Consider the following 225,718-nt stretch of genomic DNA (forward strand, 5'->3'; position numbering starts at 1 on the left):
ATGAAGAGCATCTTGCGTGGGAGAGAGCTGAAAGCCAGAAGAGATGCAACACTCCGTTTTCTGCAGCGATATGCGGGAGATATCGCCCGATGGAACGTTTTCGCAGGCAGTTTCTATATTTGGGTGACATTTCATCGGCCGCTCCCTGTCAGACGGTTATTTAACCAGGCGCTGACAAAAAACGTTCTCCTGAATCCCGGTTCAGTATATGATCCAGATGACCGGCAAAGCTTGCGGCTGTCTTATTCATACGCCGCCCTTCCTGATATCGAGAAGGGCATTAAGGTATTAGCAGAAACGGCGCGGCAATTGATGTCCGAGCACACGAAATAAAAGGGGGCTCCCTGTGTTCATTTCTCTTATGTAATGACCGCGCCGAGTGCTCTGGCGAATACGATGGCCTGTTGCGGAGTTATTTTGCAGCCTTTCAGCTTTTCAAGTGAAACATGAATCTGTTCAAACCGGCAGCTGCTGAGGTCCATTTTTTGAAGAGACGTCCCGATAAAGTTTGCGCCCTCCAAGTCACACGAATCAAAATGTGTGTGCTGAAAGACAGCGTCATTGCATTCACATTGCAAAAGTGAGCATTGATCAAAACGAACCTGTTTCATATTAGAAAAAAGGAACGAACTGAAATTGGCGGGGCACTGGCTGAACAAAACATTCCGCATGGTTGCTTCTGCCAAATTGATTCCTAGCAGCTTTGACTGTCTCCATTCGGTTCTGTGGATAATAGCGCCGCTAAAATCGGCATTTGACAGATCACACTTTTCAAACAGCACATCGGTTAATTCAATGTTCCGGAATGAGACATCAATAAATGCCACATTTCTGAAAACCACCTGATCTGCGCATATTCTTTCAATGTCTTCCCCAATGATCGAACAATCTTCAATCAGGCACATCTCGAGTTGATCATCTTGCGTCAGCCCTTCGCCGAAGCTGGCTGCTGTAAGGGTTTCCGGAATTCGGGGTTTTTGAATGGTGCTTGTATTCATCTGATGACATCCTTTACTGATCTTGCGGCAAGATACTCCGCTGAGACATTTTTTTAGAGTTTGATAATAAATTGCAAAGCTATGCGATACATATAGTTAAATGAGCGCCTTTTAAGGCTGGTGAAGTTAACCGCGGAGCGGCGATTAAAACAGGGAACTCCAAGGCTGAATACAGAGCGAAGTTTTATAACGATAAAACTTTGACTGTTCAACCGGCCGAGAATATCAGCATGTTTACTGTGTTTAATGGCGGTTCGTCCCGCTTATTTCTAAAAGCATAATGGGAAGGTCCTTTCACGTCAAGGGGCGGCGGATGATCACTGGGGAACATGACAGGAGGTTTTAAAATGGGGCATTACATTCAAACTGAAGAGCATGTGACGCTATTTGTGGAAGATCTCGGTTCGGGCCGGCCGATTGTCTTTTTGCATGGCTGGCCGTTGAATCACCAGATGTATGAGTATCAAATGAATGAGCTGCCGAAAAGAGGCTTCCGTTTTATCGGCATCGACTTTAGAGGCTACGGAAAATCTGACCGCCCGTGGACCGGATATGATTATGACACGATGGCAGATGATGTAAAGGCTGTCATATACACCTTGCAGCTTGAAGATGCCGTGCTCGCCGGATTTTCAATGGGGGGAGCCATCGCCATCCGTTACATGTCGAGGCACGACGAAGCAGATATTAAGAAGCTGATTTTGATGGGAGCCGCGGCGCCTGCGTTTACAAAGCGGCCGTATTACCCGTATGGCTTCTTGAAAAAAGACGTCGACGACTTGATTGTCCAATTCAGAAATGACCGACCGAAAGCACTTGCAGATTTCGGGCAATTATTTTTTGAAAAGCATATCTCTCCGGAATTCAGGCAATGGTTTCAGGAGCTGAATCTGAATGCTTCCCCCTATGGCACGATTCATTCCGCTATAGCTTTAAGAGACGAGGATTTAAGAAAAGAGCTCGGAGACATTAAGGTGCCGACTCTCATTATGCACGGCGTCAAGGATAAGGTATGTCCGTTTGATTTCGCCAGAGAAATGAAGCGCGGCATCAAACAAGCCAAATTAATTCCGTTTGAAGAAAGCGGCCATGGGCTCTTTTTTGACGAGAAAGAAAAATTAAATAATGAAATCATGCGGTTTTCAAGGTAAAGCGCGAAAAAACCCGATGTAAGGATTCGGGTTCTTTTCACACGTTTATATGATTCCTTTAGTATGCAGTTCATGAATGATCAAGTCTGCTGCATCCGCAATGGATATTTTATCTGATTCAATCGTCAGATCAGGCGAAAGCGGAGCTTCATAAGGAGAGTCGATTCCCGTGAAATGTTTGATTTCTCCGCTCCTCGCTTTTTTGTAAAGCCCTTTAGGATCGCGTTCTTCGCAAATATTCAGGGGGCATTTGATATAAATTTCAAAAAATTCTTCTTGAGGAAATTTCTCTTTAACCATCTTTCGGTCTTCTCTGAATGGAGAGATAAAAGCCGTTAGGATAATCTGGCCGCTATCTACAAAGAGCTTTGCGACCTCTCCGATCCGCCGGATGTTTTCTACTCTGTCTTCGGCACGGAAGCCAAGGTCTTGGTTCAAACCGTGCCGGATGTTGTCACCGTCGAGCACGTAGCTTTGTATGCCTCGTTCATACAGCTTTTCATCAACCGCATTGGCCATCACGGATTTGCCTGAGCCTGATAAGCCGGTAAACCAAAGAACACAGCTTTTGTGCCGATTTAACTTTTGCCTGTCAGCCTTCATCACAGCCGTGGGGTGCCAGACGATATGCTGGTTATTGCTCATGATGGACCTCCGTTATATGCTGGATGGCAATCGGCTTTTGATGCAGACCTTTCATCAGGACATTGGCAACTTCCGGCCTGCTGAATTCTTTAGGGAGCTTTTTGCCTTGGCGCAGCAGTTCTCTTACTTTTGTTCCGGATAAGTGAATGTGGTCTCTCGCACTGTGGGGGCAAGTTTTAGAGGTGCCCATGTTTCCGCATTTCCGGCAATAAAAGCTATGCTCGAAGAACAGCGGCTTAATGCCCAGCTCCTCTTCAGTAAATGACTGGAATATCTGTTGCGCGTCATACGTGCCGTAGTAGCTGCCGACACCCGCGTGATCGCGGCCGACGATAAAATGCGTACACCCGTAATTTTTTCGGACGAGAGCATGGAAAATGGCTTCGCGCGGCCCCGCATAACGCATAGCCGCCGGGAATACCGATAACATCACGCGGTCTTTCGGATAATAATGATCAAGCAATACTTGATAGCTCTCCATCCTGATATCACTTGGTATATCATCTGCTTTTGTTTCTCCGACAAGCGGATGGAGCAGCAAGCCATCTGTTATTTCTAGCGCCGATTTTTGGATATATTCGTGCGCTCTGTGAACGGGGTTGCGGGTTTGAAAGCCGACGATGGTTTTCCAGCCTAGTTTATCAAAAGCGGCCCTTGTATCGGCCGGGGTGCAATAGAACTGTTCAAACGCTTTTTCAGGCAGGCGGCTTGCGGTGATAGGGCCGCCGATATAAGTGCCGGGCCGCTCCAGCAATTTTTTAACGCCTGGATGAGCTGGGTCATCCGTTTGAAAAACAGACAGAGCTTCCTGAATCTTATCAGGCTGATAGATATCGGTAACGGTCATGGTTCCATAAGGAACTGTATCTTTCACCAATGCAACCTTTTCGCCAATGGACAACTGCTTTGCGGTTTCTTCATTGACAGGCAGCGTGACCGGCAAACTCCATGGCAGACCGTCTGCCAAACGCATTTCTTTCACAACAGATTGGTAGTCTTTCTCTCCTAGAAATCCCGTTAACGGACTATACCCTCCAATGGCGATCAGCTCAAGGTCGCTCAATGCCAGCTGATCAAGCTCGGCTTCGCATACACAACCTTCAAAAGAGCATTCACGATCCACCCGGTTTATTAAAATCCCTCCATGAGGCTCATTTACATTCACTTGATAAAACCTCCATCTTTTAAGGTTCATTTTGATTATTTCTGTATGAGTTAGATTACTCTAGGTGCAGTCCGCACTCCGTTTTTTCGCGCCCGGCCCATCTTCCCGCTCTTTCATCATGCGGATTGGAAGAAGGCAATGTACACATTTCACAGCCTATGCTCGGGTAATTTTGATCGTGCAGCTTGTTGTACGGCAGATCGTTGAGCTGAATGTAATTCCACACGTCATTCCATGTCCAGTGAATAAGAGGGCAGATTTTAATTAATTTAAATTTTTGGTCCCTGTTGATGAATTTGACATGTTTTCTTGCAGGTGATTGTTCCCGTCGAAGCCCTGAAATCCATGCATCCATTCCCGATAAGTGTTTTTGCAAAGGCTCGATTTTTCGCATCTGGCAGCACAAATTCGGATTGTGTTTCCACAGCTCGCTGCCATATGTCTTTTCCTGGTCCTCTACACTCAGAGCAGGCTCGAGAAGCTGAATGGTAAACCCGGGATATTTGATCTTGGCTGTTTCAATGAGTTCGTACGTTTCTTTAAAATGCAGTCCTGTATCCAAAAAAATAATGTGCGCATTTTTATTGATCTTAGAGATCAAATCAAGAAGCACCATTCCCTCAGCGCCGAAACTGCAGGCATATACGATCTGATTCCCATAAGTCCGGAAAGCCCATTTCAGAACATCAAGTTCGTCGATGAGCTTTGCCGTTATATCATTTGCAGCCGTATCACTCCATGTTTCATAGGTAATGTGTTCGCTCAACTTTATTCCCTCCGCTCCTGAAACTCTTCGTTTGTTCTCTGAACTATAGATTAAGTTATAGGCAGACTATTCACCTTTTCCTTAAATGTTCTTGGTTTTTACCCCTTATCTTTCATAGATTGGCAGGGAGGCGGGGAACCAATAGGCGGTTTGATGAATATACTTTTTTGACTTGACCGCAATGTTTATTGCCTGAAGGGAGGGGTAGGATGCCGGTTACGATTTATCAGGGAAATGATTATTCGCCCGCCCCGGCAGACATCAATATCGTAATTGATGTGATCAGAGCATTCACCGTCGCCCATTATGCTTTTATCGGAGGGGTGAAGAAGATTCTATTAGTCAGAACAACGAAAGAAGCATTTCGTCTGAAAAAAACATACCCGGATTATCTATTAACGGGGGAGGTGAATGGCGTCGGGATCAAAGGATTTGATTTAGATAACTCTCCTAAACGCGCGGCGGGACATGATATGGGGGGGAAGACGCTCATTCAAAAAACAACTAACGGCGTAAACGCGGCATTGCACGCATTACAGGCTGAACACATTCTGGTCACCGGTTTTTCGAATGCGAAAACAACGGCGGAATATGCCGCTGCACTTAGCCGCCGGCAAAAGGAGCCCGTGATCAACATCATAGCTTCCCACCCGACAGGTGATGATGATATGGCCTGCGCTGAATATATCAAAGACATCATTGAAGGCAAGCAGACGATCGCACCCGCTGAGGCCGTTATGAGAATCAAAAACTCTCATGTTGCCGAGAAGTTTTTCGATCGTGAGAATCCATTATTTGATCCGGACGATATCACTTATTGCATAAAAGAAATACCGGGCCATTTTGTGATGAAAATCAATCCGGAAAAAGAAGTACCAATGATTGAGAGGGTTATAATATGAATCATTTCACGCTTGATTTGCCATTGAGAACAATCAAACCGAGAAAAACCGGCCTGACCATTTTAATTGATAATGGCTATCCACTGCGTTTTTTTAAAGATTCAATCGAAGGAGCGGCCGATTATATTGATTTTGTCAAATTCGGCTGGGGGACATCGTTGATTACGAAAGATTTGGAGGAGAAGATCAGCTGCCTGAAAGAGAATGACGTGAAGTACTTCTTCGGAGGCACACTATTTGAAAAGTATGCAAGCCAGAAAAAGGTCGATGAATTTTATCGGTACTGTACATCATACGGCTGTGAGTATATTGAAATATCAAACGGAACAATTCCGATAACCAATAAAGAAAAAGCGGCATACATTACAGATTTTTCGAGTGAATTTAATGTATTCAGTGAAGTGGGAAGCAAGGATAACGTGATATCGAATCAGCAAGGGCCGGAAGAGTGGATCGAATCTATTCTCGAAGATATAGAAGCCGGTTCTGAAAAAGTCATAACGGAAGCAAGAGAGAGCGGAACAGGAGGCCTGTGCTCCAGTAATGGAGATATCCGGTTTCATATAACTGATGATATCTTATCTTCCGGAATTGATATCAACAAACTGATTTTTGAAGCCCCAAATAAAACGCTTCAAACAGGTTTTATCCAAAAAGCCGGTCCAAATGTGAACATGGCCAATATTTCATTTCAAGATGTGATTTCTTTAGAAACCTTGCGGCTGGGATTGCGATCCGATACTTTCTATCTGTAAAAGAAGCGGCTTAAGGGCTCTCGTTTCAAAAGGGAGAGCCTTTAGAGCCTTGCATTATCATTTTTTACGGTACATAGGCGTCAAGAGAGGAAGGGAGGCAAAACGGATTTGATAGATTACATCAATCACTCTCGTGGAAATTAATTGGCAAATAAGTGCTTGGAACACGATGGCCCAGGCAATAATAGAAGCGGTAATCAAAAAGATCACACAATTTATGGCTAATAAAATATTGCCGGGATTCCCTCCGCGGTAGATGGAAATCATGAGCGCGAGGGCGCCAAAACCCCCGTTGGAAATTTTGTATTTGTATAAAAGGCCGATGCCAAGCCCTAATAAAAGAGACCCGCCTGCCAAATCAAGCCAAAGATTTGCGGCTACATCGGGAAAGGCGGAATCGAAAATCAATACCGAGACAGATGTGACTGTAATAGAGGCAAGGGTTCCGACAAACGTTCTCATTTCCAGCCATTTCAGGGCGGTGAAAAGCATGGACACATTCACAGCCCAAACCGAAATGCCATGCGGAATATGAAACAAATAGTTGAATAAAACGGCAACGCCAGCCGCTCCACCTGAAGGGATATCATGAGGGAACAAAAACAAGGACATGCCAAGCCCTTGTAAAACGCCTCCTGCAAGAATCATACATATCATTTTTACTTTCATGAGCCGCTCCTTTAAAAAAGACTCGTCCGTTGTTTATATTTTATGAGGCTGTCCTTTTATTATGTCAAAATAAAAGAGGTTCAGCCTAATAGGCTGAACCGTCCCATGTATAATGATTGATCAAATCCATATTGATTTCTGTGCCGATGCCCGTTCCGGCAGGGATATCAATCGTTCCGTTTGCAGGCTGAAGGGGCACAAGATCTGTAAAAGGATTGTCCATCACATCCCATTCGAGCGGTTCAATCTGATTGTGCTCCATTTTTGACCAAGGCGGCAGGCAGGCTTGTGAAAATAATGCATATAGCCTCGAAAGTGCACCGTCATAGGCATGAGGGGAAACCCTGACGCCGAAGTGACGGGCGAGCTGCAGACAGTCGCGAAACTCGTCAATTCCATTCACATGCATGACATCTGGCTGAATGATATCAAAACCGCGCTGGGAAAGAAGAGGAACAAATTGCTTTGCGCCTTTTATATTTTCGCCTCCTGCAAGAGGGACAGAGAGGCGGCTTCTGAGCAGAGCATTATCTTGTATGTGGTCAAGAGGGACAGGCTCCTCAAGCCAAAGAATATTCGTCCATTGTGAAAAATAGCGCTCCCACAGTAAAGCGGTTGCCGCGTCATAGCTTTGATTGGCATCCAATATAATAGAGACTGAATCGCCGCATGCATGCTGAAGCGCTTTGATATGGGCGGCATCCTCTTCAAACGATTTGCCGCCTATTTTTACTTTTATTTGTTTAAACCCTTTTTTCAGCATTGCTTCAGTATGAAGAAGAGAACTGCTGATCCACTGCTGATGATCAGAATATGACTGGAAAGAGGCGTATACAGGTATTTGCCGCCTGTAGCTCCCTCCCCATAATTCACATACGGAACAATTGGCGGCCTTTGCCGCTATCTCGGTTAACGCCATACTGACAGCTGATGCCGCTCGCTGATGCCACTTTTTTACGGTGCGAACTAAAGGCAGCCGGCAGCCGGCCTGTTTTCCAAGAAGGTAAGGGATAATGCGGTTGGTAAATCCGACATGTAAAGAGGGCAGCCAATCTACGCATTCACCCCAGCCATCTATCCCGGTGTCAGTAATGATTCTGATGAGATAACACGTCCGATATTGCTTATATCCATTTGCATCCCCATAGGGCTCTTCCAAGCGGTGGAAAAGCGGGAATGTTTCAATACGTTCAATTTTCAAAGCTCTGTGCTACCTTTCTTTAGCGGGCTGCAGACGTTCACTTGACAGGTGCGGCTTTTCTTTCTCTTTGGTTTCTTCTTCATTTTGATTCACATGGACGAGAAGCAGCACGAGAATGCCGACAGCCAGTGTTAAGCCGGCGATGCTTAAAAACATGCCGGGTCTTGACCATTCCATTAAGCGTCCGAAAATCGGAGGTCCGATCGCGACACCTAAAAACCGAACCGATCCGTATAATGACGTTACAAATCCTCTTCGGTCTTTCCCGACAGCTCCGGTGATGAAGCTGTTGATACAAGGCAGCACAAGCCCGGTGCCGACACTGCTGATGACAAGAATGCTGATAAAGAGAACCAATTGTTCAAAAAAAGATAGCGTGGCATAAGAAATAGTCATCAGCGCCAAACCAAGAACAATCAGCTTTTTCATTAAGGATTGCTTTTGTCCGATTTTACTTCCGGTAATATATGAAGTCACACACATGACCAATAGCGGAATGGCCAGAATCAGCCCTTTTTTTACGCCATCGGTATCATAGGTTTTCTCCAGTACATCCGAAAAGTAAAATAAGATCCCGAATAGGGTAAATAAACAAGTTGCTCCCGCTAAATATGCGGTGAAAAGCCATCTGCCCTCTTGTTTAAATACGCTTAATAATCCTTTTGCGTATTTTCCTATGGTTGGCGGCTCCTCTTCTTTTTTCTTCTCCTTAATAAAAATCCACGTCAGCAGAATAGAAAGAGCGCAAAATGCAGGGAATGCAAAAAAAGCTCCATACCAAACAAGTAAGGCTATAAGAGAGCCGATAATGGGTGAAAGGACTTTTCCCATTCCGTTTGACGCTTCGACGATTCCGAGCACTTTGCTTTCCTGCGCCCCTTTAAACAGATCCGCCGACAGGGCCATAGCGATTGGGCCTGTCCCTGCAGCGCCGAGTCCCTGCAGGGCGCGTCCCGCCATGATCAAAGGAAACGATTGGTGGAAAAAACCGGCGATTAATCCGCCTATCCCGTACAGAAATAAGCAAGGAATAATAATTTTCTTACGGGAAAAACGATCTGCGAGGTAGCCGACAATCGGTATAAAAACAGCTGCGGTTATCGAAAAAACCGTTATGACAAGACTGACTTGAAATTGAGATAAATGAAGTTCGGATTTCATTTGCGGTAAGATCGGGATTAACATGGAATTACCCAGTGTTAAAATGAGCGGTATAGAACCGATTGCCACAATAGTCATCACATTAGGTTGTTTTGTTTGTGCCACCAAGGCTCACTCCTTTTCTTGTTAGAATGTCCTTGATGTATCGGTTTATTCAGAAAAGATTAACGCTCAGTCATATGTAAAAAACCGAATACGGAATGGACCGTATTCGGGCATTTATCATGTATTTTGAATCAGCCGAGTCCTTGTGACGTAACGGCGACTAAGTGTCCGTTTCGTTCCGGAAAAGAGCTCTTTTGAAGAACCATCAGCGGCGATTCAGTATCTCGTACAAACCCCATGGCCGCCAGATCAAGATCGATACAGCGGTAGTCTCCGGAAATATCAATTCGAATCCGTCCTTGCTTTCCATCCGCAAGCTCATTGATTAACAGAGCCGCACATTCTCTGGAAGGTGCGATTAAAGGCCCTATTCTCAAGCTGTCCGGCGTCTGGCGGGAAAGTCCGTACCCGACAATGCTGCCATCTTTGTTTTTGACAACGGAACATTCTAAACAGCCGGAAATGAGCTGCTGAAGCAGGCGTTCTCTGCCTGTTCCGAAAGCCGCCCGGTCTGTTTTTGTTAAAGCCTGAAAATCCTTTGGCTGAAAAGGTGCAATGTCTATATCAGAATCCGCTGTGTGAGGCAAAAAGCGGTCACACACATACTTATAAATGGAACTGATTTGCTGAAATCCGGCTTTTTGATAAAGCGGCAGGCCTTGCTCGGTGGCGACAAGCATAATCGGAATGGTATCGTTTAGTTCGCCGATGCATGCTTCCACCATCTTTTTGCCGAGACCGGCCCCTCTGAATTCTTTTTGTACGATCACAAGGCCAAGCGAAGCAAAAGCCCCGTATGAAAAAATGCCGGAGCAAGAAAGAAGAGTTCCTTTGCTGTCCTTATAACCAAAAAGGCGTCCGTTTTGCAGCAAAAGCTCCAGCTCCCGCTCATCATAACCCGGCCAGCCTGCGTGCCGGCACAATGCAAACAGGCCAGGCACATCTTTTTCTGTTAAAACGGAAAGCGCAGCATCACTCATTGGCATCATTATCACCGTCTTACTTGAGTTTTTTATACATTACAATATGAGGTCCGATACCAGGGAGATCAAATGGATCACCAGTATCCTTCCAGCCAAGCTTTTCGTAGTACCCTTGCACGTGGCATCTGGCGTTGCACCATACCGTTTTTGCCCCCATATCGGCAAGCTTCTGTTCAGCGCGAGTGACAAGCGTGCTTCCGGCTCTCTGCTTGCGGTATCCGGCAAGCGTCGCCATTCCCCTCATCTGATAGGATGGGCCAGCTTCAATCAAGGGATGATCTTGGCGATAAAAAGAAGCTACGCTGATCAGCGTTCCGTCAAAAAAAGCGCCGAGGTGAAAGCTGCCTTCCTCTTTGTCTCGTTCATATTTACATTGTTCTATCGTTTGGTGCGGACGCAAGATCATATGTCTGATTTCATAAGTATCTTCTGCTGAAATTTCATTGACAAGAATCATGATATCCTCCTTTTACTAATGGTTTGAAGAGAAGGGGAGACACCTCTTTATATTATCACCTGCCATCCATAAAGAGGAGGGCCGCCTGATTTATTCAGGCAGCCCTTTTCACGTTTAGTGCAAAAACACATTCTCGCGCTTTTCGTCTTTTTTCTGAATATAGGAAGTAAGCTCCGCCGTTAAGTCAGACCGGAGGAAAGGCGTGATCAGATAAACTCCGTTAAACAGCTCACATGCCGTATCGAGAAGAGAGCGGGCGATGGCGAGGCCTTCCGCTTTTTGTTTTTGCTTATCTTCACCGGCAAGCGCCATTTTCTCGCGAATGGAATCCGACAGTTTGATGCCGGGAATTTCATGATGAATAAATTCGGCGTTGCGGCTGCTGGTTAACGGCATAATGCCAATGTAAACAGGCGTCTTGAGATGCTTGATTTCGTTATGGATGTCGACAAGCTGCTGCTCTGAGTAGACTGGCTGTGAGATAAAATAATCGGCGCCGCAATCGATTTTTTTCTCAAGCCGTTTCACCGCTTTGTCAAGGTGGCGGACGTTGGGATTAAACGCCCCGGCGACAGAAAAATTGGTCTTTCTGCCGAGCGGTTTCCCCGATAAGGAAAGCCCTTCATTGAATTGCTTGATCAGCCTGATTAAATCAAAGGATGTTAAGTCATAAACAGATGTGGCCCCCGGAAAATCACCGATTTTAGAAGGATCGCCTGTAACCGCCAAAATATCGTTTAAGCCTAAAGTGTCGAGCCCCATTAAATGTGACTGCAAGCCGATAATATTTCGGTCTCTGCATGTTATATGAACGAGAGATCTGATATCCATCTGCTGCTTCAAAAGCGCTCCGCAGGCAACATTGCTGATTCTCGGAGTCGCGAGTGAGTTATCGGCAAGCGTCAGCGCCTCTATTCCGGCTTCTTTTAATTCGCTTGCAGCGGAAAGGAATTTCTCAAAGTTCAACTTTTTCGGCGGATCAAGCTCTACGATTATTGACCTTTTTTGAGAGGCGATTTCATCTAATCCCGGCTCGGTCCGCTCGTGCTGAATGGAGATGGTTTCCTGCGCTCTGACTTTCACTTCTTTTTCCGTAATAGGCTCAAGGCCGCCGACTGCATCTGCCATGGCCCGAATGTGGCTCGGGGTTGTGCCGCAGCAGCCTCCAATAATCCGTGCGCCTTGTTTTCGGAATTCAATGGCGCTGTTTTGGAAATACGTATCATCTGTTTCATACACAAGCCGTCCTTCTTCTAGGGATGGCAGGGAGCTGTTAGGATAAACGGATAAAAACGCATCATCAAAAATCGGCACCTCGGTGAGCGCTTCAATCATATGATAAGGGCCGAGCCGGCAGTTAATGCCCGTCACATCAGCACCAAGACCGACAAGCGATCGAAGAGCTTCCGATAGAGGCGTTCCGTCTTGAAGCACCCCTTGTTCATGCATCGAGACATTCAGTACGATCGGCAAATCCGTTTCCTTTCTGGCAATTTTTAAGACTTCCTGTGCTTCTTCAAGATCATAATAGGTTTCCAAAAGGAGTCCGTCCGGCTCTTCGTGCAGCAAAAGATAAAGCTGTTCCCGAAAGCTTCTTTTAATTTCCTCAAGGCTGTACGCATTTTTGTTAAAGGTGCGGATGCCGCCCATCGTTCCGAGCACATACGCTCCGCCAGACGAGGCACGCGCGATTTTGACGGCTTCTTTATTGATTTTTTTGGTTTCATCTTCAAGTCCGTGCCGGGATAATTTGATATAGTTGGCCCCGTATGTATTGGTTTGAATAATATGTGCGCCCGCCTGAACATACGCTTCATGAATTCGTTTGATTTCCTCCGGCTTTGACACATTCAATTCTTCAAAGCATCTGTCAATGCCATATGAATAAAGAAGCGTCCCCATAGCGCCGTCTCCGATTAATACCTGATGTTTCAAATCTTCTAAAAGTCCCATTGTCTGCCTCCTTCATAACATTCAGCAAGGAAAAAAGAGAATTAAAAAAAGTCCTCTTAAGAAGAAGACTTTATAAAAGATTTGTCTATCTTCTTATCTTCCAAGCTGTTCAAGCTTGCTGGATTTAGCACCTTGGTCATGACTGCGAATGCAATCATTACACCGGTTGCTGAAGCTTCTTCGGGCCAGTCCCTCAGCTTCTCTTGATAAGAACAATGATTCAGTTTTTAATTGAGCAAATGAAATCCGGAATTCCCCAAAAAGAGATGAGGAATTTTCCTTTCTCCAAATTTACCGAAAATATAGACAATAATCAATAGCAAATGTAAAATTTATCGGAAATTTATAAATTGAACGTCAATCGGCAGGTCAGCACCGCGGACGGCAGACATAATCTGCTGAAGATCGTCCTTGCTTTTTCCGGTCACCCGTACCTGATCATCCTGGACTTGGGATTTCACTTTCAGACCTGAGTTTTTAATGATCGTGTTGATTTTTTTGGCGTTCTCTTTATCGATCCCTTGAACTAGCTTCGCGCGCTGTCTCACAGTGCCGCCGGAGGCATTCTCGATTTTTGAATATTCGATGTTTTTGGTCGGAACATTTCTTTTAATGAGTTTGCCTGTGAGCACATCCTTAAGCTGGCTCATTTTGAATTCATCATCGGAAACCAGAACGAGATCCTCTTTTTCTAACGTAATGTCGCTTTTACTGCCTTTGAAGTCATAGCGGGTGCCGATTTCCTTCAATGCAATCTGAATTGCGTTTTGGACTTCCGGGAATTCAACCTTGGACACAATATCAAAAGAACTTTCTTTTGCCATATGAAAACCTCCATAACATTTAACTTATGTGTTGATTATAGTAGAATAAAGAGAAACTTCCAACAGAACAAAGAATCAATTTGGGATGATTGGAAAAAAATAAGGAACAACATCCGCCAAAAACATAAGCGGAATAGGAAGGACGATAGCATGAGACCAGGGCAGCAATTAACCTTGAGTATAGATCACCAAACAGATTTCGGTTACTTTTTAACCGACGGAGAAGACACGGTTCTCTTACATAACAGTGAAGTGACAGAGGATATAGAAGAAAGAGACGAAGTAGAGGTATTCATCTACGTTGACCAGCAGGAAAGGCTTGCGGCAACGATGAAAATACCGGTCATCAGCGCCGAGCAATATGGATGGGTAGATGTAGTGGATGCAGTAGACGATATGGGCGTGTTCGTCGATGTCGGCTTATCTAAGGACGCGCTTGTCGCAACAGAGCATCTTCCTCCGTACGAATCCGTGTGGCCGCAAAGAGGGGACAAGCTGTATTGTATGCTGAAAGTGACAAACCGCGGACGCATGTTTGCAAAACCCGCGCCGGAGGACATCATCAGCGAGCTGTTTACTGAAGCGTCAGAAGATATGATGAATAAAGAGCTGACAGGAACGGTGTACAGGCTTATCGCTTCCGGTTCTTTCCTGATCACAGACGACGGCATTCGCGCCTTCATTCACCCTTCTGAAAGAAAAGAAGAGCCGAGACTCGGATCAAGAATCACAGGACGGGTGATTGAAGTGAAGGATGACGGGTCGGTGAACATGTCGCTTCTCCCGCGGAAACAGGATGCGTTGTCAGTAGACGCCGAGCAAATCCTTACTTATATGAGAACGAGAAACGGCGCCATGCCATACGGAGACAAGAGCGACCCGGAAGATATCCGCCAACGCTTTCAGATGAGCAAGGCCGCCTTTAAACGGGCGCTCGGACACTTGATGAAGAATAACAAGGTCTATCAGGAAAACGGCTGGACATATGAAAAGCAATAAAGTAGAGAGCAGGCTGCCAGAGAGCAAGCCTGCTTTTTTTGCGGTGAATATATCCAATTGAGTATGGTCTCCAAGTGCCGAGGAGTCCGGACAGGATTTGGGGAATACTCCGCGAAACGCTCCATGCTTTACTAACCTCATGAAAAAACAGCAGAACATAGAGCGTTATGCAGAGGAACTATATACAGAGCTGAAGAATATGTCTGATGTAGAAAGAGAGAATGCAATCGGGGAAATGAGGGTCGCGTATTTGTGAAGAATGACAAAACAAAGGCCGAGAAACTCCCAAATGTGATTTCTGAGGAATTTTCGCAGCCGAAGGAGTTTGCTGAAGCGTTATTGGGCGTGAGGAACAACGGGACAATCGTCTATTTCTGTCAGAAAAAACAAAATGAAATCTCAAAAAGAGATCATCGTTATAGCAAATCTGGCAGCGGTTTAGTTGGTGTTGTAGCTGTGCCGTTTTTTTTCTTTTTTGAATTTTAAGTAACACGGGGAGGCCGTAACATGGATTTAAGCATCAATTATCTGTTAACGATCATTTCGCTTCTTTTCTTTTGGATAGCCTATTATGTAGGAATAAAAAAACAAACTTGGATACTGGCCGGTTTTAATGAGGCGCGTATCCGTGACAAGGATAGGCTGGCAAGAATTGCAGGCTGCTTTTTCTTGAATTCCGGTTTATTTATTCTGCTGAACAGCTTTATCGCATTTCCCGGACAGGAGCAGCTGATCCCGCCGCTCATTTTGGCATATGGGGCCGGCGTCATTATTTACGTGAATAAGAAATTAGTAGAATAGCGGCAGCCTAATAGGAGGATGTTTATACGCTGAATGTTGGGAGCGAAGCCTAAGAGCAAATTTATTATCGGGCGTTAAGTTTTTATGTAACAGCATCCCAGATTCTTAGTATGAGGAAACAAGCAGCTATCGAGGCGGCCAATATTTGTACGGTGAAGGTTCAAAGCAATCTGCTTCGGTCCTGCATGCATATAAGAGAAAAGTAAAAAACCGGCAGTCCTTATCATAAAGCTTACCGGTTTTGTTGTTTATGATTTACTTGAGAAAAAAATCGCCAGCGTTCCCGGACCGGAATGGGAGCCTACGGCCGATCCGATCGTATGCATGATAATCTCTTTCGGATGAAAGGCGTCTTCAATCAGCTGTTTCATTTCAAGCGCGGTGTCTTCGTTATCGGCGTAGCTGATGCCGACTGTCTGCCCGCTCCAATTGTCTCCGCGTTCGGCCATTACTTCAATGATCCGCTTTAACAGCTTTTTTTTGCCTCTGATTTTTTCTAACGGAATAAGTTTCCCGTCCTCCATGTGCAGAAGCGGTTTAATATTTAAAAGCCCGCCTACAAAAGCGGAGGCTTTGGAAATTCTGCCGCCTCTTGCAAGATAAGTTAAATCATCCACAGTGAAAATATGCTCAAGATGAGCGCAAAAGTCCTTTACAGACGTTTCAATTTCTTGTATTGTATTTCCGTCGACACAGAGCTCTTGCGCGTATCGCACTGCAAGACCGTATCCTAATGAAGCGCATTTGGAATCAATGATCCGCAAATCAAAATCAGGATATTCTTCCTTTACTTCATTTGCCATCATCACAGCGGTCTGATAAGTGCCGGAGAGCCCAGAGGAGAAAGCGACATAGAGCGCAGGTTCTCCTGTTTCGGCGAATTGCAGAAACGTGTTTTTAATCGTCTGCGGTGACGCTTGGGAGGTCTTGGGAGCTTTCCCGTTTTTCATTGCCTCCAATACTTCATTCGCCTGAATCGTTACCGCATCTTCATATTCTTTGTCATCAAGAGAAACTCTGAGAGGTATAAAGCCAATGTCGTTCGCCTCGAAAAAAGAACGGGGCAAATCAGCCGCGCTGTCGGCGATGAGATGAACTTTCATATAAATATCCCTTCTTTCCAATATCGCTCTAAAAAGTAAGAGGTAAGCCAACTATATCATATTAATTTGCCAAATTCGTGTTCAAATATTTGATTTAAGGGAAAAGATAATAATATGAATAAGCGGAGGAACAAAGCCATGGTACTAGAACTGACAAAAAAAATAATCATTGTTGTGATCGGCGCTTTACTTAATGCGGCAGGGCTGAATTTATTTTTGATTCCCGCTGATGTGTATGCCAGCGGCTTTACCGGTGTCGCCCAGCTGTTATCAAGCGTCGTCGACCAATACGCCCCTTTTTATATTTCGACAGGGATTTTGCTGTTCCTCTTAAATATTCCGGTCGGCATTTTAGGATGGCTGAAAGTCGGAAAATCGTTTACGGTTTACAGCATTTTGAGCGTCGCTATGACAACCGTTTTTATGGGTGTGCTTCCGGAAACCAGGCTGTCACATGATATCCTGTTGAATGCGGTATTTGGCGGTGTCATTTCCGCAGTCGGAATCGGTATTACATTAAAATACGGCGGGTCGACAGGCGGACTAGATATCATCGCCATGGTGCTCGCAAAGTGGAAGGATAAACCTATCGGCACGTATTTCTTTATTCTGAACGGGATTATCATTCTGACGGCAGGATTATTGCAAGGTTGGGAGAAAGCTTTATATACCCTTGTTACACTTTATGTGACAACGAGGGTGATTGACGCGATCCACACCCGCCACATGAAGCTGACGGCGATGATCGTGACGAAAAAAGCGGATGAAATCAAAGAAGAAATTTATGGAAAAATGGTTCGGGGCATCACGACTGTTCCGGCAAAAGGCGCATTTACGAATGAACCAAAAGAAATGATGGTCATCGTCATCACAAGGTATGAACTTTACGATTTGGAAAAAATCGTCAAAGAGGTTGACCCGAAGGCATTTACGAATATTGTCCAAACGACCGGGATTTTTGGTTTTTTCAGAAAAGACTGATGAAAGCAGGTGGATGTCATGAAGCGGCTGCTTGTGATGCTCTTGCCTGCGCTGCTTTTAATAGGCTGCGGGCAAAAAGAGTCAGAACCCGACAAGGAGGTATCAGGCGGAATGGAAAATCAAGAGGTTGTATTAACCGTTGAACCGATTCAAGAGCCTGAACAAATCAAGTTTAACATGTCACTAGAGAACCAAGGTGAAAATGCTGTGGACTTTCAATTCAGCACCGGGCAGAAATTTGAGCTTGTCGTCTACGATTCTGAACACAAAGAAAGATACCGTTATTCCAAAGATAAAATGTTTACACAGGCCTTTCAGAACTTGACGCTTGAACCTGGCGAAACATACGACTTTTCCGATGAGTGGAAGGAAGTGCCGGAGCCGGGGACTTATGAAGTAAAAGTGACCTTTAAGGGAAAGGCAGAACACTTGAAGCAAATTCAGGCTGTTCAGCAATTTGAAGTGAAATAAAAAACTATGGCGGGTGCCCGCCATAGTTTTTTTATTGCAAGTTATCCAGCTGATCCTGGAATTGATGAAGCTGGTGACGTTCTGCATCTGTCGAATTGGCATACGCGGAAGACACAGCATTTTTTGCTCTTAGAATGGCTTTTTGCTGATCGCCTTCTTCAAAGCCGCCTGCAATCATAACAGCCTGATTAACAAATGATTTCGCCTGAGTGAACAATTCGTTTCTCATTAAAATTCAACCTGTCCTTCAGCCGCATTTTTTGCTGCGGTATGCTGGGACTCTTCAAGTGTAGACCGATATGGAAATCTTGCGTCATGAAGACTGACGGAGTCCTTACCCTGCTGAATAAACCTTTTTGATTTGCTTCGTTTACCCATTTCGAGAATGCCCCCTTCCATATTGTGACGAGATGAGTCGTCCTGCTTAGTATGGAAGGGCTGCCGGCGGTTTATGAGTGGGAAAAATTAAAGCGAAAAATGTTGTTTTAAAAAACGGGAAACGCCATCCTCTTCATTTGAAAAAGTGGTTGTATCCGCAATTTGCTTGACGGAATCAATGCCATTCTCCATCGCAACGCCGCATCCGGCAAACGCAAGCATTTCCAGGTCATTATCTTCATCGCCGAAAGCGATGATGCGCTCTGCGGGGATCTGGTAGTAATCGCTGATTTTTTTTAATCCAACCGCTTTGTTCATGCCGCTTTTAATAATTTCAATCACATGCCACGGCGCCGCCCATCTTCTGTGATCAATCACTTCCGCGTGAACATCGGACAAGTAAGCGCGGATGTCCGGCACATCTTCCTCTTTGGCGTGAATTAACACAGAGGTGACATCCTCACCCAGATTGTCACGTAAATCACCGACCGTTACATTTGTTGTATTCATATTAAATGCGTCAATAAGCCGTTCATCATGATAATGAAAATACACATCGTCGATGACTTCCGCAAGTACATTATGCACACTGTACGTTTCGCTGATATCAACGAGCTGTTTTACGACTTCAAGCGGCAAGGAGGTATGATACCGTCCCCAGCTCTCATCTTGCGGATGGTGAACAAACGCCCCGTTAAAATTGACGATCGGCGTCGTAAGCCCCATCTGCTCATAATACATTGAGCTGGAGCGGTACGGCCGGCCTGTCGAAATACAGACGTAATGTCCGGCTTCTTTGACCTTTCGGATGGTGCGAAGGGTATCTTCTGATATTGTTTTATCATCCTTTAATAATGTTCCATCTAAATCTAAAGCGATTAAATAAGGTTTTGTCTCCATAAAAGCTCCTTTATAATCTTAGATTTTGCGTTTTCTTCCTTATCTACAGTGTAGCTTTTTACCATCTTTATTGTCTACATGTTACACTTATGATTATGGTTATCCTAAGGAGGGAGCTTCGTGATTCAAATTGAAAACCAAACCGTTTCCGGCATTCCGTTTTTACATATTGTAAAGGAAGAGAACAGCCGCCGCGCCGTTCCTCTTGTTTTCTTTATACACGGATTTACAAGCGCGAAGGAACACAACCTTCACTTTGCTTATTTACTTGCCCAAAAAGGTTTCAGAGCTGTTTTGCCGGAGGCTCTTTTTCATGGGGAGCGGGGGGAGAACATGACCGGAGAAGAGCTTGCGGGCCATTTCTGGGACATTGTGCTCAATGAAATTGAAGAACTGAATGTGCTCAAAACATACTTCGAAAAGCGTGATCTTATAGACGGCGGACGCATCGGACTGGCCGGCACGTCCATGGGCGGAATAACCACTCTCGGCGCAATGACGGCGTATGATTGGGTGAAAGCCGGTGTCAGCCTGATGGGAAGTCCGAATTATGTAGAACTGTTTCAGCAGCAAATTGAGCACATCAAATCGCAGGGAATCAATATTGATGTCCCGCAAGAGAGAGTAGATGATCTCATCGAACGGCTGAAAACAAGAGATCTCAGCCTTCAGCCTGACTCCTTGCGTCATCGTCCTCTCCTGTTTTGGCACGGTGTGAAAGATAAGGTTGTTCCTTACGCGCCGACCCGCAAATTTTACGACACCATTAAACCGCTGTACAGCGAGCAGCCTGAGCTTCTGCAATTTATCGCAGACGAAAAGGCTGACCATAAAGTGTCGCGGGAAGCGTTGTTAAAAACCGTCGCCTGGTTTGAGACGCATTTATAGAGCACAATGGTGTTAACACAAACCGGATTTACGTTATACTGGAGAAAAAGGAGTGATAGAACGTGGAAGAAGCATTAAAAGAAAACATTATGGGCGCTCTAGAGCAAGTCGTTGATCCTGAGCTTGGCGTGGATATCGTAAACCTTGGCCTTGTATACGATGTCGATATGGACGAAGACGGCTTAACGCATGTGACGATGACACTGACGTCAATGGGCTGTCCTTTGGCACCGGTGATCGTGGATGAAGTGAAAAAAGCTTTAGCGGATATTCCCGACGTGAAAGAAACAGAAGTTCATATCGTCTGGAACCCGCCGTGGACAAGGGATAAAATGTCAAGATATGCAAAAATCGCACTTGGTATACAATAAGAGAGAAAAGGACAGCTGAACAAATGGAGGCTGTCCTTTTCTGCATAGAGAGGAGTGAAAAACATATGATGTACTTGCTTGCCGTATTATGTCCCCCGCTTGCCGTCTTGTTTTCGGGAAAACCGTTTCAAGCTGTGTTAAATCTGATTTTAACGGCAATCTTCTGGCTGCCGGGCGCCATTCATGCCTGCTTTATCGTAGCGGACCGGCGTGCGGAAAAACGGGCCGGATAAATTGGAAAAAAGAGTGCGCAATCATGGTATACTTAACGCAAACAAAGCAGGGAGAGTGCCATGAAGAAGAAAACAACGCTTGCCTTTGTCCTTTGCCTCGGCGTATATGCGGCCCTGTTTGCGTACTCTGTCCATTCCGGCCAGAAAACAGAGGCAGGAGGCATGACCGATGTCAGCCGCCTGTTCCCGATGAAAATTAAGCAAACGGTCAAAGGGAAAGAAGAGGAAACACTGATCGAAACGGTGAAAGAGGCCAATCGAAAAAACATAAAAATTTCAATTGCCGGTACCCAGCACTCCATGGGCGGCCATACATATTATGAGGACGGCATCGTTCTTGACATGACAAGCTATAATAAAATCTTAGCATTCAACAAAGAGAAAAAAATCATCAGGGTCCAGAGCGGAGCGACATGGAATGACATACAGAAATACGTCAATCCATACGGCCTTGCCGTAAAAGTCATGCAGTCACAAAACATTTTCACCATTGGAGGGTCGCTCAGCGCCAACGCCCACGGACGTGATATTCGCTACGGCTCGCTCATTGATACGGTCAAATCATTCAGGCTCTTAAAAGCGGACGGCAGCATCGTCACCGTTACTCCGAAGGATGACTTGTTTTCCGCGGTCATCGGAGGATACGGGCTATTTGGCGTGATTCTTGATGTTGAGCTTGAGTTGACGGATGACGAGCTGTATCAGATGCAAACCGAGAAAATGAATTATAAGACATACGCCGATTATTTTAGAGAACAGGTGAAGGGGAATCCCGATGTGCGCATGCATTTAGCCCGCATCTCGACAGGCGACAAAGGGTTCCTGCAAGATATGTACGTGACGAATTACTTATTGGCTGATGATCAGGATGAAATCAAATCGAACAACGAATTAAAAGAAGATGAGCATACAGAGCTGACAAAATTCGCGCTTGGCCTGTCACGGCGGTATGGTTGGGGCAAGAATTGGCTGTGGAGCACGCAGCAATCCTATTTCCTGAAACAAACCGGAACGATCATCACAAGAAATAACGTGATGCGGTCTGAATCGGAATTTCTCGAATACGAAAACAATGAAAATACAGACGTCCTGCAAGAATATTTTGTCCCGGTTAAAGAGTATACGTCCTACATTGATGATCTGAGGCAAACATTGTCGCATGAAGACTTCAATCTCCTGAACATTACGATCCGGTATGTGCAAAAAAATGAAAAAGCCGATCTGTCTTATGCGAAAGATGATATGTTTTCGCTCGTTCTGTTAATCAATGAGGGCTTTTCTAAAGAAGAGCAGGCTGATACCGCACGGATCATCAGAAGCATGACAGACGTTGCCCTAAAGCATCACGGAAGTTATTATCTGCCATACATGACGTATCAGACAAAGGCACAGATGAGAGAGGCATATCCAAAAAGCGAAGCATTTTTTCGCAAAAAACAAACGTATGACCCGAATGAGCGGTTTATGAATTACTTTTATCAGAGGTACAAACCATGAAACACAACAAATTGAAATGGCTGATTCTTTCCCAAAGCAGCGTATTTTTCGCCAGCAGTTTAATCTTTCCGTTTTATATTTTGTTTATTAAAAACATCGGTTCCAGCTATACACAGTTCGGCTTGTCCTATGGCTTATTCGGTCTGAGCGGGGCGCTTATTCATCCGCTGCTCGGCAGGCTGTCGGCTAGAGTAGATAACCGTTATTTCCTTATGGCCAACTCTTGGGGAATGGCGGTGCTTCTTTTATATTTCCCGCATATCTCCGACGTTTCTCAAGTGTACATTGTGCAAGTTCTCTTAGGTCTGCTTGGCGCTATGCAAAAGCATGGCGAAAAAATTCTTATTGCCGACTATACAGACAGCGGAGAACGCGGAAGAAAGATTGGCAGCTATCACTTTTGGACCGCCGTTTTTTCCGCGGCTGCGATTATACTGGGCGGTTTTCTTGCAGATTTCTTTACAGTGCATATTATCTTCTACGCCAGTTCAATAGTCTTCTTTGTGAGCGGACTGATGTTGTATCAAAACCGAGAGTGAAATGAATGACCCGGCCTTCCAGGAAGGCCGGGTCATTTTTGTTCCATCAGAATAGCCCCTGCGATAAGAAAGAATTAGTGATTTTATGATAGTCGGCAGCCCGTTTTTCGCAGCGGGTTTTTTTAATGAACAGAAAATTTTCAAATGAATAAAAATATTAAATATACGATTGAATTAATTTTTATTCATGTTATAATGTTAAATAATTTCACAAAAACCAAGAAGGTGAACACGTTTGAAAATAGGTATTGTAGGCGCTACAGGCTATGGAGGCGCTGAACTTGTCAGGATTCTCAGAAATCACCCGCATGCAGAAGAATGCATACTTTATTCATCGAGCGGGCAGGGAAATGCATATAGTGAGACATATCCGCATCTGAGCGGTCTGGTGCATCAAACCTTGCAGCCAATTAATATGAATACCATTAAACATGAAGCAGATGTGATGTTTCTTGCGACGCCTCCCGGTGTATCAAGTGAACTGACTCCGCAGCTTGCGGACGCGGGAATTCCGGTTATTGATCTTTCCGGTGACCTGAGGATACAAGAGCCTGCGGTATATGAAAAATGGTATAAACGGACGGCCGCGCCGGAACAGACAATTAAAGAGACGGTATACGGCTTATCTGAAATCAACAGAGAACACATTAAAAAAGCAAAGCTGATTGCAAACCCGGGCTGCTTCCCGACAGCCGTTTTGCTCGGTCTCGCTCCTCTAGTACAAAACAAGCTGCTCGATGAATCCTTTTTAATCGTTGATGCAAAGACGGGTGTTTCGGGAGCCGGACGAAAAGCCTCTATGGGAACTCATTTTTCCGAGCTGAACGACAATTTTAAAATTTATAAGGTTAACGAGCATCAGCATACGCCGGAGATTGAACAGCTGTTAAAAGAATGGCATCCGGCAATGGAGAATATTACATTTTCCGCCCATTTGGTTCCAATGACGAGAGGAATCATGGCGACAATGTATACACAGGTAACGACAAATATGTCAGGAGATGATCTGCAAAATCTGTATTCGGAATTTTACCAAGATTCATATTTTGTGAGAGTCAGGCCCCAAGGACATTTTCCGGCAACAAAGGAAGTGTGGGGCAGCAATTTTTGTGATATCGGCATAACCATTGACGAAAGAACAAACAGGGTGACGGTCGTATCAGTGATTGATAACTTAATGAAAGGCGCCAGCGGGCAGGCAGTCCAAAATTTAAATATTATGAACGGCTGGAAGGAAGAAACAGGGCTTACCATGATGCCAATTTATCCATAGAACAGGGGAGAAATCGAACCATGATTCAGTTGAGTCAAGAATATATCACAAAAGTAACAGGCGGCGTTTCTTCGCCGAAAGGGTTTGAAGCAAAGGGTGTGCACTGCGGTCTGCGCTATTCAAAGAAGGATCTCGGCGTCATCATCAGTGAAACGCCTGCAACAAGCGCCGCTGTGTACACACAAAGCCACTTTCAGGCCGCGCCGATCAAAGTCACTCAGGACAGTTTAAAACAAGGCTCAGACTTAAAAGCGGTCATCGTAAACAGCGCCATCGCCAACGCCTGCACCGGAGAGCAAGGCTTGGAGGATGCTTACAATATGCGCGCCGACTGTGCCGAACTGCTGAATGTAGACCCTGAACTAGTCGCCGTTTCCTCAACAGGGGTGATCGGAGAGCATTTGGATATGGAAAAAATCCAGGCGGGGATCAAGCTTTTGAAAGACACGCCAGGGGGTTCCGGAGATTTTGAAGAAGCGATTTTGACGACAGACACAGTAATGAAGCAGACCTGTTACGAACTCACAATCGGTGATAAAAAGGTCACGATCGGGGGAGCGGCGAAAGGGTCAGGCATGATCCATCCGAATATGGCGACAATGCTCGGCTTTGTCACAACTGACGCGGCTGTGGAAGAAAAAGCGCTGCACAACGCACTTCGTGAGATTACAGATGTCTCCTTTAATCAAATTACGGTTGACGGAGAAACTTCAACGAACGATATGGTGCTTGTCATGGCAAATGGCTGTGCGGAAAATGAATGCCTCACCGAAGCGCACGATGAGTGGCCATTATTTAAAAAAGGGCTTTTACTAGTCTGCGAAGATCTTGCCAAAGACATTGCCAGAGACGGTGAAGGTGCGACGAAGCTGATCGAGGCCCAAGTAAAAGGCGCGAAGAACGATCTTGAAGCAAACGTAATCGCCAAAAAAATAGTCGGTTCAAGCCTTGTAAAAACCGCCGTTTACGGGACGGATGCCAACTGGGGGCGCATTATCGGAGCGATTGGCCACAGTACGGCAAGTGTGACGGCAGAGCAAGTGGAGGTTTTTCTAGGCGGGCAGTGCTTGTTTAAAAACAATGAGCCCCAGCCATTCTCAGAAATGAAGGCGAAGGAATACTTAAGCGGAGATGAGATTACAATTGTCATCCGCTTGTGTGAAGGCGAAGGGAACGGAAGAGCATGGGGCTGTGATTTAACCTATGATTATATCAAAATCAATGCGAGCTATCGCACATAACAAGGGGAGCGCAATGGATAAAACAATTGTTTTCAAATGCGGGGGGAGCGTCATCCGGGAGCTTTCCGCCGAATTTTATCATAATGTAAAAGAATTGATGCAATCAGGCTGGAATATCGCCATCGTCCACGGCGGCGGCCCGGAAATTACAGATATGCTGAAAAAATTAAACATCCAGACAGAATTTGTGGGCGGACAGCGGAAAACAACAAAGCCGGTTTTAGAAGTTGCCGAAATGGTGCTGTCAGGTGTCGTGAATAAATTTTTCGTGGCGGAGCTGGCTAAAAACGGGCTGAAGGCTGCCGGCGTATCAGGCAAGGATGGCGGACTTCTTCAGGCGGACTATCTTGACCGGTACACATACGGCGAAGTCGGAGCCATTAAACAGGTCGATACAACGATAGTCAACGCGTTGATGGAAGAAGGCATCATCCCGGTGATCGCGCCGCTGTCGATGACAAGTGATTATAAGACGCTGAACGTTAATGCAGATCTCGCGGCATCCGCGGTAGCGGAAGCGCTCAAAGCCGATAAGCTTATGTACGTTACAGATGTTGAAGGAATCATGAAGAAACAAAAACGGCTTGATATCCTTTCACCGCAGGAGATTGACGAATTAATTGAGCAGGGGGTTATTTCAGGCGGAATGATTCCGAAGGTCAAATCAGCCTTATCCGCTTTATCAGGCCAATTAAAAGAAGTCATGATTGTAAACGGGAAGGGTTCATTTTTCTCAGGCAAAACATTTCAAGGAACAAAAATCGTGAAGGAAAAGGAGGCAGTTTCGTGAGCAGCTTATTTCAAACCTACAGCCGTTGGGATATTGATATCAAGAAAGCAAAAGGAACGATGGCGGAGGATGAAAATGGAAAAACATATCTGGACTTTATCCAAGGCATCGCCGTTTCCAATCTGGGCCACTGCCATGAGGCTGTTACGGAAGCGGTCAAACAACAGCTCGACAGCGTATGGCATGTTTCCAACCTTTTTCAAAACGCCTTGCAAGAGGAAGCGGCTGATCAGCTTGCCGCTCATAGTGCTGGAGATCTTGTGTTTTTCTGCAACAGCGGGGCGGAAGCGAATGAAGGAGCGATTAAGCTGGCGAGAAAAGCGACCGGCAAAACAAAAATCGTCACATTTCTCCAATCCTTCCATGGACGGACATATGCGGGGATGGCTGCTACCGGACAGGACAAAATCAAAACAGGCTTCGGACCGATGCTGGAAGGTTTTCATTACCTGCCTTACAATGATCCATCCGCTTTTGAAACGCTTAAAGACGAGGAAGGGATCGCCGCAGTCATGCTTGAAACAATTCAGGGAGAAGGCGGAGTGAATCCGGCAAACGCTGACTTTTTAGAAGCCGTGCAGACATTTTGCAGCGACAAACAAGCGCTTTTGATCATTGACGAAATCCAAACTGGAATCGGGCGGACAGGAAAAGGCTTCGCTTACGAACATTTCGGCCTCTCACCGGATATTATTACAGTGGCGAAAGGCTTAGGAAACGGTTTTCCGGTCGGAGCGGTGATCGGCAAGAAAACATTAGCAGACGCCTTTACTCCCGGTTCTCACGGAACGACCTTCGGAGGAAATATGCTGGCGATGGCGGCCGTCAATGCGACATTACAAATTGTATTCCAGCCTGAATTTCTCCAAGAGGCGGAGGAAAAAGGGGAATACTTGCTCTCGCTATTACAAACAGAGCTGAACGGCCCGTTTGTAAAACAGATTCGCGGAAAAGGATTAATGGTTGGGATTGAGTGTGACGGACCGGTTTCTCATATCATTTCAGAATTGCAGACATTGGGCTTGCTCGTATTGCCGGCCGGACCGAATGTGATTCGTTTGCTTCCGCCGCTCACTGTATCAAAAGATGAATTATCGTCGGCCGTTGGCAAACTCAAACAAGCGATTGCTCAGCATACTGCTGTAAACCGATAAATTTTTTTACCTACGAAAGCATAAAAATACAAAATTATTATTAATTATTCATCAAGAGGTGGGCTTTGAGATGGAAGGTTATTTAGTGTTAGAAGACGGAACGTCATTCAGCGGGGAGCTGGACGGAAACGAAAATTGCACGGGGGAGACTGTTTTTTTTACCGGCATGACAGGTTATCAGGAAGTGCTGACAGATCCATCATACACAGGGCAAATTATCGTGTTCACGTACCCGCTGATCGGAAATTACGGGATTAACGAGAACGATTTTGAAAGCAAAAAGCCCCATATAAAAGCCGCGGTCGTATATGAAGCGTGTGAGCATTTTTCTCATCATGAAGCGGTATACAGCCTCAAGGAGTACCTGAACAAATGGAACATCCCGCTGTTGTCCCACGTTGATACACGCGCGGTTGTCAAAAAAATCCGCACGAAAGGCACTATGAGCGCCGCGGTAACGACATCCAAAACGGAGGCGGAGCTTTCTTTACAGCCGGAAAACGTGGCGGAGCAGGCTTCCGCACAAGAGATTACCACGGAGGGAGACGGAAACAGGCATATTGCTTTGATTGACTTCGGTTATAAAAAATCAATCGCCTCGGCTTTGGTGAAGAGAGGCTGCAAGGTCACCGTCATTCCTTATCAACAAATGGAAGCCGTTTATCAAATCAAACCGGACGGCATCGTATTATCCAACGGACCGGGCGATCCGAAAGCCATAAAGCCGTATATGGATCAAATCAAAAACATCATCAGCCGCTTTCCGACACTTGGCATTTGTCTCGGCCACCAACTGATCGCACTTGCCTTTGGAGGAAATACGTATAAGCTGCCGTTCGGGCACAGGGGCGCAAACCATCCGGTCATTGACCGCAAAACGAACCAGGTCTTTATGACAAGCCAAAACCACAGCTATGTGGTCGATGAAAACTCAATTAATGATCAAGAACTGTCCATCAGATTTCACCATGTAAATGACACATCTGTCGAAGGGCTTTCTCATAAGAAGCTTCCTGTCATGAGTGTCCAATTTCATCCGGAAGCCCACCCCGGCCCGGCTGAAAGCGAATGGATTTTTGATGACTATTTAAAGAATGTAACACCAGCAAGGAGAGAAATCGCTCATGCCTAAAGACACCAATATTTCAAGCATATTAGTAATCGGCTCCGGTCCGATCGTCATTGGCCAGGCCGCAGAATTTGACTATTCAGGCACTCAAGGGTGCATGGCGCTGAAAGAAGAAGGCTACCGGGTCATTCTCGTTAACAATAACCCGGCGACCATCATGACCGACGAGGCATTCGCAGATGAAATCTATTTTGAGCCGCTGACGACAGATAGCCTGAAGGAGATCATCAAAAAAGAAAAGCCGGACGGACTGCTTGCGAATTTAGGCGGACAGACGGCCTTAAATCTCGCAGTTGAGCTCGAAAAAGCAGAAGTGCTGAAAGCGAATGGAGTGAAGCTTTTGGGCACATCGGTCGACACAATTGAAAAAGGAGAAGATCGGGAAAAATTCCGCTCGCTTATGAAGGAGCTCAATCAGCCTGTGCCTGACAGTGAAATTGTCGATAACGAAGAAGATGCCCTGCGCTTTGCAGAAGCGATCGGCTTTCCGGTCATTGTCAGACCCGCTTTTACACTTGGCGGAAAAGGTGGAGGGATCGCCCCTTCAAAAGAGGTGTTTCTTCCTCTGATTAAGCAGGCGCTGTTAGCGAGCCCGATCCATCAATGCCTGATCGAAAAAAGCATTGCCGGCTTTAAAGAAATTGAATATGAAGTCATGCGTGACAGTAAAAATACATGCATTACCGTCTGCAACATGGAAAACATTGATCCGGTCGGTGTCCATACAGGCGATTCAATAGTTGTCGCACCATCACAAACACTGACAGATGAAGATTATCAAATGCTGCGCACGGCGAGCCTGACCATCATTTCAGCTCTTGACGTAGTCGGAGGCTGTAACATTCAATTTGCGCTTGATCCTTTGAGCAAACAATATTATGTCATTGAAGTGAATCCGCGCGTCAGCCGTTCATCCGCACTCGCGTCAAAAGCGACCGGATATCCGATTGCAAAAATGGCGGCAAAGCTTGCAGTCGGTTATACACTTGATGAATTGAAAAATCCGCTCACAGGCTCCACTTATGCGAGCTTTGAACCGGCGCTTGACTACGTCATCGTGAAATTCCCGCGCTGGCCGTTTGACAAATTTAAAAATGCCGACCGCACACTCGGCACCAAAATGAAAGCGACCGGCGAAGTCATGGCGATTGAACGAAATTTAGAAGCGGCGATTCAAAAAGCGGCGGCCTCCCTTGAGTTGAAAAATATCGGCACACACCTTCCGGAACTTGGCGGATTGTCTGCAGATGCCCTGTGGGAGTTAGCTATTACCCCAGATGACCGCAGATTTTTTGTTGTCATGGAGCTTTTAAGCCGTCGTATTTCAATAGAAGAAATACATGAAAAAACCAAGATTGACCCGTTTTTCCTGCATGCCTTTCACCATATCATTGAGCTGGAAAACCGCATGATGGAAGAATGCGGTGACATCTCTTTTGATTTGCTGAAAAAAGCGAAGGAAAAAGGCTTTTCAGATATCACGATTGCCTCCCTTACCGGGAAAACAGAAGAACAAGTCCGCAAGCTGCGGAAGAAGGCGGGAATTACCGCGTCTTATAAAATCGTCGATACATGCGCCGCTGAGTTTGATGCGAAAACCAATTATTTTTATTCGACCTATTTTGGCGAAAGCGACGGAGATGTCAGCCGCAAAGAAAAGAAACGCGCCCTTATTATCGGCTCAGGCCCGATTCGTATCGGCCAGGGAGTTGAATTTGATTACAGCGCCGTCCACGGAGTCCTTACCTTGCAAAAGCTCGGGTTTGAAACGATTATGATCAACAATAATCCCGAAACGGTGAGCACTGATTATGAAATTGCGGACCGCCTTTATTTTGAACCGATTACGACAGAGCACATTTTAAACGTAGCGGAGCACGAAGACATTGATTTTGCCATCGTGCAATTCGGAGGGCAAACGGCAATCAATGCAGCAGAAGAACTTGAAAAAGCCGGCATCGTTCTTCTCGGCACATCGTTTGAGACGCTTGACGCCTTAGAAGACCGGGACCAATTTTATCAGCTGCTCGATGAGCTCGGGCTTGCACACGCAAAAGGTGAAACAGCTTATTCCAAAGAAGAAGCGGCGCAAAAAGCGAAGGGAATCGGCTACCCTGTACTAATCCGGCCATCCTATGTCATCGGCGGAATGGGAATGATGATCGTTGAGTCAGAAGAGGCGCTTTCACAATTGCTTGATGACGAAAACGCTATGCCGTACCCGATTTTAATTGATCAGTATATCTCGGGAAAAGAAGTGGAGCTTGACTTAATTTCTGACGGGGAAGAAGTCTTTATTCCGACATACGTGGAACATATTGAACGGGCGGGCGTCCATTCCGGCGACAGCTTTGCCGTTCTGCCGGGGCCGTCCCTTACCGCTGAACAAGAACAAGGTATGAAAAAAGCAGCTCGAAAAATCGCCCAAAAACTTTCGTTTAAAGGGATTATGAACATTCAATTTGTTATAGACAATGGGAACATTCTCGTTCTTGAAGTGAATCCGAGAGCAAGCCGCACAGTTCCGGTCGTCAGCAAGGTGATGGGCGTTCAGATGATCCCGCTCGCCACACAGCTTTTAGCAGGAGCGTCCTTAAAGGACGTAAACCCATCCGTTCAAAATCAGCATGGCGTGGCAGTGAAATTCCCGGTATTCTCTTCACATGCCATACAGGATGTGGATGTAAAGCTCGGGCCGGAAATGAAGTCGACAGGCGAAGGCATGTGTGTTGCGTTTGATGCGGATAGCGCAATGAAAAAAATCTATGCCGGCCTCTGGGAGAAAAAAGGAAGCATCTTCTTAGAAGGCGGGAACGACAACTTGAAGAGCCTTGCGGAAAGCGCGGGCTTCTCAGTATACGAAGGTCCATTTTCCGCATGGATCGAACAGAAAGATAAAGCAGTCCACATTAATCTGAATCACTCTGAAGAAGCGCGTACGCAGCGGGTAGAAGCAATGACACACGGCGTAACGATTTTCACAGAAGCGGAAACAGTCCGGGCGTTTTTAAACAGCGGCTCCGGGCATCATCGGCCTGTTTCTCTCAGAGATCTTTATAAAAAGGAAGTGGCACCATGCACACAGTGAAAATTGGAGACGCACAAACCAGTTTGTACGGTAAAGACCTATTAACATTGAAAGACCTCAGCGAGTCGGACATAAGCGCTCTGCTCACCGAAGCCGCCGATTTGAAACAAAACAAAATCCAGCCGATCTTTCAAGGAAAAACGCTTGCGATGATTTTCGAAAAGTCTTCAACGCGGACGCGTGTTTCATTTGAAGCGGGAATGGCGCAGCTTGGCGGAAACGCGCTCTTCTTAAGCCAGAAAGATCTCCAGCTTGGGCGCGGCGAGACTGTGGCGGATACAGCGAAAGTGCTGTCCGGCTACGTGGATGCGATAATGATCCGGACATTTGAGCATGAAAAGGTCGAGGAGCTTGCCGAGCATGCGGACATCCCGGTAATCAACGGGCTGACAGATAAATATCACCCATGTCAGGCGCTGGCAGACCTTTTGACGATCAAAGAGATCAAAGGGAAATTAAAGGGTGTAAAAGTCGCCTATATCGGTGACGGGAACAATGTAGCCCATTCTCTTATGGTTGGCTGCGCCAAAATGGGATGTGATGTCTCAATCGCTTCGCCAAAGGGCTATGAGGTTCTTGATGAAGCGGCCAATGCTGCAAAAGAGTATGCCGGCGTCTCCGGTTCCTCTATAACGCTGACTGCTGACCCAGTCGAAGCCGTCAAAGGGGCCGATGTGATTTATTCCGACGTTTTCACAAGCATGGGGCAGGAAGCGGAAACAAATGAACGTCTGACGGTCTTTACGCCTTACCAGGTGAATGCATCACTTGTCAAACATGCAAAACCTGACTATACATTTTTGCATTGCCTGCCTGCCCATCGCGAAGAAGAGGTAACCGCAGAGATTATTGACGGTCCCAACTCCGCGGTATTCCAACAAGCTGAAAATCGTCTGCATGTCCAAAAAGCCTTGCTGAAGGCGATCCTTTACAAAGGATGAAGACAAAAAACTGCTGAGGAATACTCAGCAGTTTTTTTATGAGACATATTATTGATATTTAAACGCATACTACATCAAAAAGCTAAAGGAGGGATACAATGGGACAGCAGCATCAATTCCGACCTGGGCAAAAAGCGCCTAATAACGGCGCGTACGTAGAAATCGGCGAAACAGGAAGCATGGTGAAAAACCCGAAAAAAATTCATTTGACGGCAGGAGACATGTTTCCTGAGACATCGAATCATAACAGGCTATGGACATACCAAAGAAAGCCGTAAAAAAAAACCTGCGCATAAGCAGGTTTTTTTAATGCTGTTGGCTTGTTTCATTCTTCATAGGAAGCATCTCGCCGAGAACAATAACCAGCACTGTGATAATAACAGCGATAACAGAAGATGTTGTCACGTTATATTCGGCTCTGTTCATAGAGGCGATCAAGTAGCAAGCCATATGTGATAAAAGGAACGTCCAAATAAAAGCAACAATAAATCGCACGTTTCCACCTCGTCCTTCTCATTCTATTCTAAAGGTTATCATACCATATATAAAGTAGAGTAGGAAGCTAATTTTAATGCCCCTCTTCATTTCATCATTCTGCTTGATCTTCATTTTAATGGTAAAATAAAAATAAATATCGTCTATTGGTATAATAGCCAATTCAAGGCATCACTAGGACTTTACCTTATTCGTTTTGTTTCTTTCTACATAGCATAGTATAGCGTGAGATGAAGCTGCGAAAGGAGGCGGGCAGGCGATGGGATTAACGGAAAGATATTTTCAAATGGGATCGGAGCAAAACGTCATTCATCTGCCGTATCGGCCGAACGGATTCGGTATCTTTATATTGGGAGACCGGACTCACTTCGTCGGTGATGAGACCAGCTTTTGGCTTCAGCATTATGGGAGAAATCAGCTGTTGAATATGCTGAGGGAAGAAGGATATACGATTTTTAACAGCAATTTGTACGGAAGGCACTGGGGCGCAGAAAAAGCGGTCACGTATGCCAAACAGCTGATCCACTTTGTGTTAAAGCAGGAGATCCTCAATCAGAAGATTCATATATTAGCAGACGGAATGGGCGCCCTCGTTGCTGATGAACTGCTTCGTTTTTCCCCGGACCACATCCGTTCAGCAGCGATGCTGAATCCTTGTCTCGATCTTCAGGCACATTATGAATCAGAAAAAGAAAACAAATTTTTCTACAAACAATTCTTAAAAGAAGCAGCCGAAAGCTACGGAATAACAGAAAAAGAAGCGGCCGAACGTTCTTATAAAACGATAAAAGGCTATCCGAGCAGGCTGCCTGTGCACATCTGGCAGCGGATGACCGGAGCGCCTTACCCATACAGCATGCATGCAGGAGTTTACAAGGACACGCAAAAAAACGCAGGCTGCCCGGTGGATATCACATTCCACTTATTTGAGCACCCGACCAGAATCTACACATCTATCTGTAACTTCTTTCACAGGCATGAAAAAGAATTATAGTGAATACAATAACAGCAGCCTTCTCTTTACCGAGGGCTGTTTTGCTTTGCTGAATATTAAAAACAAGAAGGGCGGCAGATCAATGGACTCAATGCTGATTATTGGTGCAGATGAATTTTTCGGCCTTTCATTATGCGAAAGAATGATGGATGAAGGTAATGACGTTGATGTCATTCTGGCAAGTCCGGATAATGAGAATAGACGAATCTATTTGGAAGAACGGCTGATGTGGCTCGGAAGAAACGAACACTTTCGCCAATTAAAGAATATCGGGGACAAACAATATGATAAAGTCTGTGTCCAATATGGGAGCGGCGATTTTTCTGCAGACAGCTTCAAAAACGAAACTGTTTATATACTTGTCTATGAACATGACAGGGAGAAGTGGGAAGAAGAAGTGAAAAATGATGCGGTCAGTTGCATTATTCTTCCGAGAATGTACGGCCCATGGAAAGAAGAGCAAGAAGAAAAAACGGAAAACAGCTTTTTCGTTGATGACGTGGCTGACCAGCTGAGGAACTATCTTGTGTCAGGAACCGAGAAGGACAGAAGTAAAGTTATTCATTTGCAAGTCGCAGAACAAACGCCGGAAGAGGAAGCAAAAACAAAAATTATCGAGTGGAAAAGACAATTTTCATCATTATTCGACAAATATTAAGAAATACCTTCCATGTTTCGAGCTTTCCAGATACAATAAACGTATATGGAATATACATGTTATAGCTTGCAAAAGGGGTTGAACATGACATGATCACTAGGCTTGTCATGATCTTTTCTGTCCTCCTGTTACTGAGCGGATGTGGACAAACTCCGTTTAAAGGAAAAATTGAGAAGGTCGGTATGCTCTTTCCCGATACAATCAATGATCTAGTGTGGGGAACAAAAGGGTATAAAGGTTTACTAAGTATACAATCTGCATATAATGTCGACGTCTACTATAAAGAAGGCGTTAAGACTGATGAGGATATATTAAACGCCATTGAAGATTACCACAAGAGAGGGATAAACCTTCTTTTTGGCCATGGCAGTGAATACGAAGAAATGTTTAATCTGGTCAGTGAGGATTACCCGGACATGGAATTTGTCATTTCTAACGCGGAATCAAAAGCCGACAACGTCACAAGCGTTCATCTTAACGGAGAAGCGATGGGGTTTTTCGGCGGGATGACAGCCGCACATATGTCCAAAACCAATCAAATCGGCGTGATTGCTTCTTTTAAATGGCAGCCTGAAGTAGACGGCTTCATCAAAGGGGCCAAGTATGAAAATCCGGACATCACTATCAATACGAAATATACAGACCACTGGGATGACGATACCACAGCCGTGAAGCTTTATGAGAAGATAAAAGAGGAAGGCGCGGATGTTGTATATCCCGCCGGAGATGGGTATAATGTTCCTGTCATTCAACAAATTAAAAAAGACGGTCTCTATGCGATCGGCTATGTCACAGACCAGTCTGATCTGGGCGAAAATACCGTTTTGACAAGTACTGTTCAAAATGTGGACAAGGCCTATGGCATCATAGCCGAGCAATACAGCAACGGCATTTTGGAAAGCGGAGATCACTATTTCGATTTTAAAGATCATGTCGTTGAAATGGGGACATTCAGTCCTCTAGTTGACAAAGCCTTCCAAGATAAAATTGCCGCTCTTATCAAAACGTATAATCGAACAGATGAACTGCCGAAAAAAGAGTAACGGAGTGAATACGAATGCAGCATGAAAAATCACTTGAATTTTTGCAAATCGCGATGAAATATTTGCCGGAAGCAAAAGCGGAGCTGGAAAAATCGGGGATCGAGCTATCTGCCGAGTCCATACAGCCATTTATGAATCTGTTTTCAACGGTGATGGCGGAAGCTTACGAGCTTGGCAAGTCCGACGCAAAATCAGAAAATGAATAATAAAAAGCCACTTTTATTGAAGTGGCTTTTCACATGATTTTTTTCTTTAAAGCGGTAACCATCGGGCCGAGGTCTTTTAAAACAGGTTTTAATTGGTCAAGCGAGTTCATAATAGAGCCGATTTGGTTCATGACATGCATGTAGTCGACAGCTTCGGCAGTCTCCTCTTCGCCCGAACGGGAAACCGCTTCTTTTTCGTCCTGTTTCTCTTTTTTTTCTGCGGAATCGCCAAACATCATTTTTGAAAATACATCCAACAATATACGCCTCCTTTTCGTCCTTATAACATAATCTATGACAGAAGAGCGCTGATAGATTAGACGAATATATTGCCAACAGAAAAAAAATAGGGTAGGATTAGTACCAGATACTAATAATTGATCATAACGTTTGATCTTCTAAATTTAAGATATAAAGGAGTCTTCCCGATGAAAGCTGGAATACTTGGAATGGGCCGTTTTATCCCTGAAAAGGTTTTGACGAATCATGATTTAGAAAAGATGGTTGAAACTTCTGACGAGTGGATTCGTACAAGAACAGGGATAGAAGAAAGAAGAATAGCCTCAGAGGATACGTATTCATCACATATGGCTGTTGCCGCTGCCAAAAAAGCGCTTGAACAAGCTGAGGTCGCGCCTGAGGATCTTGATATGATTCTCGTTGCCACCGTCACACCGGATCAATCATTTCCGACTGTCTCATGCATGATTCAAGAACAGCTGGGCGCGAAAAAAGCGTGTGCGATGGATATCAGCGCGGCATGCGCAGGGTTCATGTACGGGCTTGTCACAGGTAAACAATTTATAGAAGCAGGAACATATAAACATGTTCTCGTTATAGGCGTTGAGAAACTCTCCAGCATTACAGACTGGGAAGACCGCAACACTGCCGTTCTGTTTGGAGACGGAGCGGGCGCTGCGGTGGTCGGGCCTGTCAGTGATGACAGAGGGATCCTTTCATTTGAGCTTGGAGCGGACGGCACAGGCGGTCAGCACTTGTACTTGGATGAAAAAGGACATACAATCATGCATGGAAGAGAAGTGTTCAAATTTGCCGTTCGCCAAATGGGTCAGTCAAGCGTGAATGTCATTGAAAAAGCCGGCCTCTCAAAAGAAGATGTCGATTTTCTCATTCCGCACCAGGCGAACATCCGCATAATGGAAGCGGCGCGCGAGCGTTTGGAGCTTCCTGTCGAAAAGATGTCTAAAACCGTTCATAAATATGGAAACACATCTGCCGCGTCTATACCGATTTCATTCGTAGAAGAGTTGGAAGCCGGAAAAATCAAAGACGGCGATGTAGTCGTCATGGTTGGATTCGGCGGAGGATTAACATGGGGCGCCATTGCATTGCGCTGGGGCCGATAGAAAAAGGGTGAGGTGCACAATATGAATAAAAAAAGAGTAGTCGTTACAGGACTTGGGACATTATCCCCGTTGGGCAATGATGTCGAGACAAGCTGGAAGAACGCAATCAACGGTGTATCTGGAATCGGTCCGATTACACGTGTTGACTCAGAAGAATATCCGGCTAAAGTAGCCGCTGAATTGAAAGACTTCAATGTTGAAGATTATATGGATAGAAAAGAAGCAAGAAAAATGGATCGGTTCACACAGTACGCTGTGGTAGCCGCTAAAATGGCCGTTCAAGACGCCGGCCTTGAGATTACGGATGATATCGCACCGAGAGTCGGCGTATGGGTCGGTTCCGGCATCGGAGGCCTGGAAACGCTTGAATCACAATTTGAAATCTTCTTAACGAAAGGGCCGAGACGGGTAAGTCCGTTCTTCGTTCCGATGATGATTCCAGACATGGCGACAGGCCAAATTTCAATCGCTTTAGGTGCCAAAGGAGTCAACTCTTGTACCGTGACAGCGTGCGCAACAGGAACAAACTCGATTGGTGACGCGTTCAAAGTCATTCAGCGCGGTGATGCAGACGCGATGATCACAGGCGGAACAGAAGCGCCGCTGACAAGAATGTCGTTTGCGGGATTCAGCGCAAACAAAGCGCTCTCAACTAATCCGGACCCGAAAACAGCGAGCCGCCCGTTTGATAAAAACCGTGACGGATTTGTTATGGGTGAAGGAGCAGGTATCGTGGTTCTTGAAGAGCTTGAACACGCACTTGCCCGCGGAGCGAAGATTTATGGGGAAATAGTCGGCTACGGTTCAACCGGAGACGCTTACCACATTACCGCGCCTGCTCAAGACGGTGAGGGCGGAGCAAGAGCCATGCAGGAAGCGATTAAAGACGCAGGGCTTGCGCCAGAAGAGATTGATTACATTAACGCTCACGGTACAAGCACGTACTATAACGATAAATACGAAACAATGGCGATTAAAACCGTTTTCGGCGAGCACGCGAATAAACTTGCGATCAGCTCTACAAAATCAATGACAGGCCACCTTCTGGGTGCGGCTGGCGGAGTTGAAGCGATTTTTTCTGTACTGGCCATTAAAGACGGAATCATTCCGCCGACGATTAATATCGAAACACCAGACGAAGAATGCGACCTTGATTATGTACCGGACACAGCGCGGAAACAGGACTTAAATGTTGTCCTCAGCAACTCGCTCGGATTCGGCGGACATAATGCGACCTTGATCTTCAAAAAATATCAATAACATCACGACTTGCCGGCTGCCTATTAAGGTAGCCGGTTTTTTTGCCGTGCATAGAATACGAAAAGGAGGCGATTCACTTGAGTGTAAAAAAAACGTATAGCTGGTTCGAGTCCTCAACATCTATAGATGACTTGTCCCGCCACATTGTTCCCTTCTTTTCAGGAGCCGCAAAAGAAGACTGGAAAGCAATACTCGGCCACCTCCAAAACCACGGAATGTTCCGCAGTCTAAAAGACGGCAAACATACAATAAATTTGTTGAAAGAAAAAGGAAGCTTTCGTCATATCCAAAAGGAAGAGCAATGTTTGATGAAGAAATGGGAGGGGCCGGATGTACCCATTATCGTGCTGCCGGTTGACGAGCACAACCGGAAAATTCGCTTGGAGTTCAGTTCGAAATCAGGCCTTGCTTTTCGGGACAAAATGTTCCTTTTTCTCCCGTCAGATCCTCCGAATTCCTCTGTCTCGGCCTTAATGACCCATGAATATCATCACGTTTGCCGGTTAGAACATATGACAAAACAAGAAAAAGACGTCACACTTCTTGATACAATCATCATGGAAGGATTGGCAGAATATGCTGTTTATGAGAGGTTCGGCAGCAGCCAAACGGCAGAATGGACTTCTTACTATACACAGGACCAGCTTCAGCTGCTTTACAAAAAAAAGATCGCGCCACATCTTCATCTAAAGCGGGAAAGCGCATTATACCCGCAGCTTTTGTTTGGAAAAGGATATTATCCGAGCATGCTGGGATATGCAGTCGGATTCAATATTGTAAAAAAATATTTAACTGAGAAAAAGGTAAATACCAAGGACGGAATAAGTATCCAGTCAGAAACCTTTCTGGAAGCAACGCTTTAAAAGATTAAAAGTCTGGAATTTAATTAATAATATTACATTTATCCTAAAAAATTCTTGCTTTTGTAAAAGTGTTGTAATAATATACAACTATAAAATTTTATGGCAATTCAATATTTTTTGTGATTTCAGAATAGAAAGTTTATTTTCTCTCTAAAACATTTTTTACACCATGATGGTGAAAGGAGAGTATTATGAGCACATTGTTAGAAGTGCAGAATTTAAAAACATATTTTTTCAGAAAAAAGCAGCCGATCCCGGCAGTAGACGGAGTTGATTTTCATATCAATAAAGGAGAAACCGTCGCGCTTGTCGGAGAATCTGGCTCCGGCAAAAGCATTACTTCCCTTTCCATTATGGGCCTGGTCCAAAGCTCTGGCGGACAAATAATGGATGGCTCCATTACCCTAGAAGGCAAGGACCTTGTAACATACACCGAAAATGACTATTGCAAAATCCGCGGCAACGACGTATCCATGATCTTTCAAGAACCAATGACCTCCCTTAACCCGGTGTTAACCATCGGCGAACAAATTACCGAAGTGCTTATCTACCATAAAAATATGAATAAAAAAGAAGCACGCAAAAGAGCAATTGAACTTTTGCAGATGGTCGGATTCTCCAGGGCTGAGCAAATCATGAAGGATTACCCCCACCGTCTGTCAGGCGGAATGAGACAAAGGGTCATGATTGCGATTGCGCTGAGCTGCAACCCGAAGCTTCTGATTGCCGACGAGCCGACGACAGCACTCGATGTCACCATACAATCCCAAGTGCTTGAACTGATGAAAGAGCTCTGTCAAAAATTCAACACCTCTATCCTTCTCATTACACACGATTTAGGTGTCGTGTCAGAGGCGGCCGACAGAGTGATCGTCATGTACTGCGGACAAGTCGTAGAAAATGCGACAGTGGATGAGTTGTTTTTAGAACCGCTACATCCGTACACAGAAGGTCTGCTTACCTCGATTCCAGTGATAGATGGAGAGATTGATACATTAAATGCAATCAAAGGCAGTGTGCCGACACCGGACAATTTGCCGGCGGGCTGCCGGTTTGCCCCGAGATGTTCAAAAGCAATGGACAAATGCTGGACGGATCAGCCTGCGCTTTTGGCCCATCCAAGCGGGCGTTCTGTGAGATGTTTTTTATATGAGGAAGAGGGTGCCGACCAAACATGACAACAGCCAAGGAAGAAACAATCTTAGAACTGAAAAACGTCAAAAAATATTTTCCAATCCGATCTGGTTTTTTTCAAAGGAAAGTGGGTGATGTAAAGGCTGTTGACGGTGTTTCATTTTCTTTAAAAAAAGGAGAAACACTCGGGATTGTAGGAGAATCCGGCTGCGGGAAATCGACAGCGGGACGTACGATGATCAGACTCTACAAGCCGACGGAAGGCCAGATTCTATTCAAAGGCCAAGATATTTCCAGCCTGTCAGAGGAAAGTTTGCGAAAAAGTGTCCGCAAAAACATTCAAATGGTATTCCAAGATCCGTTCGCTTCATTAAATCCGAGAAAAACCCTGCGATCCATTATTAAGGAACCGTTCAATACCCATCATATGTACAGCATGAAGGAACGAAACGAGAAAGTAGAAGAGCTTTTGGCAAGAGTCGGCCTCCATCCATCCTTCGCCAATCGCTATCCCCATGAATTTTCAGGCGGACAGCGGCAGCGGATCGGCATTGCGAGAGCCCTGACTTTAAATCCGGAACTGATCATAGCGGACGAACCGGTTTCTGCGCTTGACGTATCAATCCAAGCCCAAGTGATCAACTTAATGGAAGAATTGCAGGAAGAGTTTAACCTGACGTATCTATTTATCTCTCACGATTTAAGCGTTGTGCGGCATATCAGCGACAGAGTCGGCGTCATGTATTTAGGTAAAATGATGGAGCTGACAGATAAGCATGAGCTCTACGATAACCCGCTTCACCCGTATACCCAGGCGCTCCTATCCTCTGTACCCGTCACAAGAAAAAAAGGAGCCGTCAAACGCGAGCGTATCGTCTTAAAAGGAGAACTGCCAAGTCCGGCCAATCCGCCGAAAGGCTGTGTTTTCCACACAAGATGCCCCGCCGCAAAAGCCATATGCAAAGAACAAATACCCGAATTTAAAGAAGCCGCTCCCAACCATTTTGTCGCCTGTCACCTTTACGGTTAACGAAGAGTCACGGCGCAGCGAGACTTGAGAGGGGGTATGCGTACTACATAATCAACACGATCTAACTGACAACTTACATTTCAAAGGGGGAAATGAAGATGAAAGTAAGAAAAACAGCACTGACGATGCTAAGTGTACTGATGGTTCTGGCCATTTTCTTATCAGCCTGCTCAGGATCAAAATCAACAAGCAGCGAAAACAAACCAGCCGGAAAACCGCAGAAGGGCGGGGACTTGGTTGTAGCCTCAACTGGTGAGCCTACCTTGTTTAACCCTCTCTATTCAACAGATGTTGCAAGTTCAGATATTGAAGGCATGATTTTCAGCACACTTTTGGAAACGGATGAGAAATTAAATGTAAAACCTGCACTTGCTGAAAAAGTCACTGAATCAGATGACGGTCTGACCTATGACGTGAAAATTAAGGAAGGCGTTAAATTTCACGATGGGAAAGAGCTGACAGCAGATGATGTTGTGTTCACATACAGTATTCCTCTGGATAAGGACTACAATGGAGAACGCGGGTCGGGATTTGAGTCCCTTAAATCTGTAACCAAAAAAGGTGATTACGAAATTGAGTTTAAACTAAAGAAAAAGGATGCTTATTTTTATAACGTCGTTTTAGACAGTTATGGAATACTCCCTAAACATATTTTAGGAGATGTTCCTGTTGCGGAACTTGGCGAGAACGAATTTAACCGCAAAAATCCAATTGGTTCAGGGCCATTTAAGTTCTCAGAATGGAAAAAAGGTGATTATGTAAAACTTGAAGCAAATGACGATTATTATGGCGGAAGACCATACCTAGACACCGTAACAGTCAAAACGATCCCGGATGCAAATGCTGCCGTTGCCCAGTTGAAAGCGGGAGACGTAGATTTCTTTGTGGTGCCGGGCACAGATTTTGAGACCGTTCAAACGTTTGATCATGTAAAGGTTAAATCTGATCTAGGCCTTAACTATAGCTACATTGGCTGGAACCAAAAAAATGACTTGTTTAAAGACAAAAAAGTACGTCAAGCTCTGACATATGCGCTTGACCGTAAAGCAATGGTGGACCAAGTGCTTAACGGAGACGGTGAAGTGGCAGACGTACCGGAAAGCCCGCTTTCTTGGAATTACCCTAAAGGCAAAATTCCAACCTTTAACTTTAATCAGAAAAAAGCTAAAAAGCTATTGAAAGAAGCCGGATGGAAAGATACGGATGGAGACGGCATCCTGGATAAAGACGGAAAAAAATTCTCTTTCACCATTAAAACAAACCAGGGGAATAAAATTCGAGAAGATTTAGCGGTAGTAGTCCAGCAGCAGTTAAAAGAGGTGGGCGTTGAAGCGAAGCCGCAAATTGTTGAATTCAGTGCGCTGATTGAGCAAACAAGTGCTCCGAACTGGGATTACGACGCGTTGCTTCTGGGCTGGAGTCTTGCAACATTCCCGGATCAGTACACCATCTTCCATTCAAGCCAATCTGAAAATGGTTTAAATAATATTTGGTATAAAAACAAAGAGGTCGATAAGCTTCTTGAAGAAGCTAAGACCATTACAGACCGAAAAGAATATCAGAAGAAATATGAAGAAATTTATAAGCTGATAGCCGAAGATCAGCCGTACAGTTTCTTATTCTATTACAATTATCACCGAGCGATTCCATCCAATATGCAGGGGTATGTATTCCACCCTAAAAATGATTTATATCATATTGAAAAATGGTGGCTTGATCAATAATAATAGCATTTTCCAGAAAGGGAAGGGAATTTCTTCCTTCTCTTTCTCATTTTATTTTAAAAGGGGACAAGTGTATGGTTACATACGTTATTAGAAGAACATTAATGTCTCTGCCGATTCTTTTAGGAATTACCATATTGTCTTTTGCTATTATGAAGGCGGCGCCAGGTGATCCGATGTCCCTGATGATGGACCCGACCATCAGCCAAGCAGACAGAGCAAAGTTTATTGAAAAATACGGATTGAATGATCCTGAGCCTGTTCAGTATTTAAAATGGCTCGGAAATATGGTTCAAGGCGACTTTGGTACGTCTATTGTTAAAAAAGGCACCCCTGTTTCCGAATTAATTCTTTCGCGCCTGCCCAATACGCTGGTGTTAATGATATTCTCAACCTTTGTCGCTCTTCTGATTTCGATACCATTTGGTGTTCTTTCTGCGAAACGTCCTTATTCTAAACTTGATTATGGTATTACGTTTACTTCATTTTTAGGGCTGGCAATACCGAATTTCTGGTTTGGATTAATCCTCATTATGTTTCTCTCTGTAAATCTCGGGTGGTTCCCAACTGGCGGGGTCGGCACATTAAATGCTGATTTCAATATATTTGACAGGCTTCATCACTTGATTCTGCCGTCATTTGTTTTAGCAACGGCAGATATGGCAGGCATTACGAGATATACCAGATCCAGTATGCTTGATGTAATGAAACAGGACTATATACGGACTGCTCGCGCGAAGGGATTTAGAGAAAATAAAGTCATTTTTAAGCATGGTTTGCGAAATGGCCTTCTTCCTGTTATTACGATTTTCGGTTTGATGATTCCTTCGTTTATTGGAGGAGCGGTTGTGGTTGAGCAAATTTTCACTTGGCCGGGACTTGGCAAACTATTTATAGATTCAGCGTTTTCCAGAGATTATCCGGTCATTATGGCAATGACAGTCATTTCTGCTGTTTTGGTAGTCGTCGGAAATTTAATTGCCGATATTTTATACGCATTGGTCGATCCGCGTATTGAGTATTAACAGAGAGGGAGAGATAACATGTCACAACCAAATACTGCGACACCCTCTAATGAGGTTAAGCTGAAGGAAAACATTCGTGAAAAACCAGAAACAATGACAAAAATCTTTTTTGAAAAGTTTTTTAAAAACAAACTGGCTGTAGCAGGAGGATTTATATTAACGATTATCATTCTGCTGGCGGTGTTTGCGCCATTCGTTGCGCCTTATTCACCAGAAAGCCAGAGCCTTATCAATAAATTAAAGCCGCCGAGCGCTCAAAATCTGATGGGGACAGATAAATTCGGCCGCGATATCTTTACAAGAATCTTATATGGGGCACGTGTATCGTTGCTTGTAGGATTTGCTTCTGTAATAGGTGCGATTACAATCGGTACGGTCGTTGGGGCGATTGCCGGATATTTTAAAGGAATTGTGGACGCCATCTTGATGAGAACGGTTGATGTAGTACTATCCATTCCTGATATTTTTCTTCTGATCACATTAGTAACGATATTCCAGCCGGGGATGGATAAACTGATTTTGATTTTTTCATTAACAGGGTGGACAACGACGGCGCGTCTTGTAAGGGGAGAGTTTTTATCACTCCGCTCAAGGGAATTTGTTTTAGCTGCTAAAACGATCGGGACAAGAAATTACAAAATTATCTTTTCGCATATTTTGCCTAATAGCCTCGGACCGATTATTGTGTCTGCTACTCTTAAAGTAGGCGGCGTCATTTTAGCGGAGTCAACATTAAGCTACCTGGGCTTCGGCATCCAGCCCCCGATCGCAAGCTGGGGGAATATGCTGCAGGATGCGCAAAACTTCACGCTTATGATTCAAGCGTGGTGGTACCCGTTATTTCCCGGGCTATTTATTTTAATTACCGTTCTGTGCTTTAACTTCGTCGGAGATGGGCTGCGTGATGCGCTTGATCCGAAAAATATTAAATAAAAGAAAAACGAAACTAATGTCAGAATCAGTGACAAAAACAAAATGAAAAGCAGGTTTCTATTGTGAGATTATCTTCATAGAGAATCTGCTTTTTATTATGCCTGAAAAAATAATAAGTCGACCGCCGCTTATATATTTCATCATTTTCATTGGAATAATTTCTCTCTTCCTTGCCTATACTGTGGACAACAGTTTTTATAAAGTGAGGGGTCAGAGATGTTATTTCTTCATGATGTGTGGGTGAATTGGTTTGAAGGGGAAGAGAATGGCTACAATGTATGCCACTTTCACGAATGGCGCAAGGAGGATACGGTAGAGCTTTTGGATCAGGTGCCTCTTTTGAGAGTCCCGTCGGTGTTGTATCATTACATAGAAAATGATCTATCAGAGCTTCCGAAAGAATTGCTCGATGGTGTCCATCAAAAATCGTATATCAGAAAAAACCATGAGCGGACGAAGCTTGAGTACTGCTTTGTGGTGACGGACGGAATCGGCATCTTGGCCGTTGATACAATCGGCTATACCATCCCGGTCAGAAAAAGCCGCCTGATTCCGAGACAGGAACAGCTTGTATATGAAATGATTAAGGATGTAGAACCTGAAACCTATGAATTTGAACCGAACAAACTGGAATCTTCTAAGGAATACCACATTTTGTCCTTGGCGCCGGAGCATGTCAGAGGGCTGACGAGGAAAGAACGCCAAATTAAACAGCTCATGTTTATGGCGCTTGATCAGCTGAAAGGGCTCAATAACAGAGCCGAGATCGCTTATTGGTACACTGAATGGAATCCGCATATGTACGGGCAGATCAAGAGAATGAGCTTTGAAGAGATATGGAACATGCTTTACAACGAGACAATCGAAGGCTGGTCGGACAAGCATCTCTCGTTTTGCGAAAACCTGATAAAAGGACAGCCGTTTTTCGAAAAGTTATGGGAAATGGAAAATGAATCGAAAGTGAATTAAATAAAAACCGCTCTTTGCTTCAAAGCAAAAAGCGGTTTTTTCAATTAGCGTCTTTTCCGTCCGAGACCCATTGCGTTCTCCATTTTTTTCAGCATTTTGCCGGCTGTTTTGTTAGCGCGTTCAGCGCCTTCATCAAGAATCCGGTCTAATTCATCTGTTTCGATTAATTCGTAATAGCGGTCTTGGATCGGCTTTAACGCACCGACTACAACCTCGGCTACATCGCTTTTAAACTCGCCGTAGCCTTTGCCTTCATATTTCGCTTCAAGCTCTTCAACTGTAGTGTTGCCAAGGATTGAATAAATCGTAAGAAGGTTTGAAACACCGGGCTTGTTTTCTTTATCAAATTTCACAATACCTTCAGAGTCCGTCACAGCGCTTTTGATTTTCTTTTCAAGCTGCTTTGGATCATCAAGCAGTGTGATAAACGCTTTTTGGTTTGGATCTGATTTGCTCATTTTTTTGAGGGGATCAGCCAGAGACATAATACGCGCCCCGACCTTCGGAATCTTAACCTCAGGAATCGTGAAAATATCGTTATATTTTTTGTTGAAGCGCTCGGCAAGATTTCGCGTCAGTTCAAGATGCTGCTTTTGATCCTCGCCGACAGGAACAAGATCTGTGCCATACAGCAAAATATCACCGGCCATTAACGGCGGGTATGTTAACAGTCCGGAAACAACGGCTTCCTTGCCTTTAGACTTGTCCTTAAATTGCGTCATGCGTTCGAGTTCACCGATATAAGCGACACATTGCAGCATCCATCCGGCCTGGGCATGAGCGGGTACCTCTGATTGTATAAACAGTGTTGCTTTTTCAGGATCAAGCCCGACTGCCAAATACAGCGCCGCAAGATTACGTATATTCTTCCGCAATTCAAGACGGTCCTGGGGAACTGTAATCGCATGCTGGTCAACGATACAGAAGTAACCGTTATAGTCGTGCTGCAAGTCGACAAATTGTTTCATCGCTCCAATATAGTTGCCTAGTGTTACTGAGCCGCTCGGCTGAATGCCGGAAAAAATCGTTTTTTTCATTTGAACATCATCCTCATTTCTACTGCATAATAAAAAAGGCCCATTCTCCCTCTATAAAAAAGGGACGAATGAACCGTGGTGCCACCCTGATTATTCCATTAAAATGGAATCACTCCAGACGTTGGTAACGGAGACTGCTCCGTCTGAGCCTACTTCAAGTTCGGTCAGCTGCTCCAAAGTCCATTCCACATTGCCCATTATCTGCTCCCAGCATCGCAGACTCTCTGTAAACGGGGTGAATGTGTACTACTCTTTTTCATAGCAAAGTTTACATTTGATTGCTTCATTATAAATCAATTATAACCAAATGTCATCAAGTAAAAACACCATTTTTACCAATTTATTTGTAGCTGCCCATCGAATAGCACATGTCTTCAGGCCGCTAAATGATAAAGAATATCAATGATTTTCCGCTTATTATTATATGTAAAAAGCATTACGAACTGGAAAATCTCAAAAAAATTTAGTCAATTTCCGCTTTAAAACATCGAAGTATATCTCGTTTTTGAGAGAAAAACTGACGAAGTTTAAATATTTTAAATTGAAAAAATAATATTGCAATAAATTATTTGTTTCATTATAATGAACTTGTTCACTTCTTTGTTACAGCTTTTTTACAAAAAATAATCAGAATAGACGGAACTGAGTAAATGTTACGAAAACATAGGTTCATTTGTCTGATATTTCTGAGGATTTAGCCGTAAGGAGCTGAAAAATTATTTTAGGGGGGCTACTTCATTGAAGAAGCGTTGGTCGATTGTAAGTTTGCTGCTTATTTTCACTCTCGTCTTAAGCGCATGCGGCTTTGGCGGCGGAACTAACAGCAGTGGTGATGGTAAAGACAGTAAAGGGAAAACAACACTGAATATAAATATTAAAACTGAGCCTTTTTCACTGCATCCTGGATTGGCTAATGATTCAGTGTCCGGCGGAGTCATTCGCCAGACTTTTGAAGGATTGACTCGTATCAATTCAGACGGGGAACCTGAAGAAGGAGCAGCTTCAAAGATCGAAAAAAGTGACGATGGAAAAACATATACCTTTACGATCCGTGACGGCGCGAAATGGTCAAACGGAGATCCGGTAACTGCCGAAGATTTCGAGTATGCCTGGAAATGGGCGCTTGACCCGGCGAACGAGTCACAATATGCTTACGAACTTTATTACATCAAAGGCGCTGAAGCTGCAAACACAGGCAAAGGCAGCCTTGACGATGTTGGTGTAAAAGCGGAAAACGACAAAACATTAAAGGTTGAATTGAATAACCCGACACCTTATTTCACTCAGTTAACCGCGTTCTATACTTATATGCCGATTAATAAAAAAATTGCAGAGAAAAATAAAAAATGGAACACGAATGCCGGTGACGATTATGTCTCAAACGGGCCATTCAAATTAGCGTCATGGAAACACAGCGGTTCTATCAAACTTGAAAAGAACGACCAGTATTGGGATAAAGACAAAGTCAAGCTGAAAAATATCAACATGACCATGATTAATAACAACAACACTGAGCTGAAAAAATTCCAAGCGGGAGAGCTGGATTGGGCGGGTATGCCGCTTGGGCAGCTTCCGACAGAATCACTTCCAAGCTTGAAAAAAGACGGTTCTCTTCATGTAGAACCGATTGCGGGAGTGTACTGGTACAAATTTAATACTGAAGCTAAGCCATTGAATAATGTGAACATCCGTAAAGCGTTAAGTTATTCAATCAACCGTCAATCTATTGTTGAAAATGTGACGCAAGGAGAGCAAATCCCGGCTACGGCTGCCGTTCCGCCGACAATGAAGGGATTTGAAGACAACGACAAAGGCTACTTCAAAGATAATGATGTTAAAACGGCAAAAGAATATCTGGAAAAAGGGCTCAAAGAAATGGGTCTGAGCAAAGCATCTGAACTGCCGACGGTTAAAGTATCTTACAACACGGATGACGCCCACGCGAAAATTGCTCAAGCCGTCCAGGAAATGTGGAAAAAGAACCTTGGCGTCAATGTAGAGCTTGATAATTCCGAATGGAATGTCTACATCGACAAGCTTCACAGCCAAGACTATCAAATCGGCCGTTTGGGCTGGCTTGCCGATTATAATGACCCGATCACCTTCCTTGAATTGTTCAAAGATAAAGAAGGCGGCAACAATGATACAGGCTGGGAAAACGCTGAATTCAAAAAACTTCTGAATGATTCTCAAACGGAAATAGACGAAACGAAGCGTGCGAAACTGCTTAAAAAAGCAGAGGGCATCTTTATTGATGAAATGCCTGTTGCCCCGATCTATTTCTATACTGATCCATGGGTGCAGGACGAAAACCTAAAAGGCGCAATCCTGACGGGTACTGGTGAGATTTATTTTAGAAATGCTTATTTTAAATAGGTTCTTCATCTGAAAACAAAAGATTTTAAGGTATATGGGGAAGGGTTCCCCGTATACCTTTCTTACTGATGGAGTATAAAAATGCAAAAAACATGGAGGTGTATCCCTTTGCTAAAGTATATCGGAAGACGTTTAGTTTATATGATTATCACGTTATTTGTGATTGTAACCGTAACATTCTTCTTAATGCAGGCAGCACCGGGCGGGCCATTTGCGGGTGAAAGAAAACTTCCGCCTGAAATTGAAGCTAACTTAAATTCGCATTACGGCTTGGACAAGCCGCTTTTTGTCCAATATGTCAGCTACTTAAAATCAGTAGCGGTATGGGATTTCGGACCATCTTTTAAATATAAAGGCCAAAGCGTTAATGATTTGATCAGTTCAGGTTTCCCCGTTTCATTTACTCTTGGAGCAGAAGCCATTCTCCTCGCTTTAGCGTTTGGTGTATTGTTTGGGGTTATTGCGGCTCTTTATCATAATAAGTGGCAGGATTATACAGTTGCAATTTTAACGATTTTCGGTATTTCAGTTCCGAGTTTTATCATGGCGGCTGTCTTACAATACATATTCTCTATGAAACTGGGGATTTTTCCTGTCGCAGGATGGGATTCCTGGGCATACACCTTTTTGCCTTCAATTGCGCTCGCTTCGATGCCGATGGCATTTATCGCCAGACTTTCCCGTTCAAGTATGATAGAAGTATTAAACAGTGATTATATTCGGACAGCGAAAGCGAAAGGCTTATCAAGACCGATTGTAACGGTAAGGCACGCGCTGAGAAACGCACTTTTGCCGGTCGTTACATATGTGGGCCCGATGGCTGCGCAAGTTTTAACAGGAAGCTTTATCATTGAAACGATTTTCGGTATACCCGGATTGGGCGCCCACTTTGTAAACAGTATTTCCAATCGGGATTACACTGTAATCATGGGCGTAACGGTTTTCTTCAGTGTTATTCTGCTTTTATGCGTACTTATAGTAGACGTGCTATACGGAATCATCGATCCAAGAATCAAGCTTTCCAAAGCAAAGAAAGGAGCCTAGGCCATGCAGAATATTCCAAAAGACATGTTTGAACCAGCTGCAGCGGATGCCAGAGATGCTGAGAAAATATCTAAAAAGAGCCTTTCCCTTTGGAAAGATGCGATGCTGCGCTTTCGCAGCAACAAGCTTGCGATGGTCGGACTTGTGATTATCATTCTTATCGTACTTATGGCTATTTTTGCGCCTTTGTTCTCAAAATATGATTATTCCACTACCAATCTATTAAATGCTGACAAGCCGCCGTCAAAAGATCATTGGTTCGGAACAGATGACCTGGGAAGGGATATATTTGTCAGGACATGGGTCGGCGCGCGGATTTCTATCTTCATCGGTGTAGCCGCAGCCGTTCTTGACTTATTGATCGGCGTCATTTGGGGAAGCATTTCAGGTTTCCGCGGAGGACGAACTGACGAGATTATGATGCGTATTGCAGATATTTTATGGGCTGTTCCTTCATTACTAATGGTTATTTTGTTAATGGTCGTGCTGCCAAAGGGCTTAATGACGATTATTATCGCGATGACGATTACCGGGTGGATCAATATGGCAAGAATTGTCCGCGGACAAGTCCTTCAGCTGAAGAACCAGGAATATGTGCTGGCTTCACAAACTTTAGGAGCAAAAACCTCACGTTTGCTGTTTAAACATATCGTGCCTAACGCGATGGGACCGATTTTGGTCACAATGACCTTAACTGTTCCGACTGCGATCTTTACAGAAGCATTTCTAAGTTATTTGGGACTGGGAGTTCCTGCCCCGCTTGCAAGCTGGGGAACGATGGCTTCTGACGGATTGCCTGCATTGACCTACTATCCTTGGCGTTTGTTTTTCCCTGCCGGTTTTATTTGCATCACGATGTTTGGCTTTAACGTGGTCGGTGACGGATTGAGAGACGCGCTGGATCCTAAGTTACGTAAATAAGGGAGTGATACGGGTGACACGCCTATTAGAAGTAAAAGACTTAGCAATTTCATTTAAAACATACGGCGGAGAGGTTCAGGCGATCCGCGGGGTGAATTTTCATCTGAATAAAGGAGAAACATTGGCGATCGTGGGAGAGTCAGGTTCCGGAAAGAGTGTGACTTCCCAAGCAATTATGAAGCTGATTCCGATGCCGCCGGGTTACTTCAAGCGCGGCCAGATTTTATTTGACGGCAGGGATCTGGTGCCTATGTCAGAAAAAGACATGCAGTCAATCCGAGGCAAAGAAATCGGCATGATATTTCAAGATCCGATGACGTCTTTAAACCCGACGATGAAAGTCGGCAAACAAATTACAGAAGTACTTTTTAAACATGAGAAAATCTCTAAAGATGCCGCAGCTAAACGTGCTGTTGAATTACTTGATCTTGTAGGGATTCCGATGCCGGAAAAACGGGTCAATCAGTTTCCTCATGAATTTTCAGGCGGGATGAGGCAGCGTGTGGTCATTGCCATGGCGCTTGCGGCAAACCCGAAGCTGTTAATAGCCGATGAACCTACAACCGCACTCGATGTGACGATACAAGCTCAGATTTTAGAATTGATGAAAGATCTGCAGAAGAAAATTGACACATCCATTATCTTTATCACGCATGACCTTGGTGTTGTAGCCAATGTGGCGGACCGTGTGGCCGTGATGTACGCAGGCCAGATTGTTGAAACAGGCACCGTTGACGAAATCTTTTACAATCCGAGACACCCGTATACATGGGGGCTGCTTGCGTCCATGCCAAGCCTTGAAAGCACGGGTGATGAACAGCTGACGGCTATTCCGGGAACGCCGCCTGATCTGACAAATCCTCCAAAAGGAGATGCGTTTGCGCTTCGCAGCTCGTATGCGATGAAAATTGACTTTGAACAGGAGCCGCCGATGTACAAAATTTCCGATACGCATTATGTGAAATCGTGGTTGCTCCATCCCGATGCGCCGAAGGTTGAGCCTCCGGAAGCGGTCAAAGCAAAAATGCGCCAGCTGCAACATACGTATGAAATCCCTGTCCTAGTGGAAGAAGGTGAATGAAGTGACTGAGAAATTACTTGAAATCAAACATTTAAAACAGCATTTTTTCACATCTAAAGGTACGGTAAAAGCTGTAGATGATCTTTCTTTTGATATCTACAGAGGAGAAACGCTTGGCCTTGTCGGCGAATCCGGGTGCGGAAAATCCACAACAGGCCGAAGCATCATTCGACTGTACGATGCAACGGACGGAGAGGTTCTGTTCAACGGTGAAAATGTCCACGGGAAAAAATCCCGTAAAAAGCTGCTCGAATTCAACCGAAAAATGCAAATGATTTTCCAAGATCCATACGCCTCTCTGAATCCGAGAATGACTGTTGCTGATATCATTGCGGAGGGCCTCGACATTCATAAGCTGACAAAGACGAAAAAAGAACGCATGCAGCGCGTCCAAGAGCTGCTTGAAACCGTCGGTCTGAACAAGGAACACGCCAATCGTTACCCCCATGAATTTTCAGGAGGGCAGCGCCAGCGTATCGGGATTGCCAGAGCGCTGGCCGTTGATCCTGATTTTATCATTGCGGACGAACCGATTTCTGCACTGGATGTTTCCATTCAGGCACAGGTTGTCAATTTAATGAAGGAATTGCAAAAGGAGAAAGGACTCACATATCTGTTTATTGCCCATGATTTATCCATGGTCAAATATATCAGTGATCGAATCGGTGTCATGTATTTCGGAAAGCTGGTGGAACTGGCTCCGGCTGACGAACTCTATGAAAACCCGCTTCATCCATATACAAAATCATTGCTTTCTGCAATTCCGCTTCCCGATCCGGATTACGAAAGAAACCGGATCCGCCACAAGTATGATCCGTCCGTCCATCAATTAAAGGACGGGGAAAAGATGGAGTTCCGTGAAGCTTCACCAGGGCATTTTGTTATGTGTACGGAAGCGGAATTTCAATCATACAAATAAGCACGTTCCAAAACCTTCAAGAGTCAGCCATCTTGAAGGTTTTTTTATGAAATGTTCGCGGTATTGATGATGTTTATTATAATAGAAGAAAATGGAGGGGAGGCAGCCGGTATCTATTTCTCTTGCAAAAAGCCGGGCAGCCATCATGGCGGCGAAAAACGCGCTGTTTACTTCTTGGAGTACTGTGCCGTAGCCGATTATGGGGCAGATCGCGGAAGGAACAAATGCACGTTTTGCCTTCACGGCTGCGGCTGTTTTGTATTTGATTACTTTCGTCATTGCAATAGCTAAAGCCGAGGCTTTCTCATTATCAGAATCAAGCCCGCGCACATTGAAACTTACCAAGCGACCCCTCATTTTCCTATAATGGAAGCCAGGAGGGGATAATTGTGCGTTTTATGAAGTATTCAATCATAGCAGGCTTGCTTCTCAGTTTTGCGGCCTATCCGGCGGAAGCAGCGCAGAAAGAACCGCAGCCTTTATTAAAAGTAGCTCTCGAAAAGAAAGAACTGCCTAAAGGGATGTCCAGATTCGCGTATGATTCGGGCTTTCATTTTACATATCCTGACGCGGTGAGAGGAATTTACGTGACGGGACATTCAGCGGGCGGCAGCAGATTTGATTCTCTGACTGATTTTGTTGAGAAAACAGAATTGAACACTATGGTCATTGACGTAAAAGATGATAACGGAAATCTCACTTACCAGCCTGATAAAAATTCTCCATATTACGATATCAGTAAGAAATACATCAAAGACCCAAAAGCGATGCTTAAAAAAATGGAAGAGAAACATATCTATCCGATAGCTAGAATTGTCGTATTTAAAGACACGGTTCTTGCGAATAAAAAGCCTGAATGGTCCTTCAAAGAAAAAGACGGAAGTGTCTGGAAAAACGGGCGCGGGGAATCGTTTGTCAACCCATTTATGAAAGAAGTTTGGAATTACAACGTGAACTTAGCAAAAGAAGCAGCCAAAATGGGATTTAAAGAAGTTCAGTTTGACTACGTACGCTTTCCTGAAGGCTTTGAAAAACGGGATGATGAACTGACTTACGATCATGGAGAGTATGGAAAAAGCGCTGATGATAATGTCCAAAAACGTGTACACGCGGTCACCGATTTTGTCAGTTATGCGAAAGATAAACTGAAGCCGTACGGCGTTGATGTATCCGCCGATATTTTTGGTTATTCCGCCACGCTGCCTGAAGCGCCGGGCATCGGACAGAATTTCAGCAAAATTTCCGAGCATGTTGATGTTATTTCTTCCATGATTTATCCGAGTCACTGGACAAGCTATTTCGGAATTGATAAGCCGGACCTTGAACCATACAAAGTCATAAAGGAATACGCTAAAGTAGAAAATAGCAAACTCGGAAAACTGAAAAATCCGCCTTCATCACGGCCATGGCTTCAAGATTTTACAGCCTCTTATCTTGGAAGCGGCAATTATCAGCACTACGGAAAACAGCAGATTGAAGACCAAATTAAGGCGTTGAACGAAGCAGGCATTGATGAGTTTTTACTTTGGGACGCGGCAAATCATTATACAAAAGATGTGGATTACACGCCGCTTGATTAAAACGGAGCAGAGGCTCCGTTTTTTTTGTCTGAAAAAAAATGAAACCAAGTTTTAGGCTTGTTCGTCTTAATAGATGTAAGGCTGTTTAAACAAAAAGAAATGGGGTATATCTAAGAGTGTGAAGATAACGAACTCATAAGGAGCAGATCAATGAACTGGTACCAAAAGTTAAATGAATACTTTCCAATTGAGGAAATGAAATCCAAAGCGCATATGGAAGCTTTGTTAAAAGAACGAAGCGATATTTACCATAAAGAAGAAGGCAAACATCACGTATTAATGTATGCGGAGTTTGATTCTTTTATCTTTATTGATTATCTGTATATATCGAAAGACGCAAGAGGGCAGGGACTCGGAGGCAAATTGATCGGTGAACTGAAAAAGAAAAACAAACCGATATTGCTTGAGGTTGAGCCTGTGGATGAAGATGATGCAGATACAGAGAAGCGCCTGAAATTTTACCAAAGAGAGCATTTTAAGCATGCTCAGTCAATTGGGTACCAGCGCCGTTCATTGGCTACGAATGAAGTGAACAAAATGGAGATTTTGTACTGGTCACCAAAAACAGAATCTGAAGAAGAAATGTTAGAAGCGATGAAGCAGACATATGAAAAAATTCATATCTATAAAGATGAACAATGGTACGGAGATTCATACGAAAAAACGGATGAGGTCCTAAAGGTCATTGATGATAAAAAACAAAAAAACATTTTCGATCAGCTAAGCTAATTGAGAATATAAAGATGGTTTGATCGTGAAAATTTGCCGGATTGACACATTTTTTTCTTAGGACACTATTCACACTTACTTTTTTATAGTATAATACCTATAAAGATTCCTTTTTTAGAGTTATTTCAATTTAAGAATAAAAAACATGTTCATCCTACTAATTAGAGGAGTGAAGATTAAATGGTTACATTATACACATCACCAAGCTGTACTTCATGCAGAAAAGCAAGAGCGTGGCTGGAAGAGCACGAGATTCCATTTGAAGAAAGAAACATTTTCTCTGAACCTTTATCAATTGATGAAATAAAACAAATTTTACGCATGACGGAAGACGGAACGGACGAAATCATTTCCACCCGTTCAAAAGTATTCCAAAAGCTTAACGTAAATGTTGAATCAATGCCGCTTCAAGATTTATACACATTGATCAATGAACATCCGGGACTGCTTCGCCGCCCGATTATCATCGATGAAAAACGTTTGCAGGTCGGCTACAATGAAGATGAGATCAGACGTTTCTTACCAAGAAAAGTCCGCTCCTTCCAGTTAAGAGAAGCACAGCGTTTAGCTAATTAATATATAAAAGAAGGCTGATGTTTTATCAGCCTTCTTTATTTTTTGTCAGCGATCTGTTCATAATAAATGCTGGCAAGGATAACAAACACAACTGTCAGAACAGGAAGCAGCGTTTCAACAAGACTATGCTGCGCCATAAAATAAGACAGCTTTTGATCTCTGACAATCATTTCTCCTCCTGTATATGCCAGCAGCCCGCTTCCTGCATAAATCAAAAGCGGCACCCTATTCAGCGCAATGTGAATCAGTTTGCTGCCCCAAATAATAATCGGAACTGATACAAATAAACCGACCATCACGAGAAAAAGGTCGCCGTGTGATGCCCCGGCCACTGCTATAACATTGTCAAGCGACATAAAGAGATCGGCGAGGACAATCGTCCGAATGGCCTTCCATAAGGAGGTGCTGCTTTTTACGTGCTGGGTGTTTTTCTTTTCAATAAGCAGCTGGTAACCGAGATATAAAAGAAACACTCCGCCGGCGCATTGCAGAAAAGGAACTTTCAGCAGATACACCGCTGCACTCGTAAGCCCGACCCGCATGGCCACCGCAATAAAGGTTCCGAAGATAATCGCTTTTTGTCTTTGTTTTTCCGGTAAGTTCCTGCAAGCCATCGCAATCACAACAGCGTTATCTCCGCCGAGGATCAGATCTATCCCGATGATGAGCAGCAGCGAAAACAGATAATCATGCTCCATGTACAGGCACCTCGCTTTTTGTTTCATCGCTTGTACAACTAATATATGAAGCGGGTTATTTTTTATGATAGCGGGCAGAAGACAAGCCGTTTTTCAGCCGATAATGCATTTTTATTTCTTTTGTGACTGTTTTATCATAAAATAGAAATATAAAGAATTTCACACTGTCTTGGGGACAAGGTTAAGATGTGGACGGAATGGGTAAAGTGTAGTAAAGTACAATTAATCGGGAGCTTAGATGTCCCTTCAACATCTTATATAGAAGGGAAGGTTGGCAAAATGGAAATAGAAAGAATAAACGAACATACTGTAAAGTTTTATATGTCATATGGAGATATTGAAGACCGCGGTTTCGACAGAGAAGAGATTTGGTATAACCGTGAGCGCAGTGAAGAACTGTTCTGGGAAGTCATGGATGAAGTTCATGAGGAAGAAGAATTCGCTGTAGAAGGTCCTCTTTGGATTCAAGTTCAGGCACTCGATAAAGGCTTGGAGATTATCGTTACAAAAGCCCAGCTTTCTAAAGACGGACAAAAGCTCGAACTGCCGATACCTGAAGATAAAAAGCAAGAACAAGCAGATGAGAATCTCGATGCCTTGCTGGATGATTTTCAAAAAGAAGAGCAAGCCGACAATCAAGAAGAGAAGGAGCAAAAGCTTCAATTCGTCTTGCGGTTTGATGATTTTGAGGACTTGATTTCTCTTTCAAATTTGAACGTAAACGGAAGCAAAACGACGCTTTATTCGTTTGAAAACCGGTATTATTTATATGTAGATTTTCAAGAAATGTCTGATGAAGAGGTTGAAAATCAGCTAAGCATCCTGTTAGAGTACACATATGAATCCTCAATCAGCATACACCGCATCGAAGAATACGGCAAGCTGATTATTTCAGAGGATGTTCTGGATACAATAAAAAAACACTTTGCATCATAGCAGACCGATTTCTTAACGGAAATCGGTTTTTTTCTTATCCGAAAACACAATTTTGAGGGTGGAAAATGGGAGTATGACGTTTTTATAGAAAGAAAAGACAACAGGAATTCATCATCTTCTTACAGAATTCATAAAGAATCTGGAAGGGAGAGATGGATATTGTTTAGTGCTGTGACATCAGAAGGTAAGACTGTTTACCTGATGAAAGAAAGATATGCTGCAACAGAAGCATCGGAATTGAGAAAAACGAAATTCTTTTGTCCGGTTTGCAGAGAACAGCTCGATGTCAAGCTCGGCTCTTTAAAAGCTCCGCATTTTGCCCATAAGCAGAATAAAGCTTGCACCATAGAGTTTGAACCGGAGAGCGCCTACCATTTAGAAGGGAAAAAGCAGCTTTATTCTTGGCTGAAAGCGAAAGGATGCTCACCTGTTCTGGAGCCATATGTAAAAAGCATACAGCAAAGGCCTGACATTATGGCAAATGTACAAGGAGACATGCTGGCTTTTGAATTTCAATGCGCGAACCTCGCTCCAGACCTCTTATATAAACGCACGCAAGGCTTAAAGCAAGCAGGGGCTGAACCGCTCTGGATCATCGGCGGAAACCGTTTAAAACGCACGTCAAGGCACTTTTTCCAGCTATCTGCTTTTCATTGGCAATTCATGAAGGAGAATCCACGGCAGTTCCTGTTGTTTTACTGTCCGGAAGCACGCTCCTTCTATAAGCTCCATCATATTACCCCGTTCTATGCGAATTATGCCTGCGCCTCACTCGAAGCAATCCCGCTCACAAAAGCAAATGTGAAGGATATGTGGTTCTCAGCATCCGCGCCTTCCTTTCAGCCTGCTGCCTGGCAAAACGCCATTACCCGTTTTCGGCATAAACCTCCCCGTTTTTTATCCAAAGAAGCGAATCATCTTCGGCTCCTTTTTTATGAAAAACGCCAGACGCCGCTACCATTTTTACCGCCTGAAGTATTTGCCCCCATTCCTCTTGGAGCCGTTTTTTTAAGTCCTGTTTTCATATGGCAGGGCCATCTTTATCTGTATATGACCGACCTCGCAGAAAAGCGTATGTCCATCAGGTTTTCTGCTGTTTTTCGATTTTGTAAGATGCAGATTCAAAAAAAACGGATTCATTTAAGGTACGAATATAGCGAACAGCTTTTACGTGAGGCATTGAAACAGTACATCAATTTTCTGTGCGGGAAGGAATTTTTAATGGAGGGTGAGAAAGAAGTATATATGGTGAAATCCAGTTCATGACTGCCGCACGCTTGAGGGTGTTATGGAGCGCGACCAAACCTGTTTTGGGGAATGAGATCGTTTCATTTGGCTCACCCTAAAGAAAAGGTGGTGGCTGGATGTGAAAGGCAAGAAACGGAGTGTTTTTCGCTTTTTTACTGTGTTTTTGGCATGCGTTGTCTTCTTCACCGCATATGATTTGACAAATGGCAGTGAAAAACCGGAAGATAATCACAATACAAGTTTGTTGAGAAACAGCCGTTTTTTCAATTGGCTTGAATTAAAGAAAACGAGGGGGATCACCATGACTGAGGAAAAAAAAGCAAACCAACTGCCTGACAGAAGCGAAGTAAAGGCAGAAGATACGTGGAAACTAGAGGATATTTTTCCTAGTGATGAGGCCTGGAATAAAGAATTTCAAGCTGTGAAAGAGTTAATTCCTAATCTTTCTGAATTTAAAGGAACGCTCGATCATTCTGCGGATAATTTATACGAAGCCCTTACTTATCAGGACAAAGTAATGGAACGATTGGGCAAGCTGTACACATATGCGCATATGCGTTCTGACCAGGATACAGGGAATTCCTTTTATCAAGGTCTGAATGACAAGGCTGCCAATCTGTATACACAAGCTGCAAGCGCAACCGCGTACATGGTTCCTGAAATCTTATCCATACAAGAAGAAAAACTGCAGCAATTCCTTCTTGAAAAAGAAGAGCTGAAGCTTTACTCACATGCGATTGAGGAAATTACAAAAGAACGCCCGCACGTATTAAGCGAAAAAGAGGAAGCATTGTTGGCTGAAGCTTCTGAAGCGCTGTCTTCTTCTTCAAATACTTTCAGTGTACTGAATAATGCAGATATTACGTTCCCATCCATCAAGGATGAAAATGGGCAAGAAAAGCAGATTACTCACGGCAATTTCATTAACTTTCTGGAAAGCGAAAACCGTGAAGTGCGCAAAAACGCTTTTGAAGCTGTTTACAAAACATACGGCCAATATAAAAACACAATGGCGACGACCCTCAGCGGCACCGTAAAAAAGGACAATTTCTATGCGAGGGTGAAAAAGTATAAATCCGCCCGGGAAGCCGCGCTTTCAAACAACAGCATTCCTGAGGAAGTGTACGATAATCTTATTAAAACCATTAATAAGCATCTGCCGCTGTTACACCGTTATATCGAGCTGAGAAAGAAAGTGCTTGAGCTTGATGAAGTTCATATCTATGATTTGTACACGCCGCTTGTGAAGGATGCAGGTATGAAGGTCACATATGACGAAGCGAAAGAGTATATGCTCAAAGGGCTTGCTCCTTTAGGTGACGAGTATGCGTCTATTTTAAAAGAGGGCCTTGAAAACCGATGGGTGGACGTGTACGAAAATAAAGGAAAACGCAGCGGCGCCTATTCTTCAGGCACGTACGGCACGAATCCGTATATCTTGATGAACTGGCACGATAATGTCAATAACCTGTTTACGCTCGTTCATGAATTCGGCCATTCAGTGCACAGCTATTATACGAGAAAGCATCAGCCATACCAATATGGCAATTACAGCATCTTTGTCGCTGAAGTGGCGTCAACGACAAACGAAGCGCTTCTCGGAGAATATATGCTGAACAACTTAAAGGATGAAAAGCAGCGCTTATATCTTCTTAACCATATGCTTGAGGGCTTTAGAGGAACGGTCTTCAGACAAACGATGTTCGCCGAATTTGAGCATCAAATCCATATGAAAGCGCAAGAGGGAGAACCGTTAACTCCTGAGCTTCTGAGCAGTATGTATTATGATCTTAATAAAAAGTATTTTGGCGATAATATGGTGATTGATAAAGAAATCGGGCTGGAGTGGTCAAGAATCCCGCATTTTTATTACAATTACTATGTGTATCAATATGCAACGGGCTATAGTGCAGCCCAAGCGCTGAGCAGCCAGATTTTGAAGGAAGGAAAGCCTGCTGTTGACCGGTACGTTGACTTCCTGAAAGCGGGCAGCTCTGAGTACCCGATTGATATTTTGAAAAAAGCGGGCGTTGATATGACATCGCCTGAACCAATCGAGGCCGCATGCAAAATGTTTGAGGAAAAACTTGATGAAATGGAAGAATTGCTGTTAAAAGTGAAGCATTCTTAAAAGCGAGAGCCTGTGCAAGCGAATGCACAGGCTCTTTAAAATCCTTTAAACGTTTTGCGGTGATTCAAACGGTACAGGGCAAATAAGATGGACAGAAACAATAGGGGAGATGTAATGTAAATCGGCAGCATGTGCATCATGGCTAATAAATTTAAAAAGAAAAAGAAGACAATCAATACAATAGAAATAACTGTGTAAAGCATGACCTTCCTCCTCGTCCTTGTTCATTACAAGCATATGAACATATTCGGTAAGTTATGTTTTGTGACAAAAATATGAACATTAATCGTATGGCTTGTCAAGAGTCGACAACTTTTGATATGATAAGGATGTGAAATTGATCACAAACAAACATTACCCCTTTGTTTGACCGTGAAAAATTTCTCCCATCCCCTTTGTTGTCGTTAAGACATATGAAACCGCGCTTATCCCGGCGCGGTTTCTTTATAACTTTAAATAGAACTTATGTTCGTTTTCGGGTCAAAAAAACAGCCCCAAGCGATATAAACGCCTGCGGCTATTTCTCACATGAATGTAATTGATCGGGGCTGCCGGCAAGAGACTGCCAAAACATTCCGTGCTTTGCTTCGACCTTGGCAACCTTCTTGGCAAACGCCAGTTTTTTCATTTCTCTTTCAACCTCTTCAAGAGTTAAATCATATACAAGTGCAATTTCCTTCGAGGCCACAAAGCGAAAGTATTCAATAAAGCATTCGAGCGGCGGTGTTTCTGAAGGCTTTGGCTCGTCGCCCAGCATTTCGAATAAAATCTCTTCATACACCTCATATGAATAATTTCCAGGCACCTTAAGCCCTTCGTCATCATGCTGTGTATTAAAAAATGTAAGAGTCGGGTTTACGGTAACATCCATTTCAGCTGCAATCTTCATGTCGCATTGGAGCGCTTTAACCGCACTTTGAGAGTGAAGATCCTTTTTGAATTCTTCAAGATCAAGCTTTGTTTTTTCAGCGATCTTCAGCAGCGTTTTTTCCTCCGTAATATTTTGCTTTGCAACAAACAGGCTTTCCTGCATATTGCGGAGAAATTGTATTCCGGCTTTTCGTCCTTGAAGCTCTGCCGCTTTTAAAGCGAGAGCTGCAAGATACGGGGAAGAGAGCGGCTGTTCTTGTTCGAGCCACAAAGTCCCGTCACAGGACATGCCGGAGCGGTTTGCGATTTTTTCCCAAGCCTCCGCCAGAAGATGCTTTTTTCGTTTTTGCTTGTTTAAAGATGTGATACTTGCGGCTGCAATAATCCGCAGGGTAAAAAAACGGCCGTAGCGGATTTTCAGCTTTTTTATGACAGGCTCTAAGGACCAGCATTCAGGACATAAAGGATCAACAAACATGTAAATTTCCAGCGGTTTTTTTGGGTGACCGTGGCAATGGGCGAAGTATTGGTCATGTTGAAAGTTTGTCAAAATGATCGTTCCTCCGCTTCTGTCTGGTTCACCATATGCCTTGCTGTCAATTCCAGCCGCCCGAACAGGAATTCACGAATGTCCCCTTCTAAACCGACATGGTCCATTGCGTCACTCATACAGCTGAGCCATGCATCCGCCCTCTCATGCGTGATGGGAAAAGGAAGATGACGTGCTCTGAGCATTGGATGGCCGTGTTCTTCAGTATAAAGAGGCGGTCCGCCTAAATACTGAGTCAGAAATTGCTTTTGTTTTCTGGCCGTTTCTGTCAAATCGCTCGGAAATATCGGCTTCAGCAAAGGATGAGACGCGACACGCTCATAAAAAGTATCAACAAGTTGCGATAGAAGTTCTTCTCCAATCGCTTCATAAGGTGCGTTAAACGATTGTCCCATGTTGACTACTCCTTTAAATATGGCTAATAGGAATCATAATTCCTATTGCGAAAGTACATGTAGTGTTTATTATTTTCATCTACCATTTATTTTAGCAACAAGGCCTAATTTCTACAAACAAACTGCCTTTTATGCGCTCAGGGTTTGCCTGATGTGCCGGAAAATCGCACAGTACCGCGCTTGTATTTCATATCATATCACATTAAATTCATGAATGTGTAAGATTTCACTCCGCAAAAAAACCAGAGGGCTCATAGCCGCTCTGGTTTAAGCGTAATAGTTTGCAGTGACTTTTTTTACGTAGTTTTGAGTTTCCTTAAAGGGAGGAATGCCTCCGTATTTATCCACATTTCCCGGTCCGGCGTTATAGGCTGCCAAAGCCATGGAAACATTTCCGTCATATTTGGACAGCATTTGCTTCAAATATTTTGTTCCGCCCTCTATATTTTGCGCAGGGTCAAGCGCGTTTGACACGCCGAGAGAGCTTGCGGTTGACGGCATCAGCTGCATGAGTCCCATGGCGCCTGAGCCGCTTACGGCTTTCGAGTTGAAGCCTGATTCCTGCTGTATCACCGCACGAATCAGGTTTTCATCAACACCGTGTTTGTCCGCCGCTTTTTTAATGGCGCTGTCGATTGAAAAATCGCCTTTTGCTGTGAATGCTGGGCCTGTATTTGCCGCTGAGCTGCTTACGGCTTCCGGTGCGCTTTCTTCTATATTCGGTATGCTGCCTGATAAAGAGTCCAGCCTGTTAGATGAAAGCATTGACGGCGACAGCCTATAAGAACTGTTTGCCTGTGTTTGCAGGTTTGATGCCAAGGATGCGGACTGCGGGCTTATGTTCTGTGTATACTGGCTGAGCAAAGAGCTGAAGTTTGAAAGCGGGCTGCTTGAGGCTTGAGTGCTCCCTGTATTTGTGCTGGCGATTGATTGTAATGCCTGAAGCTGAAGCAGAGCCGCCCAATTCGTTACGTTCACTTTGTCATTCCACCTTATAATGACTTTCGTTTTTGTTCATAAAAACGAAAGATTTTATTTTTTGTTTCACGCTGAGGAATGCTGAACTGCTGAAGAAGCTTTTCGAAAGCCAGTTTGCCTTCATCCCAGTCTGCTGCTTCGAATTCCAATTCAAAATCCTCTTTATTTAAATATCGGCTGTGGTCTAAAACTATTAAGCCCTTTTCGGATTCTTTTTCTGCCCGATTTGTGGCAAGCGACCCAAAATAGCGGATCGCCTCGCAGTCAACCTCAAGCTGGACGAGCTGGTCCTGAACAGGGCCGGCCGGAACAATGAATTTCTCAAATTCTGGCACTTCCGTTAACGCTTGATGGGTTTCTAAAAGTCCGACGGCTGCCGGTTCTTTTAACGTCAGCACATACCGGCCGTTCTTTTTACGGATTCTCAGGGCTGCACCCTTATGTTTTAGCGCAAAGCTTTCTGTATCAAAATAGTGGTTCTCCTGTAAGACAAAATCCTCATTGTCTAGCTGGTAAGCTTGTGTCAGTTTTTCAAACTCGTTTTTTGTGAGCAGATTTTTAAATTCAATTTCAATTTCCTGGGCCATGCTTTTCTTCCTTTCCGCACTGTAAATCGTATTTTTACTATTATCTCTTTAGATGTTACGTTTATCAATATTGATCTTGATATGATAAAATAAATCTGTACTTTGTTGAAAAAAGGAGAGCATTATGCAAAAGAGAATTGAAATCATGAATGCAACATTAACGGATGATCAGCTTCGCTTTACATGTCAGGCAGAGGGAGACGAAGCGGAGCGCAAGGCGTCAGGTCAAATGCTTGTTGATTCTGACCACTTTGCTTTTGTATACATACTTGAATTGGCTGATTCATTTGAATATGTCATTATAAAGGAAAATGTATGGCCGGAACTGAAACAGGCCCACAGTGATAGGAAACCGGTATTTTTAGAAGCGGGGAACCAAATGATAGAGCTGTCAGGCCTGCATGAGGAACTTGAATACCTTTTAGAAAATATTAAAGATAATGCAAATTACGGTGAGGAAATGGAAGAAAAAGTGAGAAGTGTATTCCTCTAGAAAAAACTAGGGTCCGGAATTGGGGGATGTAAGATGGATGACAAACAATGGGAGCAGTTTTTAGTGCCGTACCGCCAGGCAGTAGAGGAATTGAAAGTGAAGCTGAAGGGAATCAGAACACTTTATGAATATGAGGATGACCATTCGCCGATCGAGTTTGTGACAGGCCGGGTGAAGCCGGTGGCAAGCATTCTGGAGAAAGCCAGACGGAAAAGCATCCCATTACATGAAATTGAGACTATGCAGGATATTGCGGGCCTTAGAATTATGTGCCAATTTGTGGATGACATTCAAATGGTAAAAGACATGCTGTTTGCAAGGAAAGATTTCACTGTCGTGGATAAGCGTGATTATATCGCAGAGCATAAAGAAAGCGGGTACCGCTCCTATCACCTTGTTGTTTTATACCCTTTGCAGACGCCCGCCGGTGAAAAACATGTTCTGGTTGAAATTCAGGTCCGTACGCTTGCGATGAACTTTTGGGCGACAATTGAGCATTCATTAAATTATAAATACAGCGGAAACATACCTGAAAAAGTAAAGCTGAGGCTTCAGCGGGCTTCCGAAGCGGCATCCCGGCTTGATGAAGAGATGTCTGAAATCAGAGGTGAGATTCAAGAAGCTCAAGCAGCCTTCTCAAGAAAGAAAAAAGGCAGTGAGCATCAATAAGAAAAGGGGGAAGAAGACGTGAAATTTTCCGTATCGTCAAAAGGAGACAGCGTGTCTGACACGCTGAAAAGCAAAATACAGGCGTATTTATTGGATTTTGATATGGAATTGGATGAAGACGAACCTGAAATCGTGATTTCTGTCGGCGGAGACGGAACGTTGCTTTATGCCTTCCACAGATACAGCGAACGTTTGGACAAAACGGCTTTTGTCGGTGTCCATACCGGCCATCTTGGGTTTTATGCAGATTGGGTTCCCCATGAGATTGAAAAGCTTGTTCTTGCGATAGCGAAAACGCCTTATCATATTGTGGAATACCCGATACTCGAAGTAACTGTCAGATATCATGAGGGCGAGCGGGAAGAGAAGTATCTGGCGCTGAATGAATGCACCATTAAGAGTATTGAAGGCAGCCTTGTGGCTGACGTGGAAATAAAAGGGCAGCTATTCGAAACATTCCGGGGAGACGGCCTCTGCCTGTCAACGCCATCGGGAAGCACCGCTTATAATAAAGCGCTGGGCGGAGCGATCATCCATCCGTCTATCAGAGCCATCCAGCTTGCAGAGATGGCATCTATTAATAACCGTGTTTTTCGTACGGTAGGCTCGCCGCTCCTTCTTCCCGATCACCATACTTGTGTGATCAAACCGAGAAATGAGGTTGATTTTCAAGTCACCATCGACCATCTGACGCTCCTTCATAAGGATGTGAAATCCATCCAATGCCGAGTGGCTTCTGAAAAAGTAAGATTCGCAAGATTCCGTCCGTTTCCATTTTGGAAAAGGGTGCAGGATTCCTTTATCGGTAAAGGCGAGTAAAGCGAGGAAATATATTGAAGAATTTTTTTATTCGGAAAGAGATCAGTTCTGCTGATGAGGGCATGACGGTAAAAGAATACGCCGAAAAGATGGGGATTTCAAAACGCATGCTGACGGATATTAAATTCGGAGGCGGAGATATTCTCATTAACGGCGGTCACGTCACAGTAAAATATGTACTGAAGCTTGGAGACACACTGGTGTTCGAGTTTCCCGAGGAACAGGTGAGCGCGTCTCTTTTTCCAGAGCCGGTTCCGTTGCATGTGTTGTATGAAGATGACCATGTGCTTGTGATCAACAAACAGCCGTATGTTTCATCTATACCTTCCAGAGAGCACCCTTCCGGAAGCATCGCAAACGGCATCCTCGGCCATTATAAGAAAAACGGCGTGCGTGCTACGGTTCATCTTGTCACTCGGCTTGACAGAGACACATCGGGTGTGATGCTGATTGCGAAGCATCGGTTTGCACATTCCATTTTATCCACGGGGCAAAAAAACGGACTGGTCAAAAGGCGCTATCTCGCAGTTGTGCACGGCAGCATGGAGCAAGCTGAAGGCACGGTTGACGCGCCGATCGGCAGAAAGCCGGACAGCATTATAGAACGAATGGTCACACCCGGCGGACAGCGGGCTGTTACTCATTTTCAAGTCAATGAAAAGACAAACGGCTTAACATCGGTGACATTGGAGCTTGAAACGGGTAGAACCCATCAAATCCGTGTTCATATGAGCCATCTCGGCCACCCTTTATGCGGTGACACGCTGTATGGGGGAACAAGGCAGAAGATCAGCAGACAGGCCCTCCACAGTGAAAGGCTGTCCTTTATCCACCCGCTGACGGATGAAACGATGGTCTTTTATGCCCCGGTTCCGCAAGATATGCAGCAATTAATAGAGGAAAGCCGTTAACAAACGCTTCTCTCAATGTACGGCGGCCATCCTTCAAGGACAAAGAAGCCAGAGCATCCTCAATGCTCTGGCTTCTCTTTTTTTACTGTTCGCGAAAACGTGATTCATCATACGGCATTGAGCTTTCAACGGAGACAGTCTCATGTTCAGGAAACCGGAAAGCTGTCAGCTGATTTCCGAATACACAGCCAGTGTCAATATTAATAGTCCGATTGACGATTCTTGGTTTTTTTACCGGGGTATGGCCGTACACCACCCATGCTTTGCCATTATATGTGGCGGCCCAATCTCTTCTTACGGGTCTTCCGTCCGGCAGTGTTTCACCCGTTACATCTCCATACAGGACAAAATCCTTTACTTTCCTTGATTGTTTACCGATATCGTCAGCCTTTATGCCAGCATGGGCGACAACCAGATCTCCGTTATGTAAGATGTCGTAAAGCGGCGCCTTTTCATATAATCTGATAAATTGCTCCTTCACCGCCGTCCTGTCCTCATCGGAAAGCTGCTTGAGCTCGGCCTCGGTTGTTTCAAGTCCGTGCAGGACTTTAACGGGATTTCCTTTTAAAAAACGGTATAGTTTATTGCAATGATTTCCCGGGACATAACGGACTGCACCTTTCTCATACGCTTTTGCCACAAATCGAACAACCTCGATTGACTTTGGCCCTCTGTCTGTCAGATCCCCTGCGAATACGAGCATTCTGCCGTCAGAATGGACAGGCACCCCGTTTTGGATGGTGTAGCCGAGTTTTTTGATCAATGCGATCATTTCATCATAACATCCATGAATATCGCCGATTACATCGTAGGCCATTTTTAGATCCTCCTCATGTTATTTTATTTATTATGAAGCAAATTCTCGTGACTCATCACATCGCTTTATGTGCAAATTATAGAAAGAAATTGTATTTGATAAAAGAAATAAGCCTTATCACTTTTTTTTCATGTCTGACCTTGTTAAAATCACGTTATGTTTTTTTAAAAAAGGTTCCGTTCGTGCTTGTGAAAACTCACTTTATCCTGGTTTTGAATGGTTTCTTAAAGGAGGTTTTTTATATATGGAGCATACATCTGTCGCTTCTTTAGTTGTTGTACTTGTAGTCGCATTTTTAACTCCGATTCTTTTGCATCGTTTTAAGCTCAGTATCCCCGTGGTAGTAGCTGAGATTATCATGGGGCTAATTATTGGAAAAAGCGGCTTTAATTTAGTAGTAGAGGGTGATACGTGGCTTGAAACGCTCTCTGTGCTCGGATTTATCTTTTTAATGTTTTTAAGCGGGCTGGAAATTGATTTTTCGTCTTTTGAGAAAGGCAAGAAAAAACAATTTCTCCCGAACGGCAAGGAGGCACCGAATACATTTAAAACAGCGTCTGTCATCTTTCTCGGCATCTTTGTTTTATCTTTGGCGCTATCCTATGCATTTGTGCTGGCCGGGTTTATTGATAACGCCTTTTTAATGACGCTGATTATATCAACCATTTCTTTAGGCGTTGTTGTGCCGACTTTAAAAGAAGAGCGGATAATGAATTCAAATATCGGGCAGATCATTTTGCTTGTGGCTGTCATTGCTGACTTGGTTACTATGATTCTTCTCGCTGTTTTTGCTTCCTTGTATGGGAACGATAATGGAAACATGTGGCTCTTAATGATTTTGTTTGCAGCCGGAGTTGTGCTTTATTTCTTCGGGCGGATCTTTAAGCATCGTTCTTTCGTGGAGTCGATGTCAAAAGGAACGATCCAAATTGGTACACGTGCGATTTTCACGTTGATTATCGTCCTTGTCGCATTGTCTGAATCACTTGGAGCTGAAAATATTCTCGGCGCATTTTTAGCTGGTGTGCTTGTTTCTCTGCTTTCGCCGAACAAAGAGCTGGTGCAGCAGCTGGATTCCTTCGGCTACGGCTTTTTGATTCCGATTTTCTTCGTGATGGTCGGTGTTAAATTAGACATTTGGTCGCTTTTTCAGGACCCATTGATTTTAATCATGATTCCGCTTCTCTTAATCGCGCTGCTATTGAGCAAAATCCTTCCTGTCCTTTACTTGAAAAAATGGTATGACAACAGGACGGTATGGGCATCGGGCTTTTTATTGACGTCTACGCTTTCTCTTGTCATTGCGGCTGCGACGATTGGAGAACGCCTGCATATCATCAGCGCGAATATGTCAGGGGCGCTGACTTTGGTTGCTGTCATTGCAAGCATTATAACGCCTGTCGGCTTTAAGAAATTGTTTAAAAGAGAAGAGGAGCCGGAGGAGAAAAAGACCATTACGTTTATTGGCGCCAATCAGATGACGCTGCCGGTAACATTGGAATTACCTGAGGAAGAGTATGAAGTCAGGGTGGTCCACGTATATCAGGAAAATGCAGAAGAAAAGCTGTCAGACTCTGTTTTCAGCGTGGAAACCATTTCTGATTATGAGCGTGAAACCCTTGAGTCACATGGGATATTTGAGACGGATGTCCTCGTTGTGGCGACAGGTAATGAAGATGTAAATGCTGATATTGCTCTTTACGCCAAAGAAAAAGGAACGGAACGCGTCATCGCAAGCGTCGGCTCAGTTGAACATGAAGCTGAATTAAAGGAGGAAGGCATCAATACTTTTTCCATTTTGCTTTCCACTAAGACACTGCTGCGTGCGCTTATCGAGGCTCCTGGTGTTATGAAGTTGCTCACAAACCAGGAATCTTCGCTGTACCAAATTAATATGGAAAACAGCAAATACGATGGTGTAATTTTGCGTGAATTCCCTCTAACGGGAGATGTCATTTTTGTCAGGATTTTCAGAGGGGTGGACAGCATTGTTCCCCATGGAGATACAAGGCTTCAATCAGGTGACCGTCTGATCGTGACCGGATCACGTAAGTATGTGACGGAAATGAAAAGAACACTGGAAGGATAAACCTTGACCAAAAATGGATTCATGTTAATATAGAGGTGCAGTAAAAATTAAAATATAATTGTATGACCACTAGGGGTGCCCTTCAAAAGGGCTGAGATAAAAGTGAGACTTTTAGACCCTCATAACTTGAACAGGTTAAAACCTGCGTAGGGAAGTGGAGCGGTATTTGGGTTATTTTATCTATGCAAATTCCAAACCACTTTTCCTTTCGGGAAAGTGGTTTTTTTATTTTTCAGAATGGAGGAATGACATGATGAAGTTTTCGCAAGAGTGTCGTCAGGCAGCAGCAGAATGGAGGAATGACATGATGAAGTTTTCGCAAGAGTGTCGTCAGGCAGCAGCAGAATGGTGGGATGGAAGCTTTGTCCATCCGTTTGTGCAGGGAATTGGTGACGGAAGCCTCCCGATTGACCGGTTTAAATATTATGTTCTTCAAGACTCTTATTACTTAACGCATTTTGCAAAGGTCCAGTCGTTCGGTGCTGCATATGCCAAGGATCTTTTTACGACGGGGCGAATGGCAAGCCACGCGCAAGGCACATATGAATCGGAAATGGCGCTGCACCGAGAATTTACAGAGCTTTTGGAAATCAGTGAAAAAGAGCGTGAGGAGTTTAAGCCGTCTCCTACTGCGTATTCTTATACCTCCCATATGTACCGTTCGGTGATGAGCGGGAACTTTGCGGAAATTTTGGCTGCTCTTTTGCCATGCTATTGGCTTTATTATGAAGTGGGCGAGAGGCTGCTTGAATGTGATCCGGGTCATCCGATTTATGAAAAATGGATAAATACCTATGGCGGCGACTGGTTTAAACAGCAGGTGGAAGAACAGATTAACAGATTAGATGAATTAGCGGAAAGCAGCACGGAGGAAGTCCGCGCCAAAATGAAAGAGAATTTTGTCATTTCCAGCTATTACGAGTACCAATTTTGGGGAATGGCCTACCGAAAAGAAGGCTGGTCGAACAGCGCCGCAAAAGAGGTGGAGAAACTTGGAGCTGCACGCGATAACTGATAATTGCCAGCGTGTTGAACATCTCGCGGCTTCGATCATTGCCGTTAAAGATGAGGTTGATTTCATTCATATCAGAGAACGGTCAAAATCGGCCGATGATATCCTGAAGCTGCTTGAGCTTATTTATCAAGGTGGTGTTGAGAAGCAAAAGCTGATTGTGAATGATCGGGTGGATATTGCGCTCTTTGCCAATATTCATCGTGTTCAGCTGCCGGGCCATAGTTTTTCGGCAAAACGGGTGAGAGCGAGGTTTCCTCATCTTCATATCGGACGGTCTGTTCATTCGCTTGAAGAAGCCGTTCAAGCAGAACGTGATGATGCGGATTACGTGCTGTTCGGGCATGTGTTTGAAACGGAATGCAAACAAGGTTTAGAAGGCAGGGGTGTGCAACTCTTGACAGAAATAAAACAAACGCTTGCGATACCGGTGATTGCATTAGGAGGTATAACGCCCTCTAGGATACCCGAAGTGAGACAAGCCGATCCCGCGGGGATTGCTGTCATGTCCGGAATATTTTCAGCGCCGGATCCTTTGGAAGCCTCCAGAAGCTATTCCCGCAAGCTAAAGGAGAACAAGTATGAAAAGGCACTATGATACAGTCATCATCGGCGGCGGGATCATTGGTTCAGCCATCGCTTATCATTTGTCAAAAGAAAAGCAAAAAACGGCTTTGTTTGAGAGCGGAACAATCGGCGGAAAAACAACGAGCGCAGCTGCGGGAATGCTTGGAGCTCACGCCGAGTGCGAGGCGCGGGATGCGTTTTTTGATTTTGCCATGTACAGCCAGCGTTTATATCAGGCGCTTGAAGCCGAGCTGAATGAACGGTCAGGCATTGATATCAGACGGCACAACGGCGGAATGTATAAGCTGGCGTTTTCAGAAGAAGACGTCGCTCGTTTACGGCAGATGGACGATTTAGACTCCGTAAGCTGGCATACAAAAGAAGAAGTGCTGGAGAATGAGCCGTATACGTCAAAAGAGATTGCCGGAGCCAGCCTGATTAAAGCTGATGTTCATGTTGAGCCTTTTTACGTATGCAAGGCTTACGCCAAAGCGGCAAGGCTTTCAGGCACTGAGTTGTATGAACACACATCCGTTACGGAAATAAAACGGGACGGAGATGCCGTCTGCATCACAACGACGGCCGGTGAAGTTTATGCGGATTATGTTGTCGTGGCGAGCGGGGTATGGAGCGGGCAGTTTTTTAAGCAGCTCGGTCTGAACCAAGCGTTTTTCCCTGTTAAGGGAGAGTGCCTTTCTGTCTGGAATGACGATTTTCCGCTTACGAAAACACTTTATCATGACCATTGCTATATCGTTCCGAGAAAAAGCGGCAGATTGGTCGTCGGGGCGACAATGAAACCGGGAGATTGGAGTGATAAGCCGGAACTTGGCGGACTTGAATCCGTTATGCAGAAAGCAAAAACAATGCTGCCGGCCATCCAATATATGAAGGTAGACCGTTTTTGGGCTGGGCTGCGGCCGGGAACTGGAGACGGCAAACCTTATATCGGCAGGCACCCGGAGGATAGCAGGATTCTATTTGCCGCAGGCCACTTCAGAAACGGAATTTTGCTGGCTCCGGCTACTGGTGAAGTAATTTGCGATTTGGTCATGGACAGAAAGGTCAATCAAAAATGGATAGACGCGTTTAGTATTGATCGCAAGGAGGCGGTTCAGGCATGATGCTTCAGCTGAATGGAAAACAAGTGGAATGGGACAAGGACACCGGCACTATCCAAGATTTACTCGCGTCCTACCAGCTTGAAAATAAAATTGTCATTGTGGAGAGAAATAAAGAAATCATTGATAAAGAGAACTATCGGCATATTAATCTCTGTGATCGGGATGTTATAGAAATTGTCCATTTTGTAGGAGGCGGATGAGAAATGCTAACAATTGGCGGAAAGCAATTTTCTTCAAGATTACTATTGGGAACAGGGAAATATCCAACATTTGAAATCCAAAAGGAAGCGGTACACGTTTCTGCGTCTGATATTTTAACTTTTGCTGTCAGGAGAATGAATATTTTTGAAGCGTCCCAGCCGAATTTTCTGGAACAGCTTGATTTATCCAAATATACACTGCTTCCAAACACAGCGGGAGCAAGTACCGCGGAAGAAGCGGTCAGAATTGCAAGACTTGCGAAAGCATCAGGTCTTTGCGACATGATTAAAGTGGAAGTAATCGGGTGCAGCCGTTCCTTGCTGCCGGATCCGGTTGAGACTTTAAAAGCGTCTGAACAGCTTTTGGAAGAGGGATTCATCGTTCTGCCTTATACGTCTGATGATGTCGTCTTGGCCAGAAAGCTTGAAGAGCTTGGCGTTCATGCCATTATGCCGGGTGCTTCACCGATAGGGTCAGGCCAGGGAATCGTTAATCCTTTGAATCTGTCATTTATCATTGAACAGGCTAAGGTGCCGGTCATTGTTGATGCGGGAATCGGCTCTCCTAAAGATGCAGCGCATGCAATGGAATTGGGGGCGGACGGTGTCTTGTTAAATACCGCTGTATCCGGGGCAAATGATCCCGTTAAGATGGCGCGCGCCATGAAGCTCGCAGTGGAAGCGGGCCGCCTTTCCTATGAAGCGGGCCGAATTCCGGTGAAACATTACGGAACGGCGAGCAGCCCGGGAGAAGGTCTTCCTGTATGACGGGCAGGTATTCCAGACAGGAGCTGTTCGCTCCGATCGGCCCCTCAGGCCAAGAAAAGCTGAGGGAAGCGTGCGCGGTGGTTATCGGCGGCGGCGCGCTTGGCACAGCCAGTGCTGAAATGCTTGTCAGGGCGGGAGTCGGGTCTGTGACGATCGCTGATCGAGATTATGTGGAATGGAGCAATTTACAGCGCCAGCAGCTATATATAGAGGACGATGTGAAAAAGGAAATACCGAAAGCCGCTGCTGCTGAAAAGCGGCTTCGTTCCATTAATAGCGACGTACATGTCAAAGGGATTGTCATGGATGTCACTGCTGAAAATGTTTCTGAGCTGATCGAAGGAGCGTCCGTGATTGTGGACGCCGCCGACAATTTTGAAACCCGCCTGATCGTTAATGATGCCGCTGTGAAAATGGGGATTCCTTTTCTTTACGGCGCATGCGTCGGCAGCTACGGACTAACCTTTACTGTTTTGCCTGGTGTTACGCCTTGCCTTCATTGTTTGCTCGACAAACTTCCTTTAGGAGGATTAACGTGTGATACAGCCGGCATCATCAGTCCCGCCGTCCTGCAGGTCGCTGTCTATCAGGTGACAGACGCGTTTAAGCTTTTGACGGGAGACCGGCCTGAACCGATGCTTCGGTCTTTTGATTTGTGGAAAAATGAGCGGTCTGAGATAAACGCAGCAAGTCTCGTTAATGCTTCCTGCCCGAGCTGCGGCACAAAAGATTTTCCGTTTTTATCCTATGAAAATCAAACAAAAGCGGCTGTGTTGTGCGGCAGGGACACCGTGCAAATCAGGTCAGGACTTGCCAAACAGCCTGATCTCGAATCGCTTGCTGTGCGGCTGAGACAGGCAGGGCTTGAAGTGACGGCGAACCCATATTTAATTTCATGCCGCTCACATGACATGAAGATGGTGTTGTTTCAGGACGGAAGAGCGTTTATACACGGGACAAATGATATTACCAAAGCTAAATCCCTTTATCATAAGTGGATCGGGTAATGTGAAAGGAGTTTTTTTATGAGGATCAGTAAAGCATTGACCATCGCCGGCTCTGACTCGGGAGGCGGCGCAGGTATTCAGGCGGATTTAAAAACCTTCCAAGAGCTGGATGTATACGGCATGTCAGCTATTACTGCGGTGACGGCCCAGAATACATTAGGTGTTCATGGAGTATATCCGCTGTCTGTGGAAGCGCTCGGCCGGCAAATTGACGCAGTCGCAGAAGATTTAAGACCAGATGCAATCAAGACGGGAATGCTGTGGAGCGCGGAAATGATTGAAGAAGTTGCGAGGAAAATCGATCAGTATCAATTGGAACGGCTGATTGTTGACCCGGTAATGATTGCAAAAGGCGGTGCCTCATTATTACGCGATGAATCGGTTGCCACGCTGAAGGAGCTTCTGATCCCCAGAAGTTATGCGATCACGCCAAATGTGCCTGAAGCAGAGGCGCTGACAGGAATTCAAATCCACACGATGGATGACCGCAAAAGGGCCGCTGAAAAATGTATCGAGCTTGGGGCGCAGCATGTCATTATTAAAGGCGGACACCAGCCGGAAGATGAAACGATCATTGACCTTCTTTATGATGGAAAAACGTTTACACAAATCAGCCATCCATATGTTAATACGAAGCATACCCATGGAACAGGCTGTACCTTTGCCGCTGCTTTAACGGCTCAAACCGCCAAAGGATACGGGATTCATGCGGCTTTTGAAGTCGCGGCAAACTTTGTTCGTGAAGCGGTGGAACATACGCTTGGAATCGGAGCAGGCCATGGTCCGACAAATCATTTTGCATTTAAAAGAAACAGCTTAAATACAGCTGATTAGGGATCACCTTTTGAAAGGTGATCTCTTTATGTGCCTTTTTTCAGTTCTTTTATTCTGCCCTTGGTTATGATATGATGAATATTAAGATCAGGTACTAATACTATGTATTGACATGAATATAGGAGGCTTTATACATATGAATTTTTCACTGGAAGGCCGCAACATCGTTGTAATGGGAGTTGCCAATAAACGCAGTATCGCATGGGGAATCGCACGTTCTTTACACGAAGCTGGCGCACGTCTGATTTTCACTTATGCGGGTGAACGCTTGGAGAAGTCAGTGAATGAATTGGCAGGGACATTAGAACGAAACGATTCAATTATACTTCCTTGTGACGTAACAAACGATGAGGAAATCGACACATGTTTTGCAAGCATTAAAGAGCAGGTCGGCGTTATCCACGGTATCGCGCATTGTATCGCTTTTGCGAACAAAGAAGAGCTTGTCGGCGAATATTTAAATACGAATCGTGACGGCTTCCTTTTGGCGCATAATATCAGCTCATATTCATTGACAGCTGTCGTCAAAGCCGCTCGTCCGATCATGGCAGAAGGCGGAAGCATTGTGACATTGACTTACCTTGGCGGAGAACTCGTTATGCCGAATTACAACGTCATGGGAGTGGCGAAAGCTTCTCTAGACGCAAGCGTAAAATATTTAGCTGCTGATTTAGGTAAAGAAAATATTCGTGTAAACAGTATTTCAGCTGGCCCGATCAGAACATTGTCTGCTAAAGGTATCAGTGACTTCAACTCAATCTTAAAAGACATCGAAGAGCGTGCGCCGCTCCGCCGCACGACAACGCCTGAAGAGGTTGGAGATACAGCTGCATTCTTATTCAGCGATATGTCCAGAGGCATCACCGGTGAAAACCTCCACGTTGATTCAGGTTTCCATATTACCGCACGCTAAGTAAAATAGTCAAAGGCAGTCCCAATTGGGATTGCTTTTTTCTTTCTTCTGATTTTTAACATTCTGTCATATAGATAGGATATGACAGAATCGGAGGGATGAAGATGTCAAATAAAAACAGAGACGCGGATAAAAAACCGCTCATGTATATTGTTCAGCCCAATTACTCAGAAACAAGATCTTCTATGCAGGAAATTGTGATCAAGCGAAAGGTCAAAACGGCTCCGCCGGAAGAGCGGAAAAAGCCGGAAACGGCTGAAAAGCAGCATGAAGAATCTCTGAAAAAAGATATCCAGCAAGAAAAAGGTGCGGTGCAGCAGCAAGAAGCACGGAAGCATGAGGAGACGTTGCAGCAGCAGGAAGCACGGAAGCATGGGGAGACGCTGCAGCAGCAGGAAGCACGGAAGCATGGGGAGACGTTGCAGCAGCAGGAAGCACGGAAGCATGAGGAGACGTTGCAGCAGCAGGAAGCACGGAAGCATGAGGAGACGCTGCAGCAGCAGGAAGCACAGCAGCATGAGGAAACCGCGCAGCACCAAGAGGCGCAGCAACAGGAACCGGCACAGCAGCAAGAAGAAACTGAAGATCGTCAAAAAAACGAGCAAGAGCCGGCTGCCGAAGTGAAGCAGCCCGAAAAAGAACCGGAAGCTGTCCATAATGCGGAAGCGGAGGAAAAACAAACACCTCCAAGAAGAGTGAAAAAACCGATGAGCAAAATGTCCATTATTGAAAAAATTGACTTTTTAACAAAGCTTCCGCACAATATGCCAAGAGCTCTTTGCCTGATTGAAGCGAATGGGAAAACATACAGAGGGGTGATCGTCGGACGAAGAAATAATTCCGTCCTTCTTCGCACGACCGGAAACGGCGCGCCGACAGAGCTGGTAATTGATGACATCACCTCTTTGCATCCGCTTGGATTTTGATAAGTTGGGTTATGGCTGTCTGGATTACCTCCGGCAGCTTATTTAGATGAAAGAAAAAGCCTGCAGGTTTCTGCAGGCTTTTTTATCTGGGAAAGGATGTCTGTCTTTAGTGAGTGCGATTAAGAAGTCTTGGGTTTAAGCAATTGATTGCACAGAAGCAATCTAGATCAACTTCTACGCAAAAGTTTGTTTTTTCCAGACGGAACACATCGCAAACCGTATCTTTATCTGTGAAATCTAAAATGTGTTTATGTTCGTCAAATGCGATTAATAGGCTTAGTGTGGCACAGCCGTCATGGACTTTTTCTACTCTGAAGAATGCGGTATTGAAACAAGGTCCGTTATCCAGTTCGCCGACATTCCCGAACGCAACGAAAGGTTTTGATTTTGAAGTGAATATTGCGAATGGTACAGTATCGCCTAATGTATAGGATGGAGACAAAAGCTTTGAATAGCAGCCTGTCGGGCATTCTTCTTTTACTGCGCTTTGGAGATCCTCGATATTCTCAACCGCTTCACGCACACAGCTTGATGATTTCTGGCTCATATTATCCCTCCTGCCTTAAAGTTTTAAAATGACTGGCAAAAATAATGGAGAGTCAGCTGCTCATAAAGAGAGCAGCTGAATGATTTTGCATCCGTAATCAAAGCTTGGAAGGGGATTTCTTTTCATGCAAAATCAGTGTTTATCCATGATGATGATGCTTTTTGTCCTTGCTTGGCGATGTCCGGTCAACTAATTCCGGAGACAGACATTGAATCGCGCAGAAGCAGCTTAGATCAACTTCGATACAAAAGTCTGTTTTCTCAAGACCGAAGAAATCTGGATCACAAGGGTGGCACACGCTGAGTGTGTCACAGTTTACATCGACGGGCCGTAAAATAGAGAGTGTCGCACAGCAGTCGCATAATTTTTCAACTCGGAAGAAAATGGATTCGAAGCATTGCATATCATCCACAAATCCTCCGACGTTTCCAAATGTGGAGAACAATCCGCCTTTTTTATCGTACAAGAGAAACGGAATTGAGTCTTTTCCAGAAATGGTCGGGCTTAAAAGATTGGTATAGCAGCCAGTGGGACACTGTTCTTCAACTGCCTCCTGCTCTGCTAAAATCTTTTCAACCGCTTCGCATACACAGTTTTCATGTCGGCCATGGTGTTTTCCGCAGCTCATGGATTTCAGCTCCTTCTTATAGGGTATTTGACTTTAGTCTTTAACAACATATGTACGCGAGCCCCACTTGGTGTGGGTATCCGTCTATAAATTAATATATGCAGGAAAATAAGAAAAAGCAGAGCATTTTTAGCTCTGCTTTTAGGTTTAGAGAACGAGAGTGATGACTAAGATGGCCACAAGTGTGTTGGTAGCTGTGGAGACCAATGCTGCGATGTCAGCATCTACTGTTGTGACATTTACGCCGCGGGAGCATTCGATAAGAAGTTTTTGGCGGTTTACTTGTTTATTAGCTGTAAGCTGCAATAAATCTTGTGCGACTAATTCGGCAATTACTCCGTCTGCAATTGATGTGAGAGTAGCCGTAACAACAGCAGCATTAAGCGCTGTGACAACTGATGTTACCGCTTGAACGTCTGTAGATGAAACGTTGATGTCACAAGAATCTCTAATAATAATTGTCTCATCGGAGACTTGTTTGTTGAGATTTGCCTGAGCTAGATCTTGGTCGATGAAGGCATTGTTGTCGCCAAACCCATTGCCATTGCAGCAAATATCGCAATTACATTTTCTATCTTTCTTTTCTTCTTTGTCGTCTAGCGGATGGTCGCAGTCAGGATCAAGTGCAACCCAAGAATATGGTCTGCTTTCCATATCTATTCCTCCTTTTCTTTTACTATTATTAAATGAGCCAGCCTCTTACTTTGACTCAGGCATATACCCTAGTGAAAAACACTATTTTTGATTATTTATCAGGATTTTGACGTCTCTGACGGAGCTGTTCGATTAATTGTTCTCTGCGGCTTTGCGGCTTTTGGTTTTTTGGCTGTTCTTGTTCTTTTTCTTTTTCCTGTTCCTTTTTCTTTCTCTGGCTTTCAAGGAAAGCATCGGACTTTGCCTGCATGTCTTTCACTAATGCCAGAAGCATTTCTTTTTCTTCATCTGATACTTCTTTTAATTTATCCTTCGTAACGCCGTGTTTTTTAAAGACGTTGCTGACAAGCATTTTCAGCATCGGGTCTACTTCTGGAAGCTTAGCAAGCTCTTCTTTGAACTTTTCGTTATCTGCCAATTGTTTTCACCTCAACTTTAAAGTATGTGAAAAGAAAGGGTTAAAGGATGCCTAGTTCAGTGAAAAGTATATTTAATAATTGAAGTAGAATTTGTACAAAGGCCATGATATCGTCTGCTGCCAGAGTGATCCTGATATTTCGGCTGTTGATGACTTGAATGACCGTTCTTTTTTTGATCTGACAATCATCCAGGATGAGGATTTCACTTACCACTCCGTCAGCTGCGTCCTGATCGGCGATCATCAGTTGTGTCGCTAGGATAATCATTGTAGTAACCGAAGCTTGTATGGAAAGAGCGGCCGTTATATGTGTTGTATCAATGGTGATATTTTCACAATCAATCACTTCGATTTGCTGCTCGAATTCGTTGGATAATTGTTCAAATATTTGAGGATGCAGTGATTCAGCTTTTTCTTCAAACGACATAACCTTCACTCCTTTCTTATCCATACTTTATATAATGCAGATCAAGTGCAGAGCGGAATAAGAAAAACAACCAATCCGCACCCATTTTTTTACCGGACAAGATGCGATTCATGAGGATCAGGGTTTTGGCATATATGTAAAAGAGGTCATGTTTAAAAAAGGAGTGAATCAGTGGTTATCAATTGGCTTTCTTTTATTCTTCTTTCGTTTGCAGTGTTTCGCCTGGCGCGGCTTTTCGTATTCGACACCATCATGGCGCCTCTCAGAAGCCTTTTTCATGAAGAGAAGGAGGAAACAGATGCAAACGGGAATGTCGAGACGTATATTGTCATCAAAGGAACAGGCGTAAGAGCGTTTATAGGAGAATTGCTCAGCTGTTATTGGTGTACGGGTGTGTGGTGCGCCGGATTTTTAATCGTGTGCCAGGCGCTTATCCCAGCTATCGCTCAGTATCTGATTTTACTGTTGGCCATCGCCGGTCTTGCCGGAATCATTGAAACTCTTGTTTCGAAGTGGCTGCAAGAATAAGGCGAACCCACCAGAAACTTTCAAACAAAAAAAGCATAAATTAGCATATATGACATAATGAAAGGAAGGATTCACTATGAGCCAACTAAGCAAACCTTCCCAAAAATCTCCATATCAAGGTTCAACCAATCAACAACCTTATTCCAAAAAAATAAAAAAGAAAGGCTGCGGATGCGGCGGCAAGAAAAAGCCTCAGTAGCCTGGCGGAGAAACCGGAGATGTCCGGTTTTTTGTTTTTTTAGAAACAAGTTCGCTCCCCTTTGCATACATCATGAACAGGGGGGATACAGTGAGCGAATTTGAAGCGTATATAAATGGAAAATACCGGCCGCATGATGAAAAGCAAAGGGAGCATGACAAAAAGATCCGAAATATCGAGAAGGAATTAGCCCGGTTTGATCAAACCGGTATGACCTTTGAACAAGAGATCGAAACGTTTGCGGAAGAGACGGAAGCCCGGCTGAAGAAACACGCAGAATTTCCAAAACATCCATAAATCCGCAAGCGCCCTATGCATTTATCCAAGCCAAATGATTTGAGTCACATAGTGTATAGAGAGTAAAGGAGGTGCTTAATTATGGGTTTCGGATACGGATACGGCGGAGGCTGCTATAGCGGCGGAGGTTACGCTGGAGGATATTCTGGAGGCGGATACGGTTCCACATTCGTTCTTGTGGTCGTATTGTTCATTCTTCTTATTATCGTAGGCGCATCTTTTTTTGGTTAATATGATCTAACTAGAGGAAGTACGGGAACTTGCCCCGTGCTTCCTTACCTTGTGTAAATCATTCATGTGAATCAAAAAACTTGTGGGCGGACCGCAATTTTCTCACCGTGGAAAAAGCACACTATCGTGCGGCGCTCATACAATAATGTATTACTCCAACAAAAGGAGGCACATGATGGATAATCAATTTTTTAAGAATATTGAAAAGAAAACAGGCGTGAATATGAACGATGTCATGAATCTTGCCGGCTCTTTGCAAAACGCCAATTTTAAAGACGAGAATACAGTCAGAAGCGTGATTAAGCGTGTATCGCAGCTTGCGAACAAACGCGTGCCGAAAGAGTTAGAAGATAAGATCGTTGAGTCCATTACGAGCGGAAAAGAAAAGCTTGATTTTGGCACGATTTCAAAAATGCTTAACAATAAATAAGCATCACTGGGTCCTGCTGTTTTAAATGGCGGGCCTTCTTTATTTGAAACAGCCTGACAGATGGCCTGTCAGGCTGATTTCCATTTTATTTGTGTAAGGACGATCGTTTGTTCTGCAGCATAAGCGGCTGCAAAAATCTGGAGCGGTGAGCGGTTTTTCCCCGCCGATTTGCCGGACAGGAAATATACAAATGCTGTTCTGCCCGGGTCATCGCAACGTATAGCAGTCTTCTTTCTTCTTCAAGAGCGGTTTCGTCTCCTTTTCTCGCCGTTTCAAGCGAGAAATCGTGCGGAATCGAGCCGTCTACCGCTCCTAGTACATAGACCGTTTTGAATTCTAATCCTTTGGAACGGTGAACGGTCATAAGCTGGACGCCGTTTTCTGCTGTTTTGTTCTTTTCAGCAGCGCGCATATGATCGACATGAGCGAGAAAGTCAGGTATGGTCTTAAATTTCTTGGCGACAACCTTTACATCCCGGAGGTCATCCGACCCTTTTTCCAGCTTGTTTCCTTCGTTGCCGCGTTTTTTTAAATACTCTGAAAAGCCCATCTTACCTTCAGCAAACGTGATGGCTTCTACCGGTTTCATGGTGCGAAGGCTGGCGAAAAACGGCACGATTTTTTTGATTTTATTCAGCTGGAAGGGCTTGAGGTCCGGAAGCTTTGTGAGAGCTTTGACCATCGAGCAATCTTCCGTAATCGAGAGAGCCTTTAACGTATTTAAGGCTGACTGTTTTAAAAACAGTGCGGGAAGCAGATGTTTGATGGCTTCTGTATCATCTTCGTTCTGGCTGACATATAAGTAAGCCAGAATTTGGCGGACGATTCTTCTGCTGTAAAAGGATTGAACGCCGCGATCCGCTGTATATGGAACTGATGATTGATGAAGCCGTTCGTAAATGGCCCGCCCGCCGCTGTTTGTCCGGTAAAGAACCGCGAAGTCTTCCGGACGCGCGCCGTTTTGAATTTTTTCTTTTATATCGGACACGACCATAGTCGCTTCTTCCTCTTCGTCATAAGGATAAAACAATACCGGGTGCTGCACATCGTCACGGGTGGCTTCTAACGTTTTCACATACCGCTTTTTATTTTTCTTCACCACAAGATCAGCGCTTGAGACAATCGGATGAGTCGATCTGTAATTGGCCGTTAAGTAAACGGTCTTTGCCCCGGGATAATCCTTCTGAAAGTCGAGGATAAAAGAAGGGCTGCTTCCGCGAAACGCGTAAATTGACTGATCATCATCTCCGACACAGCACAGATTTTGTTCTGGGCTGGCAAGCATTTGCATAATTTTATATTGCACCGGATTTATGTCTTGGAACTCATCTATTAAAATATAAGTGAAGCGAGTCTGGTAATGTTCGAGAATATCAGGCCGCGATTGAAACAGTTCATAGCACGCGGACGCCATATCATCAAAATCAAATTGGCCATGTTCTTTTTTCTGCCGTTCGTAATGCTCGTACAGCCGGTAGACTTGTTTTTCCCACTCATCCTTTAAAGGAATGCGTTCTCCGGGCAAATAAGAGTTTTTCCAATAGCTGATCTGCTGGATTGCTTGATCGACGGGAAACTCTTTTTCATCTGCTCCTTCTTCATAAAGCGCTTTTTTTATATACTGCTCCTTTTGCCATTCCATTTTCAGCAAATGGTCTCCGTTCCATTTGGAAGAATCATAATGATAGAGAATCTTATAAAATAAGCTGTGGAACGTTCCGGTGACAAGCCTTCCTACATGTTGGGGCGCCAGTCCGTATTCATTAGCCATCCGCTCTTTCATTTCGGCGACTGCTTTTGTCGTAAAGGTCACAAGCAGCATGTTCTCCGGCGATACGCCGAGGTGTTCAATCATATGGGCGGCGCGTGCGGTCAGCACGCGTGTTTTTCCGCTCCCCGCACCGGCAAGCACAAGCAGCGGACCTTCCGTTTCCGTTACAGCCTGAAGCTGATCAGTGTTTAAACCGATCGTTGGAAAAAGAGACAAGTGCTGTGCTTCCGGTTTTTTTAGAAAAGGCGTGCCGGGGTTTATCTTTCTTGGCGGCTGCCATTCTGTCAGGACGGGAGATTTATCGGCTGAAATGGCTTTGCCTTTAGGTAAACGGAAAACGCCAGATTCCTCGTAATCTTCCTTTTTTGCTTCCTGTTTGCGGGGTGTTGAATGGCAAGCCTCTTCGCAAGCTGAGAAATCTCCTTTTTCACGGTGGAGAAATTCAGGTTCCTGAAGAATATCGAGCCGCATGATGACAGGCCTTCCGCAATGGGCGCAAAATAAATGTCCTTTTACCGCTTCTTCATAGAGGAATTGGTAATGTTCTCTCGAATATGTATGTAAATGTATTGTTCGATCATTCAGTCGGGCACATTTCAAAAAGGGGTCCTCCCACTAAAGGTGTTCATGTATTTGCAGACAAAGAATATCATAACAAAAGAATAGCGTTTCAAAAAGTAAGTTTAAGGGAAAAAGAGAGCAAAGGGGAGGGTATCATATGATATATGCTGGTCCAATCCAAAATCACCAATATGCTCAGTATGCAAATCGCACAATAGGCCATAAACAGGATTATGCCGGAACAGAAAAGATCAGCTATGTCCCGTTTCAGCGGGTATACAAGGAACTTGAAAAACAGCAGGAAAATCAAGCTGCGGCAGAAAAAAGAGTGAACAAAGCGAAACGTAAGCGGTTACTTTATAAGAATGAAAAAAGATTTGAAAAGGGAAACTTTATTAATGAATATAAATAAAAAATCTCCGATACCATTTCGGAGATTTTTTATTGCAGAATATTACATAAAATCTTTGGATATATATAGTCATGGTATAAAAATTATTGGAGTATTATTAAAAAAGTGGTGTGATTTAGTAATTTTATATTAATTCCAAATCGGTTTAATATTTTAAGAAATAGTAAAAGGCCGGAGGAATACGCTTGAAAAGATTTATTAGTGCATTTTTAATTATTTTTGTTATATCTACGATTAATTTACCAAATTACATAAAACGAGAAAAAGTGTATGCTGTATCAAAAGAAACTGATGGAGATAAAGTTATAAGAATACAGAAAGAACTTCAAGTAGTCTTAACACTTTTGAGTTAACAAAATTAGTAATTCTAACAGTTATTTAGCAAAACTCAGAAAAGAAAGTTTGCAAAAAACTATAAATAGCAAGATAAACAAATTAAATAAAGAAATGAAGAATGTAGTTGTACCTAAGGCTGTTTCTACAATAAATAAAGCTGTAAAATTTACATTAGATTTTATAATTTTATACTAGAGCTTGATCGGTTCCTTGACGAAACTGTAAGCGATATGAAAGCATATAATGCAATTTAACTAAAATGAATAATGATCTGGATATGTGAAGGTTGCAGGAAAAGCAGTTAAAAACATGGTAAAAACAGAAAAAATCGAAAAACAATTTCAGGAAAAGTGCGAAAATGGCTGAGGAAGTTGGGAAATTTGGAGGAGAAATCATTGCCAAAAACATCCCCAATATGTCTAAAAAGGTAATTTTAGATTCTCTACCTACTGAATGGAAATACACAGAAAACAATGGTTTTGCTCATGTTAGAGATACTAGTGGAAACATCCGAATGAGAATTGATCCTCATGATAAAATGACAAAGTACGAGCATGTTCATTTATTTGATAAAAATGGTAATCCACTTGATAAAAATTTGAGTATAGTCGATAGAAAAAGCCCAGATGCTCATATCCCATATAAGAAGTGAGGTAATTAATTATGAAAGCTGAGCAGATTCAAAGCGATATTGAAAGTTTAAATTATTGGGATGCAAGGGTACTACAATTAGAATCCCGTTTTTTCGGTGATGAAATAACAATGACTTTTGAAGACACGAATTATAATGTGAAATTATCTTTTACTGGTTGTTCAAAATTCTCATTTGTCACCACTGCTGACGATAGAATAAATCCCCTAAAAGATATGACTAAATCACAAATTCCTTATTTTCTTCAGGATGTTGGAATTTCAGAGGTTCAGAGCGAAGGGAAGGACTTATTAAAATGTGAAATTTTAATGCCCCCTTTAAATGTAGAAATAGTATGTAATACTATTTCTATTACTAAAGTATAAATTTATAAAAAAAACATAGGCCCTATCATTAGGGCCTTATGTTATGCAAACAGCTTTGTCCATATTACTTTTCCAACTAAACGTTTATTTAATTTGAGTGATTATACATATAGAAAGATTAAAAAGATCTATATTTAATCATTTGCAAATGGGGAATGCCGGCATCGAGAAATTCCTCTTTCGATGAGACCTTGTATCCCTGTTTTTCATAAAACGGCACTGCCTGAGTCTGTGCGTTTAAAATAAAACCGGACACGCCGCGGGCTTCTGCCGCTTTTTCCAGCGCCTGCATAATGATGACTCCGACGCCCGAAGAGCGGTGGCTTTTTAATACGCAAATCCGCTCTAATTTGCCGAGCCCTTCTTTAAGCCGCCATCTTCCGGCGCCGACCGGCTGATCTCCATCATACACCACGATATGCTCTGATTCGTTTTCGAGCTCATCAATTTCTTCTTCAACTGGTACGTTTTGTTCTTTGACAAAGACTTCTTTTCTTACATAAAATGCATCTTTCATTTGTTCTTCATTTTTTGCGATAACTGCTTCCAAGTCTCTTATTCTCCTCCGCCTAACAAAAATGTTTCATATACAGTCCATGATCCGTTTTCTAACTGGTACATTAAGTGAAAGCGGTCGATTACTTCTTCATGGGATACTTCCTGCATTTTTAACTGCCCCAGCACGTCGGAATGCTCATCGTCTGAAAGGTCTTGGGCGACTGTTACATGCGGGACAAAGCTGTATTCCGGTTCTGCGGCTAAAACACCACTGTATAATTGTTCATTCAGCTCTTTTAATTCGTCTGTCGGCTCAGCTTTAATATAAATCACGTTATTCACAGGAGCAAAAGAGCTGTATTTTGTTAATTTTAAAACAATCGGGTGTGATTCCTTTGCAATTTGTCTTAATTGCGACACCATCTGAGATGCTTCTTGCTCAGAAGATTCAAACGGGGGTCTGAGTGTTAGGTGAGGCGGGATAAGTGCATAGCTTGGGTCATAGCGCTTTCTGTAAGAGTTTGCAAGATCCTGCAGTTTTTTTGATGGAAATAAAACAATTCCGTATTTCATGATATTACCTCCCTGAATTGTTTGATCATAATGAGTATAGCAAGCGATTGGATGACTTACAGCATTTTTTTCAGCGCCGGAGTAATTAACGGCTGCCAGTAGGTCCATTTATGATCTCCGTCAAACGTATCATAATAATATTCCGACTGTTTTTGTTCAATTAGCTGTTTGAGCTCCAAATTCGGTGCTGTAAAATCTAAGATTTGTCCGTCTGTTGTATGGACGTCTGTTTCCTTTTCGCCGATTTGATGATAAATAGAGATATTCTTCATATCATCTGACCGGCTGACAGCCTCCAGTACATGATGGTCAACGTATGGCGATTGCATAATCACGTTGCCGAACATATTCGGGTAATCAAGAGCTGTCATTAAGGAAACAGTGGCTCCGAGAGAATCACCGATCAGCGTTCGGCCGTATCCAACCTCGTACGTAGGATATTCGCTGTCAGCATAAGGGATCAGTTCATTTGCGATAAACCGCTTATAGCTTGCAAATTTAGAGCCTTCCGGATGATACATTTCCCTGCGTTCTTTGACGTTCTTATAAGGAACGCCGATGATGATGCTGCGGTCAATCTCTCTTTTTGAGAGAAGATCTTCCACCTGACGGCCGATTCTGCCCAGCCTAAAATAATCATGACCGTCCTGGGCTATAATAAGGTGATACTTATAAAGAGGGGAGTAGACTGACGGCAAATAGACCAGTATTGTCATTTCCCCGCCAAGCTCTTCTGAAAAAAGCTTCTTTTCATGAATTACTCCGGTTTTTGGTGCCACAATAAATTCCTCCAGGCCATCTAAAGTCTTCACATATGTTATGTATCCTTTATTGTACCACGAATTGTTAGAAATTTCTCTCTTTAGAACATCTTCTGTGAGTGTTTGCAGCCGATTCACCAGTAGATCTAAAAAACTGTTGAAATATAAAATGAATTACGCTAATATAAAACAATCAGAAAATTTAGAGACATTCTTATCGTGAGAGGTGGAGGGACTGGCCCTTTGAAACCTCAGCAACCGGTTTGCTTTGCCAAGAAAGGCGAAGTGCCAAGGTGCTAAATCCAGCAAGCGATTTTTGTGCTTGGAAGATAAGAGGAAGTGTAAAACCCCTTCTTCTTATGAAGCAAGGGGTTTTTTATTTTGAAAAGGGATGGTGTTTGTTCTATGTCAGAGCATATTGAAACGAAATTAGCCCAAATCGGAAACCGCAGCGAAGAAACGACGGGAACTGTAAACCCGCCGATTTATTTATCAACGGCCTACCGTCACAAAGGCATCGGCGAATCGACCGGATTTGATTATGTCCGGACGAAAAATCCGACACGCCAGCTTGTCGAAGATGCGATCGCAAGCCTAGAGAACGGCGCAAGAGGGTTTGCTTTCAGTTCAGGCATGGCCGCCATCCAAACGATTATGGCCTTATTCAAAAGCGGTGATGAACTGATTGTCTCCTCAGACTTGTACGGCGGCACATACCGTCTGTTTGAAAATGAATGGAGAAAATACGGATTGAGCTTCCTTTACGATGATTTCACAGACGAAGACTGTTTACGCTCAAAAATAACGAAAAACACAAAAGCGGTGTTCGTGGAAACGCCGACAAATCCGCTGATGCAGGAAGCTGATATCGAAAACATCGCCCGGATTACCAATGAGTTAGGCTTGCTTCTCATTGTGGACAATACATTTTACACGCCGATTTTGCAGCGTCCCTTGGAACTTGGGGCAGATATTATCATTCACAGTGCGACGAAGTATTTGGGCGGGCATAATGATTTGCTTGCCGGTCTTGTCGTCGTGAAAGATGAGGAGCTTGGTGAGGAAATGTTTCAGCACCAAAATGCGATTGGCGCCGTTCTTCCGCCATTTGATTCCTGGCTTTTAATGAGGGGAATGAAGACGTTGGGCCTCAGAATGCGCCAGCACCAAGAGAATGCGCAGGAGCTTGCGGCATTTTTGGAAGAGCAAGATGAAATCGCCGATGTGCTGTATCCGGGCAAAGGCGGTATGCTGTCATTCCGTTTGCAGAAAGAAGAATGGGTGAATCCGTTTTTAAAAGCCTTGCAGACGATTTGTTTTGCGGAAAGCCTTGGCGGGGTAGAAAGCTTTATTACATATCCCGCGACCCAAACCCATATGGATATTCCGGAAGACATCCGAATCGCAAACGGCGTCTGCAATCGTTTGCTTCGCTTTTCAGTCGGTATTGAGCACGCCGAAGATTTAAAACAAGACTTAAAACAGGCGCTACGTCAGGTCAAAGAGGGAGCTGTTTCATTTGAGTAATCATAATTGGACGCTGGAAACCCAGCTCGTCCACAATCCATTTAAAACAGACGGAGCAACAGGGGCAGTCAGTGTGCCGATCCAGCATGCCTCAACTTTTCACCAATCATCGTTTGAAGAGTTTGGCGCATTTGATTACAGCCGCTCAGGCACGCCGACTAGAACGGCTCTGGAGGAAACGATTGCGGCTTTAGAAGGCGGAACGAGAGGGTTTGCCTTCAGTTCGGGGATGGCCGCCATTTCAACGGCTTTCTTGCTGCTTTCACAGGGTGACCATGTATTAGTGACAGAAGATGTGTATGGCGGAACATTCCGTATGGTGACAGAGGTTTTGACCCGCTTTGGGATTGAGCATACCTTTGTCGATATGACCGATGTAAATGAAATCGCCCGGAACATTCAGCCAAATACTAAAGTCATTTACATGGAAACCCCATCAAACCCTACGCTTGGTATTACTGACATTAAAGCAGTCGTCAAGCTGGCGAAGGAGAATGGCTGTCTGACATACTTGGATAACACGTTTATGACACCGGCATTGCAGAGACCGCTTGATCTCGGGGTAGACATCGTGCTTCACAGCGCCACAAAGTTTTTGAGCGGACACAGCGATGTTTTATCCGGGCTTGCGGCTGTTAAAGATAAAGAACTGGGGCGCGAACTGTATAAACTGCAAAACGCATTCGGCGCTGTCCTTGGTGTGCAAGATTGCTGGCTCGTACTGCGCGGTTTAAAAACATTGCAGGTCCGGTTAGAAAAAGCAAGCCAGACGGCACTGCGTCTTGCGGAATATTTCCAGCAGCATCCGGCCGTAAAACGTGTGTATTACCCAGGGCTGTCTGATCATGCGGGCGCCGCTATCCATAAAAGCCAATCAAGCGGAGCGGGCGCCGTACTTTCATTTGAGCTTGAAAGCAAAGAGGCCGTCAAAAAATTGGTGGAAAACGTATCACTCCCGGTCTTTGCTGTCAGTCTCGGCGCAGTGGAATCCATTTTGTCATACCCGGCGACGATGTCCCATGCGGCGATGCCTAAGGAAGAACGTGAAAAACGCGGCATCACTGACGGATTATTGCGGCTCAGTGTGGGAGTCGAAAATGCAGATGATTTAGAACGCGATTTCGAACAAGCGCTGAAAGAAATAGTGCCTGTAGCTGCGCGGTAAAAAAGAAGCCGGGGACACTCGGCTTCTTTCTATAATGATATCCTTGGTCTTTTTTCAGTTTTTGCCTATATTGTTCGATTCTCTTCCTTTGTCCTTCGATCGTATAAAAATCGCAAGCGGAGTCATTGAAAACAGTTCAAAGAAATCTCGATTCTCGCTTTGTAACTTCAGGTTTCCTTCAGCATCGTCTATCGGTAAGGGCCTTATATAAATGGTATTTTCTTTTATCATGCCATGATCTCTTCGTTATCTCTATCGCATTAGTTTTTTATCATTCTAAGAAAATCTCAGAAATCCTTCTTATAAAAAGGAAGAAAACCAATTTCCCATAAAAGTACCGACATAGTTGCCGATTAAGTAGCCAAGCGTTCCGACCAGCATAATCGGCGCGACAAGCTCCCGCCATCCCTTTGCTATCGCCATTGCCGCAGCTGTCGTCGGCCCGCCTACTGTGGCGTTCACGGCAAGCAGAATTTCCTCAAGGCGGACGCGGAACAGTTTTCCGACAAGGAGAGAAACGATTAAATTGCTGATCGCAATGAGGAACACAAATAATAGAATAAGCGGCGCATTGGTCACAATTAAACGGAGGTCGGCAGGAATACCTATCACCACAAAAAACAAATAAATGAAATAGGTTCCCAGCTCCTGAGACCCATTGAGCTTTTCAAAAAAGCGAGGGAAAAGAAAAATCACAAGGACGGTCAAAGTCGTAAGTACAAGATACTGATCGCCAAACGTCCCGGTCAAAAGGGGATGAGAAAAAACACTCTTAAAAAAACCAGCAATCTTAACGCTCACTGCGACAAGCGCAAAAGCAGCGCCCATATTAAACGCAATATCCTTTAAGGAAATACTTTTCCGTTTCCAATAGCTTTCCGCACTATTTTCTCCGTTTCCTTCCGCCTTTACTTTGTCTTCAAACGGCATATCATAATGTATTTGAAACCACTTCAGAGCGGGAATGCTGATTAATATAAAAAACAGCAACGCCATCATGAAATTGTCAGCCACCACAGTCGCCGAAACATATTCACCCGGCGTCTCAAACTTCGCAGCCATCGCCGCAAAATTAATTCCTCCGCCGATATAAGAAGCGCTGATCATACCGCCGATTTTATCAAGAAAAGGAATATGATTTTTCAAAAGAAAAAAAGCCGCAATGCTGCCAAGCACCGTTCCCCCCGCGCTTACCAGAAAGATAAACAGCAAACGCCTGCTTTCGCTAAAAATCTGACGCACATTGATCTGAAACAGCAAAAGAGGAATCGCAAGCGGCACAACATATGCCCACACCGAATCATACACAGGGGATTCAACAGGGAGCACCCCGATATTCGTAAATAACATCGCCCCGACAAGCGCCAATATTGCTCCGGAAATAGCAGAAGCCCATTTAAAGCGCTGTTCGAAATAGATACTAACCGCGGCCCACACCGCGATAAATCCCCACAGCACCCAAACATCGTCAGAAGAAATAAAAGAATTCACTCAACCACCCCTATTTATTTGAAAATTAAAATAATTATAAGTGTGAAAAGACAGCAGAGCAAGAGAAGATAAAGTTTTTATAAAAAAGATGTTGACGGAAAGCACATTAGCACATATAATAGAACTTGTCAGTAAGACAACCAACATACCCAGCAACACATACATACCATGATTCCGTAGCTCAGCTGGGAGAGCGCTACCTTGACAGGGTAGAGGTCGCTGGTTCGAGCCCAGTCGGAATCATAGCTTAAACTCTTGCGTAGCAAGGGTTTTTTTTACTTTTTGTATTTAGTGATTTTATATCTTTCATCGACTTGGGGACGAAACTGTTTTTTGAGCTGATTTTGAAGCGAAAAATCAACTCTGTTTCTGTCCTAGGTTTCTAGGATCGAAATGATTAAAGTGTTTTACTGTACTGTTTTCGAGTTTCTCGGAAACATGGTCATAAATATTACTAGTTGTTCGAGCGCTGGCATGTCCAATTCGTCTTTGAATAGCCTTTCCTAATGAATTTTTTTGACTGAATTTTACCATGGTGAAAAGAAGCATGATCAATAACATGGTTTTTTTAACATAAATGATTCTTTAGAATTGAGTCTAAATAGCTGCATGCGAAATAGCCGCAAAATGATTGCGGTTTTTTTTCGTTTGCGATTATTGTAGGAAAAGTTATAATATTACAAAAATATACATTAGAGGGAGGGATATGTATGGATCAAGTTTTACCGTCGTCTCAAGTAGGGGTCAAAATCAATGAATGGTATAAAATGATTCGGCAATTCAGTGTTCCTGATGCAGAGATTTTAAAGGCGGAAGTGGAGCAAGAAATAGAGGAGATGGAAGAGGATCAGGATTTACTTGTTTATTATTCGCTGATGTGTTTCCGTCATCAATTGATGTTAGACTCATTAGAGCCAGAAGACAGATATCGGGATCGTCCCACAATAGAAGAACTACTAGAAAAAATAGAAAAACCGCAAAAAAGACTTACAGGCCTTTTAAAATATTACTCATTATTTTTCCGGGGGATGTATGAATTTGATCATAAAGAATATGTTGAAGCGATAAGTTATTATCGTAAAGCTGAGAGAGAATTGACTGCTGCTTCAGATGAAATGGAACAAGCTGAATTTCATTACAAAATAGCGGATGCCTATTATCAAATTGATCAGCATTTTGTTTCCCTGAATCATTTGAAAAAAGCTAAGCATTTGTTTCAAAAGAATCAGTTATATAATGTGAAAGTGATTGGATGCAATATGATGTTTGGAGCTAATATGTACGATATGTACCGGCTGACAGAGGCAGAATCATATTACCGGGAAGCTTTAAGCGTCGCTGAGGGAATGAATGAGAAAAAAGCAAAAAGGATCATTGGAGTGATCTTTCATAATTTAGGCTTAGTTTATTTTAGGGCCCAAAACCTAAGTGCAGCTGAAGAGCACTTCAAAAAAGCAATAGACATGAAAGAACATCTTGATACAGTGTATGGTGTTAGGTCATTATATATGATGGCAAATGTACTTTACCAAAGCAACAAACCGAAGGAAGCACGTTTCTTTTATGAAACAGCTTTAAATCGGGCTGAAGATTCTAATGAAGAAGAATACATGGCGAAATTAAAGATCATTAATTCATTATATGAAGAATATAATGAAACAGAAGTATATCGAAGCTTAGACTATTTGGAAAAGAAACGGCTGTGGTCTGACTTTGCAGAATTAACAGAAAAATTAGGCGACTTTCATTATGAGCAAAGAAATTATGCAGAGGGAAGAAGCTTCTTAAAGAGAACTATACATGCCCAAACACAAATACTTAAGGTTACGGAGGCTATATAATGAAGAAATTTTTAATCAGCTCCGCTTTAATTGGTATTCTTTTTACAGGTTTATTAAATGTGGAAAAGGCGTATGCTGCTATGAATGATTCTGAAACTTTCTATGTAGCCGAAAAAGCTATTAATATCTAAGTGAGTATTACCCTTTTAAACCCCATCTTTTTAAGGTGGGGTTTTTAAACAATCCATTTATTCTATCATTTCAACAAACGCTGCCTCATGAGATTCTTAACCGCTTCTCGTATAGCGCGTTCATCCTTCCCGGTTTTTCTCTTCAATTCGTCCAAAGAGGGATTTTTCCCGAAGTGGGTCATGTTAAAAATGATCCGATATACTTTCCGCTCAAAGTCATTCATCCCGATTGCCTCCTCCTCCGAGTAAATAACACGAGAACAAACATACCCTTTTCAACTTGAAACAGAACAAAAGTTCGTATAAAATAAAGGTAAAGAAGGAGAAAAAATATGCAATGGAATCGATCTTGAAACGTTCATTAACTGAGAAAACAGCATTAGATATGATTTATATGAGAAATGACGGTCTTATCACAAAAAGGTCGATAATTGTTCGGCAAATCAATCAGAGTTACATACGCGCTTTTTGTTTCAACAGCCGTCAAGCAAAGACGTTTACTATCGAAAATATCCTTGCTGTTTCTCCTGCAACATATAAAAGAGGGGTCAGGAATTATGCGTAAAATTACAGAAAGACAATTTGAAACACTCCAGGTCATCGAAAAATACATTAAGGAAAAGGGTTTTGCACCTACATATAGAGAATTGATGAATCTGTTAGGGGTAACCTCACCCAGTACAGTGAAAGGGCTGTTAGATGCTCTGAAAAGAAAAGAATATGTAACTTGGGAAGTGGGATCACCCAGAACATTAAAAATAATACACAGATAATGGAAAATTAATTTTTAAAAATGTTATATGTGGTCAATGATCATGATATGATTGTAAAAAGGAGGGAGTTAAATGACATTTAAAAAGGCCTTTAATATTGGCTACGTTGTACTTTTGCTCTCTTTCGTTCTTGTTTATTTTATTTTACCGGCTGAACAAGTAATTACAGCAGTGATCATTCTAACTTTAATTTTCGGAGCATACCAATTCATTTTGCTTAAAACGCTCTATAAAAAACATGATTAAAAAAAGAACACTCTAACTCGGGACTTCCCAAGTAAAGAGTGTTCTTTTTTGTTTTGATCAACCAGTACCACACATGTAAACTTTCCATGGGCTAGATGTCTCGTCAAGTTTCAGTTTTTTCCGCTTGCTATCTTGGAACAATTTCACTCGTTTTTTAGACCATAGGTAGCACTGGTTAGTGTCTGCGGCTGTTCCGTATTTTACGCTGAAATACCCGGTTTTCATTTTGTATTGAATATATATTCCGGCGGCAGCACCCGCTATCCAGCCAATATACGGAATTCTGGCCAAGATAGCAGCTGTAATAATCCCGGTTGTAGCCTTATCTTCTACTCGGATTCTGTATTTTTCCCATTTACTCCATGCCCATTTACCTTTTCTTTTCTGAATATCAATGGAATCTGAGTTTACTTTGGATAAAGAAGCATTGTTTGAAGTAATAGCCTCTTTATTATCGTCAACAAATTGGTTTGCAATTTGGTTGACTTGTTCCTCGTTTTCTTTCACAGCGGCATCACTTAAATAGTTGCTACTAACTGTAATCTTTCCTGAATCCTTATCAGTTTTAAATTCTTGGGTTCCTTTTTGACTTTTGAATGTAGTGGTGATGGTGTCGACATCTTCAACGGTTCTGACTGTGGTTTTTTCTCCATCCATATTTTGAACAAATTCATCCTGGTAGAGAATCATAGAGGATTTAGTCTGGGTTGTTTCTGTGTTTTTTGCTGAAGCTAAGCTTGGACTAATTGAGGTGGTTAATAAAGACAGTGACAGGATACTCATTAAAACTGCTTTTTTCTTCATATAACTCCTCCCTTATTAAAAAAAATGGGCGCCCATGTCGATTGTAACGGTTATCTGTTTCTCGTAACAGAGACTTTTTTACCATATATTTCTATTTAAAGGGAGTGGGAGATTCTATTGGATCATTTATTTATAAATGGAGGAACTAATGTAAACAGAGATAGCTGATTAGATGGTTTATTGGGGACATGGGGACAAAATGGGGACGAACAAGATTATACGTCCCCATTTTAAATTTGTCTAAACCGTATTTGTGTCTAATGAAACCTTGCTATAAAAGCTTTTATCATACCAAACTTTTCTAAGACTTTTGCCGACATCCTCCATGGTAAGGAAGAGGTCAGCGGTTCGAGCCCGCTTGGAAAGTGCTTGTAAATTGAGCGGGAGTTGTCGACTCATTTATTACTGAGGGCATGGCTCCAGCACTTGAGTGATTCCCTGAAAATATTGCTGAAATCGCGAAACGCCGCATTGAAGGGGAATCATACCGAAAGCTTGCTAATGAGCTTGATATGTCATCAGGAGCCATTGTGGATCTCATTAACGAATACAGAAAAGAAGTTGCTCCACTCACTGAAGATTGGTGGGATTGGAAACAGGATCAGGTCGCAGAAGCTCAGCCTATGGAAAAAGAAAAACCATCTATTCCTCTGGATGAAAGCAGTGAATACCATTTGCCTTCAAGCGATGAAAAAGAAGACAACCAGGATGAGGGCGAACACAGAGCAGCCTAATGTGTAAAAGGAAGCGGCGTTGGTATTTGCTGTTTCGCATGGAGGATGGACAAGCCGTCCACCTCTATGAACCTTTGAGAAAATAAGAGCTGCTCAGCCGGCTTAAAAATGGATGGAGGGTTATTGGTGCCCACAAGGAGAGATTATCCTATAAAACGTCTTACGGAAGATTTTGTGATGGTTCCAGGGCACGGACTTTGCGCAACAAAAATCCACTTTTTTTATCCATTTATTAGGCAACCGCCCAATTATGCAAGAGACAAACACCTAAAAAGGGTGTGGGTAAGTATAATATTGGAAACTGAAAAAGGAGTTGAAAATGTTGTATTATTACCCGCCTTTCCATTTGTATCAGCGACAACAATATAATTCTTATCCATGGACTTATCCAGGAAGCTCCCAATATGTGTATGGGCGCCCTCCCTTTTTTAATTCTCCATGTTACAGAGAGTGTATAAGAAGCGGAGCGGATAGTTATTTCTGCTGCTATATCTGCGGTTTCTGTTAAAAAGAAAGACTCATAGAAGTAACGGCCTGATCTTTCAATTTGACAGAGGAAGAACTTGATAAGCGAAATGTCCTAAACAAAAAAACCGCAGCACTAGGCCCCGGTTTAGTTAATCTCGACAATTAATTTTATAACACGGGGAGTGCTGCAAAATGAACCGACCTTTTGAACTTGAAGACTTACATCAACTTTCATTGGAAGCTTGATTGAACAAACTCATCAGTTAATTGGGGTTGGAAAAGTAAAAAAATGAATGGTGAACTTGAAATTTATGGGGAAACTAATGCGGGTTTTATTGCTAGTATAGATTTTCAGATCTTTATTTATCACCAATAAAATAAATGACAATTATATAAAAACTTCATAGAAGATAAGCCCAAGATGAGAAACCCCCAGCGGGCACTGAACTTATTACCTTAGTGTTGGCATTGTTTAGTGCCCGCTTCTACTATTTAGGAGGTACTCATATGCAAGCAGCAAAACAGTTGTCTTTTATTCCGGAAGTGAATGAAAAGGAAGTACGTAACACTGTCATAAAAGAGCTGAAAACCTATAGATCATTAAAAATTCAAGCGGAGAATAGGAAAGAGCAAAAGGAAAAGTAGTCATTGGGTTATTCCCGCAAAAAGGCAAGTCCTAAATACGGCTTGTTTTCTATAAAAAAAGAGGGTGCTGCTAACACCCTCCCTTACTAAACAGAGAGAAACTCCCTGTCAAAGAGCGTGATCAAGACGCGGCCGCGTTGTGGGGAAACATCACGCTCTCATCTCATTTTGTAATGGAGGCTAACTCATCCATATAAAAATCAGACATCTTAACAAAGCGTTTTGAGCTTTTTGATTTTGGTTTCTTATAAGTGATTCGCCATTAATTGTTCTAGGAATTGACCTATTCTTGAAGAATTTTAAATATATCTCTGATTGTTTGGACGCCTAACCCGCCACTTCTTCCTTTAGATAACGCATCAATAAAATCAACAATGTGAAGGCTTTTTATTTTATCTATTTTTATGGCTTAATACTGGAAGGATATGATTGTTTAAATGACTAGAAATACTTTTAGACGTCCTGTAAGAGTAAGGTTTAAGAGTTTCTTTTCAAGCCATTTCTCTGCAAAAGCCACGAAAGCAGTTTTTTCAGGGGCAATGTATTTTCGGCCTCAACTTCTGTTCTAAAGCGGTGGTCTGGGCTCCCGTAGCGGTTGCATTCTTTGTGAGTGCTATTCTGTCGGAAATAGGGGGTATTGCGCTTGCTGCTGAATCGGCTGGCATCCAAGAATATAAAAAAGTGAAGGGCTTTTCACCCTTCACATCTTATTAACCGTTATACCAACCTTCAAATATTCCCGTCCAAGTTCCGTTGCTTTCTTGCCGAGCATCCTTTAAATAGAATGTTGATCCCATAAACACTGTTGTATTAGGAATAGACCAGCGAGAAGAATAACCAGGAATTTCAATAGTTTTTTTGACAGCTTGTGTAGATACTTCAGTTTGTTTTTCAACTCCCGCTGTAATTGGGCTTGCGGCTAAAGCAGGGACTGCAGAAACAAGCATAGCAAGGGACAATGCGGAACCAGTTAAAACTTTTTTCATTTTCATTCTTAAACACTCCCTTTATTTTTTTTGATACAACTGTATTATTACATGAATTGTAAAAATTGTTCATGTAAATTTATGTTAACCTTTTGTGAACGACTAATTAAGCTAGGGGGATTTGTTGGCACTAAGAATATTGCTTCTGCTGATGGAATACGGATTCCTGACATACTTCCAGACAATTACAGGCCGGATATGAAAGCGAATCTTGTTTAATCGGGGCAATCATTTCATTGTCTGCGGCGGCGTATTTTAGAGATATTGATAAGTATATAGAAAAGAAGTTATACAAATTATAGTAAATAACAGGATGGGAAATTGGTGGTTAACGGCTAGAGTGCGGGGTGGTTTCTCTTCAAAACAAACACAATTCAAAAGGAGGCGGCGGTGAATGTAAATGGCAGAAAAGCATATTCAGGCGCAGAAAGATTACGTCAAAATACAAGGAGCTTGCCGAAAAATACGGGGTGTCAGTGAACACTATGAAATCATGGATACAGCGGCATAGAGCTGGGAAAGAAAAAAGGGTGCACCCATTCAAACTTATACACATAAATTATTAGACTCGTCTAAATAGACGGGTCTATTGTTTTTTTCTATCAGAATAGCTAACTACATTACAAAGTTACAAAAGGCTGATTTCCATAAAGTCTCTATGTAAAAGAGAGAAGATATTACTTCTCCCAAACCTGCTGATCAATGAGTTTCACGTGAGATGGATCGCCTGCGTTTTTTTGGCTCATATAATCAACATTCATATTTAATAGTTGATGGTAGGCGGAATCGAATTCTTCTTTTGATATTTGATTGGAGGCCAATGAGGAGCACAAAATGGCGAATGCGATCGGCATTGTATCAATTTGAATATTTACGTGAACATTGGCTTCTGAATTTCCGCTGTGTTCTATGATGGAACCTTTGATATGAGTATTTTCCGGGTTGGCTTTTTCGATCTCGGGCCTTTTTTTATTAAACTCCATTATGTTATGAACTTTGTCTTCCATGGATTTCACCATTTTCTTTAAAGGCTGAGGGTTTTTTTAAATCAATCGTTCCGAGTCTTTACGATGGGTTTGAATTATTATTTGAATTATTTTGGTTTTGAGATTGTGCTGATTCTTCATCAGGGTCGTCTTCAGTACGCACTTTTGTTGCTTTCGTATCTACATCAACTTTAATATCCACTTTTGAATTTCCGCTATTTTCGACTTTTGCAATATTAGTATTTCGATCTTCATTTTTTAAATCGTTGTCATTTTGGGCATAAGCCTTCGCTTTTGCATGGCTATCTGATTTTGCTTTTGAATAGTGATCCTCATCATCTTCATAGAAATGACTCATATTCATGCTCCTTTCTCTGTTTAATTATGATAGGTTATTCACTTTTGAGTTAAATCGATTGGACGAACTCCGTAGGGTAAACGTTCAATTTCGCATTGCTCATTTAATATTCATACAGATCATTTAAATAATCTGTAAACACCCGCCATACATTTAACTGTAAGTACAAAATGGGGGTTGAATGTATACGATGAAAAAATGGATCACGAGCTTATTTCTGACCGCAGCGATATTGTTTGGATTGATGGGTGCGGAAGTGTATGCTCCGCAGGATGTCAAAGGCGCATCACGGTATGATCAGGTTCTTTACTTCCCATTTTCACGCTATCCTGAAACCGGCGATCACATTAAAGATGCGATAGCGGCCGGGCATTCAGATGTATGTACGATTGACAGGGCCGGGGCGGATGAGCGCAGGGAGGAGTCTTTAAAGGGGATTCCTACGAAACCGGGGTATGACCGGGATGAGTGGCCGATGGCTGTATGTGAAGAAGGCGGGGCCGGGGCGGATATCCGGTATGTCACCCCATCTGATAATCGAGGCGCCGGTTCATGGGTCGGGAATCAAATGAGCGGTTATTCTGATGGTACGAGAGTATTATTTATCGTACAGTAGAGCGAGCCTTCTTTTGAACAAGTCCGTACAAGTTTTTTCTAACTATTCTCAGTCTGTTCGTCCCGTCTCAAGTTATACACTCTAATTTCTGCCCGGTAGTATATAAACCGCAATTTTGTGGTATTTAGATATGGAAAGGAGTGACAGGATGGACATTGATTTTGTAATTCGCTTAGCGGTTGCGGGCTTTTTAGGCGCACTTATCGGTTTAGAAAGAGAATTTAGAGCGAAAGAAGCCGGCTTGCGGACGCATTTCTTAGTTGCAGTAGGCAGTGCATTAATGATGCTTGTATCTAAATATGGGTTTTCCGATATCATTCAGAATGAACATACGTCCTTGGATCCAAGCCGGGTCGCCGCACAAGTCGTAAGCGGGGTCGGATTTTTAGGTGCGGGAACCATCATTTTACAAAGGCATATTGTTCGCGGTCTTACGACGGCGGCCGGCATTTGGGCTACTTCGGGAATAGGACTGACAATCGGCGCCGGAATGTATGTAATCGGAATCAGCGGGACGATACTGGCATTGATCGGTCTTGAACTTTTAAATGTCTTGTTCAAATCGATATCCACGCATTCTTTATTCATCGGCTTTGATGCGGACCAAAAAGATTCTATATACAAAATTCTTGAGCACATAGAAGCAAAGGGCATTTTAATATCTTCTTATGAAATAAAGAACAAAACAGCAGGGGATCAAATCATATATGCCGTTGAGGTAAAAGGGAAAGCCAAGAATAAAAGCGGTAAAGTAGAGCTCATTAAAACGATTCAGTCAATCCCTCATATTTTGTCTGTGAAAGTGGAATAAAGCGCATTAAAAAAGGGCGGTGAGCCGCCTTTTTTTGGTTTATTCAGATGTGTTTCTCTTACATTCGGACAATGACTGATCCGCCGCTGCCGCCGTTTGTGCATACGCGGTTTTGTTGTTCTTCAATTGAACGCAGCAATTGATTGTTTTGTTCGCTCATTTTAAGTAATTGTTCCATTTTATATTCCAGATTTCTGAGCCTTTCTGCAAATTCCTGCGGATGGTAACCCCATGCTGAGGAAGAGGTTTTTTTAGTTGAATAAGGCCAATGCGAATTCAAGTGTGAATACATATAAGAGCCTCCAATATCTAGACTTGTGTAGTACATATTATGTTTTCGGAATATGAGTGTTCGCCTATTTATGCCAAGAGGAATCAGGTCTGGCTTCCTTGCGTGAGCTAAAGAAAGTGAATCTAAAGTAAGTAATCAGGGTGCTTATCGCCGGTGATGAAATATATGTAAAGAGGGAGTCCGAAGAAGTTTTAGACAACATAAAAAGGGGGCTAATCCCCCTTTCTATCTGCATGATACTGATTCAGCAATACATCTAATGCTTCGCTCAGTCTGATCGTGTCAGGATGAATCCGGCCTTTTTTGACTGCTGACAGTATCATTTTTTCTCTCGTGATTTCGATGTTTTTAAGCAATTCTTTTTGTTCTGCCTCTGAAATAACAAAATCACTCCATAATTCGGGGCGGAAAAGGATGGAGTTCATCCTTATTTTAATATGAAGCGCCCCCTCGTCACAAGTGTTCCGTTATGCCTTAAACCAATTTAGGGCCTTCCGCTATATCCATATCCGTATTGCCACGGATAGTAAGGTCTCGGATAGTAGTAATAAGGGGGATAAAATGGATAATAGGGTCTTGGTCTTGGATAGTAGTAAGGCGGATAAAATGGCGGTCTCGGTCTCGGGCGCGGATAATAATAAGGCTGTCTTTCATCGGCAAAATCGATTTGTTCAAAATCTTCATAATAAGGATAATTCAAGAGGAAAACCTCCCTGGTTTTTTTATTCTGTTTACTATATTCCCTTTTTCCCAGATAGTGTAAGTACATCTTTTTTTTCTGGGATCTTGGCTGATTCTCAAGGATTTTTCTTTTCAAATCATATGAAAAATGTTTGACAAGAACTGCTAAAACTCTTAATATTACAAATGGGAAACGAATGTTACTTTATTGTTACAATTAGATGTCAATTTGAAAGTTAGGATGATCGCTTGATGTAAAGAAAGGAATATAGGGCTAAAGTTTATCATCTGTGGATTTTAAAACGAAATGATTACGAAAGAAGGAGAAAGATTTGTTTGCAAGCAGAATAAAGTGGATCAATGTGCTATTGCTGATTGTATTAATGGCGGGCATCATTGGTTACTGTCAAAATAAAATCTCAAACGACAATGAAAAGAAAAAGATAAAAATGGATTCAACATACGGCGATGTAGAGATTGCTACTCTCGTTAACGATGGAAAAACGTATAACTATGCCGTCAACTATCCTGTATTTAAAAATAAAGTTATTGATGAGAAGTTTAAGAGTTATGCAGAAAAAGAACTTCATAAGTTTCAGCAGGAATACAAAAAAGCAAATCAGGAAAGCACGAAAACGCGATACGAATTAAATATAAATTACAATATCGTTCATTACGCAAAGCAATCGGTAGCAGTCGTGTTCAATGAATATAAATATTTAGGCGGCGCGAATGGAGAAACAACTCAAACGACATTTAATTTTGACTTTGATAAGCAAAAATTTATCAAGCTTAATGATGTTTTTAAAAAAGACACAGATTATCTGAATCAGCTTTCATACATATCTTATCAAGAATTAAAGAAAGAAAAAGAGATTGCCGCCAATGATGAGCTGTTAAAAGAAGGAACGGCTCCGACTCAGAAAAACTTCAGCCATTTTGCGGTAAAGGAAGATTATCTGGAAATTTATTTTGATAAATATCAGGTAGCAGCCGGATATCTCGGTGAGCAATCCATTGCGATTAAAAAAGATCTTTTGAAAGATATGATGAAAGAAAAGTATTTGAATAAAGAGAAAAACAAGAATAAAATCAAGGAAAATAAACCTAAACACGAAGTCATTTCCCTGCCAAAAGAGGAAACGATTGATCCCGCTCAAAAAGCTATTGCTTTAACCTTTGATGATGGCCCGAATCCTGCGACAACCAATCAAATTTTGGATTCGTTAAAGAAATACAATGGGCACGCTACGTTTTTTGTGCTGGGAAACAGGGTTCAATATTATCCTGAAACCTTAAAGAGAACGCTGAAAGAAGGACATGAGGTCGGGAACCATTCATGGAGCCATCCGCTTCTTACAAGGCTTTCCGTTCAAGAAGCGATGAAACAGATCAATGACACACAGAATATCATTGAAAAGATAAGCGGCTACCGGCCGACACACGTAAGGCCTCCATATGGCGGTTTAAATGATTCTCTGCGCAGCGCTTTTAACATGAAAGTCGCTTTATGGGATGTTGATCCGGAAGATTGGAAATACCGTGATAAAAAAACTGTCGTCAATCACGTTTTAAGCCAAGCGGGGGACGGAAAAACGATACTGATCCATGACATCTATTCCACATCTGCGGATGCAGCGGATGAAATTATTCGCAAATTAACAGATGAAGGGTATCAATTGGTAACTGTTACGCAAATGGAGGAAATAAAAAAACAAAGAGAAGAAAAATAGTTTTGAAAGGCTGCCAAGGGGGGATCTTGGCAGCCTTTATTTTATTTTGAAATCAATAAGAGCCAGTTGTAGCCCACACATTCAGGCTTGGTCCAGAATATTTGCCAAAAGCGTATGAACTCCTGGGGTCTAAATCATAAACCATCGGCGTATAACAAGATTTTTGACCTGCCACCGCCTTGCCATTGCCTCCTGAAGAATCACAGTTATACCGCTTTCCATCCGTGTTGCGGGTAATCTCCGCATTCGCTTCATAACCGGATGTCAGCGTGTTGTTCATCGAAATTTTAGCCCAAGCTGTTTTACAAGTACTGCTGAATTTCAGTTCCACCACGCCAATGACTTGATTGTTTGCATTCACTAAGTTAGAGGATTTTTTTGTGGAACCGCTGGAATCACAGTCATTGTAATATGGGCTTTTTCCATCGTAGGAATGGGTTTCGGCGTTAACGGGAATGCCTTTGCCGGCCAAAAACAATGCAGTGACTAGAAACATCAAGGACACTTTCATGAACAAGCTTTTCATCAATCACTTTACCTCCTTCAAATGAGAAACAATAAATCATATTACTCTCCCATGCGAAAATGCATGTCTGTCGTTTTTATTTATTTAAAGGTCTTTTTTCTAAGAAGTCACTTGCAGTGTAATCAGATCAGCTGATTCATCTGTGTTTTAATTTGTGTCTCCTGAAATCCCTGCAGGTAATGTCTATCACAACACCTATCCCAATTCCTATCGTATAAGCTCCCAAATCGCTCCATAAAAACCCATACCCTAACACCAATCCGCCAAGTGTTGTGTCTCTGATCCGATCAATCCAGTCGGCATGGTACAGTTGGCTGCATTCAATAAGGTAGCAAAACGCAAGGCTTATCAATCCCGCCCGCGATGTTTTCATCGTATGGAAAACAAATCCGGCCCCAAGGAAAATCATCAGCGCCCACAGTGCGTCGCCTGCATAGATATTCAATACATCCGGCAGAACATCAGAGATTTTTCTGGACAATAATCCCAGCCCCATGACAACAGCAGCCATTCCGGCATAAGCAAATCTATTCCGTTCATCAATCATCTGAAAAACCTCATTTCACATATCTTCCCGCACGTATTCTCCAGATGTATTGTAAGGAATATGGGTGAGTGTGTCCACAATAAAAAAAGCAGCGGCTCTGATAGCCGCTGCTCTTCTCTAAACATCTATCTCGCTTTTAAGTTTACATGGTCGGCTGTCTGGTCGCTGCCGATGACAAAATGAAGCTCATAGTCGCCTGTGAAGTAAACATAATCTGTTTCATTTGTGTGCGGAACAGTTAGAATTTTATCCGCGCTGCCGATTTGTTCACTTAACACAGCCGGCGTGATTCCGCCGAGGTTTTGCTGTCTTTCCACCCCGGTTCCGAAGTAGCGGATTTGTGAAATGGTATTGTCTTTGTTATAGGAAAATCCATATCCGGGATTTCCCATATTTGAGCTGTATAAATCGAATGGGTTGCCGGCATCCGCTTTTTTCTCCGGTTCTCCGATTTTGTTATAGACATCGCTTTGTGTGCTTTTGTTGAGTTTCAGACCTTCGATATCTTGAGGCATTTCTCCTTTAAAGGCGGTGTTGTAAAGCTCGTTCAGAATCTCAGCTGCTCGTGGGTTTGTCGTTTCAGATGCAGCTGCCGATTGAGACGCAGCTTGTGCCGGCGCAGAAAAGGACACCATTCCCAATCCTAATACAGAACCTGTCAATACAGTCACTGTGACCGCAGCAGCCATCGTTTTTTTTGTGAGCATTTTATACCTCCTCCATCAAGATATAATATCGTTTCCCTTGAGCTTCCTAGCCAAAACATGGCTTCTTCATGTTTTGATGTTCGGCTGTGAGGGAACTGAAATGTTTAGTTAGTGATATACAAGGGGGAGAAAGGGGAAATGTCAGATGACAAATTGTAAAGTGATTGTAAATGGCGTCGAAATGGAGACAGCCGGGGAACAAAACGTGCTGAATCTGCTTTCTGACAGCTCTATTGAAGTGCCGCATGTATGCTATCATCCGAGCCTCGGCCCGATTGAGACTTGTGATACTTGTATTGTCAGTGTAAATGGGGAACTGGTGAGATCATGCTCAGCCGAATTAAAAGATGGAGATGTGATTGATACTCTCTCCTCTGAGGTGAAAAAGGCGCAAGTGATTGGGATGGATAACATTTTATATAATCACGAACTATACTGTACGGTTTGTGATTACAACAACGGGGGATGCGAAATACATAATACGGTGAAGGAAATGAAAATCAATCACCAAAGCATTCCGTTCGACCAAAAACCGTACCATAAAGACGAGTCTCACCCGTTTTACCGTTATGATCCGGACCAATGCATTTTGTGCGGACGCTGTGTAGAGGCATGTCAGGACGTACAGGTAACTGAGACGCTGACAATAGATTGGGAACGTAAACGTCCGCGTGTGATTTGGGATAACGACGTACCCATTAACGAATCCTCATGCGTCTCCTGCGGCCATTGCTCCACCGTTTGTCCGTGCAACGCGATGATGGAAAAAGGGATGGAAGGGGAAGCTGGTTATTTAACGGGTATAACTGAAGAAACCCTTCGCCCGATGATTGAAATGACAAAAAGCGTTGAGACCGGCTATGGTTCCATTCTTGCCATTTCAGACATGGAATCGGCGATGCGAGATGAAAGAATAAAGAAAACGAAAACTGTATGCACATATTGCGGAGTCGGGTGCAGCTTTGACATTTGGACGAAAGGCAGAGACATTTTGAAGGTCGAACCGCAGCAAGAAGCCCCTGCCAACGGTATTTCCACATGTGTCAAAGGAAAATTCGGCTGGGATTTTGTAAACAGCGAGGAAAGGCTGACAAAGCCGCTGATCCGGGAGGGCGACCATTTCCGTGAAGCGGAATGGGAGGAAGCGTTAGCGCTGATTGCCGATAAGTTTTCAAGTATTAAAGAGGAATACGGCCCTGACGCGCTTGCTTTTATTACGTCTTCGAAATGTACGAATGAAGAATCCTATCTCATGCAAAAGCTCGCAAGGGGAGTGATCGGCACAAATAATGTGGATAACTGCTCCCGCTATTGCCAATCCCCCGCTACAGCCGGATTATTCCGGACAGTCGGATACGGAGGAGATTCAGGTTCGATTCAGGATATAGAAAAGGCAGAGCTTATATTGATTATCGGCTCCAACACGTCTGAATCACACCCTGTATTATCGACAAGAATCAAAAGAGCCCACAAATTGAGAGGCCAAAAAGTGATTGTAGCTGACCTCAGAAAGCATGAAATGGCAGAGCGTTCCGACTTATTTATCCAGCCTGACGCGGGTTCCGATATCGTCTGGCTTAATGCGGTTTCAAAGTATTTGATTGATAATGGCATGGCCGATGAGGCATTTCTTAATGATAGGGTCAATGGTCTGGATCAATTTGTGAAGAGTCTTGAGCCGTACACAATGGAATACGCAGAAAAACAAACCGGCATTGATAAGCAAACACTTATCAAGATCGCAAACATGATTCACGAAGCGGACAGTATGTGTGCATTATGGGCGATGGGGGTCACGCAGCATATCGGAGGCAGCGATACGAGCACAGCGATTTCCAACCTGCTGCTGGTGACAGGAAATTATGGGAAGCCGGGCACCGGTTCTTATCCGTTGCGCGGCCACAATAATGTACAGGGAGCCAGCGACTTCGGAAGTATGCCGGATAGCCTGCCGGGCTATGAAAAAGTGACAGACGAAAAAGTGCGGGAAAAATATAAACAAGGCTGGGGGACGGAAATACCGGCCGAACCAGGTATGACAAACCATGAAATGATTGAAGAAATTCACTCTGGGCAGCTGAAAGCTATGTATGTCAAAGGGGAAGAAATGGGGCTTGTGGATTCCAATATTAATCACGTTCACGCTGCTTACGAGAAGCTTGACTTCTTTGTCGTTCAGGACATTTTCCTGTCCCGTACAGCGGAATATGCGGATGTTGTGCTTCCGGCAAGCCCAAGTCTTGAAAAAGACGGAACCTTTACGAATACGGAGCGCCGGATTCAGCGTCTTTATCAAGTCTTTGAGCCGCTTGGGGAATCAAAACCGGACTGGCAGATTATTATGGAAATCGCCAATCAATTAGGTGCGGATTGGAGTTACGATCATCCGGCTGACATCATGCAAGAGGCTGCGATGCTCTCGCCATTATATGCCGGTGTAACATACGAACGGCTTGAAGGATACAGCTCCCTGCAATGGCCAGTGAGCGCAGACGGAACAGATTCGCCATTATTATTTGAAGAAGAATTCCCGTTTCCGGACGGCAAAGCCGTTCTCTACCCAGTTCAGTGGACCAAGCCGTCAGAGTTTGGCGAGGAATACGATATTCACGTAAATAACGGGCGTCTTTTAGAGCATTTCCATGAAGGCAATCTGACGTATAAATCAAAAGGTATTTCTGAAAAAACGCCGAATGCATTTTTGGAGATTTCCCATGAGCTCGCCGAAGAAAGAGGGATCAAAGACGGCACACTGGTGAGGCTGACTTCACCATATGGAAATGTGAAGGTGAAATGCCTCATCACTGATCGCGTCAAAGGAAAGGAAGTCTACTTGCCGATGAACGATTCCAAAGAGGCGGCGATCAACCTGTTAACAAGCAGCTATTCAGACAAGGATACAGATACACCTGCTTATAAAGAAACCTCTGCGAAAATGGAAATTTTAAAACATGATGGAATTAATCCGCTTCCGAAAATCAACCATCGAAACGGAAATCCTCAGCCGCAAATCGGTGTGCAGGTTCAAAGGAAATGGGCGCGGAAGGATTATATGTTCCCTGGAGATGCTGTAAAGAAAGGGCTGAAACATAATGGCTAAAGCGATCACAAAGATTCAAAAACAAACTGTGACAGAAGAGGATCAGCGCAAACGGGATTTAGAGGAAATTGAAACGGCTTTAATTGATCATAAAGAGGCCATTCTCGAAACGATGCATATCCTGGGCCATATGAATGACCGCGGGATTCTGTCTGCATTGAGCGGACTGTTTGGCCAAGGCGACAAGGTGATGGATATATTGGTGAAAACAGCGGACAAGCCTGAAACGGCAAATATGCTGAAGAATCTTCTTTTGCTTGGTGGCACGCTCGGAATGCTCAATGTAAAACAGCTGGAGCCTTTCATCCTGAAGATCAACGCCGGTGTGGCAGCTGCAGCGGAACAAAAAGACAGCAACGAAAAAATAGGCTATTTTGATATTCTCCGTTCCTTAAGAGACCCGGAAATCAATAAGGCGGTCACCATGCTGTTTACTTTTCTGAAAGGCATGGGGGAGGATACAAAGAAGAAGGAGAGAAATACCCAGCCTCCCGAACATCAGCAGCATCATCAAGAGCCGCACGACAACAGTGACATGGATAAACGAGATTGATTCCTGACACCCGAGCTGAAAACGGCAGCTCGGGTTTTTTGTGAAACACCGCTTCAAATCGGCTGTAAATCCGAAAAGATCATATGACTCAGCCTTTTTACCGTACAAATGAAGGGAAAGTTTATGAAGTTTGGTAAAAACATTACTTTATTCCCTGTTAATGAGAGAGGTAATCTATTTATAATAGAAAACGATTACTTTAGATGGGGGAACAGGAATGAAAAAAGTCTTATTGTTATTATTCATGCTGACAATTGGTTTAGCGCTTACGGCATGCAGCCAATCAAACGATGCTTCAGCTGAACAAAAGGAAGAAAAGAAAGCAAGCGAAAAGAAAGAAGAAACAACAAAAGACAAAACTGAAAACAAAACAGATGAAGAGGTACATAAGAGTGGCGAGACTTTTAAAGCTATGAACACTAATTTCTCAGTCAATAAGATTTATACTGCACAAAAAGGCGAGTATAAGGTGAAATTAAGTGAAGAAAAAGAAAGATCTCTGCAAAAGAACGAGGAATTTTTAATTGCAGAGGTAACAATTGAAAATAAAGGCGAAAAATCAATAGACTACAGTATATTAGGGTTTGAATTAAAGGACGGGAAAGATAAAACCATTTTACCTAATATAGTATCGACCCCAGATATAGACACGTACATTCAAGCAGGAAACTTAGCTTCCGGCAAAAAAGTAACCGGAACAATCAGTTTCGTGGTTCCTAAAGGGGAAAAGGACCTCACGCTCGTCTATAAACCATCTTTTTTTGATTTGACAAAAGAAGAAAATATTCATTATCTCATCACACTTAGATAGGTACAGCTCATGGCACGTTTTTCGCACCTAGGAAGCGTGCTTATTTTTTATAAGTCGATAACCAGAATATGGTATAATGGTAAGGACTTTCAGATTTGTTCAGTTGAGGTGATATACATGAATATAAAGTGGCTTGAGCGGGCGAAGCGCATTCAAGCAATAGCGCAGGCGGGTCTCGCTTTTTCGAAAGACGCCTATGACAGAGAAAGATATGAGGAGTTAAATAAGGTCGGCATGGAAATGATGGCAGATTACTCTGATTCGGATATAGAAATGATTGCAGACTTATTTGTGGGCGAGCCGGGCTATCCGACTCCGAAAGCGGATGTTCGCGGCGTGGTATTTCATGAGAATCGTATTTTGCTTGTACGGGAGATCCATGATGATCTGTGGTCGCTGCCGGGCGGGTTCTGTGAGATTGGATTATCGCCGGCTGAAAATGTTGTAAAAGAAATCAAAGAAGAATCAGGATATGATACCGTTCCCGATAAATTACTGGCCGTTTTGGACACCCATAAGCATCCTCATCCGCCTCAGCCTTACCATTACTATAAGATCTTTATTCAATGCAGAATTGTCGGCGGGCAAGCAAAAAGCGGTTTAGAGACGAATCATACAGCTTTTTTTTCAGCAGACAGTCTGCCTCGTTTATCCCCGAAAAGAAATACAGCCTCACAGCTCCGTATGCTTTTTGACTTTTTGCAAGATCCGAAAAAGGAAACGGTGTTTGATTAACAATGAAAGAGCCCGAAAGGCTCTTTTATTTATAACGCGATATGTTTCTCACTGGCCAGTTTAAGAAGCGTGATAATAGAATCGGCTTTTTTGCTGCCAAGTTTCTTTTTCAATTGATTTACTTCAATTAATTGATTTCCATATACATCAACTGACGCTTTATCGACCACGGTGTGCCAGTTTTCCTGTTTATTTCCTTCAGCAAGCGGTTTTGAATGTTTCTCAGAGAAAGAGAACACAAACATCACAAATACGAGTGAAAGTATCATTCCTGCGTACAGTTTTTGACGATTAGTCTGGGCTGTCATATTGTTCTCTCCTTCACAATTTTACTCTTCATTTAATCATATATCGTACTTTATTGAAATAATGGAAAAGTCATTTTTTTTAATAGTTCATATGGTTTGAACAAAGTTGTTTTTGGGTGTTGATAAGCTGGTGAATCTGAGTCAGTATCCGATGATTATGCCTATAGTCACGTTGTGAGCCGTATCAATGGCGATGAATAGAAAAAAAATGAAAGATTATGGTAAGATGAACGAAATTCGAGAGGGTATATATGATGCCTCTTTGCACCTCGTTGTTTCAAAACCGACTTCCTGATTCAAGAATTTAATTTTACATCCCTCTCTTTGGCGATAGCAGGAGGTGGTGACGAGAACAACACATTGTTTGATGGGGAGTGAGAAAATGAATGTAGTAAATCAGCGGCAGGCTTTAAAGCGAGCTATATTGAAAGGGATAAACAAACAGGATGCTTACCATCCATTTCCGTGGTACGAATCAATGAGAAGGGAATCCCCTGTCCATTATGATGAAGAAAACCAAGTGTGGAGCGTTTTTCTTTATGAAGATGTGAAAAAAATAATCGGGGATAAAAATGGTTTTTCCAATTATGTGAAGCAGCAAGCGAATTCACTGGGCAATTCAATCATTAATATGGACCCGCCGAGACATACGCAAATTCGTTCAGTTGTCAACAAAGCGTTTACTCCACGGGTCTTGAAGCAGTGGGAATCGAGGATTCAGGGCATTACAGATGAATTAATTGATCGTTTACTTGGAAGCCGGGAGTTTGATCTAGTGCAGGATTTCTCTTATCCTCTTCCTGTCGTTGTGATATCTGAACTGCTGGGCGTGCCTTCAGAGTATATGGATCAATTTAAAAAGTGGTCGGACATTCTCGTAAGCACACCAAAGGATGGCAGTGAGGAAGCAGAAAAAGCTTTTCAGGAAGAAAGAAACAAATGCGAACAAGAGTTAGCGGCGTTTTTTGCCGCCATCATAGAAGAGAAACGGAAAAAACCGGAAGAAGATCTCATCTCGATTTTAGTCAAAGCGGAAGAAGAAGGTGAGAAGCTTTCCGGAGAAGAATTGATCCCGTTTTGTAATTTACTCCTTGTGGCAGGGAATGAAACGACGACCAACTTAATATCAAACGCGATGTACAGCATATTAGACATGCCTGGGGCTTATGATGAGCTCAGGGACGACCCGGCGCTTATTCCTCAGGCAGTGGAGGAAGCCTTGCGTTTCAGGGCTCCCGCACCGATTTTGCGGCGAATCGCCAAACAGGATGTGGAAATAAGAGGGCATCTCATCAGAGAAGGAGATATGGTTTTGGCTTTTGTGGCATCTGCGAATCGTGATGAAGCGAAGTTTGAACAGGCACACATATTTGATATTCATCGTTATCCTAATCCGCATATTGCGTTTGGTCACGGCAATCACTTTTGTTTAGGTGCTCCGCTTGCGCGTCTTGAAGCACAAATTGCTTTGAAAGCTCTGACAAATGCGTTCCCTGGCATGGAACGTATCAGTATATCGCCAATTGCAAACAGTGTGATTTATGGATTAAAGAGTTTTCGTGTAAAAGTTTAGAATTTTCCAGAAACAAAAGACTCAAACTAAGACTGGAGGCTGAAAAATGAAACAGCATCATATCACAATTATTAATATCCCTGCGTATGGCCATGTAAACCCCACACTTGCATTAGTGGAGAAGCTTTGTGAAAAAGGACATCGGGTAACATACGCTACGACAGAGGAATTTGCCCCGGCGGTTCAACAAGCGGGAGCCCGCCCGCTTTTATATGAAACAACCATTTCCGTAGATCCTCAGCAAATTAAAGAATTGATGGAAAAAAACGAAACGCCGCTTATGTTTTTGAAAGAATCGCTTGGAATCTTGCCCCAGCTAGAAGAATTGTATAAAGATGACCAGCCTGACCTTATCGTCTATGATTTTATCGCACTGGCGGGAAAACTGTTAGCCGATAAGCTTCAAGTGCCGGCTGTCAGACTCTGTTCGTCATACGCTCAAAATGAATCCTTTCAGATGGGAACTGAGGAGATGCTCCAACAAGTCAAAGAAGCAGAGGCTGAATTTCAGGCCTTTCTGAAGCAAGAAAACTTACCGGCTGTCTCATTTGAACAACTGGCTATACCAGAAGCGTTTAATATTGTCTTTATGCCGCGCTCTTTTCAGATTAAGAACGAAACCTTCGACGACCGCTTCTGTTTTATCGGTCCGTCTCTTGGAAAACGAAGCGAACAAGAGCGCCTGTTGTTAAAAGAGAAAGGCGATCGCCCGCTTATGCTGATTTCACTGGGAACGGCCTTCAACGCCTGGCCGGAATTCTATCAAATGTGTATGGAGGCTTTTGGGGGGTCTGAATGGCATGTCATTATGTCAGTAGGAAAATCAATTGAGCCTGACAGTCTTGGTGATATTCCTGACAACTTCACGGTCCGCCAGCGCGTTCCGCAGCTGGACGTATTGACGGAAGCTGATGTATTTATTTCTCACGGAGGAATGAACAGCACGATGGAAGCGATGAACGAGGGAGTGCCGCTTGTAGTGATTCCGCAAATGCATGAACAGGAACTCACAGCTCAGCGTGTTGAAGAATTAGGGCTGGGAATCTACCTGCCGAAAGAAGAGGTCAGTGTACCTCGTTTGCAACAGGCGATCGGTAATATATTCTCTGACAAAGAGATTCACAGCCGCGTGAAAGATATGCAGAAAGATGTAAAGGAAGCAGGCGGAGCAGAACAGGGCGCGGCGGAGATCGAAACGTTTATGAAAAAGTCTGTCGTTCCGCAATAAACAATTTGAACCGGCATCTGCTTAAGATTCCGGTTTTTTTACGGAGAAGGGTGTGATGTTATGGAAAAAGAAAATGCGATTTATTTAATTACCGGGGTCATGGCAGCAGGTAAATCTACCGTTGCGCAGCTTCTATCAGAGCGTTTGGAGAAAAGTGTTCATGTACGGGGAGATGTATTTAGAAAAATGATAGTTAATGGCGAGGTGCAAATGTCAGACACTCCCTCAAAGGAAGCGTTGGAACAATTGCTCCTTCGTCACCGGCTGGCAGCTAAAGCAGCGGATATGTATTTTGAATCGGGATTCAATGTCGTTTTGCAAGATGTCATCATTGGTCCGATGTTAGGCGACATGGTGGAGTTTATAAAAAGTCGTCCCTTGTATGTCATCGTCTTGGCGCCTCACCCAGACATAATAGCGGCCAGGGAGTTTTCCCGTCCGAAGAAAGGGTACGGCAAAATAGAGATTCTCTCTCTTGAGAAAGTGTTGCAAACGGAAACGCCGCGGATCGGTTTATGGATCGACTCCTCACATATAACGCCGGAAGAGACAGTGGAAGAGATCATCAGCGGTTTAGATAAAGAAGCGAAAATAACATAGATCGTGAGTTTTCTATTTTTAAAACGAAAACGTAACACGGCTCATCTTTCATGATATTCCCTAATCCGCCTCCGAATCTCGGCAGCCGTTCCCGTCGGATCGTCAATCGCAAATATAACATAACGATATTTTTTATGGCCGTCTAATTCAATGATGACAAGAGGCTCTCTTCGTTCATAGGAAAGAAAATACCATTCATCCGCATATTTATAGCTGCCTTCATATATATGAAGAGGTGAAATTGAGGTTCCGGGCATTCTGAGCATCCATTTGGGTGCATCAAAATAATCGACATTTACACTTTCAATGTTACCGTAAGGCATGCTGATTTTATGTTTGAGAGCCAGAAAAGGATGTAAGCCGGTTAAGAATAAAGTGACTTCTTGCTCGCCAAAGTGAACTTTTCTGCCCATAAAATCAAACCCCCTATTTAAATATTCTTTTTCAGTCCGCACCTGCGGCATTCTCTTAGGAATTTTCCGCTCTTCACTGAGCTTTTAAACAGCGTATAGTCACAATTGTCACAGCGCCCGCTATGCACGTCGGGATATTCATTAAATTCGTAAATAACGGTTGTGTCATATCCTTTTGTTTCATACTCTTTTGCAGTTTCCATCATAAAACCTCCGGTAATCAATTGTCTCAGTGGTTAATATTACAGCAATCGCCCCGTGTATTCAACGGCATGCAAAGGCTTTATTTTTCTTGCTTTTCGAAATAGTTTACGCAACAATATCTTATATTGATAGGAAATTGGATGAGCGAATGAACGGTGTGTTGGATGGTCTCTTTTGATAAAAAGTAATGATAAGGTCCATTCAAATAGGCTGTCGCTGACACTACATACGGGAAGAGGGAACAGCTATGGGAAAAGGATTACTTGGGAAGCGCATTGCCATCGGCGGGTCGCGGAAAACGGAAGAAATCAGCACGCTGATCAAAAAACAAGGGGGAGTGCCTGTTGTTCGTTCTCTTCAAGGGACGGTTTTCTTAGCTGACAAGCAAGTGGAACCCGATTTACGTAGATTTGTTGAAGAACAAGCAGATTGGGTGATTTTTACGACCGGTATCGGTACTGAGACTTTGGTCGACTTGGCAGAAAAAATCGGAGTGAAGGAGCCATTTTTAAAAACGCTTCGAGAAGCGAAAATTGCTTGCAGAGGATACAAAACATTTGCCGCTCTGAAAAAAATGGACATGGTTCCGGCAGCAGTTGACGAGGATGGAACAACCGGAGGGCTGATACGCTCTTTAGAAGCGTATGATTTTTCGGGAAAAAGGGTCATGGTGCAGCTTCATGGAGAAAAGGCGCCGTCGTTAATAGCTTTTCTTAAAGAAAAAGGAGCATCTGTATTGCCGATTTTGCCTTATCGGCATATTCCGCCTGAACCGGAAACTGTGGACTTATTATGCCGTGAACTGATGGATCGTAAGCTTGACGCGGTCTGTTTTACCACGGCGGTTCAGGTCCGTTCGCTTTTTGATTTTGCCAGAGAAAAAGGCAGCATTAATCAAGTCAAGGATGCATTTAAGGAAGACGTCTTAGCGTCAGCTGTCGGCAAAGTGACCGCTGAGGCGCTACGGGAAGAAGGAATCAGCCGATTGCTAGCGCCCGATATTGAGCGGATGGGCGCTATGATTATAGAGCTGTCCCGCTTCTATGAGACGCAGCCGGAAAATTAATGGCTGAGACTGAAATGACACATGGGTAAGCCTGATCGCACGTAAAAAAAACGATTCACTAACGAATTGTCCTGTTTTTTGTAAAAAATAAATAAAGGAGAGGATTTCATTTACATGTAAATGAGGAGAAGCAAGAGAATGTGAAGGGGAGAAAGAGTTAAGCTGGATGGCCAGCCTGTAAAAAAGCCGCTTTCCCAATGGGAACAGCGGCTTTTTGTCTTATGATTGCTGCTTTAACTGCTGGTGTACTGTAAATAGAGACGGATATGTAAGCACGCTTAAAATGACGCACGTCAGCGCGGCTGAGGCCATGGTTGTAAACACAATCAATAATTGAAAGCGCACCGCCTGTATCGGGTCCGCTCCGGCCAGGATTTGGCCTGTCATCATACCTGGAAGCTGTACGAGCCCTAATGTTTTTTGGCTTTCAAGCGTCGGTATCATACTCATTTTCATACAGGAAGTGAGGATATGCTGAATGGATTGCTTAGGTGTTCCGCCAAGTGACAAAATGAGTTGAATTTCCTCTTTGCGCACCGTAATTTCAGAGCCGAGCCGATTTAAAAACAGGCTTGCCAGCACCATAGAATTTCCGATCACCATTCCGCTTATGGGAATAACATATCTGGCGGTGAGCGGAATCACTTGGAGCGCCAGAAGAACCCCTTGGGTGACGATTTCTACAATGGCCAGAGTAAGAAACACTCTCCAAAATGATCCGATCGTTATCTTTTTGCGTTTTACAACATTTTGAGCTGCCACGGCGAGCATTAACAGTACCATTAGAATGATAAATGCCGGGTGGTCCGAGTGGAAAATCAGCGACAAAATATAACCGATCAAAAGAAGCTGAACCGCGGCTCTTATCGTCGCGATGATCATATCTTTTTCCACACCGGCTTTAAATGATTTGGATAAAAATAAAGCGATCAGAACAAAGATCATTGTCAATGAGAGAGAAAGGTAATCCATCACCGGGTGCCTCCCTTCAAAAATTCTCTGGCCGCCTCATGCTTTGGATCAGTAAAAAAGACCCCGCTTTCAGCAGTTTCCAGCACCCGGCCATCGGCCATAAACCAGATTGTATCAGCAACCCTTTTTGCCTGTTCAATGTTATGGGTCACCCACATGACCGTCAGTTTTTTTTCTTTGTGCAATCTGATGATCAGCTCTTCAATCTCTAGGGCCGAAACTGGGTCTAAGGCGGATGTGATCTCATCTAATAATAAAATAGAAGAGGGGTTCGAAAGCGTTCTTGCCAAAGATAGCTTTTGCCGCTGACCGCCTGATAAATCCCGCGCGCTGCGATCTAACAATTCGTCAGAAAGCCCTGTGAGGCGCGCAAGCTCTTCTGGGGTATAGAGCTGTTTTTGATGCAGTTTTGCGGCCAGAGACAGGTTGTCCCTTACGGTTCCGTCTAGAACGGGCGCGGATTGGAAAGCAAGGCTGACTGTTCTTCTAAGTTCACTGATGTTCCAGTCTCTGACCTCCTTCCCATGTATGTACACTTCGCCTTCATCAGGCGTTTTCATTAAATTGCATATCGACAGCAGCGTGCTTTTTCCTGAGCCGGACGGGCCTAAGACCATGACAAAATCGCCTTGCTTCACTTCTCCCGTTATGCCTTGTAAGACCTCAAAGGATGCCCCGTTTTGTTCATAGCTTTTTGTAACTGAAGTAAAGGAAATGGCAGATGTGCCGCTGTTCATAGATGTTTCTTTCATTGATTCATCACCTTTTTTGAGCCTTTCCGTAAAAAAGAAAAGCGAGAATATACATAAATATAACGTGAATTCAGCACTTGTAAAGAGGAGGGAAAGCAGAAATCCGGAGAACACTGTGATATGTTCTCCGGATTGAATATCATCCTATCAGATAGATTGTGCTTTCTCTTTGGCAGCAGCTTTGGGAATTCTTTGCCTGGAGGCGAAGGTGTGTAAAATCATTCCCGTAATGATGAATAACAAGCCTGAAAATGATAGGAGAGATGGGAATGCACCTGATAATAAAATCATTTCGCCAAGCAAGGCAAAAATCACTTCGCCAGATTGTGTCGCTTCAACCGCGGCGAGCTTTTGCGGATGATTCCTTACCATGTCAGTCGCCCAAAAAAATAATACTGTCGCAACAATGCCCGAACTGATGGCGACGATAAAAGATTGAACCGTCTGTCCCATGCTTGGCAGACCGTCAGACCACCAACCGTAAGCAGCTAACAGAAGCCAGAACGGAAGGCTTGCCAATGTCATGCCAAGCACCCTTTGAAATGTATCAAGCTTCCCTCCATATTTGACGAGCATTTTTCGATTTCCAAGCGGATAAGCAAAAGCTGCGATGACAACAGGCAATACACTGAAAAGCAGCATCTTGGCAGATAGAGATTCCGCATGCTGAAGCTGGATGATCCCCGCCCCGAGAAGAATGATAAAAGACGTCATCAGGGCAGCGAGCGGAATCTTTTGCCGCACAAGCTGCGGACCGCCCGGAAGGTCCTTTGTTTCATAAAAGAAAGGGGATAAAAGCACACCGGCCACAATGGTAATCTGCCATGTCCCGGCTACCAGCCATCCCGGTCCGAATGCAGCGGCAAAAGTTATCGGAGCGTAAAAAAGCACAAAGCCTACAAAACTCCACTTGAGCCAAAACAACGGGTGTTTGCGCATTTCTTTTAAAAGAGGCGTTAATTTCCCCCTCATCATGACGATGAATAATAAAAACGGAACCATAAAAATAAAGCGTAAAGAAGCGCTCCAATACCAGCTTCCCCCGGAAAGCTCCATCGCTCTGTTCAAAACAAAAGTAACAGCAAAGAAAAGTGAAGCCAATATTCCTACTAATATCGCTTTCATAATATCCCTCATTTTGGCATGATATTTTTTATACTATACTATCCGCAGAGTCTTATCGCAATAAGTTGTCAGAAAGTTATCGTGTTTTGAGAGGTTTTAGAAGTGGAATGAAAAAAACAGGAGGCGATTAAATGAAAACAGACACATTTTTTCTGCAAGACGGCGGTAGCATTCCGAATCATCCGGCCCTTCCGCTCGTTATTTACAAAGAAGCTTTAAAAGGCCGGCTGGAGCAGGCGGAGCAAATCGTAAACCAAAACCACTGGACAAACAGCTGGGCAGGGGGCGTATTTCAACAGCACCATTACCACAGCAATACCCACGAAGTGCTTGTGGTCATAAAAGGAAGCGCCACCATTCAATTCGGCGGGGAAGAAGGAGTCAGCATCAGCGTGCAGGAGGGGGATGCGGCGGTGATTCCCGCAGGAACGGGGCATAAGAATATAGACTCAAGCTCAGATTTTACTGTTATCGGGGCTTACCCGGACGGCCGGCAGTACGATCTGAAGACAGGAAAACCGGGAGAGCGCACAGAAGCGATAGAAAGAATCAAACGAGTGCCGCTTCCAGACCGAGATCCAATAACGGGAAAAAGAGAGCCGCTCCTTGATATTTGGCAGAAGGCTTAAATTTATTTTTTGTAAATATATAGTATTTTAGAAACGTTATAACTCAAGCTCCATATAAATTAATTTCATAAACGAAACAATTCACGTTCAAATTTTGTTCAAAAAGTGTTATCATATAGAAGTAAATATAAATTGGGTTTTTTAAGTTTGCTATTTTCAGAGGGGAAAAGGGATTTTGACTTATTCAATTGTTTTTAGGAGATAAAAATAATACTGAATATGGCAAAGTGAAAAACTGGGTAGGAAACATTTATTTTTGCAGATGATTGTGCATAAATTCACAATCCTTCTTCTCATGCCCTGAAAGGCGTGGGATTGAGAGTGTACTGCCCTTTCCAAAAAAAATCAGCACATCGCTTATAGTAAAGGAGAATCGGATATGCCAGAAACAATCGATCAAACAAATGTATCTGTTAGCCAAGGTCAACAAGATTTAATTGATCAGCTGTTAAAACCAGAAGTTCAAGAATCATTGACTGCATTAGTAGACCAGCTTCCAAAACTGACTGAGTTGGTGAACATTTTGACGAAGTCATATGATTTCGCACAGTCAGTTGCGACTGATGAAGTATTGAAGAGCGACACAGTGGGTGCGCTTACAGAAATTCTTGAGCCTGTAAAAGAAACGGCTAAAGAAGTAGCTGCAACAGCAATTGAAGCAAAAGACCGCGCGGATGAAAGCAATGAAGTCATCGGACTTTTCGGTTTGCTCAGAATGCTGAAAGACCCTCAGGCTCAGAAGCTGTTCCGCTTCGCTCAAAGCTACTTGCAGGTCATGTCTGAACGCGAAAACCAAAAATAATATACGTAGATTAATTTGAATAAAGGACGGAGGATTTACGATGTCAAAACATATTGTCATTTTAGGCGCTGGCTACGGCGGTGTCCTATCTGCTTTAACAGTTCGCAAACATTACAGTAAAGATGAAGCGCGAGTAACAGTGGTTAACAAATACCCGACTCATCAAATCATTACGGAATTACACCGTCTGGCAGCAGGCAACGTTTCTGAAAAAGCGATTGCTATGCCGTTAGAGAAGCTTTTAAAAGGAAAAGATATCGATCTTAAAATCGCAGCTGTAAACTCTTTCTCTGTTGATAAAAAAGAAGTGGCTCTTTCAGACGGTTCTTCATTAACGTATGATGCGCTTGTTGTAGGACTTGGAAGCGTAACAGCTTACTTCGGCATCCCAGGACTTCAAGAAAACAGCATGGTGCTTAAATCAGCTGAAGATGCGAACAAGATTTACAAGCATGTTGAAGACCGTGTGCGCGAGTATGCGAAAACAAAAAATGAAGCTGACGCAACGATCCTTATCGGCGGCGGCGGGTTAACTGGTGTTGAACTTGTCGGTGAACTTGCTGACATCATGCCGAATCTTGCGAAAAGCTACGGCGTAGACCCTAACGAAATTAAGCTGAAATTGGTTGAAGCAGGTCCGAAAATCCTTCCTGTGCTTCCTGACGACTTAATCGAACGCGCGACTGCAAGTCTTGAAAAACGAGGCGTTGAGTTCTTAACAGGTCTTCCTGTTACAAATGTGGAAGGAAACGTTGTTGACCTGAAAGACGGCCAAAAAATCGTGACAAACACATTTGTTTGGACTGGCGGCGTACAAGGAAATCCATTAGTGGGCGAATCTGGCCTTGAAGTGAATCGCGGACGCGCTACTGTTAATGATTTCCTTCAATCTACTTCTCACGAAGATGTATTTGTTGCCGGAGACAGCGCGGTTTACTTTGCGCCGGACGGCCGTCCATACCCGCCGACAGCGCAAATTGCTTGGCAAATGGGTGAGCTTATCGGTTACAACCTGTATGCTTACTTAGAAAACAAAACGTTAGAAACGTTCAAGCCGGTAAACTCCGGTACACTTGCAAGTCTTGGCCGCAAAGACGCGGTTGCGATCATTGGAGCAAACGCTACGCCTCTTAAAGGTATGCCTGCTTCCTTGATGAAAGAAGCAAGTAATGTACGTTATTTAACACATATTAAAGGTCTTTTCAGCTTGGCTTACTAAGTCTTACAAGCTGTCTGTAGACATTGCCGAAAAGCGCCCTTTCTGGGACGCTTGGAGGTAATGTCTTTTTTTATTTTTAGGCTGTGTTAAATGTTAATGTTGATTATTAGATAAAAATAAAGGAACCCACCTAATGGTTCCCAATCCTGTTCAACTAACCTTACTTTAAAAGGAATATACAGATTTTAACTTTCTGCCGATAAAATTAGCAGGTACAGGCATTAGTTCTAATTCTCTTGCCCAAACAGAAAGTTGACCGATATGGTGAATTTCGTGGGCAATTATATGATGTAATATTTCATTTTTAGTGTATTCATTTTCATCCCAGGGAACCGTTACAAATCCATCGTGTATTTCATGTGTATTAGTCTTTAAAAATTCAACTATTTCATATCGCAATGTATTTGAGAGAGTTATAACCCTCGCAAGAGTCTTATCATCATCAAAATTAAATACCACATCTTCTTTACCCTGAATACCACGAAGCCAACTATATTCAACGTCGATAATGTGAAAAAGAGTGTATAAAATACTGCCTACTCCACCTATGCGGTCTTTTAACAACTCTTCTGTTGTTAGTTGATTGCACCAGTGAAACCATTCGTCTCTAACCTGCCAGTTATACTCAAAAAAATTTATCATTATAAGCACTCCAATATTAAATTATTTATCCAATTAGACTATTATCTCTAAAACTACACACTACATTTTCCAAATCGGACAACGTGTTCGGATGCACAATGAGGACACTCAAAACCTTCTTTGAAACGAGTTTCTCTCATTTCGTTGATTAGACGACCGCCAAAAGACGATGAAGGTTCAACATAGCGTTTTACCCATGGGTATGTGATAGTTTGTCTATGTGGCTTAATAAATTGCTCAACCTTACACCCAGAATGTTCGTTCTTATAATGATTATACCAAGAATTTAGATGTCAACATTGTATGGTGAAAAGTAATTATGCCAATAGCGTTTTTAGGTTCCAAAAATGAGAGCGTTAACAATTTATTTGTAAATAGAGATTGAAGTTACAGGAATAAACAGGTAAAATGAAACCAACCAAAATGTTAACGTTAACATTTTGGCGCAAAATATAATAGAAAGACGGTGAGAAGATGAAATCATTTATGGACGAACAATTTCTGCTTAATAATGAAACCGCTGTCAATTTGTATCAAAACTATGCAAAAGAGATGCCGATTATTGATTATCATTGCCATTTAAGTCCGAAAGAAATCTATGAGAGTAAAAGATTTAACAATATAACGGAGGCATGGCTGTACGGAGATCATTACAAATGGCGGATCATGAGATCGAATGGCATTGAAGAAAGATTTATTACTGGTGATGCATCAGACGAAGAGAAATTTATGGCGTGGGCGAGGACGGTGCCGATGGCAATTGGAAATCCGCTGTATAATTGGACTCATTTGGAACTGCGCCGTTTTTTCGGAATTTATGACATACTTAATGAAAAAACGGCTCCCGCCATTTGGCAGCGCACAAACGAGCTTCTTCAAGGCGAAGGTTTTACAGCCAGAGATTTTATCACAAAATCAAATGTAAGAGTGATATGTACGACGGATGATCCCATAGATTCATTGGAATATCATCTTTCATTAAAGGAAAGCGGCGAATTTCCTGTCAAAGTTGTACCCGGATTCCGGCCGGATAAGGGACTTGAAATCAACCGCGAAGGCTTTCTTGAGTGGGTGCAGGCGTTAGAACACGCAGCAGCCTCTTCCATTACAGACTATGATGGCTTTTTACAGGCTTTAGAGAAACGGGTTCGTTTTTTTCATTCAGCAGGCGGGCGGGTATCCGATCATGCGATTGACTCGATGGTTTATGCAGAGACAACAAAGGATGAAGCGGGCACTATCTTTTCTGCGAGATTGCAAGGAAGCGGAGTCTCTTATGAGGATGAGAAGAAGTTTAAAACGTATACGCTTCAATTTCTCTGCGGGTTATATACTGAATTAGACTGGGCGATGCAATTTCATATCAACGCGCTGCGAAATACCAATACGAAAATGATGAAAAAATTAGGACCGGATTCCGGTTATGATTCTATGAATGATGAAAAAATCGCCAAGCCTCTGTACCGGCTCCTAAACTCCGTTGAGGAGAAAAACCAGCTGCCAAAAACGGTTTTGTATTCCCTGAATCCCAATGATAACTATGTTATCGCCAGCATGATCAACAGCTTTCAAGACGGCGTGACACCGGGGAAAATTCAGTTCGGCACGGCATGGTGGTTCAATGATTCAAAAGACGGTATGACCGAACAAATGAAAGCGTTATCAAACGTAGGCCTTTTCAGCCGGTTTATTGGGATGCTGACAGATTCAAGAAGTTTTCTTTCATACACGCGCCATGAATATTTCCGAAGAATTGTCTGCAATCTGATCGGAGAGTGGGCGGAGAATGGAGAGGCGCCGCTTGATGCGGAGCTATTGGGAGGAATTGTCCAGGGAATTTGCTATAACAATGCAAAAGAGTACTTCCGCTTTTGAAAATACTCATCCATTTGAGGTGACTTATGAGCCAGATAGTTATAAATACGGATGCATCTACTCATGTCAAAGAAAAAAAGCTGAGTTTGAAAGAGAAGGTATCCTACGGTTTCGGTGATTTTGGGAACGGATTTATGTTTGATCTGGGGCAAATTTATTTATTGAAATTTTTCACGGATGTCGCCGGCATTCCGGCCGTATATGCAGGAAGTATTTTTTTAGTCAGCAAGCTGTTTGCGGCCATTACCGATCCGATTGTCGGCTCAGCTATTGATTACAGAAAAAATATCGGGCCAAGAGGTAAATTCCGGCCGTATCTGTTATTCGGAAGCATCGTGCTTGCGGTTTTGACCGTCTTGATTTTCGTTTCGCCGGATGTCTCCATTACATGGAAGCTTGTATATGCGTACGCGTCGTACATGCTGTGGGGGGTGGCTTATTCGTTTGTCAACATCCCGTACGGTTCGCTCGGCGCGGCGATTACACAGGATGCAGAAGACAGGACCGCTCTTTCAACGTTTCGCCAAATTGGTTCATTGGGCGCCTTGCTCATCACGAGCGTGATTGTTATTCCGATTCTCGTACAGTTCGACAATGTGCATATCGGCTATCCAGTTGTGATGGGAATGATGTCTGTTATTGGCGTTGCCGGCTTTTATATCTGTTATCGAAATTGTAAAGAGAGAATTATCGTACATGAAGCCCCGAAGGAGAAGTTATCTTTCACATCCGTTGCGAAAACGTTTATCATCAATAAGCCATTGCTGACTCTAGTACTAATGACGATTTTTTCTATCTCCGCTTATAACATCAAATCAGCGATGCTTGTGTATTTTGCCCAATATAATCTTCATAACGTTCAATTAATGTCATATATGAGTTTTATCATTATAGGCTCGTCCTTCTTAGGTGTTGTTTTTCTGCCAAAGCTTGTGAAGCGGTTTGGAAAAAAACAAACGGCCATGATCGGCTTTTCCATCAGTATTGCGGCTGATCTCGCTAATTTCTTCCTGCCTGCAAATGTCTATCTGTTTACCATTCTGGCAAGCATTGCATTTATCGGGATCAGTATTCCCAACGGCATAACGTGGGCGCTTGTCTCTGATATTATTGATTACGGCGAATGGAAATCAGGGGTGCGGAAAGAAGCCACCACCTATTCGCTGTTTAATTTTTCGCGAAAGCTTGCACAATCTCTGTCGGGGTTCCTTTCCGGCGTGGGTCTGAGTCTCATTGGGTATGTGCCGAATGCCGTACAAACCGCTGATACGCTGACGGGGATTAAAGGGCTGCTTCTTTTATATCCGGCGATTGCTTTAACATGCGCGATGCTGATTATCGGGTGGATGTACAAATTAACCGACAGACAGCATGCAGAGATCATTAAAGAGTTAAACAGCGCCAAAACACATTAAACAAAGTGTTAGAGGCTGGACGTTGATGATACAATATGATTAAAATCGCAGCAGGCTAAATAAGGAAGGGAAACAGATGGTAACCATAAAAGATATCGCAAAACTCGCAAACGTATCCCACACGACCGTTTCCAGAGCGCTGAATGACAGCCCGTACATTAAAGAGCATACAAAGAAAAAAATCCTTGACCTCGCAACACAGCTGAATTACACGCCAAATGTCAATGCCAAAAGTCTTGCCATGCAGAAATCCCACACCATCGGGCTTTTCTTTACAAGCATCACAAACGGCACCTCACACAGTTTCTTCGCCGATACCATTAAAGGCGTAAACCGTGTCATCAGTGAAGAATATAATCTGTTTGTGCGGGGAATTGATGATCTTAAAAGCTACGACACCATTAACCATATCAGATATGACGGCATTATTTTGATGAGCCAGAGTGATATTGACAACTCGTTTATTTACCATATTCGAGAAAAAAACATCCCGCTTGTCGTCCTGAACCGGGATATTGATGACAGAAGCATTACGAACATTTTATCGAATGATAAAGAAGGTTCTCAGCAAGCAGTCGAATACTTTATTAAAAACGGCCATAGAGATATCGCAATTATTGAGGGAATCGAGGGCTTTAAGTCGTCCCAGCAGCGTAAAGAAGGCTATTTGTCAGCGTTAATTCGCCATCATATTCCGATCAATCATGAATACAGTGTAAAGGGACAATATGATATGGAAAGCGGATTTCAGGCGATGGATAAGCTGCTGGCGCTTCCGCATCCTCCCACGGCAGTCTTTTGTTCAAATGATGACATGGCCATTGGAGCGATGAACGCCATTTTCGCGAAAGGGCTGCGTGTCCCTGATGATATATCTGTTATCGGATTTGATGACATTGGTTTTTCTCAATATATCACGCCGAGGCTCTCAACGGTCAAACGGCCGGTTGAAAATATAAGTGTACTCGGTGCGGAAAAAATTTTAGCGCTGATTCACGACCCGTGTCTCAAGAGCGAAAAAATATTCGAAAACACCGAGTTTATAGTAAGAGATTCGGTCAGAAAACTTACACAGCAATGACCCGTTTACAAGCGGGATTCCTTATACGCGAAAATGTTAACGTGTGCATAAAATCGAAAAGGAGGCGGTACTCTTTGCAAAAGCTTAATAAAAGCATCTATGAAGGATACAAGCAATATCCTGAAAAAATTCTTCAATTCGGAGAAGGAAACTTTCTGCGGGCGTTTGTTGACTGGCAGGTTGAGAAGCTGAATCAGGAGGCTGGATTTCAAGGAAGTGTGGTCGCGGTGCAGCCGAGAGGTTCGAAAAAAATCAAGACATTAAATGAGCAGGATGGATTATATACTCTTTTTTTGCAGGGTATGAAAAATGGACACCCGAAAAGCGAGCATATGATTATCAGCTCCATCAGCCGCGGCATTGATCTTTTTTCTGACTATCAATCTTTTAAAAAGCTTGCCGCCGAAGAGGAGCTTCGTTTTATCGTCTCTAATACAACCGAGGCCGGCATTATGTTTAATGAGGAAGACCGTTTGGATGATAAGCCGCAGCAAACATTCCCTGGGAAATTAACAGCATTTCTATACTTTCGGTATCAGGCATTTACGGGAAATTCGACAAAGGGCTGTATAATCATTCCTTGTGAATTAATTGAAGAAAACGGCCGCAAGCTGAAGGAAATCGTTCTCAAATATGCGGCGCTTTGGCAATTGGGAGAAGGTTTTACGAACTGGATTCATCATGCTAATACATTTTGTAATAGTTTAGTAGACCGGATTGTTCCCGGTTTTCCTGTTGACACGATTGATGAGATCACCGCTGCGCTTGGTTATCAAGACAATTTAGTCGTAGTGGGGGAGCAATATCATTTATGGGTGATAGAAGGCCCCGATGATCTTAAGGATGAACTTCCTTTCGCCAAGGCCGGCTTAAATACGTTGATTGTTGATGATCTTGCTCCTTACCGGACGAAGAAAGTCAGAATGTTAAATGGCGCTCATACGGCAATAACGCCAGTATCATATTTGTACGGCTTGGATACGGTTGGCGAAACGATTGAGCATGAGGTGACGGGGCGCTTCGTCCGAGAGCTTATTTTTGAAGAAATCATACCGACTTTAGACATGGAAGGGCTTACTGAATATGCGGAGGAGGTGCTTGAACGGTTTAAAAATCCGTTTATGAAACATTATTTGCACAGCATCGCGCTAAACTCTGTCTCTAAATTCACCACGCGGAATCTTCCAACCCTAGCCGTTTATGTCAGACAGAAGGGGCATCTGCCGGAACGTTTGGTGTTTGCGTTAAGCGCTCTGCTTTATTATTACCGGGGTATCAGAGATGGGGAAACCATTGAGCTTCAGGACAGTCCGAACATTCTCAGCTTTTTCAAAAAAGTATGGAGCGGGCAGGATAAAGATATGTACACCATAGCTTCAACTGCATTAGGCGAACAGCAGCTGTGGGGCTCGAATTTGAATGAGATCCCCGGGCTGACCAAAAGAACCGCTTTTTTCCTAGGTATGATTCATGAACGGGGGATGAAACAAGCGCTTGAAGAATGCTGTATAAAAGAGGTGAAGTGAATTGAAAGCATATGTGCAAATTCATAAAAATGATAACGTGCTCCTGGCTTTGCGGGATATGAAAAAAGGAGAGCAGCTACAAACGGACGGCCAAACGGTTGAGCTAAAGGACCATATCAAAAAAGGCCACAAAATAGCATTAATTGATATAAAAGAGAACAGCAGTATTATCAAGTATGGTTTTCCCATCGGACGGGCGACAAAAGACATCTCTGCCGGCGAGCATATTCACGTCCATAATTCCAAAACAAATCTAAGTGATATCCAAACATATAGCTATACACCGGTCTTCGAAGAAAATCCTTTTCCTTATGAAAGCAGGACATTTAAAGGATATCGAAGAGAAAACGGAAGTGCCGGCGTGCGGAACGAACTATGGATTGTGCCGACCGTAGGCTGTGTGAACGGCATCGCAGAGAAAATGATTCAGCGGTTTGAGAAAGAAATAGGAGACATTGCTCCGTTTGACAATGTACTCGTATTAAAGCACCAATACGGCTGTTCGCAGCTTGGCGATGATCACGAAAATACGAAACAAATGCTGCTCAACGCCATACGTCATCCTAATGCGGGCGGTGTATTGGTTTTAGGACTCGGCTGCGAGAATAATGAATTGTCAGTCCTTAAAAAAGCGCTTCATGATACGGAGACAGACCGGGTGAAATTTCTTGAGTCTCAGTCTGTGAAAGATGAATTATCAGAAGGCGTGACACTGCTGAAGGAGATACATGAAGCGGCAAAAACAGATAAACGTGAGGATATCCCATTATCAGAGCTGAAAATCGGCTTGAAGTGCGGAGGTTCAGACGGCTTTTCAGGAATCACCGCCAACCCCTTATTGGGCAGGTTTTCCGATTATATTATCGCTCAAGGGGGCAGCACCGTTCTCACTGAAGTGCCGGAAATGTTCGGTGCTGAAACGATATTGATGCAAAGGGCTGCTGATGAAGAGGTGTTTCATAAGATCGTCGATTTGATTAACGATTTTAAACACTATTTTGTCAAACACGAACAGCCGGTCTATGAAAATCCGTCACCCGGAAACAAGGAGGGGGGCATTTCGACGCTTGAAGATAAATCACTTGGCTGTACGCAAAAAGCCGGCATATCTAAGGTGGCGGATGTGTTAAAGTACGGGGAAGTTCTCAAGACAAAAGGCTTAACCCTGCTGAGTGCGCCGGGAAATGATTTAATCGCTTCCTCCGCTTTAGCCGCGGCCGGGTGCCAGATTGTGCTGTTTACGACGGGAAGAGGCACGCCGTTCGGCACATTTGTCCCGACGGTGAAGATATCAACGAATTCTCAGCTCTATCAAACGAAACCCCACTGGATTGATTTTGATGCGGGCCGTATGTTAGAAGACAATATATCTGAGGAAACGGTCTTAAAAGAGTTTATTGATTATATCATTGAGGCTGCAAGCGGGAAATTTGTGAATAATGAAAAGAATGATTTCAGAGAATTGGCCATTTTTAAATCGGGTGTTACGCTATAAAGAAAAAAAGGCTATCCGGCAGCGGATGGCCTTTACGCAGTTAAATCAGTTTTAACCCGCTTATTAATATGATCGCGGCCATAATGAATTGTAAGGGACGGGGCGAAAATTTAGGCGAGAAATGGCTGCCGAGCAGGACGCCGGGAATCGATCCGATCAGCAAATTGGCAGCTAACAGATAATCGACGCTTCCGAAACTCGCATTCAGCAGACCCGCTACCGTGACGAGCAGAAAGGCATGGGCGATATCGGTTCCAACGATTTCAGAGGTTTTCATTTTGAATAAATACAGCATAGCAATCGCAAATAACGAGCCGGACCCAATTGAGGTTAACCCCACGATAAAACCGAATACCACTCCGATCAGAATTGTAAGCGCGCGTTTATCCTCCAGGGATTTCAGCTGCCAGCGGTTCGGACGCAGTTTTTTATCTAAAAAAACACGAATGATAATGGAGAGCGCAACCAATGTCATCACATAACCGAGCGCGTGTTTGATAATCTCCTCTTGGTGCTGGTGAAAGGCAGGGAACATGTGAAGAATTCCAATCGCAGCCGAAGCGCTCGGAATGCTGCCGATGGCTAAGTATTTGACGAGCTTGAGGTTGATGGTTTTTTGTTTCCAATGTGAAGCAACGCCAAACAGCTTTGTGATCGAATTATAAACAAGATCAGTTCCGACCGCAATGGACGGATTAATTCCCAATAAAATCAAAAGCGGGGTCAAAAGCGCGGCGCCTCCAACCCCTGTTAAACCAACCAGAGTGCCTACAAACAAACCCATAATTATAATGCTGATGCTGATCATAATGCCTCCTGCTTAATTCCGATTATTTTTATAAGATTATATATAATTAATCCCGTTTTAGCAATCGAAAATTTAGAATTTTATATATATTAATGAAAACATCTGAAAAGAGTGATACCCAACCATACAAAAAAAGCCGGTCTTGATTCTGGTTTCCCAGATCAAGACCGGCGTGCCTATTTTTCACTTCACATCTTTATTCACATGGTCTGTCACAAGTTCAACGACAAGCCTTTGATCTCCTTGCTCCAAGCCGTGATAAATATTGATATGCGTCTTTTTTTATTCAGATGCGAAAGTGGCAGCCATTTAAACACATGGACGCTGCTAATTATGGGATAACAAAGAAAAGATACCTGGACGGCAGGTATCTTTTTTCGTTTAGCTTATTTTTGTTGATAAAAGGGCAATTCCGTATGTCCCATCTCTCTGACATAAACAAAGAGATTGCCTTTATGGTGGATTTCATGCTCCATTGCAAGCTGCAGCAGCGCCGCACCAGTTACTTTTCTGCCAAAGGCGGCTGTCAGATCAATTTCTTTATTCATCTGCTCCTCTGTCAAATCTTCCAAAATGGCAGCTGTTTTTTCAGTATATGATTTCGCTAACACGTTAAGATCAGTCTCTGTTTCTTCCGGCGGGTTTTGGAAAGGAGCCGGGCTTCCTTCTTTAATGACATTTGCGAATTGATAGAAAGAGAAAAGCATGTGTTTGGCCATCTCTTCTGCTGACATGGATGTTTCCGCAGGTTTGTAGCTATAATGCTCTTTGCTGATTTTTTCGATCAGTTCAACTGTTACGTTCCGGTGTGATAAAAAATGGCTGACAATGTGACTCGTTTTACTCATAGGACACCCCTCCATAGTTAGGAAAATGAAACTGCAATGAAATGCTATATCATTAATCATCAAGACACAAGCAAAAAGCCTTAAGCATTTAAATTATGCAGAAGAATCTGAGGAAATAGCGGAGAATTCGGCTTTTTCTTTTCGAAATAAGCTTGCGGTTAGCCGAAATTCGACAATTGCGGTCTTTTTGCGTTCTTCTTTTTCTTGTAAATATGATAAAATATGACATATCTCGGTCATTCATAAAGGGGGGATAAATTGAGGATGAAGCAGACTATTCCGTCCTCTTTTGTCGGGCTAAAAATTAATGAATGGTACACACATATCCGACAGTTCCACGTGGCAGATGCAGAACGCGTCAAGCTGGAAGTAGAGAGAGAAATTGAGGATATGGAAGAAGACCAAGATTTACTGCTGTATTATTCTTTAATGGAATTTAGACATCGCGTCATGCTGGATTACATCAAGCCTTTGGAAGGGGACGCATCTCAACTAGAATTTTCAGAATTATTAGAAGACATTGAAGGGAATCAGTACAAGCTGACCGGACTGCTCGACTATTACTTCAATTTTTTTCGCGGGATGTATGAATTTAAACAGAAAATGTTTCTGAACGCGATGATGTTTTACAAACGGGCAGAAAAAAATCTTGCTTTTGTTTCAGATGATATTGAAAAAGCTGAGTTTGCTTTTAAAATGGCTGAGATTTTTTACAACTTAAAACAGACCTATGTTTCGATGAGTTATGCCATCCAGGCGCTAGAGACATACCAATCGTATGAAACTTACACCGTCCGCAGAATCCAATGTGAATTCGTTATTGCAGGGAATTATGATGATATGCAGTATCCAGAAAGAGCATTGCCCCACCTAGAACTGGCTTTAGATCTTGCAAAAAAAGAAGGCAGCCCCCGTCTCATTAGTTCGGCCTTATACAATCTTGGAAACTGTTACGAAAAAATGGGCGACCTCTACAAGGCAGCTGAATACTTTGAGAAATCCGTATCCATTTGCAAGTCAGAAAAGTTCGACAATCTTCCGCATTCTATCTACTCATTAACTCAAGTTCTTTATAAACAAAAAAATTACACCGCAGCGCAGGAGCAATATCAGCAAGGCTTGGAAATTGCCTATCAATATTGTGATGAATTATTTGTAAAGCTGTTTCAGTTTCTGCATGCCTTATACGGAAAGAGCGTTGATACAGAATCAGTGGCTCGCACATTCCAATTTCTTGAGGAAAATATGCTATATCCCTATGTCGAAGAGCTGGCGCATGATGCTGCCCAATTTTATATTGAAAATGGACAGCCCGAAAAAGCACTCGCATTTTACGAAAAGATGGTGCACGCACAAAAACAAATCCAGAGAGGAGATTGTTTATATGAAATCTAAATTGATGACAGGTTTGTTGCTCGTTGCGGTCGGATTCAGCTTTACTCAGGTGATGCCTCATGCAGGTGAAACAGCAGACAAAACAGGGAATACGTTTGATATTGCAGCGCGCAACCAAACGTGACAATAGCCAAAAAGACCCTTCGTTTTGCTGAAGGGTCTTTTTTATCCGCCGGATTCTTCTTAATAAGTTGAGAGAACCTGCTCTTAACAAGTGGTTCCGAATGAACCGGTTTCAGACGTTTCCTCTAATGAATTCACCTCGATTACGTATAAGCCGCCCGTGGCATCGCTGAATAGACCGAACATGTTTAAGCGGTTTTCCGCTTGTAAACGGTCCAAACCTGCATAGTGGCCGGGTACGTGCCCCGTACCAAAACGATCTGTTTTTACAGTCAGCATCAAATAAGTCTTCATCATTCATTTCTCCTATCTATCTCGATTTTAACACTTTTAACCAGTAATGAAGGGCTGATGTCATACTCTGCCCGTCCTACGAATGCCACCTATTCATGATAAAAAGAAAAAGGAGAGATGATAGGTGACGATTGAAGTCAAGAAGAATCTGGTTTCTGCGGATAAGTACACGCTGAAATGTCCCAACGCTATGAATGCTGAATACATTACGATTCACAATACGGCGAATGACGCGTCTGCCGCTAATGAAATCAGCTACATGATCGGGAACAATAGCTCTACAAGCTTCCACTTTGCGGTTGATGACAAAGAAGTGATTCAGGGACTGCCTTTGAACCGGAACGCATGGCATACGGGAGACGGCACGAACGGCACTGGAAACCGCAAGTCCATCGGTGTGGAAATTTGCTACAGCAAGTCGGGAGGCGAAAAGTACCGGACGGCTGAAGCCTTGGCTGTGAAATTTGTGGCGCAGCTTTTAAAGGAGCGAGGCTGGGGCATCGACCGGGTCAGAAAGCATCAGGATTGGAACGGCAAGTATTGTCCGCACCGCATCTTATCAGAGGGACGCTGGGATCAAGTGAAGGCCGCTATTGAGAAAGAAGTAAGCGGCAGCAGTTTCTCTTCAAAAAAGACAGCAGCCGTGACTTCATCTTATCAGGTGAAGAAAGGAGATACGTTATCTGCGATTGCCAAAGCCTCAGGTGTCAGTGTGAAGCAGCTGCAAAGCTGGAACAATATCTCAGATCCTAATAAAATCAAAGCCGGCCAGGTACTGAAAATCAATCAGACGCAAGCAAAGTCCGCAGCGGTAAGCGAATCAGCTCCTGCATATCCGCTCCCATCAGGTGTGATCAAATTAACGAGTCCGCTGACGAAGGGAACAAAAGTCATTCAAGTGCAAAGAGCGCTGGCAGCTCTTTATTTTTATCCTGACAAAGGGGCGAAAAACAACGGGGTAGACGGCTTTTACGGAGCAAAAACGGCAAATGCGGTAAAACGGTTCCAATTAATGAACGGCTTAACGGCTGATGGAATTTATGGGCCGAAGACGAAAGCGCGGATGATGGCGAAACTCGTATAATTGAAAAAAGGAAGCTTCTCTTCGTGCAGAAGCTTCTTTTTGGTCAATAAAAAGAGTTATTACATACAAACCGCAGCAAGCACCTTTTGAATGTCGTAAATGCTGTCATCCTTCTTGAATTGCTTTGATACCGCCGGAAGTTCAGTGCCTGAAATCCAAATATTAAGCTCTGAATCAAGATCAAAACGGCCGGCCGTTTCAATGCTGAACCTGGAAATGCTTTTATACGGTATAGATTGGTATTCTGTCTTTTTTCCTGTGAGGCCCTGTTTATCGACAAGAATCAGGCGTTTCTCCGTAAAGACGATTAAATCACGCACTAATTTAAATGCAGCATCCACACTCTCTCCCTCTATTAAAATAGAAGCGAGTTCTGCTTCGGCAGATGCTTTTGAAACAGTTGAGGCATTTCCGAACATGCCGTTGATAAATCCCATACGATCCCCTCCATACGAGTTTCTTCCAGCACATCATACTACAAAAGGGTTTTCATTTATAGTTTTATAGGATAAACTGGTGCCACTAAATAAAGGAGCGCACCAGAAATGAAAGATGTCTATCACAGTTTTAAGTCTCTCGCCGCTGCAGAATCAGAATACCGGATTATCTATGAGGAGAATAGCGGAAGCGACCGCATCGTACTGAGCCCGCACGGCGGCGGAATTGAGCCGGGAGTAAGCGAGCTGGTGAGGGCCTTTTCCGATGAATGTTCCGTTTATCTGTTTGAAGGAATGAAACGCCGCAACAACCAAGCCTTGCATGTGACAAGCACTAGGTTTAATGAACCGCTCGCACTTGAGAAGGTAAAGGCACATCAATACGCACTTTCCATTCACGGCTACCGGGATCCGAACCGGCGGCACACCTTGGTCGGCGGCACTGACCGGCCCAGAGCCGCGGCTGTTGCTGAAAGCCTGAAGGCATCAGGATTCAGCGCTGAACTTGTGTCGGATAAAGAGCAATTGGCTGGTGTGCATCCGATGAATATTGTGAACAGAAGCAATAAAACGCTTGGCGTCCAATTAGAGTTAAGCACGGCTCAGCGAAGCGCATTATTTGACGACTTTGGATGGCGAGAGCGGGACCGGACAAAAAATGAGCATTTCTCACGATATGTCAGCGCGGTAAAGGCTGCCTTTTGCAGAGAATGATTGGGTACTGGACCTGCAATATCTCTCACTGCCTTCGTAAGTTGTGTGAATGTGCAGTGGGAGGAATACTCTTGTATAAAAGAGCTTCAATACCCAATGTCAAAGTTCTGGACTGTCAGCCGGCCTGTCTTGTAAAACAGGCCGGCTTTGCTAATTAATACTTACTGTAATGATATTGCATTTGCTGTTCGGCAACCAGTGATTGCGGCTGCTCAGTTTCCTGATAGCCGAACCATTCACGGGGAGCGTCTTTAGTGTGCCGCTTATCTGACAGGAGATAAGCCAGCCGCTTCTGAAATTGAATACCTGCTTTACGCTGTTCGAAAAGCTCCAGCCTTCTTTCCGCAAATTTCTTTGTAACGCGGAACACGGAAGCAATCATGGAAACAGCGTGGCTTCTCCACTGCGGAAATTCCATTTGTAACAGCATAAAGGTCGGCACACAGAAGTGATACATAAATTGATTGGCTTGAAATTCCTGAAGCTCTCTAAAAAGCTTGTTCATATGAAAGTGATTGCCGGCGTGCTTTAACACGTGGCACAGCTCATGCGCAAAGTCCTCCCATTGCTCCTCTGCGGATTGCCTTTGATTTAAGACAATACTGTACATTCCGTCATGCTTCACCATCATACTTCCTGTGTCTTCAAAATGAACCCAAATATCAAGTTCTCTTGCAATTCTCAGCATGTCAATGTGCTGAGGAGAAGTCATTCCCAGACGGCAGTATACATTTTTTACGTATTCCTCCAGATGTGATAAGTAATCGCCCAATTGAATACCCCTTTTCGAACATATGTTCCGTTTTGTGTGAGAAAGAAAAGCCCTGTTACAGGACTGAAAAAGTTTGTAGAAGTCTTTCCCTTTTCTTATAAAAATAAACACCATTCTTTATATCGGCCTATTTATCATATTATTTAGAGAACAAAGGACATTTATTTATTTTTCGGTTTTCGGTTTTTCTCTTTTTCTTTTAAATAGTTAATGAATTCGATCGCTTGCTGTTTGCTTTCCGGAGAAAAGTCCCGCATATCCCGATAAGCGATCTGTAAATCCGGGTCTGAAAAGATGTCATCGTCAGACTTTTTTTCTTTTCCTGTCAGCAAATAATCGGTTGTCACTTGAAAGTAATCGGCCAATTTTTGCAGTGTTTCATAATCAGGTTCGCTGCGGCCGTTTTCATAGTGAGAATATCTGGCGCGTGATACACCGATATGGTTTGCGATTTCTTCTTGTGTTTTTTTTCCTCTGAGACTCTTCAATCTGCCGCCTATCATCGTATGACCTCTCTTTTTGGAAACTCCCTAAGTTACTCTTATTATAGATACAAACGGTATCAAAATAAATAATTGATAAAAAAAGTATCAAAAATAACTTGATGATACGTAATGTATCGTTTATAATCAAAAACATAAAGATACAAAACGTATCAAAAAGAGAAAAATTTTGTATCAGGAGGCGGGTAAATGAATCCGATTAAAATTGTTTTCAGTCAAAATCCCATAGATCAGCAGCACCTTGGAAAGACAGGCGGATCGATCACATTCACGTCGAACGGCCATCCTGTGTTTCAATTTGAAAATCGTGCGCAATACGAACTGTATTTGCGATTGAAGAAGGCGGGGGAGCAAGGTGGAGAGGAATAAAAGCTATCCGTTTTTCACATATTCAGGACTGTTGAATTCAGAACATTATGACAAAATGGGTTCGGCTGTGTGGCTGTTTCTGTGGTTTATCAGCTCAACGACTAAAGAGAGAAGAAAAGATGGCGTGAACTGGGGCATTGTGCTGGGACATAAGCCGTTAAAAGCAAAGGAGATGGCGGACGTATTCGGAGTCAGTGAAAAAACCGTCAGAAGATGGCTCGACCAGTTGGAAAAGAACGGTTACATCTTAGTGAGGCGTGCGCCTTACGGAGTAATGATTTCAGTCCGGCATTCGAAAAAGTTTATTCCCAGAACGGACAAGCAAGACCACTCTGGCGCTATGGAGCGGACAAAGATGCCGCAAAGGACGGACAATAACGTCCTGTCTGATAAAGATAACACAATGATTCATACTGCTGCTGATAAAGCGGTTGATGCCATTGCAAACCATTTTACAGAGCTGAGATCTGCGCAAGAGGGGCGCACTGTATACCCTTCCTCTCGTGATTATCAAGCCATCGCCCGAATTGTCGGCCGGGGTGTTCCCGTGCTGCAGACAATCAAATGGCTTGACCAATGTTTTGACGCTTTTGAAAAACGGCGTACAAGTGCCGCGGAAACGATAAAGGCCTTCAGTTATTGCGCGAAATTCATTGATGACCGATTTTCCGCTCAGCAAGTAAAAAAAGACTTTATGCCTTTAAAAGAAAGGAATATGCCAAATGACCAAACGAACGCTCGAACAAATCCTTGCCGAACTGAGAAGCGGAAAACATCCATTACTGGTGAACAAATCGGACGAATCAGACGAAAACCGTTATGATTGTCCGGCTTGCAAGGACCAAGGGGGCTTTCTCAAAAAACAAAACGGACAGGACATATGGGCGGTATGCGGCTGTGTCGGTGAACGAAAAGTAAGGCGGCTGCTCGGCGCAAGTGAAATTACCGCTGAATTCAGCAAGCTGAGCTTTGAGGGATTCCATACGGCAGGGAAGCCTCAGGCAGTGATTGATGCGTACGAGTGTGCGGCCGAATTTGTTGAACACTTTCAAGACATACAGTCCGCACGTAAAAACAGTATAGCTCTTTTAGGGCAGCCCGGCTCAGGTAAAACGCATTTGCTTACAGCTGCTGCCAACCGGCTGATGAAAACGCAGCACGTTCCTGTCGTATATTTTCCGTTTGTGGAGGGTTTTACTGATTTAAAAAATGATTTCGATTTGCTGGAAGCAAAGCTCAGCCGTATCAAACAGTCCGGCGTTCTGTTCATTGATGATTTATTTAAGCCTGCCAACGGAAAGCCGAGAGCTACTGACTGGCAGATTGAACAAATGTATTCAGTCATCAATTATCGCTACTTAAATCATAAACCGATTCTCCTTTCAAGCGAACTCACCGTCGAAGAACTTGTGAGGGTGGATGAAGCGCTCGGGACAAGAATCTATGAAATGTGCAGCGACTACTTAGTGATTATAAAAGGAAACGTATTTGATCTGAATCATAGATTGGAGGGCATACGGTAATGTGCAGGCTGTGCAAAAACAAAAAAGTGATCGTTGAATCGACAAGCATTGGAGCCGTTTTTAGGCCATGCCCGAATTGCAGGGCCGGCTCTGATTTGACACCTGTTATTGCGTATTTGGAACTGGTGATTGAAGCCGGGAAAGCGAGGCTGAATGCTCTTGATTAAGCTTATCAAGGCCTTGTTATGTCTGTTTTTTCAGGCGAAACGGAAGGAAAAAGAAATTGAAGAATGGTATGAAGATGACGGAAAGTGAGGATCAAGTGCAAAATAAACAATGGAAAAGCAGTCCCGCTCCGTGGCAGGCAGTCTCGGGCGGCGAATCAAAACCGATCTATATTTATTCTGCTTACAGTGAAGAAGATAAGGGGAGATTCCCTTATTCAAACGGCAGGCTGATCGCAGCTGTGTTTGACCTCAGCTCGTACTCGCAAGACGGAAATGCACGGCTCATGGCTTCAGCGCCTGAGCTATTGGAAGCGGTAAAGGACGCGCTCGATTTTCTGAAAGGCGAGTCGCCGGACTGCAAACACGTTGTCATAGATAAGCTTGAACGGGTGAAGGAAAAAGCAGAGGACACACAAAAACGGGGGAAAATAAATAATGAATCCTAAAAAACTTATAAACATAGATACTATCACACTCGCAAGCCAGCTTGAGGATGGGAAGGTCCGCGTGATTATTGTCGACGGATTAAAGGGAGAAGCCTGGCTTACAGAAGCGCCGGAGCACGGAAAAACCCTTGTCGAAACAAGAAAAGGAGACCTGGCCCGCGTCGATTTTGAAATTGGGTACAAATTGAATTAAAGCTTTCACAAAAGAATATGTCCAAGACGGAAAGCCTGAGGACACTGATCAATTGCACAAAATCTGTGCGTTGATTGGTGTCCTTTTTTTGTTCCGAAAATGAGGAGGATAACAGAATGGAAGACTTATTATTTGAATACAAACGCACATTGAAACAGACAAGAAAGCTGTATAAACAGCTTGGAGAAGCTGACGAATCAGAGCTGTCCGCTGAAAAGCTGAAAGATAAAAAAATTATCAGAAGCATCATTACGGATTTAGAATATGTGACAGAATGGCTGGAAAAAGGAAGGCAGCCAGGAATCCGAAGAGCCATTGACCGCCGCGACGCCTATCAAAGGCTGCTCATTAAAGATCCGAGAATCATCGAATCTTTTTCCTCGGCTATTGATTTCGTGCCGGACGGACAGGTGTCTGACGAAGACCGACGAAGGATAAAAGAAGCATTATCATTGTTAACGGAACGGGAAAAAGAAATGTTTCTTTTGCATAAGGTGGAATGCTTTTCATATGAACGGATCGCCGCGCTTTTAGGCGTGAAAAAATCAACCGTACAAACCACCATCAAACGGGCCTTATTAAAGATTCATAAACAAAAAGAGGAAAGAAAACTGTCTTTAGCTTAAAAAGCTGTCATACGTTTGCCACCTATAAGTGAATAGAGCATGAAACAATAAGCGGCTGATCGTTCAGCCGCTCTTTTTAATAGAAATCTATTTCGGAGGTGGCGGTGATGGCGTAGCATGAAAACACAACAGCGAGAGAAAGCATTTAACATTTATCAAAAATATCAGGGCGATATCACAAATCGGGCCATTGCCGAAAAAATAGGCGTTTCCGCTAAAACAATAGGAATATGGAAGAAACAGGACAAGTGGAAGGAATCCTTGTTCTCGAAAGCAGCAAGCAAAGGCAAACATCGTCTGCAAATTGACAATGATGAATTAAATGAACGCCAGCGCTTGTTTTGCCTCTATTATGTGAAAAGCTTTAACGCGACACAATCAGCAATCAGAGCGGGATATTCCCCTGACAGCGCCCATGTCACAGGATGCAGGCTGCTTAAATATGAAAAAGTCGCCGCTGAAATCAAGAGGATCAAAAAAGAGATGGTCAATGAAGTTTTCATTGAAGCGATGGATGTGCTGCAAGTGTATGTCAAAATCGCATTCGCTGATATTACAGACTACGTGACCTTCGGAAAAAAAGAAGTACAGGCTTTCGGAAAGTCAGGCCCGTTGTTTGATGAGGATGACAATCCGATCATGAAGGAAATCAGCTTTGTCGATGTAAAGGACTCAGGTCTTGTAGACGGAACAATCGTGACAGAAGCAAAGCTTGGAAAAGAAGGCATTGCGATTAAGCTGGCTGACAAGATGAAAGCGCTGGAAAAGCTGTCATTATACTTTGATTTATTCCCTGATCAATTTAAGCAAAAGATTGAAAATGAAAAGCTGAAGCTTGCAAAACAGAAGCTGGATCAGTCAGATGAGGGCGAAAATCCGGTTGAAATCATGATAACGCGCAAAGAGGAGAAAGCATGATTGTAAAAGAAGTCAATCCTCATTTCGAAGAGTACTTGTTCAATTGGAATGAAACATATCAATTTCTCGTCGGGGGCTATGGATCGTCAAAGAGCTATCACACCGCACTGAAAATCCTTCTGAAGCTGTTAAAGGAAAAACGGACAGCGCTTGTGATTCGCGAGGTGTTTGACACCCATCGTGATTCCACCTTCGCGCTTTTTGAAGAAATCATAGAGGAGCTCAGTCTGAATCGGGCGGTGACTCCGCTTTCTTCACCGCTTCAGCTGCGATTTGCAAACGGCAGCCGCATCATGTTTAAAGGAATGGACAACCCTGCGAAATTAAAATCCGTTCATAATATTTCTTTAATATGGATTGAAGAGTGCTCTGAAGTGAAGTACGAAGGTTTTAAGGAGCTGATCGGCCGTTTGCGCCATCCGAAGCTTGACCTTCATATGATCTGCACAACAAATCCAGTCGGCACATCCAATTGGACGTACCGGCATTTTTTTCGTGATGAGCGGAATAAGCGTTACATATTGGATGATCAAGAGCTGTACAAGAAACGCACAATTGTTTCTGGGGACACGTATTATCATCATTCCACCGCGCTTGATAACTTGTTTCTTCCGGAGAGCTATGTGAAACAGCTGGACGGATTGAAACGGTACGATCCTGACTTGTACAGGATTGCCCGCCAAGGCCGATTCGGCGTTAACGGCGTTCGCGTTCTGCCGCAATTTGAAGTCCTGCCGCATGAACAGGCGGAGCAATGCATCGCAAACATCAGCCGGCCGATTTTTCGGACGGGAATGGATTTTGGCTTTGAAGAATCCTACAATGCCGTCATTCGGCTTGCCGTTGATCCTGAGAAAAAGCATCTGTACATTTACTGGGAGTACTACAAAAACAAAATGACTGATGACCGAACGGCTGAGGAGCTTCACGAGCTTGCCGAGAAACAGGAAGTCATTAAAGCTGATTCCGCAGAGCCTAAAAGCATCCAATATTTCCGCCAGCAGGGCTTTCGCATGGTAGCAGCCAGGAAGTTTCAGGGGTCACGTTTGCAATATACAAAAAAGGTGAAGCGTTTCAAGAAGATTATCTGCTCAGACCGCTGTCAAAATGCGATCTATGAGCTGCAAACGTTAACCTATGCAAAAGATAAGGACGGAGCGCTGATTGAGGATGAGTTTACCATTGATCCGCACACATTATCTGCGATCTGGTACGCGCTTGATGACTATGAAGTGGCCGATTTAAAAGAATCGTCCAGTGAAAGGACCCGTCCGAATCGAGAAAGGAGGAAATAAAAGTGCCGCAGAACCAAACAGTCAGGGCCACCGTATTAAAAGCAAATGCCTCAGCTCCAAAGACGAAGCAGCTTTATGAAGACCAGTTCTCTGATATGTATGGAGAAGACATTATCGCTCCGCCCTATAACATCACCGAGCTGAAAACGATCGCCGAATATTCTACGATTCTTCAGCAGTGCATAGATGCGTACCGGGTCAATATTACCGGCTTCGGCTTCGATGTTGAATATACATTTGACATTAACGGCTCAGATGTCAACCGGGCAAAAAAGAAAAGAGCGGAAAAAGATTGGTCACGGCTTGAAGCGTTTTACCGCTGCCTTCATTTTGATGAATCAGCTGAAGTGATTTTAGGCTATGCCATTGAAGACAGGGAGAAAACGGGGAACGGGTTTATGGAAGTGCTCCGGGACGGAACTGGAAAACCGGCCGGCATCGAATATTTAGATGTAAAAAACATGCGGGTATGCGGTGTGTCTGAGCCTGTTGAGGTGATGTTTACATACCAGGAAAACGGCATACCGAAGACGATTAAAAGGCAAAAGCGTTTTCGCAAATATGTACAAATGATAAACGGGCAAAAAGTATTTTTTAAGGAATACGGAGACCCGCGCAACATGGACATGCGAACGGGAGAATATGTGAAAACGCTGTCTGAGGATTTTCAGGCAAATGAAGCAATTCACCTCAAAATTGGCAGCGGCTCATACGGTGTTCCCCGATGGGTGGGAAACATCGTCAATTTATATGGCGCAAGAAAAGCGGAAGAACTCAACTTCATGTATTTTAAGCAGGGACGCCATGTGCCTGCTGCGATTACAGTCGAAAACGGAATGCTGTCCGAAGCTTCGTATAAAGAGCTGCAAGACTATATGAATGATCTTGAAGGAGTCGAAAACGCCCATAAATTTCTCCTCATTGAAGCTGAAGGCATTGCCAAGGAAAAAGACCTGCACGGAGGAGAAGACATTACTCCTGTTTCCGTCGAAATCAAGTCGCTTGCGGAAATTTTGCAAAATGACGCGCTGTTTTTGGAATACGATGACAAAAGCAGAAATAAACTCCGCTCCGCCTTCCGTCTGCCGCCGCTCTATACCGGCGAGGCGCAAGAATATAACCGGGCGACAGCCGATACGGCCAGAAAAATAACAGAAGAGCAGGTGTTTCAGCCGGAGAGGAAAATTCTCGTAAACAAACTGAACACGCTTCTTTTGCCGGAATTGGATATTCATGACGCAAGGCTAACATTAAAAGGACCCGACTTTCGTGATCCGCTTGAGATCGCAAAAGTGCTGGGTCCTTTTATTACGGCTGGTGCAGTCTCTCCTAATGATTTAAGAGATCTTGCCGGACGGGTGCTCGGCAAAACCCTTGAGGAATGGCCGGAAGACATCTACAACAGACCGGCTGCACAAGACGTCGAGCCGCAGGACCAATCCGCTCTTTTACAGGACGTAAAGGAAAGCATTGAAAGTTTAAAAAAGTCCTGAAAGGGGGTGAAAGCAACAGGTGCCGAGAGAATTGAAAAATGCCAAAATCAGCTTTGTGAGCTATGTGGACAAAGCTGCTAATCAGACGGAGTTTTTCTTTACGAAGTCTGCCGGGCCTCCGGCATTTGAGAAAGAAGTCCGGCTATTTACCAAAAGCGGGAGTGAGGAACAAAAACTCGTGTATGGGATCGTTTACGAACCGGATGTGCCGGATGCGCACGGCGATTATATGACGGCTGCAGAAATTGAAAAGGCCGCCCACGGTTTTCTCGCGGAGGCCCGCAATATCGACATCAACCACAATTTTCAAAGCGGAACTGGCGAAGTGGTCGAATCGTATGTGGCGCCGGATGATTTCCAGATCGGCACAAGGCTGATTAAAAAGGGCTCTTGGGTGCTCGTGACAAGAGCTGCCGATGAGGTATGGGAGCAAATCAAAGCAGGTGTCATCACAGGATACAGTATGGCGGGCACTGCGGATACGCATGAAGAAGAGCCTGATGAAAAAGCATCCGGATTGATGGGTGTATTCAAGCAGCTGCTGTCTGATCGCGACAGTCAAAGAGGACTGAAAACCAGATTTCAGAAAATGGGGGAGGACACCAAGGATATGAAAAAGGAAGACATGAAAGAATCCATTGAACATGCATTGTACCCGTTGTTAAAGCGGCTTGATGCAATCGAAAAAAATACAGAAGCAGCGGAAGAAAAACCGGAGCAGACAGAAGAGGAAGAGCGTCTGAAAAAGCTTGTGGAAGATATGCTCGCCCCGCTTGTCGAACGCATTGAAGCGCTGGAAAAAACAAGAGGCGCATCTAAACAGACCGCCGATGACGGCAACGGGAATGCAGAACAAATCAAAAAATCAATTTGGAGCGGACTGCTGTAAACCAGTCAGGAGGAGGAAATCAATTTGAGAAATCAAGACATCATTCAAAAAGCGGAAATGTCGCTTTCAGCATTAAAAAGCGGAGGGCTTATGAACCCTGCGCAAGCATCGGCATTTATCCGTATGGTGCAGAACACACCTACGATTTTCAGCGAATCCCGTGTGATTCAAATGGAAAACGATTCACAAAAATTTGAGAAAATCGGCTTCGGCCAGCGCATTTTGCGTGCTGCTGAAGAGGGCAAGGCTTTATCAAATGACGAGCTGACTGTTCCTTCAACGAGCACGGTACAGCTGAACACAAAAGAAGTCATTGCGGAGATTAATATTACGTATGACACGCTGGAAAACAACATAGAAAAAGACGGGCTTCAGCAAACCATTATGCAAATCCTGGCGGAACGGGCGGCTGTTGATATCGAAGAGTTGATTGTAAACGGTGATACTGCTTCCAAGGATCCATACCTCGCACAGCTTGACGGAATCCGTAAACAGGCGGTATCTCACATTGTTGACGCGGCTGGTGAAGAGCTTTCCAGAGGTACATTTAAAAAAGGGCTGAAGGCAGTCCCGCCGAAATATTTGCGTATCCCGCAGGAATTCAGATTCTTTACGTCTCACGGAATGGAAATTGAGTGGAAAGACCGGGTGGCGGATCGTCAGACGAATTTAGGGGACCTCGCCGTTCAAGGCGGATTGTCTACGGCATTCGGCGTACCGGTCAAGGGAGTGTCCAATATTCAGCCTTATACGGTTGGCGAAGGAGACGCGCAATATGATGCGTCTGATATCATTTTGACTCATCCGAAAAATATTATTCTAGGCTTTTCCCGCAATATTAGAATCGAAGTGGACAAGGATATTCGCTCTCGTAAATTTATTATTGTGTTGACGGCTAAGCTTGACAGTAAATTCGAAGAAGAAGACGCTGTCGCAAAATTGATTAACGTGAAAGAATAAACCGGAAATGGGGTTGTCAGCTTATGCTTATTGAACCGACTGACGTTGCCTCTTATTCAGTCTTTGAACAGGTGCAAAACAGACCGGCGCATTTGCTTACGCAGGATATTATCGAAGCTGAGGCGGAGGCGGCAAGAATCACAGGCCACCATTTTACGGATGCCGTTTATGTTCCTCTTCCCGACAAAGCCAGACTTGCTTTGCTTAAGCTCGCCCAATATTTTGCGCTGGTAAACAGCGATGAAACGAGTGTTTCAAGCTATCAGTCTGAAAAAATGGGAGACTATTCTTACACCATCTCAACAAATGGCGGTATTCAAAAGCCTGACGTATATAACCTGCTTCAGGAGTACATTGCTGCCGGATATTCTCCTGCGTCCTCCAAACTCAAGGTGCGGACGCTATGAGCTATACACGGATGCTTGTTCATCGTTGTGATATTTATCATGAAACGGCCGCACCGGCACCAAGCGGGAAGTTCGGAATTCCGGCGAACAAGCTGCAGCCTGTTTTTACTTATCCGGACACGCCTGATGAACAGAATGTGCCCTGTTATTTCACAGAAAAACAGCAGCTGCTGATCCAGCAGCTTCCGAACCATACGGTTTATCGCAGCTTTCTCGTCCACTTTCCATTATCAGCGGATGTTCGTGTAAACGACAAGGTGATATGGGATGGTGTCGGTTATATTTTGGAGTTGCCGAAAAAGCTGAGAAACCACCATTGGGAAGTCACTGCTGTCAGGGATGAAAGCCTATGAAAATCAAAGGGCTTTCAAAATTAAACGCCTCACTGAAAGAAGCCGCATCCGGGGGATTTTCCCGTCAGGCTGCCAAATGGCTGGAGCAATCCGGACAAGACTTTCTGGATATGGTGCAAGACGAACTGATCAGTTCCCAATCCATTGATACGGAGAGGCTGTTTTCTTCATTTCAAAAAGGGGACGCCGATCATATTTGGATCGCAGAAAGCGGCGGCTTATCCCTTGAAGTCGGTTCGAACCTTGAATATGCATCGTTTGTGAACGACGGCCGCTGGACAACTGAAGGCGACGGCGTGAAATGGGTGCCGGGTTATTTTCAAGGCGCGCGGTTCGTCTATGATCCTGCCTCTTCAACCGGAATGGCGCTTAAGAAAAAATGGGTCAGCGGCACAGGCTATTGGGATAATGCGCTTATTTTATTTGAACAGGTATTTGCGAAATCATTGGAGCAAAAATTGCGTCAATGGCTCAAAACATTGTAAGGAGGAATGGGATGAACAGTGAAACAGGATCAATTATGGCTTTTTTCTACAAGCAATGGCCTGTCCCGATTTATGACAGCGAACTGCCTGATCATTTTCAGATTCCGTCATTATATGTCCCCGTTCCTTCTGTTTTTGAAGAAACCGATACGGTATCAACCTTCAAGAAAACCTACAGCCTCAATATGAAGCTGTTCCACACGAATTCCGCCCTGGCGCTGAAAGAAGCAGACCGGCTCGCCGACACAGTCAGGGAGTGCAGAAATATCGTTCCGCTGCTTGATGAGTCAGGCGCTGAAACAGGTGATTTTATTCGGATTACACGGATGGAAACGAGGGTTGGAGACAGAGGCGAGGCGGTGATGACCGTCCGCTGGAGCAGCCGGTACTACTATCAAAAGACGGAACAGCCTGTTTTGCAGGATATTGATATAAACAGCGGGGTGAAGTAAAAGTGAAAAAAAACAATACCATAAAGGCTGGAAAAACTGAGGGAACAGAAGCTCTTTTTGCCACAGCCGATTTAACCAAGCACGCAAAGGAGCTTTTCGGCGTAAAACCGGAAATTCTCCTGGGGGCTTTATTCGGCGTGCAAAAAACACATATGACAAAATCAGAAGTGCGTAAGTACATCCAAACATTTTTAACCAAGGAGGTCATGTAATATGAATGGCGGAACATTTACAACAGGCAAAGAAAAAGATCGTGCAGGCATTTATTTTAACTTTAAAACAACGGCACAGGAACGGGTATCACTCGGTGAACGGGGGACTGTAGCGCTTCCTGTCGCATCAAACTGGGGAGAGGCCAAAACCTTTGTGTCCATTTCAAGTGTGGAAGATCTGAATAAAAAGGTAGGTCTCAGTATTGAAGATCCGTCTTTGCTGCTTTTGCGTGAAGCGAAGAAAAATGCGCAAACGGTACTGATGTATCGCCTGACAGAAGGTGTCCGTGCGTCAGCGGATATTGCAGAAGGCGTAAAAGCGACCGCTTTATACGGAGGCTCAAAAGGAAATGACATCATCATCCGTGTCAATGAAAATGTGCTTGATTCCCAAGCGTTTGATGTCACCACCTATATGGACGAATCCGAAGTCGATAAGCAAACAGTCAAGAAAGCAGAAGAGTTAACGGCAAACGACTATGTTTCCTTCACAGGAGCAGGCGATCTGTCCGCCTCAATTCCTTTGACAGGCTCGGAGGAAGAATCAACAGGGGGTACATTAAGCGCGGCAGCCGGCATCCGTTTGTCGGGCGGGACTGATAAAACGCCTGTGAACTCGGATTATACTGATTTCTTAGCCGCTGCTGAAACAGAAAACTTCGATGTGATCGCGCTGCCGGTTGCTGATAACGACCAGCTGAAAGCGACGTTTGCCGCTTTCATTCAACGTCTGCGCGACGGCCAAGGGCAAAAGGTGCAAGGCGTAACAGCCCATTACCATGGGGATTATGAAGGCATTATTAATGTGACAGAAGGGGTGCTCCTAGAGGACGGCACAGAAGTAACAGCCGAGAAAGCAACTGCTTGGGTTGCGGGCGCAAGCGCCGGTGCCACTTTCAATCAATCCCTGACATTTGTGGAATACGAGGGAGCCGTTGATGTGTTAAACCGCCTTGATCACGACAGCATTGTCGAGCGCCTTGGCAAGGGTGAATTTCTCTTTACGTATGACGCGCGCGATAAGTCCGTCAGCGTAGAAAAAGACATTAACTCATTAACGACTTTTACAGCTGAGAAAAACAAAAAGTTTGCGAAAAATAAAATTGTCCGTGTGCTTGATGCGGTTAATAACGATTTAACACGTGAGCTGAAAGCCTTAATTAAATCAAGGAAAGGCAGCGGAAGCGATATTCCGGCATCTGAGGACGGGCTTCAGTATGTGAAAACAATGATTACTCAATACATGACCACTCTTCAGGATGCGGACGGCATTACGGATTTTGATTCAGATGAAGATATTTCAATTGCTTTGAATGAAGACCGTGACGGCTTCCTCATTGATCTCGCCGTGAAACCTATGGACGCAGCAGAAAAATTCTACTTTAACGTGGAGGTAAACTAAAATGGCATTAAAAGCACAAAATACAATTTCAGGTAAAGAAGGCCGCTTATTTCTCGATGGAGAAGAAATGGCGCACATTAAAACCTTTGAAGCAAACGTAGAGAAAAACAAATCAGAAGTCAACATTATGGGACGCCGAATGACAGGCCATAAAACAACAGGCGCAAACGGAACAGGCACAGCGACGTTTTACAAAGTCACATCAAAATTTGTGATCCTCATGATGGATTACGTGAAAAAAGGCAGCGATCCTTATTTCACCCTGCAGGCTGTGTTAGATGATAAATCTTCCGGACGAGGCACGGAACGAGTCACGCTTTACGACGTAAACTTCGACTCCGCAAAAATCGCAAGCCTCGATGTAGATTCTGAAGCATTAGAGGAAGAAGTCCCGTTTACATTTGAAGATTTTGACGTGCCTGAAAAGCTTTCTGACACGTTTTAATCAAAACTGAACCAGCCATACGCAGACCTTTCTCAGAAAGGTCTGTTTTTAAATGATGAAATCAATTTAAAGATAAGGGAGTTTTTTACATGAGCGAGAAGAACGAAAACGTATATGATCTTTCCTTTTTTATGCCGGGAAAAACAATCGAAGCCGAAGAAATCAAAGTGCCGATCTCTAAGCGTTTTGTTGATAAAAAAGGGGACATCGTACCATTTATATTTAAAGCGATCACGACGGAGCGCATTGATGAATTAGAGAAAGAAACAACAACTTATAAAAATGTCAAAGGCAGAGGCCGTGTAAAAGATTTAGACAGCCAGCGCTTTTATGCCCGAATCGCAGTTGAATCAACCGTTTATCCGGACTTCCGTTCAAAAGAGCTTCGAGAAGCTTACAAAACGGCTGACCCGGTAGAAGTTGCGAAACGCGTCCTCTCAGTTGGAGGCGAATACGCAAACTGGCTCAACAAAGCGATTGAGATTAATGGTTTCGAAGATGAATTAGAGGATCTGGAAGAAGAAGTAAAAAACTAATCAAGGATGGGCATAAAGAAACCGTGTATCTCTACTATGCGATGCACGAGCTTCATTATTCTCCATCGGATTTATTAGAACTGTATGAAGCGCCTAGAAACTTTAAGGCGCTTTTGTATGGACTGATTGGATATAAGCTTGAATTAATGGAAAAAGAATCGAGGAAAGGAGGTACATAATATCGCTAAATTGACAGCTCGTTTTGACCTGGAAGATAAAGTTTCTAAAAAGTTAAAACGAATTCATAAAGGGTTTCAAATGGTCGAAAAAAAGGTGAAAACCATTAATCGACAAATCAAAATCAGTATTAAGGCAGAGGACCAAGCCTTTTACAAATTGAGAAAGATCAATGACTATATTGTCTTAAAATTTGCAAAATCACTTGAAATTAAAGTGGTTCTTGATGACCAGGCTACTGCCGGGCTTGATGTTATTGAGCATAAGTTAAAACGGCTCCCGAAAGAAAGAATCATTAATGTAAGTCTAATTGAACATGTAACAGATGCTTATAAAAAAATAAGAAAAATGTTGAGCGGGAATCAGTTTTCAGTCGGTCTTTTCGTCAATGATCAAATCACCCCAGCTACAAAACGAATATTGGGATATTTGCAAAAGAACCTTAAAAATGGGTATTCAGTTAAATTAAAAGTGATTGATGAAATAACAAAAACCGTTAATCGAATTACAGCCCTTTTAAGCCATTTTGAAAAAACGTATACAGTTAAATTAAAAGTGGTTGATGAAATAACAAAAACTGTTAATCGAATTACAGCCCTTTTAAGAGATTTTGAAAAAACATATACAGTTAATATTATCGCTAAAGAAAAATTAGCTGCTGATAAGATCAACGAGAAGAAACCGGAAGAAAAAAAGAATTGGTTTATGCAAACATTAGAAGACTTCGGAACAGCTTTTAAAGATAAAGTGATAGAAAAGATTCTTGACTCGTTATTTGAAAAAATTCCTTGGTTAAAAAAAAATGATAATGAAGAAAATACCCCAGATCATGCGCCTGGGAATACGCAGAGTAATGAGAAAGTTGATAAACGCAACACTGGGCAGAGATGCTGTTGCTGCTGCTGTGGGTGCGGAGGTAATAGCTCTGAAAGCAAAGCCAACAAAAGATATAAAAAAAGAAAAAGTCCGACAAGTGCAGGGACTTCAGGACGAACACTGAGAGTTCCAGGCGAGGTATTACAAAGACGTCAGAGCGGTGCATCAGGAGAAAATGCCACAAGCGGAAGAAATTCTGGCTCTAAGTTCAGAAACTGGCTCGGAAGCATGAGGTCCACTGCCACCGACTCATCAAAATGGGGGAAAGTTTTAACGCCTTTAAAAGGTTTGGGGAAATTTGCGAAAGGTATCCCTCTTTTGGGAACTGCATTAGCTGCAACCGATTTACTCGGGATGAACAAAGAAAATGCAGGAGAGAAAGTCGGTTCTTTTGCGGGGAATCTTGGCGGAGCTGCTGCAGGAGGAGCCGCAGGGGCAGCCGTCGGTTCTGTTGTTCCTGTTGTCGGCACTGCTGCCGGCGGAGTTGTTGGCAGTATCGCAGGCGGTATTGGGGGTTCTGATATAGGATCATCCATTGGCAAATGGTTTGATGATGGCGGCGCTTCTAAAGCGTGGGATGGAATTGTTGACGGTGCAAAAAATGCCGTCGATTGGATCAGTGATACTTGGTCTGATTTTTCGGATTGGTTTATGGATAATGTCTGGACCCCTGTTAGTGATTGGGCCGGAGATAAGATTGATATGATCACCGAAAAATTCGAGGATGCTAAGAAATGGCTGACTGATACCTGGAATGACGTGTCATCCTGGTTTATGGATAATGTCTGGAATCCATTAGTTGACGGTGTCACTGATGCTGCTGATTGGATTTGGACAAAAATAAATGACGCTTGGACTTGGATCTCAGACACATGGTCCACTGTCTCCACATGGTTCATGGATAATGTGTGGACGCCGGTAAGTGATGCTGTGACTACAGCGGCATTATGGATATGGACGAAAATTAATGAAGCGTGGACATTTATTTCCGAATTATGGTCCACTGTCTCCACTTGGTTCATGGATAATGTGTGGAATCCACTAAGTAATGCGGTGACGACTGCCGCCACGTGGGTATGGACAAAGCTTAATGAAGCATGGACATTTATTTCCGAATTATGGTCTACAGTCTCAACTTGGTTTATGGATAATGTGTGGACGCCGGTAAGTGATGCTGTCACTAATGCAGCAAACTGGATCTGGACAAAGCTTAACGAAGCATGGACGTGGATATCTGACAAGTGGAGTGCAGTTTCAGCTTGGTTTAGTGAAAATGTATGGAATCCAATTGTTTCAAAGGTAGAAGATGCGAAGAAATCAATTTCGGAGAAATTTGAGTCAGCCAAAAAAGCTGTTAAAGACGCTTGGAAAGGTATTGAGAATTGGTTCCGTGAAAATGTTGGTGATCCGTTAAGTGACATAGCCGACGGAATTAAGGAGAAATTCCAAGATACTTTTGCATGGGTCATTAAACTCCAAGAATTGGCTGGCGCTGGAGGACGGTTCATAAATAACCTTATCGGTAGAGGTGAAGATGCAACAGGTAAATCTGGCAAGTCTTCATCTGGTAAAAATTCTAGCGGTGGCGGAGGAATTGCTGGTCTTGTTCAGTCGCAGTCATCAGCGCCTACAAGTATTTTCCCTAAACAAAAGAGCGTTCTTGAAAGGAATGCGACGGGTGGTTATATTACGAAACCGACCATTTCATGGATTGGCGAAGCGGGTAAAGAGTTTGTGATCCCTGTTGATAACAACAAGGGCCGCGGTAAAATGCTTCTTTCTCAGGCTGCTTCTAAACTAGGAATGAGCGTTGTTGACGACATGGCTTCTGCTTCATCTGCAGGTGGAGAAACTGCTGTTTCACCATTAGCCGGCGGAGCATCAGTCTCAGCGACGGTAGCTCCTACTGTTGATACGTCGAGCCTAAATGAACAGGCGGCTTCTTTCGGTCAACAGTTCACACAAGGCTTCGATCAAGGTATTGGCGATAATGTCGTTTCAATGGACACTTGGAAACAGAAAAACGTCGGCCAGCCTATGAAAAATTTGATCTCTTACACTCCGAATTACGGAAAACAGGTGGTCAATGGTTATGCTAATGGTCAGAACAGTACGGCAACCGGAACAGATGGATTCCTGCAGACGAAAGTCAAAACACCATTCCAGAACACTGTGAATAAATCCTCTTCATGGGGAAGCGGTACAATTAAAGGGTTTGCTTCAGGACAAAATAGTTCCCAAACCGGTACTGATCAATATGTAAATACACATGTGAATAAGCCGTTTTTGCGATCTAAAGAATCATCAAACGGCTGGGGAACCGGTATGATCGGGAATTTTGTTTCAGGTATGACTTCAAAGGCAAGTGAAGTCCATGAGGCTGCCAAGGAACTGGCCAAAAAAGTTGAGAAGGCATTCCGTGAAGAGCTGGATATTCATTCTCCTTCTCGAGTTATGATGAGTCTCGGTCGCTTTGCATCTGTTGGTGTAGTAAAAGGGTTAGATTCTGTCGATGTGAAAAAATACGCTGAAAAGCAAGCCGGTACACTGGCAGCTGCTTATTCCGGAATGGGTGCAGTAGGGGGAAATGTGAAACAGTGGCTTATGGCAGCAATGATGGCCACAAAGACACCATTGAGCTGGCTCTCGGGATTAATGACGATTGCACAGTATGAATCAGGGGGCAACCCGAACTCTATTAACCTGTGGGATAGCAACGCGAAGGCGGGAAATCCATCCCAAGGGCTCATGCAGACAATACCGACCACTTTTAATGCACATAAAGCGCCGGGCATGGGTAACATCAGAAATCCGGTTCACAATGCTGCTGCCGCGATCGGATATATTAAGAGCAGATACGGCTCAATTGACAATGTGCCTGGTATTAAAAGCTTGAGACGTGGCGGACCGTATGTTGGATATGCCAACGGCGGACTGATCACAAAAGAACAAATCGCCCGTGTCGGTGAAGGGAACAAGCGGGAATGGATTATTCCGGAGGAGCGGGGCATTCGCGGCCGCTACCTCCTTCAGAGAGCAGCCCAAGCTTTAGGAATGGAAGTAACAGATCCATCACAAACTCAGCAGTCTGAGCTTTCATCAGGACAAGTATCAGCAGCCGTTACTTCCGGAAGCCGGCAAACGGTACAAACAGCCGGAACGAAAGAAATAAAGATTGAATTCAATGGCGACCAGCATTTTCATAACGGACAGGATGCTGACAGTCTAGTAGCTAAAATCAGGCAAGCATTACTTGATGAATTACAAAAAGACATTAACACCGGAACAAAGGGGGTCGTGGCTTTTGACTAAGTCTGTCTATGAATTTTGGATATCACAGGGGAAGGAAAAGCTGCGATTTCCCGTTCTTCCCGAGACGATTGACGTATCTAATAGCTTACAAAATGACTCAGTAAAAATAACAGGGCTGGGTGATATCACATTTATTGAAGAGCCAGGAGCTAAAGAAATCTCTTTTTCTTCTTTTTTTCCAAAAAAGTATAGCCCGATAGCTGAATATAAGAATATACCTTCTCCGGAGAACGCCATTGTTAAAATTGAAAAATGGATGAAGGCTAAAAAGCCTGTCCAATTTTTAATTACTGGAACAAAAATCAATATGACATGCAGTATTGAAAGCTTCAAATATAGTGAAGGGGACAATGAAATAGGTGATCGGGATTTTGACATTGTGTTGAAAGAATACAAAACCGCATCACCACGAAAGATCAAACAAAAGAAAAAAACAAAAACAAAACGCCCGTCTAAAGCATCTCCTAAAACCTATACAGTGAAAAAAGGAGACACGCTCTGGGACCTCGCCGGAAAGTTTTACGGCAGCAGCACGAAATGGCGCAAGATTTGGAACGCCAATAAAACGGCTATGATTAAACGCAGCAAACGAAACATACGCCAGCCGGGACATTGGATTTTCCCGGGACAGAAATTGAAGATTCCGCAATGAAACAGGTGATGACAGATGATAGAACTATTCGTCATTAAAGAAACGGAATGGTTTGAGCTGGTGGCAGAAAGCGTCTCTCTTGAAGGGCACAGGTATCAGGCGCCGCGCTCCATTGAGGCGACCATTGTTACAAAACAAGGCAGCCAAACGTATTACAGTGTATCAGAGGGCGATACCGTTTTATTTAAATGGAAAGGCAAAGAGCTTTTCAGGGGAATCGTCTTCGCAAGAACACCGGATGAGCATACACTGGCGTTCAGCGCTTATGATATGCTGCAATACTTGGTGAAAAATCAGGATGTTTATGTGTTTTCGAACCAGCGGGCCGACCAAATGATTAAGAGAATTGCCAATGATTTTCAAATCCCCGTCACAACGATCGCCAACACGGGCCATACCATCAAGTCTCTCGTATTTAAAAATGATACGAGTCTTTATGACATCATGCTGAAGGCTTTAAAGCAGACCAAGAGCCAGACCGGCCGCAATTATCAGCTTTATTCGGAAAAAGGAAAGCTTGGACTGCGGGAGTGGCCTGACCCGGCTGAAATCTGGGTGCTGGAAACTGGCGTTAATATTACGGGATACCAATACAGCACATCGATTAACGATACAGCGACACGAGTGGTGATGCGCCGCCAAAAGGATAATAAAACGTATAAAGCCACTGCCAAAGACAGCGCAGGCATGAGCAAATACGGCGTTCTTCAATATGTGGAGACGGTTTCTGACGACATCAACCAAGCCCAGCTTCAGCAGCGGGCTAAAGTGCGTCAGGCTGAAAAGAAAGGTGTCAAAAAAGAACTGAAAAATATTCAGGCGATTGGCATTCCAGATCTGCAGAGCGGATTGCCGGTGTATATTTCAATCCCGGAGGCAGGGGTTAAGAAAACGTATTGGGTTGATTCTGACAGGCATGAGTTTAAAGGAACAAAACATACGATGACCATTGATGTGGTTGAAAAAAATACGATTCCGGAAGGGGCTTCGTGATGAAATTAAGTGACGCCATTAAACAGTTAGCTGTAGGCGCCGTTCATGCTGAGTCACCGGTTGAACTGATGACGGCTGAAGTGGTTTCCGTTTCCCCTGTCGAAATCAAACTGAAAGAAAACAGCAAGCTGATCATTCCGGCAGATTTACTGATCATTCCCAAACGGATGCAGGATGGAGGAGACGATGTGCTTACTGCCGGTGAATATGTGATGATAGCGGCCTTGAGCGGCGGACAATCGTTTTTTATCATGGATAAAATTTAGAGTCCGGCTTTCGATTGTGTTTTGAAAAGCTCCGTCGTATCATTTATGAAAAGGGGGAGCCTTTTTGGACATCAATCGTTTGGACCATTTGGTGTTAACCGTAAAAAACATTCAAAGAACATGTGATTTTTATAACCAAGTGCTGGGCATGAAGGTGATCACATTTGGAGAAGGCAGAAAAGCGCTGCAGTTCGGGGAGCAAAAGATCAACCTGCATGAAGCCGAAAATGAATTCGACCCAAAAGCAAAGACGCCGACTCCGGGTTCAGCGGACCTTTGCTTTATCACCGAGACGGAAGTGCATGAAGTCATTCAGCATGTAACCAGCTGCCATATCCCATTAGAAGAAGGGCCTGTCAAAAGAACAGGCGCTTTAGGGGAAATCACCTCTATCTATATAAGAGATCCGGATGGGAATTTAATAGAGATTTCCAACTATTGACCAGCCTGAAATCAAAAGGCCCCTTCGACATTCGAAGGGTCTTTTTTTAATTGAACCAATTCATAAAGGAGTGGGCATCATGGCTCTTACACCGGAAGTTGATTTTGAAGACATTGAAGACGGCGTCGAGGCCATTGAAACCTCGCGAACCTATTACATTGATTTTGATAACGGCCATATTACAAACGAACTGATAACGGGACTCGAAGCGATCAGGCAATTTGTCTATATCGCGCTGCACACGGAGCGTTACTCATACTCTGTCTTCAGCCATGATCTCGGAAACGAGCTTCAAGAGGTTCTTTCGGACAGCGAAACGACCGAGGCTTACAAGAAAATGGAGATCCCGAGACTTATTGAAGAAGCGTTGATTTATGATGACCGTATTTCAGCCGTCACAGATTTTGAGATTGAGAAAAAAGATGATGCGTTTTTTGTCTCGTTTATCATCGAAACCGATGAAGGAAAGCTTGAGATCGAGGAGGTGATTGGCGAAGATGTTTGAAGATCAGACATTTGAAGAGATTATGGAGCGGATGCTTTCGCGCATTTCCGCTGATATTGATACGAGGGAAGGCAGCGTTATTTACAACGCATTAGCACCTGCGGCGGCTGAACTCGCCAAATCATATATTTGGCTTGATACCGTATTAGAATTAGTATTTTCAGATACAGCACAAGGAGAATTTCTGGACCGGCGGGCAACGGAAGCGGGCATTGAAAGATTAGCAGCGACAAAGGCTGTCAGGGCGGGAGAATTCACACCGGGTATTACAATTCCTACAGGCTCCCGCTTTTTCGCTGACAATCTCTATTTTCAATATACAGCAGATGGGACACTTGAATGTGAAACGGCAGGGGAAGCCGGCAACGCGAATATTTCCGGGCAGAATCTTTTGTCTCTTGATACGATCCCGGGTCTTGAGAAAGCAATTGTGAAGGATATTTTAATCCCCGGCCGGGAAGAAGAGCGAGATGACAGTTTACGAGACCGATATTTTACACGCGTTCGCCGTGAGGCTGTCAGTGCCAATAAGCAGCACTATAAGCAATGGGCGGAAGAAGTGGACGGCGTCGGAAAAGCGAAAATATTTCCTCTCTGGAACGGGGAAGGCACGGTGAAGATTGTCATAACCAATGCCACTCTTGAACCCGCATCCGATATTTTAGTCAAAAAAGTAAAAGATGCGATTGATCCCGAAGAGGGCCAGGGGGAAGGAGAAGCGCCCATCGGTGCATTTGTCACAGTGGAAAGCGCGGTGTGGAAAGAAGTTGAAATTTCTGCGGAAGTCCTGCCGGAGCTGAATCGTTCGATCGAAGACGTAAAAGCAGACATCGAAGCCGGCGTTTTACAGCTCTTTAAGAAAATGGCATTTGAAGACAATGTGATCCGTCTTTCACAAATCAATAATATCGTTTATAACGCTTCATCGGTCAGCGATTATTCCGACATCAAAATCAATGGGCTGGCTGAAAATTTAGTGCTGAACGATGTTGAAATACCAAAACTCGGGCAGGTGAATATCATTGAGCAAACTCGATGAAATGAGTGCATACCTTCCTTCATTTTTAACACGGTTAAAGGAAATGAAGGAACTGCTGCAGACGGAGGCGCCTGAGTTTGAAAAACAAAATAATAGTATATTCGAGGTCACAGACCAGCTGTTTGTATCGACGGCGACCTGGGGGCTGGATCGCTGGGAAAGGATTTTGGATGTACCGCGGGAATCAGGCGACACTTATGAAATCAGACGGTTACGGCTGATTTCCAAAATGTCGAACATCCCGCCTGTTACGTATAGAGCCATTGAACAGGCGCTAAACCGATTTTTGAAACATCCGTCCTCCCGTGTCAGGCTCCTGCCAAACCAGTACCATTTTAATGTTGACATTGATATTGATGACCTCCAGCATATAGGCGAATTGATTGAAACGCTCGAAAATATGAAACCCGCCCATTTGGACTACACACTCCGGGCCGGTTTTAACGAACCGCTGCAGATAAAAGATACGGTCATCTTCAATCATCGCAGGTACCGGACGGCCAGTGAACTGAGGGTCGGTTATTCCGTAACCCTTAATAATAACGAGGTGGTCTTAACATGATTACAAAAGCATACAGAGAACGAACCGCTGCCGATTTAAAGAACAGAATTCAAAAAGTTTTGCTCAATGGGCAGGAAACAAAAATAGTCGAACTCTCTATAAAAGGCGCAACGGTGACGGTTCTCACACAGCGGGAAGAAGATATCAAACATATTAACCAAGTCCAAATTTTTGATGAAGCGGATAACGTGATCACAGAACGAAGCACAGATTTAGACGTCAGCGACAATAGAACGCTAGACTTCCGATTTACTTTTGAGGTGGTGTAAACATGGCTTACGAAGAAAAAACAGACTGGCTCCCGGATGATCCGATCAATGAAGATGACGTGAATCGCTGGGAGAAAGGAATCAAGGACGCGCATACAGACCTGGCTGCCCATAAAAATGATATGAATAATCCGCACAACACAACGAAAGCGCAAATCGGGCTTGGCAGCGTGGATGATGTGCAGCAGGCGGCAAAAAAGGATTTTGATCAGCATGATCAAGATCAGGATCGCCATATCACAAAGGACGAGCGGGAGAAATGGGACGGCGGACAATTATCTAAATTCACAAAAGATAATGGAGCCGTTTTACTTAATATAAGTAATGGTTTGGATTTTCATAAAGTCGCTGTTAGCCAATATAAGACATTCACATTTTATACCGCAAACTCAGGAATCAATACACCGCCTCAATCCACGCGCGGCATATATTTGCATTCCTCATCTACCTACGGGGAAGCCATCGCGCTGGCTAATGATGGAGGTATATGGAGAAAAAGTTTAGTAGGTGGCAATTGGTCTGATTGGATAAGGTTTGAGACGGAAAAATCCGTTCAGGAAAAAGTCGATGCTCACGCCAAAAATACATCCATTCATGTTACTCAAACAGACAAAGACAAATGGAATGGCAGTCAGTTAACAAAAATCACAAATGATTATGGCGGAATTGCTTTTTCTGTAAATGCTGGGGAGGATATGCTTCAAGCAATCATTAATCGTGGAAGGGGCATGGGAACATTCTACGCAATTGGAACGGCGGTTAATTCTCCATCTGAAGCTTCTACAAGAGGATTTTATCAAATGACAAGTCAGGACGCTGATGGAAAAGGGATGTATGGCTGGGTATATGCCATGGATTACAAGAACAATGTTTTTACAAATTATTATGATGGAAATAAAGTCGGTTGGCAAGGGTGGAATAAGCTCGATACTGCAAATGCCGCTCAAATGAGGATAGAAAAAGCTGTCTCTGATGCTAAAGACTACACCGACTCTAATTTTTCAAACGAAAAGTTAACGGTTCTTCCTATTGCTTCGGGAATTGAAGATGCGAGAACTCCAGGTACTGAATATCCATTTGGCATTACCTTAATGAAAATATATGATGATAATCAAACTGGTTATCCATTAGGTTATGGTCTAATTAAAAATGAAAAATGGAATAATGCCCGATTCACTCAATATTTTTATGGGAACGCAGATTCGCGAAACGGAAAAAATTATTTAACAGGTACTTGGATTCGCCATTGGTGGCTTGAATCAGGATGGACACCATGGGAAAAAATTTCCGGTTTTGCGCATGCCAACATCGGTACGACCGGTATTCAGTATTTAGAGCCGGCAACTTCTACAAAAATTCAGTTCAATCGAAAAATAAAAGATAGCCACAATGCCTTTGACACAACTAACAATAGGTTTGTGGCACCGAATGATGGTATGTATCTGGTTGGTGCAGGCCTTTATATGATAAATTATCCAGCATATATAAATCTTCATATTAAAGTTTATTTGAACGGCAACGCCTATAAAACGCTTCATCATTTAAGAGGGTATTTTGAGAATAAGGATACTGAGTTGAAAGTTGGCCTGAACGGAAACGCAACTGTTCCGATGAACAAAGGTGACTATATAGAAATCTATTGTTATTGTAATTATGGAGGCAGTAACAGAAGAGGTGTAGATAATCAAGATGGCGTATTCAACTTTTTTGACATTCAGGAAATTGGAGGACTCAATTATCCAACAGTTTAGGAGGTAAATATGATTATAGCAACAGCGATTCTTTACAAATACCCTGAAGCAGATCCAACGAAAGATTTTATCATCCAAAACGATGGAGACGGATCTTATATAGCTGAATGGAACATCCGAGCGCCTATCCCAACAAAAGAAGACTTGCAGGCCTGGTGGGAAGAATTGCAGCAAAATCCGCCATATGAGCCGCCGGACCAGCTTGAATTGCTCGCACAGCAATTGTCTCAAGAAAAATTGGCCCGTAAGCAGCTTGAGGAGCTGAATGAAACATTGGGAAGCGAATTGTCAGGAATAAAGCTTGAGCTTCTCTCGTTGAAAGGAGATGTTTCTGAATGAATTATTGGGTGCTTGCCTTTTATTATAAATGGGCCACGGCTAATATGGTCAAGCAGGCGATGCGATACAATGATTGTTCCATTGAGGACTTAGCAGAAGGAGTCAACAAAAAATTAATCACGCCTGACCAATATAAAGAAATCACCGGTAAAGCCATTTAAAGGCTTTTTTATTTTGCCTTTGAAAGGAGGTGAATGATCGAAAACCGAACGAAACGAATAAAAAAGGAGGGTGAACATGACGCAATATCGTTACGAATTCCCCGCTGATCGAACAGGAAAAGCAGGGGCGGTAAAACCTTACAGGGGAGAAAAAACAGATTTTGTAACACCTGTATCAAATCTTTCAGGTGTGGCGGAGCTTTTGACCAATGCCGCGTTAAAAGCAACTGAAGCGTATAGCCAGTATGGCCAAGATCGTCTGGGCGCGGTCTTGATTTCAAAAATAAAAGGATGGGCGTATTCTGATCGCGGCGGCACGCTGTATGTGGAAGAAAGTGATAATAACCATTCCTGGTCCACTACAGCTTCGGCTGACATCGGGCCCGGCGTACTCACAGCAACTGAATGGGTATATCTAACCAAAAGATATTACCGTTTCCGTTATGTAAACGGAAACTTACAGCAGTCTGAGTTTGTTTTATATCAATCCGTCGGAGCGGGGGAAGTGGATGTTCATATTACTGAAGCAGCCCCTTTGCCGATTACGTTTGAAGCCGCTAATACAACTGAAGAGGGGAGGCTGAAGGTAGAGGGAGCTCAAGCCAGCACCAAAGATTTTGTTTTTCATGAAAATGCTGAGAATGCCGGAGAAGGAGCGGTCCTGACTGTAGGAACGTATAAAAAGCTGCTGGTGGAAATATACGGTACAGCAGAGAAAAGCGAAGTGAGCTTTTGGGGAAGATCCTTTTCAGGAGCCAATCTTCCAATCCGAGGCAAGAAATCAGATGATGGTGAAATGTCCGGCAGCACATCAGGAAAAGCAGAAGCATGGATTTTCGATATGACAGGTTATAAAGAAATCGTTATGGAAATAGCGGAAATAAGCGGCGGCAGCCTGTCTGTCAAAGGAACGGCCGTTTCCTGACATTACAACAACCTTAGGTTACGGCCGGCCCTCAGAGAGGAGGTGCAATCGAGTGTAAAGGAGGCATAAAAAATGTTAAATGAAGACGCGTCTTTTGATATAAACGCGTTTCAAAAAGAATGTACGGACATAAAGAGCGATCATAGGGCGCTGGAGCAGAGAGTATCCGCATTGGAACGATCATCTGACCGCCAAGATCAGCAGATTATGACCCTGAATGAAAAACTGAATAAAATTGAAGAAAATACCACTTGGATTAAGCGCACCATCACAGGGGCAATCGTTACCGCGATCTGCACCGGCATCATCGGAGGCGCCATCGGGATTATGTATAATTTGCTGCAAAAATAAGGAGGAGCCACATTGAAAACATATGATAAAGGCACGGTCATCAGGACGGTGCTTCTTTTGCTTGCCTTAGTAAACCAAACGCTGCTGATGTTTGGCAAATCGCCTTTAGACATCAGAGAGGAACAAGTGAATCAGCTGGCAGACACGTTTTATGCAGCGGGGTCTGTCTTGTTTACGGTTGTCACAACACTTGCCGCTTGGTTTAAAAACAATTATGTAACAGAAAAAGGAAAGCGGCAGCAATCTTTATTAAAACAAAACAATTTAACAAAATAAGGAGAGATTCAAATGGTTAACATTATCCAAGATTTTATTCCCGTAGGTGCCAATAATCGTCCGGGTTATGCAATGACGCCGATTTATATTACAGTTCACAATACGGCAAACACGTCCGTCGGAGCCAATGCCGAAATGCACGCCCGTTATGTGAAAAATCCGGATACACCGACAAGCTGGCATTTTACGGTTGATGATAAGGAAATTTATCAGCATTTGCCGCTGAATGAAAACGGCTGGCATGCCGGAGACGGCAACGGAAGCGGAAACCGCCAATCTATTGGAATTGAAATTTGCGAAAATGCCGATGGGAATTTTCAACTGGCGACCGCAAACGCCCAATGGCTGATCAAAACATTAATGGGATCGCACAGCATTACGCTTGCAAATGTCGTGCCTCACAAGCATTGGTCCGGCAAAGAATGCCCGAGAAAGCTATTGGATACATGGGAACAATTTAAAGCGGGAATCGGCGGCGGAGGCGTTCAAACGTATACTGTCCAAAAAGGCGACACACTCTCAGCGATCGCAAGAAAATTTGGTGTAAGTGTGGCAGATTTACAGGAGTGGAACAATATTAAGGACCCAAACCTGATTCAAGTCGGACAAGTGCTGATCGTCAGTGCCCCTGCACAAGCTGTAGAGCCTGAAGCATATCCGCTTCCTGACGGCATTTTGCAGCTGACAACGCCTTATACATCGGGGGAAAAAGTGTACCAGGTTCAAAATGCGCTGGCAGCACTTTATTTTTACCCTGATAAAGGGGCAGTAAACAATGGGATAGATGGCATTTACGGACCAAAAACGGCAAACGCGGTATCCCGTTTTCAATCTGTTAACGGGTTGACGGTTGACGGCATTTACGGACCGGCCACAAAAGCGAAAATCGCTGCCCAGTTATCCTAACCATTTAGAGAGTCCGAAACGCATATGGTTTCGGACTTCTTCAGCAAAATAGAAATCCCGGATCACCCCGGGATTTTATTTTTTCTTCTTCAATCTCTTTAGGATTCCGATACTCCGCTCCTTCATTTTAAGCGAATATCCCGACAGTCCGAACTTTCCATAATCTATGAATTTCACACGCCGTACAATTTTTTTCACATCATCACCTTGACTATCCTCTGATTGCTCCTATTATATGTCACAGACGGAGAAAAGGAATAAGGACAAGAGCCGTTTCCCTTGTCCTTTAGTGTGATCATGCTTTTTTTCTTTTATACTCGTCAATCAGCCGCTCATTTTCTTTGAAAATTCTTGCCGTGTGGGGGCTGACCTGGTAGCTTGCGACGCTGGTGGTTGATCTCTTTTTTAATATCTTAAACGGTTTAGCCGCGCGGGTCGAATGATCGTTTTGAAAAGCACGTTCCATTATCCGTCACCTTCCTCCTCAATTGGCAGCACCAAATCGTAAATGCTAGTTAATGATGTGAAAAGCAAATAATCAAATTCTGTTACAATGCTGTCTGACGCCAGCTTGATGACATAGCTGCGTGTCTGGACTGTAAAAGGGATGAGTGCCAGCTTCCCGTGCTGATCATAGTATACATCTTTTCGATCCAGCCGGCTCTGCACCTCAAATGCATCATCCATATGCTCGGTTAAGCGGTCTTTTTCTAGCTGTGTCGAATATTCACACAGCGAAGCCGTTAAGTTCATTTTGTCGGCATAGGTTTTGAGCAGCTTATCGATGCCCTCGGCGTATGCTTCTATACTTCCATAATAAACATGGATCGGTTCATTTTTCAATAGGTATTGGTACGTTTTTAATTTATCAAGATAAACGTGGAGCATTTCATTGTTTTCTTCAAGGATTTCCCGTGTGTCGGTTTCTAATTCATTGCCGGCAAGTTTCTTTACGTAAGCGCTCAAAAAGATAAAGGCGTCAATCAAAGCAAAGCTGACAGCGACAATCAAATAATTCGTCCATTCCCTGAAAAGAGAAGAGGGGTCATACGTCCAGTATACCATGGCGCCGATCACAAAGATCAAATACCACGTTTTCCGGATCGCAAACATTTTTTCTTTCACCTTTGCTTCAAACCGCCACACCGCATATACGTATAGGCCTAATGCGGCCATTATGCACCAAACCATAATCTGAAAGAATAAAAGCATGCGTATCCCTCACATCCGAATAAGTTCTGCCTATATTCATTCTATGGATATGTCTGGATTTCCTGTCACATGAAAAAAACCGCTCCTCAGAGAGGAAACGGTTTTGCATTAGAATATCATATTTAAAATAAAGTAGGCGATGGCGCCGAGTGTACCGGAAATCGGCAGCGTAATGACCCAAGTAATCAGCATGCGTTTTGCAGTGCCCCAGTTCACGCCTTTCACACGGTGAGACGCGCCGACACCAAGTATGGAAGAAGAAATAACGTGTGTCGTGCTGACAGGCAAGTGAATAAATGTTGCTCCGAAAATAATGGCTGCACCTGTTAAATCAGCAGAAACACCGTTGACCGGACGAATCTTCATAATTTTGCCGCCGACGGTTTTAATGATTTTCCAGCCGCCGATGGAAGTACCGAGACCCATCGCAGTCGCACACGCAAATTGCACCCAATGCGGGATGTCATCTGTAGTATGTAAATTTCCGGCGATAAGGGCCATCGTAATGATACCCATCGCTTTTTGGGCGTCATTCGTTCCATGTGTGTATGACTGGACAGCGGCCGTTAAAATCTGCACTCTGCGAAAGCGTTTGTTCGTTTTCGCCAAATTGCTGTCTTTAAAGATCAGCTTTACAATGCTGTAGACAATAAAACCTAAAACAAAGGCGATGATCGGGGAAAGGATCAAAGCTTCGATAATTTTGACAAACCCTTTATAGTTAAGCGAACTGAATCCTGAAGAAGCAATCGCCGCTCCGGCAATCGCGCCGATAATCGCGTGAGATGAGCTGCTCGGAATGCCGTAATACCAAGTGAGAAGATTCCAAGTAATCGCCGCACTCAAGGCAGCCAAAATGACAACCGAACCGTTTTCAAGTGTGAACGGGTCCACAATGTCTTTCGTAATCGTTTTCGCAACGCCTGTGAAAGTCATCGCGCCCACAAAGTTCATAATCGCGGCCATAATGATGGCGTGACGCGGTTTTAGCGCTTTAGTGGAAACGGAGGTTGCAATTGCGTTCGCTGTATCGTGAAACCCATTAATGAAATCAAACGCCAAAGCGAAAATGACAATTAATATCGTTAAAATAAATAGAATATCCATTATTACCCCTCGTTACGCGTTTTTCATAATGATGGTTTCAAGATTATTGGCAACGCTTTGGCAGGAGTCTGCAATTTCCTCAAGCGTTTCATAAATTTCACGGTATTGGATTACCTTAATCGGATCTTTTTCCGTACCGAAAAGATTTTTTAATGATTTCCGGTGCAGATTGTCACAGCTGTGTTCGTATTCTTTAATTTTAATGGCGTGCGGCTGGATATCTTTTAACCGGTTGTCTGCTAGCAGTTCAATCGTAATTAAAATTTCTTTTGCGCATTCTCTGATATATCCGCTGAATTTATCAATATGCTCATCAGAAGAGGTGATTGAGAAAATTTCCATCATCGCGGAGAAATGCTCGATTCCGTCCAATACATCATCTAGGCTGTTTGTCAGCTGAAGGATGTCTTCACGTTCAATAGGGGTAATAAAAGCCTTATTCAGCTCTTTAATCATGATATGGACATGATTATCTCCCTTTGTTTCATATTCCTTTAACGTGTCCGCAAACTCTTTAAGCGTCGTTTGGTTTGTGACTTTGAAATTAACAAAATATTCTGCAGTTTCGTCTATATTTTTTGCGATTTCTGTCAAAAGGAGTGAAAACTTATCTTTTTTTCTTCTTATCATGTAAAACCCTCCATTGTTTGAATGAGACAATGCACACATCAAATTATTATATAGCCTTTTGTCGAAAAAAAACAGGAAAAGTCGAAAAAAAACGGGACTTGATTTTTTTGAAAAAACATGTCATACCACGTCCTGCTTATTTTGACCTGATTCAGCAAAAAAACGGCATATTTCAAAATCTTTTATCTTTAACGTAAAAAGTATAACAAAAGAAATGTTTTTCATGTCAAGATTTGTTTCTGATTACAGCAAAAAAAACAGCTCCGTATGAAGGAGCCGTTTCTTAGTCAGCTTGCTTTGCGTTTTTTTCTCCAGAAATAAATAGGCAGCCCGGCCAGACCGATGAGTATGGATAAGCCGCAGCTTAGTGTGTCAGTCATAATGGTGCTCCCCAAAACGAAGAGCGAACCTATTATGGCAAGAATCGGTACAATCGGATAAAGCGGCACGCTGTAGGCGCGCTCTTTGCCTTTATTTCGTTTTCGAAGTAAAAACACGGCGAAAAATGCCATGACATAAAAAATATAAATCATGAAAATCGAGATTTCAGAAAGCTTATCAGGATTACTAAGGAACATCAGGATAACCGTCAGGGCAATCTGAAAGGAAACCGCTATCCATGGCGTGCGGAATGTCGGGTGAACACGTGACAGCTGCTCTGAAAAAGGAAGCTGTTTCCGTTCCGCCATGGCAAATGAGATCCGCGGGAAGGATAGAATCTTTCCGTTTAAGCAGCCGAAAATACTTACGATAATTCCTATGCTGATCAACTTTCCGCCAATTGGGCCAAACAGCATGGTTGCCGCGGTGCTTGTCGCGTTTTCACCGAGTCTGACGATATCGTTGGCGGAGAGCATATGAAGCAGGGCGAAGTTAATGAAGAGGTAAATCGCCGTCACAATCAAAAGCCCGCCTGTCATCGCCCGGGGCAGCAGTTTTTCAGGGTTTTTCATTTCACCGCCGAGAGCGGCAAGCAAGATCCAGCCGTCATACGCAAATAATGTCGCCAAAATGGCAGCACCGAAATTCATATCGGCAATGCTTTCGTTGACTGTGCTGAAAATATGCTGATCGCCTTTCCAAAGCCCAAATACGATAATGAAAATAATCGGGATCAGCTTTCCGATCGTAGTAAGTGCTTGGACAAAGCCGCCGTATTTGGTTCCCAAAATATTAACGACACATAGGAAGACAACCGCAGCCATTCCCGCGATCTTTGACCAGCCGCCGTCCCATCCGAAGAGGTTTGTCAGTAATGAACCGAAATAAAGTCCCAATGCGCCGATAATCGCAGGCCCGTAAATGATGATTTGCACCCAGCCGCATAAAAAGCCCCAAAACTCTCCGTATACTTCCTCAAGATATGTATACAGCCCGCCTGTTTTCGGAATTTGTGTGCCGATTTCCGCTACAGTCAGCCCGCCGGCCAGTGTCAGAATGCCTCCTAAGAGCCAAGCCAGCAGCGCGGTCTGGGAACTGCCGGAATAGGCCATCACAGCGCCGGGTTTCATGAACACGCCAGAACCGATAATAGTGCCGATAACAAGAGAAAGAGCAAATGAAAGACCTATCTCTTTTTTTAATCCGTTTTCTTCAGTATTCATTTTATTTCCTCCTAAGATGTTCAGTCTTCAGATGAAGAATCTATTTTTCATATTGTAAACCCTATTTCAGAAAACTGGAGTTAAATAAATTTTCTGACTTTAGATATTTGGTTGTGATTTTATATTAAATTCATAAAAACGCATAACTTTTAACTTTAAAAAACGAACATTAAATTTGATTTTAGTGATTATAGTACGCCTTTTATTTGCTCATATGTGGCGGACGGGCATTTGATATGGCAGGTTATTTGTTTAAAGTGTACATTTGTTTTTTTAAAAGAGAATATCAGGGGACACGCTTTAAGCGGATTAGTTGACATTTACTTTCGAATAAAATACGTTGTAAGTAGAAAACTACTAAATAATTTATACAGTTATATCTCGAATTCGAGATATTATCTGAAATTGGAGGAAAATATATGAAAGTCAACGGTATCCATCACGTGTCCGCCTTAACGGCCGACGCTCAGAAAAATTTAGATTTCTATAGTAAGGTCATGGGGCTGAAGCTGGTCAAAAAATCTGTCAATCAAGATGAGCCGACGATGTACCACTTATTTTACGGAGATCAGGTTGCTAATCCGGGAACAGAGCTGACGTTTTTTGAAATCCCGCGCATCGCGCCTTTCCATGCAGGCACAAACAGCATTTCTTCTATAGGCTTGCGTGTCCCGGGAACAGAAGCCTTGCATTATTGGAAGAAACGCTTTGAAGAGCATCAGGTCGCGCATAGCGATATCACAAAAATAGCAGGGCGGGAAACGCTTGCTTTCCAAGACCATGAAGGACAGCGGCTTGTGCTGACTGCCGACGAAAAAGGCAAGGACTATGGCACGCCGGTGGAGCAAAGCGGCATTCCGGCTGAGTATTCCTTCCGCGGTCTTGGGCCGATTGAGCTGACAGTGCCATATGCGGAACCAACTTTACATGTGCTGACACAGATTCTCGGTTTTACTGAAATCGGACAAGAAACACGTGACGGCCAAGGATCGGCTGTTATTTTGGAATCCGGGGAAGGCGGCGCAGCGACCGAGGTGCATCTTATTGAAAGAAGTGATCTTCCGCGTGAACGGTCAGGAAAAGGAAGCGTCCATCATGTTGCATTTCGCGTGAAGGATGAAGAGGAGCTTGCCGTCTGGCACCGCATCATCAGCCGTGAAGGCTTTAGCAACTCTGGAATTGTCGAGCGTTATTATTTCAAGGCACTGTATTTCAGGGAGCCAAACGGAATTCTTTTTGAATTATCAACGGATGGCCCGGGCTTTATGGTCGATGAAGATATTGACGAGCTGGGCCAGACCATTGCGCTTCCGCCTTATCTTGAGCATCGCCGCAGTGACATTGAAGCGCGGCTGAAGCCTATTAAGTAGTGCAAACGCCCATATGAGGATGATAGAAGAAGGAAACGCCTTTCTGTGAATCGGAAGGCGTTTTTTTGTGCGCAGAAATCCAGGCAGTTGATGTAAACAAATTTATTTCGGAGAACCTGCCTTCATAGGTACAAACATTCACCGGAAAAGAGGATATTGTGCTTACTGCATAAGCTTCTGGTGAATCTTTTTCACTAATTGCGGATGGCAAAATAATTGTCTTTTTTTATTAATAATTTTTTCACATTTGCTTGTTACACTTATTCACAGTTAGACGAAAAGGAGTGAAGAAACACGTGAAGATGAAAAAACGCGAGATAGATATTTTCTTAATTCTCATTCTGCTCGCATCTGCATTCTTAAATATGTATAACATTTGGAATGACGATACGGTGAATCCTTATTACACCGCAGCAGTAACAAGTATGATGCAAAGCTTTCATAATTTCTTTTATGCTTCATTCGATGCAGCAGGTTTTATAACGGTGGATAAACCCCCGATTACGTTTCAGCTGCAAACGATCAGCGCACTTATATTTGGAATGCACGGCTGGAGCGTTATTCTGCCTCAAGCATTAGCGGGCGTCGGCTCTGTACTCTTAATGTATCTGCTGATTAAACCGACGTTCGGAAAGGTGGCAGCGCGAATCGCTGCATTCGTTATGGCATGTACACCGATTGCGGTGGCCGTAGCCCGGACAAACAATGTTGATGCATTACTTGTCTTTTTCTTATTACTCGCAACCTGGCTTCTCTTTAAAGCCGTCAGAAAAGGCAAGCTGATTTGGTTATTAGCAGCGTTCTTTGTTGTCGGTGTCGGCTTTAACACGAAAATGCTTCAGGCATATATGATTTTACCGGCTTTCTTATTGTTCTACATGATTGCCGCGAATGCCACAATCAAGAAAAAAATCATTTCATTAGCAAGTTCACTGGTAGTTTTATTAGCTGTTTCTGTTTCGTGGGCGCTTGTTGTTGACAATGTATCTTCGAGCGATCGTCCTTATATCGGAAGCAGCCAAACCAACTCTGTATTAGAGCTTGCCTTTGGATACAACGGAATTCAACGGCTGACAGGCCAAAATTCTGGGTCAGGCGGACAGGGAGGACCAAACGATAACGCTTCGAAAGAAACGTCTTCTTCTGATAACAGTTCATCAAGTGATGACAAATCGAGCAGCAGCACATCCGGTCCGCCGGCTAATGGAGAGATGCCAAGCGGCGGCGAAATGCCGAGCCGCGGTCAAGGCGGTCCTCTAAGCGGCGGCGGAGACGGAGGAAAAAGCGGTTCTGGCAGTGGTTCAAAAATGCAATCAGGCACCGGAATGTTTGGAACAGGAACTCCTGGTCCGCTTCGACTCTTCCAAACTGAATTATCTGACCAAATCAGCTGGCTATTGCCGTTTGCACTCTTTGGAATTGCAGGTTTGTTTATCGCAGGCGCAAAAGAAAGAAGAAGATTATCTGTTCAGCAAAAGGAAACGGTTTTCTGGGTTGCATGGCTTGTGCCGATTGCCGGATTCTTCAGCGTAGCAGAGTTTTTCCATCATTATTATCTCATTATGCTGGCACCGCCGATTGCAGCGCTTGTCGGAGCGGGATGGGTCGCTCTTGTCCATCTGTATCGCAATCATAAAGGCTGGAAATCATGGCTTCTCCCGGCAGCGATTATTGCCACAACAGGATTTGAATTGTTTATTCTTCGGAACTACAATGATCAAATCGGTTTAGGATGGAGCATTGGCGTAGGCGTAATGGGAGCGGTATCAGCAATCGCGCTTCTGGTCATGAAACAACGCCAAAAACCAATCACGTACTACTTGTCACTTGTCGGTCTTCTCGTTTTACTTGTTGTGCCGATTTACTGGGCGAGCACGCCGCTTCTGTACGGAGGCAACAGCGCACTGCCTGAAACCGGCCCTCAGCTCGCTTCAAGCAGCGGTATGGGAATGGCAGACGCAAGCGTAGACGAAAAACTGATCAAGTATTTAGAAGAAAACAATTCCGGCTCTACCTACCTATTCGCGACAACCAACGCGAACGCAGCGGCGCCGTATATCATTAAGACGAAAAAAGCGGTGATGGCGATTGGCGGATACAGCGGTTCAGACCCGGCGATCACGCTTACTCAATTTAAAAAGCTGGTGAAAGAAGGTAAGGTGAAGTACTTCTTGTCTTCCGGAATGGGTATGGGCGGAGACAATGAAATTGTTGAGTGGGTTCAGAAAAACGGTAAAGAAGTTTCTGCTGATAAATGGCAATCAAGCACGGATAAAAACGCCACGACAGATCAGTCTGAACAAAAATCATCAAGTAACAGGTCGTCAGACACATCAAGCGAAAGCAGCAGCTCCGGCCAGAAGGGCAAAATGGGCGGCGGACCTGGCGGAATGAATCAATCATCTACTTTATATGAACTAAGTGCGGATGAATAGGAGGGGAAAAGAATGAGCAGACATATTCAATATTCGATTGTTGTTCCTGTGTATAACGAAGAACTCGTCATTCAAGAAACCTATCAGCGCTTAAAAGAAGTGATGGATAGAACGAAAGAAAACTATGAGCTTCTCTTTGTCAATGACGGGAGCCGCGATCGAAGCGTTGAGATTTTAAGGGAACACAGCCTTATTGATCCGAGAGTGAAAGTTATCGACTTTTCCAGAAATTTTGGCCATCAAATCGCGATTACAGCCGGAATGGATTATGCGCAGGGAAACGCTATCGTCGTCATTGATGCCGATTTGCAGGACCCGCCGGAACTGATATTGGACATGATCGAAAAATGGAAGGAAGGCTATGAAGTTGTGTACGCGGTCCGTACAAAACGAAAAGGCGAAACTTTCTTCAAAAAACAAACAGCAGCCATGTTTTACCGTCTGCTGCGGAGCATGACAGATATTGATATACCAATCGACACAGGAGATTTCCGTCTCCTGGACAGAAAGGTATGCGACGAAATGAAAAAATTGAAGGAAAAAAATCCTTTCGTCAGAGGGCTTGTCAGCTGGGTAGGATTCAAGCAGACAGCGGTTGAATACGAGCGTGATGAAAGGCTTGCAGGCGAAACAAAATATCCGCTGAAAAAAATGCTTAAGCTCTCAATGGACGGTATCACTACGTTTTCTCATAAGCCGTTGAAGCTGGCCAGTTTTGCCGGAATCCTCATGTCAGGCGCAGGTTTTCTCTATATGCTGATCGTGCTTTATATGAAATTGTTCACAGACAGCACGATTACAGGATGGTCATCACTCATCGTCATTCAGCTCCTATTCAGCGGCATCGTCTTATTGATGCTTGGAATGATCGGTGAATACATTGGGCGAATTTATGACGAAGCGAAAGACCGCCCTCTCTATATCGTGCAGAAAAGCTACGGCTTAGAAAATAGAAAGCTCTATCAGGATCACAGAATGTAATAAATGAAAAATCCCCTGTCCGTTTTAAACGGACGGGGATTTTTGATGTCTGTGGCCGTGTATGTGAGTATGCGAAAAGTGCTTGGTACTTCCCGTATCTTAAAACACTAGCAAGCATTCATAGAAGGAGCTTGCATCCTCAGGTGTTCATGAGCGGCTTTCCTTTGAAAGAAATATAAATGCCGATGGACAAGCACATAGGGAAGGTTAAGCTATCCGGTGTTTCAGTCCGGAATGATTTGCTGTTTCTGCTCATCCAGACATGCGTTTTTTTACAGTCGGCTGAGTTTTTGGAAAAGGGAGCGGGCGTTTTTTCTGTCATCTTCATTGCCATTCAGTTGAAAATGCCTTGTTTAATAAAGGCTAAATTATAACGTCCTCAGCAGGGTTGTCATGTCTCATGTTAGCTTCCGCAAGACTGCATCCGTGAACTTGAATGCTGTCTGTGAATTTAATCTATGGCCATAGGATATTGAAGATTCCCAAAATATAGCGTCGCAGCATGAAAGGGGGCTTATAACCTCTATTCATTTAGTGAAGGAAAAACGTTTTTTCGCAGATTAATAGATACTATCAATCCAAGCCATCAACCTGTCCAAACGATTGAGTGTAGAGAAAACTCACAATGGCAGGACATATGTCTGCATAAAAAAACAAGGCCGCATAAGCCGCCTTGGGGGAATCATATATTAAGATGTTGTTTCTTCTTTTTGGTCAAGCTTGACTTTTTTCGTCATTTCTTTTCCGTTTCTGAGAATTTTCACTTCGACAGTGTCACCTACATTTGCATCTTTGTACAAGATATTGCGGAGTTCGCTGCCGGTGTCGGTTTCTTTGCCTTTTACACTGATGATGATATCTTCCGCTTTTAGTCCTGCATCAGCAGCCGGAGAACCGGAAGCGACTTCACGGATGTAAACGCCTTTGTTCAGCTGTTTGCCGAACAGGCCGAGGGTGCCTTCTTGATAGGTTTGCGGAACTTGTGCCAAATCAAGCATGCTGACACCAATGTACGGGCGTTCAATTTCTCCCTTTGACAGCAATTCTTCCGCGATCGGTTTGACATCATTACTCGGGATAGCAAAGCCGATGCCTTCTACATCATCCTCACTGATTTTCATGCTGTTGATTCCGACAATTTTGCCATCTGTATTTAATAACGGACCGCCGCTGTTGCCTGGGTTGATTGCCGCGTCTGTCTGAATGACGTTAATGTTTGTTTCTCCGGCTGATGTTGACATGGAAACGGTTCTGTCCACACCGCTCACAATTCCCTGAGTTACCGTGCGGGAGAGGTCTTTTCCAAGCGGATCGCCGATGGCAATGACGGATTCGCCTGTTCTGAGATCAGATGAGTCGCCGAAGTTTGCCACTTTTGTGACGTGCTTATCACTGATTTCAAGGACCGCTAAGTCGGTTAGAGAATCACTTCCGACAAGTTTGGCTGTCAATTCCGTACCGTCGTATAATGAGACTTTTAGAGAAGAAGCGCCTTCTACCACATGGTTATTTGTAATAATATAGGCTTTGCCATTGTCTTTTTTGAAAATGACGCCAGAACCAGAGCCGCTTTCAGTATCTCCGCCGCTGCTTGAGCCAGAAGAATCTGAACCGAAAAGGGAGTTCGAGCTGTTTGACTGAGCTTGGAGATTCGTAATGCCGACAATTGCCGGTGAGATATCTTCCACCATATTTGAAATTTTATCAGAGTCCGCTGTCGTGCTTGCCGAAGAACTGTTTGAGCTTTTGCTAGACTTTGCGGCAGTGTTTTTTGCAGATAAAGATTCTGTTTGCTGCTGGGGTGATATCTGCTTTGTTGTTTCTGAGGCATCATGGTCTCCAAGCGGCGTAAATGTATAGATTCCAAGTGCAAGGCTTCCGCCGATGACCCCGCCGAGCAGCGGGCGGAACCAGCCGAGTCCGCGTTTTCTCTTCGTCTCATCACTCATCACATGCCGGGCCGAATGCGGCTCTTGCTGATGATTCTCCTTCACTGAAATGACCTCATGATCTTTTTCTTCTGTTTTGTTTTCGTCACGATAGTTATCCATCATGCTCACTCCGTTTCTATAGTTCATCTCATTTTTAATAGTTAGCAAGTCAGTTTTATTTCTTGAGTTTATCATAAACGAAAACTGTGGGATAAAAATGAAAAGAATATGTGAAATTGTGAAAAAGTGCAAAAATTCTCCGAAAAGGGTACACTGCTTAAGGATATAAGAAATGGGAAAGGGGTTGATCCGAATGACAAAAATCGGTTTAATCGGATACGGCAGTATGGCGGATATGATTGCTTTTCAGTTATTGAAGCATCAATTCATCCGCGCAAACGAACTTTATATTGATACAAGGTCAAGAGGAGAGCGTCTTCAAAAATTGGAAGCAGACCACCCGGACGTTACAATTGGTCCTCTTGAGTCTTGGGCTACGGAGTGTTGGATAGTTTTGATATGTGTGCCGCCTGTTTATGTAAAGGAAACATTGCGCCGTCTGACGCCTCATATCAATCATGACGCCCACATTGTTTCTATTGCGGCAGGTGTGCCGGTAGCCGAGCTGCAAGCCGAAACGAAAAACGCGGTCAGCCGATATATTCCGACATTAACCTCGGAAGCAGAGACAGGTGTATCGCTTGTTGTTCACGGCGAAACGGTGTCTTCCCAAAAGAAAAGAGATCTGAATGAGTTATTATCAGCTTTCAGCACAGTGAGGGAAATCAAGGAAACTGACCTGAACGCGGCAAGCAATTTAACAAGCTCTGCGCCGGGGCTGATTGCGGCAATATTTGAGGAGTTCGCAGAGTCCGCGGTAAGAAACAGCGGGCTGACAAAAGAGGAAGCTTTTGATTTTCTGATTCATTCGCTTTATGGAACAGGGAAGCTGTTGACGGAAAAGAACATGTCTTTTCAGGAAACCCTCGGCCGCGTCGCCACAAAAGGCGGCATTACGGGAGAAGGCGCCGAAGTCATCCAGTCAGCCATGCCAGAGGTGTTCGACGAGGTATTTGAGAAAACGCTGAAAAAATATAAACAGCTGACAGAAGCGGTTAAAGACCAAATATGAAAAAAGAATCCCTATAGAGGGATTCTTTTTTTACTAGTAATAGAAGGTTGAAATCTATCAGCCGTATTGCAATTTACGTCTTTTTTTAATATAATTTGTTAGAAAATTCATAATTTAGTAAAAAATTTGAGAGAAAAAGGAGGGGTCGTATGAAGTTATATATGTCTGTGGATATGGAAGGAATTTCAGGTCTTCCGGACGATACCTTCGTCAATTCCCGCAAGCATAACTATGAGCGGGGGAGGGTGATCATGACCGAGGAAGCAAACTATGTAATTGCGGAAGCGTTCAACAGCGGCTGTTCTGAAGTGCTCGTGAATGACAGCCATTCGAAAATGAACAATCTGCTGATTGAAAAACTGCATCCGGAGGCTGATCTGATTTCAGGCGATGTCAAGCCGTTTTCTATGGTTCAAGGGCTTGATGAGACGTTTTCAGGCGCTGTCTTTGTAGGATATCATGCAAGAGCGTCCGTTCCGGGCGTCATGTCGCATAGTATGATTTTCGCCGTGCGTCATTTTTACATAAACGATCAGCCTGTTGGCGAGCTGGGATTAAACGCGTATACTGCCGGCTTCTTTGATGTCCCGGTTATTATGGTGGCCGGAGACGATCAGGCGGCAAGAGAGGCGGAAGCGCTGATTCCAAATGTTACCACGGCAGCTGTTAAAGAAACGATTTCAAGATCCGCGGTCAAATGTCTGTCACCTGCTAAGGCCGGCCGGCTTTTGACGGAAAAAACGGCTTACGCGCTGCGTAATAAGGACAAGGTCAAGCCGCTGACTCCGCCTGACAGGCCTGTACTCAGCATCGAATTTGCTAACTACGGGCAGGCGGAATGGGCGAATCTGATGCCCGGCACCGAGATTAAACCAGGAACCACCATCGTTCAATTCCAAGCGAAAGATATGCTTGAAGCCTATCAGGCCATGCTGGTCATGACAGAACTTGCTGCTCAAACATCATTCTGTTAAAGGGGTGTTCGGCTTTGGCACAATATATCATAAAGCGTTTTTTGGCAATGGCTGCAACGATTTTGGTCATTACCACCCTGACTTTTGTCATGATGAAGGTCATTCCGGGTTCTCCTTTTAACGAAGAACGCGGCACAAATGAAGCGGTCCAAAAAAATCTTGAAACCTACTACCATTTAAACGATCCTCTTCTCATCCAATACGCCATCTATGTGAAATCCATTATTACATTTGATTTCGGCCCTTCTATTAAAAAACCGTCAGAAAGCGTAAATGATATGCTGGAACGCGGATTTCCCGTCTCTTTTGAGCTTGGCATGACAGCAATCGTGATTGCCGTGATTTCCGGGCTTGTGCTCGGTGTGACGGCTGCGCTCCGCCATAACGGCTTTTTGGATTATGCCGCGATGAGTATCGCGGTACTCGGAATTTCCATCCCGAATTTTATCATGGCGACTGTACTGATCCAGCAGCTCGCAGTCAACCTGAAACTATTTCCCGCCGCAACATGGACGAGCCCGATGCATATGGTTCTTCCAACCGTTGCACTTGCGGTCGGGCCTATGGCGATCATCGCCAGGCTGACAAGATCAAGCATGGTGGAGGTCCTCACTCAGGATTACATCCGCACGGCGAAAGCTAAGGGCTTGTCTCCGCTCAAAATTATTGTAAAACACGCACTCAGAAACGCACTTATGCCAGTGATTACCGTATTGGGCACACTTGTTGCAAGCATTTTGACAGGAAGCTTTGTCATTGAAAAAATCTTTGCCATTCCGGGGATGGGAAAATATTTTGTGGAAAGCATTAACCAGCGGGACTATCCGGTGATTATGGGAACAACGGTTTTTTACAGCTTGATTCTCATCGTCATGCTGTTTTTGGTTGATTTGGCTTACGGTCTTTTAGATCCGCGCATTAAACTGCATAAGAAAGGGTGAAACATATGAATCTCCCTGTACAAACGGATGATCGGTCATCAAAAAAGCACACTCATGTGCCAGACGAGTGGTTTACCCCGAACACAGAAAATAATCAAGAAGCAGAATCAGTAAAACGGCCCAGTCTGTCATACGCACAGGACGCGTGGCGAAGGCTGAAGAAAAATAAATTAGCGATGGCCGGGCTCGGCATTCTGATCTTCCTATTACTGATGGCTGCCATCGGGCCGCTTATTTCACCCCATAGCGTAACGCGCCAAGCCCTCTCTGAACAAAATCTTCCTCCGTCAGCCACACATTGGTTTGGGACGGATGAGCTTGGCAGGGATGTTTTTACAAGAACATGGTACGGCGCGAGAATTTCCTTATTTGTCGGCGTGATGGCCGCGCTCATTGATTTTGTGATCGGCGTTATCTACGGGGGAATTGCCGGTTACAAAGGCGGTAAGACAGACAGTGTGATGATGAGAATCATCGAAGTGCTGTACGGTCTGCCATATTTGCTTGTCGTTATTTTGTTAATGGTGCTGATGGGCCCTGGTCTCGGAACCATTATTGTGGCGCTGACCGTCACGGGATGGGTTGGCATGGCGCGCATTGTCAGAGGCCAGGTGCTTCAATTGAAGCACTATGAATATGTACTGGCTTCAAAAACCTTTGGGGCGGGCACCCGTCGGATTATACGCAAAAATTTGCTGCCCAATACAATGGGTGCGATTATCGTGCAGATGACATTAACGGTGCCGACTGCCATCTTTGCGGAAGCCTTCTTGAGTTTCCTCGGGCTCGGTATTCAAGCGCCGTTTGCAAGCTGGGGTGTGATGGCGAATGACGGCTTGCCGACCATTTTGTCAGGGCATTGGTGGCGCTTATTTTTTCCGGCCTTTTTTATCTCATTAACGATGTACGCGTTTAATGTGCTTGGCGACGGATTGCAGGATGCGTTAGACCCTAAGCTCAGGAGGTAGTGTTATGCAAAAAGTCCTTTCAGTTCACGATCTGCACGTCTCTTTTGCTACATACGGCGGCTCTGTTCAAGCTGTCAGGGGGGTCAGTTTTGATTTGTTCGAAGGGGAGACATTTGCCATTGTCGGCGAATCAGGCTGCGGAAAAAGCGTCACCTCTCAAAGCATTATGGGACTGCTGCCTAAATATTCGGCAAAAATTACTTCCGGTCACATACAGTTTAAACATAAAGACCTTTGTAAAATTCCGGAACGGGAAATGAGAAGCATCAGGGGGGCGGATATCTCCATGATTTTTCAGGACCCGATGACGGCTTTAAATCCCACGTTAACCGTCGGAGACCAGCTGACCGAAGCGCTTTTGCAGCACCAGACGATGTCGAAGAAAGCGGCTAAGGAGGCGGTGCTCTCCATGCTGTCCTTGGTTGGCATTCCTGATCCCAAGGAGCGATTGAAGCAATATCCCCATCAGTTCAGCGGAGGCATGAGACAGCGGATTGTTATTGCGATGGCGCTGATCTGCGAGCCTGATATTTTAATTGCCGATGAACCGACGACGGCGCTTGACGTAACGATTCAGGCACAGATTCTTGAATTATTTAAAGAGATTCAAAGAAAAACCAAAGTGTCTATTATTCTCATTACACATGATTTGGGTGTCGTGGCTCAAGTCGCTGACAGGGTTGCTGTGATGTATGCAGGTAAAATCGCGGAAATCGGAACGAGAGAAGATATTTTTTATCAGCCTCAGCATCCTTATACGAAAGGGCTGCTGAATTCCGTCCCGCGGCTAGATCTGGAAGATGCGGAACTGATTCCGATTGACGGCACGCCGCCGGATTTATTCGCGCCGCCGGCAGGGTGCCCGTTTGCCGCCCGGTGTCCGTACAGGATGACGGTGTGCGACAGAGTGTATCCTGATCAAACGGTCAGATCAACAAGCCATTCGGTTCATTGCTGGCTGCAGGATAAACGGGCTGAACAAGCGGCTGTCTCTGTCGGTACGAAAGACAAACAATAAGGGGGAAAAAGATGAAAAGGCTATGGAGTATGGGACTTGCGCTGACGCTTTCGTTTGCGTTGGTGGGATGCACGGCAAATGAACAGGCCGGAAAAGAAACAGGGGACGACAAAGCAAACAAATCCGGCGGTGAAAAAGTGCTTTATTTAAATAATGAAAAAGAGCCGACATCCTTTGATCCGCCTAAAGGTTTTGACCGAGTGTCGTGGGAGCCGTTAAATAACCTCATGGAAGGCTTAACCCGTCTTGGCAAAGACCATGAGCCTGAACCGGCGATGGCGGAAAAATGGACGGTATCTAAGGATCAAAAAACATATACATTTACCATTCGCAAAGATGCCAAATGGACAAACGGAGATCCGGTGACAGCCGGAGATTTTGAATATGCGTGGAAACGGATGCTTGATCCGAAAACAGGTGCGTCTTCCGCTTTTCTCGGCTACTTAATTGAAGGCGGCGAAGCGTTTAACAGCGGGAAAGGCGCAAAGGACGAGGTGAAAGTGACGGCTAAAGATGATAAGACGCTTGAAGTCACACTCGCCGCGCCGCAGAAATATTTTCTGAGCGTTATTTCAAACCCCGCATACTTTCCGATTAATGAAAAAGTGGCAAACAAAGACCCAAAATGGTTTGCCCAAGCAAGCACATTTGTCGGCAACGGCCCATTTAAGCTGACGGGTTGGAAGCATGATGACAACATGACAATGGAAAAAAGCGACACGTACTGGGATAAAGATTCAGTTAAGCTCGATAAAGTCAAATGGGCGATGGTTGATGACCGCAACACAGACTATCAAATGTTTCAGTCTGATGAGTTAGATAGCGCTTATGTGCCTGCTGAATTAAGCGAACAACTGCTTGATCAAGATAACGTTCATATTACAGACCAAGCCGGTTTGTACTTTTATCGTTTTAATGTAAACATGGAGCCGTTCCAAAATAAAAACATTAGAAGAGCTTTTGCTATGGCGGTTGACCAAAAGGAAATCGTTGATTATGTCACGAAAAATAAAGAAAAGCCGGCACACGCCTTTGTTTCTCCGGGATTGGCCCAGCCTGACGGCAAGGATTTTCGTGAAGCAGGCGGAGACCTCATCTCCTTCAATAAAAGTCAGGCAAAGCAGCTTTTAGAAAAAGGCATGAAAGAAGAAAACTATGATAAACTGCCAGCCATTACCTTGACCTACAGCACAAAACCTGAGCATAAAAAAATCGCTGAAGCCATCCAGCAAAAACTGAAAAGTGAGCTGGGAATTGATATCAAGCTTGCCAACATGGAATGGAATGTGTTTTTAGAGGATCAAAAAGCTCTTAAATTTCAATTCTCGCAAAGTTCATTTTTAGCGGATTACGCCGATCCTATCAATTTTCTGGAAGCCTTCCAGACGGACAATTCAATGAACCGCACAGGCTGGGGCAATGAGCAATACGATCAGCTGATCAAACAGGCGAAAACGGAAGCGAATGAAGAAAAACGGTTTGCACTCATGCACCAGGCGGAAAAACTGTTATTAGGCGAGGCGCCGATTATACCGATTTATTTCTACAATCAGGTTCATCTTTATCAAAAAAATGTAAAAGGAATCGTCCGCCACCCCGTCGGCTATATCGACTTAAAATGGGCGGAAAAAAACTGATTATGGTCAAGCGGAAAATGCTGCTCTCTTTTATAAGAAGGAGCGGTATTTTTTCACTTTCCAAAACGTATACGTAGGGTGGAAAGCAAAATGAAGGGAGCGGGACGAAGTGAATCACAAGCCACCGGCATTAAAGAAGGGCGACACAGTCGGAGTGATAGCCCCAGCTAGTCCGCCGGACCCGGAGAAGCTGAAAACCGCGCTCTTATTTTTAGAAGAGCTGGGGCTTCAGGTCAAGATTGGCGAAGCTTTGAAAAACCAGCACGGCTATTTGGCGGGACGGGATGAGGAGCGTTTGTCTGACCTGCATGAGATGTTTAAGGACCAAAATGTAAAGGCGGTGTTATGCGCCTGCGGCGGTTTCGGAACAGGACGGATCGCTCAGGATATTGATTACGACATCATCCGCAGCAACCCGAAGATTTTTTGGGGATATAGTGATATTACGTATCTTCATACCGCCATAAATCAAAACACAGGGTTAGTCACGTTTCACGGCCCGATGCTGAGTTCTGACATCGGACGCGAAGATGTTGATCCATTGACCAAAGCTTCCTACCATCAATTATTTGAAGAAACTGAATGTACTTATACAGAAGACATCTCTCCGCTCAAGGTGCTGACGCTGGGTAAAGCCGAAGGCCGGCTGGCCGGCGGAAATTTATCGTTACTCACTGCCACACTCGGTACACCGTTTGAAATTGATACGAAAGGCAAACTGCTGTTTATAGAAGACGTGGACGAAGAGCCTTATCAAATCGACAGGATGCTTAACCATTTAAAAATGGCCGGCAAGTTTGAAGATGCCGCCGGGATACTCGTTTGTGATTTTCACAATTGTGTGCCCGTCAAACGGGAGAAATCGTTAACACTTGAACAGGTGATAGAGGACTACATCACAAAAGCCGGAAAGCCTGCCTTAATGGGATTTAAAATCGGCCACTGTTCCCCGAGCATCGCCGTTCCGGTCGGAGCCCGTGCAGTGATGGACACAGCAGCAAAAACCCTTACGATTGAAGCGGGAATTTCTAAAGGGGCGAGATTGATATGAAGATTGCGGGAATTGAAACAGAACGAATCGCCGTACCGTTAAAAAAGCCTTTCAAAACAGCGCTGAGAACGGTGTATACGGCTGAATCTGTCATTGTAAAAATCGTGTATGACAACGGCTTGAGCGGATGGGGAGAAGCGCCGCCCACAATTGTGATTACCGGAGACAGTATAGACAGTATTGAAAGCGCCATTCATCACGTCTTGAAGCCTGCTTTACTCGGGAGAAGCCTGGACAGCTGTGAAGCGATTTTTCACGACATCGACCGACTGCTTGAACGTAATTATAGCGCAAAAGCGGCGGTTGAGATGGCCGTTTACGACGGCTGGGCCCAAATGTGCGGACTCCCGCTTTACCAGATGCTTGGCGGTTTTCGCCGGACGCTGGAAACAGATTATACCGTCAGCGTCAACTCGCCCCGGGAAATGGGCGAGGATGCCGTAAGCTACCTCAAACAAGGCTTTCTGACGTTAAAAGTAAAGGTTGGAAAAGACAAAGTGCAGACCGATATCGCCCGTATCCATGAAATCAGAAAACGCGTCGGTTCAAACGTCAAGCTTCGTCTTGATGCTAATCAAGGCTGGACGCCGAAAGAGGCGGTTTCCGCCATTCGAAAAATGGAGGACGCGGGGCTTGATATTGAGCTTGTTGAGCAGCCCGTCCATAAAGATGATCTTGCCGGACTGAAGCAGGTTACTGACGCGACGGAAACACCGATTATGGCGGACGAAAGTGTCTTTACCCCGCGTCAGGCGCTGGCGGTACTGAAAACACGCAGCGCGGATTTAATCAACATTAAGCTGATGAAGGCGGGAGGCATCACCGGGGCCGTGAAAATAAACGCGCTGGCGGAAGCGTGCGGCGTAGAGTGCATGGTCGGCAGCATGATTGAAACAAAGCTCGGCATCACAGCGGCGGCTCATTTCGCCGCCGGCAAAAAAAACGTGACGCGCTTTGATTTTGATGCGCCGCTTATGCTGAAGCAAGATTTGATACAGGGCGGCATCATCTACAGCGGCAGCGCGATTACGATTCCGGATGAACCGGGGCTTGGCATTTCAGGAGTGATGCTGCAAAAGGAAGGGGCAGAACGATGAACTATACGGTCCGATCGGCAGTAGCCAACATATGGACGGCACCTGCATCACCTCGGAAAGCGGATCAGCCGATGCTTGGGAAAACCGTGCGTGTCAGAGAATGGCTGAAAGAAATGACCTATGATCAGCGCCTTTGCCTGTGTACAGAGAACATCATCCAATCACAGGTTCTCTTCGGCGGAGAAGTAACGGTAGTTTCAGAGGAAGAAGAATGGGCCTCCGTTGTTGTTCCAGGACAGCCGTCAGGCAAAAACGAACGCGGTTATCCAGGGTGGATGAGAAAGTGCCAGCTGAGCAAAATGGATGAGACCGACAAGCAGGGCGATGTGTATGTAACCAAGCCTGCTGCTTTTTTATACAAGAATGACAGAGAAAAAGAGATGGAAGTGAGCTTTTTAACAAGCCTGCCGCTGCATAGTGAATCGGACGGGTTTTATAAGGTAGAAACACCATTTGGCGATCGGCTGCTGAAGAAAACAGATGCTCAGCCGGTGCGGGAAAGGCAGGGAACGGCTGCTGATATCATCCAGACGGGTAAGGCTTTTATCGGGCTTCCTTATTTATGGGGCGGAATGAGCGGATTTGGATTCGACTGCTCCGGGTTTATGTACAGTATCTTTAAAGCGAACGGCTATATCATTCCCCGTGATGCTGGCGATCAGGCTAAAGCGGGCAGCCGCATAGAGATTGAAGAAATGGAGCCGGGCGACCTGCTGTTTTTTGCTTATGAGGAAGGAAAAGGAGCCATTCACCACGTCGGTTTGGCAATAGGCGGCGGCCGAATGCTCCATTCCCCAAAGACAGGGAAAAGCATTGAAATCATTACGCTGAAAGGCACGGTATATGAAAAAGAATTATGCACAGCACGCCGCTATTACATCAAATGAGGGGGGAAGGCAAATGGCAACAGCACCGCTTCTGCACGTCAATCAGCTCAAAATGCATTTTGATGCAGGAAGAAAGAAAACGGTAAAAGCTGTAGACGGGGTTACTTTTCACATATACGAAGGGGAAACCTTCGGGCTTGTAGGTGAATCCGGCTGCGGGAAATCCACTTTGGGAAGAGTGTTAATGCGCCTTTATCATCCTACAGCCGGAAAAATCACGTACAGGGGAACAGACCTGCATGATGTAAGCGAGAAGGATCATTTTACTTTGAACCGCAAACTGCAAATGATCTTTCAAGACCCCTATGCTTCTCTCAACCCGCGTCTGACTGTCAGGGAAATTATTATGGAGCCGATGGAAATTCATCAGCTTTACAATACCCATAAAGCGCGTCTTCAGATTGCGGACGAGCTTCTCGAATCGGTGGGGCTTCATCCTGCTTTTGGAAGCCGCTATCCGCATGAATTCAGCGGCGGGCAAAGGCAGAGAATCGGAATCGCCAGAGCGCTCTCCTTACATCCGGAATTTATCGTTGCGGACGAGCCGATTTCAGCGCTAGATGTGTCGGTACAAGCACAGGTCGTTAATCTTCTGAAACGGATTCAAAAGGAAAAAGGGCTGACGTTTTTGTTCATTGCCCATGATTTATCAATGGTTAAGCATATCAGCGACCGGATCGGGGTTATGTATTTAGGCCATATGATGGAAATTACTGAAAGCGGCGCACTCTATCGGGAGCCCCTGCATCCTTATACAAAGGCGCTGTTGTCCTCTATTCCGATTCCGGACCCTGAATTGGAGGACAAGCGTGAGCGCATTATTCTGAAAGGAGAATTGCCAAGCCCGGTCAATCCGCCGTCTGGCTGTGTGTTCAGGACAAGATGTCCGGAGGCGATGCCGGAATGCAAGGAAAGCCGGCCGATGCTTGAAGAAGTAGAAACGGGCCGGTTTGTCGCCTGCCATTTATACCGGAAAGAGCGCGGGCCATTCAAAGAGAAAAGTAAGATTGATGTTTGAGCGCCGAGGATGGCGATGCGCCCTGTACATCAAAAAAGGGCAGGCTCCTAAGAAAAGGAGTCTGCCCGCCTATTAAGCTTGATGTAAAAATTTCACGCACACTGGATATGGCACCGAAATATCGGACTGGATCAGTGTGAGTCTGCCCGTTTCTTCATCTCTTTCAAACAACACGAGGTTACCGGTTTCTTCATTTGACGCCACTAAGAACTTTTCAGAAGGGTCAAAAGCAAAATCACGCGGCCAGCTGCCTTCCGTTGATGTTCTTTCCACAAAAGCCAGCTCGCCGGAATATTGATTTACTTTAAAAACGGCAATGCTGTCGTGACCGCGATTGGCTGCATAAACAAAACGGCCGTCTTTCGATACGTGAATCGCGCTTCCTTGGCTTTTATCTGTGAAATCGTCAGGCAGAGCAGATACCACTTGGATTTGTCTGAACTCTCCAGGTGTCGGAGCATATTCAAGTGCAATGACTTCATTGCTGAGTTCAGTCATGATATAAGCGTATTTTTCTTTCGGATGAAAGGCAATGTGCCGAGGCCCTGCGCCCGGTGCAAAGGAATGGGTGCTGACTTCTCTCAGCTCACCGTCTTTCAGCTGGTATGTGTAAAGCTTATCAGTCCCTAAATCAACCGCTACCACATAATTATGTTCAGGTGTAAAGCCGGCGTAATGTGTATGCGGCTTTTCCTGTCTTTCGTGAGGGCCTGTCCCGCTATGGGCGGCTTCAGTTACGGCTTGTTCAAGGCTTCCGTCAGCGAGAACCGGGAAAGCGTGTACCTTTCCGCTGTGATAATTAGCAGTTAAAACAAATTGGTTTTTATCATCCACACTTACATGGCATGGGGATGGGCCGTCTATCAACTGTTGGTTCAGCAAGGTTAAATCTCCTGTTGCGGGATCAATTTGATAGGCAGCCACACCGCCCTGTCCATCGGCTTTTACGATGGAATACAAAACGCTGTTATCTTTATTCGGCGTGACATAAGTCGGGTTGCCAAGCTTTGCGGCAGTCTTAGGCTGGCTGAGTGTTTTCTTTTCAGTATCAAGCTCGAACGAATAAATTCCTTCACTGCCGCCCTTCGTATATGTTCCTATATAACCTATGTACTTTGTCATCCGTTTTTCCCCCTTAAAGTCATGTCTCCTCTATAGTAACGCATCTTGGGTAAATTTTCTGTTCAAACGATGAAAATGGGGGAATATTCTTTATTCAGTCCTCAGAAGCGGCATTGTGCAGCATCTGAATGATCCCCCAGATTTAATAATTTCAGACAGCTCCACTTTGATGACATGGAATCCTCGTGCAGCAAGCTCTTGATTGACATGATGATTTTGCGGCAGACTGAGGATGGTGTTATTTCCTAAAGAAAGCACATTCGTGCCGAGAGTGAATTGCTCGTCATCAGGTACCTCAATCAAGTCAAAACGCGCTGACAGCAGATCAAGTTCTTTTTGCCTTAGGGCAGGTGGATAAACAAGCGCTTCTTTTTCAGAAATAATATTAAAAACACAATCTAAATGCAAAAACTCTTTTTTCATCGGTACGGAGACAATTGTAAGCTCAGGAAGCGCCTGCTGTAATTGATCGACAGCGGCGTCTTCCGTCCGTTCACTAATGCCGACGTAAACGGTGTCTCCTGCCGCAATGACGTCTCCGCCTTCAATATTTGTATTCTTGATAGGAGTAAAGGGAACATTGTGTTTATGTAACAGCTCTGTCAATACGTTTTCCTCACCCTGGCGAACAGGGGCTGCCATCTGGGAGATAAATACCGTCTCACCTATTGTAAAGCCGATATCGCGTGTAAACACTTGCTCGGGAAACTGAGATGAAACGGGCAAAAGAATGACCTCTATGTTTTGGGATTCTAACGCTTCAATCAAATGATTGTGCTGTTTTTTGGCAATACTTACATTGATATTGTCATGTTCGAAATGTTTTTGTGTTTCATTAATAATATCTTTGATTGTCATGTGTTCCGGACTGCAGAGAACCACCTTTTGTAAGACGTCGTATTCGGTTCTGCACGCCGCTTTCGGCTCGAGTTTTGGGATGGATTGCTCCATGTGTAATCTCCTCCTGACCGTTTATGAATACGTATATTATTCCCTCACCTTACGGAAGAATAAACGTTTCAGAGAGAATACCTCACACACAAAACATCTTAAATTTTAGACAAAATACAGAGAATGTTGTTTAATAGGAGAATATGACTGGTATTCAATCTTAGTGATCAGACATCAAAGGAGAGTATGGGGTATGAAGACGCCTGAATCAAAATATTGTAAAGAGACAAAAGTGGTCAAAACAAGCAGGGTGTTCCCGCTTGATACGAATAATCACAACACACTGTTCGGCGGAAAGCTGATGAGTTATATTGATGACATTGCTTCCATTTCGGCCGCGCGCCATTGCAGATGTGAAACGGTAACGGCTTCAATGGACTCTGTAGATTTTTTAAAGCCGATCGGACAGCAGGAATCGGTCTGTCTGGAATCATATGTCACATGGGTAGGCACGTCTTCGATGGAGGTGTTTGTTAAAGTGATTAAGGAGCATTTAATGACAGGAGAGCGGGCTTTGGCCGCAACTTCATTTTTAACATTTGTCGCCCTTGATCCAAACGGCAAGCCGGTGCCCGTCCCGAGAATTGTGCCGGAAACAGAAGAGGAGATTATGCTTCACAATACAGCCGTTCAACGGGCGGCCGAACGGAAAAGCCGTTTAAAACACAGCCAGGCTTTGGCGAATGCCCTCGGTACGGATAAGCCTTGGTAATACAAAGCCGCTTGTGATAGCGGCTTTTTTGCATATTGTTAACCCATCCGGGAAATAATACAGCAACTATAAAAAACGGATGGGGGGCATGCATCAGTGGTAGGGTACGTATGGGTCTTTTTGCTGAAGCCCGTCATTGTATTCTCAATTGCTTACACTCTTTTTCGGATTGCAGGGAAAAAAGCCGTTTCTCAAATGACCAATTTTGATCTCTTGTTAACGTTTGCGGTCGGAACGATTATCAGTGAACCGATACTGACATCCAAGCTTCCGATGTCGGTTTATTACGCGATCTGCTTTTTAATTTTGTATATCCTGATGAACAAGCTGTCCCTCAACAATAAATGGAGATGGATGCTTGTGGTAAGTCCGACCGTTTTGATCAGAAACGGGGATATTGACGAAAGGGGATTGCGAAAAGAAAAGCTGACGATTAATGAATTGCTCGGAAAGCTGAGGGAAAAAGGCTTCGCCGATCCCGCGGATATTGACCTTGCCATTATTGAAGAAACAGGCGTAGTCAGTGTCATCCCGAAAGAGGAAGCAAGACCGGTTCAGGTGCGTGACTTAAAAATAGACGCGGAACGGAATTTTATCCCGATTCCTCTCATACTGGACGGAGAAATTCTCGATCATAACTTAAAATATCTTAAGAAAAACCGCAGCTGGTTATTTGAAAAGCTTGAAGAAAAGGGATACTCAGCCAAAGAGCTGTCTTTGGTCACTCTCGGGGCAATGAATTCAAACGGCGATCTCTCACTGGATTTGAATATGTCTCAGGATGCGAACACCCATGATCCCTATTTGTACAAACCGGGAAATAAAAATTAAGCCGTCTAAGGCTTTTTTTTGATTTGCTATCTTGTATTACAAAGTAGCGGGTGATAAGATTAGTGTATCTTGTAATACAAGATACCAGAAAAGGAGCATGGCCATGAGTTCAACACAAATGCTGAAAGGAATACTGGAAGGCTGCCTGCTGGCTGTCATATCGGAAGGAGAGATTTACGGATACGAAATGACCAAAGTGCTTGCACATTATGGTTTTGACAACATTAGCGAAGGAAGCATTTACCCTATATTGCTCCGGATGCAAAAAGAGAAATGGGTCCAAACAGAATTGAAAGCATCTGCAAACGGACCGAAACGCAAATATTACACACTGACTGAGAAGGGGCAAGCTGAATTAATAGAGTTCACAGAACGCTGGAATCAGCTGTCCGCCAGCGTGCACGCCCTGATAAGAAAGGATGAGAAGTGATGCTGTCCAAAGAAACGACACAATACTTGAACGATGTACGAGTGTACTTGATGACGACAGGAAAAAGCGAAAAAGAAGTGCAAGAAATCCTGGATGAAATGACAGTCCATGCAATAGAAGGAGAAAAGGAAGGCAAAACCGCGGCCGAACTGTTCGGGCATTCTCCGAAACAATACGCTCAAACGCTTTCTAAAGAACTTCCAAATCACCTTAAAGAGAGTCTGAGCTTGGCCTTTTCAATGTTTGTCGGTATTCTTTCCTATTTTGTATTAAACGACGCTCTTTCCGATCAATTAGATTATTCTCTATATAAGCTGGCGGGCTATCCGCTGTGCGTCTTGGTCAATATGATTTTATTAATCTTGGTTTTACGGCTGACTGTCGGTAAAAAGAAAAGCTCTTTTCTTTGGCTGTATGCTTTCGGAATGACTTCGGTCGCATTGCCCGCTCTCATGATGTTACTCGATAAGGTTTACGGCACACCCACAGTATCAGTTGGACAAACCGGCCGCTGGATCGTCACGGCTGCCGCGGCTCTCGTCATCATCGGGCTTTGCTTTCGGGCCGGGGCAAAACTGCCGGCGCTTCTCCCGATATTTGTCATTATTACGCATGTTCTGTTTGACGGCTTAAAATGGACTTCTAACGAAGCTCAGATTATACAAAGTTTCCTGCCATTCGTGCTGCTTATCATACTATTACTGATAGAGAATAAACGGACAAATACTGCCTCAAGAAGTTAATACGTTTCATCGTCTCTCTTTTCGTGGAATAAGAAGGGAAAAGGAGGAATATTGCGATGGAACAGAATCTCGTCTTTTATGATGCACAATGTCCGCTCTGCCGCAGTTTGAAAGCCGTTTTGAAAAAGCTGGACTGGGCGCAGCGTTTACGGTGGTTTCCCGTTCAGGAGATCGACCAGTCAACCTATGAAAAAGCGCTGAAATACAAAGATGTGTATGATGAAATACATATGCTGACAGCGAACAACGTCATGCTGAAAGGGTTTTACACCGTGAGAAAAATTTTGTCTGTTTTGCCGCTGACCGCGCCCCTCGGCTGGCTTCTCTATTTGCCTTTCGCTGATAAACTCGGCAAACCGCTGTATCAGTTTATCTCCAGACACAGATATCAATGGTTTGGCAGACTGCCTTACACCCCTTCTGCATAGAACGGGGTGTTTTTTCATAAACAAAAAGGATTTTCCGGCGCTTTGTATAAATGTAATGGAGAAAAAGGAGTGAAAGCTATGAAAGACTTGGCCATCCGTGACGATATGGCACCGACAGTAAGCCTGTTGTATTCTGCAGCGGAAGAAAATATGACCCGTCTCTTCTCCATTGTTAACCATATGACCCTGGAACAGCTTGATTACAAAGGCCGAAGCAAAACAAAAAACAGCACTGCCCAGCTCCTGCACCATATCGCAAATGTCGACATCAGATGGGTGTGGCGTATAAAGGAAAATCGGATTCCGGAGCACATTATAAAACTGTACGGGCCAATGATCAATGAAAATGGATGTTTGCCTGAAGTAAAAGGCCAGCCCCTTCATTATTATCTGAACCGCCTCCAGCATGTATTAACCGAGCTCAGGAACGTATGCGTCACTTTAAAGGAAGCTGATGTAAACCGGGAGCTTTCTTATGATAAAGACACAGCAACCATCCGCTGGGGCATTTGGCATATGGCGGATCACAATCGCTATCATCAAGCCCATATTGAAGCTTTAAAAGCAGAATGGAGAAAGGACATAACGGAAAATGCCCTCTGAAACGAGACTGACGACGGACCGAATCCGTTTACGCAGCATGGAAGACCGTGACAAAGAACATTTGCTGAGGTTATTTACCGATAAAGAGGTGATGAAGTATTACCCGGGCGTCAAAAACGAACGGGAAACTCAGGAGTGGATTGACTGGAACAAACGGAATGAAAAAGGTTATCGCGTCAGCCTGTGGATAGCGGAAGACAAACAGACGGGTGAATTTTTAGGCCAATGCGGCATTGTTCCTCAGAAGATAGGCAATGAAATATATATGGAAATCGGATACATGTTTGCCCGGCGGCACTGGAGGAACGGCTATGCGACAGAAGCAGCACGAGGCTGTCTTGACTATGGCTTCAATGCATGTCAATACGGAAAAATGATCGCGCTTATCGATCCTGAAAACACCCCTTCGATCCGTGTGGCAGAAAGAATCGGGATGGCATATAACCGCACTATTGAGAAGCGGGGAAAACCCCTTTGTGTTTATGAAAGAAAATCTTCTGATTGAAGAAGGGGTTAAGGTGTAGTATGATACTAAACAGACGAAGTTTTCTAGGGTTCCGTATGTCAATCTGACATAGTCTGGTCCGAGAGAAAACACATATGTATCAGATTTGCGGATGCATATGCACACGGAGGGAGAAAAGCCCGGGAGAGTCAATCTCATAAGAGATTACCGCCCGGGTTTTTTCTGTTTTCTCAGGGAACCATATAGGACATAAAGAAAGGATTGATGATAATGAAATGGGGTTTAGTCATTTTGGCTGCAATCTTTGAGGTCATTTGGGTGGTCGGCTTAAAGCACGCGGATTCTGCTTTGACTTGGACCGGGACGGCTATCGGTATTATAGTGAGCTTTTACTTATTAATGAAGGCGACAAACAGCCTGCCGGTAGGTACGGTATATGCCGTGTTTACGGGTCTTGGGACAGCTGGGACAGTGCTTTGTGAAATCATTTTGTTTCATGGAGAGGTTAAATTTGCAAAACTGGCCTTAATAGGGGTCTTGCTTATCGGAGTGATCGGTTTGAAACTGGTTACACAGGATCAGCCTGATAAAGAAGGGAGCAAAGCGTAATGGCGGCATGGATCAGTTTATTATTCGCGGGCCTTTTGGAAATGCTCGGCGTTACACTTATGAATCAATTTCAAAAAGATAAAAGCCTGAAATGGCTGCTGTGCATCATTGTCGGCTTTGCCGCATCATTTTCATTGCTGTCTTACGCGATGGAAACCATTCCGATGGGCACTGCCTACGCCGTCTGGACAGGCATTGGCGCGGCGGGCGGCGCATTAGTCGGCATCCTGTTCTACGGAGAGCCGAAAGACGCGAAACGGATTTTCTTTATTGCGCTCATTTTATCCTCGGCCGTCGGATTGAAAATTCTGTCGTAAATTGATTTATATCAGATCTTCAGTATAATGGATAATTAGTTTACGAATTAGAAAGATAAGAGGGATTACACATGAAATCATATATGACCCATCGGTTAAAGGAATACCGGGAAGGAAATGAAAATAAAGGGCGCCTGCTTGTCAGCTGTCCCGATCAGCCTGGAATTGTTGCTGCCGTTTCGGCTTTTCTGTTTGAACACGGAGCGAACATCATAGAGTCGAATCAATATACGACTGATCCTGAAGGCGGACGCTTTTTCCTCAGAATCGAATTCGACTGCGACGGCATTCGCGAGAAAAAAGAACAATTAAAACAGGCATTTGCATCTATCGCTGAGCCGTTTAATATGACGTGGAGTTTAACGATGGCAAGTGAATTAAAACGCGTCGCTATTTTCGTTTCAAAAGAGCTTCACTGTCTGCATGAACTGATTTGGGAATGGCAAAGCGGGAATTTATTGGCCGAAATCGCGGTTGTCATCAGCAACCATGAAGATGCAAGAGAGCTGGTCGAACCGCTGAACATCCCATTCCACTATATGAAAGCGAACAAAGATATCAGGGCCGAAGTTGAAAAGCAGCAGCTTGAATTGCTTGATCAATATGGCATTGATGTCATTGTTCTTGCCCGTTATATGCAAATTTTGACGCCGGGCTTTGTTTCTGCTCATCCGAACCGGATCATTAACATCCATCATTCCTTCCTGCCCGCCTTTATCGGAGCCAATCCGTATAAGCGCGCCTATGAACGGGGTGTTAAATTAATCGGTGCCACGTCCCATTATGTGACAAATGATCTTGATGAAGGCCCGATCATTGAACAGGATATTGAGCGCGTCGATCACCGCGACAACACAGACGCCTTGAAAAACATTGGCAGAACGATTGAACGCAGCGTTTTGGCCCGAGCTGTGAAATGGCATTTGGAAGACCGCGTTATCGTTCATGAAAATAAAACGATTGTTTTTAATTAAGATGAACAGTCCGTCCGAGAGGCGGGCTGTTTTATATTATTGACAAATAATTCTTGACAAGAGTCTTTTTTCTTTGCATAATATAAAAAAATCATTGAGCGTTGAAGAGGACTAGTATGCAGATCTTTCTGTGACAGAGAGCAAAATGACTGGCTGAAACATTTTGCCGCATGAAACCTGCTGAACCTGCCTCGGAGTCTTAGGGGGAAAACCTAGGCGCATAACCTGGCGTTACAGGGAAGCGGAATATGTGTAAAGCATGTTCAAACAAGGTGGTACCACGGAAAGCCCATTTCGTCCTTATATGAGGATGAAATGGGCTTTTTTATTGCAATGATGGCGTTAGAAGCCACGGAGGTAAGAAAATGAAAAAACAAAGAATCGTTGTGAAAATCGGAAGCAGTTCCCTCACCAATAGCAAAGGGAGCATTGACGAGGCGAAAATCGCAGAGCATGTCCAGGCTATTTCTTTTTTGAAACAGGCCGGGCATGAAATGATTTTAATCACATCTGGAGCGGTGGCGGCCGGTTTTTCAAGCCTCGGCTACCCGGCGCGGCCCGTCACGATTAAAGGCAAGCAAGCGGCAGCCGCAGTCGGTCAGACCCTCTTAATGCAGCAATATATGAATCAATTTAAACAGTATTCTCTTACTCCGGGACAAATCCTTTTGACGAGAAATGATTTTTCGAAAAGAGAACGGTACCGAAACGCGTATGCGACCATAATGGAATTAATTGAACGAGGTGTTGTGCCGATCATTAATGAAAATGATTCAACGTCTGTTGAAGAGCTGACCTTTGGTGATAATGATATGCTTTCAAGTTTGGTCAGCGGTTTGATTCATGCCGATCAGCTGATGATCCTCACTGATATTAACGGGCTGTACGACGCCAATCCGAATGACAACCCCGAGGCGAAGCGATTTGATTATTTGGCTGATATCACTCCCGAATTATTGGGCTATGCGGGCTCGACAGGCTCTAAAGTCGGCACGGGAGGTATGAAATCTAAGCTTTTGGCCGCAAAAACGGCTCTGTCCCTCGGCGTGAAGGTCTTTATCGGAACAGGCAAAGGTGCTCATAAACTGTCTGATATTTTAAACGGGAACGGAGACGGCACATATATCGGCGATCAAGACTTATCATCTGTGAACAACAGAAGGCAGTGGATTCAATTTCATTCTCCTATTTCAGGGAAAATCATCATCGACGGAGGGGCCGAGCAGGCAATGGCCTATAAAGGGGGCAGCCTTCTGCCGGCAGGCGTGGTTGATGTGAGAGGCAGTTTTTCAAAAGGAGCCGTTGTGGAAGTGATGGGGCCCGGCGGTATGATCGGCAAAGGCCAAACATATTACTCATCCGAGGAAATTATGGCGGTGAAGGGAAAACGCAGCGATCAGCTTGATTACACAAAAACGTATGAGGTCATACACAGGGATGACTGGGTCAATCTAAAAGAGTAGGGGGCGTAAACATGAGTGAAGTAGTTATAAAAGCGAATCTGGCGAAGGAAGCAGCAGCCGACATGATCTTAAAAACAACGCAGGAGAAAAATGAAGCGCTGCGCAACATTGCAGGAAGCCTTCGGGACGAGATTCAATTTTTATTAACAGAAAACACAAAAGACATCGAAGCCGGAAAAGAAAAAGGCTTAACGCCGGACGTGCTTGATCGGCTGACCTTAGATGAAAAACGCATACTTGACATAGCTGACGCAGTTGAACTGCTCGTCGGCTTAGAAGACCCAACCGGTGAAAAACTGGAAACAATCGAAAAAGACAACGGCCTGTTGATTGAAAAAATCCGTGTTCCGCTCGGAGTTGTCGGTATGATTTATGAAGCCCGGCCGAATGTGACCGTTGATGCAGCGACTCTGTGCCTGAAAACAGGAAACGCTGTCGTTCTCCGCGGAAGCTCTTCCGCCATTCACAGCAATAAAGCGCTTGTCCGTGTGATTCACAGCGCTCTTGAACAATCGGCGCTGCCGGTTCATGCGGTTCAGCTGATAGAAGATACAAGCAAAGAGACAGCCAAACAGCTGTTTACATTAAATGATGGCCTGGATGTGTTAATTCCGCGCGGAGGCAAAAACCTGATTGATTTGGTGGTAAGAGAGTCAACCGTGCCCGTTTTAGAAACCGGTGCCGGCAACTGTCATATTTTCATAGATGAATCAGCAGACCGCAAAATGGCGGAAGAAATTGTCGTAAACGCCAAAACCCAGCGCCCTTCCGTATGTAATGCGATTGAATCCTTACTTATACATCAAAAGTGGGCGGAGCAGCATGGCAAGGAACTGCTGGATCACCTGGAAAAAGCAGGTGTGGAAATTCGCGGCGATGAATTCATTTGCAAGCTCCATCCTTCAAGCGTTAAGGCTGATGAAACGGATTGGGAAACAGAATATTTGGCGAAGGTACTCAGTGTCAAGACAGTCGAGGATGTACAGGGAGCTGTCCGCCATATTCAAATGTACGGCACAAACCATTCTGAAGCGATTTTGACTGAAAACGATAAGAACGCCTCTTATTTTCAAACTGCAGTGGATGCAGCCGCTGTTTATCACAATGCGTCAACCCGTTTTACAGACGGCTTTGAATTCGGGTACGGCGCGGAAATCGGCATCAGCACGCAAAAGCTTCATGCGAGAGGGCCGATGGGGCTTCCTGCTTTGACTTCAACAAAATATTTTATCAAAGGAAACGGACAAATACGTGTGTAAATCAAGTGTGGCAAAAACTTATCCCTGCGAGGGATAAGTTTTTTTGTATGAGAAAAAATTGACGAACGCATTTAAATTGTGTACAATTTAATTGTAAACAACTTAAAAGGAGGATAAAACAATGACAAATACATTATTTACGGCATCGGTTTCTGCTGTCGGAGGAAGAGAAGGAAGAATCGTTTCATCTGATGGGGTTCTTGAGCTGGATGTGGCAATGCCGGGTACGCCAAGAGCAAAAAAAGTAGAAAAAGCGACAAACCCTGAACAGCTGTTTGCTGCGGGATATGCGGCATGCTTTGACAGCGCCCTTCAGCTTGTGGCCAGAAAAGAACGACTTAAAATTGAAACAGAGGTCACAGCGAATGTCAGCCTTTTAAAAGACGAAGAAGATCAAGGGTTCAAGCTAGGCGTGACATTACAGGTGAAAGGCATGGGAATCGCTAAATCGGATCTAGAAACACTTGTTCAAAAAGCGCACGGAGTCTGCCCGTATTCAAAAGCAACCTCCGGCAACATTGATGTCACTCTTGTTGTGGCTGAATAAATAAATGAGGATGCCCTCCAAAAGAAGGCATCCTCATTTTTCATTATGCAATGTTTCCAATAAATTGTAGAGAGATGTTTTTAACTGTCTTAATTCGTCCTCAGATTGCCCTGTATGCCCAAGCATGGTGGCGGGAATATCTGCCGCTTCACCTTTCAGCGACTTCCCGGCCTCTGTCATTTTGATGGTCACCGACCGTTCATCTTCAAGAGATCGCTCTCTTACAATCAGTCCATTCTGTTCCATCCGCTTCAGCATAGGAGTCAAAGTACCGGAATCCAAATACAGCAGCTCGCCCATTTTTTTTACATTCAGCTCTTCATGCTCCCATAATAAAAGCAGCGCTAAATATTGCGGGTATGTCACATTCAGCTTATCCAGAAGAGGCTTGTACTGTTTTGTCATTTCCCGTGAGCTTGCGTAAAGCAAAAAACAAAGCTGATTTTCAAGTTTCATATGTTCAAATTCTTTTTTTGCCATCATTCTTCACCAACTCTTTATAACGTTATTTTCTATTGTAGCTGAAATTGCGCTTTTTTCCTATTTTTGCACCGGATATGCGTTGTCGAGGTTTAAAAACGGACAAAAGGGAAATATAACAATAAAGAACAATGAGGAGGTATAACAACATGGGATCACTATTTACAGCAAAAGTAACCGCTAAAGGCGGAAGAGCAGGCCATATTAAATCAGAAGACGGCGTACTCGATTTTAATATCGTAATGCCGAACGCAAAAAAAGACGGAGAAACAGGAACAAATCCTGAGCAGCTGTTTGCAGCGGGATATGCAGCATGCTTCGGCGGAGCCCTTGAGCATGTTGCCAAGGAACAAAAGATTGACATCGATTCAGAAGTGGAAGGCCAAGTCAGCCTCATGAAAGATGAAAGTGACGGCGGCTTTAAAATCGGAGTGACACTTGTTGTCAGCACAAAAGGGCTTGACGAGGGAAAAGCCAAAGAACTTGTGGAAGCAGCCCATGATTTTTGTCCGTATTCGAAAGCGACAAGAGGAAATGTTGATGTCCAATTAAAATTAAAATAACAGCTTGATCCTAACATCCTGAGCCACTTTCTCAGGATGTTTTCTTATGCAGAACACAATCAAAAGTAATGATCTCTGCTTCTAAAGAATATTATACGGTATAGACCCTTCCAGTATGGAACACCAAGAGAAATGAGGGAGAAATCATGTCTCTTCCAAACATACCTAATATTACCCCAGACATTTCACTCACCAGATGCGAAACCCTGAACCTCCTTCTTTCATCCGTTGCCATGGAAGAAATAGGACTCTCCGCTATTTTACAGGCAGAAGCAGAAAAAATTCAAACCTGCCTGTCGGCTGAAAATCATCCTCCTTTTCATGAATTATTAGAGATGAATAGAAGCGTAGAACGGCTTTTGCGCACCGTTATGAAATCCCAGCTGCTATTGCAAACGAAGCTGGAGGACATCATTTATCTGCAGGAATCTGAAAGTTGCATAGATCCTGAAGATCCCGGCGATCCTGAAGACCCTGATGATCCAGACGATCCAGACGATCCTGAAGACCCAAATGATCCGGATGATCCTGAAGACCCTGATGATCCAAACGATCCATGTGAGCCGTATCATCCAGAGCCCCCTCACAGACATGATCCATGTGACGATTTATTTTACGGCCGCATTGATTGCTGTGAGTGTGAAGAATGTGAAGAATGCGAAGAATGTGAGAAATGCGATGACAAAAGTGATTCAATACAGGGCGAGAGGTGACCGGAGTGCCGCATCCAGACATGAAAAAAGCCCGCCATCAAACCGTCGAAGCACTTCATTGCCTCACCGTTGCCCTATTAAGGCTGTTAAGTACAACCGTCAATAAAAGGGTAAACACAAGTTTTAAAGAAGAGATTCGGCTGTTTTCTGCGTTATGTCAGTGGCAAAAAGAGACGGGCGGACGGCTGCTTTTGATGATCAGTAATGAAAGTGAAGATGTATGTTTATACAGGCAGCATGTGAAGAAAATGCGGTGTCTCATGAAACATACCAGGCATTTCATCACAGAATGCCCGCCATCCTTTAAACAGCATCCCGCCACAAAACACGCCATTTGGCATATCAAAGAATGGCTGGAGGAAGAAAATAAACAAACGGCAGAAGCCGCTATAAAGCAGAGCAGGCGCAACTATACTTTCAGTAAAGGAAAGCCCGCTCCCCCTTGGTTTAATCAACAACTTCTATACAGAAAAAGGTGAGACTGATGAATGAAAAAACGGAACCCAAGCTGACATTGTGCATGATTGTGAAAAATGAAGAGCGGCATATATCCCGTTGTTTATCAAGTGTACAAGATATAGCCGACGAGATTGTGGTTGTCGATACGGGTTCAGAAGATCAAACCGTTCAAATTTGCAAAAGCTTCAATGCACAGGTGTACACCCATGAATGGAAAAATGATTTTGCAAAGGCGAGAAATGCCGGGCTGCAGCACGCTAAAGGAGACTGGATTTTGTTTTTAGACGCAGATGAGGAACTTGATCAAGAGACAGGAAGCATATTGCCTTCGCTATTACATAATGACCTTCCTTCTCTCGGACTTTTAAAAATCATTAGCTATACAGGAAAGCAATGGGACGAAAATGAAGCGTTCGAAAGCATGCAGACAAGGCTGTTTCGTAATCATCAGGGCATTTCTTTTAAAGGGAAAATTCATGAAACATTAGATCTAGAAGAAGGGGAAGATAACACTGCTTATTTTTCTCTTCCATGTACCATTCATCATTACGGCTATTTAGACCAAGAAGAGAAATGGAAACAAAAGCATAAGCGTAATATAAGCATCTTAAATGAAGAGTTTTCACAAAAAACATCTGACCCATGGCTTGTCTATCACTTGGCAAGTGAATGCTACAGAGTGAAAGAATACGAAAAAGCGCTGCATCTGGTGAATGGGTCAATTTTTCAATTTTTAAGCGAGCAGCGGATGCCGCCATCCCTTCTCTACTTTTTAAAATATAGCATATTGCTGGAGCTGAAAAGGTACGAAGAAGCAGAGCAAGGCATTGATAAAGCCCTTCAGCTCTATCCTGACTATGTCAACCTGCATTTCTGTAAAGGGGTTATTTTATATCATTTAAACAAATACAGGGCGGCGATTAAAGCGTTTGAGATAAGCACACAAACAGAAAGCAAACATATTGAGCACATCATATTAAAAGGAGCTTCTGATTTTAGGGCATTTTATTACATGGGGGCTTGCCATGCTGAATTAAATCATGACATGACGGCAATCGCCTATTTAAAAAAGGCTGTCAAAATCAATCCACGGTTTAAAGATGCCCAAACGCTCCTCTCCCAATTAAAAAAGGATCAGCGCACAAAAGCCTGATCCTTTTTTTCTTTTTCATTTAGGATAAACGGATAATGGACAGCGCAGCTCCCGCACTTCCGCCGAGAAGGGTGGCGGCTCCTAATAAACCGAAAAGCTGAAGCTGTATTGTGCTTCCCGCGGCAAGAGTGGTGATAAAAGAGTTGTTGAAATTAGATAAAGAAACGGCCGGAGAAATAATAGAACTTGTAAAGGCTGAGCCGTTGATTAATATTCGGGAGCTTACAAGCAGACCTGCCGTCAAATTGATTTGATATGAAATATAATAACGCCCTGCAGGTCCCACAGTAAAGACAGTGTTGGCGCCATTCACTGTAATGTCAGCAGAGAGGTTTTGATCGCTAGGCAGAGGAATGGTAGTGCCGCCTGCAACAACGGCTATTAAGCCGCCAGTGGTATTACTTGCGAAGCCGGAAGTTACGGTCACCCCGGTGCCGGTAATGCCAGTCGGTCCGGTCATCCCTGTAGCGCCGGTAAAGCCGGTCGGCCCAGTGATGCCTGTGGCACCAGTCACGCCGGTTGGCCCGGTTACGCCAGTTACGCCTGTCGCTCCTGTTACCCCGGTCACCCCTGTAGCGCCAGTAAGGCCAGTAGGCCCGGTAATCCCCGTCACGCCTGCAGTACCGGTAGGTCCGGTCACCCCTGTAGCGCCAGTAAGGCCAGTAGGCCCGGTAATCCCCGTCACGCCTGCAGTACCGGTAGGTCCAGTAACCCCGGTTACGCCTGTGATACCCGTTGGCCCGGTCACTCCTGTTGCACCAGATGCACCCGTCGCGCCCGTCGGTCCGGTTACACCAGTGGCCCCTGTACCGCCAGTATCTCCGGTGGTACCCGCCGGTCCGTTGCTTCCTGTCGCACCGTTAGTCCCGGCTGCTGCTAATAAGGTATAATCTGCTGAAGTTCCTGGGGTTCCGGAGGGGCTGGATGTATTTGCCACATATGAACTACCATTGAATGTCACAGTTTGCCCTGCTTCATAGCCCGGTGCAGCTAACGGATCAAACGGAACAATTCCTTGAAGGCCTGCACCGGTGACGCCCGTCGGTCCGGTCGGTCCTGCGGAAGCTAACAAAGTGTAATCAGGTGATGTCCCCGGTACTCCGGATGGGTTTGATATATTTACTACATAGGAAGAGCCTTCATAAAGAACAACCTGGCCAGCGAGATAAAATGGCGCCGCTGCAGGATCAAAGGGCGTAATGCCCTGTAAGCCTGTACCAGTCGCTCCAGTCGCTCCTGTCGGTCCGGTTGATCCTGTCGGTCCGGCTGAAGCCAAGAGGGTATAATCAGCAGAAGCGTCTGGGAAGCCTGCGGGGGAAGCAGTATTTACCACGTATGAACTTCCGTTGTACAGCACAACTTGCCCGACCGTGTAAGTAGGGGCAACAAGCGGATTAAATACAACGATTCCTTGTAAACCGGCTCCGGTGACGCCCGTCGGCCCGCCTGGTCCTGTTGCCCCCGTCGTGCCCGTCGGTCCGATAGCCCCAGCAGGCCCGGTCGGTCCTCCAGCTGGTCCTGTCGGTCCGGTTACCCCAGTCGGCCCTGCAAGCGTAGGGATATTTGCAATACTGTCCAACTTTGATCCAAGCAGCAACTCTTGTTTCATTAAGCTATCCAGCGTGTCGCGGACGCTGGCATTCATGTTAAGAACATCGTCAAGTGTAGAAGGCGGACCTGTCAGGCCGGGAAGGGTCCCGAGCGCATATTGGATTTTTTCCCCTTCGGCGTTAAGAATATGGGCCATCCCCAGTTCTTCCATTGCAATTGAAGAAAGCAAAAGGTTGATGGTATCATCTCTCGAAAGTGTAACAACCGGTGTAATATTAGGTAAATTAGGTTGTGACATCATGTCCCTCCTTTATCAAAGTGGGTGAAGTCTTTTAAGCCGCGGTTCAATGAGAATTTTGTCCCTGTTATTTGCGTGAACGCACTGCTATACATGTATATTCATCGAATATGTCCATGTTTCAGGTCTGCTTCTTCATTTATAAAACGCCTGCTTGTAACAGCAGGCGTTTAATGGATGATATCAGTATTCTTTTTTATCGGCAAAAGCCTGCCAAGCCTGAAAAGGAGATAAGTGTTCTGAAAGATGCACTTGACGGAATGGTATGACCCTTTCCGAAAGCGGCTTTTCAATTTCATCATATATAAATGAATCATCAAATCCGGCATTTGCTGCATCAGTATGCTCAGAAGCATAATAAACCGCCTTTAGCCTAGCCCAATAAATAGCGCCCAAACACATCGGACAAGGCTCACAGCTTGTATAGAGAATACAATCATCGAGCTGATAAGACCCAAGCGCTTTACATGCGTTTCTGATCGCCGTTACTTCCGCATGGGCTGTCGGATCATTGCTTGTTGTCACATTATTTTGTCCCTCTGCAATAATCTTTCCGTCCTTTACTATAACTGCTCCGAAAGGACCGCCGATCCCGGCATTCACCCCTTCAGCAGCCAGCTCGACAGCACGCTGCAAGAACTCATTATGATTCATCCAAAAACCCCTCCAGTCGATCGAATAATATAAGTATAGCCGAAATGAAATTGAAAGAACATTCTCGAAAAAGGCAAAAAGACACAATCATTTTAGAAAATTTATTACAATAAGAAACAGGAGGAGGGAGAAGGTGTTATCTTTGTATATCGTCAGACACGGCCAGACGGAATGGAATACGGAGCACAGAATGCAGGGTTGGCAGGACTCTGATTTAACAGCAGAGGGATTAAGGCGTGCCCGCGCCCTTGGAGAACGGCTGAAACATACAGACTTTCAAAAGGTTTACATAAGTACAAGCAAACGAACAGAAGACACAGCGAAAGCCATATTAGGCAATCGTCAGGTACCGCTCGAAAAGGAAGATCTATTTAGAGAAATGTCACTTGGAACATGGGAAGGAAAAAAGCAAGAAGACATTGAAAAAGAAGAACCTGAACGCTTGCACGCTTATTTTCATCAGCCGACAGCATATCAGCCTGCAGACGGGGAAACCTTTGAGGAACTTGAACAAAGGGTTAAACGTGCTCTCCAAATGCTGACAGACCGTCACCAGTCAGGCAATGTCCTGCTGGTGACCCACTCTGTCTTTATTTTAATGCTGCTGAATATTGTGAAGAAGCGGGGAATCTCAGAGGTGTGGAATTCCTCTTACATACATGATACGTCATTGACACTATTAACAATTGATGCGGCTGGAACGATAACTATTAAAAAAGAGGGGGACGGGGAGCATCGGGAAAGTGCTGTCTCTCTATAGAAAACAGTATGTCGACAAACCCCCGCATTTCGAATAGAAAGGAGGACCAACGGCTAAAGCACGGGGCTCTGCCCGAACGCCGTTGTCAACACCTCCTGTGAAAGTCCGCTCGATCAATCACACTGAAAGGCGGACAAAAGCCAGATCATGATAAATGACCTGGCTTTTGTCAATAGCGGATGGTTTCTGGCAAATATCTTTATACGAGCTGACTTTGCTTCGCTCTCGCTTGTTTGGCCGCTTCGACCATATTTTTTAGTGCTGCGATGGTTTCTTCCTGATGTCTTGTTTTCAATCCGCAGTCAGGGTTAACCCAGAAACGGTCTGTCGGGCAGACAGTGAGCGCTTCGTCGATGATTTTGTAAATTTCTTCAGTCGGCGGTACACGCGGACTATGAATGTCATATACGCCCAGCCCGAGTCCTTTCAGGTAAGGGTGGTCTTTCAAGTAGTCTAAGAATCCGCCATGGCTTCGGCTGTGCTCAATTGTGATGACATCCGCATCAAGGTCATTAATCGTGTCCACAATATCTTCAAAGTTGCTGTAACACATATGCGTATGAATTTGTGTATCATTTTTCACGGCAGACGTTGTTAGCCTGAATGCCTCGGCAGCCCACGTCAAGTATTCTTCCCAGTCGTTTTCTTTTAATGGAAGGCCTTCGCGCAGAGCAGGCTCATCCACTTGGATAATTTGAATGCCGGCATCCTCCAAAGCTTTTACCTCTTTACGAAGCGCCAGACCGATTTGGAAGGCGATTTCTTTTCTTGAAATATCGTTCCGAGGGAATGACCAGTTTAAAATCGTAACAGGACCTGTCAGCATTCCTTTGACTTGCTTGGATGTTAACGATTGGGCGTAAACTGTGTCTTTCACCGTCATCGGTTCGATAAATTCAACATCCCCGTAAATAACTGGCGGACGTACGCAGCGTGAGCCATATGATTGTACCCAGGCATATTTTGTAAAGGCGAAGCCCGCAAGCTTTTCACCGAAGTATTCGACCATATCAGTCCGCTCAAACTCCCCGTGAACAAGGACATCGAGATCCAGTTCTTCCTGAATGTCAATCCATCTTTTTGTTTCAGCGTTGATGAATTCCTGATATTGCTCATCAGACCATTCGCTTTTACGCCATTTTTGGCGTGCGCTCCGGACTTCAGCAGACTGAGGGAAGCTTCCGATCGTTGTTGTCGGGAGAAGCGGCAGACCCAATGATTCATTTTGTATTTTCAAGCGTTCCTCAAACGGGATCGGACGCTTGAAGTCTTTTTCAGTTAATTGATTAAGCTCTTCCTTTTGCTCGGAATTTGCACCTGTCGCAAACTGTTTCAATGCCTGCAGATCAGCTTTAGCCTGTTGAATGTCTGCGCTGATGGCTGCTTTTCCTGACAGCAGGCCTTCCTTCAATGCAGAAAGCTCAGCTAACTTTTCTTTCGCGTAAGACAGGCCGTTCAGCAAATCTTTTTCCAAGTGTTCGTCAGGGTGTTTCGCAACGGGAACATGAAGCAGGCTGTTAGAAGGCTGAATCCACAGCTCATTAATATCCGTGCTGCTGAGAAGGGCGAGGATCGCGTCCAGCCGTTCGTCAAGGTCAGTTTTCCAGATGTTACGTCCGTCAATCACGCCTGCTGCAAGCACTTTATCTTTCGGAAAGCCGTGCGCTTTCAGCTGTTCAAGGTTTCGGCCTTTATCATGTACAAAATCAAGCCCGATTCCTTGGACTGGGTAGGAAATCAATTCTTCATAAGCATCAACCGAATCAAAATAAGTTTGCAGAAGCACGTTAAGGCCGGAAAGCTCGTTTGTGATGGCTTGATATAGCTCTTTCGCTGCTGAAACATCTTCAGAAGAAGCTGTCACAAGCGCAGGCTCATCAATTTGAACCCATTGTACGCCTTCTTGTTCAAGTTCTTTTAAAAGCTGGACATAAAGCGGAACAAGGCGCTTTTGAATCTCTTTTGCTTCTGATTGCTCGTAGCCCTTAGCAAGCGTGACAAAGGTGTAAGGACCGACGATCACCGGTTTTGTTTCTACGCCAAACGCCTGCTTAACCCGGCGGTAGTCTTCAAGCTGTTTATTTCTGGTGAGACGAAATTCAATATCTTTGTTGTATTCAGGAACGATGTAATGGTAGTTTGTATTAAACCACTTTGTCATTTCGCTTGATACAGCGTCTTTAATACCGCGGGCAAGGGCAAAATATGTATCTGTAGCGTCTGTTATATGTTTGAATCGTTCTGGGATCCAGTTAAAGCTGATCGCTGTGTCCAATACATGGTCATAGTGGGTGAAATCAGAAACTGGCACAATATCAATCTTTTGGTCAATCTGCGTTTTAACAGCAGTTAAAAACAATTCATCCATTTGTTTGAGGAACGTGTCCTTGTCGCTATTCCCTTTCCAGAAAGCTTCAAGCGATTTTTTCCATTCTCTGTTTAAACCAATTCTCGGAAAACCCAGATTCGATGTTTTGATCGTTGTCATTATTATTTTTCCTCCTTTTATATAAAACACTCTTTTCCCCGCTAAAAAGGGGCCAAGAGGTTTCCTAACAATAGAAACAAAAAAGCCTCTTTCCCAAGAGAGAAAGAGGCTTTTATTCAAACGTCAGCCTCTCTTATCTCTCAGATAAATCTGATGGAATTAGCACCGTGCCTTAAAGAGACAAAAGTCTCGGCGCGAAAATCAGTGCGCCCCATTTCACAATGGCATTACGGTCGGTTGCTGTTGGGGTCAAAAGGCCAATCCCTCGCCCAACTCTCGATAAGAGAAAATCTTATTAATTTTTAGAAAAGTTAAATCATTTGTTGGTAATCTTAACAGCTTTTCAAATTCATTGTCAATAAAAATTCGAAAATTCATTTCAAACTTTTTGGCAACGTTTGAAACAGGATAGAAGGCTTACCAACGAATATATTATCGTGAAAAAATAAATCTATAGAGACAATAAGTGTGCCTGCTCCGCTTTTTCCGATAAAGCATCAGGCGCGGTCAAATAGAGAAATCCATTGCCGGCCAATGTTTTTGAATATTGAAGCGGCAGAGTGCGGCGCACAAGCTGCGCATAAATTTCAGACTCTGACAGCGTTCTTTGGAACGCGTCTTCTTCAAATCCTTTAATCAAAGCAAGCGCTCCGCTGACGTGGGGGGCGGCCATTGAAGTGCCTGTCAGTTTTCCATACTTCTTATTCGGAAGAGTGGACAAAATATTTTCCCCGGGAGCAACAAGGTCGATTTCTTTATTTGCGTTTGAAAATTCTGACGATTCACGCGCGACCGATACAGATCCGACGGCGATGACTTCGTTATAAGCGGCTGGATAAGAAAGCTCTTCAGTACGCTCATCTCCGTCACCTTCATTCCCGGCGGCGCAAACGACAAGCACTCCGTTTTTCACGGCGTTTGAGACGGCTTCCTGCAGCTCAGGCACATCACTCGGTCCGCCGAGCGACATAGAGATAATATCAGCCTTTTGCTCCACAGCATAGTTAATGCCGTTGATAATCCACTCGTACTGTCCGCTTCCGTTTTCGCCTCCCAGAACTTTAACGATTAAAAGGCTTGCTTCCGGTGCGACACCTGCGATACCGCCGTTTGAATCATTAGCGGCGATCGTTCCTGCGACGTGTGTTCCATGGCCGTTGTAATCAGAAATGGCGTCTTCCTTGCCGCCGTCATCGTCAGTAAAGTTCTTGCCTCCGATGATCTGATTTTTTAAATCAGGATGCTCCGTATCGCAGCCGGTATCCAGCACAGCGACCGTCACATTCTTCCCTTTAAACCCTTTCTCCCACAATTCTGGCGCCTTAATCACTTTAATACCCTCTGGAAGCTCGTTCACATCCATAATCTTCTCATTTGTGACATACGGGATCAAGCGGATTTCACCATTCATAAAAAAGCCCTCCTTTTTTATGCTTGCAAGTGGATACAAGGGTGTTGCTTCCATTATATGAAAATAAAGTAGAGACGGATAGAGTCATTTGAATTATTTTGAAAATAGAGGAAAGAAGAAAATGAACTAAATATTTTGAAAATAATGTATTTTAAGAGAAAAACAGCAAATTAAGGAAGGACTATAGATATGGCTGGGATTCAGCTCTTTGTCGGGTTATAATAGTTTTTGGGAAAGGAGCAAAGCAATGAAACTGAATGAGAAATTATTTACGTTTTTTTCTGACCATGTTGAACAAATGGCTAAAGAATGGATCGACACAATGGAAGAAACCGATCCGGATTCTATCTATGCCTTAAAAGATCCAGTTGTGGTTGAGGAACTGACTGAGCAGGATAAAGAGTTTTACAGAAATCTCAACCAAATGTATATTAAGCCTGAGAAAGAATTTCTTCAAGTATTTCAAGAATGGGTTATCGAACTCACAAACGATCAGAAACATTTAGATACGCCAGTCCAATACGTAATCCGTGAATTTATGAGAAACCGGACATTATATAAGAAGTATTTTGACACGTTTGTTGCATCGAACTCATCTGAGTTTGCAGAAGGGGAAAGTAAGAAGTGGGCTGATTTGATTGTAAAGGTATTTGATTTTACGATCTATACATTTGTGGATCATGCTGAGAAAAATGCTAAAAAGCAATTAAATGCGCAGAGAGAAATGATTTTAGATTTAAGCTCCCCTGTCATTACTCTCAGCCAAAGAACTGCTCTCCTTCCGCTTGTAGGGGATATTGATACCGAACGGGCAAAATTCATACTTGAAAATACGCTTGACGCCTGTGCGAAAAGACGTGTTGAGCATTTATTAATCGACCTTTCAGGTGTGGTTGTTGTGGATACGATGGTGGCTCACCAAATTTTCAAATTAATCGAGGCGCTTACTTTGATCGGTGTCAGCTCTACTTTGTCAGGAATCAGGCCTGAAATCGCCCAGACGGCTGTCCAGCTAGGGGTTGACTTTACGAATATCAAGATCAAAGCCAACCTTGCCCAAGCTCTCAACTATGATAAATAAGACAATCACCATGTAAAAAAAACCACTATTTAAAAATAGTGGTTTTTTCACGTCAAGAAAAGCATAAAGAGATAAAAAAGCTAACGCTGAACAGCAAAAGCACCAGAAAGAAAAACAGCCAATCACGGGGTGCGACCGTAAGGGTTCTGTAGTACGTCCGATTCCGGCTGCCGGTAAAGCCTTTAGATTCCATTGCAATTGCCGTCCGTTCAGCCTTTCTGATGGCGCTCGCCAGTAAAGGAATCGTATATCGCTTCATAGATGCGAGCTTTTCCTTCAGTCCGTTTCCGGATGCGCCGCCTCTGATTTTGTGCGTCTGCTGAATGATCTGAACTTCGTCTTTTAACAGCGGAAGAAAACGAAAACCTGCGATAATGCCGTACGCAAGCTTCGGTGAAAGCCTGCATTGCTGAACAAGGCTGAGCATAAATAATATCGGATCAGTCGTGAAAATAAACATCATGGAAAGGGCCGAAAAGCATAAAATACGAAAACCGAGTGAAATGCCTACCAAAGCATTTTCACGGTTTATTTCAAAAGGGCCGGCTTCAAACAAAAAATTGTCAGCGGTCGTCGGCACTTTACCGAAGACCGCCGCTGTCCACATACACCCGGCTGCCAAAATCAGAAAGGGGATCGTAAACAGGAGCCATTTTTTCAGAGAAATTCGTGCCGCGGACAGAACCCCGACTACGATAATCACATAAAAACATGCTGGAGTGTAGGGGTTATAAATGAACGACAGCATCACAACACAGCAAAACACAGCAGCAGCTTTTATTGTCGGATTAATGGTTTGTAATTGCTGGTTCATGATGTTCCTCCTGCTGTTTATGGTGCAGCCATTCATATTGAAGCGGCCATGCCAGTTTTGCTTGTTGAATAATTTCATTCTGCTCTGAAAATAACGGCGCCGGAGCACCTTGATAAACCAATTTTGTGTCGTGAAGCACAAGAACGTTGTCGGCAAAAGCTGAGACAAGTTCCATATCATGTGTGATCATCAAAACAGCTGTTCCGGCCGCCTGGATGCTTTCAATCAGCTCCATACATTCCGCAGCGGTTTTCGCGTCTTGCCCGAAGGTCGGCTCATCCAAAAGTAAAATCTTCAGATCGTGCATCATCATAGTGGCGACGCTCAGCCGCCGTTTTTGTCCCTGGCTTAAAGCGAAGGGGTGATGGGTGAGAACATGGTCAAGGCCGAAACGCCGCAAAAGATCATGCGCTTTTTCGCCTGCGCCCTTATGGTGTTCATGTCCGAAGACCAGCTCGCCAAATACCGTATCAGAGACAAACTGATGCTCGGGGTTTTGAAAAACAAATCCCATCTGCCTTCGCAGCTCGTTTTCAGAAAAAGAATGAAGCGATTTGCCGAACAGGCGAATTTCGCCGCTTTTCGGTTTATAGAGCCGTGCGAGTACTGATAAAAGCGTTGATTTTCCCGTCCCGTTCTGTCCGACGACAGCCGTCAATGATCCCGCGCGAAGCGAAAAGCTGATGTCTGAGAAGATCACCCGCTGCCCTCTTGAAAACGAAAGCCTGTTTACCTCTAACACATCCTCAGTCAGAGGGAGATTCTTGCCTTCTTTGAAAGCGGGAACCGGCTGTGTAAACAGCATCTCTTTTGACAAAGTAAATGGTGCGCTCAAGTTTTCCTGCATGGCTGCGACATGAGGAATGGCAACGCCGATCTTTTTCAGTTCTTCTGAACGGAATTGAAAGATATCCGGTGTTTCACCATCCATCACTTTCTGTCCCGATGCGTCAAGCACAATTGTCCGTTCCACCCAAGGGGCCCACTCGTCAAGCTGGTGTTCAATGACGAGAAGCCCGAAGCCCTTTTCCTCCTGCAGCTCCTTTATCATGTGAACAAAGCTGCGTGCTGAATGAGGATCAAGAAGAGAAGTCGGTTCGTCCAGAATAATAAGATCAGGCTCCATCGCCAAAATACAAGCCAGCGCGACTTTCTGCTTTGTTCCCCCGGACAGGGCTGAGATAGTTTGATTCTTCAAGCCGGTTAAATCGAGTTTTACTAATACATCATCGATTCTCTCTTTCATTTCTTCCTTGGGCATTTGCAGGTTTTCCAACCCAAAAGCGATTTCATCTTCAACCGTGAGCATGCAAAACTGCTGGTCTGGATCTTGAAAGACCACTCCGATATGTAAAGAGGGCTTTTCAGAAGCTTGAAAATCTTCAATATTTTTTTGGAAAAGTGAGATGCGCCCAGTCTGCGCCGCATCACAAGCTTCTGGGTAAAGGCCATTTATACAGAGGGCCAGCGAGCTTTTGCCGCATCCGCTAGGCCCGAGCAATAGTGCCCGTTCTCCCTTTTGAAGCTGAAACGTCAAGTCTTTAAAAATCGGCTTTTCATCTTCTTCGTAGGAAAAAGTCAGGCGGTCGATGCTGAGGAGCTCATTAGAACCCTGCATGCTGGGACACCTGTTTCCGTTTCTTCTTGAGTTCCTTTCCGAGCGCCATGCCGTTTAATACGCCGGTATAGGCGAGTGAGTCACTGATAACTTTTCCGAGAAGGCCTGCAAGAAGCGCTCCGGAAAACAGACGAATGATGAGCATGAGCAGCAAGTAGCCCGGCGACAGTGCAGCATATCCGGCCACGAATAAGTCATAAATAAAGCTTGTCACTGACGAGCCCATCCCGGCAAGAAGGACAATAGGGAGAGAATACACTCTCCAGCGCGCGGCAAAAAAGACCGCTTCAGCCCCGAGGCCTTGAACAAGTCCCACCACAATCACCATCGGACCTGACGGATTGCCGAGCAGGCATTCAACAAACGCGGCAATGGTTTCTGAAATGAGCGCCGCGCCGGGTTTTCTGATGATATAAGCGGCAATAATAGATACGATAAACCAGATGCCGTAAATCGGTTCATAGCCCATCGGACCGAAAAAACCTGCAAGCACATTTCCGAAATGCGTAAATAATAAATAAATAACGGCAAATACAACACTGATTACAGACATAACAACAATTTCTCTAACCTTCCAGCTTTTCATTTGATCCCTGCTTTCTTGACGGACTGTTTGCCGAGAAGTTCACAGTCATCGTCACATGATTTGTTTTTTCTTCTGCGAGCCGGAATGCGGCCTCCAATGTGCGGAACACATCGTGAGCGTCTCCGTCAAGCTCGCTTGCATAATGCACACCCTGCACAAAAGTGCCTTGCGCTTTAGCGATATCGACCGCTTCTGAAATGATGCCCATATAATCCAGTTCATTCATCGGATAGAGCGCAAACTGACAAGGGGCCTCCGCTCGGATCTCACGGGTATTTTCGTCATTCAATCTTTTGCCATCTTCAAAAAGAAACGAATCACCCTGTGTATCACCCGGGCAGCCGATAGAAAAGGTTCCGTTCATGACGATGTGCTTTCCGCTTTTGGCTGCGTGAAGGTATACAGCTTTGGCGGCGTCAAATACATGATCCATTTTCCCGCGAAAGCATGTGCTGATATGATCTGTCTTCTTCCAAACCTTTGATGTATCGGTTTCCTTCAGCGCCGACATGATCACATTGATAAAATCATCTGTCATCGGGTATAAAGAAAATCGAAAACCGGCGATTCTGCTTGTGCCGCATACGTTGTTCATTTCTCCGACCTCCTGGTTGTTTTTTGGGAAAATAAAAAACTGCATATCCATAGGGAATATGCAGTCATAGAACGGAAGACGCAAAAAAAGGCGTCGTATCGGTCATCCTGCACTTCCCCACGCTGGTATTATCCAGATCGGGTTATAAGGGATCAAAACGCGTGTTGCCGCGTTTTATCTCAGCCAAAATAGCACCCCTAGTGCTTTCCATATACAATTTTTTATTTTGAGATCATCATAGATGATAAGATAGGATTTGTAAACAGGGATGATCATTTTTTTCATATAGAGCAAGGAAAGGGTGATAGGATGTGGAAAAAGGGCACATTTTAATTGTGGAAGACGAAGAAAAAATCGCAAGAGTGCTTCAGCTGGAATTAGAATATGAAGGATATAAGGCCACTATTAAAGAAACCGGCACTGAGGGTCTGCACGCTGCATTAGAAGAAAAGTTCGCCTTGGTTCTGCTTGATGTCATGCTGCCCGGTCTCAGCGGTCTTGAAGTGCTCCGCCGATTGCGGAAAACAGACATGCATACGCCTGTTATTTTATTAACCGCGAGAGACAGTATACCTGATAAGGTAACGGGCTTGGACATCGGAGCAAATGATTACGTAACCAAGCCGTTTGAAATTGAAGAGCTTTTGGCAAGAATCAGGGCGGCGCTCCGGCAAAACGGATCAGATCCCGGCACATTTTTATCACTTGGTGATCTGCAAGTGAATGAAAAAACGCGTGAGGTCAAACGGGCGGATCAAGAGGTTGAATTAACGCCGCGCGAATTCGATCTGCTCGTATTTATGCTGAAGCATCCGCAGCAGGTGCTCACGCGTGAACAAATTCTTACTTCCGTGTGGGGGTTTGATTATTTGGGAGATACAAATGTAGTAGATGTGTACATACGCTATATTAGAAAAAAGCTGGACTACCCATACGAAAAACAGCTGATCCACACAGTCCGCGGGGTCGGATATGCAATCAAGGAGTAGACGATGAATCTAAAGACCAAAATCCACCTGTATACGTCTTTATCGCTTTTCATATTGCTGATATTGATTCATACGGCAGTGTATCTTATTTTTTCATCTGCCTTGACGTCAAAAGATGCGTCAAGGTTAGCCGAAGAAACGGCCAATATTGCAGAAGCTCTCCATACCGCTGAATCAGAAGGGGTGGCCCTTGAGGATATGCTCCAGGCATACCTTCCGGCTAACGGGATGGTCAGAGTTGTTGATAAAGACAAAAAGGCCGTTATCATAGTGACAAAAGACAAAGCATACAAGAATTTTCCGAAAGTGTTTCATAGCGGGCAGACCGAAGAAGTGACAAAGCAGAATGGCAGGCTGTACGCCGTCGCGGCTGTACCGGTCATTTGGTCAGATGGCGAAGTCGTCTCGCTTCAGCTCATTGAAAGAGAGGAGCACACGGAAGAGAGCCTGCTGCTTTTGCGGATTATTTTAATCACGGCAAGCGCAGCGGTATGCATCGCTTCGTACTTTGCTGGCAGTCTGCTGGCCCGGCGCATTGTCAATCCAATCAGAAAACTGATAAAGACGATGAAAGATATCCAAAGAGAAAAAACCTTCAAAACGATTTCGCTTAAGGGACAGTCACACGATGAATTATACCAAATGGGGCTTACATTTAATCAAATGGCGGAGATGCTGAAAGAGCATTATGAAAAACAGCAGCAGTTCGTTCAGGATGCTTCGCATGAGCTGAAAACCCCTATCACCGTTATCGAAAGCTACAGCAGCCTAATCAAAAGGTGGGGAGCGCAAAAACCGGAGGTGCTAAAAGAATCGGTCGAGGCGATTCACTCTGAAGCCATAAAAATGACAAAACTGACGGATCAGCTTCTCACCCTTGCCAAATACCAGAAAGACATGAAGCTGGATGTGAAAACGATAGACATCATCGATTTGGCCCGTTCTGTTATTCAAACCTTACAAAGCGTCTATGGGCGGGATATGATGCTGGAAACCGAATGGGAAAGTTTATATGTGACAGCGGACGAACAACGCATGAAACAGCTGCTGACCATTTTACTCGATAATGCCATCAAATACAGTTCAGAGCCTATTAAAGTTTTGGCCGGGAAAAACCAAGGCCTCCCTTTTCTTATTGTTCAGGATCACGGCATAGGCATACAAAAGCAGCATATCGAACATCTCTTTGAACGGTTCTACAGAGCCGATGAAGCACGAAACCGCAAAACCGGCGGGACAGGGCTCGGTCTGTCGATTGCCAAGCAGATTGCTGACGAACACGGAATCGAACTTACCATCGACAGCAAAGTAAATGAAGGTACGAGCGTAACCATGCAATTTAAAAGGGGCGCTGATTTGCCATGATGAGGAGGAGTGCGATGAAAAAACGGACAAAAGCCATTTTCACAGCAGGTATTGCGATTATAGCGATAATTATCTGTGTCATCCTTATGATGAATCAAGCTCAGAAAGATGTGCTGACAAAAGCGGCCATCCAGAAAAAAATCGAAGCCTCCTATGAAGGTGACATTACGAAGCTGGATACATCCTCCGATAAGAAAACATATCTGCTGACGCTTGAAAATGAGAAAGGAATTTATGAGCTGAAAGCGGATGCGAAAACAGGCGCCATTCTTGATATGGACAGAATCAAACGCATCAACACGCCTTTGATGACAGAAAAAGAAGCGGAACAGCTTGCCTTAGCCAAAACGCCGGGAACTATCACTGAACGCACCCAAAAAAAAGACATTGCCGCATTTACTATTCAAAACGAAGGGGAGACCTATAAGGTCAAGGTAGATAAGCGTGCGAAAACAGTTGTTTCCTCTGAAAAAGTAAGCAAAAAAGGCGATAAACAAGCGACAAAAATCAGCGAAAAAGAAGCAAAGGCCATTGCTGTGAAAGAGGTTGGCGGAAAAGCGGATGATGCAGATCTCGAAGAAAGCGAAGGCACGCTCGTATTTGAAGTGGACATCGACCTTCCGAATGACAGGGAGGCCACGGTGAAAATCAATGCCTACACCGGCCGCATTGTCGGCATCGTGTATGAGGATTAACTTTTTTCTCATCAAAATCTCATCTTGTTCTTTCTGTCCTTTCATCTTCAGTGTGTAAGCTAGACTCATAACGAATGAAGGAGGAATGAAAGATGTTGAAGAAAAAATGGATGATCGGTGTATTGGCGGGTGCTTTAGCAGCAGGCGGATTCAGTTATAACGCCTTTGCCAAAGAAAATAACAGCCAAGTCACACAAAACGGTGTATCATCGGGTGCTGCATTATCTGAAAAAGAAGCTGCCGAAATTGCAAAGACCGTCGTTGACGGAACGGTGGATGATATCGACAAAGAAATGTATGACGGAAAAGAAGCATATGAAGTCGAAATCGAAAAAGCCAGAGAAGATTATGACGTTTATGTGGATATCAATACAAAAAAACCCCTTAATGATCCGTTAAAAGAAAAAGAAGAGCAGGTCAGCCTGACAAAAGAAGAAGCTGAAAAGACCGCTTTAAAGCAAACAAACGGAACAGTGACAGAAAGCAAACTTGATGAAGACGACGGCGTGTACATCTATGAAATTGAGATCAAAACTGACCAGGGCACAGAAGCCGAATTTGACATCTCAGCAAAAGACGGCCGGATCATCAAGCAGGAATTAGACGACTAAACCTCACACTATGTGAGGTTTTTTTTCTTGATAACGCGCCATCTTTTGGACAATCTAAACGTAAAAGGAGGCATGCCGCATGGACAAAAAAGAAGAACAGTACATTAACCAGGCTGAATACGTTCCCCATCCCACAAAAGAGGGGGAGTACGCGTTATTTCTGCATGAATCGTACCATCTGTTGTCAGAAGAGGACGAAACAGAGCAAACAGAATGAGGGCAAAAGCCCTTATTCTGTTTGCTGCATACATCCGCCCAACGGATAAATTACTTTTTTAAGTTGACACAGCTTCTTTTTTTCTGTAACCTCAGGTGTGTCAATTACATTACGAACTTCGTTAGGTGAGGCTCCTGTATGGAGATACGCTGCTGCCCAAAAATGTCCAAAGACGCCAATGGGTCAACAGAAATCATCGACATAAGGTGATTTTTAATGCAGCTGGATGTTTGCGTCCTATGCCATACAGTGCTAAAGCTCTACGATTGAAGGCGACCGCACGCTTATTTGCCGTGCTTTTTTCCCTTCAATCCGGAAGGGTTTTTTTATGCCCTGAAAACGAAATGATCATATAGTAAAAGGAGGTGCGGAGTATGGATTCTCCCCATTCGAGTCAATCTGAAGAAGTTCCCATATACAACAAGACCGCGAATCATTACACGATGAGGAGACGGCCTGCCGCACCTTCTGGCGAGGCCGGCACGTCTCCGTAAAGGAGGTACGAGTCCCGATGGTTCAAAACATGACCTACGATGAACTCATTTTACGCATTATCATTTTATTGAGAGATGGAAAGGTAAGGGACTTCCGCAGCATAATTGATGAACTTCAGCCTTATGACGTGGCGTTTTTGTTTAAAGAAATGCCGGAAAAACACCGAGCCCGCTATTTATCTTATCTGACAGTTGACGATATCACTGATATGATCGGAGAGCTTGAGCGGGAAGACCAGCTTTCCGTATTAAATAAGGTTGGAAAAACAAAAGCAACCCTTGCAATGAACAAAATGGATAACGATGACCTCGCTCAATTGCTGGAGGAAATGGATGAAGAACTGAAAGAGCAGCTTCTGTCCAGCATGGAGGCGGAGGAGTCAAAGGCCGTCCAGCTTTTAATGAATTATCCGCCTGAAACCGCAGGCCGAATGATGACAAACCGCTTTGTATGGATCCCGCAGCATTACACGGTAAAAGATGCGGTTGTGAAACTGAAAACCTTTGCCGAAATAGCTGAATCCATCAACTACTTGTATGTCATTAATGACAGCAAGCAGCTTGTCGGCGTTCTGTCATACCGCGATTTAATTCTCGGGGAACCGGAAGAAAAGGTCCAGGATCTCATGTTTACCCGGGTGATTTCAGCAGACGCTCTTCAAGATCAGGAAGAAGTCGCCCGCCTGATTGAACGGTATGATTTTCTGGCGATTCCCATTGTGGAAGAAAACAACGTGCTTGTCGGGATCGTAACGGTTGATGACATCATCGACGTCGTAATCCGGGAAGCCGACGAAGATTACGAAAAATTCGCCGCATCAGGGAAAGCCATTACATTTGATACAAAAGCATACGTGGCTGCTTACCGCCGCCTGCCATGGCTGATATTGCTTCTGTTTATCGGGCTCATTTCCGGCAGCATCATGAACTTTTTTGAGGAGACGCTGAAGCAGGTCGTCGCACTGGCGTTTTTCATGCCGATGATTGCCGGGATGACAGGGAATACGGGAACGCAGTCACTTGCTGTCGTTATCAGAGGATTATCTAAAGAAGAAATGAATAAGAAAACGATTTTTCGCCTGATTTTCCGGGAGCTGAGAACAAGCTTCTATATTGGAGCTGTGTGTTCTGTTTTGATTACGGTAATTGCTGTAGTCTGGCAGGGCAATATGCTGCTCGGTTTTGTGGTCGGTTCGTCTCTTCTTATTACGCTGATCATCGGCACCATGGCGGGAACGGTTGTCCCGATCATTCTGCACAAACTCAACGTAGACCCGGCAATTGCCTCAGGGCCGCTTATTACAACGTTGAATGATATTTTGTCGTTATTAATCTATTTTGGTATCGCTACTGCATTCATTCACTCATTATAAACAATAAAAAGTCCGTCTTATCCAGTAAAGACGGACTTTTATATTTTAGCGGTTTCTATACTTAAAGTGCGCATTAAGCTGGCCTTCCAGCATTTTTTTTCGCACTTGAGGGTCATTTTTTAATGCCTGTTCTTTCTTGCGCATATCCTTCAGAATCTCTGCCGTCTGAACGCCATCCTCACGCTTATTCGCAATATCCATCAGCCGTTCCACATCTCCGAAAGAATATTTTCTCGTCCCTCTTGAAGATCGCTGGGGATAGATCAGCTTCCGTTCCTCATAATATCTGATTTGCCTTACGGACAATCCTGTCAATTCGCTCACAATTCCGATAGAAATCACTTTTTTGTCTTTATAAGAACGATCTTCTGTGGTCATTTTTCCACCCCTGGATGTCTTTTAATCATAGTATATAAAAAAACAAGAGAAAAAACCTAACGTTTGTTAGATTTCCTTACATGGATTAGAAATTTTTTGAAAAACAACGGAAGAAAAATTAACAAGAATGATGCGCTGAGAAAAACAGCGTTTTATTCTTTATGTAAATAGTAATGAGGAGGAAGGATAATCATGGAGAACGAAAAAGCGGTCTCGCTGGCAAAGGAAATTATTGAATTAGATATCAAACGGGATGAAATGCTTGAGGCATTCATGCAGCTTGCGGGGGACCATGCTTTTCAACTGCTGAGATCCGTCCAAAACGGACTTTACCGTAAATCTTCATAATCAATCGTTTCTTTACATTTGATTCATACTGCATTCACTTAAAACTGGTATGCTTCTTATAGAATACCGAAAAAATAAGGAGGGCGCCATGAGTAATTTATTAAAAACGGCATTAGAAAAAGAACGAAGCCATTATTCAGAAAAGCTGTACCAAATCGGCGTATATAATAAAGAAGTAATGAAAGAGATGACGATTTCCGAACTGAGAAGAGAATATGCTTACTTTTATCGGAAAATTCCATACCTAAAGCAAAGCCCTTATACAAAATAAACCGTTTGTATAAGGGATTTTTTTGCGTAAAGAGAGCAGGGATTTTACAAAAAACAGCGAATTGAATAATTAGGAGAGATAAGACTCTTATCATATGTAAGGGTTTTCATTATTTTTTTATAAAAATTCTATATACGAGGTAGATATGATGAGATTATCGTTTAACGAAGAAGAAGTTGAGCGTGCGATGGCTTTGTACAAGGTTTTTGCAAGGGCTTTCAAAAGTGTTTCTGAACACAGTATCCGCGACAGTAAAGAGCATGGATTTAATCCGACTGAATTTGCGGTGCTCGAACTGCTTTACACGAGAGGCCCGCAAAAATTGCAGCAAATCGGGTCAAGGCTGCTGCTTGTCAGCGGAAACGTCACCTATGTAATTGACAAGCTCGAAAGAAACGGATTTTTGATCAGGGAGCAGGATCCGAAGGACAAGCGCTCCGTGTACGCGCATTTGACGGATAAAGGCAGCGCTTACCTAGATAAAATTTACCCGATCCATTCGCTCCGAATTGCGAGAGCGTTTTCAGGTCTTTCGCCTGAAGAACAGGAACAGCTGATCGGCTTGCTGAAAAAAGCAGGTATTCACAGCCAGCATTTGCTGTTCCGTTAAAACTTGGCTTTTCACACTCTCTATTTAGGGAGTGTTTTTTAGTGCTTGGCGCCGGAATCGAATTCCTCTTTCCCTCTATCCTCTATAGAATTATTTTTCCGATCATTTCACGAATATCCCAATCAGACATTTCAAGAAGGTGCTGACTGACATGTTCCTGATAATGTCTGACATGTTCACTCGATTGAAAAAATGACAACAGCTGATCTTCTATCGGCTGTTTTTTCCAATTTTCTAAGCTGATCACAAGCCGGCGTTTTTTTAACAGATTCAAATTCATTTCTTCCTGACCCGGTAATGCGTGATAAATAAAGGTCGGCAGCTTTTTTTCTATGCATTCGCTAACAGTTACGCCGCCGGGTTTCGTGATGATCCCTGAAGCATGCTGATATAAATGATTCATTTCAGCTTTGCTGTGAATGTAAGGAAGAGCTTCGAGCAAAGGATTGTGTAAACTTTTCACATAGCGGTAGAGCTTTTCGTTTTTCCCGCATAAGATTTGGTAGGAGATATTTCCGCCGGGCGAAAGCTCTTTGATCAGCTTGAAAATTCCTCCGACTCCCATACTTCCGCCTGTAATCATAACGGTGTAACGGGGAAGGTGTTTCTCGGCTTGTGTAGGCTTTGGCTCCGCCGTGGAAGATCGATCAATCGGTATCCCGGTAAGGAATATTTTCCCTTCATCAACTCCTTCAGCTATGAGCTGTTCTTTTATATCCTTGATCGGTACAAAGTGATAATCGATATTCTGTCGGCCCCATACCTGATTGACAAAAAAATCAGTGTAAACATTCACGACTTTCATAGCCGGGAATTCTCGTTTTAGTTGATTGAGCAAGTAGGAAGGCAGGGCGTGGGTGCAAAACACGAGATCAGGCTGCTTTTCCTTGATCAGTTGTTTCATGCTTTTCAAAAACAGCCATTCATACATCACATAACGTTTCTTTGTTTCATGTTGTCCGCAGGCCATTAGATGATAAATCCAGCTGTACGTTTTTGGGAAATGTTGTATCCACTTTAAGTATGTGATAGAGGAAAGCTTTTCTAATCGTTTATAACGATGGGAAAAAATATCAATCTTTTCTGATTGAAGTGATCTGAGACTGAGTTCAATCTGAAGCGAATCGGCCGCATGATGATGACCGGTTGAGATGCTGAGAAAAGGAAAAATCAGAATGTTTGTCATGCTTGTCCTCCTTCAGAATAAAAAACGATTTCCATCTATATTTTTTTACGAATCATCACAAAATATAAGGGTGTTTTTTAACAGTTAAGGAAGGTGAAACATATGAGGAACTGTTTCCTCTCAATTTGGGGCATAATTGATCCGATTTATTACTTTTTTTCGAGGTTAACGGTGATTGATAAAGAAAAACAAAGCGTTTTTCGCGTCAGGTTAACGAGGTATAAAGGCGCTCAGATTATATTAAGCGACGGAACGAAGATTAAAAAAAATGATGTGTTAGTCAAAATCCATCTTCATAACATCAAACTGATGAGAGAACTGAGGACCATTGAGAGTGCAGTCAGAAAAGGAATGATCATTTATCAAAAGGTTTATATTTCTATGCCGCTTTTAGTTGACTATATCAGCAAACATAAAAAAAGGGATGACATCAAAGGAATTATTGGAATCACCATGCTCCATAAAGGAGTGGAAAGACTCGGTTTTGAAGTCGTTAAACCCTCTAATCACTTTTACAGGTTTTTTAAAAAGATGACACATTTGCCGATTTTATATTTGACATCAAAGCAATTTAACGCTCAAAGCATTCCGAATTCACATTACTTGTTTATTTCTAAGGAAAAGCTCCAGCAAAAATATCAAAAAAGAGGCTGATGCCTTTTCTAAAGGCCAGCCTCTTTTTTTATGATATTTGATGGAAGGTTACCTCAGGACGGCTTCCGACACGGATATTAACGCCGGTCTGGCCCAGCCCCTCACTAATATAAAAAGGTTTATCGTGATGATAATGCAGCCCTTTTATCATATTCATTCGAACAAGTTTTCCCATTTTCACCATATGGTAGGGCTTAGGCCAATGAATTTGGCCACCGTGAAAATGCCCTGAGAGAAGGTAATCAAAACGGAACTTTTCCATATCAAGCACAATGTTTGGATCATGTGTTAAAACAAGATGATACCCGTCTTTAAGTCCCTTATACGAATCGGGGATATTGCTTCGTTTCGTGCTGTAATCATCAATTCCGATTATATTTAAAAATCCTTCTTCAGTCTGAATCTGCACGTGTTCATTTTGAAGCGTTCTGCACCCGTGTTCTTCTAACACTTGTTTCAGTCTTTGAAAATCATTTTCTTTTAACACATAATCATGATTTCCAAAAACCGCGTACATTCCATATTTAGGTTTCAATTCTTGCAGCGCGTCCAAGTAGTTCGCCAGCTTTGGAATGTTTCGTTTTCGATCAAGAAAATCCCCCGTTAACGCGATGATGTCTATTGAGTTTTTCTTCGTTAAATCCAAAAGCTGTTCCGGTGAAACAGAAATGTTTTCTAAATGAAGGTCAGATAAGTGAAGTATCGTTAATTGCTTCTTAGATGCACCGGTATTGTTCTGGTTGACTGTAATCGTGTTTACCTTAACATCTTTCGTATTGTGAATCGCTCTATATATAAAAGGTATGCTGAGTATAATAGCCAAAGAAAGTAAGAATATAAACATTCAATATCTCCTCCCTTCTACCAGTATAACGTGATGAAACTGTAATGATAGCGGGAAATAATGGGCTTAAGGGAGATAAAAGAGAAAAACACGATTCTTTTCAAAAGAATCGTGTTTGATGAGTTCAGATGTCACAAGGGTTTTTATTCCTTCGTCAGCTCTATAAAAAAGTCTTTTAAATCTGTATGCCGAAGGTGCTTAGGAGTTTTATCAGAGCCAACAATTATCATCGGAGAATACGTGTCCGTTTTGTGCAAAGACCCGTGACCGGCTCCGCCGAGGTGGGCAGGGGATTTTTCACCGACAAATTCAAATCCCGGTTTTGCATCGGCAATAAGATAGCGGCCCTTATGAGAATGAAGCGCACCATAAAGGCGGGCCAGCGCATCGGGATAGTCGCCGTAACGGATAACTTTATTGCCGGCGGAAAGATCGAGCACCGACAGATCGCCTTCCACATTCCATGTTTGATTATATTTGTCCTTATAGGACCCGTTCGGCTGAAAACGAAGTGACTTATTTGATTCTCCTGAAGTCACATAAATCCAGTGATTTTCTTTCCATGCCGTAAAGTTCATTCGCGGATCCTTATTCAGTTTAGAAGCAATATCGGAAAAAGCAATTTTTTGATCTAACAAGTAAACAAAAGCCATTCGTTCGTTTACTCCCAAAACGAGCTGGTCATTTTCAGACGGCGTTTTGCTTAATTTAGGAATGCGGTAGTCCTTTAACAGTGTTTTTAAACGGATTAACGCTTTGTGTTTGTCGTTTCCTATTGCGGCTTGTCCGCTGTCTCCCATCACAATCCATATTGTATTTTTTAAAGCCTCATCCCATGAACTATATGTATTAAACATATCTTGAATCTGTTTATCCACTTTTTCAACCGCTTTGATATCCATCGGTCCATTCTTGTGAATGGAATGGTCTAAATCTGGCATATAGGCCAAGGTAAGAGAGGGCAGTTTCTTTTGTTTGATGAGATAGTTCATTTCTTGAGCAGTGAACGTATCGTTTAAACCGTAGCCTTGCCATAAATGGTTAGACCGGTTGTGCGGATTTAATTGGGTAAATCTGCCGAACGATAATAAAAAAGGTCCCTTTGTTTTTAATTTTTCAGGCAATAACTCAAACATGTCTAACAATCTTGGCGCGTTCAACTCATGCTTGGTATTCCCACGGTAAATGAGCCCATTGATGGAGGCAGACTGTTTTCCTTGTTTATCCAAAGCTTCATGAATCGTTTCGGCCGATTGGTTCAAATGTTTATTATTTAAATTGTACATGCCGTCTTTCAGTGACTGTTTAAGGCCAAGCGCCATCAATTCTTTTTTATCACTGCCGTAGTTAACCAGTCGATTTTCATCTTCGTTATACCACACCAGACCTGGAAGGTGATGAAGATTTGAATAAGACCCGGTCAGCAGTGTGCTGTCTATTGTAACAGACATCGTAGGATAGGCGCTGACCATTCGAGGGAAATAATGCCCGTTTTCCATTAAGAATGAAAGTGCCGGTGCCCGATTTTCTTTAATCGCTTTTTGTAAGGGTTTGTCCATCAAGGAATCAATGAGAATGACAACCACGGGCCTTGAAGAAGGACGAATGGCATCTTTTTGCTTTTTTGTTAATCCCGGATATGGTTTCAGCATAATATACGCTCCGACAATCAATGCAATGATAACGGCCAGCGTGATAATTTTGATTTTATTCAAATGGTTTCATTCCTTTAATCCAGTCTTTCTATCAGTTCTTCTTTCGTATATTTCGTAAATCGTGTGCGAATTATACTGAGGCACTTTGTTTTTTAGAATTTATTGTCATCTGATGAATTTTATAGAACGTAATAGAGATAATAATGTGTGTTACATGATGAAAAATCGAGTGTTGCTAAAGAAAACAGTATGGGTGTGTAAGCAATGTTTATTTTAGAACGACTGAAAAAGAAAGAAACAATCTATCTGTTTATTGCCTTATTTCTGCTGTTGCTATACGTATCGCCCCTTTACATTTTAAAGGAAGATGCCCACATACGCGTGCATGATAATCTGGATTCTAATATTGCCTGGTATAAAGTGCTGGCTGAAAGCGGAGAAATAAACGGAGAGGTTGACGCAACGGTTCCCCAGATTATCAATGGGCTGCCCCGTGATGCTTATGGAACAGAGTGGAGCGGAATCGTTTGGCTGCATGCGCTGTTTCCTTCGATGACAGCCTACGCTTTAAGTCAAACGATTACTAGAGTGGTCGCTTTTTTCGGCATGTATCTGCTCTTAAGGAAGCATTTTATCTGTGATGAAAAAGCCTATCTGATTCGTATTGGCGTATCACTCGCGTTTGCCTTAACGCCTTTTTGGCCTTCCGGAATGCTGAGTACACTTGGATACCCGCTGGCGCTATGGGCCTTTTTGAATATTCGGAAGCGGGATTTCTCGTGGAAAGAGTGGATCACCCTTGCCCTGCTGCCTCTTTATTCTAGTTTTGTACTGGGATTCTTCTTTTTCCTTGCAGCCGTTGCATGTCTCTGGCTGTACGATGTGATTGTCAAACGAGATTGGAATC

Annotated in this window: 255 protein-coding genes, 1 tRNA gene, 10 pseudogenes, 7 riboswitches and 2 other annotated features (2 of these 275 cut by a window edge); of the genes and pseudogenes, 182 read left to right on the top strand and 84 right to left on the bottom strand. The window is 43.9% G+C overall.

Annotation, left to right across the window (positions count from 1 at the left end; genetic code table 11):
* A pseudogene (locus AAHT65_RS12735) lies at positions 1–333 on the top strand (PLP-dependent aminotransferase family protein) (its annotated part extends 322 nt beyond the left edge of the window); the annotation flags it as partial.
* Positions 334–359: 26 nt separating this feature from the next.
* Here AAHT65_RS12735 and AAHT65_RS12740 read toward each other — a convergent pair.
* Positions 360–998, bottom strand: coding sequence for a pentapeptide repeat-containing protein (locus tag AAHT65_RS12740; RefSeq protein ID WP_343310317.1), 639 nt, complete (start codon positions 996–998; stop codon positions 360–362).
* Between the two features lie 347 nt (positions 999–1,345).
* Between AAHT65_RS12740 and AAHT65_RS12745 the strand changes: the two genes are divergently transcribed.
* Positions 1,346–2,149 (top strand): alpha/beta hydrolase, encoded by an 804-nt coding sequence (locus tag AAHT65_RS12745; protein ID WP_315916709.1) that lies wholly within the window; start codon positions 1,346–1,348, stop codon positions 2,147–2,149.
* A 45-nt stretch (positions 2,150–2,194) separates the two neighbouring features.
* Here the strand turns inward: AAHT65_RS12745 and cysC are convergent, their stop codons facing one another.
* The 3 genes from cysC to AAHT65_RS12760 are packed head-to-tail and all read right to left on the bottom strand — an operon-like array spanning position 2,195 to position 4,725.
* A complete protein-coding gene (gene cysC, locus AAHT65_RS12750) occupies positions 2,195–2,794 on the bottom strand; it encodes an adenylyl-sulfate kinase (RefSeq protein WP_061571190.1) in 600 nt (199 codons plus the stop codon).
* Positions 2,784–3,959, bottom strand: coding sequence for a sulfate adenylyltransferase (gene sat / locus AAHT65_RS12755; RefSeq protein WP_061670489.1), 1,176 nt, complete (start codon positions 3,957–3,959; stop codon positions 2,784–2,786). The genes cysC and sat overlap by 11 nt, the downstream gene beginning before the upstream one ends.
* Positions 3,960–4,014: 55 nt before the next feature.
* Positions 4,015–4,725, bottom strand: coding sequence for a phosphoadenylyl-sulfate reductase (locus tag AAHT65_RS12760; RefSeq protein ID WP_343310318.1), 711 nt, complete (start codon positions 4,723–4,725; stop codon positions 4,015–4,017).
* Between the two features lie 209 nt (positions 4,726–4,934).
* On the opposite strand from AAHT65_RS12760, the gene AAHT65_RS12765 reads away from it, so the two are divergent.
* Together AAHT65_RS12765 and AAHT65_RS12770 are read left to right on the top strand one after the other, a co-directional pair.
* Entirely contained in the window at positions 4,935–5,627 is a 693-nt protein-coding gene (locus AAHT65_RS12765; protein WP_315916711.1) for a 2-phosphosulfolactate phosphatase, read from the top strand.
* Positions 5,624–6,382, top strand: a complete 759-nt coding sequence (locus tag AAHT65_RS12770; RefSeq protein ID WP_094231785.1) for a phosphosulfolactate synthase — start codon at positions 5,624–5,626, stop codon at positions 6,380–6,382. Before AAHT65_RS12765 ends, AAHT65_RS12770 begins: the two co-directional genes overlap by 4 nt.
* Positions 6,383–6,439: 57 nt before the next feature.
* Here the strand turns inward: AAHT65_RS12770 and AAHT65_RS12775 are convergent, their stop codons facing one another.
* The 7 genes from AAHT65_RS12775 to AAHT65_RS12805 all read right to left on the bottom strand — a co-directional run bounded on the left by AAHT65_RS12775 (position 6,440) and on the right by AAHT65_RS12805 (position 13,735).
* The gene (locus AAHT65_RS12775) at positions 6,440–7,051 is read right to left on the bottom strand and encodes a YitT family protein (RefSeq protein ID WP_003327638.1); all 612 of its coding nucleotides are present in this window, start codon (positions 7,049–7,051) and stop codon (positions 6,440–6,442) included.
* A gap of 85 nt (positions 7,052–7,136) precedes the next feature.
* The gene (locus tag AAHT65_RS12780; protein ID WP_343310320.1) at positions 7,137–8,252 is read right to left on the bottom strand and encodes a mandelate racemase/muconate lactonizing enzyme family protein; all 1,116 of its coding nucleotides are present in this window, start codon (positions 8,250–8,252) and stop codon (positions 7,137–7,139) included.
* Between the two features lie 9 nt (positions 8,253–8,261).
* Complete coding sequence (locus tag AAHT65_RS12785) at positions 8,262–9,491, bottom strand: MFS transporter (RefSeq protein ID WP_425524855.1); 1,230 nt, start codon at positions 9,489–9,491, stop codon at positions 8,262–8,264.
* Between the two features lie 158 nt (positions 9,492–9,649).
* Positions 9,650–10,504 carry a GNAT family N-acetyltransferase gene (locus AAHT65_RS12790; RefSeq protein ID WP_425524856.1) on the bottom strand — a complete coding sequence of 285 codons (855 nt, stop codon included), beginning with the start codon at positions 10,502–10,504 and terminating at the stop codon, positions 9,650–9,652.
* Between the two features lie 13 nt (positions 10,505–10,517).
* Complete coding sequence (locus tag AAHT65_RS12795; RefSeq protein ID WP_088116905.1) at positions 10,518–10,958, bottom strand: GNAT family N-acetyltransferase; 441 nt, start codon at positions 10,956–10,958, stop codon at positions 10,518–10,520.
* 114 nt (positions 10,959–11,072) lie between these two features.
* On the bottom strand, positions 11,073–12,911 hold the full coding sequence (locus AAHT65_RS12800) for a bifunctional homocysteine S-methyltransferase/methylenetetrahydrofolate reductase (RefSeq protein WP_343310323.1): 1,839 nt from the start codon (positions 12,909–12,911) through the stop codon (positions 11,073–11,075).
* Between the two features lie 90 nt (positions 12,912–13,001).
* Positions 13,002–13,124, bottom strand: a riboswitch (SAM riboswitch).
* Between the two features lie 119 nt (positions 13,125–13,243).
* Positions 13,244–13,735, bottom strand: a complete 492-nt coding sequence (locus AAHT65_RS12805) for a YajQ family cyclic di-GMP-binding protein (RefSeq protein ID WP_003327632.1) — start codon at positions 13,733–13,735, stop codon at positions 13,244–13,246.
* A 150-nt stretch (positions 13,736–13,885) separates the two neighbouring features.
* On the opposite strand from AAHT65_RS12805, the gene AAHT65_RS12810 reads away from it, so the two are divergent.
* The 4 genes and pseudogenes from AAHT65_RS12810 to AAHT65_RS12825 all read left to right on the top strand — a co-directional run.
* Positions 13,886–14,734, top strand: a complete 849-nt coding sequence (locus AAHT65_RS12810) for a CvfB family protein (protein ID WP_094231787.1) — start codon at positions 13,886–13,888, stop codon at positions 14,732–14,734.
* Positions 14,735–14,986: 252 nt separating this feature from the next.
* Complete coding sequence (locus tag AAHT65_RS12815; protein WP_343310324.1) at positions 14,987–15,220, top strand: hypothetical protein; 234 nt, start codon at positions 14,987–14,989, stop codon at positions 15,218–15,220.
* A gap of 21 nt (positions 15,221–15,241) precedes the next feature.
* A complete protein-coding gene (locus tag AAHT65_RS12820; protein ID WP_106034606.1) occupies positions 15,242–15,535 on the top strand; it encodes a DUF3784 domain-containing protein in 294 nt (97 codons plus the stop codon).
* Between the two features lie 53 nt (positions 15,536–15,588).
* Positions 15,589–15,764, top strand: a pseudogene (locus AAHT65_RS12825) (M4 family metallopeptidase); the annotation flags it as partial.
* Between the two features lie 19 nt (positions 15,765–15,783).
* Here the strand turns inward: AAHT65_RS12825 and AAHT65_RS12830 are convergent.
* Complete coding sequence (locus tag AAHT65_RS12830) at positions 15,784–16,638, bottom strand: DegV family protein (protein ID WP_003327626.1); 855 nt, start codon at positions 16,636–16,638, stop codon at positions 15,784–15,786.
* A gap of 138 nt (positions 16,639–16,776) precedes the next feature.
* On the opposite strand from AAHT65_RS12830, the gene AAHT65_RS12835 reads away from it, so the two are divergent.
* Positions 16,777–17,619 carry a YitT family protein gene (locus AAHT65_RS12835; protein ID WP_258728993.1) on the top strand — a complete coding sequence of 281 codons (843 nt, stop codon included), beginning with the start codon at positions 16,777–16,779 and terminating at the stop codon, positions 17,617–17,619.
* Positions 17,620–17,637: 18 nt separating this feature from the next.
* Positions 17,638–18,090 carry a BsuPI-related putative proteinase inhibitor gene (locus AAHT65_RS12840; protein ID WP_003327624.1) on the top strand — a complete coding sequence of 151 codons (453 nt, stop codon included), beginning with the start codon at positions 17,638–17,640 and terminating at the stop codon, positions 18,088–18,090.
* A gap of 31 nt (positions 18,091–18,121) precedes the next feature.
* Here the strand turns inward: AAHT65_RS12840 and AAHT65_RS12845 are convergent, their stop codons facing one another.
* From AAHT65_RS12845 to AAHT65_RS12855, 3 genes are all read right to left on the bottom strand, one after another.
* Positions 18,122–18,319: a DUF3813 domain-containing protein gene (locus AAHT65_RS12845; RefSeq protein ID WP_003327623.1), complete on the bottom strand. Its 198-nt coding sequence runs from the start codon at positions 18,317–18,319 to the stop codon at positions 18,122–18,124.
* Entirely contained in the window at positions 18,319–18,468 is a 150-nt protein-coding gene (locus AAHT65_RS12850) for a hypothetical protein (RefSeq protein WP_003327622.1), read from the bottom strand. The genes AAHT65_RS12845 and AAHT65_RS12850 overlap by 1 nt, the downstream gene beginning before the upstream one ends.
* A gap of 87 nt (positions 18,469–18,555) precedes the next feature.
* Positions 18,556–19,368, bottom strand: coding sequence for a Cof-type HAD-IIB family hydrolase (locus AAHT65_RS12855; protein WP_268493732.1), 813 nt, complete (start codon positions 19,366–19,368; stop codon positions 18,556–18,558).
* A gap of 120 nt (positions 19,369–19,488) precedes the next feature.
* Here AAHT65_RS12855 and AAHT65_RS12860 point away from each other — a divergent pair, with 120 nt between their 5' ends.
* The 13 genes and pseudogenes from AAHT65_RS12860 (at position 19,489) to AAHT65_RS12920 (ending at position 32,790) form a co-directional block, all read left to right on the top strand.
* On the top strand, positions 19,489–20,256 hold the full coding sequence (locus AAHT65_RS12860) for a prolyl oligopeptidase family serine peptidase (protein WP_343310325.1): 768 nt from the start codon (positions 19,489–19,491) through the stop codon (positions 20,254–20,256).
* 62 nt (positions 20,257–20,318) lie between these two features.
* Positions 20,319–20,627 carry a metal-sulfur cluster assembly factor gene (locus AAHT65_RS12865; protein ID WP_003327618.1) on the top strand — a complete coding sequence of 103 codons (309 nt, stop codon included), beginning with the start codon at positions 20,319–20,321 and terminating at the stop codon, positions 20,625–20,627.
* 65 nt (positions 20,628–20,692) lie between these two features.
* Positions 20,693–20,860: a YqaE/Pmp3 family membrane protein gene (locus AAHT65_RS12870; RefSeq protein WP_003327617.1), complete on the top strand. Its 168-nt coding sequence runs from the start codon at positions 20,693–20,695 to the stop codon at positions 20,858–20,860.
* A gap of 60 nt (positions 20,861–20,920) precedes the next feature.
* On the top strand, positions 20,921–22,357 hold the full coding sequence (locus AAHT65_RS12875; protein WP_343310326.1) for an FAD-binding oxidoreductase: 1,437 nt from the start codon (positions 20,921–20,923) through the stop codon (positions 22,355–22,357).
* Positions 22,354–22,896 (top strand): MFS transporter, encoded by a 543-nt coding sequence (locus AAHT65_RS12880; RefSeq protein WP_003327615.1) that lies wholly within the window; start codon positions 22,354–22,356, stop codon positions 22,894–22,896. Before AAHT65_RS12875 ends, AAHT65_RS12880 begins: the two co-directional genes overlap by 4 nt.
* 235 nt (positions 22,897–23,131) lie before the next feature.
* Positions 23,132–24,169 carry an N-acetyl-gamma-glutamyl-phosphate reductase gene (gene argC, locus AAHT65_RS12885; RefSeq protein WP_343310328.1) on the top strand — a complete coding sequence of 346 codons (1,038 nt, stop codon included), beginning with the start codon at positions 23,132–23,134 and terminating at the stop codon, positions 24,167–24,169.
* Between the two features lie 20 nt (positions 24,170–24,189).
* Positions 24,190–25,410, top strand: coding sequence for a bifunctional ornithine acetyltransferase/N-acetylglutamate synthase (gene argJ / locus AAHT65_RS12890; protein ID WP_343310329.1), 1,221 nt, complete (start codon positions 24,190–24,192; stop codon positions 25,408–25,410).
* Between the two features lie 13 nt (positions 25,411–25,423).
* Positions 25,424–26,200, top strand: a complete 777-nt coding sequence (gene argB, locus AAHT65_RS12895; protein WP_061571208.1) for an acetylglutamate kinase — start codon at positions 25,424–25,426, stop codon at positions 26,198–26,200.
* Complete coding sequence (locus tag AAHT65_RS12900; RefSeq protein ID WP_061571209.1) at positions 26,197–27,354, top strand: acetylornithine transaminase; 1,158 nt, start codon at positions 26,197–26,199, stop codon at positions 27,352–27,354. The genes argB and AAHT65_RS12900 overlap by 4 nt, the downstream gene beginning before the upstream one ends.
* 70 nt (positions 27,355–27,424) lie before the next feature.
* Positions 27,425–28,486, top strand: coding sequence for a carbamoyl phosphate synthase small subunit (locus tag AAHT65_RS12905; protein WP_268498992.1), 1,062 nt, complete (start codon positions 27,425–27,427; stop codon positions 28,484–28,486).
* Positions 28,479–31,571 carry a carbamoyl phosphate synthase large subunit gene (locus AAHT65_RS12910; RefSeq protein WP_343310331.1) on the top strand — a complete coding sequence of 1,031 codons (3,093 nt, stop codon included), beginning with the start codon at positions 28,479–28,481 and terminating at the stop codon, positions 31,569–31,571. Before AAHT65_RS12905 ends, AAHT65_RS12910 begins: the two co-directional genes overlap by 8 nt.
* Positions 31,559–32,529, top strand: a pseudogene (gene argF, locus AAHT65_RS12915) (ornithine carbamoyltransferase). The gene AAHT65_RS12910 and the pseudogene argF overlap by 13 nt, the downstream one beginning before the upstream one ends.
* Before the next feature lie 81 nt (positions 32,530–32,610).
* Positions 32,611–32,790, top strand: coding sequence for a YjzC family protein (locus tag AAHT65_RS12920; protein WP_003327605.1), 180 nt, complete (start codon positions 32,611–32,613; stop codon positions 32,788–32,790).
* A 28-nt stretch (positions 32,791–32,818) separates the two neighbouring features.
* On the opposite strand, the gene AAHT65_RS12925 is transcribed toward AAHT65_RS12920, so the two are convergent.
* On the bottom strand, positions 32,819–33,007 hold the full coding sequence (locus AAHT65_RS12925; RefSeq protein WP_003327604.1) for a YjzD family protein: 189 nt from the start codon (positions 33,005–33,007) through the stop codon (positions 32,819–32,821).
* Between the two features lie 259 nt (positions 33,008–33,266).
* Between AAHT65_RS12925 and AAHT65_RS12930 the strand changes: the two genes are divergently transcribed.
* From AAHT65_RS12930 to AAHT65_RS12945, 4 genes are all read left to right on the top strand, one after another.
* Complete coding sequence (locus AAHT65_RS12930) at positions 33,267–34,001, top strand: hypothetical protein (RefSeq protein ID WP_063637420.1); 735 nt, start codon at positions 33,267–33,269, stop codon at positions 33,999–34,001.
* 82 nt (positions 34,002–34,083) lie between these two features.
* The gene (locus AAHT65_RS12935; protein ID WP_327854126.1) at positions 34,084–34,659 is read left to right on the top strand and encodes a hypothetical protein; all 576 of its coding nucleotides are present in this window, start codon (positions 34,084–34,086) and stop codon (positions 34,657–34,659) included.
* A gap of 89 nt (positions 34,660–34,748) precedes the next feature.
* A complete protein-coding gene (locus AAHT65_RS12940; RefSeq protein WP_010788227.1) occupies positions 34,749–35,702 on the top strand; it encodes a BMP family ABC transporter substrate-binding protein in 954 nt (317 codons plus the stop codon).
* A gap of 14 nt (positions 35,703–35,716) precedes the next feature.
* Positions 35,717–35,908, top strand: coding sequence for a ComZ family protein (locus tag AAHT65_RS12945; RefSeq protein WP_010788228.1), 192 nt, complete (start codon positions 35,717–35,719; stop codon positions 35,906–35,908).
* A 29-nt stretch (positions 35,909–35,937) separates the two neighbouring features.
* Here AAHT65_RS12945 and AAHT65_RS12950 read toward each other — a convergent pair whose 3' ends face one another.
* Entirely contained in the window at positions 35,938–36,165 is a 228-nt protein-coding gene (locus AAHT65_RS12950) for a hypothetical protein (protein WP_003327598.1), read from the bottom strand.
* Between the two features lie 171 nt (positions 36,166–36,336).
* On the opposite strand from AAHT65_RS12950, the gene fabH reads away from it, so the two are divergent.
* The 9 genes from fabH (at position 36,337) to AAHT65_RS12995 (ending at position 46,213) form a co-directional block, all read left to right on the top strand.
* Positions 36,337–37,275 carry a beta-ketoacyl-ACP synthase III gene (fabH, locus tag AAHT65_RS12955; RefSeq protein WP_003327597.1) on the top strand — a complete coding sequence of 313 codons (939 nt, stop codon included), beginning with the start codon at positions 36,337–36,339 and terminating at the stop codon, positions 37,273–37,275.
* A gap of 21 nt (positions 37,276–37,296) precedes the next feature.
* The gene (fabF, locus tag AAHT65_RS12960) at positions 37,297–38,535 is read left to right on the top strand and encodes a beta-ketoacyl-ACP synthase II (RefSeq protein WP_094231800.1); all 1,239 of its coding nucleotides are present in this window, start codon (positions 37,297–37,299) and stop codon (positions 38,533–38,535) included.
* 77 nt (positions 38,536–38,612) lie between these two features.
* A complete protein-coding gene (locus AAHT65_RS12965) occupies positions 38,613–39,398 on the top strand; it encodes a DUF2268 domain-containing protein (RefSeq protein ID WP_088116920.1) in 786 nt (261 codons plus the stop codon).
* Between the two features lie 191 nt (positions 39,399–39,589).
* The gene (locus AAHT65_RS12970) at positions 39,590–40,576 is read left to right on the top strand and encodes an ABC transporter ATP-binding protein (protein WP_010788232.1); all 987 of its coding nucleotides are present in this window, start codon (positions 39,590–39,592) and stop codon (positions 40,574–40,576) included.
* Positions 40,573–41,562 carry an oligopeptide ABC transporter ATP-binding protein AppF gene (gene appF, locus AAHT65_RS12975; protein WP_003327594.1) on the top strand — a complete coding sequence of 330 codons (990 nt, stop codon included), beginning with the start codon at positions 40,573–40,575 and terminating at the stop codon, positions 41,560–41,562. The genes AAHT65_RS12970 and appF overlap by 4 nt, the downstream gene beginning before the upstream one ends.
* A gap of 98 nt (positions 41,563–41,660) precedes the next feature.
* Positions 41,661–43,286 (top strand): peptide-binding protein, encoded by a 1,626-nt coding sequence (locus tag AAHT65_RS12980; RefSeq protein ID WP_106359765.1) that lies wholly within the window; start codon positions 41,661–41,663, stop codon positions 43,284–43,286.
* 74 nt (positions 43,287–43,360) lie between these two features.
* Positions 43,361–44,311, top strand: a complete 951-nt coding sequence (locus AAHT65_RS12985; protein ID WP_094231804.1) for an ABC transporter permease — start codon at positions 43,361–43,363, stop codon at positions 44,309–44,311.
* 18 nt (positions 44,312–44,329) lie between these two features.
* Positions 44,330–45,244: an oligopeptide ABC transporter permease gene (gene opp4C / locus AAHT65_RS12990; protein ID WP_003327591.1), complete on the top strand. Its 915-nt coding sequence runs from the start codon at positions 44,330–44,332 to the stop codon at positions 45,242–45,244.
* A gap of 216 nt (positions 45,245–45,460) precedes the next feature.
* Complete coding sequence (locus tag AAHT65_RS12995; protein ID WP_010788236.1) at positions 45,461–46,213, top strand: YjbA family protein; 753 nt, start codon at positions 45,461–45,463, stop codon at positions 46,211–46,213.
* Positions 46,214–46,257: 44 nt separating this feature from the next.
* Here the strand turns inward: AAHT65_RS12995 and trpS are convergent, their stop codons facing one another.
* Positions 46,258–47,250, bottom strand: coding sequence for a tryptophan--tRNA ligase (trpS, locus tag AAHT65_RS13000; RefSeq protein WP_061571221.1), 993 nt, complete (start codon positions 47,248–47,250; stop codon positions 46,258–46,260).
* A gap of 57 nt (positions 47,251–47,307) precedes the next feature.
* Positions 47,308–47,519: a binding site (T-box leader), on the bottom strand.
* 469 nt (positions 47,520–47,988) lie between these two features.
* Here trpS and AAHT65_RS13005 point away from each other — a divergent pair.
* From AAHT65_RS13005 to oppF, 5 genes are all read left to right on the top strand, one after another.
* Positions 47,989–49,626 (top strand): peptide ABC transporter substrate-binding protein, encoded by a 1,638-nt coding sequence (locus AAHT65_RS13005; RefSeq protein WP_258729010.1) that lies wholly within the window; start codon positions 47,989–47,991, stop codon positions 49,624–49,626.
* Positions 49,627–49,734: 108 nt separating this feature from the next.
* Positions 49,735–50,670, top strand: coding sequence for an oligopeptide ABC transporter permease OppB (gene oppB / locus AAHT65_RS13010; RefSeq protein ID WP_035175064.1), 936 nt, complete (start codon positions 49,735–49,737; stop codon positions 50,668–50,670).
* Between the two features lie 3 nt (positions 50,671–50,673).
* Positions 50,674–51,591, top strand: coding sequence for an oligopeptide ABC transporter permease OppC (gene oppC, locus AAHT65_RS13015; protein ID WP_003327585.1), 918 nt, complete (start codon positions 50,674–50,676; stop codon positions 51,589–51,591).
* Positions 51,592–51,595: 4 nt separating this feature from the next.
* Positions 51,596–52,672 carry an ABC transporter ATP-binding protein gene (locus tag AAHT65_RS13020; protein WP_106034591.1) on the top strand — a complete coding sequence of 359 codons (1,077 nt, stop codon included), beginning with the start codon at positions 51,596–51,598 and terminating at the stop codon, positions 52,670–52,672.
* A 1-nt stretch (position 52,673) separates the two neighbouring features.
* Positions 52,674–53,591, top strand: a complete 918-nt coding sequence (gene oppF / locus AAHT65_RS13025) for an oligopeptide ABC transporter ATP-binding protein OppF (protein ID WP_035175065.1) — start codon at positions 52,674–52,676, stop codon at positions 53,589–53,591.
* Here the strand turns inward: oppF and AAHT65_RS13030 are convergent.
* The gene (locus tag AAHT65_RS13030; RefSeq protein WP_343310335.1) at positions 53,580–53,936 is read right to left on the bottom strand and encodes a hypothetical protein; all 357 of its coding nucleotides are present in this window, start codon (positions 53,934–53,936) and stop codon (positions 53,580–53,582) included. The genes oppF and AAHT65_RS13030 overlap by 12 nt on opposite strands.
* Positions 53,937–53,989: 53 nt before the next feature.
* Between AAHT65_RS13030 and AAHT65_RS13035 the strand changes: the two genes are divergently transcribed.
* The 3 genes from AAHT65_RS13035 to spx all read left to right on the top strand — a co-directional run bounded on the left by AAHT65_RS13035 (position 53,990) and on the right by spx (position 56,476).
* Complete coding sequence (locus AAHT65_RS13035; protein WP_395939609.1) at positions 53,990–55,171, top strand: putative glycoside hydrolase; 1,182 nt, start codon at positions 53,990–53,992, stop codon at positions 55,169–55,171.
* A gap of 150 nt (positions 55,172–55,321) precedes the next feature.
* Positions 55,322–55,900 carry a GNAT family N-acetyltransferase gene (locus tag AAHT65_RS13040; protein ID WP_003327580.1) on the top strand — a complete coding sequence of 193 codons (579 nt, stop codon included), beginning with the start codon at positions 55,322–55,324 and terminating at the stop codon, positions 55,898–55,900.
* Between the two features lie 180 nt (positions 55,901–56,080).
* A complete protein-coding gene (gene spx, locus AAHT65_RS13045; RefSeq protein WP_003327578.1) occupies positions 56,081–56,476 on the top strand; it encodes a transcriptional regulator Spx in 396 nt (131 codons plus the stop codon).
* A 35-nt stretch (positions 56,477–56,511) separates the two neighbouring features.
* Here the strand turns inward: spx and AAHT65_RS13050 are convergent, their stop codons facing one another.
* Positions 56,512–57,174 (bottom strand): TerC family protein, encoded by a 663-nt coding sequence (locus tag AAHT65_RS13050; protein ID WP_106271877.1) that lies wholly within the window; start codon positions 57,172–57,174, stop codon positions 56,512–56,514.
* A 279-nt stretch (positions 57,175–57,453) separates the two neighbouring features.
* On the opposite strand from AAHT65_RS13050, the gene mecA reads away from it, so the two are divergent.
* The 3 genes and pseudogenes from mecA (at position 57,454) to pepF (ending at position 61,489) form a co-directional block, all read left to right on the top strand.
* A complete protein-coding gene (mecA, locus tag AAHT65_RS13060) occupies positions 57,454–58,110 on the top strand; it encodes an adaptor protein MecA (protein WP_010788243.1) in 657 nt (218 codons plus the stop codon).
* 159 nt (positions 58,111–58,269) lie between these two features.
* Positions 58,270–59,431, top strand: a pseudogene (locus AAHT65_RS13065) (competence protein CoiA family protein).
* A gap of 228 nt (positions 59,432–59,659) precedes the next feature.
* Positions 59,660–61,489, top strand: a complete 1,830-nt coding sequence (pepF, locus tag AAHT65_RS13070; RefSeq protein ID WP_167375115.1) for an oligoendopeptidase F — start codon at positions 59,660–59,662, stop codon at positions 61,487–61,489.
* A 35-nt stretch (positions 61,490–61,524) separates the two neighbouring features.
* On the opposite strand, the gene AAHT65_RS13075 is transcribed toward pepF, so the two are convergent.
* The 5 genes and pseudogenes from AAHT65_RS13075 to AAHT65_RS13095 all read right to left on the bottom strand — a co-directional run bounded on the left by AAHT65_RS13075 (position 61,525) and on the right by AAHT65_RS13095 (position 64,869).
* Complete coding sequence (locus tag AAHT65_RS13075) at positions 61,525–61,692, bottom strand: hypothetical protein (RefSeq protein ID WP_003327573.1); 168 nt, start codon at positions 61,690–61,692, stop codon at positions 61,525–61,527.
* A 314-nt stretch (positions 61,693–62,006) separates the two neighbouring features.
* Complete coding sequence (spxH, locus tag AAHT65_RS13080; RefSeq protein WP_003327572.1) at positions 62,007–62,909, bottom strand: protease adaptor protein SpxH; 903 nt, start codon at positions 62,907–62,909, stop codon at positions 62,007–62,009.
* Complete coding sequence (locus tag AAHT65_RS13085; protein WP_010788246.1) at positions 62,906–63,304, bottom strand: hemoglobin-like protein HbO; 399 nt, start codon at positions 63,302–63,304, stop codon at positions 62,906–62,908. Before AAHT65_RS13085 ends, spxH begins: the two co-directional genes overlap by 4 nt.
* 276 nt (positions 63,305–63,580) lie before the next feature.
* A pseudogene (locus AAHT65_RS21650) lies at positions 63,581–63,928 on the bottom strand (lytic transglycosylase domain-containing protein); the annotation flags it as partial.
* A 368-nt stretch (positions 63,929–64,296) separates the two neighbouring features.
* On the bottom strand, positions 64,297–64,869 hold the full coding sequence (locus tag AAHT65_RS13095; protein WP_010788248.1) for a CYTH domain-containing protein: 573 nt from the start codon (positions 64,867–64,869) through the stop codon (positions 64,297–64,299).
* Between the two features lie 124 nt (positions 64,870–64,993).
* Between AAHT65_RS13095 and AAHT65_RS13100 the strand changes: the two genes are divergently transcribed.
* The 4 genes from AAHT65_RS13100 to AAHT65_RS13115 are packed head-to-tail and all read left to right on the top strand — an operon-like array spanning position 64,994 to position 67,761.
* The gene (locus AAHT65_RS13100; protein ID WP_343310337.1) at positions 64,994–65,362 is read left to right on the top strand and encodes a hypothetical protein; all 369 of its coding nucleotides are present in this window, start codon (positions 64,994–64,996) and stop codon (positions 65,360–65,362) included.
* Positions 65,363–65,395: 33 nt separating this feature from the next.
* Positions 65,396–66,031, top strand: a complete 636-nt coding sequence (gene yjbM, locus AAHT65_RS13105; protein ID WP_010788250.1) for a GTP diphosphokinase — start codon at positions 65,396–65,398, stop codon at positions 66,029–66,031.
* Between the two features lie 18 nt (positions 66,032–66,049).
* Positions 66,050–66,850: an NAD kinase gene (locus AAHT65_RS13110; protein ID WP_010788251.1), complete on the top strand. Its 801-nt coding sequence runs from the start codon at positions 66,050–66,052 to the stop codon at positions 66,848–66,850.
* 14 nt (positions 66,851–66,864) lie between these two features.
* Entirely contained in the window at positions 66,865–67,761 is an 897-nt protein-coding gene (locus AAHT65_RS13115; protein ID WP_181279817.1) for an RluA family pseudouridine synthase, read from the top strand.
* Between the two features lie 82 nt (positions 67,762–67,843).
* On the opposite strand, the gene prpE is transcribed toward AAHT65_RS13115, so the two are convergent.
* Positions 67,844–68,578 carry a bis(5'-nucleosyl)-tetraphosphatase PrpE gene (gene prpE, locus AAHT65_RS13120; protein ID WP_343310338.1) on the bottom strand — a complete coding sequence of 245 codons (735 nt, stop codon included), beginning with the start codon at positions 68,576–68,578 and terminating at the stop codon, positions 67,844–67,846.
* A 244-nt stretch (positions 68,579–68,822) separates the two neighbouring features.
* Here prpE and AAHT65_RS13125 point away from each other — a divergent pair, with 244 nt between their 5' ends.
* From AAHT65_RS13125 to AAHT65_RS13170, 10 genes are all read left to right on the top strand, one after another.
* Positions 68,823–70,667 carry a monovalent cation:proton antiporter family protein gene (locus AAHT65_RS13125; RefSeq protein WP_010788254.1) on the top strand — a complete coding sequence of 615 codons (1,845 nt, stop codon included), beginning with the start codon at positions 68,823–68,825 and terminating at the stop codon, positions 70,665–70,667.
* 61 nt (positions 70,668–70,728) lie between these two features.
* Positions 70,729–70,837: riboswitch (TPP riboswitch) on the top strand.
* Positions 70,838–70,974: 137 nt separating this feature from the next.
* Entirely contained in the window at positions 70,975–71,682 is a 708-nt protein-coding gene (tenA, locus tag AAHT65_RS13130; protein ID WP_088118458.1) for a thiaminase II, read from the top strand.
* Entirely contained in the window at positions 71,660–72,277 is a 618-nt protein-coding gene (tenI, locus tag AAHT65_RS13135; protein ID WP_343310339.1) for a thiazole tautomerase TenI, read from the top strand. Before tenA ends, tenI begins: the two co-directional genes overlap by 23 nt.
* Positions 72,261–73,370: a glycine oxidase ThiO gene (gene thiO / locus AAHT65_RS13140; protein WP_010788257.1), complete on the top strand. Its 1,110-nt coding sequence runs from the start codon at positions 72,261–72,263 to the stop codon at positions 73,368–73,370. The genes tenI and thiO overlap by 17 nt, the downstream gene beginning before the upstream one ends.
* Positions 73,370–73,570: a sulfur carrier protein ThiS gene (thiS, locus tag AAHT65_RS13145; RefSeq protein WP_088118460.1), complete on the top strand. Its 201-nt coding sequence runs from the start codon at positions 73,370–73,372 to the stop codon at positions 73,568–73,570. The genes thiO and thiS overlap by 1 nt, the downstream gene beginning before the upstream one ends.
* A 3-nt stretch (positions 73,571–73,573) precedes the next feature.
* Positions 73,574–74,338, top strand: coding sequence for a thiazole synthase (thiG, locus tag AAHT65_RS13150; protein ID WP_010788259.1), 765 nt, complete (start codon positions 73,574–73,576; stop codon positions 74,336–74,338).
* Positions 74,335–75,345 carry a thiazole biosynthesis adenylyltransferase ThiF gene (thiF, locus tag AAHT65_RS13155; RefSeq protein ID WP_343310340.1) on the top strand — a complete coding sequence of 337 codons (1,011 nt, stop codon included), beginning with the start codon at positions 74,335–74,337 and terminating at the stop codon, positions 75,343–75,345. Before thiG ends, thiF begins: the two co-directional genes overlap by 4 nt.
* A gap of 18 nt (positions 75,346–75,363) precedes the next feature.
* On the top strand, positions 75,364–76,179 hold the full coding sequence (gene thiD, locus AAHT65_RS13160; protein WP_343310341.1) for a bifunctional hydroxymethylpyrimidine kinase/phosphomethylpyrimidine kinase: 816 nt from the start codon (positions 75,364–75,366) through the stop codon (positions 76,177–76,179).
* A gap of 136 nt (positions 76,180–76,315) precedes the next feature.
* The gene (gene fabI, locus AAHT65_RS13165; RefSeq protein WP_010788262.1) at positions 76,316–77,092 is read left to right on the top strand and encodes an enoyl-ACP reductase FabI; all 777 of its coding nucleotides are present in this window, start codon (positions 76,316–76,318) and stop codon (positions 77,090–77,092) included.
* A gap of 104 nt (positions 77,093–77,196) precedes the next feature.
* A complete protein-coding gene (locus tag AAHT65_RS13170) occupies positions 77,197–78,018 on the top strand; it encodes a CotO family spore coat protein (protein WP_343310342.1) in 822 nt (273 codons plus the stop codon).
* A 106-nt stretch (positions 78,019–78,124) separates the two neighbouring features.
* Here the strand turns inward: AAHT65_RS13170 and cotZ are convergent, their stop codons facing one another.
* From cotZ to AAHT65_RS13195, 5 genes are all read right to left on the bottom strand, one after another.
* Positions 78,125–78,565, bottom strand: coding sequence for a spore coat protein CotZ (cotZ, locus tag AAHT65_RS13175; RefSeq protein ID WP_003327550.1), 441 nt, complete (start codon positions 78,563–78,565; stop codon positions 78,125–78,127).
* Positions 78,566–78,704: 139 nt separating this feature from the next.
* Positions 78,705–79,193 (bottom strand): spore coat protein CotY, encoded by a 489-nt coding sequence (gene cotY / locus AAHT65_RS13180; RefSeq protein ID WP_061571244.1) that lies wholly within the window; start codon positions 79,191–79,193, stop codon positions 78,705–78,707.
* 147 nt (positions 79,194–79,340) lie between these two features.
* Positions 79,341–79,847 carry a spore coat protein CotX gene (cotX, locus tag AAHT65_RS13185; RefSeq protein ID WP_088116939.1) on the bottom strand — a complete coding sequence of 169 codons (507 nt, stop codon included), beginning with the start codon at positions 79,845–79,847 and terminating at the stop codon, positions 79,341–79,343.
* 91 nt (positions 79,848–79,938) lie between these two features.
* Positions 79,939–80,265: a spore coat protein gene (locus AAHT65_RS13190; RefSeq protein WP_088116940.1), complete on the bottom strand. Its 327-nt coding sequence runs from the start codon at positions 80,263–80,265 to the stop codon at positions 79,939–79,941.
* 40 nt (positions 80,266–80,305) lie between these two features.
* Entirely contained in the window at positions 80,306–80,692 is a 387-nt protein-coding gene (locus AAHT65_RS13195; RefSeq protein WP_003327544.1) for a spore coat protein, read from the bottom strand.
* A 171-nt stretch (positions 80,693–80,863) separates the two neighbouring features.
* Here AAHT65_RS13195 and AAHT65_RS13200 point away from each other — a divergent pair, with 171 nt between their 5' ends.
* The 4 genes from AAHT65_RS13200 to AAHT65_RS13215 all read left to right on the top strand — a co-directional run bounded on the left by AAHT65_RS13200 (position 80,864) and on the right by AAHT65_RS13215 (position 82,377).
* Positions 80,864–81,220 carry a DUF1360 domain-containing protein gene (locus AAHT65_RS13200; protein ID WP_343310344.1) on the top strand — a complete coding sequence of 119 codons (357 nt, stop codon included), beginning with the start codon at positions 80,864–80,866 and terminating at the stop codon, positions 81,218–81,220.
* Positions 81,221–81,509: 289 nt separating this feature from the next.
* Positions 81,510–81,716 (top strand): hypothetical protein, encoded by a 207-nt coding sequence (locus tag AAHT65_RS13205; RefSeq protein ID WP_088116941.1) that lies wholly within the window; start codon positions 81,510–81,512, stop codon positions 81,714–81,716.
* A gap of 81 nt (positions 81,717–81,797) precedes the next feature.
* Positions 81,798–81,947 carry a YjcZ family sporulation protein gene (locus tag AAHT65_RS13210; protein ID WP_003327540.1) on the top strand — a complete coding sequence of 50 codons (150 nt, stop codon included), beginning with the start codon at positions 81,798–81,800 and terminating at the stop codon, positions 81,945–81,947.
* 175 nt (positions 81,948–82,122) lie between these two features.
* Positions 82,123–82,377: a stage VI sporulation protein F gene (locus AAHT65_RS13215; RefSeq protein WP_003327539.1), complete on the top strand. Its 255-nt coding sequence runs from the start codon at positions 82,123–82,125 to the stop codon at positions 82,375–82,377.
* An 85-nt stretch (positions 82,378–82,462) separates the two neighbouring features.
* Here AAHT65_RS13215 and AAHT65_RS13220 read toward each other — a convergent pair whose 3' ends face one another.
* Entirely contained in the window at positions 82,463–84,748 is a 2,286-nt protein-coding gene (locus tag AAHT65_RS13220) for an ATP-dependent helicase (protein WP_343310345.1), read from the bottom strand.
* 118 nt (positions 84,749–84,866) lie between these two features.
* Here AAHT65_RS13220 and AAHT65_RS13225 point away from each other — a divergent pair, with 118 nt between their 5' ends.
* The 4 genes from AAHT65_RS13225 (at position 84,867) to AAHT65_RS13240 (ending at position 86,474) form a co-directional block, all read left to right on the top strand.
* A complete protein-coding gene (locus AAHT65_RS13225) occupies positions 84,867–85,121 on the top strand; it encodes a hypothetical protein (protein WP_003327536.1) in 255 nt (84 codons plus the stop codon).
* A gap of 185 nt (positions 85,122–85,306) precedes the next feature.
* Positions 85,307–85,474: a hypothetical protein gene (locus tag AAHT65_RS13230; RefSeq protein WP_343310346.1), complete on the top strand. Its 168-nt coding sequence runs from the start codon at positions 85,307–85,309 to the stop codon at positions 85,472–85,474.
* Between the two features lie 341 nt (positions 85,475–85,815).
* A complete protein-coding gene (locus tag AAHT65_RS13235) occupies positions 85,816–86,109 on the top strand; it encodes a transposase (protein WP_343310347.1) in 294 nt (97 codons plus the stop codon).
* Between the two features lie 11 nt (positions 86,110–86,120).
* Positions 86,121–86,474, top strand: coding sequence for a hypothetical protein (locus tag AAHT65_RS13240; protein ID WP_315916741.1), 354 nt, complete (start codon positions 86,121–86,123; stop codon positions 86,472–86,474).
* Between the two features lie 118 nt (positions 86,475–86,592).
* On the opposite strand, the gene AAHT65_RS13245 is transcribed toward AAHT65_RS13240, so the two are convergent.
* The 3 genes from AAHT65_RS13245 to AAHT65_RS13255 are packed head-to-tail and all read right to left on the bottom strand — an operon-like array spanning position 86,593 to position 88,324.
* The gene (locus AAHT65_RS13245; RefSeq protein WP_106359753.1) at positions 86,593–87,024 is read right to left on the bottom strand and encodes a GNAT family N-acetyltransferase; all 432 of its coding nucleotides are present in this window, start codon (positions 87,022–87,024) and stop codon (positions 86,593–86,595) included.
* A gap of 5 nt (positions 87,025–87,029) precedes the next feature.
* Positions 87,030–87,545 (bottom strand): YjcG family protein, encoded by a 516-nt coding sequence (locus AAHT65_RS13250; protein ID WP_106271850.1) that lies wholly within the window; start codon positions 87,543–87,545, stop codon positions 87,030–87,032.
* A gap of 56 nt (positions 87,546–87,601) precedes the next feature.
* On the bottom strand, positions 87,602–88,324 hold the full coding sequence (locus AAHT65_RS13255) for an esterase family protein (RefSeq protein ID WP_343310348.1): 723 nt from the start codon (positions 88,322–88,324) through the stop codon (positions 87,602–87,604).
* Positions 88,325–88,517: 193 nt separating this feature from the next.
* Positions 88,518–88,642, top strand: a riboswitch (SAM riboswitch).
* Positions 88,643–88,711: 69 nt separating this feature from the next.
* Here AAHT65_RS13255 and AAHT65_RS13260 point away from each other — a divergent pair.
* The gene (locus tag AAHT65_RS13260) at positions 88,712–89,833 is read left to right on the top strand and encodes a methionine biosynthesis PLP-dependent protein (RefSeq protein WP_010788272.1); all 1,122 of its coding nucleotides are present in this window, start codon (positions 88,712–88,714) and stop codon (positions 89,831–89,833) included.
* Positions 89,826–90,998 (top strand): cystathionine beta-lyase, encoded by a 1,173-nt coding sequence (metC, locus tag AAHT65_RS13265; protein ID WP_315916744.1) that lies wholly within the window; start codon positions 89,826–89,828, stop codon positions 90,996–90,998. The genes AAHT65_RS13260 and metC overlap by 8 nt, the downstream gene beginning before the upstream one ends.
* A gap of 31 nt (positions 90,999–91,029) precedes the next feature.
* Here the strand turns inward: metC and AAHT65_RS13270 are convergent.
* Positions 91,030–91,229, bottom strand: a pseudogene (locus AAHT65_RS13270) (GNAT family N-acetyltransferase); the annotation flags it as partial.
* Between the two features lie 69 nt (positions 91,230–91,298).
* On the bottom strand, positions 91,299–92,489 hold the full coding sequence (locus AAHT65_RS13275; protein WP_268521326.1) for a DUF819 family protein: 1,191 nt from the start codon (positions 92,487–92,489) through the stop codon (positions 91,299–91,301).
* Positions 92,490–92,659: 170 nt separating this feature from the next.
* Between AAHT65_RS13275 and AAHT65_RS13280 the strand changes: the two genes are divergently transcribed.
* The 3 genes from AAHT65_RS13280 to AAHT65_RS13290 all read left to right on the top strand — a co-directional run bounded on the left by AAHT65_RS13280 (position 92,660) and on the right by AAHT65_RS13290 (position 94,461).
* A tRNA-Val gene (locus AAHT65_RS13280) sits at positions 92,660–92,732 on the top strand.
* 467 nt (positions 92,733–93,199) lie between these two features.
* Complete coding sequence (locus AAHT65_RS13285; RefSeq protein ID WP_088116950.1) at positions 93,200–94,330, top strand: Rap family tetratricopeptide repeat protein; 1,131 nt, start codon at positions 93,200–93,202, stop codon at positions 94,328–94,330.
* Positions 94,330–94,461 (top strand): hypothetical protein, encoded by a 132-nt coding sequence (locus tag AAHT65_RS13290; protein ID WP_268506489.1) that lies wholly within the window; start codon positions 94,330–94,332, stop codon positions 94,459–94,461. Before AAHT65_RS13285 ends, AAHT65_RS13290 begins: the two co-directional genes overlap by 1 nt.
* 65 nt (positions 94,462–94,526) lie before the next feature.
* On the opposite strand, the gene AAHT65_RS13295 is transcribed toward AAHT65_RS13290, so the two are convergent.
* Positions 94,527–94,685, bottom strand: coding sequence for a hypothetical protein (locus AAHT65_RS13295; RefSeq protein ID WP_167375096.1), 159 nt, complete (start codon positions 94,683–94,685; stop codon positions 94,527–94,529).
* 333 nt (positions 94,686–95,018) lie between these two features.
* On the opposite strand from AAHT65_RS13295, the gene AAHT65_RS13300 reads away from it, so the two are divergent.
* Positions 95,019–95,234, top strand: coding sequence for a hypothetical protein (locus AAHT65_RS13300; RefSeq protein WP_010788284.1), 216 nt, complete (start codon positions 95,019–95,021; stop codon positions 95,232–95,234).
* A gap of 72 nt (positions 95,235–95,306) precedes the next feature.
* The gene (locus AAHT65_RS13305; protein ID WP_167375097.1) at positions 95,307–95,480 is read left to right on the top strand and encodes a hypothetical protein; all 174 of its coding nucleotides are present in this window, start codon (positions 95,307–95,309) and stop codon (positions 95,478–95,480) included.
* A 57-nt stretch (positions 95,481–95,537) separates the two neighbouring features.
* On the opposite strand, the gene AAHT65_RS13310 is transcribed toward AAHT65_RS13305, so the two are convergent.
* Entirely contained in the window at positions 95,538–96,284 is a 747-nt protein-coding gene (locus AAHT65_RS13310) for a hypothetical protein (protein ID WP_010788285.1), read from the bottom strand.
* Between the two features lie 530 nt (positions 96,285–96,814).
* On the opposite strand from AAHT65_RS13310, the gene AAHT65_RS13315 reads away from it, so the two are divergent.
* Positions 96,815–97,018, top strand: a complete 204-nt coding sequence (locus AAHT65_RS13315) for a hypothetical protein (RefSeq protein ID WP_343310352.1) — start codon at positions 96,815–96,817, stop codon at positions 97,016–97,018.
* Between the two features lie 975 nt (positions 97,019–97,993).
* A pseudogene (locus tag AAHT65_RS13320) lies at positions 97,994–98,163 on the top strand (ArpU family transcriptional regulator); the annotation flags it as partial.
* A 678-nt stretch (positions 98,164–98,841) separates the two neighbouring features.
* On the opposite strand, the gene AAHT65_RS13325 reads toward AAHT65_RS13320, so the two are convergent.
* Complete coding sequence (locus AAHT65_RS13325; RefSeq protein WP_343310353.1) at positions 98,842–99,123, bottom strand: LCI family antimicrobial peptide; 282 nt, start codon at positions 99,121–99,123, stop codon at positions 98,842–98,844.
* 394 nt (positions 99,124–99,517) lie between these two features.
* Between AAHT65_RS13325 and AAHT65_RS21655 the strand changes: the two are divergent.
* Positions 99,518–99,673 (top strand): annotated as a pseudogene (locus AAHT65_RS21655) (phage terminase small subunit); the annotation flags it as partial.
* 121 nt (positions 99,674–99,794) lie between these two features.
* Here the strand turns inward: AAHT65_RS21655 and AAHT65_RS13330 are convergent.
* Both AAHT65_RS13330 and AAHT65_RS13335 read right to left on the bottom strand, forming a co-directional pair.
* Positions 99,795–100,124: a hypothetical protein gene (locus AAHT65_RS13330; RefSeq protein ID WP_343310354.1), complete on the bottom strand. Its 330-nt coding sequence runs from the start codon at positions 100,122–100,124 to the stop codon at positions 99,795–99,797.
* Positions 100,125–100,182: 58 nt separating this feature from the next.
* Positions 100,183–100,461 (bottom strand): hypothetical protein, encoded by a 279-nt coding sequence (locus AAHT65_RS13335; protein ID WP_003327515.1) that lies wholly within the window; start codon positions 100,459–100,461, stop codon positions 100,183–100,185.
* 190 nt (positions 100,462–100,651) lie between these two features.
* On the opposite strand from AAHT65_RS13335, the gene AAHT65_RS13340 reads away from it, so the two are divergent.
* Together AAHT65_RS13340 and AAHT65_RS13345 are read left to right on the top strand one after the other, a co-directional pair.
* Positions 100,652–101,077: a NucA/NucB deoxyribonuclease domain-containing protein gene (locus AAHT65_RS13340; protein WP_081250945.1), complete on the top strand. Its 426-nt coding sequence runs from the start codon at positions 100,652–100,654 to the stop codon at positions 101,075–101,077.
* 148 nt (positions 101,078–101,225) lie between these two features.
* Entirely contained in the window at positions 101,226–101,888 is a 663-nt protein-coding gene (locus AAHT65_RS13345; protein ID WP_003327513.1) for an MgtC/SapB family protein, read from the top strand.
* Between the two features lie 58 nt (positions 101,889–101,946).
* Here the strand turns inward: AAHT65_RS13345 and AAHT65_RS13350 are convergent, their stop codons facing one another.
* From AAHT65_RS13350 to AAHT65_RS13360, 3 genes are all read right to left on the bottom strand, one after another.
* Entirely contained in the window at positions 101,947–102,180 is a 234-nt protein-coding gene (locus tag AAHT65_RS13350) for a hypothetical protein (RefSeq protein WP_343310355.1), read from the bottom strand.
* 212 nt (positions 102,181–102,392) lie between these two features.
* Positions 102,393–102,605, bottom strand: coding sequence for an aspartyl-phosphate phosphatase Spo0E family protein (locus AAHT65_RS13355; RefSeq protein WP_003327511.1), 213 nt, complete (start codon positions 102,603–102,605; stop codon positions 102,393–102,395).
* A gap of 59 nt (positions 102,606–102,664) precedes the next feature.
* A complete protein-coding gene (locus tag AAHT65_RS13360; RefSeq protein ID WP_343310356.1) occupies positions 102,665–102,880 on the bottom strand; it encodes a hypothetical protein in 216 nt (71 codons plus the stop codon).
* A 313-nt stretch (positions 102,881–103,193) separates the two neighbouring features.
* Between AAHT65_RS13360 and AAHT65_RS13365 the strand changes: the two genes are divergently transcribed.
* Positions 103,194–104,594: a polysaccharide deacetylase family protein gene (locus AAHT65_RS13365; RefSeq protein WP_315916759.1), complete on the top strand. Its 1,401-nt coding sequence runs from the start codon at positions 103,194–103,196 to the stop codon at positions 104,592–104,594.
* 52 nt (positions 104,595–104,646) lie between these two features.
* Here the strand turns inward: AAHT65_RS13365 and AAHT65_RS13370 are convergent, their stop codons facing one another.
* The 3 genes from AAHT65_RS13370 to AAHT65_RS13380 form a co-directional block, all read right to left on the bottom strand.
* Positions 104,647–105,120, bottom strand: coding sequence for a YjfA family protein (locus tag AAHT65_RS13370; RefSeq protein WP_063637839.1), 474 nt, complete (start codon positions 105,118–105,120; stop codon positions 104,647–104,649).
* Between the two features lie 136 nt (positions 105,121–105,256).
* Positions 105,257–105,667 (bottom strand): DUF2809 domain-containing protein, encoded by a 411-nt coding sequence (locus AAHT65_RS13375; protein ID WP_106034568.1) that lies wholly within the window; start codon positions 105,665–105,667, stop codon positions 105,257–105,259.
* 125 nt (positions 105,668–105,792) lie between these two features.
* The gene (locus AAHT65_RS13380; protein ID WP_343310357.1) at positions 105,793–106,374 is read right to left on the bottom strand and encodes a YjgB family protein; all 582 of its coding nucleotides are present in this window, start codon (positions 106,372–106,374) and stop codon (positions 105,793–105,795) included.
* A 145-nt stretch (positions 106,375–106,519) separates the two neighbouring features.
* Here AAHT65_RS13380 and fdhF point away from each other — a divergent pair, with 145 nt between their 5' ends.
* From fdhF to AAHT65_RS13400, 4 genes are all read left to right on the top strand, one after another.
* Positions 106,520–109,474, top strand: coding sequence for a formate dehydrogenase subunit alpha (gene fdhF, locus AAHT65_RS13385; RefSeq protein WP_212064458.1), 2,955 nt, complete (start codon positions 106,520–106,522; stop codon positions 109,472–109,474).
* Positions 109,467–110,027, top strand: coding sequence for a DUF1641 domain-containing protein (locus tag AAHT65_RS13390; RefSeq protein ID WP_343310358.1), 561 nt, complete (start codon positions 109,467–109,469; stop codon positions 110,025–110,027). The genes fdhF and AAHT65_RS13390 overlap by 8 nt, the downstream gene beginning before the upstream one ends.
* A gap of 217 nt (positions 110,028–110,244) precedes the next feature.
* Entirely contained in the window at positions 110,245–110,838 is a 594-nt protein-coding gene (locus AAHT65_RS13395) for a DUF4352 domain-containing protein (protein WP_343310359.1), read from the top strand.
* Positions 110,839–110,955: 117 nt separating this feature from the next.
* Positions 110,956–111,573: an NUDIX hydrolase gene (locus AAHT65_RS13400; protein ID WP_425524827.1), complete on the top strand. Its 618-nt coding sequence runs from the start codon at positions 110,956–110,958 to the stop codon at positions 111,571–111,573.
* A gap of 29 nt (positions 111,574–111,602) precedes the next feature.
* Here the strand turns inward: AAHT65_RS13400 and AAHT65_RS13405 are convergent, their stop codons facing one another.
* Positions 111,603–111,881: a hypothetical protein gene (locus AAHT65_RS13405; RefSeq protein ID WP_061670563.1), complete on the bottom strand. Its 279-nt coding sequence runs from the start codon at positions 111,879–111,881 to the stop codon at positions 111,603–111,605.
* 382 nt (positions 111,882–112,263) lie between these two features.
* On the opposite strand from AAHT65_RS13405, the gene AAHT65_RS13410 reads away from it, so the two are divergent.
* Genes AAHT65_RS13410 through AAHT65_RS13420 form a run of 3 tightly spaced genes read left to right on the top strand, consistent with a single transcriptional unit; the run spans position 112,264 to position 115,282 of the window.
* Positions 112,264–113,454 carry a cytochrome P450 gene (locus AAHT65_RS13410; RefSeq protein ID WP_343310360.1) on the top strand — a complete coding sequence of 397 codons (1,191 nt, stop codon included), beginning with the start codon at positions 112,264–112,266 and terminating at the stop codon, positions 113,452–113,454.
* Between the two features lie 46 nt (positions 113,455–113,500).
* A complete protein-coding gene (locus AAHT65_RS13415) occupies positions 113,501–114,682 on the top strand; it encodes a macrolide family glycosyltransferase (protein WP_343310361.1) in 1,182 nt (393 codons plus the stop codon).
* Between the two features lie 60 nt (positions 114,683–114,742).
* Positions 114,743–115,282 carry an AAA family ATPase gene (locus AAHT65_RS13420; protein ID WP_199680418.1) on the top strand — a complete coding sequence of 180 codons (540 nt, stop codon included), beginning with the start codon at positions 114,743–114,745 and terminating at the stop codon, positions 115,280–115,282.
* Between the two features lie 41 nt (positions 115,283–115,323).
* Here the strand turns inward: AAHT65_RS13420 and AAHT65_RS13425 are convergent, their stop codons facing one another.
* Positions 115,324–115,695: a hypothetical protein gene (locus AAHT65_RS13425; protein WP_088116960.1), complete on the bottom strand. Its 372-nt coding sequence runs from the start codon at positions 115,693–115,695 to the stop codon at positions 115,324–115,326.
* 17 nt (positions 115,696–115,712) lie between these two features.
* Positions 115,713–115,898 carry a hypothetical protein gene (locus AAHT65_RS13430; RefSeq protein WP_003327494.1) on the bottom strand — a complete coding sequence of 62 codons (186 nt, stop codon included), beginning with the start codon at positions 115,896–115,898 and terminating at the stop codon, positions 115,713–115,715.
* Positions 115,899–116,146: 248 nt separating this feature from the next.
* Here AAHT65_RS13430 and AAHT65_RS13435 point away from each other — a divergent pair, with 248 nt between their 5' ends.
* Positions 116,147–116,965, top strand: a complete 819-nt coding sequence (locus AAHT65_RS13435; protein WP_343310362.1) for a uroporphyrinogen-III synthase — start codon at positions 116,147–116,149, stop codon at positions 116,963–116,965.
* A gap of 219 nt (positions 116,966–117,184) precedes the next feature.
* Here AAHT65_RS13435 and AAHT65_RS13440 read toward each other — a convergent pair whose 3' ends face one another.
* From AAHT65_RS13440 to AAHT65_RS13450, 3 genes are all read right to left on the bottom strand, one after another.
* Positions 117,185–117,937 (bottom strand): ABC transporter permease, encoded by a 753-nt coding sequence (locus AAHT65_RS13440; protein ID WP_343310363.1) that lies wholly within the window; start codon positions 117,935–117,937, stop codon positions 117,185–117,187.
* On the bottom strand, positions 117,937–118,689 hold the full coding sequence (locus tag AAHT65_RS13445) for a phosphate ABC transporter ATP-binding protein (protein WP_106047402.1): 753 nt from the start codon (positions 118,687–118,689) through the stop codon (positions 117,937–117,939). Before AAHT65_RS13445 ends, AAHT65_RS13440 begins: the two co-directional genes overlap by 1 nt.
* A gap of 147 nt (positions 118,690–118,836) precedes the next feature.
* The gene (locus AAHT65_RS13450) at positions 118,837–119,814 is read right to left on the bottom strand and encodes a multidrug resistance efflux transporter family protein (protein WP_343310364.1); all 978 of its coding nucleotides are present in this window, start codon (positions 119,812–119,814) and stop codon (positions 118,837–118,839) included.
* Between the two features lie 131 nt (positions 119,815–119,945).
* Between AAHT65_RS13450 and AAHT65_RS13455 the strand changes: the two genes are divergently transcribed.
* The 3 genes from AAHT65_RS13455 (at position 119,946) to AAHT65_RS13465 (ending at position 122,464) form a co-directional block, all read left to right on the top strand.
* Positions 119,946–120,443, top strand: a complete 498-nt coding sequence (locus AAHT65_RS13455) for a cupin domain-containing protein (protein ID WP_063637536.1) — start codon at positions 119,946–119,948, stop codon at positions 120,441–120,443.
* Between the two features lie 379 nt (positions 120,444–120,822).
* A complete protein-coding gene (locus tag AAHT65_RS13460) occupies positions 120,823–121,245 on the top strand; it encodes a DUF1641 domain-containing protein (protein WP_088116965.1) in 423 nt (140 codons plus the stop codon).
* A gap of 40 nt (positions 121,246–121,285) precedes the next feature.
* Positions 121,286–122,464 carry an NAD(P)/FAD-dependent oxidoreductase gene (locus tag AAHT65_RS13465; RefSeq protein ID WP_088116966.1) on the top strand — a complete coding sequence of 393 codons (1,179 nt, stop codon included), beginning with the start codon at positions 121,286–121,288 and terminating at the stop codon, positions 122,462–122,464.
* 165 nt (positions 122,465–122,629) lie between these two features.
* Here AAHT65_RS13465 and AAHT65_RS13470 read toward each other — a convergent pair whose 3' ends face one another.
* On the bottom strand, positions 122,630–123,106 hold the full coding sequence (locus AAHT65_RS13470; RefSeq protein WP_094231832.1) for a DinB family protein: 477 nt from the start codon (positions 123,104–123,106) through the stop codon (positions 122,630–122,632).
* 65 nt (positions 123,107–123,171) lie between these two features.
* Positions 123,172–123,359: pseudogene (locus AAHT65_RS13475) on the bottom strand (IS1595 family transposase); the annotation flags it as partial.
* Between the two features lie 221 nt (positions 123,360–123,580).
* On the opposite strand from AAHT65_RS13475, the gene uxaC reads away from it, so the two are divergent.
* The 5 genes from uxaC to AAHT65_RS13500 all read left to right on the top strand — a co-directional run bounded on the left by uxaC (position 123,581) and on the right by AAHT65_RS13500 (position 130,498).
* Positions 123,581–124,981, top strand: a complete 1,401-nt coding sequence (gene uxaC / locus AAHT65_RS13480) for a glucuronate isomerase (protein ID WP_343310365.1) — start codon at positions 123,581–123,583, stop codon at positions 124,979–124,981.
* Positions 124,982–125,007: 26 nt separating this feature from the next.
* Entirely contained in the window at positions 125,008–126,396 is a 1,389-nt protein-coding gene (locus AAHT65_RS13485; RefSeq protein WP_343310366.1) for an MFS transporter, read from the top strand.
* 76 nt (positions 126,397–126,472) lie between these two features.
* The gene (locus tag AAHT65_RS13490; RefSeq protein ID WP_106271829.1) at positions 126,473–127,477 is read left to right on the top strand and encodes a LacI family DNA-binding transcriptional regulator; all 1,005 of its coding nucleotides are present in this window, start codon (positions 126,473–126,475) and stop codon (positions 127,475–127,477) included.
* 74 nt (positions 127,478–127,551) lie between these two features.
* Entirely contained in the window at positions 127,552–129,003 is a 1,452-nt protein-coding gene (locus tag AAHT65_RS13495) for a tagaturonate reductase (RefSeq protein ID WP_343310367.1), read from the top strand.
* 58 nt (positions 129,004–129,061) lie between these two features.
* Positions 129,062–130,498: a UxaA family hydrolase gene (locus AAHT65_RS13500; protein ID WP_425524857.1), complete on the top strand. Its 1,437-nt coding sequence runs from the start codon at positions 129,062–129,064 to the stop codon at positions 130,496–130,498.
* 40 nt (positions 130,499–130,538) lie between these two features.
* On the opposite strand, the gene AAHT65_RS13505 is transcribed toward AAHT65_RS13500, so the two are convergent.
* Both AAHT65_RS13505 and AAHT65_RS13510 read right to left on the bottom strand, forming a co-directional pair.
* Entirely contained in the window at positions 130,539–131,303 is a 765-nt protein-coding gene (locus AAHT65_RS13505) for a sulfite exporter TauE/SafE family protein (RefSeq protein ID WP_034718355.1), read from the bottom strand.
* A 389-nt stretch (positions 131,304–131,692) separates the two neighbouring features.
* On the bottom strand, positions 131,693–132,154 hold the full coding sequence (locus tag AAHT65_RS13510) for a DinB family protein (RefSeq protein WP_003327477.1): 462 nt from the start codon (positions 132,152–132,154) through the stop codon (positions 131,693–131,695).
* A 258-nt stretch (positions 132,155–132,412) separates the two neighbouring features.
* On the opposite strand from AAHT65_RS13510, the gene AAHT65_RS13515 reads away from it, so the two are divergent.
* Both AAHT65_RS13515 and AAHT65_RS13520 read left to right on the top strand, forming a co-directional pair.
* A complete protein-coding gene (locus AAHT65_RS13515; RefSeq protein ID WP_088116972.1) occupies positions 132,413–133,549 on the top strand; it encodes a Rap family tetratricopeptide repeat protein in 1,137 nt (378 codons plus the stop codon).
* Entirely contained in the window at positions 133,539–133,673 is a 135-nt protein-coding gene (locus AAHT65_RS13520; RefSeq protein ID WP_088116973.1) for a PhrA family phosphatase inhibitor, read from the top strand. Before AAHT65_RS13515 ends, AAHT65_RS13520 begins: the two co-directional genes overlap by 11 nt.
* A gap of 37 nt (positions 133,674–133,710) precedes the next feature.
* Here AAHT65_RS13520 and AAHT65_RS13525 read toward each other — a convergent pair.
* A pseudogene (locus AAHT65_RS13525) lies at positions 133,711–133,966 on the bottom strand (YciI family protein); the annotation flags it as partial.
* A gap of 124 nt (positions 133,967–134,090) precedes the next feature.
* Here AAHT65_RS13525 and AAHT65_RS13530 point away from each other — a divergent pair.
* A complete protein-coding gene (locus AAHT65_RS13530; RefSeq protein ID WP_343310371.1) occupies positions 134,091–135,050 on the top strand; it encodes an N-acetylmuramoyl-L-alanine amidase in 960 nt (319 codons plus the stop codon).
* A 59-nt stretch (positions 135,051–135,109) separates the two neighbouring features.
* Here AAHT65_RS13530 and AAHT65_RS13535 read toward each other — a convergent pair whose 3' ends face one another.
* On the bottom strand, positions 135,110–135,487 hold the full coding sequence (locus AAHT65_RS13535; RefSeq protein WP_063637544.1) for a PH domain-containing protein: 378 nt from the start codon (positions 135,485–135,487) through the stop codon (positions 135,110–135,112).
* A 108-nt stretch (positions 135,488–135,595) separates the two neighbouring features.
* On the opposite strand from AAHT65_RS13535, the gene AAHT65_RS13540 reads away from it, so the two are divergent.
* Positions 135,596–136,201 carry a poly-gamma-glutamate hydrolase family protein gene (locus tag AAHT65_RS13540; protein ID WP_343310372.1) on the top strand — a complete coding sequence of 202 codons (606 nt, stop codon included), beginning with the start codon at positions 135,596–135,598 and terminating at the stop codon, positions 136,199–136,201.
* Between the two features lie 154 nt (positions 136,202–136,355).
* On the opposite strand, the gene AAHT65_RS13545 is transcribed toward AAHT65_RS13540, so the two are convergent.
* Together AAHT65_RS13545 and xre are read right to left on the bottom strand one after the other, a co-directional pair.
* Complete coding sequence (locus AAHT65_RS13545) at positions 136,356–136,973, bottom strand: ImmA/IrrE family metallo-endopeptidase (RefSeq protein ID WP_343310373.1); 618 nt, start codon at positions 136,971–136,973, stop codon at positions 136,356–136,358.
* 161 nt (positions 136,974–137,134) lie between these two features.
* Positions 137,135–137,476 carry an HTH-type transcriptional regulator Xre gene (xre, locus tag AAHT65_RS13550; protein WP_003327468.1) on the bottom strand — a complete coding sequence of 114 codons (342 nt, stop codon included), beginning with the start codon at positions 137,474–137,476 and terminating at the stop codon, positions 137,135–137,137.
* Positions 137,477–137,665: 189 nt separating this feature from the next.
* Between xre and AAHT65_RS13555 the strand changes: the two genes are divergently transcribed.
* The 37 genes from AAHT65_RS13555 (at position 137,666) to AAHT65_RS13735 (ending at position 164,449) form a co-directional block, all read left to right on the top strand.
* The gene (locus AAHT65_RS13555; protein ID WP_003327467.1) at positions 137,666–137,845 is read left to right on the top strand and encodes a hypothetical protein; all 180 of its coding nucleotides are present in this window, start codon (positions 137,666–137,668) and stop codon (positions 137,843–137,845) included.
* Positions 137,832–138,668 (top strand): winged helix-turn-helix domain-containing protein, encoded by an 837-nt coding sequence (locus AAHT65_RS13560; RefSeq protein WP_343310374.1) that lies wholly within the window; start codon positions 137,832–137,834, stop codon positions 138,666–138,668. The genes AAHT65_RS13555 and AAHT65_RS13560 overlap by 14 nt, the downstream gene beginning before the upstream one ends.
* A complete protein-coding gene (locus AAHT65_RS13565) occupies positions 138,568–139,368 on the top strand; it encodes an ATP-binding protein (RefSeq protein ID WP_343310375.1) in 801 nt (266 codons plus the stop codon). The genes AAHT65_RS13560 and AAHT65_RS13565 overlap by 101 nt, the downstream gene beginning before the upstream one ends.
* Positions 139,368–139,535, top strand: a complete 168-nt coding sequence (locus tag AAHT65_RS13570) for a hypothetical protein (protein ID WP_343310376.1) — start codon at positions 139,368–139,370, stop codon at positions 139,533–139,535. The genes AAHT65_RS13565 and AAHT65_RS13570 overlap by 1 nt, the downstream gene beginning before the upstream one ends.
* Before the next feature lie 74 nt (positions 139,536–139,609).
* Positions 139,610–139,981, top strand: a complete 372-nt coding sequence (locus AAHT65_RS13575; protein WP_061571295.1) for a hypothetical protein — start codon at positions 139,610–139,612, stop codon at positions 139,979–139,981.
* The gene (locus AAHT65_RS13580) at positions 139,968–140,174 is read left to right on the top strand and encodes an XtrA/YqaO family protein (protein ID WP_035175083.1); all 207 of its coding nucleotides are present in this window, start codon (positions 139,968–139,970) and stop codon (positions 140,172–140,174) included. Before AAHT65_RS13575 ends, AAHT65_RS13580 begins: the two co-directional genes overlap by 14 nt.
* Positions 140,175–140,290: 116 nt before the next feature.
* Entirely contained in the window at positions 140,291–140,800 is a 510-nt protein-coding gene (locus AAHT65_RS13585) for a sigma-70 family RNA polymerase sigma factor (protein WP_061670581.1), read from the top strand.
* Positions 140,801–140,917: 117 nt separating this feature from the next.
* A complete protein-coding gene (locus AAHT65_RS13590) occupies positions 140,918–141,718 on the top strand; it encodes a terminase small subunit (RefSeq protein WP_151290947.1) in 801 nt (266 codons plus the stop codon).
* A complete protein-coding gene (locus tag AAHT65_RS13595; protein ID WP_343310377.1) occupies positions 141,715–143,013 on the top strand; it encodes a PBSX family phage terminase large subunit in 1,299 nt (432 codons plus the stop codon). The genes AAHT65_RS13590 and AAHT65_RS13595 overlap by 4 nt, the downstream gene beginning before the upstream one ends.
* A 2-nt stretch (positions 143,014–143,015) precedes the next feature.
* Positions 143,016–144,506 (top strand): phage portal protein, encoded by a 1,491-nt coding sequence (locus AAHT65_RS13600; RefSeq protein ID WP_003327455.1) that lies wholly within the window; start codon positions 143,016–143,018, stop codon positions 144,504–144,506.
* Positions 144,507–144,525: 19 nt separating this feature from the next.
* Positions 144,526–145,395, top strand: a complete 870-nt coding sequence (locus AAHT65_RS13605; protein ID WP_106047268.1) for an XkdF-like putative serine protease domain-containing protein — start codon at positions 144,526–144,528, stop codon at positions 145,393–145,395.
* Between the two features lie 24 nt (positions 145,396–145,419).
* The gene (locus AAHT65_RS13610; protein WP_063637551.1) at positions 145,420–146,355 is read left to right on the top strand and encodes a phage major capsid protein; all 936 of its coding nucleotides are present in this window, start codon (positions 145,420–145,422) and stop codon (positions 146,353–146,355) included.
* A 23-nt stretch (positions 146,356–146,378) separates the two neighbouring features.
* The gene (gene yqbG / locus AAHT65_RS13615; RefSeq protein WP_216414076.1) at positions 146,379–146,762 is read left to right on the top strand and encodes a protein YqbG; all 384 of its coding nucleotides are present in this window, start codon (positions 146,379–146,381) and stop codon (positions 146,760–146,762) included.
* Entirely contained in the window at positions 146,759–147,115 is a 357-nt protein-coding gene (locus tag AAHT65_RS13620; RefSeq protein ID WP_088116984.1) for a YqbH/XkdH family protein, read from the top strand. The genes yqbG and AAHT65_RS13620 overlap by 4 nt, the downstream gene beginning before the upstream one ends.
* The gene (locus AAHT65_RS13625; protein WP_003327449.1) at positions 147,112–147,600 is read left to right on the top strand and encodes an HK97 gp10 family phage protein; all 489 of its coding nucleotides are present in this window, start codon (positions 147,112–147,114) and stop codon (positions 147,598–147,600) included. Before AAHT65_RS13620 ends, AAHT65_RS13625 begins: the two co-directional genes overlap by 4 nt.
* 11 nt (positions 147,601–147,611) lie before the next feature.
* Positions 147,612–148,052, top strand: coding sequence for a phage portal protein (locus tag AAHT65_RS13630; RefSeq protein WP_343310378.1), 441 nt, complete (start codon positions 147,612–147,614; stop codon positions 148,050–148,052).
* A gap of 2 nt (positions 148,053–148,054) precedes the next feature.
* Positions 148,055–148,264, top strand: a complete 210-nt coding sequence (locus AAHT65_RS13635) for a hypothetical protein (RefSeq protein ID WP_094231845.1) — start codon at positions 148,055–148,057, stop codon at positions 148,262–148,264.
* A gap of 1 nt (position 148,265) precedes the next feature.
* Positions 148,266–149,666 carry a phage tail sheath family protein gene (locus tag AAHT65_RS13640; RefSeq protein ID WP_343310380.1) on the top strand — a complete coding sequence of 467 codons (1,401 nt, stop codon included), beginning with the start codon at positions 148,266–148,268 and terminating at the stop codon, positions 149,664–149,666.
* Position 149,667: 1 nt separating this feature from the next.
* Positions 149,668–150,111, top strand: coding sequence for a phage tail tube protein (locus AAHT65_RS13645; RefSeq protein WP_003220592.1), 444 nt, complete (start codon positions 149,668–149,670; stop codon positions 150,109–150,111).
* Between the two features lie 89 nt (positions 150,112–150,200).
* Positions 150,201–150,647, top strand: a complete 447-nt coding sequence (locus tag AAHT65_RS13650) for a phage tail assembly chaperone (RefSeq protein ID WP_003327445.1) — start codon at positions 150,201–150,203, stop codon at positions 150,645–150,647.
* A 41-nt stretch (positions 150,648–150,688) separates the two neighbouring features.
* Positions 150,689–150,826 (top strand): hypothetical protein, encoded by a 138-nt coding sequence (locus AAHT65_RS13655; protein WP_072566146.1) that lies wholly within the window; start codon positions 150,689–150,691, stop codon positions 150,824–150,826.
* 10 nt (positions 150,827–150,836) lie between these two features.
* A complete protein-coding gene (locus tag AAHT65_RS13660; protein WP_088116988.1) occupies positions 150,837–155,012 on the top strand; it encodes a transglycosylase SLT domain-containing protein in 4,176 nt (1,391 codons plus the stop codon).
* Positions 155,005–155,664: a LysM peptidoglycan-binding domain-containing protein gene (locus AAHT65_RS13665; protein ID WP_088116989.1), complete on the top strand. Its 660-nt coding sequence runs from the start codon at positions 155,005–155,007 to the stop codon at positions 155,662–155,664. Before AAHT65_RS13660 ends, AAHT65_RS13665 begins: the two co-directional genes overlap by 8 nt.
* A gap of 15 nt (positions 155,665–155,679) precedes the next feature.
* Positions 155,680–156,657, top strand: coding sequence for an XkdQ/YqbQ family protein (locus tag AAHT65_RS13670; RefSeq protein WP_088116990.1), 978 nt, complete (start codon positions 155,680–155,682; stop codon positions 156,655–156,657).
* Positions 156,657–156,923 carry a DUF2577 family protein gene (locus AAHT65_RS13675; protein WP_088116991.1) on the top strand — a complete coding sequence of 89 codons (267 nt, stop codon included), beginning with the start codon at positions 156,657–156,659 and terminating at the stop codon, positions 156,921–156,923. Before AAHT65_RS13670 ends, AAHT65_RS13675 begins: the two co-directional genes overlap by 1 nt.
* Before the next feature lie 64 nt (positions 156,924–156,987).
* Entirely contained in the window at positions 156,988–157,365 is a 378-nt protein-coding gene (locus AAHT65_RS13680; protein WP_088116992.1) for a VOC family protein, read from the top strand.
* A 79-nt stretch (positions 157,366–157,444) separates the two neighbouring features.
* Positions 157,445–157,870 (top strand): DUF2634 domain-containing protein, encoded by a 426-nt coding sequence (locus tag AAHT65_RS13685; protein ID WP_088116993.1) that lies wholly within the window; start codon positions 157,445–157,447, stop codon positions 157,868–157,870.
* Positions 157,863–158,909, top strand: coding sequence for a baseplate J/gp47 family protein (locus AAHT65_RS13690; protein ID WP_010788350.1), 1,047 nt, complete (start codon positions 157,863–157,865; stop codon positions 158,907–158,909). The genes AAHT65_RS13685 and AAHT65_RS13690 overlap by 8 nt, the downstream gene beginning before the upstream one ends.
* Positions 158,893–159,471, top strand: coding sequence for a YmfQ family protein (locus tag AAHT65_RS13695; protein ID WP_061571313.1), 579 nt, complete (start codon positions 158,893–158,895; stop codon positions 159,469–159,471). The genes AAHT65_RS13690 and AAHT65_RS13695 overlap by 17 nt, the downstream gene beginning before the upstream one ends.
* Entirely contained in the window at positions 159,468–159,740 is a 273-nt protein-coding gene (locus AAHT65_RS13700; RefSeq protein WP_003327434.1) for a hypothetical protein, read from the top strand. The genes AAHT65_RS13695 and AAHT65_RS13700 overlap by 4 nt, the downstream gene beginning before the upstream one ends.
* 2 nt (positions 159,741–159,742) lie before the next feature.
* Positions 159,743–161,491 (top strand): terminase, encoded by a 1,749-nt coding sequence (locus AAHT65_RS13705; protein WP_088116994.1) that lies wholly within the window; start codon positions 159,743–159,745, stop codon positions 161,489–161,491.
* A 9-nt stretch (positions 161,492–161,500) separates the two neighbouring features.
* Positions 161,501–161,830, top strand: coding sequence for an XkdW family protein (locus AAHT65_RS13710; RefSeq protein ID WP_088116995.1), 330 nt, complete (start codon positions 161,501–161,503; stop codon positions 161,828–161,830).
* On the top strand, positions 161,827–161,991 hold the full coding sequence (locus AAHT65_RS13715) for an XkdX family protein (protein WP_343310381.1): 165 nt from the start codon (positions 161,827–161,829) through the stop codon (positions 161,989–161,991). The genes AAHT65_RS13710 and AAHT65_RS13715 overlap by 4 nt, the downstream gene beginning before the upstream one ends.
* Before the next feature lie 76 nt (positions 161,992–162,067).
* Complete coding sequence (gene xepA, locus AAHT65_RS13720; RefSeq protein ID WP_343310382.1) at positions 162,068–162,916, top strand: phage-like element PBSX protein XepA; 849 nt, start codon at positions 162,068–162,070, stop codon at positions 162,914–162,916.
* 72 nt (positions 162,917–162,988) lie between these two features.
* Positions 162,989–163,267, top strand: a complete 279-nt coding sequence (locus tag AAHT65_RS13725) for a hemolysin XhlA family protein (RefSeq protein ID WP_003327427.1) — start codon at positions 162,989–162,991, stop codon at positions 163,265–163,267.
* Positions 163,268–163,279: 12 nt separating this feature from the next.
* Positions 163,280–163,543 (top strand): phage holin, encoded by a 264-nt coding sequence (locus tag AAHT65_RS13730; RefSeq protein ID WP_343310384.1) that lies wholly within the window; start codon positions 163,280–163,282, stop codon positions 163,541–163,543.
* A gap of 12 nt (positions 163,544–163,555) precedes the next feature.
* On the top strand, positions 163,556–164,449 hold the full coding sequence (locus tag AAHT65_RS13735) for an N-acetylmuramoyl-L-alanine amidase (RefSeq protein ID WP_088116997.1): 894 nt from the start codon (positions 163,556–163,558) through the stop codon (positions 164,447–164,449).
* 75 nt (positions 164,450–164,524) lie between these two features.
* Here AAHT65_RS13735 and AAHT65_RS13740 read toward each other — a convergent pair whose 3' ends face one another.
* From AAHT65_RS13740 to AAHT65_RS13765, 6 genes are all read right to left on the bottom strand, one after another.
* Positions 164,525–164,647 carry a hypothetical protein gene (locus tag AAHT65_RS13740; protein WP_010788356.1) on the bottom strand — a complete coding sequence of 41 codons (123 nt, stop codon included), beginning with the start codon at positions 164,645–164,647 and terminating at the stop codon, positions 164,525–164,527.
* A gap of 97 nt (positions 164,648–164,744) precedes the next feature.
* Positions 164,745–164,915, bottom strand: coding sequence for a type II toxin-antitoxin system SpoIISB family antitoxin (locus AAHT65_RS13745; RefSeq protein WP_061670599.1), 171 nt, complete (start codon positions 164,913–164,915; stop codon positions 164,745–164,747).
* Entirely contained in the window at positions 164,915–165,661 is a 747-nt protein-coding gene (locus AAHT65_RS13750; protein ID WP_003327423.1) for a type II toxin-antitoxin system SpoIISA family toxin, read from the bottom strand. Before AAHT65_RS13750 ends, AAHT65_RS13745 begins: the two co-directional genes overlap by 1 nt.
* Before the next feature lie 108 nt (positions 165,662–165,769).
* Positions 165,770–166,768: an inorganic phosphate transporter gene (locus AAHT65_RS13755; RefSeq protein WP_003327422.1), complete on the bottom strand. Its 999-nt coding sequence runs from the start codon at positions 166,766–166,768 to the stop codon at positions 165,770–165,772.
* A 12-nt stretch (positions 166,769–166,780) separates the two neighbouring features.
* On the bottom strand, positions 166,781–167,398 hold the full coding sequence (locus AAHT65_RS13760) for a DUF47 domain-containing protein (protein ID WP_003327421.1): 618 nt from the start codon (positions 167,396–167,398) through the stop codon (positions 166,781–166,783).
* Positions 167,399–167,685: 287 nt separating this feature from the next.
* Positions 167,686–169,002, bottom strand: coding sequence for an APC family permease (locus AAHT65_RS13765; protein ID WP_003327418.1), 1,317 nt, complete (start codon positions 169,000–169,002; stop codon positions 167,686–167,688).
* A gap of 419 nt (positions 169,003–169,421) precedes the next feature.
* Between AAHT65_RS13765 and AAHT65_RS13770 the strand changes: the two genes are divergently transcribed.
* From AAHT65_RS13770 to AAHT65_RS13780, 3 genes are all read left to right on the top strand, one after another.
* A complete protein-coding gene (locus AAHT65_RS13770) occupies positions 169,422–170,372 on the top strand; it encodes a ring-cleaving dioxygenase (RefSeq protein ID WP_343310386.1) in 951 nt (316 codons plus the stop codon).
* Between the two features lie 296 nt (positions 170,373–170,668).
* Positions 170,669–172,807, top strand: coding sequence for a glycosyltransferase family 39 protein (locus tag AAHT65_RS13775; protein WP_343310387.1), 2,139 nt, complete (start codon positions 170,669–170,671; stop codon positions 172,805–172,807).
* 12 nt (positions 172,808–172,819) lie between these two features.
* A complete protein-coding gene (locus AAHT65_RS13780; protein ID WP_088117001.1) occupies positions 172,820–173,788 on the top strand; it encodes a glycosyltransferase family 2 protein in 969 nt (322 codons plus the stop codon).
* A 689-nt stretch (positions 173,789–174,477) separates the two neighbouring features.
* Here AAHT65_RS13780 and htrA read toward each other — a convergent pair.
* Positions 174,478–175,839 (bottom strand): serine protease HtrA, encoded by a 1,362-nt coding sequence (gene htrA, locus AAHT65_RS13785; RefSeq protein WP_343310389.1) that lies wholly within the window; start codon positions 175,837–175,839, stop codon positions 174,478–174,480.
* Positions 175,840–176,032: 193 nt separating this feature from the next.
* On the opposite strand from htrA, the gene proG reads away from it, so the two are divergent.
* The 10 genes from proG to AAHT65_RS13835 all read left to right on the top strand — a co-directional run bounded on the left by proG (position 176,033) and on the right by AAHT65_RS13835 (position 186,442).
* Complete coding sequence (gene proG / locus AAHT65_RS13790) at positions 176,033–176,851, top strand: pyrroline-5-carboxylate reductase ProG (protein ID WP_343310391.1); 819 nt, start codon at positions 176,033–176,035, stop codon at positions 176,849–176,851.
* Positions 176,852–177,000: 149 nt separating this feature from the next.
* Positions 177,001–177,825 carry a M55 family metallopeptidase gene (locus AAHT65_RS13795; RefSeq protein WP_088117005.1) on the top strand — a complete coding sequence of 275 codons (825 nt, stop codon included), beginning with the start codon at positions 177,001–177,003 and terminating at the stop codon, positions 177,823–177,825.
* A 14-nt stretch (positions 177,826–177,839) separates the two neighbouring features.
* Positions 177,840–178,766, top strand: coding sequence for an ABC transporter permease (locus AAHT65_RS13800; protein WP_003327410.1), 927 nt, complete (start codon positions 177,840–177,842; stop codon positions 178,764–178,766).
* 5 nt (positions 178,767–178,771) lie between these two features.
* Positions 178,772–179,734: an ABC transporter permease gene (locus tag AAHT65_RS13805; protein WP_094231865.1), complete on the top strand. Its 963-nt coding sequence runs from the start codon at positions 178,772–178,774 to the stop codon at positions 179,732–179,734.
* Between the two features lie 4 nt (positions 179,735–179,738).
* A complete protein-coding gene (locus AAHT65_RS13810) occupies positions 179,739–180,752 on the top strand; it encodes an ABC transporter ATP-binding protein (protein ID WP_094231866.1) in 1,014 nt (337 codons plus the stop codon).
* Between the two features lie 11 nt (positions 180,753–180,763).
* Positions 180,764–182,389: a peptide ABC transporter substrate-binding protein gene (locus AAHT65_RS13815; RefSeq protein WP_343310392.1), complete on the top strand. Its 1,626-nt coding sequence runs from the start codon at positions 180,764–180,766 to the stop codon at positions 182,387–182,389.
* Between the two features lie 109 nt (positions 182,390–182,498).
* Entirely contained in the window at positions 182,499–183,440 is a 942-nt protein-coding gene (locus tag AAHT65_RS13820; RefSeq protein ID WP_343310393.1) for an LD-carboxypeptidase, read from the top strand.
* Positions 183,437–184,537, top strand: a complete 1,101-nt coding sequence (gene ykfB / locus AAHT65_RS13825; protein WP_343310394.1) for an L-Ala-D/L-Glu epimerase — start codon at positions 183,437–183,439, stop codon at positions 184,535–184,537. The genes AAHT65_RS13820 and ykfB overlap by 4 nt, the downstream gene beginning before the upstream one ends.
* Positions 184,534–185,424 (top strand): C40 family peptidase, encoded by an 891-nt coding sequence (locus AAHT65_RS13830; RefSeq protein WP_094231870.1) that lies wholly within the window; start codon positions 184,534–184,536, stop codon positions 185,422–185,424. The genes ykfB and AAHT65_RS13830 overlap by 4 nt, the downstream gene beginning before the upstream one ends.
* A gap of 13 nt (positions 185,425–185,437) precedes the next feature.
* Positions 185,438–186,442 (top strand): ABC transporter ATP-binding protein, encoded by a 1,005-nt coding sequence (locus AAHT65_RS13835; protein ID WP_010788372.1) that lies wholly within the window; start codon positions 185,438–185,440, stop codon positions 186,440–186,442.
* A 72-nt stretch (positions 186,443–186,514) separates the two neighbouring features.
* Here AAHT65_RS13835 and AAHT65_RS13840 read toward each other — a convergent pair whose 3' ends face one another.
* Positions 186,515–187,564, bottom strand: coding sequence for a lactonase family protein (locus AAHT65_RS13840; RefSeq protein ID WP_094231871.1), 1,050 nt, complete (start codon positions 187,562–187,564; stop codon positions 186,515–186,517).
* A gap of 90 nt (positions 187,565–187,654) precedes the next feature.
* Positions 187,655–188,515: a dimethylarginine dimethylaminohydrolase family protein gene (locus tag AAHT65_RS13845; protein ID WP_088117011.1), complete on the bottom strand. Its 861-nt coding sequence runs from the start codon at positions 188,513–188,515 to the stop codon at positions 187,655–187,657.
* 193 nt (positions 188,516–188,708) lie between these two features.
* Here AAHT65_RS13845 and AAHT65_RS13850 point away from each other — a divergent pair, with 193 nt between their 5' ends.
* From AAHT65_RS13850 to AAHT65_RS13910, 13 genes are all read left to right on the top strand, one after another.
* Positions 188,709–189,227: an acyl-CoA thioesterase gene (locus tag AAHT65_RS13850; RefSeq protein WP_003327397.1), complete on the top strand. Its 519-nt coding sequence runs from the start codon at positions 188,709–188,711 to the stop codon at positions 189,225–189,227.
* A gap of 96 nt (positions 189,228–189,323) precedes the next feature.
* A complete protein-coding gene (locus AAHT65_RS13855) occupies positions 189,324–190,058 on the top strand; it encodes a DUF421 domain-containing protein (RefSeq protein ID WP_003327396.1) in 735 nt (244 codons plus the stop codon).
* Positions 190,059–190,161: 103 nt separating this feature from the next.
* On the top strand, positions 190,162–190,488 hold the full coding sequence (locus AAHT65_RS13860; protein ID WP_010788376.1) for a PadR family transcriptional regulator: 327 nt from the start codon (positions 190,162–190,164) through the stop codon (positions 190,486–190,488).
* Positions 190,488–191,231, top strand: coding sequence for a DUF1129 family protein (locus tag AAHT65_RS13865; protein WP_343310395.1), 744 nt, complete (start codon positions 190,488–190,490; stop codon positions 191,229–191,231). The genes AAHT65_RS13860 and AAHT65_RS13865 overlap by 1 nt, the downstream gene beginning before the upstream one ends.
* Before the next feature lie 56 nt (positions 191,232–191,287).
* Positions 191,288–191,659, top strand: coding sequence for a thiol-disulfide oxidoreductase DCC family protein (locus AAHT65_RS13870; protein ID WP_003327393.1), 372 nt, complete (start codon positions 191,288–191,290; stop codon positions 191,657–191,659).
* Between the two features lie 78 nt (positions 191,660–191,737).
* On the top strand, positions 191,738–192,262 hold the full coding sequence (locus AAHT65_RS13875) for a DinB family protein (protein ID WP_035175093.1): 525 nt from the start codon (positions 191,738–191,740) through the stop codon (positions 192,260–192,262).
* A complete protein-coding gene (locus AAHT65_RS13880) occupies positions 192,252–192,767 on the top strand; it encodes a GNAT family N-acetyltransferase (protein WP_326252646.1) in 516 nt (171 codons plus the stop codon). Before AAHT65_RS13875 ends, AAHT65_RS13880 begins: the two co-directional genes overlap by 11 nt.
* Before the next feature lie 33 nt (positions 192,768–192,800).
* A riboswitch (guanidine-I (ykkC/yxkD leader) is annotated at positions 192,801–192,916 on the top strand.
* A gap of 82 nt (positions 192,917–192,998) precedes the next feature.
* Positions 192,999–193,337, top strand: coding sequence for a DMT family transporter (locus tag AAHT65_RS13885; protein WP_088117014.1), 339 nt, complete (start codon positions 192,999–193,001; stop codon positions 193,335–193,337).
* On the top strand, positions 193,337–193,654 hold the full coding sequence (locus AAHT65_RS13890; protein ID WP_003327389.1) for a DMT family transporter: 318 nt from the start codon (positions 193,337–193,339) through the stop codon (positions 193,652–193,654). Before AAHT65_RS13885 ends, AAHT65_RS13890 begins: the two co-directional genes overlap by 1 nt.
* A 71-nt stretch (positions 193,655–193,725) precedes the next feature.
* Positions 193,726–194,628, top strand: a complete 903-nt coding sequence (gene purU / locus AAHT65_RS13895; protein ID WP_106047250.1) for a formyltetrahydrofolate deformylase — start codon at positions 193,726–193,728, stop codon at positions 194,626–194,628.
* Positions 194,629–194,720: 92 nt separating this feature from the next.
* Positions 194,721–194,933 (top strand) — a binding site (T-box leader).
* 60 nt (positions 194,934–194,993) lie between these two features.
* Positions 194,994–196,091 (top strand): glutamate 5-kinase, encoded by a 1,098-nt coding sequence (proB, locus tag AAHT65_RS13900; RefSeq protein ID WP_094231876.1) that lies wholly within the window; start codon positions 194,994–194,996, stop codon positions 196,089–196,091.
* An 11-nt stretch (positions 196,092–196,102) separates the two neighbouring features.
* Positions 196,103–197,350: a glutamate-5-semialdehyde dehydrogenase gene (gene proA, locus AAHT65_RS13905; RefSeq protein WP_106271773.1), complete on the top strand. Its 1,248-nt coding sequence runs from the start codon at positions 196,103–196,105 to the stop codon at positions 197,348–197,350.
* Positions 197,351–197,471: 121 nt separating this feature from the next.
* Positions 197,472–197,897 carry an organic hydroperoxide resistance protein gene (locus tag AAHT65_RS13910; RefSeq protein WP_063637579.1) on the top strand — a complete coding sequence of 142 codons (426 nt, stop codon included), beginning with the start codon at positions 197,472–197,474 and terminating at the stop codon, positions 197,895–197,897.
* Positions 197,898–197,930: 33 nt separating this feature from the next.
* On the opposite strand, the gene AAHT65_RS13915 is transcribed toward AAHT65_RS13910, so the two are convergent.
* Positions 197,931–198,377: a MarR family winged helix-turn-helix transcriptional regulator gene (locus AAHT65_RS13915; RefSeq protein ID WP_343311542.1), complete on the bottom strand. Its 447-nt coding sequence runs from the start codon at positions 198,375–198,377 to the stop codon at positions 197,931–197,933.
* Between the two features lie 149 nt (positions 198,378–198,526).
* On the opposite strand from AAHT65_RS13915, the gene AAHT65_RS13920 reads away from it, so the two are divergent.
* From AAHT65_RS13920 to AAHT65_RS13935, 4 genes are all read left to right on the top strand, one after another.
* A complete protein-coding gene (locus AAHT65_RS13920; protein WP_088117017.1) occupies positions 198,527–198,940 on the top strand; it encodes an organic hydroperoxide resistance protein in 414 nt (137 codons plus the stop codon).
* A 146-nt stretch (positions 198,941–199,086) separates the two neighbouring features.
* Positions 199,087–199,653 carry a hypothetical protein gene (locus tag AAHT65_RS13925; RefSeq protein WP_343310396.1) on the top strand — a complete coding sequence of 189 codons (567 nt, stop codon included), beginning with the start codon at positions 199,087–199,089 and terminating at the stop codon, positions 199,651–199,653.
* Between the two features lie 5 nt (positions 199,654–199,658).
* Positions 199,659–200,132, top strand: coding sequence for a hypothetical protein (locus AAHT65_RS13930; RefSeq protein ID WP_327854075.1), 474 nt, complete (start codon positions 199,659–199,661; stop codon positions 200,130–200,132).
* A gap of 5 nt (positions 200,133–200,137) precedes the next feature.
* Positions 200,138–201,265 carry a glycosyltransferase gene (locus tag AAHT65_RS13935; protein WP_343310397.1) on the top strand — a complete coding sequence of 376 codons (1,128 nt, stop codon included), beginning with the start codon at positions 200,138–200,140 and terminating at the stop codon, positions 201,263–201,265.
* Positions 201,266–201,284: 19 nt separating this feature from the next.
* Here AAHT65_RS13935 and AAHT65_RS13940 read toward each other — a convergent pair whose 3' ends face one another.
* Together AAHT65_RS13940 and AAHT65_RS13945 are read right to left on the bottom strand one after the other, a co-directional pair.
* A complete protein-coding gene (locus AAHT65_RS13940) occupies positions 201,285–203,114 on the bottom strand; it encodes a BclA C-terminal domain-containing protein (RefSeq protein ID WP_343310398.1) in 1,830 nt (609 codons plus the stop codon).
* A gap of 183 nt (positions 203,115–203,297) precedes the next feature.
* Complete coding sequence (locus AAHT65_RS13945; RefSeq protein WP_343310399.1) at positions 203,298–203,768, bottom strand: nucleoside deaminase; 471 nt, start codon at positions 203,766–203,768, stop codon at positions 203,298–203,300.
* A 133-nt stretch (positions 203,769–203,901) separates the two neighbouring features.
* Here AAHT65_RS13945 and AAHT65_RS13950 point away from each other — a divergent pair, with 133 nt between their 5' ends.
* Positions 203,902–204,528: a histidine phosphatase family protein gene (locus AAHT65_RS13950; protein ID WP_343310400.1), complete on the top strand. Its 627-nt coding sequence runs from the start codon at positions 203,902–203,904 to the stop codon at positions 204,526–204,528.
* Positions 204,529–204,727: 199 nt separating this feature from the next.
* Here the strand turns inward: AAHT65_RS13950 and metE are convergent, their stop codons facing one another.
* Both metE and AAHT65_RS13960 read right to left on the bottom strand, forming a co-directional pair.
* Positions 204,728–207,016 (bottom strand): 5-methyltetrahydropteroyltriglutamate--homocysteine S-methyltransferase, encoded by a 2,289-nt coding sequence (metE, locus tag AAHT65_RS13955; RefSeq protein ID WP_343310401.1) that lies wholly within the window; start codon positions 207,014–207,016, stop codon positions 204,728–204,730.
* Between the two features lie 130 nt (positions 207,017–207,146).
* Positions 207,147–207,302, bottom strand: a riboswitch (SAM riboswitch).
* A gap of 165 nt (positions 207,303–207,467) precedes the next feature.
* Positions 207,468–208,427: a S8 family peptidase gene (locus AAHT65_RS13960; protein ID WP_035175095.1), complete on the bottom strand. Its 960-nt coding sequence runs from the start codon at positions 208,425–208,427 to the stop codon at positions 207,468–207,470.
* Positions 208,428–208,674: 247 nt separating this feature from the next.
* Between AAHT65_RS13960 and AAHT65_RS13965 the strand changes: the two genes are divergently transcribed.
* A complete protein-coding gene (locus AAHT65_RS13965) occupies positions 208,675–209,508 on the top strand; it encodes an STAS domain-containing protein (protein ID WP_003327371.1) in 834 nt (277 codons plus the stop codon).
* A gap of 52 nt (positions 209,509–209,560) precedes the next feature.
* On the opposite strand, the gene AAHT65_RS13970 is transcribed toward AAHT65_RS13965, so the two are convergent.
* The 4 genes from AAHT65_RS13970 to AAHT65_RS13985 are packed head-to-tail and all read right to left on the bottom strand — an operon-like array spanning position 209,561 to position 213,121.
* Positions 209,561–210,322, bottom strand: coding sequence for a CbiQ family ECF transporter T component (locus tag AAHT65_RS13970; RefSeq protein WP_343310403.1), 762 nt, complete (start codon positions 210,320–210,322; stop codon positions 209,561–209,563).
* Positions 210,297–211,940 carry an energy-coupling factor transporter ATPase gene (locus AAHT65_RS13975; RefSeq protein WP_343310404.1) on the bottom strand — a complete coding sequence of 548 codons (1,644 nt, stop codon included), beginning with the start codon at positions 211,938–211,940 and terminating at the stop codon, positions 210,297–210,299. Before AAHT65_RS13975 ends, AAHT65_RS13970 begins: the two co-directional genes overlap by 26 nt.
* A complete protein-coding gene (locus AAHT65_RS13980; RefSeq protein WP_094231885.1) occupies positions 211,927–212,526 on the bottom strand; it encodes an ECF transporter S component in 600 nt (199 codons plus the stop codon). The genes AAHT65_RS13975 and AAHT65_RS13980 overlap by 14 nt, the downstream gene beginning before the upstream one ends.
* Complete coding sequence (locus AAHT65_RS13985; RefSeq protein WP_106271759.1) at positions 212,507–213,121, bottom strand: Ykof family thiamine-binding protein; 615 nt, start codon at positions 213,119–213,121, stop codon at positions 212,507–212,509. The genes AAHT65_RS13980 and AAHT65_RS13985 overlap by 20 nt, the downstream gene beginning before the upstream one ends.
* Positions 213,122–213,218: 97 nt before the next feature.
* Positions 213,219–213,330, bottom strand: a riboswitch (TPP riboswitch).
* A gap of 102 nt (positions 213,331–213,432) precedes the next feature.
* Between AAHT65_RS13985 and AAHT65_RS13990 the strand changes: the two genes are divergently transcribed.
* From AAHT65_RS13990 to mgtE, 6 genes are all read left to right on the top strand, one after another.
* A complete protein-coding gene (locus AAHT65_RS13990) occupies positions 213,433–214,110 on the top strand; it encodes a response regulator transcription factor (protein WP_061670634.1) in 678 nt (225 codons plus the stop codon).
* Positions 214,111–214,113: 3 nt separating this feature from the next.
* Positions 214,114–215,475 (top strand): ATP-binding protein, encoded by a 1,362-nt coding sequence (locus AAHT65_RS13995; protein ID WP_199680375.1) that lies wholly within the window; start codon positions 214,114–214,116, stop codon positions 215,473–215,475.
* 14 nt (positions 215,476–215,489) lie between these two features.
* The gene (locus AAHT65_RS14000; protein WP_106047241.1) at positions 215,490–216,170 is read left to right on the top strand and encodes a PepSY domain-containing protein; all 681 of its coding nucleotides are present in this window, start codon (positions 215,490–215,492) and stop codon (positions 216,168–216,170) included.
* Between the two features lie 92 nt (positions 216,171–216,262).
* A complete protein-coding gene (locus AAHT65_RS14005; RefSeq protein WP_343310405.1) occupies positions 216,263–216,781 on the top strand; it encodes a PepSY domain-containing protein in 519 nt (172 codons plus the stop codon).
* Between the two features lie 79 nt (positions 216,782–216,860).
* Positions 216,861–216,998: a transcriptional regulator SplA domain-containing protein gene (locus tag AAHT65_RS14010; RefSeq protein WP_073991393.1), complete on the top strand. Its 138-nt coding sequence runs from the start codon at positions 216,861–216,863 to the stop codon at positions 216,996–216,998.
* A gap of 110 nt (positions 216,999–217,108) precedes the next feature.
* A riboswitch (M-box (ykoK) riboswitch) is annotated at positions 217,109–217,276 on the top strand.
* A 233-nt stretch (positions 217,277–217,509) separates the two neighbouring features.
* A complete protein-coding gene (mgtE, locus tag AAHT65_RS14015) occupies positions 217,510–218,865 on the top strand; it encodes a magnesium transporter (RefSeq protein WP_010788403.1) in 1,356 nt (451 codons plus the stop codon).
* Positions 218,866–218,910: 45 nt separating this feature from the next.
* Here the strand turns inward: mgtE and tnrA are convergent, their stop codons facing one another.
* Positions 218,911–219,243: a MerR family transcriptional regulator TnrA gene (gene tnrA / locus AAHT65_RS14020; RefSeq protein ID WP_003327358.1), complete on the bottom strand. Its 333-nt coding sequence runs from the start codon at positions 219,241–219,243 to the stop codon at positions 218,911–218,913.
* Positions 219,244–219,435: 192 nt separating this feature from the next.
* On the opposite strand from tnrA, the gene AAHT65_RS14025 reads away from it, so the two are divergent.
* The 3 genes from AAHT65_RS14025 (at position 219,436) to AAHT65_RS14035 (ending at position 220,472) form a co-directional block, all read left to right on the top strand.
* Positions 219,436–219,591, top strand: coding sequence for a hypothetical protein (locus AAHT65_RS14025; RefSeq protein ID WP_003327357.1), 156 nt, complete (start codon positions 219,436–219,438; stop codon positions 219,589–219,591).
* 88 nt (positions 219,592–219,679) lie between these two features.
* Complete coding sequence (locus tag AAHT65_RS14030; RefSeq protein ID WP_035175098.1) at positions 219,680–219,862, top strand: Fur-regulated basic protein FbpA; 183 nt, start codon at positions 219,680–219,682, stop codon at positions 219,860–219,862.
* 145 nt (positions 219,863–220,007) lie between these two features.
* Entirely contained in the window at positions 220,008–220,472 is a 465-nt protein-coding gene (locus AAHT65_RS14035; RefSeq protein WP_088117032.1) for a MarR family winged helix-turn-helix transcriptional regulator, read from the top strand.
* Between the two features lie 82 nt (positions 220,473–220,554).
* On the opposite strand, the gene AAHT65_RS14040 is transcribed toward AAHT65_RS14035, so the two are convergent.
* On the bottom strand, positions 220,555–221,658 hold the full coding sequence (locus AAHT65_RS14040; RefSeq protein ID WP_106271749.1) for an MGDG synthase family glycosyltransferase: 1,104 nt from the start codon (positions 221,656–221,658) through the stop codon (positions 220,555–220,557).
* Between the two features lie 102 nt (positions 221,659–221,760).
* Between AAHT65_RS14040 and AAHT65_RS14045 the strand changes: the two genes are divergently transcribed.
* Positions 221,761–222,312 (top strand): YkoP family protein, encoded by a 552-nt coding sequence (locus AAHT65_RS14045; protein WP_106359694.1) that lies wholly within the window; start codon positions 221,761–221,763, stop codon positions 222,310–222,312.
* Positions 222,313–222,340: 28 nt separating this feature from the next.
* Here the strand turns inward: AAHT65_RS14045 and AAHT65_RS14050 are convergent, their stop codons facing one another.
* Together AAHT65_RS14050 and AAHT65_RS14055 are read right to left on the bottom strand one after the other, a co-directional pair.
* Positions 222,341–223,156 (bottom strand): metallophosphoesterase, encoded by an 816-nt coding sequence (locus AAHT65_RS14050; RefSeq protein WP_343310406.1) that lies wholly within the window; start codon positions 223,154–223,156, stop codon positions 222,341–222,343.
* Between the two features lie 143 nt (positions 223,157–223,299).
* Positions 223,300–224,871, bottom strand: coding sequence for an alkaline phosphatase family protein (locus AAHT65_RS14055; RefSeq protein ID WP_343310407.1), 1,572 nt, complete (start codon positions 224,869–224,871; stop codon positions 223,300–223,302).
* 204 nt (positions 224,872–225,075) lie between these two features.
* Here AAHT65_RS14055 and AAHT65_RS14060 point away from each other — a divergent pair, with 204 nt between their 5' ends.
* Positions 225,076–225,718: the start of a DUF6044 family protein gene (locus AAHT65_RS14060; protein WP_094231893.1), read on the top strand. Its footprint extends 1,052 nt past the window's final position; the window shows 643 of its 1,695 coding nt (coding positions 1–643); the start codon lies at positions 225,076–225,078; its stop codon lies beyond the right edge, outside the window.

This window comes from Bacillus atrophaeus (genome assembly GCF_039519175.1).
Taxonomy (GTDB): Bacteria; Bacillota; Bacilli; order Bacillales; family Bacillaceae; genus Bacillus; species Bacillus atrophaeus.

Coding starts and splice junctions, on each gene's coding strand:
- thiO (WP_010788257.1), top strand. CDS start 72,261: ATGAAAAGGCACTATGATACAGTCATCATCGGCGGCGGGATCATTGGT.
- AAHT65_RS12830 (WP_003327626.1), bottom strand. CDS start 16,638: ATGAAAGTTCATCTCATCGCCGACAGCGCGGCTGATTTGCCCCGTTCT.
- AAHT65_RS13765 (WP_003327418.1), bottom strand. CDS start 169,002: ATGAATACTGAAGAAAACGGATTAAAAAAAGAGATAGGTCTTTCATTT.
- AAHT65_RS13215 (WP_003327539.1), top strand. CDS start 82,123: ATGGATAATCAATTTTTTAAGAATATTGAAAAGAAAACAGGCGTGAAT.
- AAHT65_RS13810 (WP_094231866.1), top strand. CDS start 179,739: ATGCAAAAAGTCCTTTCAGTTCACGATCTGCACGTCTCTTTTGCTACA.
- AAHT65_RS13290 (WP_268506489.1), top strand. CDS start 94,330: ATGAAGAAATTTTTAATCAGCTCCGCTTTAATTGGTATTCTTTTTACA.
- AAHT65_RS13915 (WP_343311542.1), bottom strand. CDS start 198,377: ATGGCAAAAAAAGAATTTGAACATATGAAACTTGAAAATCAGCTTTGT.
- AAHT65_RS13920 (WP_088117017.1), top strand. CDS start 198,527: ATGGGATCACTATTTACAGCAAAAGTAACCGCTAAAGGCGGAAGAGCA.
- AAHT65_RS13540 (WP_343310372.1), top strand. CDS start 135,596: ATGAAAGATGTCTATCACAGTTTTAAGTCTCTCGCCGCTGCAGAATCA.
- AAHT65_RS13250 (WP_106271850.1), bottom strand. CDS start 87,545: ATGAAATACGGAATTGTTTTATTTCCATCAAAAAAACTGCAGGATCTT.
- AAHT65_RS13590 (WP_151290947.1), top strand. CDS start 140,918: ATGAAAACACAACAGCGAGAGAAAGCATTTAACATTTATCAAAAATAT.
- yqbG (WP_216414076.1), top strand. CDS start 146,379: ATGCTTATTGAACCGACTGACGTTGCCTCTTATTCAGTCTTTGAACAG.
- thiS (WP_088118460.1), top strand. CDS start 73,370: ATGCTTCAGCTGAATGGAAAACAAGTGGAATGGGACAAGGACACCGGC.
- AAHT65_RS13050 (WP_106271877.1), bottom strand. CDS start 57,174: ATGGAGCATGATTATCTGTTTTCGCTGCTGCTCATCATCGGGATAGAT.
- AAHT65_RS13235 (WP_343310347.1), top strand. CDS start 85,816: ATGGCTGAGGAAGTTGGGAAATTTGGAGGAGAAATCATTGCCAAAAAC.
- AAHT65_RS12745 (WP_315916709.1), top strand. CDS start 1,346: ATGGGGCATTACATTCAAACTGAAGAGCATGTGACGCTATTTGTGGAA.
- AAHT65_RS13675 (WP_088116991.1), top strand. CDS start 156,657: ATGAAATTAAGTGACGCCATTAAACAGTTAGCTGTAGGCGCCGTTCAT.
- cotY (WP_061571244.1), bottom strand. CDS start 79,193: ATGAGCTGCGGAAAACACCATGGCCGACATGAAAACTGTGTATGCGAA.
- AAHT65_RS12905 (WP_268498992.1), top strand. CDS start 27,425: ATGGAAGGTTATTTAGTGTTAGAAGACGGAACGTCATTCAGCGGGGAG.
- AAHT65_RS13565 (WP_343310375.1), top strand. CDS start 138,568: ATGACCAAACGAACGCTCGAACAAATCCTTGCCGAACTGAGAAGCGGA.
- AAHT65_RS13425 (WP_088116960.1), bottom strand. CDS start 115,695: ATGGGCAGAAAAGTTCACTTTGGCGAGCAAGAAGTCACTTTATTCTTA.
- uxaC (WP_343310365.1), top strand. CDS start 123,581: ATGAAATCATTTATGGACGAACAATTTCTGCTTAATAATGAAACCGCT.
- AAHT65_RS13700 (WP_003327434.1), top strand. CDS start 159,468: ATGATTACAAAAGCATACAGAGAACGAACCGCTGCCGATTTAAAGAAC.
- AAHT65_RS13870 (WP_003327393.1), top strand. CDS start 191,288: ATGGAACAGAATCTCGTCTTTTATGATGCACAATGTCCGCTCTGCCGC.
- AAHT65_RS13125 (WP_010788254.1), top strand. CDS start 68,823: ATGGAGCATACATCTGTCGCTTCTTTAGTTGTTGTACTTGTAGTCGCA.
- thiG (WP_010788259.1), top strand. CDS start 73,574: ATGCTAACAATTGGCGGAAAGCAATTTTCTTCAAGATTACTATTGGGA.
- fabH (WP_003327597.1), top strand. CDS start 36,337: ATGAAAGCTGGAATACTTGGAATGGGCCGTTTTATCCCTGAAAAGGTT.
- appF (WP_003327594.1), top strand. CDS start 40,573: ATGACAACAGCCAAGGAAGAAACAATCTTAGAACTGAAAAACGTCAAA.
- AAHT65_RS12980 (WP_106359765.1), top strand. CDS start 41,661: ATGAAAGTAAGAAAAACAGCACTGACGATGCTAAGTGTACTGATGGTT.
- AAHT65_RS12875 (WP_343310326.1), top strand. CDS start 20,921: ATGAAGAAGAAAACAACGCTTGCCTTTGTCCTTTGCCTCGGCGTATAT.
- AAHT65_RS13620 (WP_088116984.1), top strand. CDS start 146,759: ATGAGCTATACACGGATGCTTGTTCATCGTTGTGATATTTATCATGAA.
- AAHT65_RS13395 (WP_343310359.1), top strand. CDS start 110,245: ATGAAAAAAGTCTTATTGTTATTATTCATGCTGACAATTGGTTTAGCG.
- AAHT65_RS12855 (WP_268493732.1), bottom strand. CDS start 19,368: ATGGAGACAAAACCTTATTTAATCGCTTTAGATTTAGATGGAACATTA.
- AAHT65_RS13410 (WP_343310360.1), top strand. CDS start 112,264: ATGAATGTAGTAAATCAGCGGCAGGCTTTAAAGCGAGCTATATTGAAA.
- AAHT65_RS13325 (WP_343310353.1), bottom strand. CDS start 99,123: ATGAAAATGAAAAAAGTTTTAACTGGTTCCGCATTGTCCCTTGCTATG.
- AAHT65_RS12765 (WP_315916711.1), top strand. CDS start 4,935: ATGCCGGTTACGATTTATCAGGGAAATGATTATTCGCCCGCCCCGGCA.
- AAHT65_RS13760 (WP_003327421.1), bottom strand. CDS start 167,398: ATGATAAGAAGAAAAAAAGATAAGTTTTCACTCCTTTTGACAGAAATC.
- AAHT65_RS13370 (WP_063637839.1), bottom strand. CDS start 105,120: ATGAAAAGCTTGTTCATGAAAGTGTCCTTGATGTTTCTAGTCACTGCA.
- AAHT65_RS13690 (WP_010788350.1), top strand. CDS start 157,863: ATGTTTGAAGATCAGACATTTGAAGAGATTATGGAGCGGATGCTTTCG.
- AAHT65_RS13725 (WP_003327427.1), top strand. CDS start 162,989: ATGTTAAATGAAGACGCGTCTTTTGATATAAACGCGTTTCAAAAAGAA.
- mgtE (WP_010788403.1), top strand. CDS start 217,510: ATGGTTCAAAACATGACCTACGATGAACTCATTTTACGCATTATCATT.
- AAHT65_RS13835 (WP_010788372.1), top strand. CDS start 185,438: ATGGCAACAGCACCGCTTCTGCACGTCAATCAGCTCAAAATGCATTTT.
- AAHT65_RS12770 (WP_094231785.1), top strand. CDS start 5,624: ATGAATCATTTCACGCTTGATTTGCCATTGAGAACAATCAAACCGAGA.
- AAHT65_RS13880 (WP_326252646.1), top strand. CDS start 192,252: ATGCCCTCTGAAACGAGACTGACGACGGACCGAATCCGTTTACGCAGC.
- AAHT65_RS13715 (WP_343310381.1), top strand. CDS start 161,827: ATGAATTATTGGGTGCTTGCCTTTTATTATAAATGGGCCACGGCTAAT.
- AAHT65_RS13555 (WP_003327467.1), top strand. CDS start 137,666: ATGAATCCGATTAAAATTGTTTTCAGTCAAAATCCCATAGATCAGCAG.
- AAHT65_RS13195 (WP_003327544.1), bottom strand. CDS start 80,692: ATGTCGTTTGAAGAAAAAGCTGAATCACTGCATCCTCAAATATTTGAA.
- AAHT65_RS14040 (WP_106271749.1), bottom strand. CDS start 221,658: ATGACAAACATTCTGATTTTTCCTTTTCTCAGCATCTCAACCGGTCAT.
- AAHT65_RS12805 (WP_003327632.1), bottom strand. CDS start 13,735: ATGGCAAAAGAAAGTTCTTTTGATATTGTGTCCAAGGTTGAATTCCCG.
- ykfB (WP_343310394.1), top strand. CDS start 183,437: ATGAAGATTGCGGGAATTGAAACAGAACGAATCGCCGTACCGTTAAAA.
- spx (WP_003327578.1), top strand. CDS start 56,081: ATGGTTACATTATACACATCACCAAGCTGTACTTCATGCAGAAAAGCA.
- AAHT65_RS13865 (WP_343310395.1), top strand. CDS start 190,488: ATGCTGTCCAAAGAAACGACACAATACTTGAACGATGTACGAGTGTAC.
- AAHT65_RS12910 (WP_343310331.1), top strand. CDS start 28,479: ATGCCTAAAGACACCAATATTTCAAGCATATTAGTAATCGGCTCCGGT.
- oppC (WP_003327585.1), top strand. CDS start 50,674: ATGCAGAATATTCCAAAAGACATGTTTGAACCAGCTGCAGCGGATGCC.
- yjbM (WP_010788250.1), top strand. CDS start 65,396: ATGGATGACAAACAATGGGAGCAGTTTTTAGTGCCGTACCGCCAGGCA.
- AAHT65_RS13335 (WP_003327515.1), bottom strand. CDS start 100,461: ATGAGTCATTTCTATGAAGATGATGAGGATCACTATTCAAAAGCAAAA.
- thiD (WP_343310341.1), top strand. CDS start 75,364: ATGAGGATCAGTAAAGCATTGACCATCGCCGGCTCTGACTCGGGAGGC.
- AAHT65_RS13095 (WP_010788248.1), bottom strand. CDS start 64,869: ATGGCCCAGGAAATTGAAATTGAATTTAAAAATCTGCTCACAAAAAAC.
- tnrA (WP_003327358.1), bottom strand. CDS start 219,243: ATGACCACAGAAGATCGTTCTTATAAAGACAAAAAAGTGATTTCTATC.
- AAHT65_RS13450 (WP_343310364.1), bottom strand. CDS start 119,814: ATGAAAGCGATATTAGTAGGAATATTGGCTTCACTTTTCTTTGCTGTT.
- AAHT65_RS13340 (WP_081250945.1), top strand. CDS start 100,652: ATGAAAAAATGGATCACGAGCTTATTTCTGACCGCAGCGATATTGTTT.
- AAHT65_RS13535 (WP_063637544.1), bottom strand. CDS start 135,487: ATGGGATTTATCAACGGCATGTTCGGAAATGCCTCAACTGTTTCAAAA.
- AAHT65_RS13780 (WP_088117001.1), top strand. CDS start 172,820: ATGAGCAGACATATTCAATATTCGATTGTTGTTCCTGTGTATAACGAA.
- AAHT65_RS13705 (WP_088116994.1), top strand. CDS start 159,743: ATGGCTTACGAAGAAAAAACAGACTGGCTCCCGGATGATCCGATCAAT.
- AAHT65_RS13445 (WP_106047402.1), bottom strand. CDS start 118,689: ATGAAAGAAACATCTATGAACAGCGGCACATCTGCCATTTCCTTTACT.
- AAHT65_RS13755 (WP_003327422.1), bottom strand. CDS start 166,768: ATGGATATTCTATTTATTTTAACGATATTAATTGTCATTTTCGCTTTG.
- AAHT65_RS13925 (WP_343310396.1), top strand. CDS start 199,087: ATGTCTCTTCCAAACATACCTAATATTACCCCAGACATTTCACTCACC.
- proB (WP_094231876.1), top strand. CDS start 194,994: ATGAAAAAACAAAGAATCGTTGTGAAAATCGGAAGCAGTTCCCTCACC.
- AAHT65_RS13585 (WP_061670581.1), top strand. CDS start 140,291: ATGGAAGACTTATTATTTGAATACAAACGCACATTGAAACAGACAAGA.
- pepF (WP_167375115.1), top strand. CDS start 59,660: ATGACTGAGGAAAAAAAAGCAAACCAACTGCCTGACAGAAGCGAAGTA.
- AAHT65_RS13100 (WP_343310337.1), top strand. CDS start 64,994: ATGCAAAAGAGAATTGAAATCATGAATGCAACATTAACGGATGATCAG.
- AAHT65_RS13420 (WP_199680418.1), top strand. CDS start 114,743: ATGGAAAAAGAAAATGCGATTTATTTAATTACCGGGGTCATGGCAGCA.
- AAHT65_RS13170 (WP_343310342.1), top strand. CDS start 77,197: ATGTCAAATAAAAACAGAGACGCGGATAAAAAACCGCTCATGTATATT.
- AAHT65_RS13805 (WP_094231865.1), top strand. CDS start 178,772: ATGAATCTCCCTGTACAAACGGATGATCGGTCATCAAAAAAGCACACT.
- AAHT65_RS14000 (WP_106047241.1), top strand. CDS start 215,490: ATGAAAAAACGGACAAAAGCCATTTTCACAGCAGGTATTGCGATTATA.
- AAHT65_RS13655 (WP_072566146.1), top strand. CDS start 150,689: ATGCACGAGCTTCATTATTCTCCATCGGATTTATTAGAACTGTATGAA.
- AAHT65_RS13490 (WP_106271829.1), top strand. CDS start 126,473: ATGGTAACCATAAAAGATATCGCAAAACTCGCAAACGTATCCCACACG.
- AAHT65_RS12870 (WP_003327617.1), top strand. CDS start 20,693: ATGATGTACTTGCTTGCCGTATTATGTCCCCCGCTTGCCGTCTTGTTT.
- AAHT65_RS13890 (WP_003327389.1), top strand. CDS start 193,337: ATGGCGGCATGGATCAGTTTATTATTCGCGGGCCTTTTGGAAATGCTC.
- AAHT65_RS13640 (WP_343310380.1), top strand. CDS start 148,266: ATGAATGGCGGAACATTTACAACAGGCAAAGAAAAAGATCGTGCAGGC.
- AAHT65_RS13455 (WP_063637536.1), top strand. CDS start 119,946: ATGAAAACAGACACATTTTTTCTGCAAGACGGCGGTAGCATTCCGAAT.
- argJ (WP_343310329.1), top strand. CDS start 24,190: ATGATTCAGTTGAGTCAAGAATATATCACAAAAGTAACAGGCGGCGTT.
- AAHT65_RS13975 (WP_343310404.1), bottom strand. CDS start 211,940: ATGCAGGGTTCTAATGAGCTCCTCAGCATCGACCGCCTGACTTTTTCC.
- cysC (WP_061571190.1), bottom strand. CDS start 2,794: ATGAGCAATAACCAGCATATCGTCTGGCACCCCACGGCTGTGATGAAG.
- fabI (WP_010788262.1), top strand. CDS start 76,316: ATGAATTTTTCACTGGAAGGCCGCAACATCGTTGTAATGGGAGTTGCC.
- AAHT65_RS13500 (WP_425524857.1), top strand. CDS start 129,062: ATGAAAAAAGGAGAGCAGCTACAAACGGACGGCCAAACGGTTGAGCTA.
- AAHT65_RS12800 (WP_343310323.1), bottom strand. CDS start 12,911: ATGGGACTTTTAGAAGATTTGAAACATCAGGTATTAATCGGAGACGGC.
- AAHT65_RS14010 (WP_073991393.1), top strand. CDS start 216,861: ATGGACAAAAAAGAAGAACAGTACATTAACCAGGCTGAATACGTTCCC.
- AAHT65_RS13375 (WP_106034568.1), bottom strand. CDS start 105,667: ATGATTGATGAACGGAATAGATTTGCTTATGCCGGAATGGCTGCTGTT.
- cotZ (WP_003327550.1), bottom strand. CDS start 78,565: ATGAGCCAGAAATCATCAAGCTGTGTGCGTGAAGCGGTTGAGAATATC.
- AAHT65_RS13405 (WP_061670563.1), bottom strand. CDS start 111,881: ATGACAGCCCAGACTAATCGTCAAAAACTGTACGCAGGAATGATACTT.
- AAHT65_RS13330 (WP_343310354.1), bottom strand. CDS start 100,124: ATGGAAGACAAAGTTCATAACATAATGGAGTTTAATAAAAAAAGGCCC.
- AAHT65_RS13630 (WP_343310378.1), top strand. CDS start 147,612: ATGAACAGTGAAACAGGATCAATTATGGCTTTTTTCTACAAGCAATGG.
- AAHT65_RS12785 (WP_425524855.1), bottom strand. CDS start 9,491: ATGACTATTGTGGCAATCGGTTCTATACCGCTCATTTTAACACTGGGT.
- AAHT65_RS13575 (WP_061571295.1), top strand. CDS start 139,610: ATGACGGAAAGTGAGGATCAAGTGCAAAATAAACAATGGAAAAGCAGT.
- AAHT65_RS12995 (WP_010788236.1), top strand. CDS start 45,461: ATGTTATTTCTTCATGATGTGTGGGTGAATTGGTTTGAAGGGGAAGAG.
- cotX (WP_088116939.1), bottom strand. CDS start 79,847: ATGGAAAGCAGACCATATTCTTGGGTTGCACTTGATCCTGACTGCGAC.
- AAHT65_RS13860 (WP_010788376.1), top strand. CDS start 190,162: ATGAGTTCAACACAAATGCTGAAAGGAATACTGGAAGGCTGCCTGCTG.
- prpE (WP_343310338.1), bottom strand. CDS start 68,578: ATGGCCTACGATGTAATCGGCGATATTCATGGATGTTATGATGAAATG.
- AAHT65_RS13815 (WP_343310392.1), top strand. CDS start 180,764: ATGAAAAGGCTATGGAGTATGGGACTTGCGCTGACGCTTTCGTTTGCG.
- xre (WP_003327468.1), bottom strand. CDS start 137,476: ATGATAGGCGGCAGATTGAAGAGTCTCAGAGGAAAAAAAACACAAGAA.
- AAHT65_RS14005 (WP_343310405.1), top strand. CDS start 216,263: ATGTTGAAGAAAAAATGGATGATCGGTGTATTGGCGGGTGCTTTAGCA.
- AAHT65_RS13430 (WP_003327494.1), bottom strand. CDS start 115,898: ATGGAAACTGCAAAAGAGTATGAAACAAAAGGATATGACACAACCGTT.
- AAHT65_RS13415 (WP_343310361.1), top strand. CDS start 113,501: ATGAAACAGCATCATATCACAATTATTAATATCCCTGCGTATGGCCAT.
- AAHT65_RS13285 (WP_088116950.1), top strand. CDS start 93,200: ATGGATCAAGTTTTACCGTCGTCTCAAGTAGGGGTCAAAATCAATGAA.
- AAHT65_RS13510 (WP_003327477.1), bottom strand. CDS start 132,154: ATGAGTAAAACGAGTCACATTGTCAGCCATTTTTTATCACACCGGAAC.
- AAHT65_RS14030 (WP_035175098.1), top strand. CDS start 219,680: ATGAGTAATTTATTAAAAACGGCATTAGAAAAAGAACGAAGCCATTAT.
- AAHT65_RS12740 (WP_343310317.1), bottom strand. CDS start 998: ATGAATACAAGCACCATTCAAAAACCCCGAATTCCGGAAACCCTTACA.
- AAHT65_RS12985 (WP_094231804.1), top strand. CDS start 43,361: ATGGTTACATACGTTATTAGAAGAACATTAATGTCTCTGCCGATTCTT.
- AAHT65_RS13710 (WP_088116995.1), top strand. CDS start 161,501: ATGATTATAGCAACAGCGATTCTTTACAAATACCCTGAAGCAGATCCA.
- AAHT65_RS13830 (WP_094231870.1), top strand. CDS start 184,534: ATGAACTATACGGTCCGATCGGCAGTAGCCAACATATGGACGGCACCT.
- AAHT65_RS13470 (WP_094231832.1), bottom strand. CDS start 123,106: ATGATAAATTTTTTTGAGTATAACTGGCAGGTTAGAGACGAATGGTTT.
- AAHT65_RS13435 (WP_343310362.1), top strand. CDS start 116,147: ATGGGAAAAGGATTACTTGGGAAGCGCATTGCCATCGGCGGGTCGCGG.
- AAHT65_RS12790 (WP_425524856.1), bottom strand. CDS start 10,504: ATGCCAATGAGTGATGCTGCGCTTTCCGTTTTAACAGAAAAAGATGTG.
- AAHT65_RS12880 (WP_003327615.1), top strand. CDS start 22,354: ATGAAACACAACAAATTGAAATGGCTGATTCTTTCCCAAAGCAGCGTA.
- AAHT65_RS13485 (WP_343310366.1), top strand. CDS start 125,008: ATGAGCCAGATAGTTATAAATACGGATGCATCTACTCATGTCAAAGAA.
- AAHT65_RS13685 (WP_088116993.1), top strand. CDS start 157,445: ATGGCTCTTACACCGGAAGTTGATTTTGAAGACATTGAAGACGGCGTC.
- AAHT65_RS14045 (WP_106359694.1), top strand. CDS start 221,761: ATGAGGAACTGTTTCCTCTCAATTTGGGGCATAATTGATCCGATTTAT.
- AAHT65_RS13670 (WP_088116990.1), top strand. CDS start 155,680: ATGATAGAACTATTCGTCATTAAAGAAACGGAATGGTTTGAGCTGGTG.
- AAHT65_RS13840 (WP_094231871.1), bottom strand. CDS start 187,564: ATGACAAAGTACATAGGTTATATAGGAACATATACGAAGGGCGGCAGT.
- AAHT65_RS12810 (WP_094231787.1), top strand. CDS start 13,886: ATGAGACCAGGGCAGCAATTAACCTTGAGTATAGATCACCAAACAGAT.
- AAHT65_RS13380 (WP_343310357.1), bottom strand. CDS start 106,374: ATGCTCACAAAAAAAACGATGGCTGCTGCGGTCACAGTGACTGTATTG.
- proG (WP_343310391.1), top strand. CDS start 176,033: ATGACAAAAATCGGTTTAATCGGATACGGCAGTATGGCGGATATGATT.
- trpS (WP_061571221.1), bottom strand. CDS start 47,250: ATGAAAAAAACGATTTTTTCCGGCATTCAGCCGAGCGGCTCAGTAACA.
- AAHT65_RS13960 (WP_035175095.1), bottom strand. CDS start 208,427: ATGAATGGTGAAATCCGCTTGATCCCGTATGTCACAAATGAGAAGATT.
- thiF (WP_343310340.1), top strand. CDS start 74,335: ATGACGGGCAGGTATTCCAGACAGGAGCTGTTCGCTCCGATCGGCCCC.
- AAHT65_RS13745 (WP_061670599.1), bottom strand. CDS start 164,915: ATGGAACGTGCTTTTCAAAACGATCATTCGACCCGCGCGGCTAAACCG.
- AAHT65_RS13850 (WP_003327397.1), top strand. CDS start 188,709: ATGAAGACGCCTGAATCAAAATATTGTAAAGAGACAAAAGTGGTCAAA.
- AAHT65_RS12775 (WP_003327638.1), bottom strand. CDS start 7,051: ATGAAAGTAAAAATGATATGTATGATTCTTGCAGGAGGCGTTTTACAA.
- AAHT65_RS13355 (WP_003327511.1), bottom strand. CDS start 102,605: ATGAACTCCATCCTTTTCCGCCCCGAATTATGGAGTGATTTTGTTATT.
- AAHT65_RS13995 (WP_199680375.1), top strand. CDS start 214,114: ATGAATCTAAAGACCAAAATCCACCTGTATACGTCTTTATCGCTTTTC.
- AAHT65_RS13795 (WP_088117005.1), top strand. CDS start 177,001: ATGAAGTTATATATGTCTGTGGATATGGAAGGAATTTCAGGTCTTCCG.
- AAHT65_RS13460 (WP_088116965.1), top strand. CDS start 120,823: ATGCCAGAAACAATCGATCAAACAAATGTATCTGTTAGCCAAGGTCAA.
- AAHT65_RS13310 (WP_010788285.1), bottom strand. CDS start 96,284: ATGAAGAAAAAAGCAGTTTTAATGAGTATCCTGTCACTGTCTTTATTA.
- AAHT65_RS13300 (WP_010788284.1), top strand. CDS start 95,019: ATGCGTAAAATTACAGAAAGACAATTTGAAACACTCCAGGTCATCGAA.
- AAHT65_RS13210 (WP_003327540.1), top strand. CDS start 81,798: ATGGGTTTCGGATACGGATACGGCGGAGGCTGCTATAGCGGCGGAGGT.
- AAHT65_RS13875 (WP_035175093.1), top strand. CDS start 191,738: ATGAAAGACTTGGCCATCCGTGACGATATGGCACCGACAGTAAGCCTG.
- AAHT65_RS13845 (WP_088117011.1), bottom strand. CDS start 188,515: ATGGAGCAATCCATCCCAAAACTCGAGCCGAAAGCGGCGTGCAGAACC.
- purU (WP_106047250.1), top strand. CDS start 193,726: ATGAAATCATATATGACCCATCGGTTAAAGGAATACCGGGAAGGAAAT.
- AAHT65_RS14035 (WP_088117032.1), top strand. CDS start 220,008: ATGATGAGATTATCGTTTAACGAAGAAGAAGTTGAGCGTGCGATGGCT.
- opp4C (WP_003327591.1), top strand. CDS start 44,330: ATGTCACAACCAAATACTGCGACACCCTCTAATGAGGTTAAGCTGAAG.
- AAHT65_RS13260 (WP_010788272.1), top strand. CDS start 88,712: ATGTCAGAGCATATTGAAACGAAATTAGCCCAAATCGGAAACCGCAGC.
- AAHT65_RS13935 (WP_343310397.1), top strand. CDS start 200,138: ATGAATGAAAAAACGGAACCCAAGCTGACATTGTGCATGATTGTGAAA.
- AAHT65_RS13520 (WP_088116973.1), top strand. CDS start 133,539: ATGAAATCTAAATTGATGACAGGTTTGTTGCTCGTTGCGGTCGGATTC.
- AAHT65_RS13570 (WP_343310376.1), top strand. CDS start 139,368: ATGTGCAGGCTGTGCAAAAACAAAAAAGTGATCGTTGAATCGACAAGC.
- htrA (WP_343310389.1), bottom strand. CDS start 175,839: ATGGATAACTATCGTGACGAAAACAAAACAGAAGAAAAAGATCATGAG.
- AAHT65_RS13645 (WP_003220592.1), top strand. CDS start 149,668: ATGGCATTAAAAGCACAAAATACAATTTCAGGTAAAGAAGGCCGCTTA.
- AAHT65_RS13305 (WP_167375097.1), top strand. CDS start 95,307: ATGACATTTAAAAAGGCCTTTAATATTGGCTACGTTGTACTTTTGCTC.
- AAHT65_RS13625 (WP_003327449.1), top strand. CDS start 147,112: ATGAAAATCAAAGGGCTTTCAAAATTAAACGCCTCACTGAAAGAAGCC.
- AAHT65_RS13965 (WP_003327371.1), top strand. CDS start 208,675: ATGAAACTGAATGAGAAATTATTTACGTTTTTTTCTGACCATGTTGAA.
- fabF (WP_094231800.1), top strand. CDS start 37,297: ATGAATAAAAAAAGAGTAGTCGTTACAGGACTTGGGACATTATCCCCG.
- AAHT65_RS13910 (WP_063637579.1), top strand. CDS start 197,472: ATGACAAATACATTATTTACGGCATCGGTTTCTGCTGTCGGAGGAAGA.
- AAHT65_RS13225 (WP_003327536.1), top strand. CDS start 84,867: ATGATATATGCTGGTCCAATCCAAAATCACCAATATGCTCAGTATGCA.
- AAHT65_RS12940 (WP_010788227.1), top strand. CDS start 34,749: ATGATCACTAGGCTTGTCATGATCTTTTCTGTCCTCCTGTTACTGAGC.
- AAHT65_RS13945 (WP_343310399.1), bottom strand. CDS start 203,768: ATGAATCATAATGAGTTCTTGCAGCGTGCTGTCGAGCTGGCTGCTGAA.
- AAHT65_RS13970 (WP_343310403.1), bottom strand. CDS start 210,322: ATGAACCAGCAATTACAAACCATTAATCCGACAATAAAAGCTGCTGCT.
- argB (WP_061571208.1), top strand. CDS start 25,424: ATGGATAAAACAATTGTTTTCAAATGCGGGGGGAGCGTCATCCGGGAG.
- proA (WP_106271773.1), top strand. CDS start 196,103: ATGAGTGAAGTAGTTATAAAAGCGAATCTGGCGAAGGAAGCAGCAGCC.
- xepA (WP_343310382.1), top strand. CDS start 162,068: ATGACGCAATATCGTTACGAATTCCCCGCTGATCGAACAGGAAAAGCA.
- fdhF (WP_212064458.1), top strand. CDS start 106,520: ATGACAAATTGTAAAGTGATTGTAAATGGCGTCGAAATGGAGACAGCC.
- AAHT65_RS13390 (WP_343310358.1), top strand. CDS start 109,467: ATGGCTAAAGCGATCACAAAGATTCAAAAACAAACTGTGACAGAAGAG.
- AAHT65_RS13350 (WP_343310355.1), bottom strand. CDS start 102,180: ATGTATTCACACTTGAATTCGCATTGGCCTTATTCAACTAAAAAAACC.
- AAHT65_RS13085 (WP_010788246.1), bottom strand. CDS start 63,304: ATGGGACAATCGTTTAACGCACCTTATGAAGCGATTGGAGAAGAACTT.
- AAHT65_RS12920 (WP_003327605.1), top strand. CDS start 32,611: ATGGGACAGCAGCATCAATTCCGACCTGGGCAAAAAGCGCCTAATAAC.
- AAHT65_RS13770 (WP_343310386.1), top strand. CDS start 169,422: ATGAAAGTCAACGGTATCCATCACGTGTCCGCCTTAACGGCCGACGCT.
- AAHT65_RS14025 (WP_003327357.1), top strand. CDS start 219,436: ATGGAGAACGAAAAAGCGGTCTCGCTGGCAAAGGAAATTATTGAATTA.
- AAHT65_RS13465 (WP_088116966.1), top strand. CDS start 121,286: ATGTCAAAACATATTGTCATTTTAGGCGCTGGCTACGGCGGTGTCCTA.
- AAHT65_RS12845 (WP_003327623.1), bottom strand. CDS start 18,319: ATGAGAAACGAATTGTTCACTCAGGCGAAATCATTTGTTAATCAGGCT.
- AAHT65_RS13295 (WP_167375096.1), bottom strand. CDS start 94,685: ATGAATGACTTTGAGCGGAAAGTATATCGGATCATTTTTAACATGACC.
- tenA (WP_088118458.1), top strand. CDS start 70,975: ATGAAGTTTTCGCAAGAGTGTCGTCAGGCAGCAGCAGAATGGTGGGAT.
- AAHT65_RS13595 (WP_343310377.1), top strand. CDS start 141,715: ATGATTGTAAAAGAAGTCAATCCTCATTTCGAAGAGTACTTGTTCAAT.
- AAHT65_RS12840 (WP_003327624.1), top strand. CDS start 17,638: ATGAAGCGGCTGCTTGTGATGCTCTTGCCTGCGCTGCTTTTAATAGGC.
- AAHT65_RS13735 (WP_088116997.1), top strand. CDS start 163,556: ATGGTTAACATTATCCAAGATTTTATTCCCGTAGGTGCCAATAATCGT.
- AAHT65_RS12945 (WP_010788228.1), top strand. CDS start 35,717: ATGCAGCATGAAAAATCACTTGAATTTTTGCAAATCGCGATGAAATAT.
- AAHT65_RS12835 (WP_258728993.1), top strand. CDS start 16,777: ATGGTACTAGAACTGACAAAAAAAATAATCATTGTTGTGATCGGCGCT.
- AAHT65_RS13940 (WP_343310398.1), bottom strand. CDS start 203,114: ATGTCACAACCTAATTTACCTAATATTACACCGGTTGTTACACTTTCG.
- AAHT65_RS13750 (WP_003327423.1), bottom strand. CDS start 165,661: ATGCTTTTATTCTTTCAGATTATGGTTTGGTGCATAATGGCCGCATTA.
- AAHT65_RS13985 (WP_106271759.1), bottom strand. CDS start 213,121: ATGAACAACGTATGCGGCACAAGCAGAATCGCCGGTTTTCGATTTTCT.
- AAHT65_RS13440 (WP_343310363.1), bottom strand. CDS start 117,937: ATGGATTACCTTTCTCTCTCATTGACAATGATCTTTGTTCTGATCGCT.
- mecA (WP_010788243.1), top strand. CDS start 57,454: ATGGAAATAGAAAGAATAAACGAACATACTGTAAAGTTTTATATGTCA.
- AAHT65_RS12930 (WP_063637420.1), top strand. CDS start 33,267: ATGGGATTAACGGAAAGATATTTTCAAATGGGATCGGAGCAAAACGTC.
- AAHT65_RS12935 (WP_327854126.1), top strand. CDS start 34,084: ATGGACTCAATGCTGATTATTGGTGCAGATGAATTTTTCGGCCTTTCA.
- AAHT65_RS14050 (WP_343310406.1), bottom strand. CDS start 223,156: ATGTTTATATTCTTACTTTCTTTGGCTATTATACTCAGCATACCTTTT.
- AAHT65_RS13400 (WP_425524827.1), top strand. CDS start 110,956: ATGAATATAAAGTGGCTTGAGCGGGCGAAGCGCATTCAAGCAATAGCG.
- AAHT65_RS13345 (WP_003327513.1), top strand. CDS start 101,226: ATGGACATTGATTTTGTAATTCGCTTAGCGGTTGCGGGCTTTTTAGGC.
- AAHT65_RS13035 (WP_395939609.1), top strand. CDS start 53,990: ATGAAGTATTCAATCATAGCAGGCTTGCTTCTCAGTTTTGCGGCCTAT.
- AAHT65_RS12850 (WP_003327622.1), bottom strand. CDS start 18,468: ATGGGTAAACGAAGCAAATCAAAAAGGTTTATTCAGCAGGGTAAGGAC.
- AAHT65_RS13040 (WP_003327580.1), top strand. CDS start 55,322: ATGAACTGGTACCAAAAGTTAAATGAATACTTTCCAATTGAGGAAATG.
- AAHT65_RS13075 (WP_003327573.1), bottom strand. CDS start 61,692: ATGCTTTACACAGTTATTTCTATTGTATTGATTGTCTTCTTTTTCTTT.
- AAHT65_RS13650 (WP_003327445.1), top strand. CDS start 150,201: ATGAGCGAGAAGAACGAAAACGTATATGATCTTTCCTTTTTTATGCCG.
- AAHT65_RS12795 (WP_088116905.1), bottom strand. CDS start 10,958: ATGATTCTTGTCAATGAAATTTCAGCAGAAGATACTTATGAAATCAGA.
- metE (WP_343310401.1), bottom strand. CDS start 207,016: ATGACAACGATCAAAACATCGAATCTGGGTTTTCCGAGAATTGGTTTA.
- AAHT65_RS13240 (WP_315916741.1), top strand. CDS start 86,121: ATGAAAGCTGAGCAGATTCAAAGCGATATTGAAAGTTTAAATTATTGG.
- AAHT65_RS13980 (WP_094231885.1), bottom strand. CDS start 212,526: ATGAAAAGCTGGAAGGTTAGAGAAATTGTTGTTATGTCTGTAATCAGT.
- AAHT65_RS13885 (WP_088117014.1), top strand. CDS start 192,999: ATGAAATGGGGTTTAGTCATTTTGGCTGCAATCTTTGAGGTCATTTGG.
- AAHT65_RS12970 (WP_010788232.1), top strand. CDS start 39,590: ATGAGCACATTGTTAGAAGTGCAGAATTTAAAAACATATTTTTTCAGA.
- AAHT65_RS12820 (WP_106034606.1), top strand. CDS start 15,242: ATGGATTTAAGCATCAATTATCTGTTAACGATCATTTCGCTTCTTTTC.